At 71.8% G+C, this 224,335-nt stretch carries 211 protein-coding genes, 2 tRNA genes and 1 pseudogene (1 of these 214 cut by a window edge); 97 read left to right on the top strand and 117 right to left on the bottom strand.

Going from position 1 to position 224,335, the window contains the following annotated elements; all coding sequences use genetic code 11:
* A protein-coding gene (locus JJI54_RS12110; RefSeq protein WP_318987491.1) for a metal ABC transporter ATP-binding protein crosses the window boundary here: on the bottom strand, positions 1-224 show its 5' portion. It extends 517 nt beyond the left edge of the window; 224 of the gene's 741 nt are visible here — the first part of the coding sequence; the start codon lies at positions 222-224; the stop codon falls past the left edge of the window.
* Between the two features lie 225 nt (positions 225-449).
* Here JJI54_RS12110 and JJI54_RS12105 point away from each other — a divergent pair, with 225 nt between their 5' ends.
* The 4 genes from JJI54_RS12105 (at position 450) to JJI54_RS32675 (ending at position 6,514) form a co-directional block, all read left to right on the top strand.
* Positions 450-1,739 carry a DUF445 domain-containing protein gene (locus tag JJI54_RS12105; RefSeq protein ID WP_203073241.1) on the top strand — a complete coding sequence of 430 codons (1,290 nt, stop codon included), beginning with the start codon at positions 450-452 and terminating at the stop codon, positions 1,737-1,739.
* Between the two features lie 116 nt (positions 1,740-1,855).
* Entirely contained in the window at positions 1,856-2,950 is a 1,095-nt protein-coding gene (locus JJI54_RS12100; protein ID WP_203073240.1) for a calcium-binding protein, read from the top strand.
* Positions 2,857-4,101 carry a VCBS domain-containing protein gene (locus JJI54_RS12095; protein ID WP_203073239.1) on the top strand — a complete coding sequence of 415 codons (1,245 nt, stop codon included), beginning with the start codon at positions 2,857-2,859 and terminating at the stop codon, positions 4,099-4,101. Before JJI54_RS12100 ends, JJI54_RS12095 begins: the two co-directional genes overlap by 94 nt.
* Before the next feature lie 118 nt (positions 4,102-4,219).
* The gene (locus JJI54_RS32675; RefSeq protein WP_203073238.1) at positions 4,220-6,514 is read left to right on the top strand and encodes a hypothetical protein; all 2,295 of its coding nucleotides are present in this window, start codon (positions 4,220-4,222) and stop codon (positions 6,512-6,514) included.
* On the opposite strand, the gene JJI54_RS12085 is transcribed toward JJI54_RS32675, so the two are convergent.
* Positions 6,511-6,981, bottom strand: a complete 471-nt coding sequence (locus JJI54_RS12085; RefSeq protein WP_203073237.1) for a nucleoside deaminase — start codon at positions 6,979-6,981, stop codon at positions 6,511-6,513. The two genes, JJI54_RS32675 and JJI54_RS12085, sit on opposite strands and share 4 nt — an antisense overlap.
* A gap of 47 nt (positions 6,982-7,028) precedes the next feature.
* Between JJI54_RS12085 and JJI54_RS12080 the strand changes: the two genes are divergently transcribed.
* From JJI54_RS12080 to JJI54_RS12070, 3 genes are all read left to right on the top strand, one after another.
* A complete protein-coding gene (locus tag JJI54_RS12080) occupies positions 7,029-8,069 on the top strand; it encodes an LLM class flavin-dependent oxidoreductase (protein WP_226381678.1) in 1,041 nt (346 codons plus the stop codon).
* A gap of 285 nt (positions 8,070-8,354) precedes the next feature.
* Positions 8,355-8,867 (top strand): hypothetical protein, encoded by a 513-nt coding sequence (locus JJI54_RS12075; RefSeq protein WP_203073236.1) that lies wholly within the window; start codon positions 8,355-8,357, stop codon positions 8,865-8,867.
* Between the two features lie 65 nt (positions 8,868-8,932).
* The gene (locus JJI54_RS12070) at positions 8,933-9,325 is read left to right on the top strand and encodes a RidA family protein (protein ID WP_203073235.1); all 393 of its coding nucleotides are present in this window, start codon (positions 8,933-8,935) and stop codon (positions 9,323-9,325) included.
* Positions 9,326-9,332: 7 nt separating this feature from the next.
* On the opposite strand, the gene JJI54_RS12065 is transcribed toward JJI54_RS12070, so the two are convergent.
* From JJI54_RS12065 to JJI54_RS12055, 3 genes are all read right to left on the bottom strand, one after another.
* Positions 9,333-9,725 (bottom strand): hypothetical protein, encoded by a 393-nt coding sequence (locus JJI54_RS12065; protein WP_203073234.1) that lies wholly within the window; start codon positions 9,723-9,725, stop codon positions 9,333-9,335.
* The gene (locus tag JJI54_RS12060) at positions 9,662-10,024 is read right to left on the bottom strand and encodes a hypothetical protein (protein ID WP_203073233.1); all 363 of its coding nucleotides are present in this window, start codon (positions 10,022-10,024) and stop codon (positions 9,662-9,664) included. Before JJI54_RS12060 ends, JJI54_RS12065 begins: the two co-directional genes overlap by 64 nt.
* Positions 10,025-10,102: 78 nt before the next feature.
* Positions 10,103-10,780, bottom strand: a complete 678-nt coding sequence (locus tag JJI54_RS12055; protein ID WP_203073232.1) for a GntR family transcriptional regulator — start codon at positions 10,778-10,780, stop codon at positions 10,103-10,105.
* An 86-nt stretch (positions 10,781-10,866) separates the two neighbouring features.
* Here JJI54_RS12055 and fahA point away from each other — a divergent pair, with 86 nt between their 5' ends.
* The 3 genes from fahA to JJI54_RS12040 are packed head-to-tail and all read left to right on the top strand — an operon-like array spanning position 10,867 to position 13,983.
* Entirely contained in the window at positions 10,867-12,207 is a 1,341-nt protein-coding gene (gene fahA / locus JJI54_RS12050) for a fumarylacetoacetase (protein ID WP_203073231.1), read from the top strand.
* A gap of 34 nt (positions 12,208-12,241) precedes the next feature.
* Entirely contained in the window at positions 12,242-13,030 is a 789-nt protein-coding gene (locus tag JJI54_RS12045) for a cyclase family protein (protein WP_203073230.1), read from the top strand.
* A 5-nt stretch (positions 13,031-13,035) separates the two neighbouring features.
* A complete protein-coding gene (locus JJI54_RS12040; protein WP_203073229.1) occupies positions 13,036-13,983 on the top strand; it encodes a tripartite tricarboxylate transporter substrate binding protein in 948 nt (315 codons plus the stop codon).
* A gap of 17 nt (positions 13,984-14,000) precedes the next feature.
* Here the strand turns inward: JJI54_RS12040 and recJ are convergent, their stop codons facing one another.
* The 6 genes from recJ to JJI54_RS12010 form a co-directional block, all read right to left on the bottom strand.
* On the bottom strand, positions 14,001-15,785 hold the full coding sequence (gene recJ / locus JJI54_RS12035) for a single-stranded-DNA-specific exonuclease RecJ (protein WP_203073228.1): 1,785 nt from the start codon (positions 15,783-15,785) through the stop codon (positions 14,001-14,003).
* 4 nt (positions 15,786-15,789) lie between these two features.
* The gene (glpX, locus tag JJI54_RS12030) at positions 15,790-16,794 is read right to left on the bottom strand and encodes a class II fructose-bisphosphatase (protein WP_203073227.1); all 1,005 of its coding nucleotides are present in this window, start codon (positions 16,792-16,794) and stop codon (positions 15,790-15,792) included.
* A 117-nt stretch (positions 16,795-16,911) separates the two neighbouring features.
* On the bottom strand, positions 16,912-17,379 hold the full coding sequence (locus JJI54_RS12025) for a hypothetical protein (RefSeq protein WP_203073226.1): 468 nt from the start codon (positions 17,377-17,379) through the stop codon (positions 16,912-16,914).
* The gene (locus JJI54_RS12020) at positions 17,376-18,668 is read right to left on the bottom strand and encodes a homoserine dehydrogenase (protein ID WP_203073225.1); all 1,293 of its coding nucleotides are present in this window, start codon (positions 18,666-18,668) and stop codon (positions 17,376-17,378) included. The genes JJI54_RS12025 and JJI54_RS12020 overlap by 4 nt, the downstream gene beginning before the upstream one ends.
* A 132-nt stretch (positions 18,669-18,800) precedes the next feature.
* Complete coding sequence (locus JJI54_RS12015; protein ID WP_203073224.1) at positions 18,801-20,021, bottom strand: LL-diaminopimelate aminotransferase; 1,221 nt, start codon at positions 20,019-20,021, stop codon at positions 18,801-18,803.
* Between the two features lie 153 nt (positions 20,022-20,174).
* Positions 20,175-20,786, bottom strand: coding sequence for a hypothetical protein (locus JJI54_RS12010; protein WP_203073223.1), 612 nt, complete (start codon positions 20,784-20,786; stop codon positions 20,175-20,177).
* A 317-nt stretch (positions 20,787-21,103) separates the two neighbouring features.
* Here JJI54_RS12010 and JJI54_RS12005 point away from each other — a divergent pair, with 317 nt between their 5' ends.
* Positions 21,104-22,840, top strand: a complete 1,737-nt coding sequence (locus JJI54_RS12005; protein WP_226381724.1) for a PHA/PHB synthase family protein — start codon at positions 21,104-21,106, stop codon at positions 22,838-22,840.
* A 339-nt stretch (positions 22,841-23,179) separates the two neighbouring features.
* Positions 23,180-23,419: a hypothetical protein gene (locus JJI54_RS12000; protein WP_203073221.1), complete on the top strand. Its 240-nt coding sequence runs from the start codon at positions 23,180-23,182 to the stop codon at positions 23,417-23,419.
* Between the two features lies 1 nt (position 23,420).
* Here the strand turns inward: JJI54_RS12000 and JJI54_RS11995 are convergent, their stop codons facing one another.
* From JJI54_RS11995 to rplM, 7 genes are all read right to left on the bottom strand, one after another.
* Positions 23,421-24,005: a hypothetical protein gene (locus JJI54_RS11995; RefSeq protein ID WP_203073220.1), complete on the bottom strand. Its 585-nt coding sequence runs from the start codon at positions 24,003-24,005 to the stop codon at positions 23,421-23,423.
* Between the two features lie 128 nt (positions 24,006-24,133).
* Positions 24,134-24,733, bottom strand: a complete 600-nt coding sequence (locus JJI54_RS11990; protein ID WP_203073219.1) for a hypothetical protein — start codon at positions 24,731-24,733, stop codon at positions 24,134-24,136.
* Entirely contained in the window at positions 24,714-25,271 is a 558-nt protein-coding gene (locus JJI54_RS11985) for a hypothetical protein (protein WP_203073218.1), read from the bottom strand. The genes JJI54_RS11990 and JJI54_RS11985 overlap by 20 nt, the downstream gene beginning before the upstream one ends.
* A gap of 77 nt (positions 25,272-25,348) precedes the next feature.
* On the bottom strand, positions 25,349-25,894 hold the full coding sequence (locus JJI54_RS11980) for a gamma carbonic anhydrase family protein (protein WP_203073217.1): 546 nt from the start codon (positions 25,892-25,894) through the stop codon (positions 25,349-25,351).
* 9 nt (positions 25,895-25,903) lie between these two features.
* On the bottom strand, positions 25,904-26,869 hold the full coding sequence (gene argC / locus JJI54_RS11975) for an N-acetyl-gamma-glutamyl-phosphate reductase (RefSeq protein WP_203073216.1): 966 nt from the start codon (positions 26,867-26,869) through the stop codon (positions 25,904-25,906).
* A gap of 133 nt (positions 26,870-27,002) precedes the next feature.
* Positions 27,003-27,506, bottom strand: a complete 504-nt coding sequence (gene rpsI, locus JJI54_RS11970; protein WP_203073215.1) for a 30S ribosomal protein S9 — start codon at positions 27,504-27,506, stop codon at positions 27,003-27,005.
* A 1-nt stretch (position 27,507) separates the two neighbouring features.
* Positions 27,508-27,999: a 50S ribosomal protein L13 gene (rplM, locus tag JJI54_RS11965; RefSeq protein WP_203073214.1), complete on the bottom strand. Its 492-nt coding sequence runs from the start codon at positions 27,997-27,999 to the stop codon at positions 27,508-27,510.
* A 172-nt stretch (positions 28,000-28,171) separates the two neighbouring features.
* Between rplM and JJI54_RS11960 the strand changes: the two genes are divergently transcribed.
* The 4 genes from JJI54_RS11960 to JJI54_RS11945 all read left to right on the top strand — a co-directional run bounded on the left by JJI54_RS11960 (position 28,172) and on the right by JJI54_RS11945 (position 32,380).
* On the top strand, positions 28,172-28,564 hold the full coding sequence (locus JJI54_RS11960; RefSeq protein ID WP_203073213.1) for a VOC family protein: 393 nt from the start codon (positions 28,172-28,174) through the stop codon (positions 28,562-28,564).
* Between the two features lie 33 nt (positions 28,565-28,597).
* Positions 28,598-30,298, top strand: a complete 1,701-nt coding sequence (locus JJI54_RS11955) for a dihydroxy-acid dehydratase (protein WP_203073212.1) — start codon at positions 28,598-28,600, stop codon at positions 30,296-30,298.
* Positions 30,295-31,137, top strand: coding sequence for an SDR family oxidoreductase (locus tag JJI54_RS11950; RefSeq protein ID WP_203073211.1), 843 nt, complete (start codon positions 30,295-30,297; stop codon positions 31,135-31,137). The genes JJI54_RS11955 and JJI54_RS11950 overlap by 4 nt, the downstream gene beginning before the upstream one ends.
* Before the next feature lie 67 nt (positions 31,138-31,204).
* On the top strand, positions 31,205-32,380 hold the full coding sequence (locus JJI54_RS11945; RefSeq protein ID WP_203073210.1) for a M20 aminoacylase family protein: 1,176 nt from the start codon (positions 31,205-31,207) through the stop codon (positions 32,378-32,380).
* 216 nt (positions 32,381-32,596) lie between these two features.
* Here the strand turns inward: JJI54_RS11945 and JJI54_RS11940 are convergent, their stop codons facing one another.
* The 5 genes from JJI54_RS11940 to JJI54_RS11920 form a co-directional block, all read right to left on the bottom strand.
* Positions 32,597-33,409: an aspartate dehydrogenase gene (locus JJI54_RS11940; protein ID WP_203073209.1), complete on the bottom strand. Its 813-nt coding sequence runs from the start codon at positions 33,407-33,409 to the stop codon at positions 32,597-32,599.
* Positions 33,410-33,453: 44 nt separating this feature from the next.
* Positions 33,454-34,134 (bottom strand): zinc metallopeptidase, encoded by a 681-nt coding sequence (locus JJI54_RS11935; RefSeq protein ID WP_203073208.1) that lies wholly within the window; start codon positions 34,132-34,134, stop codon positions 33,454-33,456.
* 18 nt (positions 34,135-34,152) lie between these two features.
* Entirely contained in the window at positions 34,153-34,938 is a 786-nt protein-coding gene (locus JJI54_RS11930) for an SDR family NAD(P)-dependent oxidoreductase (protein ID WP_203073207.1), read from the bottom strand.
* A gap of 61 nt (positions 34,939-34,999) precedes the next feature.
* Positions 35,000-35,075, bottom strand: a tRNA-His gene (locus JJI54_RS11925).
* Positions 35,076-35,263: 188 nt separating this feature from the next.
* The gene (locus tag JJI54_RS11920) at positions 35,264-36,457 is read right to left on the bottom strand and encodes an aminotransferase (protein WP_203073206.1); all 1,194 of its coding nucleotides are present in this window, start codon (positions 36,455-36,457) and stop codon (positions 35,264-35,266) included.
* A gap of 348 nt (positions 36,458-36,805) precedes the next feature.
* Here JJI54_RS11920 and JJI54_RS11915 point away from each other — a divergent pair, with 348 nt between their 5' ends.
* The 8 genes from JJI54_RS11915 (at position 36,806) to JJI54_RS32965 (ending at position 46,787) form a co-directional block, all read left to right on the top strand.
* Complete coding sequence (locus tag JJI54_RS11915) at positions 36,806-37,144, top strand: P-II family nitrogen regulator (RefSeq protein ID WP_203073205.1); 339 nt, start codon at positions 36,806-36,808, stop codon at positions 37,142-37,144.
* 225 nt (positions 37,145-37,369) lie between these two features.
* Entirely contained in the window at positions 37,370-38,809 is a 1,440-nt protein-coding gene (gene glnA, locus JJI54_RS11910; protein ID WP_203073204.1) for a type I glutamate--ammonia ligase, read from the top strand.
* A 275-nt stretch (positions 38,810-39,084) separates the two neighbouring features.
* A complete protein-coding gene (locus JJI54_RS11905; protein ID WP_203073203.1) occupies positions 39,085-40,047 on the top strand; it encodes a Bug family tripartite tricarboxylate transporter substrate binding protein in 963 nt (320 codons plus the stop codon).
* The gene (locus tag JJI54_RS11900; RefSeq protein ID WP_203073202.1) at positions 40,044-40,865 is read left to right on the top strand and encodes an alpha/beta hydrolase; all 822 of its coding nucleotides are present in this window, start codon (positions 40,044-40,046) and stop codon (positions 40,863-40,865) included. The genes JJI54_RS11905 and JJI54_RS11900 overlap by 4 nt, the downstream gene beginning before the upstream one ends.
* Positions 40,866-40,886: 21 nt before the next feature.
* Positions 40,887-43,559 (top strand): aconitate hydratase AcnA, encoded by a 2,673-nt coding sequence (acnA, locus tag JJI54_RS11895; protein ID WP_203073201.1) that lies wholly within the window; start codon positions 40,887-40,889, stop codon positions 43,557-43,559.
* A 71-nt stretch (positions 43,560-43,630) separates the two neighbouring features.
* Complete coding sequence (locus JJI54_RS11890; protein ID WP_203073200.1) at positions 43,631-43,942, top strand: hypothetical protein; 312 nt, start codon at positions 43,631-43,633, stop codon at positions 43,940-43,942.
* An 86-nt stretch (positions 43,943-44,028) separates the two neighbouring features.
* Positions 44,029-45,108, top strand: a complete 1,080-nt coding sequence (locus JJI54_RS11885; RefSeq protein ID WP_203073199.1) for an AI-2E family transporter — start codon at positions 44,029-44,031, stop codon at positions 45,106-45,108.
* 89 nt (positions 45,109-45,197) lie between these two features.
* The gene (locus JJI54_RS32965) at positions 45,198-46,787 is read left to right on the top strand and encodes a GMC family oxidoreductase (protein ID WP_203073198.1); all 1,590 of its coding nucleotides are present in this window, start codon (positions 45,198-45,200) and stop codon (positions 46,785-46,787) included.
* 16 nt (positions 46,788-46,803) lie between these two features.
* Here the strand turns inward: JJI54_RS32965 and JJI54_RS11875 are convergent, their stop codons facing one another.
* Positions 46,804-47,802 carry a tripartite tricarboxylate transporter substrate binding protein gene (locus JJI54_RS11875; RefSeq protein ID WP_203073197.1) on the bottom strand — a complete coding sequence of 333 codons (999 nt, stop codon included), beginning with the start codon at positions 47,800-47,802 and terminating at the stop codon, positions 46,804-46,806.
* Positions 47,803-48,016: 214 nt separating this feature from the next.
* On the opposite strand from JJI54_RS11875, the gene JJI54_RS11870 reads away from it, so the two are divergent.
* Genes JJI54_RS11870 through JJI54_RS11855 form a run of 4 tightly spaced genes read left to right on the top strand, consistent with a single transcriptional unit; the run spans position 48,017 to position 57,096 of the window.
* The gene (locus JJI54_RS11870; protein ID WP_226381677.1) at positions 48,017-49,498 is read left to right on the top strand and encodes an efflux transporter outer membrane subunit; all 1,482 of its coding nucleotides are present in this window, start codon (positions 48,017-48,019) and stop codon (positions 49,496-49,498) included.
* Positions 49,495-50,880: an efflux RND transporter periplasmic adaptor subunit gene (locus tag JJI54_RS11865; RefSeq protein ID WP_203073196.1), complete on the top strand. Its 1,386-nt coding sequence runs from the start codon at positions 49,495-49,497 to the stop codon at positions 50,878-50,880. The genes JJI54_RS11870 and JJI54_RS11865 overlap by 4 nt, the downstream gene beginning before the upstream one ends.
* 6 nt (positions 50,881-50,886) lie before the next feature.
* A complete protein-coding gene (locus tag JJI54_RS11860) occupies positions 50,887-54,000 on the top strand; it encodes an efflux RND transporter permease subunit (RefSeq protein ID WP_203073195.1) in 3,114 nt (1,037 codons plus the stop codon).
* 3 nt (positions 54,001-54,003) lie between these two features.
* The gene (locus JJI54_RS11855; RefSeq protein WP_203073194.1) at positions 54,004-57,096 is read left to right on the top strand and encodes an efflux RND transporter permease subunit; all 3,093 of its coding nucleotides are present in this window, start codon (positions 54,004-54,006) and stop codon (positions 57,094-57,096) included.
* A 168-nt stretch (positions 57,097-57,264) separates the two neighbouring features.
* Here JJI54_RS11855 and JJI54_RS11850 read toward each other — a convergent pair whose 3' ends face one another.
* The 5 genes from JJI54_RS11850 to JJI54_RS11830 all read right to left on the bottom strand — a co-directional run bounded on the left by JJI54_RS11850 (position 57,265) and on the right by JJI54_RS11830 (position 64,381).
* Positions 57,265-58,995: an ABC transporter ATP-binding protein gene (locus tag JJI54_RS11850; RefSeq protein WP_203073193.1), complete on the bottom strand. Its 1,731-nt coding sequence runs from the start codon at positions 58,993-58,995 to the stop codon at positions 57,265-57,267.
* Positions 58,992-60,134, bottom strand: coding sequence for an ABC transporter permease (locus JJI54_RS11845; protein WP_203073192.1), 1,143 nt, complete (start codon positions 60,132-60,134; stop codon positions 58,992-58,994). Before JJI54_RS11845 ends, JJI54_RS11850 begins: the two co-directional genes overlap by 4 nt.
* A gap of 1 nt (position 60,135) precedes the next feature.
* Positions 60,136-61,122: an ABC transporter permease gene (locus JJI54_RS11840; RefSeq protein ID WP_203073191.1), complete on the bottom strand. Its 987-nt coding sequence runs from the start codon at positions 61,120-61,122 to the stop codon at positions 60,136-60,138.
* A 45-nt stretch (positions 61,123-61,167) separates the two neighbouring features.
* Positions 61,168-63,102, bottom strand: coding sequence for an ABC transporter substrate-binding protein (locus JJI54_RS11835; protein ID WP_203073190.1), 1,935 nt, complete (start codon positions 63,100-63,102; stop codon positions 61,168-61,170).
* A gap of 109 nt (positions 63,103-63,211) precedes the next feature.
* The gene (locus JJI54_RS11830) at positions 63,212-64,381 is read right to left on the bottom strand and encodes a mandelate racemase/muconate lactonizing enzyme family protein (protein ID WP_203073189.1); all 1,170 of its coding nucleotides are present in this window, start codon (positions 64,379-64,381) and stop codon (positions 63,212-63,214) included.
* A gap of 252 nt (positions 64,382-64,633) precedes the next feature.
* On the opposite strand from JJI54_RS11830, the gene JJI54_RS11825 reads away from it, so the two are divergent.
* The 7 genes from JJI54_RS11825 to JJI54_RS11795 are packed head-to-tail and all read left to right on the top strand — an operon-like array spanning position 64,634 to position 71,260.
* Positions 64,634-65,464 carry an ABC transporter ATP-binding protein gene (locus JJI54_RS11825; RefSeq protein WP_203073188.1) on the top strand — a complete coding sequence of 277 codons (831 nt, stop codon included), beginning with the start codon at positions 64,634-64,636 and terminating at the stop codon, positions 65,462-65,464.
* 13 nt (positions 65,465-65,477) lie between these two features.
* Positions 65,478-66,491 (top strand): ABC transporter substrate-binding protein, encoded by a 1,014-nt coding sequence (locus tag JJI54_RS11820; protein ID WP_203073187.1) that lies wholly within the window; start codon positions 65,478-65,480, stop codon positions 66,489-66,491.
* A complete protein-coding gene (locus JJI54_RS11815) occupies positions 66,491-67,291 on the top strand; it encodes an ABC transporter permease (protein ID WP_203073186.1) in 801 nt (266 codons plus the stop codon). The genes JJI54_RS11820 and JJI54_RS11815 overlap by 1 nt, the downstream gene beginning before the upstream one ends.
* Positions 67,291-68,124: an ABC transporter permease gene (locus JJI54_RS11810; RefSeq protein ID WP_203073185.1), complete on the top strand. Its 834-nt coding sequence runs from the start codon at positions 67,291-67,293 to the stop codon at positions 68,122-68,124. The genes JJI54_RS11815 and JJI54_RS11810 overlap by 1 nt, the downstream gene beginning before the upstream one ends.
* Before the next feature lie 20 nt (positions 68,125-68,144).
* A complete protein-coding gene (locus JJI54_RS11805; protein ID WP_203073184.1) occupies positions 68,145-69,161 on the top strand; it encodes an LLM class flavin-dependent oxidoreductase in 1,017 nt (338 codons plus the stop codon).
* 59 nt (positions 69,162-69,220) lie between these two features.
* Positions 69,221-70,171 carry a LysR family transcriptional regulator gene (locus tag JJI54_RS11800; protein ID WP_203073183.1) on the top strand — a complete coding sequence of 317 codons (951 nt, stop codon included), beginning with the start codon at positions 69,221-69,223 and terminating at the stop codon, positions 70,169-70,171.
* 15 nt (positions 70,172-70,186) lie between these two features.
* Positions 70,187-71,260, top strand: coding sequence for a mandelate racemase/muconate lactonizing enzyme family protein (locus JJI54_RS11795; RefSeq protein WP_203073182.1), 1,074 nt, complete (start codon positions 70,187-70,189; stop codon positions 71,258-71,260).
* Here the strand turns inward: JJI54_RS11795 and JJI54_RS11790 are convergent.
* Positions 71,244-72,284, bottom strand: a complete 1,041-nt coding sequence (locus JJI54_RS11790; RefSeq protein WP_203073181.1) for an amidohydrolase family protein — start codon at positions 72,282-72,284, stop codon at positions 71,244-71,246. The genes JJI54_RS11795 and JJI54_RS11790 overlap by 17 nt on opposite strands.
* A gap of 114 nt (positions 72,285-72,398) precedes the next feature.
* Between JJI54_RS11790 and JJI54_RS11785 the strand changes: the two genes are divergently transcribed.
* The 3 genes from JJI54_RS11785 (at position 72,399) to JJI54_RS11775 (ending at position 74,931) form a co-directional block, all read left to right on the top strand.
* Positions 72,399-73,376: a Bug family tripartite tricarboxylate transporter substrate binding protein gene (locus JJI54_RS11785; protein WP_203073180.1), complete on the top strand. Its 978-nt coding sequence runs from the start codon at positions 72,399-72,401 to the stop codon at positions 73,374-73,376.
* Between the two features lie 10 nt (positions 73,377-73,386).
* Complete coding sequence (locus JJI54_RS11780) at positions 73,387-74,187, top strand: SDR family NAD(P)-dependent oxidoreductase (RefSeq protein WP_203073179.1); 801 nt, start codon at positions 73,387-73,389, stop codon at positions 74,185-74,187.
* A gap of 141 nt (positions 74,188-74,328) precedes the next feature.
* Positions 74,329-74,931 (top strand): rhodanese-like domain-containing protein, encoded by a 603-nt coding sequence (locus JJI54_RS11775; RefSeq protein WP_318987490.1) that lies wholly within the window; start codon positions 74,329-74,331, stop codon positions 74,929-74,931.
* A gap of 18 nt (positions 74,932-74,949) precedes the next feature.
* Here the strand turns inward: JJI54_RS11775 and JJI54_RS11770 are convergent, their stop codons facing one another.
* On the bottom strand, positions 74,950-75,915 hold the full coding sequence (locus JJI54_RS11770) for a Bug family tripartite tricarboxylate transporter substrate binding protein (protein ID WP_203073177.1): 966 nt from the start codon (positions 75,913-75,915) through the stop codon (positions 74,950-74,952).
* 192 nt (positions 75,916-76,107) lie between these two features.
* On the opposite strand from JJI54_RS11770, the gene JJI54_RS11765 reads away from it, so the two are divergent.
* The 3 genes from JJI54_RS11765 (at position 76,108) to JJI54_RS11755 (ending at position 78,034) form a co-directional block, all read left to right on the top strand.
* Positions 76,108-76,785, top strand: a complete 678-nt coding sequence (locus tag JJI54_RS11765) for a TetR/AcrR family transcriptional regulator (RefSeq protein WP_203073176.1) — start codon at positions 76,108-76,110, stop codon at positions 76,783-76,785.
* 62 nt (positions 76,786-76,847) lie between these two features.
* Complete coding sequence (locus JJI54_RS11760; RefSeq protein WP_203073175.1) at positions 76,848-77,261, top strand: PaaI family thioesterase; 414 nt, start codon at positions 76,848-76,850, stop codon at positions 77,259-77,261.
* A 62-nt stretch (positions 77,262-77,323) separates the two neighbouring features.
* Positions 77,324-78,034, top strand: coding sequence for a metal-dependent hydrolase (locus tag JJI54_RS11755; RefSeq protein ID WP_203073174.1), 711 nt, complete (start codon positions 77,324-77,326; stop codon positions 78,032-78,034).
* A gap of 41 nt (positions 78,035-78,075) precedes the next feature.
* Here the strand turns inward: JJI54_RS11755 and JJI54_RS11750 are convergent, their stop codons facing one another.
* Positions 78,076-79,176 (bottom strand): NAD(P)/FAD-dependent oxidoreductase, encoded by a 1,101-nt coding sequence (locus JJI54_RS11750; RefSeq protein ID WP_203073173.1) that lies wholly within the window; start codon positions 79,174-79,176, stop codon positions 78,076-78,078.
* Positions 79,177-79,325: 149 nt separating this feature from the next.
* On the opposite strand from JJI54_RS11750, the gene JJI54_RS11745 reads away from it, so the two are divergent.
* Positions 79,326-80,366: an MBL fold metallo-hydrolase gene (locus tag JJI54_RS11745; protein ID WP_203073172.1), complete on the top strand. Its 1,041-nt coding sequence runs from the start codon at positions 79,326-79,328 to the stop codon at positions 80,364-80,366.
* A 232-nt stretch (positions 80,367-80,598) separates the two neighbouring features.
* Here the strand turns inward: JJI54_RS11745 and JJI54_RS11740 are convergent, their stop codons facing one another.
* Entirely contained in the window at positions 80,599-81,021 is a 423-nt protein-coding gene (locus JJI54_RS11740; protein ID WP_203073171.1) for an ester cyclase, read from the bottom strand.
* Between the two features lie 19 nt (positions 81,022-81,040).
* On the bottom strand, positions 81,041-81,994 hold the full coding sequence (locus JJI54_RS11735) for a Bug family tripartite tricarboxylate transporter substrate binding protein (RefSeq protein WP_203073170.1): 954 nt from the start codon (positions 81,992-81,994) through the stop codon (positions 81,041-81,043).
* A gap of 192 nt (positions 81,995-82,186) precedes the next feature.
* Between JJI54_RS11735 and thrC the strand changes: the two genes are divergently transcribed.
* The 5 genes from thrC (at position 82,187) to JJI54_RS11710 (ending at position 87,015) form a co-directional block, all read left to right on the top strand.
* Positions 82,187-83,590, top strand: a complete 1,404-nt coding sequence (gene thrC / locus JJI54_RS11730; protein WP_203073169.1) for a threonine synthase — start codon at positions 82,187-82,189, stop codon at positions 83,588-83,590.
* Positions 83,591-83,640: 50 nt separating this feature from the next.
* Positions 83,641-84,918 (top strand): M16 family metallopeptidase, encoded by a 1,278-nt coding sequence (locus JJI54_RS11725; protein ID WP_203073168.1) that lies wholly within the window; start codon positions 83,641-83,643, stop codon positions 84,916-84,918.
* A complete protein-coding gene (locus JJI54_RS11720; protein WP_203073167.1) occupies positions 84,915-86,246 on the top strand; it encodes a TldD/PmbA family protein in 1,332 nt (443 codons plus the stop codon). Before JJI54_RS11725 ends, JJI54_RS11720 begins: the two co-directional genes overlap by 4 nt.
* A gap of 52 nt (positions 86,247-86,298) precedes the next feature.
* On the top strand, positions 86,299-86,733 hold the full coding sequence (locus JJI54_RS11715; RefSeq protein ID WP_203073166.1) for a hypothetical protein: 435 nt from the start codon (positions 86,299-86,301) through the stop codon (positions 86,731-86,733).
* Positions 86,734-86,811: 78 nt separating this feature from the next.
* Entirely contained in the window at positions 86,812-87,015 is a 204-nt protein-coding gene (locus JJI54_RS11710) for a type II toxin-antitoxin system Phd/YefM family antitoxin (RefSeq protein ID WP_203073165.1), read from the top strand.
* Here JJI54_RS11710 and JJI54_RS11705 read toward each other — a convergent pair.
* Positions 86,993-88,609: an ABC transporter substrate-binding protein gene (locus JJI54_RS11705; RefSeq protein WP_226381675.1), complete on the bottom strand. Its 1,617-nt coding sequence runs from the start codon at positions 88,607-88,609 to the stop codon at positions 86,993-86,995. The genes JJI54_RS11710 and JJI54_RS11705 overlap by 23 nt on opposite strands.
* Positions 88,610-88,743: 134 nt before the next feature.
* Here JJI54_RS11705 and JJI54_RS11700 point away from each other — a divergent pair, with 134 nt between their 5' ends.
* Positions 88,744-89,721 carry a Tim44 domain-containing protein gene (locus JJI54_RS11700; protein ID WP_203073164.1) on the top strand — a complete coding sequence of 326 codons (978 nt, stop codon included), beginning with the start codon at positions 88,744-88,746 and terminating at the stop codon, positions 89,719-89,721.
* 36 nt (positions 89,722-89,757) lie between these two features.
* On the opposite strand, the gene JJI54_RS11695 is transcribed toward JJI54_RS11700, so the two are convergent.
* Positions 89,758-90,558, bottom strand: coding sequence for an SDR family NAD(P)-dependent oxidoreductase (locus tag JJI54_RS11695; protein WP_203073163.1), 801 nt, complete (start codon positions 90,556-90,558; stop codon positions 89,758-89,760).
* A 108-nt stretch (positions 90,559-90,666) separates the two neighbouring features.
* Between JJI54_RS11695 and JJI54_RS11690 the strand changes: the two genes are divergently transcribed.
* From JJI54_RS11690 to JJI54_RS11680, 3 genes are read left to right on the top strand one after another with little or no spacing between them, the layout of a single operon-like run.
* On the top strand, positions 90,667-91,245 hold the full coding sequence (locus JJI54_RS11690) for a TetR/AcrR family transcriptional regulator (RefSeq protein WP_203073162.1): 579 nt from the start codon (positions 90,667-90,669) through the stop codon (positions 91,243-91,245).
* 21 nt (positions 91,246-91,266) lie between these two features.
* Positions 91,267-92,541: an MFS transporter gene (locus JJI54_RS11685; RefSeq protein ID WP_203073161.1), complete on the top strand. Its 1,275-nt coding sequence runs from the start codon at positions 91,267-91,269 to the stop codon at positions 92,539-92,541.
* Positions 92,538-93,854, top strand: coding sequence for an MATE family efflux transporter (locus tag JJI54_RS11680; RefSeq protein WP_203073160.1), 1,317 nt, complete (start codon positions 92,538-92,540; stop codon positions 93,852-93,854). The genes JJI54_RS11685 and JJI54_RS11680 overlap by 4 nt, the downstream gene beginning before the upstream one ends.
* A gap of 13 nt (positions 93,855-93,867) precedes the next feature.
* On the opposite strand, the gene JJI54_RS11675 is transcribed toward JJI54_RS11680, so the two are convergent.
* The 7 genes from JJI54_RS11675 to JJI54_RS11645 all read right to left on the bottom strand — a co-directional run bounded on the left by JJI54_RS11675 (position 93,868) and on the right by JJI54_RS11645 (position 102,711).
* Positions 93,868-94,251, bottom strand: a complete 384-nt coding sequence (locus JJI54_RS11675; protein ID WP_203073159.1) for a DUF4118 domain-containing protein — start codon at positions 94,249-94,251, stop codon at positions 93,868-93,870.
* A 121-nt stretch (positions 94,252-94,372) separates the two neighbouring features.
* Positions 94,373-96,037: a response regulator gene (locus JJI54_RS32960; RefSeq protein WP_203073158.1), complete on the bottom strand. Its 1,665-nt coding sequence runs from the start codon at positions 96,035-96,037 to the stop codon at positions 94,373-94,375.
* Between the two features lie 22 nt (positions 96,038-96,059).
* A complete protein-coding gene (locus tag JJI54_RS11665) occupies positions 96,060-97,643 on the bottom strand; it encodes an ATPase domain-containing protein (RefSeq protein WP_226381674.1) in 1,584 nt (527 codons plus the stop codon).
* Between the two features lie 87 nt (positions 97,644-97,730).
* Complete coding sequence (locus tag JJI54_RS11660; RefSeq protein ID WP_203073157.1) at positions 97,731-98,273, bottom strand: MOSC domain-containing protein; 543 nt, start codon at positions 98,271-98,273, stop codon at positions 97,731-97,733.
* Positions 98,273-100,879, bottom strand: a complete 2,607-nt coding sequence (locus tag JJI54_RS11655) for a TIGR02302 family protein (RefSeq protein ID WP_203073156.1) — start codon at positions 100,877-100,879, stop codon at positions 98,273-98,275. The genes JJI54_RS11660 and JJI54_RS11655 overlap by 1 nt, the downstream gene beginning before the upstream one ends.
* Entirely contained in the window at positions 100,876-102,240 is a 1,365-nt protein-coding gene (gene lysA, locus JJI54_RS11650; protein WP_203073155.1) for a diaminopimelate decarboxylase, read from the bottom strand. The genes JJI54_RS11655 and lysA overlap by 4 nt, the downstream gene beginning before the upstream one ends.
* 54 nt (positions 102,241-102,294) lie before the next feature.
* Positions 102,295-102,711 (bottom strand): DUF2852 domain-containing protein, encoded by a 417-nt coding sequence (locus JJI54_RS11645; RefSeq protein WP_203073154.1) that lies wholly within the window; start codon positions 102,709-102,711, stop codon positions 102,295-102,297.
* Positions 102,712-102,851: 140 nt separating this feature from the next.
* Between JJI54_RS11645 and JJI54_RS11640 the strand changes: the two genes are divergently transcribed.
* Positions 102,852-104,987 (top strand): methyl-accepting chemotaxis protein, encoded by a 2,136-nt coding sequence (locus JJI54_RS11640; protein ID WP_203073153.1) that lies wholly within the window; start codon positions 102,852-102,854, stop codon positions 104,985-104,987.
* A gap of 6 nt (positions 104,988-104,993) precedes the next feature.
* On the opposite strand, the gene JJI54_RS11635 is transcribed toward JJI54_RS11640, so the two are convergent.
* The 3 genes from JJI54_RS11635 to argH are packed head-to-tail and all read right to left on the bottom strand — an operon-like array spanning position 104,994 to position 107,149.
* Positions 104,994-105,599 (bottom strand): TetR/AcrR family transcriptional regulator, encoded by a 606-nt coding sequence (locus JJI54_RS11635; RefSeq protein ID WP_203073152.1) that lies wholly within the window; start codon positions 105,597-105,599, stop codon positions 104,994-104,996.
* 24 nt (positions 105,600-105,623) lie between these two features.
* A complete protein-coding gene (locus tag JJI54_RS32660; RefSeq protein WP_264177174.1) occupies positions 105,624-105,758 on the bottom strand; it encodes a hypothetical protein in 135 nt (44 codons plus the stop codon).
* The gene (argH, locus tag JJI54_RS11630; protein WP_318987489.1) at positions 105,755-107,149 is read right to left on the bottom strand and encodes an argininosuccinate lyase; all 1,395 of its coding nucleotides are present in this window, start codon (positions 107,147-107,149) and stop codon (positions 105,755-105,757) included. Before argH ends, JJI54_RS32660 begins: the two co-directional genes overlap by 4 nt.
* 28 nt (positions 107,150-107,177) lie before the next feature.
* On the opposite strand from argH, the gene JJI54_RS11625 reads away from it, so the two are divergent.
* Positions 107,178-107,780, top strand: a complete 603-nt coding sequence (locus JJI54_RS11625; RefSeq protein WP_203073151.1) for a TlpA family protein disulfide reductase — start codon at positions 107,178-107,180, stop codon at positions 107,778-107,780.
* 14 nt (positions 107,781-107,794) lie between these two features.
* On the top strand, positions 107,795-109,051 hold the full coding sequence (locus tag JJI54_RS11620) for an aminopeptidase (RefSeq protein ID WP_203073150.1): 1,257 nt from the start codon (positions 107,795-107,797) through the stop codon (positions 109,049-109,051).
* A 519-nt stretch (positions 109,052-109,570) separates the two neighbouring features.
* Here JJI54_RS11620 and JJI54_RS11615 read toward each other — a convergent pair.
* From JJI54_RS11615 to JJI54_RS11575, 9 genes are all read right to left on the bottom strand, one after another.
* Complete coding sequence (locus JJI54_RS11615; RefSeq protein ID WP_203073149.1) at positions 109,571-112,042, bottom strand: ATP-binding protein; 2,472 nt, start codon at positions 112,040-112,042, stop codon at positions 109,571-109,573.
* A gap of 374 nt (positions 112,043-112,416) precedes the next feature.
* Complete coding sequence (locus JJI54_RS11610; RefSeq protein WP_203073148.1) at positions 112,417-114,006, bottom strand: GMC family oxidoreductase; 1,590 nt, start codon at positions 114,004-114,006, stop codon at positions 112,417-112,419.
* Complete coding sequence (locus JJI54_RS11605; protein WP_203073147.1) at positions 114,003-114,986, bottom strand: Bug family tripartite tricarboxylate transporter substrate binding protein; 984 nt, start codon at positions 114,984-114,986, stop codon at positions 114,003-114,005. The genes JJI54_RS11610 and JJI54_RS11605 overlap by 4 nt, the downstream gene beginning before the upstream one ends.
* A 59-nt stretch (positions 114,987-115,045) precedes the next feature.
* On the bottom strand, positions 115,046-115,225 hold the full coding sequence (locus JJI54_RS11600; protein ID WP_203073146.1) for a hypothetical protein: 180 nt from the start codon (positions 115,223-115,225) through the stop codon (positions 115,046-115,048).
* Between the two features lie 34 nt (positions 115,226-115,259).
* On the bottom strand, positions 115,260-116,342 hold the full coding sequence (locus JJI54_RS11595) for a malate/lactate/ureidoglycolate dehydrogenase (RefSeq protein ID WP_203073145.1): 1,083 nt from the start codon (positions 116,340-116,342) through the stop codon (positions 115,260-115,262).
* Positions 116,343-116,449: 107 nt separating this feature from the next.
* Positions 116,450-117,550, bottom strand: a complete 1,101-nt coding sequence (locus tag JJI54_RS11590) for an ABC transporter ATP-binding protein (protein ID WP_203073144.1) — start codon at positions 117,548-117,550, stop codon at positions 116,450-116,452.
* Positions 117,551-117,557: 7 nt separating this feature from the next.
* Positions 117,558-118,454 carry a carbohydrate ABC transporter permease gene (locus tag JJI54_RS11585; RefSeq protein WP_203073143.1) on the bottom strand — a complete coding sequence of 299 codons (897 nt, stop codon included), beginning with the start codon at positions 118,452-118,454 and terminating at the stop codon, positions 117,558-117,560.
* 1 nt (position 118,455) lies between these two features.
* Entirely contained in the window at positions 118,456-119,385 is a 930-nt protein-coding gene (locus JJI54_RS11580; protein ID WP_203073142.1) for a carbohydrate ABC transporter permease, read from the bottom strand.
* 76 nt (positions 119,386-119,461) lie between these two features.
* The gene (locus JJI54_RS11575; RefSeq protein ID WP_203073141.1) at positions 119,462-120,823 is read right to left on the bottom strand and encodes an ABC transporter substrate-binding protein; all 1,362 of its coding nucleotides are present in this window, start codon (positions 120,821-120,823) and stop codon (positions 119,462-119,464) included.
* Between the two features lie 196 nt (positions 120,824-121,019).
* On the opposite strand from JJI54_RS11575, the gene JJI54_RS11570 reads away from it, so the two are divergent.
* Entirely contained in the window at positions 121,020-122,576 is a 1,557-nt protein-coding gene (locus JJI54_RS11570; protein ID WP_203073140.1) for a YsnF/AvaK domain-containing protein, read from the top strand.
* Positions 122,577-122,582: 6 nt separating this feature from the next.
* Here JJI54_RS11570 and JJI54_RS11565 read toward each other — a convergent pair whose 3' ends face one another.
* Positions 122,583-123,476, bottom strand: a complete 894-nt coding sequence (locus tag JJI54_RS11565) for a helix-turn-helix transcriptional regulator (RefSeq protein ID WP_203073139.1) — start codon at positions 123,474-123,476, stop codon at positions 122,583-122,585.
* A 92-nt stretch (positions 123,477-123,568) separates the two neighbouring features.
* On the opposite strand from JJI54_RS11565, the gene JJI54_RS11560 reads away from it, so the two are divergent.
* The 9 genes from JJI54_RS11560 to JJI54_RS11520 all read left to right on the top strand — a co-directional run bounded on the left by JJI54_RS11560 (position 123,569) and on the right by JJI54_RS11520 (position 132,028).
* Entirely contained in the window at positions 123,569-124,273 is a 705-nt protein-coding gene (locus JJI54_RS11560; protein WP_203073138.1) for an ABC transporter permease, read from the top strand.
* Entirely contained in the window at positions 124,270-124,965 is a 696-nt protein-coding gene (locus JJI54_RS11555; RefSeq protein WP_203073137.1) for an ATP-binding cassette domain-containing protein, read from the top strand. The genes JJI54_RS11560 and JJI54_RS11555 overlap by 4 nt, the downstream gene beginning before the upstream one ends.
* Positions 124,966-124,976: 11 nt before the next feature.
* Positions 124,977-125,807 carry a substrate-binding domain-containing protein gene (locus JJI54_RS11550; protein WP_203073136.1) on the top strand — a complete coding sequence of 277 codons (831 nt, stop codon included), beginning with the start codon at positions 124,977-124,979 and terminating at the stop codon, positions 125,805-125,807.
* Positions 125,808-125,968: 161 nt separating this feature from the next.
* Positions 125,969-127,003, top strand: a complete 1,035-nt coding sequence (locus JJI54_RS11545) for an ABC transporter substrate-binding protein (protein ID WP_203073135.1) — start codon at positions 125,969-125,971, stop codon at positions 127,001-127,003.
* Positions 127,004-127,033: 30 nt separating this feature from the next.
* On the top strand, positions 127,034-128,029 hold the full coding sequence (locus JJI54_RS11540; RefSeq protein WP_203073134.1) for a FecCD family ABC transporter permease: 996 nt from the start codon (positions 127,034-127,036) through the stop codon (positions 128,027-128,029).
* Positions 128,026-128,805 (top strand): ABC transporter ATP-binding protein, encoded by a 780-nt coding sequence (locus JJI54_RS11535; protein ID WP_226381673.1) that lies wholly within the window; start codon positions 128,026-128,028, stop codon positions 128,803-128,805. Before JJI54_RS11540 ends, JJI54_RS11535 begins: the two co-directional genes overlap by 4 nt.
* Before the next feature lie 93 nt (positions 128,806-128,898).
* On the top strand, positions 128,899-130,029 hold the full coding sequence (locus JJI54_RS11530) for an NAD(P)/FAD-dependent oxidoreductase (RefSeq protein WP_404817619.1): 1,131 nt from the start codon (positions 128,899-128,901) through the stop codon (positions 130,027-130,029).
* A complete protein-coding gene (locus JJI54_RS11525) occupies positions 130,029-131,009 on the top strand; it encodes a threonine ammonia-lyase (protein ID WP_203073133.1) in 981 nt (326 codons plus the stop codon). The genes JJI54_RS11530 and JJI54_RS11525 overlap by 1 nt, the downstream gene beginning before the upstream one ends.
* Before the next feature lie 47 nt (positions 131,010-131,056).
* The gene (locus JJI54_RS11520; RefSeq protein WP_203073132.1) at positions 131,057-132,028 is read left to right on the top strand and encodes a Bug family tripartite tricarboxylate transporter substrate binding protein; all 972 of its coding nucleotides are present in this window, start codon (positions 131,057-131,059) and stop codon (positions 132,026-132,028) included.
* A gap of 72 nt (positions 132,029-132,100) precedes the next feature.
* Here the strand turns inward: JJI54_RS11520 and JJI54_RS11515 are convergent, their stop codons facing one another.
* Positions 132,101-133,294: an FAD-dependent oxidoreductase gene (locus tag JJI54_RS11515; RefSeq protein ID WP_203073131.1), complete on the bottom strand. Its 1,194-nt coding sequence runs from the start codon at positions 133,292-133,294 to the stop codon at positions 132,101-132,103.
* A 5-nt stretch (positions 133,295-133,299) separates the two neighbouring features.
* On the bottom strand, positions 133,300-134,043 hold the full coding sequence (locus JJI54_RS11510; protein WP_203073130.1) for a maleate cis-trans isomerase family protein: 744 nt from the start codon (positions 134,041-134,043) through the stop codon (positions 133,300-133,302).
* 122 nt (positions 134,044-134,165) lie between these two features.
* On the opposite strand from JJI54_RS11510, the gene JJI54_RS11505 reads away from it, so the two are divergent.
* Positions 134,166-134,825 (top strand): glutathione S-transferase family protein, encoded by a 660-nt coding sequence (locus tag JJI54_RS11505; protein WP_203073129.1) that lies wholly within the window; start codon positions 134,166-134,168, stop codon positions 134,823-134,825.
* 4 nt (positions 134,826-134,829) lie between these two features.
* On the opposite strand, the gene JJI54_RS11500 is transcribed toward JJI54_RS11505, so the two are convergent.
* The 4 genes from JJI54_RS11500 to aceA form a co-directional block, all read right to left on the bottom strand.
* Positions 134,830-134,979: a hypothetical protein gene (locus JJI54_RS11500; protein ID WP_203073128.1), complete on the bottom strand. Its 150-nt coding sequence runs from the start codon at positions 134,977-134,979 to the stop codon at positions 134,830-134,832.
* 100 nt (positions 134,980-135,079) lie between these two features.
* A complete protein-coding gene (locus JJI54_RS11495; protein WP_203073127.1) occupies positions 135,080-135,640 on the bottom strand; it encodes a cytochrome b in 561 nt (186 codons plus the stop codon).
* Between the two features lie 132 nt (positions 135,641-135,772).
* A complete protein-coding gene (locus tag JJI54_RS11490) occupies positions 135,773-136,012 on the bottom strand; it encodes a hypothetical protein (RefSeq protein ID WP_203073126.1) in 240 nt (79 codons plus the stop codon).
* Between the two features lie 16 nt (positions 136,013-136,028).
* Entirely contained in the window at positions 136,029-137,336 is a 1,308-nt protein-coding gene (gene aceA, locus JJI54_RS11485) for an isocitrate lyase (protein ID WP_203073125.1), read from the bottom strand.
* A gap of 156 nt (positions 137,337-137,492) precedes the next feature.
* On the opposite strand from aceA, the gene JJI54_RS11480 reads away from it, so the two are divergent.
* Genes JJI54_RS11480 through motA form a run of 3 tightly spaced genes read left to right on the top strand, consistent with a single transcriptional unit; the run spans position 137,493 to position 140,855 of the window.
* Complete coding sequence (locus JJI54_RS11480) at positions 137,493-138,902, top strand: helix-turn-helix domain-containing protein (RefSeq protein WP_203073124.1); 1,410 nt, start codon at positions 137,493-137,495, stop codon at positions 138,900-138,902.
* 49 nt (positions 138,903-138,951) lie between these two features.
* On the top strand, positions 138,952-139,992 hold the full coding sequence (locus JJI54_RS11475; RefSeq protein ID WP_203073123.1) for a flagellar motor protein MotB: 1,041 nt from the start codon (positions 138,952-138,954) through the stop codon (positions 139,990-139,992).
* Entirely contained in the window at positions 139,989-140,855 is an 867-nt protein-coding gene (gene motA, locus JJI54_RS11470; protein ID WP_203073122.1) for a flagellar motor stator protein MotA, read from the top strand. The genes JJI54_RS11475 and motA overlap by 4 nt, the downstream gene beginning before the upstream one ends.
* On the opposite strand, the gene JJI54_RS11465 is transcribed toward motA, so the two are convergent.
* From JJI54_RS11465 to JJI54_RS11455, 3 genes are read right to left on the bottom strand one after another with little or no spacing between them, the layout of a single operon-like run.
* A complete protein-coding gene (locus JJI54_RS11465) occupies positions 140,856-141,068 on the bottom strand; it encodes a DUF2283 domain-containing protein (protein ID WP_203073121.1) in 213 nt (70 codons plus the stop codon).
* The gene (locus tag JJI54_RS11460; RefSeq protein ID WP_203073120.1) at positions 141,065-141,307 is read right to left on the bottom strand and encodes a DUF4258 domain-containing protein; all 243 of its coding nucleotides are present in this window, start codon (positions 141,305-141,307) and stop codon (positions 141,065-141,067) included. Before JJI54_RS11460 ends, JJI54_RS11465 begins: the two co-directional genes overlap by 4 nt.
* Complete coding sequence (locus JJI54_RS11455) at positions 141,304-141,564, bottom strand: DUF6522 family protein (RefSeq protein ID WP_203073119.1); 261 nt, start codon at positions 141,562-141,564, stop codon at positions 141,304-141,306. The genes JJI54_RS11460 and JJI54_RS11455 overlap by 4 nt, the downstream gene beginning before the upstream one ends.
* A gap of 69 nt (positions 141,565-141,633) precedes the next feature.
* Between JJI54_RS11455 and JJI54_RS11450 the strand changes: the two genes are divergently transcribed.
* Positions 141,634-142,101 (top strand): PaaI family thioesterase, encoded by a 468-nt coding sequence (locus JJI54_RS11450; protein WP_164696822.1) that lies wholly within the window; start codon positions 141,634-141,636, stop codon positions 142,099-142,101.
* A 6-nt stretch (positions 142,102-142,107) separates the two neighbouring features.
* Here the strand turns inward: JJI54_RS11450 and JJI54_RS11445 are convergent, their stop codons facing one another.
* From JJI54_RS11445 to JJI54_RS11430, 4 genes are all read right to left on the bottom strand, one after another.
* Positions 142,108-143,334: a hypothetical protein gene (locus JJI54_RS11445; protein WP_203073118.1), complete on the bottom strand. Its 1,227-nt coding sequence runs from the start codon at positions 143,332-143,334 to the stop codon at positions 142,108-142,110.
* Positions 143,331-144,338 carry a hypothetical protein gene (locus tag JJI54_RS11440; protein ID WP_203073117.1) on the bottom strand — a complete coding sequence of 336 codons (1,008 nt, stop codon included), beginning with the start codon at positions 144,336-144,338 and terminating at the stop codon, positions 143,331-143,333. Before JJI54_RS11440 ends, JJI54_RS11445 begins: the two co-directional genes overlap by 4 nt.
* An 88-nt stretch (positions 144,339-144,426) precedes the next feature.
* Positions 144,427-145,209 (bottom strand): enoyl-CoA hydratase/isomerase family protein, encoded by a 783-nt coding sequence (locus tag JJI54_RS11435; RefSeq protein WP_203073116.1) that lies wholly within the window; start codon positions 145,207-145,209, stop codon positions 144,427-144,429.
* Positions 145,210-145,255: 46 nt separating this feature from the next.
* Positions 145,256-146,143: an SAM-dependent methyltransferase gene (locus JJI54_RS11430; RefSeq protein WP_203073115.1), complete on the bottom strand. Its 888-nt coding sequence runs from the start codon at positions 146,141-146,143 to the stop codon at positions 145,256-145,258.
* An 86-nt stretch (positions 146,144-146,229) separates the two neighbouring features.
* Between JJI54_RS11430 and JJI54_RS11425 the strand changes: the two genes are divergently transcribed.
* The gene (locus JJI54_RS11425; RefSeq protein ID WP_203073114.1) at positions 146,230-146,745 is read left to right on the top strand and encodes a pyridoxamine 5'-phosphate oxidase family protein; all 516 of its coding nucleotides are present in this window, start codon (positions 146,230-146,232) and stop codon (positions 146,743-146,745) included.
* Between the two features lie 137 nt (positions 146,746-146,882).
* On the opposite strand, the gene JJI54_RS11420 is transcribed toward JJI54_RS11425, so the two are convergent.
* From JJI54_RS11420 to JJI54_RS11395, 6 genes are all read right to left on the bottom strand, one after another.
* Positions 146,883-148,601: a methyl-accepting chemotaxis protein gene (locus tag JJI54_RS11420; RefSeq protein WP_203073113.1), complete on the bottom strand. Its 1,719-nt coding sequence runs from the start codon at positions 148,599-148,601 to the stop codon at positions 146,883-146,885.
* Between the two features lie 141 nt (positions 148,602-148,742).
* Positions 148,743-149,258, bottom strand: a complete 516-nt coding sequence (locus JJI54_RS11415) for a DUF1178 family protein (protein WP_203073112.1) — start codon at positions 149,256-149,258, stop codon at positions 148,743-148,745.
* Positions 149,259-149,342: 84 nt separating this feature from the next.
* Positions 149,343-149,600, bottom strand: coding sequence for a glutaredoxin 3 (gene grxC, locus JJI54_RS11410; RefSeq protein ID WP_203073111.1), 258 nt, complete (start codon positions 149,598-149,600; stop codon positions 149,343-149,345).
* Positions 149,601-149,631: 31 nt separating this feature from the next.
* Positions 149,632-150,399, bottom strand: coding sequence for a ComF family protein (locus JJI54_RS11405; protein WP_318987488.1), 768 nt, complete (start codon positions 150,397-150,399; stop codon positions 149,632-149,634).
* A complete protein-coding gene (locus JJI54_RS11400) occupies positions 150,389-151,972 on the bottom strand; it encodes a rhodanese-like domain-containing protein (RefSeq protein ID WP_203073110.1) in 1,584 nt (527 codons plus the stop codon). The genes JJI54_RS11405 and JJI54_RS11400 overlap by 11 nt, the downstream gene beginning before the upstream one ends.
* A gap of 87 nt (positions 151,973-152,059) precedes the next feature.
* A complete protein-coding gene (locus tag JJI54_RS11395; protein WP_203073109.1) occupies positions 152,060-152,674 on the bottom strand; it encodes a cysteine dioxygenase family protein in 615 nt (204 codons plus the stop codon).
* Between the two features lie 76 nt (positions 152,675-152,750).
* Between JJI54_RS11395 and JJI54_RS11390 the strand changes: the two genes are divergently transcribed.
* The 4 genes from JJI54_RS11390 to radC all read left to right on the top strand — a co-directional run bounded on the left by JJI54_RS11390 (position 152,751) and on the right by radC (position 156,000).
* Positions 152,751-153,638, top strand: a complete 888-nt coding sequence (locus JJI54_RS11390) for a methyltransferase domain-containing protein (protein WP_203073108.1) — start codon at positions 152,751-152,753, stop codon at positions 153,636-153,638.
* 91 nt (positions 153,639-153,729) lie between these two features.
* A complete protein-coding gene (map, locus tag JJI54_RS11385; RefSeq protein WP_203073107.1) occupies positions 153,730-154,536 on the top strand; it encodes a type I methionyl aminopeptidase in 807 nt (268 codons plus the stop codon).
* A 228-nt stretch (positions 154,537-154,764) separates the two neighbouring features.
* Positions 154,765-155,163, top strand: coding sequence for a DUF2306 domain-containing protein (locus JJI54_RS11380; RefSeq protein ID WP_203073106.1), 399 nt, complete (start codon positions 154,765-154,767; stop codon positions 155,161-155,163).
* Between the two features lie 78 nt (positions 155,164-155,241).
* Positions 155,242-156,000, top strand: a complete 759-nt coding sequence (radC, locus tag JJI54_RS11375; RefSeq protein ID WP_203073105.1) for a RadC family protein — start codon at positions 155,242-155,244, stop codon at positions 155,998-156,000.
* A gap of 74 nt (positions 156,001-156,074) precedes the next feature.
* Here the strand turns inward: radC and JJI54_RS11370 are convergent, their stop codons facing one another.
* On the bottom strand, positions 156,075-157,715 hold the full coding sequence (locus JJI54_RS11370) for a tannase/feruloyl esterase family alpha/beta hydrolase (RefSeq protein ID WP_203073104.1): 1,641 nt from the start codon (positions 157,713-157,715) through the stop codon (positions 156,075-156,077).
* Positions 157,716-157,838: 123 nt separating this feature from the next.
* On the opposite strand from JJI54_RS11370, the gene JJI54_RS11365 reads away from it, so the two are divergent.
* The 3 genes from JJI54_RS11365 to JJI54_RS32655 all read left to right on the top strand — a co-directional run bounded on the left by JJI54_RS11365 (position 157,839) and on the right by JJI54_RS32655 (position 161,823).
* The gene (locus JJI54_RS11365; RefSeq protein WP_203073103.1) at positions 157,839-158,369 is read left to right on the top strand and encodes a DUF3237 domain-containing protein; all 531 of its coding nucleotides are present in this window, start codon (positions 157,839-157,841) and stop codon (positions 158,367-158,369) included.
* A 104-nt stretch (positions 158,370-158,473) separates the two neighbouring features.
* Positions 158,474-159,325 carry a S1C family serine protease gene (locus JJI54_RS11360; protein WP_203073102.1) on the top strand — a complete coding sequence of 284 codons (852 nt, stop codon included), beginning with the start codon at positions 158,474-158,476 and terminating at the stop codon, positions 159,323-159,325.
* 131 nt (positions 159,326-159,456) lie between these two features.
* Positions 159,457-161,823: a methyl-accepting chemotaxis protein gene (locus JJI54_RS32655; RefSeq protein ID WP_203073101.1), complete on the top strand. Its 2,367-nt coding sequence runs from the start codon at positions 159,457-159,459 to the stop codon at positions 161,821-161,823.
* 24 nt (positions 161,824-161,847) lie between these two features.
* Here JJI54_RS32655 and JJI54_RS11350 read toward each other — a convergent pair whose 3' ends face one another.
* Both JJI54_RS11350 and JJI54_RS11345 read right to left on the bottom strand, forming a co-directional pair.
* Entirely contained in the window at positions 161,848-162,558 is a 711-nt protein-coding gene (locus JJI54_RS11350) for an RraA family protein (protein ID WP_203073100.1), read from the bottom strand.
* Positions 162,558-163,256 carry a glutathione S-transferase family protein gene (locus tag JJI54_RS11345; protein WP_203073099.1) on the bottom strand — a complete coding sequence of 233 codons (699 nt, stop codon included), beginning with the start codon at positions 163,254-163,256 and terminating at the stop codon, positions 162,558-162,560. Before JJI54_RS11345 ends, JJI54_RS11350 begins: the two co-directional genes overlap by 1 nt.
* A gap of 87 nt (positions 163,257-163,343) precedes the next feature.
* Here JJI54_RS11345 and JJI54_RS11340 point away from each other — a divergent pair, with 87 nt between their 5' ends.
* Positions 163,344-164,306, top strand: a complete 963-nt coding sequence (locus JJI54_RS11340; RefSeq protein ID WP_203073098.1) for a Bug family tripartite tricarboxylate transporter substrate binding protein — start codon at positions 163,344-163,346, stop codon at positions 164,304-164,306.
* Positions 164,307-164,343: 37 nt separating this feature from the next.
* On the top strand, positions 164,344-164,877 hold the full coding sequence (locus JJI54_RS11335) for a TspO/MBR family protein (RefSeq protein ID WP_226381670.1): 534 nt from the start codon (positions 164,344-164,346) through the stop codon (positions 164,875-164,877).
* Between the two features lie 73 nt (positions 164,878-164,950).
* Here the strand turns inward: JJI54_RS11335 and JJI54_RS11330 are convergent, their stop codons facing one another.
* From JJI54_RS11330 to JJI54_RS11290, 9 genes are all read right to left on the bottom strand, one after another.
* Positions 164,951-165,826 carry an amidohydrolase family protein gene (locus JJI54_RS11330; protein ID WP_318987487.1) on the bottom strand — a complete coding sequence of 292 codons (876 nt, stop codon included), beginning with the start codon at positions 165,824-165,826 and terminating at the stop codon, positions 164,951-164,953.
* Positions 165,823-166,788 (bottom strand): Bug family tripartite tricarboxylate transporter substrate binding protein, encoded by a 966-nt coding sequence (locus tag JJI54_RS11325; RefSeq protein ID WP_203073097.1) that lies wholly within the window; start codon positions 166,786-166,788, stop codon positions 165,823-165,825. Before JJI54_RS11325 ends, JJI54_RS11330 begins: the two co-directional genes overlap by 4 nt.
* Positions 166,788-167,747, bottom strand: a complete 960-nt coding sequence (locus JJI54_RS11320) for an MBL fold metallo-hydrolase (RefSeq protein ID WP_203073096.1) — start codon at positions 167,745-167,747, stop codon at positions 166,788-166,790. Before JJI54_RS11320 ends, JJI54_RS11325 begins: the two co-directional genes overlap by 1 nt.
* A gap of 26 nt (positions 167,748-167,773) precedes the next feature.
* Positions 167,774-168,748 carry a Bug family tripartite tricarboxylate transporter substrate binding protein gene (locus JJI54_RS11315; RefSeq protein ID WP_203073095.1) on the bottom strand — a complete coding sequence of 325 codons (975 nt, stop codon included), beginning with the start codon at positions 168,746-168,748 and terminating at the stop codon, positions 167,774-167,776.
* On the bottom strand, positions 168,745-169,953 hold the full coding sequence (locus JJI54_RS11310) for a CaiB/BaiF CoA transferase family protein (RefSeq protein ID WP_203073094.1): 1,209 nt from the start codon (positions 169,951-169,953) through the stop codon (positions 168,745-168,747). Before JJI54_RS11310 ends, JJI54_RS11315 begins: the two co-directional genes overlap by 4 nt.
* A gap of 1 nt (position 169,954) precedes the next feature.
* Complete coding sequence (locus JJI54_RS11305) at positions 169,955-170,800, bottom strand: FAS1-like dehydratase domain-containing protein (protein WP_203073093.1); 846 nt, start codon at positions 170,798-170,800, stop codon at positions 169,955-169,957.
* A 5-nt stretch (positions 170,801-170,805) separates the two neighbouring features.
* On the bottom strand, positions 170,806-171,522 hold the full coding sequence (locus JJI54_RS11300; RefSeq protein WP_203073092.1) for a PIG-L deacetylase family protein: 717 nt from the start codon (positions 171,520-171,522) through the stop codon (positions 170,806-170,808).
* 115 nt (positions 171,523-171,637) lie between these two features.
* A complete protein-coding gene (locus JJI54_RS11295; protein WP_203073091.1) occupies positions 171,638-172,579 on the bottom strand; it encodes a LysR family transcriptional regulator in 942 nt (313 codons plus the stop codon).
* Between the two features lie 64 nt (positions 172,580-172,643).
* Complete coding sequence (locus tag JJI54_RS11290; RefSeq protein ID WP_203073090.1) at positions 172,644-174,881, bottom strand: primosomal protein N'; 2,238 nt, start codon at positions 174,879-174,881, stop codon at positions 172,644-172,646.
* Positions 174,882-174,985: 104 nt separating this feature from the next.
* Here JJI54_RS11290 and fsa point away from each other — a divergent pair, with 104 nt between their 5' ends.
* The 4 genes from fsa (at position 174,986) to JJI54_RS11270 (ending at position 178,198) form a co-directional block, all read left to right on the top strand.
* Positions 174,986-175,642, top strand: a complete 657-nt coding sequence (gene fsa / locus JJI54_RS11285; RefSeq protein ID WP_203073089.1) for a fructose-6-phosphate aldolase — start codon at positions 174,986-174,988, stop codon at positions 175,640-175,642.
* The gene (locus tag JJI54_RS11280; protein ID WP_203073088.1) at positions 175,639-176,403 is read left to right on the top strand and encodes a DUF484 family protein; all 765 of its coding nucleotides are present in this window, start codon (positions 175,639-175,641) and stop codon (positions 176,401-176,403) included. The genes fsa and JJI54_RS11280 overlap by 4 nt, the downstream gene beginning before the upstream one ends.
* Positions 176,403-177,335: a tyrosine recombinase XerC gene (locus tag JJI54_RS11275; RefSeq protein WP_203073087.1), complete on the top strand. Its 933-nt coding sequence runs from the start codon at positions 176,403-176,405 to the stop codon at positions 177,333-177,335. Before JJI54_RS11280 ends, JJI54_RS11275 begins: the two co-directional genes overlap by 1 nt.
* Before the next feature lie 83 nt (positions 177,336-177,418).
* On the top strand, positions 177,419-178,198 hold the full coding sequence (locus JJI54_RS11270; protein WP_203073086.1) for an SDR family oxidoreductase: 780 nt from the start codon (positions 177,419-177,421) through the stop codon (positions 178,196-178,198).
* 1 nt (position 178,199) lies between these two features.
* On the opposite strand, the gene rsgA is transcribed toward JJI54_RS11270, so the two are convergent.
* From rsgA to JJI54_RS11240, 5 genes and pseudogenes are all read right to left on the bottom strand, one after another.
* The gene (rsgA, locus tag JJI54_RS11265; protein WP_203073085.1) at positions 178,200-179,282 is read right to left on the bottom strand and encodes a ribosome small subunit-dependent GTPase A; all 1,083 of its coding nucleotides are present in this window, start codon (positions 179,280-179,282) and stop codon (positions 178,200-178,202) included.
* Positions 179,283-179,328: 46 nt separating this feature from the next.
* Positions 179,329-180,228 carry a TauD/TfdA dioxygenase family protein gene (locus JJI54_RS11260; RefSeq protein ID WP_203073084.1) on the bottom strand — a complete coding sequence of 300 codons (900 nt, stop codon included), beginning with the start codon at positions 180,226-180,228 and terminating at the stop codon, positions 179,329-179,331.
* A 4-nt stretch (positions 180,229-180,232) separates the two neighbouring features.
* Positions 180,233-181,228, bottom strand: a pseudogene (locus tag JJI54_RS32060) (TRAP transporter substrate-binding protein).
* A 20-nt stretch (positions 181,229-181,248) separates the two neighbouring features.
* On the bottom strand, positions 181,249-182,526 hold the full coding sequence (locus JJI54_RS11245) for a TRAP transporter large permease (protein WP_203073081.1): 1,278 nt from the start codon (positions 182,524-182,526) through the stop codon (positions 181,249-181,251).
* A gap of 1 nt (position 182,527) precedes the next feature.
* A complete protein-coding gene (locus JJI54_RS11240; protein WP_203073080.1) occupies positions 182,528-183,088 on the bottom strand; it encodes a TRAP transporter small permease in 561 nt (186 codons plus the stop codon).
* A gap of 226 nt (positions 183,089-183,314) precedes the next feature.
* Between JJI54_RS11240 and JJI54_RS11235 the strand changes: the two genes are divergently transcribed.
* Positions 183,315-183,767: a hypothetical protein gene (locus tag JJI54_RS11235; protein WP_203073079.1), complete on the top strand. Its 453-nt coding sequence runs from the start codon at positions 183,315-183,317 to the stop codon at positions 183,765-183,767.
* A gap of 3 nt (positions 183,768-183,770) precedes the next feature.
* On the opposite strand, the gene JJI54_RS11230 is transcribed toward JJI54_RS11235, so the two are convergent.
* The 6 genes from JJI54_RS11230 to lpdA form a co-directional block, all read right to left on the bottom strand.
* Positions 183,771-184,925, bottom strand: coding sequence for an MFS transporter (locus tag JJI54_RS11230; protein WP_203073078.1), 1,155 nt, complete (start codon positions 184,923-184,925; stop codon positions 183,771-183,773).
* A gap of 50 nt (positions 184,926-184,975) precedes the next feature.
* Positions 184,976-185,512 carry a DUF4142 domain-containing protein gene (locus tag JJI54_RS11225; protein ID WP_203073077.1) on the bottom strand — a complete coding sequence of 179 codons (537 nt, stop codon included), beginning with the start codon at positions 185,510-185,512 and terminating at the stop codon, positions 184,976-184,978.
* Positions 185,513-185,584: 72 nt separating this feature from the next.
* Positions 185,585-185,866, bottom strand: a complete 282-nt coding sequence (locus JJI54_RS11220) for a PGPGW domain-containing protein (protein ID WP_203073076.1) — start codon at positions 185,864-185,866, stop codon at positions 185,585-185,587.
* 27 nt (positions 185,867-185,893) lie between these two features.
* A complete protein-coding gene (locus JJI54_RS11215; RefSeq protein ID WP_203073075.1) occupies positions 185,894-187,204 on the bottom strand; it encodes an SAM-dependent methyltransferase in 1,311 nt (436 codons plus the stop codon).
* On the bottom strand, positions 187,185-188,276 hold the full coding sequence (locus JJI54_RS11210; RefSeq protein ID WP_318987500.1) for a DNA adenine methylase: 1,092 nt from the start codon (positions 188,274-188,276) through the stop codon (positions 187,185-187,187). Before JJI54_RS11210 ends, JJI54_RS11215 begins: the two co-directional genes overlap by 20 nt.
* Before the next feature lie 168 nt (positions 188,277-188,444).
* On the bottom strand, positions 188,445-189,836 hold the full coding sequence (gene lpdA / locus JJI54_RS11205; protein ID WP_203073073.1) for a dihydrolipoyl dehydrogenase: 1,392 nt from the start codon (positions 189,834-189,836) through the stop codon (positions 188,445-188,447).
* Between the two features lie 116 nt (positions 189,837-189,952).
* Between lpdA and JJI54_RS11200 the strand changes: the two genes are divergently transcribed.
* Entirely contained in the window at positions 189,953-190,816 is an 864-nt protein-coding gene (locus JJI54_RS11200) for an AraC family transcriptional regulator (RefSeq protein ID WP_203073072.1), read from the top strand.
* Here JJI54_RS11200 and JJI54_RS11195 read toward each other — a convergent pair.
* Positions 190,804-191,268 carry a DUF3237 domain-containing protein gene (locus JJI54_RS11195; RefSeq protein ID WP_203073071.1) on the bottom strand — a complete coding sequence of 155 codons (465 nt, stop codon included), beginning with the start codon at positions 191,266-191,268 and terminating at the stop codon, positions 190,804-190,806. The two genes, JJI54_RS11200 and JJI54_RS11195, sit on opposite strands and share 13 nt — an antisense overlap.
* A gap of 61 nt (positions 191,269-191,329) precedes the next feature.
* Between JJI54_RS11195 and JJI54_RS11190 the strand changes: the two genes are divergently transcribed.
* Complete coding sequence (locus JJI54_RS11190) at positions 191,330-192,310, top strand: Bug family tripartite tricarboxylate transporter substrate binding protein (RefSeq protein WP_203073070.1); 981 nt, start codon at positions 191,330-191,332, stop codon at positions 192,308-192,310.
* Positions 192,311-192,372: 62 nt separating this feature from the next.
* On the opposite strand, the gene JJI54_RS11185 is transcribed toward JJI54_RS11190, so the two are convergent.
* The 9 genes from JJI54_RS11185 to zapE form a co-directional block, all read right to left on the bottom strand.
* On the bottom strand, positions 192,373-192,690 hold the full coding sequence (locus tag JJI54_RS11185) for a hypothetical protein (RefSeq protein ID WP_203073069.1): 318 nt from the start codon (positions 192,688-192,690) through the stop codon (positions 192,373-192,375).
* A 71-nt stretch (positions 192,691-192,761) separates the two neighbouring features.
* Positions 192,762-193,118 (bottom strand): hypothetical protein, encoded by a 357-nt coding sequence (locus JJI54_RS11180; RefSeq protein ID WP_203073068.1) that lies wholly within the window; start codon positions 193,116-193,118, stop codon positions 192,762-192,764.
* Between the two features lie 65 nt (positions 193,119-193,183).
* Positions 193,184-194,407 carry a 2-oxoglutarate dehydrogenase complex dihydrolipoyllysine-residue succinyltransferase gene (odhB, locus tag JJI54_RS11175; RefSeq protein WP_203073067.1) on the bottom strand — a complete coding sequence of 408 codons (1,224 nt, stop codon included), beginning with the start codon at positions 194,405-194,407 and terminating at the stop codon, positions 193,184-193,186.
* Between the two features lie 27 nt (positions 194,408-194,434).
* Entirely contained in the window at positions 194,435-197,341 is a 2,907-nt protein-coding gene (locus tag JJI54_RS11170; RefSeq protein WP_203073066.1) for a 2-oxoglutarate dehydrogenase E1 component, read from the bottom strand.
* A gap of 199 nt (positions 197,342-197,540) precedes the next feature.
* A complete protein-coding gene (gene sucD, locus JJI54_RS11165; RefSeq protein ID WP_203073065.1) occupies positions 197,541-198,437 on the bottom strand; it encodes a succinate--CoA ligase subunit alpha in 897 nt (298 codons plus the stop codon).
* Between the two features lie 3 nt (positions 198,438-198,440).
* On the bottom strand, positions 198,441-199,637 hold the full coding sequence (sucC, locus tag JJI54_RS11160; protein ID WP_203073064.1) for an ADP-forming succinate--CoA ligase subunit beta: 1,197 nt from the start codon (positions 199,635-199,637) through the stop codon (positions 198,441-198,443).
* Positions 199,638-199,712: 75 nt separating this feature from the next.
* Positions 199,713-200,666, bottom strand: coding sequence for a malate dehydrogenase (gene mdh, locus JJI54_RS11155; RefSeq protein WP_203073063.1), 954 nt, complete (start codon positions 200,664-200,666; stop codon positions 199,713-199,715).
* 268 nt (positions 200,667-200,934) lie between these two features.
* Positions 200,935-201,405, bottom strand: a complete 471-nt coding sequence (locus tag JJI54_RS11150) for a hypothetical protein (protein ID WP_203073062.1) — start codon at positions 201,403-201,405, stop codon at positions 200,935-200,937.
* Between the two features lie 162 nt (positions 201,406-201,567).
* Positions 201,568-202,734 (bottom strand): cell division protein ZapE, encoded by a 1,167-nt coding sequence (gene zapE / locus JJI54_RS11145; RefSeq protein ID WP_203073061.1) that lies wholly within the window; start codon positions 202,732-202,734, stop codon positions 201,568-201,570.
* A gap of 97 nt (positions 202,735-202,831) precedes the next feature.
* Between zapE and JJI54_RS11140 the strand changes: the two genes are divergently transcribed.
* The 4 genes from JJI54_RS11140 (at position 202,832) to JJI54_RS32650 (ending at position 207,860) form a co-directional block, all read left to right on the top strand.
* Positions 202,832-204,496, top strand: coding sequence for a glycosyltransferase family 4 protein (locus JJI54_RS11140; RefSeq protein ID WP_203073060.1), 1,665 nt, complete (start codon positions 202,832-202,834; stop codon positions 204,494-204,496).
* On the top strand, positions 204,493-205,125 hold the full coding sequence (locus JJI54_RS11135; RefSeq protein WP_203073059.1) for an HAD family hydrolase: 633 nt from the start codon (positions 204,493-204,495) through the stop codon (positions 205,123-205,125). The genes JJI54_RS11140 and JJI54_RS11135 overlap by 4 nt, the downstream gene beginning before the upstream one ends.
* 74 nt (positions 205,126-205,199) lie before the next feature.
* Positions 205,200-205,943 (top strand): M91 family zinc metallopeptidase, encoded by a 744-nt coding sequence (locus JJI54_RS11130; protein ID WP_203073058.1) that lies wholly within the window; start codon positions 205,200-205,202, stop codon positions 205,941-205,943.
* Between the two features lie 99 nt (positions 205,944-206,042).
* A complete protein-coding gene (locus JJI54_RS32650) occupies positions 206,043-207,860 on the top strand; it encodes a sensor histidine kinase (protein WP_203073057.1) in 1,818 nt (605 codons plus the stop codon).
* Positions 207,861-207,869: 9 nt separating this feature from the next.
* Here the strand turns inward: JJI54_RS32650 and pip are convergent, their stop codons facing one another.
* The gene (pip, locus tag JJI54_RS11120) at positions 207,870-208,820 is read right to left on the bottom strand and encodes a prolyl aminopeptidase (protein ID WP_203073056.1); all 951 of its coding nucleotides are present in this window, start codon (positions 208,818-208,820) and stop codon (positions 207,870-207,872) included.
* Between the two features lie 115 nt (positions 208,821-208,935).
* On the opposite strand from pip, the gene JJI54_RS11115 reads away from it, so the two are divergent.
* The 5 genes from JJI54_RS11115 (at position 208,936) to JJI54_RS11095 (ending at position 214,075) form a co-directional block, all read left to right on the top strand.
* Positions 208,936-209,685 carry a hypothetical protein gene (locus JJI54_RS11115; RefSeq protein ID WP_203073055.1) on the top strand — a complete coding sequence of 250 codons (750 nt, stop codon included), beginning with the start codon at positions 208,936-208,938 and terminating at the stop codon, positions 209,683-209,685.
* Between the two features lie 79 nt (positions 209,686-209,764).
* Positions 209,765-210,715 carry a metal ABC transporter solute-binding protein, Zn/Mn family gene (locus tag JJI54_RS11110; protein WP_203073054.1) on the top strand — a complete coding sequence of 317 codons (951 nt, stop codon included), beginning with the start codon at positions 209,765-209,767 and terminating at the stop codon, positions 210,713-210,715.
* The gene (locus tag JJI54_RS11105; protein ID WP_203073053.1) at positions 210,712-211,935 is read left to right on the top strand and encodes a hypothetical protein; all 1,224 of its coding nucleotides are present in this window, start codon (positions 210,712-210,714) and stop codon (positions 211,933-211,935) included. Before JJI54_RS11110 ends, JJI54_RS11105 begins: the two co-directional genes overlap by 4 nt.
* Before the next feature lie 102 nt (positions 211,936-212,037).
* Positions 212,038-213,219 carry a hypothetical protein gene (locus JJI54_RS11100; protein ID WP_203073052.1) on the top strand — a complete coding sequence of 394 codons (1,182 nt, stop codon included), beginning with the start codon at positions 212,038-212,040 and terminating at the stop codon, positions 213,217-213,219.
* A 79-nt stretch (positions 213,220-213,298) separates the two neighbouring features.
* A complete protein-coding gene (locus JJI54_RS11095; RefSeq protein ID WP_164696770.1) occupies positions 213,299-214,075 on the top strand; it encodes a cyclase family protein in 777 nt (258 codons plus the stop codon).
* Here JJI54_RS11095 and JJI54_RS11090 read toward each other — a convergent pair.
* From JJI54_RS11090 to JJI54_RS11055, 8 genes are all read right to left on the bottom strand, one after another.
* On the bottom strand, positions 214,072-215,088 hold the full coding sequence (locus tag JJI54_RS11090; RefSeq protein WP_203073051.1) for a questin oxidase family protein: 1,017 nt from the start codon (positions 215,086-215,088) through the stop codon (positions 214,072-214,074). The genes JJI54_RS11095 and JJI54_RS11090 overlap by 4 nt on opposite strands.
* A gap of 260 nt (positions 215,089-215,348) precedes the next feature.
* Positions 215,349-215,421, bottom strand: a tRNA-Ile gene (locus JJI54_RS11085).
* Between the two features lie 39 nt (positions 215,422-215,460).
* The gene (locus JJI54_RS11080) at positions 215,461-216,126 is read right to left on the bottom strand and encodes an RraA family protein (RefSeq protein WP_203073050.1); all 666 of its coding nucleotides are present in this window, start codon (positions 216,124-216,126) and stop codon (positions 215,461-215,463) included.
* A gap of 4 nt (positions 216,127-216,130) precedes the next feature.
* On the bottom strand, positions 216,131-216,919 hold the full coding sequence (locus JJI54_RS11075) for an ABC transporter permease (protein WP_203073049.1): 789 nt from the start codon (positions 216,917-216,919) through the stop codon (positions 216,131-216,133).
* Positions 216,916-217,743, bottom strand: coding sequence for an ABC transporter permease (locus JJI54_RS11070; protein ID WP_203073048.1), 828 nt, complete (start codon positions 217,741-217,743; stop codon positions 216,916-216,918). The genes JJI54_RS11075 and JJI54_RS11070 overlap by 4 nt, the downstream gene beginning before the upstream one ends.
* Positions 217,740-218,792 (bottom strand): ABC transporter ATP-binding protein, encoded by a 1,053-nt coding sequence (locus JJI54_RS11065; protein WP_203073047.1) that lies wholly within the window; start codon positions 218,790-218,792, stop codon positions 217,740-217,742. The genes JJI54_RS11070 and JJI54_RS11065 overlap by 4 nt, the downstream gene beginning before the upstream one ends.
* Before the next feature lie 19 nt (positions 218,793-218,811).
* Positions 218,812-219,852: an extracellular solute-binding protein gene (locus JJI54_RS11060; RefSeq protein WP_203073046.1), complete on the bottom strand. Its 1,041-nt coding sequence runs from the start codon at positions 219,850-219,852 to the stop codon at positions 218,812-218,814.
* Between the two features lie 163 nt (positions 219,853-220,015).
* Positions 220,016-221,218: an E22 family MetX-like putative esterase gene (locus JJI54_RS11055; protein WP_203073045.1), complete on the bottom strand. Its 1,203-nt coding sequence runs from the start codon at positions 221,216-221,218 to the stop codon at positions 220,016-220,018.
* A 167-nt stretch (positions 221,219-221,385) separates the two neighbouring features.
* On the opposite strand from JJI54_RS11055, the gene ppa reads away from it, so the two are divergent.
* Positions 221,386-221,922, top strand: a complete 537-nt coding sequence (gene ppa, locus JJI54_RS11050) for an inorganic diphosphatase (protein ID WP_203073044.1) — start codon at positions 221,386-221,388, stop codon at positions 221,920-221,922.
* A gap of 239 nt (positions 221,923-222,161) precedes the next feature.
* Complete coding sequence (locus JJI54_RS11045; RefSeq protein ID WP_203073043.1) at positions 222,162-224,294, top strand: sodium-translocating pyrophosphatase; 2,133 nt, start codon at positions 222,162-222,164, stop codon at positions 224,292-224,294.
* Positions 224,295-224,335: the final 41 nt, after the last annotated feature.

Below are 224,335 nucleotides of genomic sequence, written 5' to 3'. Positions count from 1 at the left end.
AGCGCGAGGCGGGGCTGCGCGCCGGAGATGGCGACGCGCCCGGAATCGACGCGGTGCAGGCCCGCGATGGCGCGCAGCAGCGTCGTCTTCCCCGCGCCATTCGGGCCGACGATGGCCGTCAGGCTCCCGGCCTCGAACCGCGCGGAGACGTGGTGCACCGCCGGGTGGCGCTGATGCGTCGCGGTCAGGTCGCGCAGTTCCACCGCGGGGCCGCGCGCCGTCACAGCGCGAGCGCCCAGGCGACGGCGCCCCAGAGCCCGGCCAGCACGCCCCCGGCCAGCAGCAGCCGCGCGGCGGCACCGGAGGACAGGGCCAGGGGGTCGGGGATCGGCAGGCGCATGGTTACCTTATAACGTCACCGCCGATGTAGCGCCCCGGCGATGACATTCAAAGCCCTGCGTGGCGCATGGCTGGGAAAACGAATGGCGGGGGCCTAGCTGTGGGCCGTGATGCAGCCTCTCCCCTCCCCTCCCCCCGAAGACCCCGACCTCGCGCTGCGGCGCGCCCTGACACGACACCGGCGGGCGGCATCGCTGCTGCTGGCCGGCATGGGGGGGCTGCTGGTCGGCAGCTACTGGCTGCCGCCGGGCTACGGGACGGACCTGCTGCAGGCCTCCGCCAAGGCGGGGCTGGTGGGGGGCATCGCCGACTGGTTCGCGGTGACGGCGCTGTTCCGCCACCCCCTCGGCCTGCCCATCCCGCACACCGCCATCATCCCCCGGCAGAAGGAAAGGCTGGGCGCCGGGCTCGGCCGCTTCGTGGCAAACCATGTGTTCACGGAGGCCGAGGTCGCGCGCGTGCTGGGGCGGCTCGACCTGGCGGGCATCCTGCGCGGCTGGTTCAACGACCCGGAAGCGATCCAGCCCGCCGCCGCCGCCCTGGCGCGGACCATGCCCCGCATCCTGGCGAGCCTGGAGGATGGCCGGGCGCGGCGCCTGCTGGCGCGCCTGCTGCCCCGCATCGCCGGCGGCCCCGGCGCGGCGCGCGTGGTGGCCCGCGCCCTGACCGCGCTGATCGAGGGCGGGCGGCACCAGGAGGTGTTCAACCTGGCCGTCAGCCAGCTGAAGGCCCTGCTGGCGGCGAAGGAGGATCAGCTGCAGGCCGCCATCGCCGCGCGCGTCCGGGCGGAGGGCGGCGCGCTGGTGGGCTGGCTGGCGGGTGCGACCATCGCGCGGCGCGTGCTCTCCGCCCTGAATGCCGAGCTGGACAAGGTGGAGCCCGGCGACAGCGACCTGCGCCTGGCCTTCGAGGGCTGGGTGAAGGCGGAGGTGGCGCGGCTGGAGAACGACCCGGAGCGCGCCGCCGCACTCGGCCGCGCGCTGCGCGACGCGCTGCGCCACCCCGCCGTCGCCACCTGGCTCGGCGATATCTGGGACAGGCTGCGCGCGGCGATGGAGGCCGATGCGGCCAACCCCGAGGGCCGCACGATGCAGGTGCTGGCCGGCGCGCTGGCCAATGTCGGCACCATGCTGGCGGAGGACGAGGCCGCGCGGGCCCGGCTGAACAAGGGGGCGGAGCGCGTGCTGATCGCCCTGCTGCCGGCGGCGCGCAGCCAGCTCTCGGACTTCATCGCGGGCGTCGTGCGCAACTGGGAAACGGCGACGGTGACGGAGAAGATCGAGCTGCGGGTCGGCAAGGACCTGCAATATGTCCGCATCAACGGCACGCTGGTGGGGTTCCTGGTGGGCGGCGCGCTCTACGCGCTGCTGACGGCGGTGTTCGGGCGGGTGGCGGGGTAGCGCGCCTCGCCTTGGCACCCTGCCTGGCATGGGGGCTGCACTGATCCCGGCAGAACGCAGTCCGGTTGCAGAATGCAACTGCACCCTGCGAGCCGAGACGCCAGGACCCGCCCCCGATGCCCCGCACCATCCTCCGCACCGCCACCAACCAGGCCGACTGGTTCCACCTGCAGAATGCGAGCGATGCGATCGAGCTGCTGACCGGCGGCGGCGATGACGGCGTCTTCGGCAGCGCCTTCGCCGACCTGATCCGCGGGGGCGACGGCCATGACCTGCTCTGGGGCGAGGATGGCGCCGATACGCTGACGGGCGATGCGGGCAACGACCAGCTCTGGGCCGGCGCGGGCGCGGACAGCCTGGATGGCGGCGCGGGCAATGACCTGATCTGGGGCGGCGCCGGGGACGACACGATGAACCTCGGCGAGGGCAACGACATGGCCTGGGGCGAGGATGGCGCGGACCGCTTCGTGACCGGCGGCGGCCATGACAGCGTCTGGGGCGGCCAGGGCAATGACAGCGTCGATGGCGGCGCCGGGGACGATGCCCTCCACGGCGATGCCGGCGATGACACCATCCTGGCCGGCGAGGGCCGCAACACCGTGGTGGGCGGCGAGGGGCATGACCGCATCGCCGCCGGCGCGGGCGACGACAGCATCACCGGCGATGCGGGGAACGACACCGTCGCGGCCGGCAACGGCCACAACACGGTCTGGGCCGGCCAGGGCGCGGACAGCATCACCAGCGGCACCGGCAACGACACGATCGGGGCCGATGACGGGAACGACACCGTGCTCTCCGGCGCCGGCAACGACGTGGTCTGGGCCAATGGCGGCAATGATTCCATCGACCTCGATGCCGGCAATGACCTGGCCAGCGGTGATGCGGGCGCCGACACCATCCTGGCCGGCGCGGGCAACGACACGGTCCATGGCGGTGACGGGGATGACCTGATCTCGGCCGGCGCCGGCGCCGACCAGGTCTTCGCCGATGGCGGCAACGACCGGGTGGTGATGGATGTCGCGGGCGCCCGCGGCGATACCTATGACGGCGGCGCGGGGTTCGTGACGGCGGCGCGGGGTTCGACACGCTGGTCTTCTCCCTGGCCCGGCCGGACTGGATGGCGGCCAGCTTCCAGGCCGAGCTGGCGCGCTTCCTGGCGCATGCCGCGACCACGCCCTGGGCCGATTTCCGCTTCGCGGCGCAGTCGCTGACGGTCCGGGGCTTCGAGGCCGCGGCGGTGACGGTGGATGGCGTGGCGCTGACCGCGGCGGATGACGCGGTGGTGGCGGTGGCGGACCGCTTCACCGTCTCCGAGGATGCGGCGAGCGTCGCGGGCAACGTGACGGCCAATGACAGCGTGGCCGACCTGGTGGCCGCGGTGCGGCTGGTGACGGCGGCCAGCGGCGGCAGCCTGGTGCTGGGCGCCGATGGCGCCTTCAGCTGGACGGGCGGCGATGCCTTCCAATCGCTGCGCGCCGGCCAGAGCGCCGAGGTCACCTTCAGCTACCGCGTGACGGATGCCGATGGCGATGCCGGCGTCGCGGTCGCGACCATCACCATCCTCGGCGCGAATGACGCGGCGACGATCGGGGGCGAGACCGAGGGCAGGATCCGCGCCGGGGCGGCGGAGAAGGTGGGCGGCCGGCTTTCCATCGCCGACCTCGATGCCGGGGAGGCGGTGTTCGGCGACGCCAAGGGGCTGGAGGGCCGCTTCGGCCATTTCGACTTCGACGCCAAGACCGGCGCCTGGACCTATGTGCTGGACACCCCGGCCGAGAAGCTGCGCGAGATCGCCGGGGGCGAGGCGCTGGTGGAGACGCTGGTGGTGGTCTCCGCCGATGGCGCCACCACGCAGGAGGTGACCGTCACCATCGAGGCGGCGCGGGAGAAGGGCGCCAACCTGCTGGTGAATGGCAGCTTCGAGGAGCCCGCCATCAAGGACGGCGCCTGGTCCCCGGTGAAGGAGATGCCGGGCTGGACCAGCAATGCCGGCGCGATCGAGGTCTGGGCCGGCTATGGCGGCATGAAGGCCAGCGACGGCCGCCAGCACATCGAGATCGACTACGACCGCGCGGTGGACGCGATCAGCCAGAAGGTCGATGCCGAGGCCGGTGCGCGCTACGTCCTGACCTTCGATGCCCGCGCCCGCACGGACAAGCCGGCGACCGAGGGCTTCGTGGTCATGTGGAACGAGGAGAAGCTGGCCTTCATCCAGCCCACGACCAAGGAATGGACCCGCTACGAATTCATCGTCGAGGGCCGGGAGGGCATGGATCTCCTGGCCTTCGTCGAGGATGCCGCCGGCAATGACAGCTATGGCGGGCTGCTGGACAATGTGGCGCTGCGCGACGCGGTGTGGTGAGGGGCGGCGCGGCCTGGCGCCTCACGCAGCTGTGGCCGAGGCAGCCGGAATGACCGGCTGAATCGTATACCGGACCCGGCCGGGATGGTCTTGGGTGGGTGGCAGGAGGAACCCGCCCATGGCCTTCATCCGCCGCATCCGCCTGCGTGCCCCTGCCGATCGCGACGAACCCTTCCTGGAGAAGCAGCCCTGGTGGCCGCGGCGGGCCCGGCTTTCCGCCGCGGCCCCGTCGATTTCCGCCAGCGAGGAGGCCGAGAGCCTGGCCCGCTGGCGCCAGGCACGGCGCGCGCAGCGGCGGCAGCAGGACCCGCAAGGCCCGGGGCTGACGGGGCTCGGCATCTATGCCGCGGTGCTGCTCGGCCTCGGCGCGGTGGAGATCGGGCAGCGGGAGGAGGCGGATGCCGGGGCCGATGCGCCGGATTCGCTGGCGGGCGCCGATGCGGCCGCCCCGGCCTCGGCGCTGGAAGGCAGCGGCTTCGCGGGGCTGGGCGCGGGGCTTGGCCTGTCCTGGGGCATCGGCGCCGCCGCGGCGGCGGGGCTCGGGGCCAGCATCTCCCCGGCCTATACCATCCCGCGCGGCAGCGGCGTGCTGCCCGAAGGCGCGCCGGTGGCGATGGCGCCGGCCGCGCCGATCGGCCCGGCGCCCGCCGCGCCCGTGGCCGAGGCCGCGGCCTGGGCGATGCCGGCCGAGGCCGGGGCGCCGGTGCGGCCGGCGGTGCTGGACGAGAGGCCGGTGGCCGAGGCGGCCCCGCCCCGCGCGGCGCCGGTGACGGAGGCCGCCCGGGCCCCTGCCCCGGCCCCTGCCTCCCGCGCTGACGCCGCCCCGGCCGAGGCGCCGCGGCCGGTCGCCACGGCGGTGCCGGATTCCGTGGCGGAGGCGGCGGCTGCCCCGGCTCCCGCAACGCCTGGCGGGCGCTGGGCCTCCCGCGACGCGGCCGGGCCGGCGCGCGAGAGCCCACCGGCCAGCGATGCCGCCACGGGCTGGCCCGCGGAGGCCGAGACGGCCATCGGCAGGCCGGACGAGGCGGGCGCGACGGCGCCCGTGATCGAGGTAAACGCCGGCGACAAGGGCGATGCGCCGCGTCCTGCCATCGACGTTGCCATCGGCACGCCCACGGATGACGGCACCACGCCGCCCGTGGCCGAGGCGAGCGACGGCACGCCGCGCGACGTCGCAGGGCCCACCGGCGATGTCGGCGTCGGCAATCCGGGCGATCCGCCGGTGCCCGCGATCGACGTTGCCATCGGCACGCCCGCGCAGAACGGGGACACGCCGTTCGTGGTCGAGGTGAGCACCGGCAAGCCCAGCGATACGCCGCTGCCCGAGATCGACGTCGCCATCGGCATACCCTCGCAGAACGGCGACACGCCGCCCGTGGTCGATGTAACTACCGGTAAGCCCAGCGACGTTCCCGCGCCCGCCATCGATGTCGGTGTCGGCAAGCCAGGTGATACACCGCTGCCCACGATGGACGTCGCCATCGGCACGCCCTCTCAGAACGGCACCACGCCGCCCGTGGTCGATGTGAGCATCGGCAAGCCCAGCGACGTCCCCGCGCCCGCCATCGATGTCGGCGTCGGCAAGCCAAGCGATACACCGCTGCCCGCGATCGACGTCGCCATCGGCACACCCTCGCAGAACGGCGACACGCCGCCCGTGGTCGATGTGAGCATCGGCAAGCCCAGCGACGTTCCCGCGCCCGCCATCGATGTCGGCGTCGGCAAGCCGAACGAAACGCCGGTCATCGATGTCGGTGTTGGCAAGCCGGGTGATACACCGCTGCCCGCGATCGACGTTGCCATCGGCACACCCGCGCAGAACGGCGACACGCCGCCTGTGGTCGATGTGAGCATCGGCAAGCCTAGCGACCTTCCGCTGCCCGCCATCGACGTTGCCATCGGCATGCCCTCGCAGAACGGCACCACGCCGCCTGCGGTCGATGTGAGCATCGGCAAGCCGGGCGATGGTCCCACGCCCGCCATCGATATCCGCGTTGGCAAACCGGGCGACCTGCCGCTGCCCGCCATCGACCTTGCCATCGGCACGCCCTCGCAGAACGGCACCACGCCGCCTGCAGTCGATGTGAGCATCGGCAAGCCGGGCGAGCTTCCGCCGCCCGCCATCGAACTTGCCATCGGCACGCCCTCGCAGCACGGCACCACGCCGCCTGCTGTCGATGCGAGCCTCGGCAAGCCGGGCGACCTTGCCGTGCCCGCCATCGATGTCAGCCTCGGCGACACGCCGCTGCCCGCCACCGGGAAGCCCGGGGCGGAGGCCTGGGCGCCGTTCGCGGATGGCCTGCTGCCGCCGGGGCTGGAGGCGCTGCTTCAGCCCGTGGCCGGCCCGCCGGACGACAGCTTCCTGCCCGAGGCGCCGCGGCCGGCGACGATGGCGTTCGACCTCCTGTTCTAGTAGGCGACCTTGTCGGGCTTGGCGGCCCAGGCCTCGAAGACCTCGAGCGCCTCGGCCGCCAGCAGGCGGCGCATGGGCAGGGCGCGCGCCTCGATGGGCTTCGGGATCTCGGTGTAGAGCAGCTCGTCGTCGAAGCCGATCGCCGCGGCCTGCACGCGGTCATTCGCATAGGCCACGGCATCGACCCGCGCCCAGTAGAGGGCGGCCAGGCACATCGGGCAGGGCTCGCAGCTGGTATAGACCGTCGCGCCGCGCAGGTCGAAGCGGCCCAGCGCGGCGCAGGCGCGGCGGATCGCCACCACCTCCGCATGCGCGGTCGGGTCATTGGTGGAGGTGACCTGGTTCCAGCCCTCCGCCACCACCTTCCCGTCCATCACCACCACCGCGCCGAAGGGCCCGCCGGCGCCGGAGACCATGCCGCGGCGGCTCACCTCGATCGCGTGGCGCATGAAGTCGGCATCGGTCATCGGCAGCCCCTCAACCCTTGGCGTTAAGGCGCGGAAGCGCCACCATCATGGCCATGACGCTTACACTGTCGATCCTCGACCAATCCACCATCGCCGCCGGCCGCGGGGCCGATGAGGCGATCCGGGAGACGCTGGCGCTGGCGAAGCTGGCCGAAGCCTGGGGCTACCACCGCTACTGGATGGCGGAGCACCACAACAGCCAGTCCCATGCCGGCACGGCGCCGGAGATCCTCTGCGCCGCCATCGCCGCCACCACCAGCCGCATCCGCATCGGCACCGCAGGGGTCATGCTGCCGCACTACTCGGCGCTGAAGGTGGCGGAGCAGTTCCGGGTGCTGGAGGCGATCGCGCCTGGGCGCATCGACCTCGGCGTCGGCCGCGCGCCGGGCAGCGACGGGCGCACCGCCTTCGCGCTGAACCCGGATGCGGCGCAGGCGGCGGACCGCTTCCCGCAGCAGGTGCAGGACCTGATGGGCTGGCTCGGCGACGGGCTGCCGGAGAGCCACCCCTTCCGCATGGTCGCCGCCAACCCCGCCATCCCGACGCGGCCGGCGGTGTGGATCCTCGGCTCCTCCGATTTCGGGGCGCAGCTCGCGGCCTATTTCGGCCTGCCCTACTGCTTCGCCCATTTCATCACCGATGGCCGCGGGTCCGAGGAAGCGATGGCGCTGTACCGGGAAGGCTTCCGCCCGCATCCCGGCCAGGCCGGGCGCCTCGCCTCCCCGCAGGGCGCCGTCGCGGTCTTCGCGCTGACGGCGGCGACGGAGGCGGAGGCGCAGCGCCTGTTCAAGTCCCGCGCCCTGTGGCGCCTGTTCCGGGACAAGGGCATCTTCCCGCCGCTGCCGAGCGTGGAGGAGGCGGAGGCCTATCCCTATTCGCCCGACGACCTCGCGCGGATCGAGCGCATGCGCGCCCGCGCCCTGGTCGGCGCGCCGGAACAGGTGGTGGCGCGGCTGCGCGCGCTCGCCGCCGCGCATGGGGTGGAGGAGGTGGCGGTGCTGACCCCCTGCCATGACGCGGAGGCGCGGCGCACCTCCTACCGCCTGCTGGCGGAGGCGAATGCCGCATCCCTGCCGAAAGCCGCGTGATGTGGCTTTTTAGTCGCTAACCCCGTTTAGCCGATTATGCCGTTTATGCGCCTTTAGCACCGTTTTCGCGGGTGCCCCCGGCAGCCATCCGGGGGGCGAGGGGCCGCCGCGGGCATGGCTGGGGCCCTGGCTGACCGCGGATGATGCGGCAAATTTTCCTAAATGTCAAGCCGATGGTTTCGCCTGTTGCGCGGCCCATGGCGTGCTGTTTCACGCGCGCCCCGGCGCCATTGACCCCCGCGCGGCGGCCGCGCCAGCCTGGGCGCGGCGGCGTGGAGCGGCAACATGTCCTATCGCAAGATTCCCAGCATCGGCCAGGCGCATGAGAATTCCTGCTGGGCCGCCTGCCTCGCCTGGTGGCTGAAGGCGGTGCAGGGCGGGCGGCCTTCCTGGACACAGGCGAAGATCATGGAGGTCTATCGCCGCAGCCTCGACAGCGATGGGGCGATGATCCCGGAATACATGGTCAATGCCTGGCGGAACGACCAGCGCCTGAAGATGGGCACCATGGTCTTCAAGACGCCCAACGCCACGCTGAACCGGCTGCCGATCGGCCCGACGCCCGTCTGCATCGCCTTCAAGCACATGACCGGCTTCGCCCATATGAACGTCATCTGGCCGAGCGAGGGCAGCAAGGTCTGGTGCATGGAGCCCTACTGGCCCTTCCCCGGCGTGAACGGGAAGCGCACCGGCCGCTTCGTGGAGCGCGAGATCGACGACCATTTCAACTTCGGGGATGCCGTGATCCTGGCCTGGGCCAACCCCTTCGAGGGCGAGAGCGCCGCGCCGCCGCCATAGGGCGCGGGAACCCGCCGCGCGCGGGCGGCTTCTGCCCCTCGCGCAACGGTGCAGGACCCCTTCCCATGGCGAAGCGAGACGCGGTGTTCCCGGCGGGGCGGCAGGACCTCTACCGCGCCAATGCCTATTCCGCCGCGATCCGGTCGGGCGACCTGCTCTTCGTCTCGGGCCAGGTCGGCAGCCGGGAGGATGGATCGCCGGAGCCGGATTTCGAGGCGCAGGTCCGCCGCGCCTTCGCCAACCTGGCCGCGACGCTGGAAGCGGCCGGCTGCGGCTTCGACGACATCGTGGACGTCACCAGCTTCCACACCGATCCGGAGCGGCAATTCGCCACCATCATGGCCGTGAAGGCGGCGATGTTCCCCGAGCCGCCCTATCCCAACTGGACGGCGGTCGGCGTCACCTGGCTGGCGGGCTTCGACTTCGAGATCAAGGTCATCGCCCGCATCCCGGGCTGACGCGGGATCAGCCCCGCCCGAACCTCTCCGGCCGCACCCGGTGGCGCCTGCGCGCGCGGCGGCGGGCCAGGGCTTCCGCGATTCCGGGCAGGGCCAGCAGCGGCACGGTGGCCAGCGCCAGCAGGCCGAAGCCGGCGCCCCAGGCGCGGCCACCCAGCACGAAGGCCAGGCCCGCCAGCGTCCAGGTCAGGCCATTGGCGCCGAGGCCGAGGGCGAAGAGCCAGCGCAGCCGCGCGAGCCGCGCGGCGGCCTCCGCGGGGTCGCCTTCCGTGAAGGCGGTGCCGCGGGGGGTGACGTCGTAGAGGCGGTCCTGATCGACCCGGAAGGGCGGTCCGCTCAGCGGCGGACCACCACGAAGCGCACGGGCACGCCCTGGCGCCGCAGGCGGCGGATGCGCCACCAGAGGGTGCCGGCGCCGATCGCGCCGGCGACGATCAGCACGGGCAGGACCAGGCCCACGAAGAGGATGGCGAGCGACGCCAGCAGCAGGCCGCCCGCCGCCAGCGCCACCAGCAGCGCCACGCCCGTGACCTTGCCGAGGATGCGGTCGAGCGTCGTCGCCGGGCGGGCATTGGGGGGCGCGCCCGGGTTCATGCCCGGGTTCATGCCCGGGTTCATGCCGGGGTTCAGCCCGGGCTCGTCCCGGAACTGGCCATCCGGCGTCATGTCGAGGACGGGCGGGGTGCGATGCTGGTCCATGCCCGGGATGTTGCCCGGCCGGCGCCGGGGTTCAAGGGCGGGATTGTTGCGGAGCGTCACGGCGGCGGCGGGGGGGCATCACGCCTCCCCGAACAGCACGGGCAGGACATGGTCGGCGGTGGTGCCGATGTGGTGGCGCAGCGCCGCCGGGGCCGCGGCCTCGTCCCGCGCCAAGGCGAGGCGGGCCAGCTCCTCATGCACCGGCACCGCGCTGTTCCAGTCCACCAGCACCGTCTTCATCACGCGGCGATAGCGCGTCATCTGCACGTAGAGTTCATCGCAGAAGCCGGCCAGGGACCGCAGCGGGCAGGCGGCGATCAGGGCGCGGTGGAAGCGGTGGTGCTTCGCCTCGTAGCTGTCCTGCCAGGCGGGGTTGGCGGGGTCGCGGCGCTCGATCTCCCGCTTCAGCACCGACAGGCTGGCGACGATCCCATCCTCCCACGCCGCATCGCCGGCCTGCATGGCCAGGCGCAGCGCCTCGGGCTCCAGCATCTGCCGGGTGCTGGTGATGTCGAGGAGATGGGCGCGGGTGACGGGGGGGACGGAGAAGCCCTTCTGCCCCTCCCCGTTCACGAAGCCCTCCGCCACCAGGCGGGACAGGGCTTCCCGCAGGGGCGTGGTGCCGATGCCGTAGCGCTCCACCAGATCCTTCAGGCGCAGCCGGGCGGCGGGCGCCAGGTCTCCCGCCACGATGTCCTGGCGCAGGCGATGGGCCACGGCCTCCGCCGCCGTGGCGGCCTGGTCGGCCTCAAGCATCGATTTTGTCCTGAAAATATATTTCCGCTTGCATGATCGGTGATTCCTCGCATGATCGACATAACACGGAGGAAGCGATCATTTCCATGCTCGATGCGGCCCAGGCACCGTCCCCGCTGGACGAGACCCATGACCCCGCCCGGCGCAGTTGGGTGGCCTCCGCCCAGGCGGCGGGCACCGATTTCCCGATCCAGAACCTGCCGCTCGGCGTCTTCAGCCGGGGGGGCGGGACGCCGCGCGGCGGCATCGCGATCGGCGACCAGGTGCTGGACCTGGCGGCGGCGCTGGCGGCCGGGCTGTTCGAGGGCGAGGCGGCGGCGGCCGCGGGCGCGGCCTCGGGGCCCACGCTCAATCCGCTGCTGGCGCTGGGGCGGGGCGCGTCGCGGGCGCTGCGGCGGCGCGTCTCCGCCATCCTGGCGGAGGGCAGCGCGGACCAGGCCAGGGCGGCGGCCTGCCTGGTGCCGATGGAGGAGGTGGCGCTGCACCTGCCGATGGTGGTCGGCAACTTCACGGATTTCATGGCGTCCCGCTTCCACACCGCGCGGATGGGCGCCAGGCGCGATCCCGGCAACCCGCTGCCGCCCGCCTTCCTGCACCTGCCCATCGCCTACCATTCCCGCGCCACCACGGTGCGCGTGGGCGGCGAGGCGCTGGCCCGGCCGCATGGGCAGAGCCTGGGGCCCGATGGCACGCCGCGCTTCGGGCCGATCCTGGCGCTGGATTTCGAGTTGGAGTTCGGCGCGGTGATCGGCAGCGCGAACCGGATGGGGGAGCCGATCCCGATCGCGCGCGCCGGCGAATCGCTGTTCGGCTATTGCCTGCTGAATGACTGGTCGGCGCGGGACGTGCAGCGCTTCGAGATGATGCCCCTCGGCCCCTTCCTGTCCAAGAGCCTGTCCACCACCGTCTCCCCCTGGATCGTGACGGCGGAAGCGCTGGCCCCCTTCGCGGTGCCGGCCTTTGCGCGGCTGGCGGGCGACCCGGAGCCCCTGCCCTACCTGATGGCGGCGGGCGACCAGGCGGCGGGGGGCATGGATGTCGCGCTGGAATGCTGGATGACGACGCCGCGCATGCGGGCGGAGGGGGTGGCGCCGGCGCGGATCGTGGCGACCAACCTGCGGCACCTGCACTGGACCTTCGCGCAGATGGTGGCGCACCACACCTGCAATGGCTGCGACCTGCGGCCGGGCGACGTGCTGGGCAGCGGCACCGTCTCCGGCCCCGAGCCCGAGGGCCGCGCCTGCCTGGCGGAGGTGGTGATGGAGGATGGCGGCCTGACCCTGCCCAACGGGGAACGGCGGAGCTTCCTGGAGGATGGCGACGAGGTCTGGTTCACCGGCCGCGCCAGCCGGGACGGCTTCGTCCCCATTGGCTTCGGCGAATGCCGTGCGAGGATCGAGCCCGCGAGGCCCTTCCCCACCGCCTGACACGGACCGGCCTGACGACGGAGGAAACACAAGAATGGCACGACGTATCGTGGACATCTCGTCCGCGCTGAAGGCCGGCATCGCGAGCGACCCGCCGCAGATGCTGCCGAAGATCGACTACATCGACCACCACATGAGCGGCCCGCGCATGGCCGAATACATGGGCGTGCCGCTGGAGGCGCTGCCGGAGGGGCAATACGCGGCGGTCGAGCGCGTCGAGATCAGCACCCATAACGGCACCCATCTCGACGCGCCCTACCACTTCTTCTCCCGCATGAACGAACGCACGGTGCCGGGCGGCGAGCCCAGCATGCGCATCGACGAGGTGCCGCTCGACTGGTGCTTCCAGCCCGGGGTGAAGCTGGATTTCCGCCATTTCGAGGATGGCTACATCGTGCAGCCATCGGACGTCGAAGCCGAGTTGAAGCGCATTGGCCATGAGGTGAAGCCGCTCGAGATCGTGGTGGTGAACACGCGGGCGGGCGAACGCTATGGCGAGGACGACTACATCGACAGCGGCTGCGGCATGGGCAAGGCGGCGACGCTGTGGCTGCTGGAACGCGGCGTGCGGGTGACGGGCACCGATGGCTGGTCCTGGGACGCGCCCTTCAGCCACACCAGGCGCCGCGTGCAGGAAACCGGCGATGCCAGCCTGATCTGGGAAGGCCACCGGGCGGGGCGGGAGATCGGCTACTGCCACATGGAGAAGCTGAACGGGCTGGAGAAGCTGCCCCCCACCGGCTTCATGATCGCCTGCTTCCCCGTGAAGGTGCATCGCGGATCGGCGGGCTGGACCCGCGCCGTCGCGATCTTCGAGGAGTGAGGACCATGCGCAGGATCCTTCTGGCGGCGGCCGCCGCGCTGTTCGGCCTTGCCCCCGCGGCGCGGGCGGAATTCCCGGAACGCCCGGTGACGATGATCATGCCCTATGCGCCCGGCGCGGCGGATGCGCTGATGCGCGCGATCGGCGAGCATTTCCAGCGCGCCACGGGCCAGCCGCTGGTGCTGCAGACGCGCGACGGGGCCTCGGGCGTGGTCGGCATGCGCGTCGTCGCCGGCGCGGCGGCGGATGGCTACACGCTGGGGCATACGCCCGTGACCGCCATCGCGGTGCAGCCGCATTTGCTGCGCAATGCCGGCATCGGGCCCGCGAGCTTCGAGGGCGTCTGCGGCACGAACGAGAACGTCATCACGATCGCGGTGCGCGCGGACAGCCCGATGCGGGACCTGCCGGGGCTGGTGGCGGAGGCGCGGCGGCGGGCGCTGTCCTTCGGCAGCCCGGGGCCGAATTCGCTGCCGCAGCTGGCCGTCTGGCAGGTGCAGCGCGCGACGGGGATCGAGCTGAACCACATCCCCTATCGCGGCGAGCCGCCGCACATCAACGACACGCTGGCCGGGCGGCTCGACTTCTCCGCCGCCATCGTGAGTTCGGCGGCGGAGCTGGTGATGGCGGGGCGGATGCGGCTGCTGGCGGTGTTCTCCGCCAACCGCCACCCGGATTTCCCGGATGTGCCGACGGCGCGGGAACAGGGGATCGATGCGCAGCTCTTCTCCCAGGTCGGCATCTATGCGCCGCGCGGCACGCCGGCGCCGGTGCTGGACCGGCTGGAGAGCGCCTGCCGGGATGCGCTGCAGGATGCGACGGTGCTGCGGGTGCTGGCGAACAGCCGGTCCCCCGTGCGCTTCGTGCCGCGCCAGGCGCTGACGGAATGGGTGCGGGGCGAATACGAGAATTACGGCCGCATCCTGCGCGAACTGGGCGTGCAGCCGGAGTAGGGGCCAGGCCCAGGGCCTCAGACGGGCGCGGCATCCACGACGTGGAAGCCCAGCGTGACGTTGTCGTTCCAGCTCTCCGCGCGGAGATGACCCGCGAGATGCATCGTGCCGCCGCCAAGCAGGGCGGCGGCGAGCGGACCCTCCTTCGCGCGGAAGCACACGGCCTTGAGGCGCGGGCCCCCGCCCTCCCCTTCCAGGAAGGCGCGGATGGTCGCACCTTCCTTGCCGACGCGGTCGGCGCGCACCACCCGGGCGCGGTTGAGGACGAAGATCGGCTCGTCATTCCCGGCGCCGAAGGGGGCGAGGCGCGCGACCTGGGTCGCGACCTCCATGGTGGCGCCCTGCACGGTCAGTGAGCCCTCGACCGGCAGGTCGGCGGCGCCGGGCAGATCGGCGGCGTGCGCGAGGCGTTCGTCGAGAAACGCATGAAACTCGCCCTCCCGCGCCGCGAGGAAGGAGAAGCCGGCCGCCATGGCGTGGCCGCCGCCGGTCTGCAGCAGGCCCATCTGGCGCGCGGCGATGATGGCGGCGCCGAGATCGACGCCGGGCAGCGACCGGCCCGAGCCCTTGGCCAGCCCGTCCGACAGGCCGGCGACGCAGGCGGGGCGGTTGAACTTCTCCTTCATCCGGCCAGCGACGATGCCGACCACGCCGGGGTGCCAGCCCTCCCCCACCACCAGCAGAACGGGGTGGCCGTGGTCCACCTGGCGGGCGGCTTCGGCCATGGCGGCGGTCAGCACATCAGCCTCCACCTCCTGCCGCCGCCGGTTCACGGCATCCAGCTTCTCGGCCATGGCGCGGGCCTCGACCGGGTCATCCTCCACCAGCAGGCGGAGGCCGAGATCGGCTTCGTCGATGCGGCCGGAGGCGTTGATGCGCGGGCCCAGCAGGTAGCCCAGCGTATGGGCGCTGGGCGCATCCTTGGCCAGCGCCACGTCGAGCAGCGCGGCGATGCCGGCGCGGCCGCGCCGCGCCATGACCTTCAGGCCCTGCGTCACCAGCGCGCGGTTCAGGCCCGTGAGCGGCATGACGTCGCAGACCGTGGCCAGCGCCACCAGGTCCAGCAGGTCCAGCAGCCGGGGCTCCGGCCGGTTGGCGAAATGGCCGCGGCGGCGGAGTTCGCGCAGCGTCGCGACGCCGGCCAGGAAGGCGACGCCGGCGGCGCAGAGATGGCCGAGGCCGCTGCCGCAATCCGGCCGGTTCGGATTCACCGCGGCGCGCACGCGGGGCACCGGGCCTTCCGCCTTGTGGTGGTCCAGGATGACGATGTCGGCGCGGTTGTGGGCGACGGCCAGCGCGGCTTCCGCCGCGATGCCGCAATCCACCGTGACGATCAGCGTGGCGCCGCGGTCGCAGAGGGTGGAGATGGCGGCGGCGTTGGGGCCATAGCCTTCCCGGATGCGGTCCGGGACGTAATGCGTGACGGCGCAGCCGAGGTCGCGCAGCAGCCGCGTGGCCAGCGCGCCGGAACAGGCGCCGTCCACGTCATAGTCGCCGAAGACGGCGACATGCTCGCCGCGCTGCACCGCATCCGCCAGCCGCGCCGCGGCCACATCCATGTCCCGCAGGCAGGAGGGATCCGGCAGCAGCGCGCGCAGCGTGGGTTCGAGGAAATCCGCCGCGGCATCGATGCCCACGCCGCGGGCGGCCAGCAGGCGGCCGACCAGTTCGGGCAGCGCCAGGCGCTGGGCGATGGCGGCGCCGATGCGCGCATCCCCCTGCCGCCAGATCCAGCGGCGGCCGGTGGCGGAATGCGCGACGCCCAAGGCGAGCGCCGCCTGATCCGTCACCAGCCCATCCATGGTCTCAGCCCTGGAACGCGGCGGGCTTCAGGGCGAAGTTGTGGTGCCCTTCCACGTAGCGGACGGTGCCGGACTTGCTGCGCATCACGATGGAATGGGTGATGGCGCCGCCCGGCACGGTGCGCACGCCGCGCAGCATGGGGCCGGTGGTGACGCCGGTGGCGGCGAACATCACGTCGCCCTTGGCCATGTCTTCCAGCCCATAGACGCGGTTGGGGTCGGTGACGCCCATCTCCCGCGCGCGGATGATCTGGTCCTCGTTCTCGAACAGCAGCTTGCCCTGCATCTGGCCGCCGATGCAGCGCAGCGCGGCCGCCGCCAGCACGCCTTCCGGCGCGCCGCCGCTGCCCATGTAGATGTCCACGCCCGTATCGGGCTGGGACACGGCGACGACGCCGGAGACATCGCCATCCGGGATCATCATGATGCGGGCGCCGGCGGCGCGGGCGCGCTTCACGATTTCCTTGTGCCGGTCGCGGTCCAGCAGGCAGACGACGAGGTCCGTGATCTCGCACTTCTTGGCGCGGGCCAGGTTCTTCAGGTTCTCCTCGACCGAGGCCTCGATATGCACGACGCCATCGGGCAGGCCGGGGCCGACCGCGAGCTTTTCCATGTACACGTCCGGCGCGTGCAGGAAGCCGCCGCGCTGGGCGAGCGCCACGCAGGCCATGGCGTTGGGGCCACCCTTGGCGGTGATGGTCGTGCCTTCCAGCGGATCGACGGCGATGTCGACCTCCGGCCCGCCGCCGGCCTTGGCGTAGAGGCCGACCTTCTCACCGATGTAGAGCATCGGCGCCTCATCCATCTCGCCTTCCCCGATCACGACGGTGCCGGAGATGGCGACGGTGTCGAAGGCCTTGCGCATGGCTTCCACCGCCGCGCCATCGGCCGCGTTCTTGTCGCCGCGGCCCATCCAGCGGGAGGCGGCGAGGCCCGCGGCCTCCGTCACCCGGACGAGTTCCAGGGCGAGGTTGCGGTCCACATGGACCTGGCGGTCGAGTTCAGCCACGGGCAGTTCCTCCGGATCGGGCGAGCAGGGTAACGCGGCCGGGGGCGGCGCGTGACCCGTCAATTCGCTGCAGGCTTGTTGCCCCGAACCGGGGCGGGCGTGAAGGGGGAAGTCGCCTCACCGGTGGGAGACGACGGCGCCGCAGGCGGCGGGCAGGCTGCGGGGCGCGGCGCGGCGCGCGGCGAAGAGCGTGCAGCCCGGGCCGATGACCTGGCCGAACAGCGTGCCGTCCTCATCCAGTTCCGCATCCAGGTCGACGGTGACGTAGTGGGGGGGATGCAGCAGCCAGCGGCCGGCCTGGATGGTGGCGGTATCGCCATCCGGGGTCGCGGCCACCTCGTAGCAGCCCTCCGCCGCCTGCGGGTTGCTGGCCAGCGGGAAGAAGTGGAAGACGCCGGCCAGCCGCCCATCGCCTTGCGGCCGCAGCCGCAGGTTCATCCCCGTGGAGCCCTGGGTGCAGACATAGGTGCCGGACCAGTCGCCGGCGAAGCGACTGTCCCGAGCGCCGGAGGCGCCGGGGTCTTCCGCCCGCGCCGCCAGGGGCAGCGCGAGCAGCAGGGCGAGGAGGGCGGCCGGGGCCCTCACAGCGCCTCGATGCGGATCAGGGCGGGCTTCTCCACCACCGCTTCCAGCGCCTCGATCCGCGCGATGGCGGCGCGCATCTGCGCTTCCTCGCAATCATGGGTCGTGACGACGACCGGCACCGCCTCCCCGGGCGCGCGGCCGCGCTGGAGCATGGATTCGAGGGAGATGGCGTTGTCGCGGAGCGCGGCGGTGACATCGGCGATGACGCCGGGGCGGTCCACCACCATGAGGCGCAGGTAGTAGGCGCCGACGCGCTGCGACATGGGGAGGGAGGGCGCGTGGGACAGCGCCGAGGCGGCGACGCCCCAGACCGGCGTCGCGCGGCCGCGGGCGATGTCGATGAGGTCCGCCACCACGGCGGAGGCCGTCGGGCCCGCGCCGGCGCCGCGGCCTTCCAGCACCACCCGGCCGACGAAATCGCCTTCCGCCACCACCGCGTTGAAGACGCCATCGACGCGGGCGATGGGGTGGCTGACCGGCACCATGCAGGGATGCATGCGCGTCTCGATCCCCGCTTCCGTCCGCCGCGCGATGCCGAGCAGCTTGATGCGGTAGCCCAGCTCCTCGGCGAGCTTGATGTCGAGCGCGCTGACGCTGCGGATGCCCTCCACATGCACGGCCCCGAAATCGACCGGGCGGCCGAAGGCCAGCGCCGCCAGGATCGCCAGCTTGTGGGCGGCATCGATGCCGTCCACGTCGAAGCTGGGATCGGCTTCCGCGTAGCCGAGCTTCTGCGCCTCACTCAGCGCCTGCGCGAATTCGATGCCCCGTTCGCGCATCTGAGTCAGGATGTAGTTGCAGGTGCCGTTGAGGATGCCCATCACGCGGGTCAGGTCATTGGCGGCCAGACCCTCCCGCACCGCCTTGATGGCGGGGATGCCGCCGGCGACGGCGGCCTCGAAGCAGAGCGCGACGCCCTTGGCTTCCGCCGTCGCGGCGAGTTCGGCGCCATGGATGGCGAGCAGCGCCTTGTTGGCGGTGACCACGGGCTTGCCGGCGGCGAGCGCGGCGCGGACCAGGTCCGCGGCCGGGCCTTCGGTGCCGCCGATCGTCTCCACCACCACATCCACGCCGGGATCGTTCGCCAGCGCGGCGGCATCGTCGTACCAGCGCAGCCCGGCGATGGAGACGCCACGGTCCCGCGTGCGGTCGCGGGCGGAGACGGCGGTGACGGCGATGGGGCGGCCGGCGCGGGCGGCGACCGTCGCGGCATTGTCGCGCAGCAGGGTGAGCACGCCGGCACCGACGGTGCCGAGGCCGGCGACGCCGACGGAAAGGGGCTTGGTCATGTCATGCATTCCAGGAAGGCGGCCGGCGGTAGCGCGGTGGTCGCCGGAGTCTGCGAAGCCCCCCTCACCCTGCCGTTGGACGGCATGCGTCCAACCCCCCCGCCGGGGGAAGAGGGTTCGGGGGAGGAAGGGTCAGGCGGCGTCGACATCCATGGCATCGACGGGGCCGGCATTGTCGGCGGCGAGGAAGGTCTTGATGCCGCGCAGCGCCTGGCGGATGCGGTGGTTGTTCTCCACCAGCGCGATGCGGACATGGTCGTCGCCATGCTCACCGAAGCCGAGGCCCGGCGCGACGGCGACCTTCGCCTTCTCCAGCAGCAGCTTGGAGAAGCCGACGGAGCCGAGGTGGCGGAAGCGGTCCGGGATGGGCGCCCAGAGGAACATGGAGCCATCGGGGCTCGGCACGTTCCAGCCCGCGGCATGCAGGCCCTTGACCAGCACGTCGCGGCGTTCGCGGTAGAGCTCCCGCATCTCCGCCACGCAATCCTGCGGGCCGTTCAGCGCGGCGACGGCGGCGACCTGGATGGGCGTGAAGGCGCCGTAGTCGAGATACGACTTCACCCGCGTCAGCGCCGAGATCAGGCGCTGGTTGCCGGCGGCGAAGCCCATGCGCCAGCCCGGCATGTTGTAGGTCTTGGACATGGAGGTGAACTCGACCGTCACCTCCTTCGCGCCCGGGATCTCCAGCACCGAGGGGGGCGGGTTCGCCTCGTCGAAATAGAGCTCGGCATAGGCGAGGTCGGAGAGGATGAAGAGCTCATGCTTCCGCGCCAGCGCCACCAGGTCCTTGTAGAATTCGCGGCTGGCGAGGAGGGCGGTGGGGTTGGAGGGGAAGTTGACGATGACGGCGGTCGGCTTCGGCACGGAATGCCGCACCGCGCGGTCGATCGCCGCCAGCATGGCGTCGTCCGGCGTATAGGGGATCGACCGCGCGGAGGCGCCGGCGATGATGAAGCCGAACTGGTGGATGGGGTAGGAAGGGTTGGGCACCAGGATGGTGTCGCCCGGGCTGCTGATGGCCTGGGCCAGGTTCGCCAGGCCCTCCTTGGAGCCGAGCGTGGCCACGACCTCGGTCTCCGGGTCCAGCTTCACGCCGAAGCGACGGGCATAGTAGCCGGCGAGAGCCTTGCGCAGGCCCGGGATGCCCTTCGACATGGAATAGCGATGGGTGCGGGGGTCCTGCACCGCCTCCACCAGCTTGGCCACGATGTGCGGCGGCGTCGGCGTATCGGGGTTGCCCATGCCGAGGTCCACGATGTCCTCCGCATGGGCGCGGGCCTTGGCCTTGGCCGCGTTCACCTCGGCGAAGACGTAGGGCGGCAGGCGCCGGATGCGGTGGAACTCCTCGGTCATGCTCGTCGTCCGCCCAGATGAAGGTGATGGGGTGAAGGAAGGGGCGATATACAGCAGGCCGTCACGGCGTGCGAGGTTGCAGACCGTGCGGGGACGCCGGGCGGGCCGGCGCCGTGCCGCGGGCGTTGCCCGCCGCGATCCCCGCCTGCCGGCTCAGGGCGCGCGCGGCGCCAGCAGGTCCTGCGTCGGCGCCGGCGGCAGGCCGAGCAGTTCGGGCAGCGGCAGGGCGGGCGGGCCCGGCAGGGCGGCGGGCGGCACGGGGCGCGCGGGGTCCGCGGGCGCGGGCCGGGCGGCGGCGGGGGCGGCCGGGGGGCTGGCGGGTTCGAAGCGGATGGCGGGGGCGGCGGCCAGGCGGGGCGGCGGCGGGGGCGCGGCGCCCTCGGGCAGGGCGGCGGGGGCGGCACGCTCGCCGGGCGGGCGCGCCTCCGGCTCCGTGCGGGCGAATTCGCGGTCGCCGGCCAGGGCGGCGGTCAGGGCGGCGCGCGTCGCGGCATCCGGCGGCACCGGGCGCGGGGGCACGGTGGCCAGGTTCGGATAGGGCGCGTTCATGCCCGGCGGCGGCTGGCGTTCATCGAGGTAGGCGCCGCTGATGTTGCGCCACCAGTAGCTGGGCTGGACATCGCGCGGCAGTTCCCCGCAGGCGGCGGCCAGCAGCGGCAGCAGCAGCGCGGCCGGGCGCAGCACGGCCTGGGGCTGCGGGGCCTGGGACTGCGGGGCCTGGGGCTGCGGGGTATCGGCAGGGCGGCGATCGACGCGCGGGTGCATGGCTTCCCATCCTTCGCGACCCGAGGGCGCGGAAGGCAGGGTTACCGCGAACCACCGGGCGGCGAAAGCGTCACGCGGGGGTGCCTCGCCCGGGTGCCCCGCGGTGCGGATGGCGGTCAGGCCGAGGGCAGCGCATAATCGGACCAACACGAGGCGCCGGGACCATCCCGGCAAAGAGGGGGCGCATGGCGCAGGGAAATGGGGCCCAAGGGGGGACCCGTGGGGGAGCCCAGGGGGGATCCCAGGACGGTGCGGATCGCGGGGGCCTGGACAAGGGTGCCTTCCGGCTGCCCGACCCCGCGCTGGTGTCCCGCACCATGGCGGATGTGGCGGAGCGCGGGCAGCGGATCGTCACGGATTTCCTGAAGCGCCAGGCGGAGGGCAGCGCGACCGGCCCCGACCCCGCGCATATCGGCTCCGCCTTCCTCGACATGACGACGCGGCTGATGACCAACCCGGCGCGGCTGATGCAGGCGCAGATCGGATTCTGGCAGGACTACCTGACGCTCTGGCAGAACACCGCGCGGCGGATGATGGGCGACCCGGTGGCGCCGGTGATCGAGGAGCCGAAGGGCGACCGCCGCTTCAAGGACGAGGCCTGGCGGGAGAACGAGGTCTTCGACTTCATCCGGCAATCCTACCTGCTCAGCGCCCGCTTCTTCACCAATGTGGTGCAGGGGGCGGAGGGGCTGGACCACAAGACCGCGCAGAAGGTGGATTTCTACACGCGGCAATTCGTCGATGCGATGAGCCCGTCCAACTTCCTGATGACGAACCCGGAAGTGCTGCGCCGCACGGCGGAGACGGGCGGGGAGAACCTGCTGAAGGGCCTGTCCAACCTGCTGTCCGACCTGGAGCGCGGCAAGGGCAACCTCCGCATCCGCATGACCGACGACACCAAGTTCAAGGTCGGCGAGAATATCGCGGTCACGCCCGGCAAGGTCATCTACCGCAACGACCTGATGGAGCTGATCCAGTACGCGCCGACGACGGAGACGGTGCTGAAGCGGCCGCTGCTGATCCTGCCGCCCTGGATCAACAAGTTCTACATCCTCGACCTCCGCCCCAAGAACAGTTTCATTCGTTGGGCGACGGAGCAGGGGCACACGGTCTTCGTGGCGTCCTGGGTCAATCCGGACGAGCACCTCAGCGAGAAGGGCTTCGAGGACTATATGCGGGAGGGGCCCTACGCCGCGCTCGATGCGATCGAGCAGGCGACGGGGGAGAAATCCGTCAACGCCATCGGCTATTGCCTGGGCGGCACGCTGCTGGCCTGCACGCTGGCGCATATGGCCGCGAAGAAGGACACGCGCATCAAGTCCGCGACCTACTTCGTCACCATGACGGATTTCGAGGAGGCGGGCGAACTCGGCGTCTTCATCGACGAGGAACAGCTCCAGGGCCTCGAGGAGAAGATGCAGAAGAAGGGGTTCCTGGAGGGGCGCGAGATGGCGACCACCTTCAACATGCTGCGCGCCAACGACCTGATCTGGTCCTTCGTCGTGAACAACTACCTGATGGGGCAGGAGCCGTTCCCCTTCGACCTGCTCTACTGGAACGACGACAGCACGCGCATGCCGGCGCGCATGCACAGCTTCTACCTGCGGCGCATGTACCAGCAGAACGACCTGGTGAAGCCGGGGGGGATCGAGCTGGATGGCGTCGCGCTGGACCTGCGGAAGATCAAGGTGCCGACCTACATGATCTCGACGCGGGAGGACCACATCGCGCCGTGGAAATCCACCTATCGCGGCACGCAGATCTATGGCGGCAAGGTGCGCTTCGTGCTGGCGGCCTCCGGCCACATCGCGGGCGTCGTGAACCCGCCGGATTCGGGAAAATACAGCCATTGGGTGAATGAGAGCCTGCCGGCGGACCCGGATGAGTGGTTCAAGGGCGCGACCGAGCTGGCGGGGTCCTGGTGGCCGGACTGGCAGCGCTGGGTGACGGCGCAGGACCGCACGATGGTGCCGGCGCGCGTGCCGGGCGATGGCGCGCTGCCGGCGCTGGCGGAGGCGCCGGGCACCTATGTCACGGTGATGGCGAAGGATTGAGGGCGGCCCGGGCCCGCCGGGCCCGGACGGGGTGGGGCGGCGCGGCCCGGGCTGCGCCGCCGGCTTCGATTCCAGGCCCGTGAAGGGCAGGTGGGAGGCCTGGGCGATACTCGCGCTCCGGTAGAGTTGATCACAGAATCACTTGGATGATTTCTACTTCCGCGCGATCAGATCGTCTCTCATCCACCTGACGGCGAGTAATTTTTTGGCTCTCCTGCCATTACTTGGTGTTTTCTTTACGCTATTGTCATGGGTGGGGCGGTCAACAGGATCGCGGAACGTCCCCCGTGCGGCAGCGAAAGACGGCTGGCCCCGGGGGCGCCGAGTGGGTCTGATTCCATGAGCGACGAGCTGCGAGCGGCCTTGGTCCAGGTGCTGGAGGCAGCGCTGCGGACCGCGATGCGCGAACAGCACGACCCGGAGGCCTACCTCGACGGGATCCGGGAGGATGTGCTGCCGACGCTGCTGGCCGGCCATCGGCCGGACGGCACCCTGCTGCGGGACCCCGCCAATGCCGCGCTGGTCGCGACCGTGATGGGCGAGGTGGTGGCGCGGCTGCGGGCGGAGTGGCGGCGGTAGATCAGCGCGGGCCGATCGACATGCCCCGGCCCGGCAGGGGATCGAGCCAGCCGCTATCGGGATCCAGCGCGCCGGACAGGCCCCAGACATTGCTGCGCGCCAGGCGGCTCGCCTCGTCCCGCGCCAGCGCCGTCGCGATGCGGGATTGCGGCAGCGGGCCGGGGCGGGCCAGGAAGGCCAGCGTCCCCTCCCCGCCCGGTTCGTAGATCGCGGCGGGCAGGGCGCGGCTGGCGGCGGCGCGGTCCCCCCGCGACAGCGCAACATGGGCGGCGGAGAGCGAGCGCGCCACCGCATCCGGCGCGGCACCGGCACGGATGCCGAGCGCCGCGCGCAGCTCCGTCCGCGCCGCCCGCATCTCGAACCCCACGCTCGGCGCCAGCGGCGCCCAGCGGGCATCGCGGGCGAATTCGGCGGCGATCACCTCCACCCCCGCGGCGGCGCGGGCCATGCGGGCGGGGTCATTGGCCAGGGACCGGCCGGCATCCTCGAAATCCGTGGCGGCCTGGTTGACCAGGTCCAGCACCGGGTCGGCGCTGCCGGCCGCCAGCACGGCGGGGATGCGGGCCACGGGGGCCGGGGTGCGCATTTCCGCGCAGCCCGCCAGGGCCAATCCGGTTGCCAGCAACAAGAGCGCATCCCGGCCGCGGCGCAATGGGCTGTTCCCCTTCCCGATCACCCCGGTGTAGCCGATGGCGGCGGCGTCGCGGAAGGGCGCTACTCGTTCAGCCCGGTGTCGCGGCCGATCCGGATCAGCTCGCCATAGGCGATGGCGGTGGCGGAGCCGGCCTCCCGCGAGGGCGGCAGGTGGTCGAGCCGCGCGAGCAGCGCCGCGCCCTGCCCGGCCGCGACGGGGGCGAGCGCCGCGGCGCCGGCCTGGCGGTCGCCGCGGTCCAGCCCCTCCGCGGCCTCGATCATGGACCGGGCGACCGCATCGGCCGGCAGGCTGCGCGGGATGCCGATGCTGTCGCGCACGGAATCCCGGCCGCGCCGCAGCAGCCCGGCGGTGATCGGGGCGGCTTCGTTCCAGGCGGGATCGCCGGGCAATTCGGTGGCCAGCCATTCCAGCCGCGCCACGGCGCGCGCGGCTTCCGCGGGGCGGCCATCGAGCCGCCCCGGCGCCCCGAAGGCATAGGCGGCGCTGGTGACGGTGGCGCGCATCGGATCGCCCGCCCCCGTCATGGGCGGCAGCGGCACGGGGGCCTGGCTGCCCGGCGGGACCGGCGGCGGCGCCCCCGGGGGCGCGCAGGCCATCAGCGTGGCGGCCAGCAGCACCCCGGCGGCACGCCGGACGCCTTCAGAAGATCTGCCGGCCATCGCGTGCTCCTCGGCTGCGCGCTGTCAGCGCGGCACGGGCGCGCGCGGTTCCGGCGATCGCCTGCGGAAGGGTCGGCAGCCCGGCCAGGCGGGGCAGCGCGCCGCCATCGGGGGCGAGGGGGAGCAGCGCCGCCTCCGCGCCCGCCGGGTTGCGGGCGCGCAGCGCGGCGGCCGCGCCGTAGAGGGCATCGACCGCCGCCTGGGCGCTGGCATCGGGGTTGAAGCCGAAGGCGGCGCGGGCTTCCGCGCGCCCCTGGCGCAGCATCGGCACCACCAGCGGGTCCATGTCCCGCCAGGGGCCGCCATCCAGCGCGACGGCCAGGTATTCGAGCTGCGCCAGCGCCGTGGCGACCGCGGCGGGATCGCCGGCGAGGGTGGCCGGGCTGGCGAAGGCGGCGGAGGCGGCGAGGATGGCGCCGCGCGTCGGATCGCCCGCGCCGGCGGTGGCGGCGGCGGCGGGCAGGGAGACGGCCTCCGGCGCCGGCATCGGCGCGCAGGCGGCGAGGAGCGGGAGAAGGATCAGGGATCGGCGGAGCATCATACCCTCCTGGGTTGATCCGGCGCCGCTGATCTTGGACCCGCGGGGCGCGGCGGCAAGCGCCGCGCCCGCGCGCGTCAGCCCTTTGTCAGGCTCGACCGATGCCGCTTGGCCAGCGCGACATAGGCCGGCGCGGTGCGGTCGAAGCGGGCGCGTTCCTCCGCATCCATCACCCGGACCAGCTTGGCGGGGCTGCCCATCCACAGCTCGTTGGGGCCGATGCGCTTGCCCGGCGGCAGCATGCCGCCGGCGCCGAGCATGCCGCCTTCCTCGATCACCGCGCGGTCCAGCACCGTGGCGCCCATGCCGACGAAGGCGCGGTTGTGCAGGGTGCAGGCGTGGATGATGCAGGCATGGCCGATGGTGACGTCATCGCCGATGATCAGCGGCTCCGCCCCCGCATTCAGGTGCAGGATGCTGCCGTCCTGGATGTTGGTGCGCGCGCCGATGCGCATGATGTTGGTGTCGCCGCGCAGGACGCAGTGGTACCAGACGCTGCTTTCCTCCCCGATCTCGACATCGCCGATGACCACCGCCGTGGGGGCGACCCAGGCGGTGGGGTGGAGCTTGGGCGTCTTCTCCTCGAAGGGCAGGAGGGCGCCGGGGACTTGGGCTTCGGACATGGTCGGTTCCTATTCGGCGGCCTGGGCCAGCGGCAGGGCGGGCGCGACATCGACGCCGAGCATGAGGCCGATGTTCTGCACCGCGGCGCCGGACGCCCCCTTGCCGAGGTTGTCGAGCCGGGCGACGAGCACGGCCTGGCCGCGCGCCTCGTTCCCGAAGACGCGGAGTTCGAGCCAGTTGGTGCCGTTCAACGCTTCCGGCGCCAGCCGCGCCTTGCCATCGGCCGCTTCCACCCGCACCCAGCCGGAGCCCGCATAGGCGGCGCGCAGGCAGGCCTCCAGGTCGCCGGGCTTCGGCGCGCCGTTCAGCAGGTCGAGGTGCAGCGGCACGCTGACCAGCATGCCCTGCGCATAGTCGCCGACCGAGGGGACGAAGAGCGGGCGCCGCGTGAGGCCGCTGTAGCGCTGCAGTTCCGCGACATGCTTGTGTTCCAGCCCCAGCCCGTAGAGGAAGAAGGGATCCGCGCTGCGGGCGGGCTCGAACTCCGCGATCATCGCCTTGCCGCCGCCGGTATAGCCGGAGACGGCGTTGACGGTGACGGGGTAGTCCTTCGGCAGGATGCCGGCATCGACCAGCGGGCGCAGCAGCGCGATGCCGCCCGTGGGGTAGCAGCCGGGGTTGGAGACGCGGCTGGCCTTGGCGATGGCGGCGGCCTGGCCGGGCAGTTCGGCGAAGCCATAGGCCCAGTCGGGATCGACGCGATGCGCGGTGGAGGCATCGATCAGCTTCGGCGCCTGGGCGCCGAGGCCGGCCGCCATGGCGGCGCTTTCCTTCGCCGCGGCATCGGGCAGGCAGAGGACGACGAGGTCCACTTCCGCCATCAGGGCGCGCTTGGCCTCCGGGTTCTTCCGGTCGGCGTCGGCGATGCTGCGCAGCGCGATGCCGGGGAAGCGTTCCAGGCGCTCACGGATCTGCAGGCCGGTGGTGCCGGCCTCGCCATCGATGAAGACGCTGGGGATGGGTCCCTTGGCCATGGTGCTGATCCTCTCGCCGCAAGCGGATGGGGATGGAAGTGGGTGGAAAAAGCAAGAGGGGCAGGTCCTTGCGGACCTGCCCCTCCTTGATAGCCAGCCATGCGGGCCGGGCGTGACGCCCGGTCCGGGGGCGTCAGCGCTTGGAGAACTGGAAGGAACGTCGGGCCTTGGCCTTGCCGTACTTCTTGCGCTCGACCACGCGCGAGTCGCGCGTCAGGAAGCCCGCCTTCTTCAGGATGCCGCGCAGGCCCGGCTCGTAGTAGGTGAGCGCGCGGGAGATGCCGTGGCGCAGCGCGCCGGCCTGGCCGGAGAGGCCGCCGCCGGTCACCGTCGCGAAGACGTCGAACTGCTGGTACCGGTCGGCCACCAGGAAGGGCTGGCTGATCAGCATGCGCAGCACGGGGCGCGCGAAGTACTTGGAGGACGGCTTGCCGTTGATCTGGATCTGGCCCTTGCCGGGCTTCACCCAGACCCGCGCGATGGCGTTCTTGCGGCGGCCGGTGGCGTAGGAACGGCCGAGCGCGTCGCGCTTCGGCTCCGCCGGGGCGGCGACGGGCTGCGCGGCGGGGCCGCCGGCCGCATTCACCAGGTCCTTGAGCTCGGCCAGCGAACCGCCGGTGCGGGGAGAATCACTCATCTCAGGCAACCTTCTTCGCCGGGGCGGCGACGGTGTTCTTGCGGTTCAGGGCGGCGACGTCGAGCGTCGCCGGGGTGTTGCCGGCATGCGGATGCTCCGGCCCCGCATAGACGTGCAGGTTGCGCATCTGGCGGCGGCCGAGCGGGCCGCGCGTGATCATGCGCTCCACCGCCTTCTCGATCACCCGCTCGGGGTGCGGGCTGGCCAGGCGTTCGGCGATGGTGCGGCCCTTGATGCCGCCGGCGTAGCCGGTGTGCCAGTAGAAGACGGACTGCGCGGCCTTCTGGCCGGTGACCTTCACCTTCTTGGCGTTGATGACGACGACGTGGTCACCGCAATCGACATGCGGGGTGAACTGCGCCTTGTGCTTGCCGCGCAGGCGGTTGGCGATGAGGGCCGCGAGGCGGCCGAGCACGAGGCCCTCCGCATCGATCAGGACCCAGCCCTTGGAGACCTCCGCGGGCTTGATCGAGGTTGTCTGGCGAGTGAGCATGGATGTGTCGGTTGTCCGGTGTGAACTGGCGGCGGCTTATCGCGGCCGGAGGGCGGAAAGTCAAGGCTCCAGGCCGGTTTGCGCGTGGCGGTACCGGGATACCGCCATACTCCGCAACACCGGTCAAGCGCGGCCGTGGCAGGGATGGGCGGCATCAGGAAGGGACACCCCCATGCTCAGCCACGTCACCCTCGGCACCAACGACCTGCCCGGCGCCATCGCCTTCTACGACCGGCTGCTGGCGCCGCTCGGCATCCTTCGGCACGAGACCAGCATGGAACATGGCATGGCGGGCTATGCCCGGGCGGCGGAGGGGACGCCGCAATTCTGGCTGATGCGGCCGATCGACGGCCGGCCCGCGACGGTGGGCAATGGCGTGACCATGGCCTTCGAGGCCCCGGACCGGGCGGCGGTCGATGCCTTCCATGCCGCGGGCCTGGCGGCGGGCGGGCGGGACGAGGGTAGCCCCGGGCTGCGGCCGCATTATCATGCCGACTACTACGGGGCGTATCTGCGCGACCCCGACGGCAACAAGATCTGCTGCGCCTGCCACCGCCCGGGATAGGGCGGCGGCCGCGCGGCGCGGGGGATGACGCGAATGAGCGAGAAGAAGGCGCATGGGCTGGGGCGCAACGCCTCCAACTACGGCGATCCGGCCTTCGCCCTCTATCTCCGGCGGTCCTTCGCCAAGTCCATGGGCTATTCCCAGGCGATGCTGGACAAGCCGGTGGTCGGCATCGCGGATACGGCCAGCGACTACAACAACTGCCACCGCACCATCCCGGAGCTGATCGAGGCGGTGAAGCGCGGCGTGCTGGCGGCCGGCGGGCTGCCGCTGTCCTTCCCGACCGTCAGCCTCTGCGAGCCCTCGCTCAGCCCCTGTTCCATGCACTACCGGAACCTGATGGCGTTGGACACGGAGGCGATGCTGGCCAACCAGCCCATGGACGCCGCGGTGCTGGTGGGGGGCTGCGACAAGACGGTGCCGGCGCAGCTGATGGCCGCGATCAGCGCGGGCACGCCTTCCGTCATGCTGGTGGTGGGCCCGATGCTGGCCCAGGCCTTCGAGGGCGAGCGCCTTTCCGCCTGCACGGATTGCCGCCGCTACTGGGCCCGCTACCGCGCGGGCGAGGTGACGGATGAGAAGATCAACACGCTGGAGGGCAAGCTGGCCACCACGGCCGGCACCTGCGGCGTGATGGGCACGGCCAGCACCATGGCCTGCCTGGCGGCGACGCTGGGCTTCATGCCGCTGGATGCCGCCTCCGCCCCCGCCGTGCATGCCGACCGGCTGCGCATCGCGGAGGAGGCGGGGGCGCAGGCGGTGCGGCTGATCCGCAACCCCGTCCCGCCGCTGTCGCTGATGACGCAGGGCAATCTGGACAATGCGGTGCGGGTGCTGCTGGCGCTGGGGGGCTCCACCAATGCCATCGTCCACCTGGCGGCGATCGCGGGGCGGGCGGGGCTGAGCCTCGACCTGAAGCGGCTCGACCAGCTGAGCGAGACGACGCCGGTGCTGGTGGACCTCAAGCCCACCGGCGATGGCTACATGGAGGACTTTCATTCAGCTGGCGGCATGAAGGCGCTGCTGTGGGAGCTGCGGGACCTGCTGGACCTGACGGCGAAGGACCTGGACGGGGTCTCGCTGGCGGATCGCATCGGGGATGGGACGCATTTCGTGGACCGGCGGATCATCCGGGAACGCGACAAGCCCGTGAGCCCGGTGGGCGGGCTGGTGGCGCTGTTCGGGTCCCTGGCGCCGGATGGCGCCATCCTCAAGCGCTCCGCCGCCACCCCTTCCCTGTTCGAGACGGAGGCGCGCTGCCTGGTGTTCGACGGGCTCGCGGACCTCTCGGCGCGGATCGACGACCCGGCGCTCGACGTGACGCCGCAGGACATCCTGGTGCTGAAGGGCGCGGGACCGCGCTCCCCCGCCGGGATGCCGGAAGCGGGCTACCTACCGATTCCGAAGAAGCTGGCGCGCCAGGGCGTGAAGGACATGGTGCGGATGAGCGATTGCCGCATGTCCGGCACCGCCTTCGGCACCATCGTGCTGCATATCGCCCCGGAAGCCGCGGTGGGCGGGCCGCTGGCGCTGGTGGAGACGGGCGACCGCATCCGGCTTTCGGTGAAGGAGCGGAAGCTCGACCTGCTGGTGGAGGAGGCGACGCTGGCCGCGCGCCGCGCCGCCTGGCAGCCCGCCCCCGCGCCGAAGCGGGGCTGGGACCGGCTGGTGCATGAGCAGGTGACGCAGGCGCCGGAGGGGGCCGATCTGAGGTTCCTGCAGGCCGCGCCTTGATCGCCGTCATCGGTGCCTCCGGCCGCAGCGGGGCGGCGCTGTGCCGCGCGCTGAAGGCCGCCGGGCGCCCCTTCATCCCCGTGGTGCGCAACGCCGCGCATTGGATCGCGACGGGGATTTCCGCCGAGGGCGTCTTCGCGGACCTCGAGGATGCGCGGGCGCTGCGCGCGGCGCTGGCGGGGGCGACGGTGGTGGTGAATACCGCCCATGCGCGCTTCGCCCCCGCCGTGCTGGCAGCGGCGCCGGAGGGGGCACGCTTCGTCTTCCTCGGCTCCACGCGGCGATTCTCGCAATGGCGGGACGCGCATGGGGATGGCGTGCGCGCGGGCGAGGCAGCCTTCATCGCTTCCGGCCGCGCGGGCGTGATGCTGCACCCCACCATGATCTACGGCGCGACGGGGGAGGATAATGTCCAGCGCCTGGCCGCGCTGCTGAAGCGCCTGCCGGTGGCGCCGCTGCCCGGCGGCGGGCGCGCGCTGGTGCAGCCGATCCACCAGGAGGACCTGTCCCGCTGCATCCTGGCGGCGATCGACATCGAGTGGCGGCATGCGGAGGTGATGGTGGTGGCGGGGCCGGAGCCCCTGCCCTATCGCGATTTTCTGCTGGCGGTCGCGCAGGCCGCGGGGCTGAAGCCGCCGCGGGTGGTGGATGTGCCGGTGGCGCTGCTGGAGGCGGTGGCGCCGCTGACGCGCTGGCTGCCGCGCGTGCCGCGGATCGGCGCCGAGGAGGTGCGGCGGCTGGTGGAGGACAAGGCGTTTCCGGTGACGGAGATGCGGGAGCGCCTCGGCGTGGTCGGGCGGCCGCTGGCGGAGGGGCTGGCGCTGACCTTCCGCCGGTAGCGGGCGAGGTTGACCGGGTTGGGGGGCGGGGCCATCAAGAAGGCAGCTTCCCGAAGGGCCCTTCCCCATGCCGATCGTCAACCGGATCGCCGAATTCCACCCCGAGATGACCGAATGGCGCCGGGATTTTCACCAGAATCCCGAGCTGGGGTTCGAGGAAGTCCGCACCGCCGGCATCGTCGCGGCCAAGCTGCGGGAGTTCGGCGTGGATGAGGTCATCACCGGCATCGCCAAGACCGGCGTGGTCGGCGTGATCCGGGGCAACGGCAATTCGGGCCGCGCCATCGGCTTCCGCGCGGACATGGACGCGCTGCCGATCGAGGAGCAGACCGGCAAGCCCTGGGCATCCCAGAAGCCCGGCCTGATGCATGCCTGCGGGCATGACGGGCACACCACCATGCTGCTGGGTGCGGCGAAGTACCTGGCGGAAACCCGCAACTTCGACGGCACCGTCTACCTGATCTTCCAGCCGGCGGAGGAGAACCTGGCGGGCGGCGAGGTGATGGTGAAGGAAGGGCTGTTCGACCGCTTCCCCATGGACCGCGTCTTCGGCATGCACAACTGGCCGGGCGCGCCGGAAGGCGTCTTCCTGCACGCGCCGGGGCCCGTCATGGCCGCGGTCGCCAACCTGGAAGCGACCATCACCGGCCGCGGCGCCCATGGCGCGATGCCGCATAACGGCATCGACCCTATCCTGATCGCGTCGCACGTCGTCACCGCGCTGCAATCCGTGGTGGCGCGCAACGTGAACCCGCTGGAATCCGGCGTCATCACCATCGCGCATATCGAAGGCGGGCACACCTTCAACGTCATCCCGGAAAGCGTGAAGCTGCGCGGCACGGCGCGCTGGTTCCTGCCGGAAGTGGGCGACCTGCTCGAGAGCAAGTTCAAGGAGATCGTCACCGGCGTCTCCGCCGCCTTCGGCGCCAAGGCCGAAGTGAGCTTCACCCGCGCCTACCCCGCCACGGTGAACGAACCCGAAAGCACCGTCATCGCCGCCAAGGCCGCCGCCACCGTCGTCGGTGAAAGCCGCGCGCGCCCCCTGCCCCAGCCCACCATGGGCGGCGAGGATTTCAGCTTCATGCTGAACGAGAAGCCGGGCGCCTACCTGTTCCTCGGCGGCGGCAAGGGCGAAGGCGACGCGATGGTCCACCACCCGCTCTACGACTTCAACGACGACATCCTGCCGATCGGGGCGAGCTGGTTCGCGACGCTGGCCGAACAGGTGATGCCGCGCGGCTGAGGTTGCGCTGTCCCGGGAGGGGCGCTGCCCCTCCCGGACCCACCCCGCCGGGGACCGTGGCGGTCCCCGGGCCCCGCCAGCAAATGCAGTCGCGACGCATGAGGGGGGCCGAGGCCCCCCTCATGCGTCGCGACTATACTGACGACGGTCCAGGGCCGTCTCGGCCCTGGCGGGTGGGGTTCGGGGAGGGCGGCGCCCTCCCCGAGGAACCGCCCCTCAGCTGCCGACCTTCAGCGTGCTCGTCAGGCCGCGCAGGCAGGCCAGGATCGAGAGTGGCGTGATCTTGCCCGTGCGCGGGTTCTCCTCGCTCGGCACGTTCTCGATCGTCATGGTCAGGCGCGCGGCGGCGGCCTCGACGCGGATGGTGTGGGTGTTGCGGGTGACGTGCGGGTCGGCCCAGATCTCGATCGTCGTGCGCTGCGGCCCGATGCCGGCGAGGGCCAGCGCGGCGGCGACGTTGACGTTGGCCGGGAAGCCCTGGGCGGCGTCGAAGGCGTTGCCCTTGAAGACGAGCTGCTTCTCGTCCTTCACGGCCATCACGTCGATCTTGTGCTGTTCGAGGTAGGGCGCGCCGACCAGGCCGCGGGGGGGCTTGCGCGTCTCGATGGTGACGGAGGCGACCTCCCCTTCCGCCGCGGCGCGCACGGCATCGAGGCCGAGCAGCGCGCCGGTGGGGACGATGATGCGGGCGCCGGTTTCGCGGGCGCGGTCCACCAGGTGCATGCGCGGCAGCAGGGCGCCGACGCTGCTGGGAACGAAGATGCGCCCGGCCTCGATGGCGGCGGTGGCGACTTCCTCGAACACCGCGGCGGGGGCGGCTTCGACGACGATGTCGGCGCCGGCCAGGTCCTTCAGGGCGACGATGGGCGGCTGGGTCCTGAAGCCGGCCAGGTTGGCGCGCGCCTTGGCGTGGTCCCGCGCGGAGACGGCGTGGAGCGTCAGGCCTTCCACGCCCGCATCCAGCGCGCGCGCCAGGTGCAGGCCGATGGCGCCGAGGCCGGCGATTCCGACGGTGAGTTCACGAGCCATGGCGGGTCCTCCTGCAGGTATTGGCGCCCGCTAGCACGGCAGGCTCAGCGCCGGAACCAGCGCAGCACGTCGAGCAGCGTGACGAGGGCCGCGGCGACGTAGGTGAAGGCGGCGGCCTTCAGCACGCGGCGGGCTTCGGGCATGTCGGCCGGTGCCAGGTAGCCGCCGGCTTCCAGCACCGGCAGCGCCTTGTTGAAGCTGGCGTCGAGTTCGACCGGCAGGGTCACGGCGTGGATCGCGACGCGCAGCGACAGCAGCGCCATGATGGCGCCGAGCTGCAGCGCGATGAAGGCCGGGGAGTGGAAGAGGATCAGCAGCAGCGGGATCGTCGCCATGACGATCTGCGCCAGGCGGAAGACCGGCGCGATGGCGGCGACGAGGGCCTGGCGGCGGCGGAATCCGGGCTCCTCCCGCGCATGCTGCACGGCGTGCGCGACCTCATGCGTCGCGACGGCGACGGCGGCGATGGAGCGGCCGCCGAAATGCGGGGGCGTCAGGCGCACCACGCGCGCATCGGGGTCATAGTGGTCGCCATCGGGCGTTTCCTCGACCCGGACGGATCGCAGCCCGGCCTCGTCCAGCAGGTGGCGGGCGAGGTCGGCGCCGGTGCCGGGCAGGTCCGGGCGGTCCGCCTGGGCGCGGGACAGGACGTGGCGGATCCAGAGTTGCGGGCCGAAGATCAGCGCCAGCAGCAGGATGCCGCCCAGGATGACGAGGATCACCATCCCGGGCGGGCGCCTGGTTCAGACGACGGGGCTGCGCCCGCCATCGACGTTGATCGCGGTGCCGGTGATGTAGCCGGCATTCTCGCTGGCCAGGAAGGTGGCCAGCGCGGCGAATTCCTCGGCCTTGCCGATGCGGCCCAGCGGCACGCCGCGGCCCTGCTCGGCCTTCCAGTCTTCCCAGGAAATGCCGCGCGGGTCGGCCGCGTGGCGGCGGACCCATTGATCGCTCTCGATGATGCCGACCAGCATGCCATTGACCAGGATGTTGTGGGGCGCGCCTTCCCCCGCAAGCACCTTGGTCAGCGCCATGCCCGCGGCGCGGGAGACGGTGGTGGGCGCACCCTGCGCCGGCGGCGCCTTGGCGCCGGTGTTCAGCACGTTGATGATGCGGCCCCAGCGGCGTTCCTGCATGCCCGGCCAGACCGCGCGCGTGAGGCGGATGGCGGCGAAGAGCTTGAGGTCGAGATCCGCCTGCCAGAGCGCGTCGTCCACACTCATGAAGGCGCCGCGCTGGCTGGTGCCGGCATTGTTCACCAGGATGTCGATGGGGCCGAGTTCGGCCGCGGCCGTGGCGGCGGCGCGGGCGCAGCCTTCCGCCGTGCCGACATCGGCGGCGATGGCGGCGACGCGCGCGCCCTGGAATTTTGCGAGTATGCCGGCCCTGGCGGTTGCCAGGGCTTCCTCTCCGCGCGCGACCAGCGCGACGGAGGCGCCCGATTCGACGAAATGGGTGGCGATGGCGAGGCCGAGGCCCTTCGAGCCGCCGGTGATGAGCGCGACGCGCCCATCGAGCCTGATCTGCATGTCCGGTGTTCCCCCTGAGTGGTTCGGGGGGAGGCTACCCCCCGAGGGGGGAGAGGGCGAGTGGGGCGATCGACGGGGCTCGAACCCGCGACATCCAAGACCACAACCTGGCGCTCTACCAGCTGAGCTACGACCGCCACACGCCTTGCCCGGGGTGGTGCCCGGGCGGCGGGAGATAAGGCCGAGGGGGCCTTTGCGTCAACAGGGGGGCCCGGGGCCCCTCAGCCCGCTGCCGCGCGCAGGGTGGTCAGCCCGCTGCCACCCGCGGGGTGGTCAGCCCGCTGCCACCCGCGCGGTGGTCAGCCCGCTGCCACCCGCAGGGTGGTCAGCCCGCCGCGGCGCGCAGTCCGCCGGCGCGGGAGGCGATCCAGCCTTCCATCCGCGCCAGCGCCGCATCCAGCACCGCATCGCCCTTGCAGAAGGCGAAGCGGGCGTAGTGGTTGGGGGCATCCGCGCTGGCGTAGAAGGCCGTGACGGGGATGGCCGTGACCTTCGCCTCCACCGTCAGGGCCCGGCAGAAGGCGACGTCGTCGCCGTTGAAGCCCAGCGGCCGGAAGTCCGTGGTGATGAAGTAGCTGCCCTGGGTCGGCAGCACGCCGAAGCCGAGCCGCGCCAGGCCCGTCGCCAGCCGGTCCCGCTTGGCCTGGAGGCTGCTCGAGAGGCCCTCGAAATATGCATCGTCCTTGGCCAGGCCGACGGCCACGCCACGCTGCAGATTGGGCGGCGTCGTGAAGGTCAGGTTCTGGTGCGCCTTCGCGACATTGGGGGCGAGCGAGCGGTCGCAGGTGACGTAGCCGATCTTCCAGCCCGTCAGGCTGAAGGTCTTGCCGGCGGAGCCGACGCGCATGCAGCGTTCCCGCATGCCCGGCAGCGTCATCAGCGGGATGTGCTTCCAGCCATCGAAGGTCAGGTGTTCATAGACCTCGTCGCACACCGCGTAGCAATCGTGCTTCTGGACCAGGTCCGCGATGAAGGCGAGCTCGGCCGCGGTGAACACCTTCGACGTCGGGTTCATCGGCGTGTTGAGCAGGATGGCCTTGGTCTTCGGGCCGAAGGCGGCGGCGAGTTCGGCGCGGGGCAGTTCCCACTTGGGCGGCGTCAGGCGCACCAGTCGGGGGATCGCGCCCAGCAGCTTCACCACCGGCAGGTAGGTGTCGTAGAGCGGCTCGATCAGCACGCATTCATCGCCGGGGTTGAGCACGGCCATGAGGCAGGCGGTGATGGCCTCCGTCGCGCCGGAGGTGACGACGACCTCGGCGTTGGGGTCCACCTCGATCCCGTAGAAGCGCTTGTTGGCGGCGGCGACGGCCTGGCGGAGCTCGGGCGCGCCGGTCATGGGCGGGTACTGGTTGCGGCCGTCGAGGAGGGCCGCGGCGGCGGCGTGGATGACATCCGCGGGCCCGTCATAGTCCGGGAAGCCCTGGCCGAGGTTGATGGCGCCGTGTTCGTTGGCCAGGGCGGACATCACCGTGAAGATGGTGGTGCCGGTGGCGGAGAGCAGGTCGTTCTGGGGCTTCACGTCGGGGCCTCGGGGGGATCGCGGGGTGGGGTCCGCATAGCACGGGTTGGGGGTTCGGCGAGGGATGATGGGAGGGGTGGGCCGGGGGCGCAATGTCGCGACGCGCGAAAGCCCGTTTTTTGTGCTGATTGCACAACACAGGGGCGGTTTTTCTCCTACCCCCCCGAGAATCCGCGGCGTGTGGCGTTGCCGGCTTGGCACGGGCCATGCAAAACGACGCGAAGCAGGGGCGCCTGCTGAGGTCCGGCGGATACGCCGGGCCGGGCCAGCGGGCCGGACCCGCCGGCGTGGCGGGCGCCGGGGGGAATGAGCGCACGCAACTCAGACGCGTGCGGAGCGACGGAGCCGATGAAGAAGATCGAGGCCATCATCAAGCCCTTCAAACTCGATGAGGTGAAGGACGCGCTGCACGAGATCGGCCTGCAGGGGCTGACAGTCGTGGAGGCCAAGGGCTTCGGCCGTCAGAAGGGCCACACCGAGCTGTACCGCGGCGCCGAATACGTCGTGGACTTCCTGCCCAAGGTGAAGATCGAGGTCGTCTGCCCGGATGAGCTGCTGGACCGCGCGATCGACGCGATCACGCAGGCCGCCCGCACGGGCCGCATCGGCGACGGCAAGATCTTCATCAGCGACGTGCAGGAAGTGATCCGCATCCGCACCGGCGAACGGGGCGAGGACGCGGTCTGACGCTTTGATCCGGCCCGCCGCAGGCGGACCGGGGGGATTTCGCCCGGCCCGCAGGATGCGGGGCGGGAGGAGACGGGCCGGACCGGCAGCGATGCCGGGGAAGGCTGGCCGGGTCGCCGGACTGCTCCCACCGGGAGCGACGGCAGCATCCGGGCGCGCGGCGGGGACCGGTAACGCCGCGCGGCACAGGGACCGGGGTTGAGCACGGAAACAGGACCGCACACGATGGCGAAGAAGCCGGCAGCCGGGGGCACGAATGCCGCCGTCTCCAAGGTCATGGAGATGATCAAGGAGCACAGCGTCGAATACGTGGACTTCCGCTTCACGGATCCCCGCGGCAAGTGGCAGCACACCGCGCAGCACGTCTCCACGATCGATGAGGACGTGTTCACGGACGGCATCATGTTCGATGGCTCCTCCATCGCCGGCTGGAAGGCGATCAACGAGTCCGACATGATCCTGATGCCGGACGCCTCCACCGCCGTCATGGATCCCTTCGCGGCCAAGCCGCAGATGATCCTGTTCTGCGACATCGTGGAGCCGTCCACGGGCCAGATGTATTCCCGCGACCCGCGCTCCACCGCGAAGCGGGCCGAGGCCTACCTGAAGTCCACGGGGATCGGCGACACCGCCTTCTTCGGCCCGGAAGCCGAGTTCTTCGTGTTCGACAGCGTGAAGTTCGGCACGGGCGGCAATTTCGGCCACTACATGCTGGAGTCCATCGAGGGCCCCGGCGCGAACATGAAGGACTACCCGGAAGGCAACATGGGCCATCGCCCGGTCGTCAAGGGTGGCTACTTCCCGGTTCCGCCGGTGGACAGCGAGACCGACCTGCGCGCCGAGATGCTCTCCACGATGGGCGAGATGGGCCTGCCGATCGAGAAGCACCACCACGAGGTCGCGCAGTCCCAGCATGAGCTGGGCACGAAGTTCGGGCCGCTGGTCCAGCAGGCCGACTTCATGCAGATCTACAAGTACTGCGTGCACAACGTGGCGCACAGCTACGGCAAGACCGCGACCTTCATGCCGAAGCCGATCTACGGCGACAACGGCAGCGGCATGCACGTCCACCAGTCCATCTGGAAGGCCGGCAAGCCGGTGTTCGCGGGCAACGGCTATGCCGACCTGTCCGAGACGGCGCTGTACTACATCGGCGGCATCATCAAGCACGCGAAGGCGCTGAACGCCTTCACGAACCCGCTGACCAACTCCTACAAGCGCCTGATCCCGGGCTTCGAGGCCCCCGTGCTGCTGGCCTATTCGGCCCGCAACCGCTCCGCCTCCTGCCGCATCCCCTACGCGACGAGCCCGAAGGCGAAGCGCGTCGAGGTCCGCTTCCCGGATCCGGGTGCGAACCCGTACCTGGCCTTCGCCGCCATGCTGATGGCCGGCCTCGATGGCATCAAGAACAAGATCCATCCGGGCGAGGCGATGGACAAGGACCTGTACGACCTGCCGCCGGAGGAGCTGAAGGGCATCCCGACGGTGTGCGGTTCGCTGCGCGAGGCGCTGGGTGCGCTCGCCGCCGACCACGAGTTCCTGCTGGCCGGCGACGTGTTCACCAAGGACCAGATCGAGTCCTACATCGAGCTGAAGTGGGGCGACGTGTACAAGTTCGAGCACACGCCGCACCCCGTCGAGTTCGAGATGTACTACTCGGTCTGAGGGGCTCCTCCCCTCGGACCAGCCCCACGGGGCGCCTGCCGCCGGCCGCGTGACGCGCGGCGGCAGGGGCCCGCGGGGGGCCTGGCATGCAGGGCCGGGTCGCGATGGCAGCATCGCGGCCCGGCCTTTTTTCTGGCGCGCGGGCCCGGGGCGGGCCGGGAAGCGGGCAGGACCCCCCGTGCAATCCGCCGCCACTTCGGGAATGCTCCCCCCAGCGCCGCCCCGGACCGGGGCGCGGATCGGGAATCGGGAGGATATCGATGACGCCCAAGGGGATGAGGCGCCGTGCCATGCTGGGCGCCCTGGCCGCCACGCCGCTGCTGCCCCGCGCGGCGCGGGCGCAGGCGGAATGGCCGAACCGGCCCGTGCGGCTCATCATCCCCTCCGCCGCCGGGGGTGCCGCGGATTTCATCGGCCGCACGCTGGGCCGGTTCCTGGAGCCGCATCTGCGCCAGCCCGTGGTGGTGGACAACCGCGCCGGCGCCGGCGGCGTGATCGGCACGGAAGCCGCGAAGCAGGCGGCGCCGGATGGCTACACCTTCCTGATCTCCACCAACTCCACCCATGCGGCGAACGAATTCCTGTTCCGCCGCCTGCCCTATGACCCGGTGCGGGACTACGCGCATGTCGGGCTGCTGGGCACCTACCCCACCATCGCCGTGGTGCCGGCGGAGGGGCCGGTGAATTCCATCCCCGCGCTGGTGGCGCATGCGAAGGCCAATCCGGGGCGGGTCTTCTACGGCTACTACTCCTCCTCCTCCCAGGTGCCGGCGGCGCTGCTGAAGGCGCGGGCGGAGATCGACGTGACGGGCGCGTCCTACCGCAACATCACGCAGATCGTGCCGGACCTGATCAGCGGGCAGATCCAGTTCGCCTTCCTCGATGCGCTGTCGGCGGCGCCGGCGCTGCAATCCGGCCGCGTGGTGCCCATCGCCGTCTCCGCCGCGCGCCGCACCGTGCAGAACCCGGACCTGCCGACGGTGGCGGAGAGCATCCCGGGCTTCGTGGTGGAGGGCTGGTTCGGCCTGACGGCGCCGGCCGGCACGCCGCGCCCGATCCTGGACCGGATGGGCACGCTGCTGCGCGACGCGGTGGCGGACCCGGCGGTTTCCGCCGCGCTGGTGCGCCAGGGCCTGACCCCGGGCTTCCTGCCCGCGGCGGAGATGGACCGCTTCCTGGTGGCGGACCGGGAGCGGTGGCGGGACTGGGTGCGGATCGCCGGGATCCAGCCGGAGTGAACCTGGCGCCGCCGCCCGGCCGGGTTCCGCCGGGCACGCGCCGCATCGCGCTGTCCCGCGGCGCGGTCTTCGCGGGGCCGGGGGCGGGCGTGCCCATCCTCTGCATCCCCGGCGGCTATCACGGCGCCTGGTGCTTCGCGCCCTGGCTGTCCATCCTGAGCGCCGCCGGCATCCCGGCCGCGGCGCTGGAGCTGCGCGGCAAGGGCACGCTGGAGGATGGGGCCGATCCCGCCGCCGGGGTGGAGGAATACGCGGCGGATGCGGCGGAGGCCGCCGCGGCGCTGGGGGGCCGCGTGGTGCTGCTGGGCCACAGCCTGGGCGCGCTGGTGGCGATGCGGGCGGCGGCGCTGATCCGGGACGTGGCGGGGCTGCTCCTCATCGCCCCCTCCCCGCCCGGCAACCTGCCCGGCGCGGCGGCGGTGCCGCTGGTGGCGGAGGGCGCCATGGTCCCCCCGCCGCGGGAGGAGGTGGCCGTGGCCCGCTGGTTCGGCGGCGCGCGGCCGGCGGGCGTGGCGGACTACCTCGCGGCGCTGTCGCCGGAATCGCCGCGGGTGCTGAACGACCGCTACGCGCTGCGCATCGCGATCGACCCGGCGCGCTTCGCCGCCATCCCGTCGCTCGTGGTGGAGGCCGGGCGGGACGATGCGGAACGCCACCCGGCCGGGCAGGACGAGGCCATCGCGCGCTTCCTCGGCGGCGGGCATGCGCTGCTGCCGGAGGCGCCGCATTGCCTGATGGCGGGCCCCTGGGCGGAGGCGGGCGCGGCGCCGCTGCTCGCCTGGTACCGCGCCCATGCGGCGGCGTGGGGCACGGCATGACCGGCGCGGAGGACTGATCCGATGGCACGCGACAGCTTCGGCGCCTGGCGGACCCTCACGGTCGGCGGGGAAGGCTTCGACTATGCGAGCCTGCCCGCGCTTGGCGAGGCGCTTGGCGTCGATCTCTCCCGCCATCCCTTCGCGCTGCGGGTGCTGCTGGAGAACATCCTGCGGAACGAGGACGGGCTGGTGATCCCGCCTGCGCAGGTGGAGGCGCTGGCCCGCTGGCCGGCGCCGAACCCGGCGCTGGAGGAAGTGGCCTTCCACCCCGCCCGCGTGCTGATGCCCGACAGTTCCGGCGTGCCGCTGCTGATCGACCTGGCGATGCTGCGCGATGCGCTGGCGGCGCGGGGGCTCGACCCGCGCCTCGCCAATCCCGGCATCCCGGTGGAGCTGGTGCTGGACCATTCGGTGACGGCGGAATTCACCGGATCCGCCGATGCCTTCGCCGCCAATCTGCGGCAGGAGATGGCGCGCAACCGGGAACGCTACGCGGTGGTGCGCTGGGCCATGGCGCAAGTCGCGAATCTCCGCGTGGTGCCGCCGGGCAACGGCATCGTGCATCACGTCAACCTCGAACACCTGGCGACCGGGGTGGTGACGGGGATGCGCGACGGAAGGCGGATCCTCTTCCCGGATTCGCTGGTGGGGACGGACAGCCACACGCCGATGATCAACGCGCTCGGCATCTTCGGCTGGGGCGTGGGCGGGATCGAGGCGATGACGGCGCTGCTGGGCCAGCCCGTCTCCCTGCCCGTGCCGGCGGTGGTGGGCTGCCGGCTGCTGGGGCGCCCGGGGCCGGGCGTGCTGGTGACGGATGTCGTGCTGACGCTGACGCAGGCGCTGCGGCGCGCGGGGGTGGTGGGCGCGGTGGTGGAGTTCCACGGCCCGGGGATCGACGCCCTGACGCTGCCGGACCGCGCGACGCTGGCGAACATGGCGGCGGAATACGGGGCCACCATGGGCTTCTTCCCGCTGGAAGCGGAGGCGATCCGCTACCTCGCCGGCACCGGCCGCGCGCCGGCGCAGGTGGCGCGGGTGGAAGCCTATGCCCGCGCCCAGGGGCTGTGGCGGGAGCCGGGGGCGGCGGCGCCGCATTACGCCCGCAGCGTGGATTTCGACCTGGGCGCGGTGGAGCCCTCCCTCGCCGGGCCGAGCCGGCCGGAGGACCGCGTGCCGCTTTCCGCCGTGCCGGCCAGCTTCCACCGCGCCTTCGCGGGCACGGCCGCGGTGGCGCCGCCGCCCGGGCGGGGCGACCGGGCGCTGCGGCATGGCGACATCGCCATCGCCGCCATCGCGTCCTGCACCAATACCGCCAACCCGCACCAGGTCATCGCGGCGGGGCTGCTGGCGCGCAACGCGGCGGCGCGGGGGCTGGCGGCGCGGCCCTGGGTGAAGGCATCGATGTCGCCGGGATCGCGCGTGGTCACGGCGATGCTGGAGAAGGCGGGGCTGCTGGCGCCGCTCGCGGCCACGGGCTTCCACGTCATCGGCTATGGCTGCATGACCTGCGGCAGCGGCGCCGGCCCGCTGCTGCCGGAAACCTCGGCCGCGATCGCGCGGGACGGGCTGGTGGCGCTTGGCGTCATCTCCACCAACCGGAACTTCGAGGGGCGGCTGAACGCGCAGGTCGGCGGCACCTACCTCGCCTCCCCGCCGCTGGTCGTGGCCTATGCCATCGCGGGGACGGTGCTGCATGACCTGGCGCGGGAACCGCTCGGGCTGGATGAGCAGGGCCGGCCGGTGATGCTGGCGGAACTCTGGCCGGGCGATGCGGAGATCCACGCGACCATGGCGCGTAACCTGGATGAAGGGCTGTTCCACGCGGTCTATGGCGGCATGGCCGATGGCGGGCCGGAATGGGCGGCGCTGCCGGTGGCCGAGGGCGCGCGGCTCGACTGGCGGGCGGACAGCCTTTCCATCCTGCCGCCGCCCTTCCTGGAGCCCGGCCTCGGCACGCCCGCGGGCGCGATCCGGGGCGCGCGGCCGCTGCTGATCCTGGGCGATGCGGTGACGACGGACCACATCTCCCCGGGCGGGACCATCCCGGCCGGGACGCCGGCGGGGGAATACCTGGCGGCGCGCGGCCTCTCCCCGCGCGACTTCGGCACCTATATCGACCGCCGCGCGAACCATGAGGTGATGATCCGCGGCACCTTCGCCAATACCCGCCTGCGCAACGCCATGGCGCCGGGGCGCGAGGGCGGCTTCACCCGCCACATGCCGGGCGGCGAGGTGACGACGGTGTTCGAGGCGGCGGAGCGCTACCGGGCCGAGGGCGTGCCGCTGGTGGTGGTGGCCGGCACCGCCTATGGCAACGGATCGTCGCGCGACTGGGCGGCGAAGGGCACGCGGCTGCTCGGCGTGCGCGCCGTGATCGCGGAGGATTTCGAGCGCATCCACCGCTCCAACCTGGTCGGCATGGGCGTGGTGCCGCTGCAATTCCCGCCGGGCGTCACGCGGCTGACGCTGGCGCTGGACGGGAGCGAGACCTTCGACATCGACGACCCGCTGGAGGGTTTCGCGCCGGGGCGGCGGATCGGCGCGCGCATCCATCGCGGGGATGGACGGGTGGAGGCGGTCAGCCTGGTCTGCCGCGCCGATACGCAGCAGGAGGCGCTGTGGCTGCGCGCCGGTGGCATCCTGCCCTATGCGCTGCGCCGGCTGGTGGAGCAGCCGGCGCCGGTCGCCTGACCCGCCCGGCCGCGGCAACGCCATGCCGTCCGCCGGCGTTGTGCCCCCTTGAGCATGAGGGGAAGCCAGGCATGGCGCAGGTGGTGACAGGGCTGTTCGAGACCCGCCGGGAGGCGGAGATCGCGGTCGAGCGGCTGGTGCAGGAACACGGGATGGACCGCCGCCGCATCCAGGCCTTCGCCGAGGGGGGCGAGAACAGCGCGGGCACCCGCGTCTCCGGCGCCGATGCCGAGGATGCGCGCCAGGGCGCGCCGGTGGAGGGCCAGCGCGCCGGGGCCATCCGCGTGCTGGCCGAGGTGGAGGAGGCGGCGGTCGGCACCGCCATCGCGGCGCTGCGCGAGGCCGGCGCCGCGGAGGCGGCGCTGCGCGGCGACACCGGCTGAGGGGCCGGCCCCCACCGGCGGATTCCGGAACGACCAGGGCGCCTTTCCCGCGTTGTGCCGCTGCACGACCCCGGAAAGGCCCCCCGATGCCCGACAGCGCCCCCCCTTCCCCCCCGCCCGGCGGCGGATGGCGGTCCGACATCGCCTTCCTGCGCCGCACGCTGATCGTGGCCGCGATCCTCGTGCTGCTGCTCGCCCTCTGGATGGCGCGGGAAGCGGTGCTGCTGGCCTTCGCGGCGGTGGTGGTGGCGGTCGGGCTCCTCGCCGCCGCCGCGCCCTTCCAGCGCTGGCTCGGCCGGCGCTGGGCGCTGGCGGCGGCGGCGGGGCTGGTCCTGGCCGTGCTGGCGCTGGGCGGCGCGCTGATGGGCAGCCAGGTGCAGGCGCAGGTCTCCCGGCTGGGGGAGATCCTGCCGGAGGCGGTGGAGCAGGCGCAGCGGCGGCTCGGCATCCAGCTGCCGGGCGGCGGCGGCGCGGAAGGCCAGCCCGGCGGCGCATCCGTCGATCCCGGCGCGGTCGGCAGCGCGCTGGGGCGCGTCGCGGGCTTCGGCGCGACGGTGGTGGATGCGGCGGCCGCGGTGGTGCTGGCCATGGTGGGCGGCGTCTTCCTGGCCGCCGATCCGGGGCGCTACCGGCGCGGCCTGGTGATGCTGCTGCCGCGCAGCCAGCAGCGGCGGGCGGATGAAGCCATGGCGGCCAGCGGCAAGAGCCTGCGGCAATGGCTGCTGGCCACGCTGCTCTCCATGGCCATCGTCGGCATGCTGGCGGGGCTCGGCGCCTGGGCGCTCGGCCTGCCGGCGCCGCTCGCCATCGCGATCTTCGCCGGGCTCTGCGAATTCGTGCCCGTGATCGGCTCCATCCTCGGCGCGGTGCCGGCGCTGCTGCTGGCGCTGACGATCGGCGGCGACACCTTCCTCTGGACCCTGCTGCTCTTCGTCGCGATCCAGCAGCTGGAAGGGGCGGTGATCGCGCCGCTGGTGACGCAGCGGATGGTGAACATCCCGCCGGCGCTGCTGCTGCTTTCCGTGGTGGCCTTCGGCGCGATCTTCGGCCTGGCGGGCGCCGTGCTGGCCGCGCCGCTGACCGTGGTGGCCTTCGTCATGGTCAAGAAGCTCTATGTGCGGGAGACGCTGGGCCAGGCGACGGAGGTGCCGGGCGAGCGGGGCTGAGCGGCGGATTGGTTGTCGCTGTCAACGGTCACGGCTAGCCTTCCCGCAAGGCCGCCGCCGGGCCGCGGCCGCCAGGGGGGAACCGGGCCGTGCAGGGCACCGACTACATCGTCATCGGCGGTGGCTCCGCCGGCTGCGTCATTACCCAGCGGCTGGTGGCGGCCGGCAAGGGCGTGCTGCTGCTGGAGGCCGGCAAGCCGGACAACCACCCCTTCATCCACATCCCCGGCACCTTCGTCCGCGTCATCGGGTCCCCCCGCACCTGGATGTACCGGTCGGAGGCGGAGCCGGGGCTGAAGGGGCGGCCGATGCATGTGCCGCAGGGCCGCACGCTGGGCGGCGGATCCTCGGTGAATGCCATGATCTACATCCGCGGCCAGCACGCGGATTACGACCATTGGGCCGAACAGGGCGCGGAGGGCTGGGGGTGGGAGGATGTGCTGCCCTTCTTCATCCGCGCGGAGGCGAACCAGCGCCTGGCCGGCCCCTGGCACGGGACGGAGGGGATGCTCCGCGTCTCCGACACGCGCTACCGCCACCCCCTCAGCTACGCCTTCATCCGCGCGGCGCAGGAAGCGGGCGTGCCCTACACGGACGACTTCAACGGCGCGCGGCAGGACGGCGCCGGCTTCTTCCAGACGACGACGATGGAGGGGCGGCGCGGCAGCACGGCGGCCACCTACCTCGCCAGCGTGCGCGGGCGGCCGAACCTGGCGATCCGCACGGAGGCGATGATCGAGGCCATCCTGATGGAGAACGGCGCCGCCACCGGCGTGCGCTGGCGCGGCCCCGATGGCGCCACGCACCAGGCGACGGCGCGGGAGGAGGTGATCCTCTGCGCCGGCGGGATCGGGTCGCCCAAGGTGCTGCAGCTGTCCGGCATCGGGCCGGCGGCGCATCTGGCGGCGCATGGCATCGCGCTGCGGCGGGACCTGCCCGGCGTGGGGGAGAACTACCAGGACCACATCTCCGCCCCCGTCTATGGCCAGACGCGGGAGGCGGCGAGCCTGCTGGGGCATGACCGCGGCTGGCGCGCGCTGCGGCACGGGCTGGAATATGTCCTGACGCGGTCGGGCCTGCTCTCCTCCAACATCGTGGAGGCCGGGGCCTTCGTGGATACCAGCGGGTGCGGGCGGCCCGATGTGCAGATCCACCTGACGCCGGCGCTGGTGGGGGATGTGCACCGCGCGGCGCCGCCGGGGCACGGCATCACCATCAACCCCTGCATCCTGCGCCCCACCGCCCGCGGCAGCGTCCGGCTGCGCAGCCCGCGGGTGGAGGACCCCGTGGTGCTGCGCGCCAATGCGCTGGGGACGGAGGAGGATATCGCGACGCTGGTGCGCGGCGTGAAACTCTCCCGCCGCATCCTGCGCGCGCCGTCCCTGGCCCGGGTGATCGAGCGGGAGATCCTGCCCTCCCCGGCCGATGACGTGCCGGACGAGGTGCTGGCGGACCATGCGCGGACGGTGGCCAAGACGGTCTTCCACCCCGTCGGCACCTGCCGCATGGGGCGCGATGCGATGGCGGTGGTGGACCCGCAGCTGCGGGTGCATGGCGTGCCGCGGCTGCGCGTCGCCGATGCTTCCGTCATGCCGACGCTGGTCAGCGGCAACACCAATGCCGCCGCGGTGATGATCGGCGAGCGCTGCGCCGATTTCCTGCTGGGAAGGGGGGCCTGAGCCCCCCGTCCCTTCCCTATTCCGCGATCAGGCCGAGGCGGTTGACCAGTTCGCGCTCGCGCAGCGCCTCCTCCCGGATGAAGGCGGTGTAGTCGGCGGTGTTCATGTAGCTCAGCGGCAGGTCGTAGCGGCGCATGATCTCCCGATGCGCGGGGTCGAGCAGCGCCTTGTGGAAGGCGTCGTGCAGCACGCGGACGACGCCGGGGTCCATGTTCTTCGGGCCGGAGATGCCGAAGGGCGCGGTGAAGGCCATGTCCATGCCGAGCTCCTTCAGCGTCGGCGCCTGCGGGAAGCGGGGGCTGCGTTCCTCCGTCCAGACATTCAGCAGGCGGAAATCGCCGGCCTCCACGCCGGGCGCCCAGCCGGAGCCATCGCCGACGCAGTCGATCTGCCCGGCATGCAGCGCCAGCAGCGCTTCCGAGATGCCGCGGAAGGGCACGTGCTGCAGCTTGATGCCGGCGCGTTCGAAGACGACGTGGGAGACGACATGGCCATCGGAGCCCACGCCGACGCTGCCATGCGTCAGCCGGTCCGGGTTGGCGCGGGCATGCGCCACGAAGCTGGCCCAGTCCGTCCAGGGGCTCCTGGAGTTCACGACCATGCCCAGCATGTAGCCGGACAGGCGGATGATGTAGGTGATGTCGTTCACCGGGTCATAGGACAGGCTGCGCCGCATGAAGGGCTGGCGGATCGTGCCCATGTGCGACTGCGCCAGCGTGTAGCCATCCGGCCGCGCCTGACCGGAGGCCAGGAACTGCGCCGCCAGCACGCCGCCGGCGCCGCTGCGGTTCTCGATCACCACGTTCTGGCCGAGTTCGCGCGTCGCCGCGGTGGCCAGCACCCGGAACACGACATCCGTCGTGCCGCCGGGCGTCCAGGGGATGATCAGGCGGATGGCGCGGTTCGGGAATCCGGCCTGCGCCAGCGCCGGGCTGGCAAGCGGCGAGGCCAGCGCGGCGCCGGCACCCAGCAGGGCAAGGCGGCGCGTGATCGCGCCGCGACGGGGAATGCTCATGCACGTTTCCTCCGGGCTCGTTGGCCCATTGCGTCGATGGTCGGGCGAACTTGTTGAGGGTGTCAACCGTTTTGCGGCGCCCCGGCTGCAACGCTTCGTTGCCGAAGGATGCTGGCGCCGGGCCGGGCGGTGGGCGACACCGAAGGGGATGCCGATCCCCCCCGCCGAAGCGCCGCATGCCCCCCGGGCGCAAAGACGCGTATCCTGCGCCGCGATGACCCTTGCCCCCCCGCCCATGCGCCGCCGCGTCGCCCTGGCTTCCCTGGCCCTTGCCGCGGGCTGCGCGCCGCGGATCGAGCCCGCCGCCTCCGGCCTCCGCCTGCCATCCCTGTTCAGCCGGGCCGCGCCGCCCGCGCCGGGGGCGGCGGAGGTGCCGATGCAGTGGCCGGACGCGGCCTGGTGGCAGGCCTTCGGCGCGCCGCCGCTGGATGCGCTGATGCGCGCCGCCATGGCGGGCAACCTCGATCTGGCGGCGGCGAATGCGCGGGTGCGGCAGGCGGATGCGCAGCTGCGCATCAGCGGCGCCGCGCTGCTGCCCTCGGTGGATGGGGACCTCTCCGCCGGGCGGTCGCGGTCCGGCAACCGGAACCCGGGCAGCGCCGGGCGGGGGGCCAACAGCTTCGGCGCCACGCTGTCCGCCAGCTACGAGGTCGATTTCTGGGGCCGCAACCAGGCGGCGGTGGAAGCCGCGCGGTCCAGCGCGCAGGCGGCGCGCTACGCCGTCGGCGTCACGGCGCTGTCCACCCAGGCCGCGGTGGCGAATGCGCTGTTCAGCGTGATCGGCGCGCGGGAACAGCTGGAGATCCAGCGCGGCAACCTGGAGGTCGCGACCCGCAACCTCGGCATCCTGCGCAGCCGCATCGCGGCCGGGACGGCCACGGGCCTCGATGTCGCGCAGCAGGAGACGGTGGTGGCGCAGCAGCGCGCCGCCATCCCGCCCCTGCAGCAATCGGCCGAGCAGAACGCGCTGGCGCTCGGCACCCTGACCGGGACCATCCCCGGGGAGATGGTGGTGCAGTCGCTGCGGATCGGCGCCATCCGCGTGCCGGAAGTGCCGGTGGGCCTGCCCTCCGAGGTGCTGGCCCGGCGGCCGGATGTGCAGCTGGCGGAGGCGAACCTGGCGACCGCCAACGCCAATGTCGCGGCCGCGCGGGCGGCGCTGTTCCCGACCATCGCGCTGACCGGGCGCGGCGGCGTCAGCGCCACCGCGCTGGACCTGCTGCTGCGGCCGGGCTCCACCCTCTACAGCCTGGCGGCGGGCGTGACGGCGCCGATTTTCGATGGCGGCGCGCTGCGCGCCCAGGTGGACCAGTTCCGCGCGCGACGGGAGGAGCTGCTGGCCAGCTACCAGCAGGCGATCCTGGCGGCGCTGGAGGATACGGAAGCGAGCCTTTCCGCGTTGCGCTGGACGACGGAGCTTGTCGAATTGCAACGCGTGCGGGTCGAGGCCGCGCAGCGCGCCTATGACATCGCGGAGGCGCAGCTGCGCGCCGGCACGGTCGATCTGCTGACGGTGCTGAACGTGCAGACCAGCCTCTTCTCCGCCCGCACCGCGCTGGCCCAGGCGCAGACCAGCCGGTTGCAGGCCGCCAGCGCCCTGTTCACCGCCCTTGGCGGCGGATGGGCTGTTGAGGATGCGGCCGCCGCGCCATCTGGGTGGGGCGGCCCTGCCGCCGGAGGCAGCCTGAGCCGATGAACGAAGTCCCGAAGACCCCGCCCGCCCCGGCGGAGACGAAGCTGGCCACGCCGGTCCGGGCGCGCCGGCGGCGCTGGCCCTGGCTGCTGGCCGGGCTGGCCGCCATCGCGGGTGGCGGCGCCTTCCATGCCTGGCAGGCCGGGCTGCCGCCCTTCGCGCCCGCGGTGCAGGCGCCGCCGCCGCCCGGCCAGCCCGGCCTGCGCCGCGCCGGCGGCGCCGCGCCCGCCATCCCCGTCACCGCCGCCGCCGCCAGCGTGGAGGACCTGCCCATCCTGCTGGATGCGCTGGGCACCGTGCAGGCCTCCAACACCATCACCGTGGTGCCGCAGGTCTCCGGCCGCATCACGGAGATCGCGTTCCGCGAGGGGCAGGAGGTGAAGGCGGGCGACGTGCTGGTGCGCATCGATCCGCGCAGCTTCCAGGCGACGCTGGACCAGGCGCTGGCCACCAAGGCGCAGCGGGAGGCGCAGCTGGCCAATGCGCGGCTGGACCTGACGCGCTACCAGCAGCTGCTGCGCAGCAACGGCACCTCCCAGCAGACGGTCGATACCCAGCGCGCCCAGGTGGCGCAGCTGGAAGCGCAGGTGCTGTTCGACCAGGCCACCATCGAGGCCGCGCGCACGCAGCTGGACTACGCGACGATCCGCTCGCCCATCGAGGGCCGCGTCGGGCTGCGGCAGGTGGATATCGGCAACCTCGTCTCCTCCAGCAGCACCACGGGGATCGTGGTGGTGACGCAGCTGCGCCCCATCACGGTGAACTTCACCCTGCCGCAGCAGACGCTGCCGCAGGTGATGCAGGCGCTGGCCGCGGGGCCGGTGCCGGTGGAGGCGCGCCTGGCGGAGAATGCGCCGCCGCGGCTGGATGGCTCCCCCCAGCCGCCCAACCCGATCGGCCAGGTGGTCACCATCGACAACCAGGTGGACAGCGCCACCGGGACGATCCGCGTCAAGGCGACCTTCCCGAACGAGGACCAGCGCCTGTGGCCGGGCGCCTTCGTCAATACGCGCATCCAGGTGGCGGTGCTGCGCGGCGTGACGGTGCTGCCGCTGGTGGCCGTGCAGCGCGGGCCGCAGGGGCCCTACGCCTTCGTGGTGCGGGACGACAGCACGGTGGAGCAGCGCAACATCACGATCGGCACCATCGCCGGCACGCAGGCGGTGGTGCTGGCGGGCATGCGGCCCGGGGAACGCGCGGTGACATCGGGCGCGCTGCGCCTGGTGAATGGCAGCCTGGTGCAGGTGGCCGAACCCGTGCGGCCGCCGCCTTCCGTGCCGCAGGCGCGGCGGCGGCCGCAACAGGCCCCGGCGGCGGCACCGGCGGCGGCCCCGGCGGCGCCCGCCACCCCGCCGGCCGAGGCGCCCGCGCCGGCGCGGCCCTGACCGGGCATGAACATCTCCGCCCCCTTCATCGCGCGGCCCATCGCGACCTTCCTGCTGGCGGTCGCGGTGCTGCTGGCGGGCCTCTATGGCTATCTGCGCCTGCCGGTCTCCTCCCTGCCGGAGGTGGATTTCCCGACCATCCAGGTGACGACGCAGCTGCCCGGCGCCTCCCCCGACACGGTCGCGGTGCTGGTCACGGCATCGCTGGAGCGGCAATTGGCGCAGATCGCGGGGCTGTCGGAGATGGTCTCCGTCAGCGGGCCCTCCGTCTCCCGCATCACGCTGCAGTTCAACCTGGGGCGTGACATCGACGATGCGGCGCAGGATGTGCAGTCCGCCATCAACGCGGCGCGGGGCACCCTGCCCTCCAACCTGCCCTATCCGCCCACCTACCAGAAGGTGAACCCGGCGGACCCGCCCATCATGACCCTGGCGCTGACATCGGACACGCTGCCGACCGCGCGGCTGTCCGATGTGGTGGACACGCTGCTGGCGCAGCGCCTGTCGCAGGTGACGGGCGTGGGGCGCGTGGCGGTGCAGGGCAACATGCGCCCGGCGGTGCGGCTGCAGGTCGATCCGCAGCGGCTCGCGGCCTATGGCATCGGCCTGTCCACCGTGCGCACCGCCGTCGCGGCGGCCAATGTCGCGGGGCCGAAGGGCTCCATCGACGGGCCGCAGCAGGCTTCCGCCATCATGGCGAATGACCAGATCTCCTCCCCCGCCGCCTTCAACGACCTGATCGTCGCCTGGCGGGACGAGGCGCCGGTGCGGCTGCGCGACGTGGGCGCGGCGGTGGAGGACCTGGAGAACACGCTGACCGCCGCCTGGTACAATGGCCGGCCCGCGGTGCTGATCGACGTGCAGCGCCAGCCCGGCGCCAACATCGTCCGCACGGTGGAGCTGGTGCGGGCGCAGCTGGCCAACCTGGAACGGGCGCTGCCGGCCGGCGTGCAGCTTTCCGTCGTCTCCGACCGGACGGAGACGATCCGCGCCTCGGTGGAGGAGGTGCAGTTCACCCTGGTGCTCTCCGTCGTGCTGGTGGTGGCGGTGATCTTCCTGTTCCTGCGCAGCGCGCGGGCGACCGTGGTGCCGGGGGTGGCGCTGCCGCTGTCCATCATCGGCACCTTCGGCGTGATGGCGCTGTGCGGCTATTCGCTCGACAACCTCTCCCTGATGGCGCTGACCATCGCGACGGGCTTCGTGGTGGACGACGCGATCGTGATGATCGAGAACATCGTCCGCCTGATCGAGGAGGGGAAGAAGCCGCTGGACGCGGCCTTCGAGGGGGCGAAGCAGATCGGCTTCACCATCGTCTCCCTCACCGTCTCCCTCGTCGCCGTCTTCATCCCGCTGCTGTTCATGGAAGGCGTGGTCGGGCGGCTGTTCCGCGAATTCGCCATCGTGCTGACGATCTCGGTCGTCGTCTCCATGATCGTGTCGCTGACCTTGACGCCGATGATGTGCGGCCTGCTGCTGCGCCCGCAGGCGGAGGAGAAGCCCGGCATCGTCAACCGCGCCTTCGAGGCCGGCTTCGAATGGCTGCGGCGCCTCTATGCCCGCACGCTGGACTGGGCGCTGGCGCGGGAAGGGCTGATGCTGGCCATCGCGGTGGCGACGCTGGGCGGGACGATCTGGCTCTATGTCGTGATGCCGAAGGGCTTCCTGCCGCTGCAGGATACCGGGATCATCGCCATCACGACGGAGGCGCCGCAGGACGTCTCCTTCGCCCGCATGGCGGAGCTGCAGCGCCAGGTGGCGGAGGTGGTGGCGCGGGATGCGGAGGTGGTGTCCGTCGCCTCCGTCGCCGGCGCCGGCACGGTGAATGCCGCGCAGAATACGGGGCGCGTGGTGGCGGTGCTGCGGCCGCGCACGGAGCGCAGCGACGACGTCTCCGCCGTGATCGACCGGCTGGCGCCGGAGATCGCGCGCATCCCGGGCGTGGTCGCCTACCTCCAGCCCGTGCAGGACATCCAGATCGGCACGCGGCCTTCCAGCACGCAGTACCAGTACACGCTGACCGACACCGCGGCCGATGAGCTGCGCGCCTGGGCGCCGCGGCTGCTGGCGGGGCTGCGGGACCTCCCGGAGCTGCGGGACGTGGCGTCCGACCAGCGGGAGGACGGCTTGCGCATCCAGGTGCAGGTGGACCGCGCCCGCGCCGCGCGGCTCGGCGTCACGATGCAGGCGGTGGACGACGCGCTGTATGACGCGCTGGGCCAGCGGCAGATCTCCACCATCTACGGCCAGGCGAACCAGTACCGCGTGGTGCTGGAAGCCGATCCGCGCCAGATGAACGACCCCGCCGCCATCGGCCTGCTGCGCGTGCCGGGCACGGTGACGAACGGCATCGCGGCGCAGGTGCCGCTGGCGGAGATCGCGACCATCACGCGCGGCAGCGGGCCGCTGACCATCACGCGGCAGGACCAGTTCCCGGCCGTGACCTTCAGCTTCAACCTGGCGCCCGATGCCTCGCTCGGCCAGGCGGTCACGGCCATCCGCGCCATGCAGGCCAGGCTCGGCATGCCGGACACCATGCGGGGAAGCTTCGGCGGCGACGCGGCGGAATTCGACCGGTCCCTGGCCGGCCAGGGCTGGCTGATCCTGGCCGCCGTCATCGTCATCTACATCGTGCTCGGCGTGCTCTACGAAAGCGTCGTCCACCCCATCACCATCCTCTCCACCCTGCCCTCCGCCGGCATCGGCGCGCTGGTCGCGCTGATGATGGTGGGGCTCGACCTCTCGGTGCTCGGGCTGATCGGCATCGTGCTGCTGATGGGCATCGTGAAGAAGAACGCGATCATGATGATCGACTTCGCGCTGGAGGCGCAGCGCGACCACGGCATGTCCCCGCGCGACGCGATCCGGGAAGCCTGCCTGCTGCGCTTCCGCCCCATCATGATGACGACGATGGCGGCGCTGCTGGGCGCGGTGCCGCTGGTGCTGGGCCATGGCGCGGGGTCGGAGCTGCGGCTGCCGCTCGGCGTTTCCGTCATCGGCGGGCTGCTGCTGAGCCAGGTCATCACGCTCTACACCACGCCGGTCATCTACCTGGCGCTGGAGGATTTGCGCGGCTGGGTGGGGCGGCGCTTCCGCGGCGCGGCGCCGGCGGCGGCGGAGTAGGGCGTGTCGATCTCCGCCCCCTTCATCGCGCGGCCCATCGGCACCACGCTGCTGGCCATCGGGCTCGCGCTGGCGGGGCTCGTCGCCTACTTCAACCTGCCGGTCGCGCCGCTGCCGCGCGTGGATTTCCCGACCATCGCCGTCAGCGCCAGCCAGCCCGGCGCCGATCCCGCCATCATGGCGTCCTCCGTCGCCGCGCCGCTGGAACGGCGGCTGGGGGAGATACCGGGGGTGACGGAGCTGACCTCCACCTCCAGCCTCGGCAGCGCGACGGTGATCGTGCAGTTCGACCTGAGCCGCCCGATCGCGAGCGCGGCGCGGGACGTGCAGGCGGCGATCAACGCGGCCATGTCGGACCTTCCCTCCGGCCTGACCAACACGCCCACCTTCCGGAAGCTGAACCCGGGCGACGCGCCGGTGCTGATCCTGGTGCTGACCTCCAGCACGCTGACGCCGGGGCAGCTCTATGACGCCGCCGACAATGTGGTGGTGCCGCGCCTGTCGCAGGTGGATGGCACGGCGCAGGTCAATATCGCGGGCGCCGAGCAGCCCGCGATCCGCGTCGCCGTCGATCCGGCCGCGGCCACGGCGGCGGGCGTCTCCTTCGACCAGATCCGCACCGCCATCACGGCCGCCAACGTCACCCAGGCGACGGGCATGCTGGAAGGTCCGCTGCAATCCGCGGCCATCAGCGTGAACGACCGGCTGCAGGATGCGGCGGAATTCGGCGCCATCATCGTGCGCCAGGCGAATGGGGCGATGGTGCGGCTCGATACCATCGCGCGGGTGGAACAGGGGGCGCGGGACCGCCGGCAATCCGGGTCCTTCAACGGCCAGCCGGCGGTGATCCTGACCATCTTCAAGCAGGCCGACGCCAATGTGCTGGAGGTGGTGGACGGCATCCGCGCCCTGCTGCCGGACCTGAAGCGCTGGATGCCGGCGGGCGTCGAGGTCACCATCATGCGCGACCGGTCGGAGACGATCCGCGCCTCGGTCGCGGAGGTGCAGCACACGCTGCTCATCAGCATCGTGCTGGTGGTGCTGGTGGTGGCGGTCTTCCTGCGCAAGCCATCGGCGCTGTTCGCCGCCGGCATCGCCGTGCCGCTGTCGCTGCTCGGCACGCTCGGCGTCATGTGGATGGTGGGCTATTCGCTCAACAACCTCTCGCTGATGGCGCTGACGATCTCGGTGGGCTTCGTCGTGGACGATGCCATCGTGATGATCGAGAACATGGCCCGCATGCAGGAACGCGGCATGCGGCCCATCAAGGCGGCGCTGGAAGGCGCGCGGCAGATCGGCTTCACCGTGGTGTCGATGAGCCTGTCGCTGATCGCGGTCTTCATCCCGCTGCTGTTCATGGGCGGGATCGTGGGGCGCATGTTCCGCGAATTCGCGGCGACGCTCTCCATCGCCGTCGCGATCTCCGCCATCGTGTCCCTGACCGTGACGCCGATGCTGGCGGCGCATCTGGCGCGGGCGGAGCCGAAGCCCGAGGGGCGCATCGGCCGCGGCATCGAGGCCGCGCTGGACTGGATCATCCGCGGCTACATGAAGAGCCTGGTGGTGGTGCTGCGCTTCCGGGTGCTGACCTGGCTGTTCAACCTCGGCCTCGTCGCGCTGACCGTCTGGCTCTACACCGTGGTGCCGAAGGGCTTCATCCCGACGCAGGATTCGAACCTGCTGCAGGGCTCCGCCCAGGCGCAGCCCGACACCTCCTTCCAGCAGATGGTGGTGTACCAGCAGCGGCTGATGGAGGTGCTGCGCGCCGACCCGGCGGTGGAAAGCGCCTCCGCCTCGCTCGGCGGCGGCGGCTTCTTCGGCAGTTCCAGCAACATCCGCATCCAGATCGCGCTGAAGCCGAAGGAGGAACGGGGCGGGCTGAATGCCGATGGCGTCATCGCGCGGCTGCGCGCGCCGCTTGCGCGCATCGTGGGGCTGCAGACCTTCCTGCGGCCGGTGCAGGACATCAACATCGGCGGCCGGTCCACCAGCGGGTCCTACCAGTATGTGCTGCTGACGCCGGACCTGGAGGAGCTTGGCATCTGGAGCGAGCGGCTGGTGCAGCAGCTGCGCACCATCCCGCAGGTGGCCGATGTGTCGTCGGACCAGCAGCGCACGGGGCTCGTCTCCCGCCTCGTCATCGATCGCGATGCGGCGGCGCGGCTCGGCGTCTCCGTCGCGGCGCTGGGCGCCACGCTGAACAACGCCTTCGCGCAGCGCCAGGTCTCCACCATCTACCGCGCCCGCAACCAGTACCGCGTGATCCTGGAAGTGGACCCGCTGCTGACCGAGAATCCCGAGGGCCTGCAACGTATCTTCGTGCCCGGCGCGGCGGGGCCGGTGCCGCTCGGCTCGCTGGTGCGGCTGGAGCGGACGGTGGCGCCGCGATCCATCACCCATCAGGGCCTGTTCCCCGCCGCCACCATCAGCTTCAACCTGGGCGAGGGCGCGACCCTCGGCCAGGCGGCGGAGCTGGTGGAGAAGGCGGTGCTGGACATCCAGATGCCCGGCAGCATCCGCGGCGAATTCGCCGGCAATGCCCGTGCCTTCCAGAACTTCCAGTCCGGCCTGCCGCTGCTGATCCTGGCCGCGCTGGTCGCGATCTACATCGTGCTCGGCGTGCTCTACGAAAGCCTGATCCACCCGCTGACCATCATCTCCACCATCCCGACCGCCGGCGTGGGCGCGCTGCTGGCGCTGCTGTTCACCAACACGCCCTTCACCATCATCGCGCTGATCGGCGTGATCCTGCTGATGGGCATCGTGAAGAAGAACGCCATCATGATGGTGGATTTCGCGCTGGAGCATGAGCGGGAGGGCGGCGAGGGCGGCATGACGGCCATCCTGGAAGCCTGCCGCGAACGCTTCCGCCCCATCCTGATGACGACGCTGGCCGCGCTGTTCGGCGCGCTGCCGCTGGCGCTGGCCACCGGGCCGGGGGCGGAGCTGCGCCAGCCCCTCGGCATCACCATCATCGGCGGGCTGATCGTCTCCCAGCTGCTGACGCTCTACACCACCCCGGCCGTCTATCTGGGGCTGGAGCGGCTGGCGGGCGCGAGGCGGGCGAAGCTGCCCGCGCTGACCGCGCGGGCGTGAGAGACCGCTTGAGAATGCCGGCGGCTGAGGGTCCGCAGGGGATTTTTCGTTGCTGCCAGGAAGCAGATGCCGCCGATGCTGGTTGCATCGGCAAGTCTGCTGACGCCGCAGCGGCGGAAAAGACCCGCGGAGCCGACCCGTCCGGCGTTCTCAAGCGGTCTCCGATGGCTACTCCGCCGCCGCCACGTAGCGGTGGCGGAGGTGGATGCGCCGCGCTTCCGGATCGGGCCGCGGCACGGCGGAGAGCAGCGCCTTGGTATAGGCGTGCGTCGGGTTGTCGCAGACCTGCGTCGCCTCCCCCGTCTCCACCACGCGGCCCCGATGCATCACCGCCACGCGGTCGCACATGTAGCGGATGACGCTGATGTCGTGGCTGATGAAGACATAGGCGAGGTTGAGCTCGTCCTGCAGGTCCAGCAGCAGGTCCAGCATCCGGGCGCGAAGCGAGACATCGAGCGCGGCCGTCGCCTCATCCGCCACGATGACGCGCGGCTTGAGGGCCAGGGCGCGGGCGATGCAGATGCGCTGGCGCTGGCCGCCGGAGAAGGCGTGGGGGTAGCGCTCCGCCCAGCCAGGCTCGATGCCCACGCGTTCCAGCAGCGCGGCCACGCGGTCGCGCAGTTCCGCGCCGCGCGCCAGGCCATTGACCAGCAGCGGCTCCCCCACGATCTGCGCCACCGTCATGCGCGGGTTCAGGCTGGCGAAGGGGTCCTGGAAGACCATGCGGATCTCGCGCCGCGCGGCGCGCAGCGTCTCGCCCTCGGCCTTCGCCAGGTCGATCTCCGTGCCATCCTCCCGCCGGTAATGGATGGCGCCGCCCGTGGGGTCCGTGACGCGCAGGATGCAGCGGCCGAGCGAGGTCTTGCCGGAGCCGCTTTCGCCGACGACGCCAAGCGTCTCCCCCGGCCGCACCTCCAGCGTCACGCCATCGACGGCGCGGACCTCCCCCACCTTCCGGCGCATGATGCCCTTCACGATGGGGAAGACCATGGAGAGGTTGTCGATCCGCAGGATGGGCGGCGGCGGCACCGGCGGTTCCACGCGCTTCAGCCGGATGTCGGAGGGGCGTTCCAGCTTGGTGACATTGCCGAGCAGCATGCGCGTATAGGCATCGCGCGGCGCGGCGAAGAGGCTGCGCACCTTCCCGCTTTCCCGCACGCGCCCGCGTTCCATGACGACGACGTCGTGCGCGATCTCCGCCACGACGCCCATGTCGTGGGTGATGAACATCACCGTCATGCCGCGCTGCTGCTGCAACCGGCCGATGAGGTCCAGGATCTCCGCCTGCGTCGTGACGTCGAGCGCCGTGGTGGGTTCGTCCGCGATCAGCACGGCGGGGTCGCAGGCCAGCGCCATGGCGATCATCACGCGCTGGCGCATGCCGCCGGAGAATTCGAAGGTGTAGCGGTCCACCGCGCGATGGGGGTCCGGGATCTCGACGGAGGCCAGCAGCTCGATCGCCCGCTCCCGCGCCTGCTTGCGGGACAGGCCGAGATGCAGGCGCACCGCCTCCCCCACCTGGTCCCCCACCTTGTGGACGGGGGAGAGGGAGGACATCGGTTCCTGGAAGATCATCGCGATCTCGTCGCCGCGCAGGTCGCGGATGGCGCGGCCGCGCGGGTCCAGCGCGGCGAGATCGACGGTCGAGGCATCCTTGCGATGGAACAGGATCTGCCCGCCGGTGATACGGCCGGGCGGATCGACGATCTGCAGGATCGACCGCGCGGTGACGGATTTGCCGGAGCCGCTCTCCCCGACGACGCAGGTGGTGAGGCCGCGCGCGAGGGAGAAGGAGACGCCATCCACCGCGCGCACCAGGCCGGTGCGGGTGGGGAAGGAGACGTGGAGGTCGCGGACCTCCAGCACCGGAGCATTGAGCGTTGGGGCGGTGTCGGTCATTTCTGGTACGGGTCCGCCGCGTCGCGAAGGCCATCGCCGAGGAAGTTCAGCGCCAGCACCGCGATCACCACCGCGCCGCCCGGCGCGAAGAGCCACGGTGCCGTCGCGATGGAGCGGATGTTCTGCGCTTCCCGCAGCAGCACGCCCCAGGAGATGACGGGCGGCTGCAGGCCGAGGCCGAGGAAGGAGAGCGCCGTCTCCGCCAGGATCATCGCCGGGATGGCCAGCGTGATGGAGGCGATGATGTGGGAGGCGAAGGAGGGCAGCATGTGGCGGAAGATGATGCGCTTCTCCGACGCGCCATCGAGCCGCGCGGCGGTGACGAAATCCTCCGTCCGCAGCGACAGGAAGCGCCCGCGCACCACGCGCGCCAGCTGCGCCCAGCCGACCAGCGACAGGATGATGGTGATGCAGAGATAGATGCGCTCCGGCGGCCAGCCCTGCGGCAGCGCCGCGCCCAGCGCCAGCCAGATCGGGATGGTCGGCAGGGACAGGACGAATTCGATGACGCGCTGGATCACGAAATCGACGCGCCCGCCGTAATAGCCGGAGATGCCGCCGAGGATCAGCCCGATGACGAGGGAGAGGAAGACGCCGATCAGGCCGATGAAGAGCGAGGTCTGCGCCGCCTTCATCATGCGGCTGTAGACGTCGCGCCCCAGGCGATCCGCGCCGAAGAGGAAGACGCTGTCGCGCGGGTTCTCCGGCCCGAAGAGATGGATGCTGGTCGTGAAGAGGCCGAGGAATTCGTATTCGTAGCCCTCGACGAAGAAGCCGAGATAGATCTTGCGGCTGGGGTCGGGCGTGAAGGTCGGCGCCAGGGTCACGCGGTCCCGCGTCAGGCGCATGGCCTGCACATGCGGGCGGATGCGCCAGCCATCCTCCGTCGTCTCCAGCAGGCGGATCATCTGCGGGGGGTGGAAGACGGCGCGGGCGTTCTGCTTGCCGGGATCGGTGGTGGCCAGGAAATCCGGCACCAGCGCGACCACGTAGAGCAGCAGCACGATGATGCCGCCCGCCATGGCCAGCTTGTGGCGGCGGAAGTTCCACCACATCAGCCGCCATTGGGAAGCGGCCGCGGTGCGGTCGATGGCGCGGTCCCCGGGTGGCGTCGCGGCGCCGGGCTGGATGGCGTTCATCTCAATCGTACCGGATGCGCGGATCGACCAGCGCCAGCAGGATGTCCGACAGCAGCATGCCCACCAGCGTCAGCGTGCACATCAGCAGCAGGAAGGCGCCGGCCAGGTACATGTCCTGGCTCAGCAGCGCCTGCAGTAGCAGCGGCCCCGCGATGGGCAGCGACATCACCACCGCCACGATGGTGGCCCCCGAGATCAGCTGCGGCAGCATCCAGCCGATGGTGGAGATCAACGGATTGATCGCGAGCCGCACGGGATACTTGATGAGCAGCCTGATCTCCGACAGCCCCTTGGCGCGCGCGGTGGTGACGTAAGGGCGGTGCAGCTCATCGAGCATGTTGGCGCGCATCACGCGCACCAGCCCCGCCGTGCCGTTCACCGCCAGGATCACCACCGGCACCCAGAGATGCGCGAGCAGGTCGAGGAACTTGTCGAAGGACCAGGGCGCGGTCTGATAGGCCTCGCTGAACAGGCCGCCGACATCCTGGCCGAAATGCACGACCGCGACATACATCAGCACCAGCGCCAGCAGGAAGCCGGGGATGGCGAGGCCGAGGAAGGCGATGAAGGTGAAGAGGTAGTCGAGGATGCTGTACTGCCGCACGGCGGAGAGCACGCCGATGGGCAGCGCGATGGCCCAGGTCATCGCCAGCGTCGAGGAGGTCAGCAGCAGGGTCAGCCCCATCCGTTCCCAGATCAGGCCGGAGACGGGCTGCTGCCATTCGAAGGACAGGCCGAAATCGCCGTGCAGCAGGATGCCGGTGATCCATTTCCAGTACTGCACGATGAAGGGCTGCTCCAGCCCGAAGCGCTCGCGCAGCTCCTGCGCCGTGCGCTGGTCCACGATCTCGTTCGAGGCGGCGAGCGTCGCGACATAGGTGGTGACGTAGTCGCCCGGCGGCAGCTGGATGAGGAAGAAGGCCAGGAAGCTGACCGCCACCAGGGAGGGCACCATCCAGACCAGGCGGCGGAGGATATAGGCCAGCATGCGGATGATGCGGGGCCGGCTGCGCGCCGGCCCCGCCCCCTTCCCTTACGAGGTGAAGAAGAACTGCTGCGGCAGCGAAGGCCCGGGATGCGGCCAGGACCAGCTATAGGGCATGCTGGCCGGCACGCCGCGCAGCCGGTTCTGCGCCACGCCGAAGAGGTTCGGCGCCAGGTTCACGCCGATGCATTCGAACTGGTCGGCGCAGATGTCGAAGACGCGCTTCATCAGCTCACCCTGGCGCCGCGTATCCGCGGTGGAGCGCGCCTGGTCATAGAGCCGCATGCGTTCCTTCTGGTGGTCCGGCGGTTCCTGCCCGTCCCGCCCGCCGCTGGCGTACCACATGGCCCAGGGCACGGCGTAGCGCGTGCCCTGCGTGTGCATGGCGAAGAAGTCGCGCGGGTCCAGCATCGGCTCCAGCCCGCCCGGCCCGGGCCAGACGGCGATGTCGTGGTCGTTGTTGTCGCCGCGGGTGTAGTAGAGCGACCGGTCGATCGTGTTGATCTTCACGTCGATCCCGATTTCGGCCCAGTGGCGCTTGATGAGTTCCAGCGCGTCGTTGTTGTCGGGATAGAGCGCGGTGATGACGTCGATCGCGAAGAAGACGCGCTGGCCATCGGGCCGCAGGCGGAAGCGCTGGCTGTCCCGCCGCGCGTAGCCGATGCGGTCCAGGATGCGGTTGGCCTCCCGCGTGTTGTGCTCGGTGAACTGGCGCGACAGCTTCTCATGGTACCAGGGATGCGTCGGCCGCGGGCCGGTCTGCCAGGGCTCCGACTGGCCGAGATAGACGATGTCCACGATCTCCGGCCGGTTGATGCCCAGCGAGAGCGCCTGGCGGAATTCCTTGTTGCCCAGCATCTCCCGGATCTTCGGATCCTTGTGGGTGATGTTGGGGTAGATCATCATGCTGGTGGAGCCGGCATTGATGGTGTCGAACATGCGGTAGTTGCCGCGCTGCATGTTCTGCGCGACCACCGGCTTGTTCGCCAGCACGTCGATGTGGCGTTCCTGCAGGTCGAGCCGCCCGCCGATCACGTCCAGCATCAGGCTTTCCACGTCCTGGTAGACCTGGAAGTTCAGGCGATCGATGTAGGGAAGCTGGCGGCCCTGGTTGTCCACCTGCCAGAAGAAGGGGTTGCGCCGCATCGTCACGCGCGTGGCGCCGCCCTGGTAGGGTTCCTCCACCACCCAGGGATCGAGCGTCGGCTTTTCCGCATTGCCCCAGCGGGAGGGAATCTCGATGTCGCCGCAGCGCTGGCGGAACAGCTGCGCCCAGTCGGAGACATTGGCCTGGCGCAGCGTCGCCGCGAGGTCCGCGTTGTACTTGGGATGGAAGCGGCCGCAATAGTGCTTCGCGAACAGCGTCGGATGCTGGCCGAGCGGCGTCGCCATCTGCTGCAGGAACAGGCCATAGGGGCCGGCGAAGGTGAACTTCACCGCCGTGTCGCTGACCTTCTCGCACTTCACGGGCTGGCCATCGATCACCCACATGGAGGGCGGCGAGCGGTAGAGTTCCGTGTTCAGGATGCAGTCGTTGATGGCGAAGAGGATGTCGTCCGCCGTGAAGGGTGCGCCATCCGACCAGCGCATGCCGGGGCGCAGGTGGAACACGAACTCCTTCGAATCGGCGGAGACGTCCCAGCGCTGCGCGACGCAGGGCAGGACGTCCGTGAACTCCATGTTCCAGCGCGTCAGGCCCTGGTTGCCGATCAGGCGCAGGATGCCGTTGTGGTCCGACCCGCCGCGCAACCCGCGGCGCAGCGTGCCGCCGTAGCGGCCATTCGCCTCATTCGGTGTGACCACCAGGGGGGCGCTGCCGATGCGCTGTTCCAGCGGCGGCAGGCGGCCCTGCTGCACCGCCGCCGCGACATCCGGCGCTTCCCGCGCTGCCGCCTGGGCCAGCGCCCCGCCCGCGGGCAGCGCCACGGCCATGCCGGCCGCCCCTTGCAACAGGGCACGACGCCCCACCCCCTGGTCCTTCATGGCCGCAGCCTCCTCCGCCCGGTGTTGCCCCGGATGCGAAAAGGCTGGCATGCGGCCCACGCCGCTGCAAGGACGTTCGATGGCGGCGAGGTTTCGTGTTCGCAACCCGTCAGGGATAGCCCCAGGACCCGTCGGGCTTGCGCGGCATCGCCCGTTCCCAGCGCAGGTAGCGATCCGTCGAGAGGTAGGCTTCATCCATCGTCACGCCCCAGCCGGGCCGGTCGGGGCGGGGCAGCAGGTGGCCATCCTCCGGCAGGTAGGGATCGAGGACGTAGCTGCCGGCATCGCCACCCTTGCGCACGGTGTCGATGCCCGGCGGCAGCCGGTATTCGAGGATCTTGAAGTTCGGCGCGGCCAGGCAGAGGTGCAGGTTCACCGCCGTCGCCAGCGGGCCCATCGGGTTGTGCGGCGCGAGGGTGACGTAATGCGCCTCCGCCAGCGTCCAGATGCGCCGCATCTCGCCCACGCCGCCGACGACGCAGACATCGGGCTGGATGATGTCCGCGCCGCGCGCGTTCAGCAGCGCGAGGAATTCGTAGCGGCTGTAGAGGGATTCGCCGGTCGCCAGCGGGCAGTCCAGCCGCGACTTCAATTCGCCCCAGGCGGGGAAATGCTCCGGCCTGATCGGCTCCTCGAAGAAGAGCGGATCGAAGGGTGCGAGCGCGTTGCCGAGCTGCACGGCCTGCCAGGGCTCGAAGATCTTGGCGTGGGCGTCGAAGGCGAAGTCGAATTCGGGCGGCGCCACCTCCCGCAGCCTGCCGAAATACGCGCCGGCCTGGCGCACCACCTCCCCCCATCGATGCGCGTGCATGTCCACGCGGTAGGGGCTGAGCTTGAAGGCGGTGAGGCCGAAGCGCGCATGGAGTTCCTGCACGCGGTCGCGCGCCATCGCGGGATCGGGCGCGGTGTAGATGCCCTGGTACACGCGCACGCGGTCGCGCATGGCGCCGCCGAGGATCTGGTACACCGGCACGCCGAGCGCCTTGGCCGCGATGTCCCACAGGCACTGGTCGATCGCCGCGATGGCGGCCAGGCCCAGCGCGCCGGGCGGGAAGCGCGCCTGCTGCACCAGCTTCAGGGTCAGGTATTCGACGCGGCGCGGATCCTCCCCCACGATCATGTCCGTGAGGTAGTCGAGCAGCGGCGGCAGGGCGCGGTCCGGGCCGTGGTTGTAGCATTCGCCCCAGCCGGTGATGCCGCATGCGGTATCCAGCGCGACGATCACGCGCGGGCGGTCGCCGTCGCGGCTCATGAAGCTGCGCAGTCGCGCGATCCGCATGGCGCCTTCCCCTCCCCTGACCGGCGCCAGTCTAGGCACCGCCGGCGCCGGCTGGCGAGGGCCCGCGTTGCCGGATGCGCAACGCCCCGTCGCCCATCCGGCGCTTGACCGCGCCACGCGGCGCATGAAAGCCTTCCCATCGAGGAAAGGGAAGGCGGATGCCCGGAACGGGCGAACCGCCACCCAGCACGCCAGCCACGCCGACCGCAACGACTGGATGGCCCGCCACGCGCGGACCTGAGGAGGCGATGCTTGGCGAGACTGCCGGATGCGCCGCCAGGGGGCGGCATCGAAATCCGCGACCTCTCCATGACCTATCGCCGGGGGCGGGAGGTGACGCAGGCGCTCTCCGCCTGTTCGCTGACCATCCCGGAGGGCGGCTGGGCCTCGCTGATCGGCGCCTCGGGCTGCGGGAAATCGACGCTGCTGCGCATCCTGGCCGATATCGTGCAGCCCAGCGGCGGCGGCGCCTGGCTCGGCGGCATGACGCCGGCGCAGGCGCGGGCCACGCGCAGCTTCGCCCTCGTCTCCCAGCAATCGGTGCTGCTGCCCTGGCGGCGGATGCTGGAGAATGTGGAGCTGGGCCTCGAAGTGGCGCGGGCCGACAAGGCGGAACGCCGCCGGCGCGCGGAGGAGGCGATCGAGCTGGTCGGCCTGCGCGGCTTCGAACGCGCCTATCCGCACGAACTCTCCGGCGGCATGCGCCAGCGCGCCGCCATCGCCCGCGCGCTGACCTTGCGGCCGCGCTTCCTGCTGATGGACGAGCCCTTCGGCGCGCTGGACGAGCTGACGCGCGCCAGCCTGAACTTCGAGCTGCTGCGCATCCTGGAGGAGACCTCCGCCACCCTGCTGCTCGTCACGCATTCGATCGCGGAGGCCATCATCCTCTCCGACGTCGTGGCGGTGATGTCGCCGCGGCCGGGGCGGATCGTGCACAAGCTGGAGATCGGCTTCGGCCATCACCGCACCGATGCGATGCGCGACGACCCAGCCTTCGCCGCGCATGAGGCGGAGCTTCGCCATGCGCTGCATGGCGACCCCGGCGTCACGCGCCAGCCCGCCCGCGAACCCGCCTATGCCTGAGGAGAATCGAGCGATGATCCACCTCAATCGCCGCCTGCTGCTGGCGGGATCGGCCACGCTGGCGCTGCCATCCTTCCGCATCGCCTCCGCGCAGACGCCCGCGCGGCTGACCGTGGCGCTGGGCTATGCGCCGAATGTGGAGATGTTCGGCCCGCTCTATGCCGTGCGCGCCGGCTTCTTCGCGGCCGAGGGGCTGACGGTGAATGCCGTGCCTGCCAGCACCGGCGTGGACCAGGTGCAGATGGTGGCGGCGGGGCGGGCGGATATCGGCATCGTCGGGCCGGAACAGATCATCGCCGGCGCGGGGCGCGGCGAGAAGTTCAAGATCTTCGCCGCCCAGTACCAGCGCAGCCCCGTCTGCATGACGGCGCGCAAGGATAGCGGGCTGACCAACCCGTCCCAGCTGCCGGGCCGGCCGATCGCGGTGAAGATTCCGGCCCAGACCTTCTTCGAGCTGTTCATGCGCAAGAACGGGCTGCGGCCGGACCAGGTGACGGTGACGCCGATCGGGCGGACGGATGTGGCGACCATCATCTCCGGCCGCGTCCACGCCATGATCACCACCTTCGCCTTCAACGAACCCCGCAGCATCGAGATGGCGGGCGTGCCGGTGAACCTGATGCCCTTGGCGTCCTACGGCATGAATGCGCAGACCAATTCCTACTTCACCCAGGAACGCGTCTTCGCCGATCCCGCGAAGCGCGACGTGCTGGTGCGCTACCTGCGGGCGGAGGCCAAGGCCTGGGAGGAATACTTCAAGGACCCGGCCGCGGCGGCGAAGTGGATCATCGACCAGAAATTCATCGATGGCCTGGACCTGGACCAGCAGGTGTTCCTGGCGCGCGGCCAGGCCGACCACATGCGCAGCGCCCTGACGGCGGAGCGCGGGCTGATGTGGGTGGATCCCGCCATCTACCGGGAGACGGCGACGAACCTCCAGCTCTCCGGCGTGACCAGCACGGTGATCGATACCGATGCCATGCTCTCGACCGAGATCCTGGAACGCGCGGGCATGCCGAGGATCTGATGTCCCTCACCCTTTCCGGCGGCGGGGCGATGGCGTGGCGGGGGCTGGAACGCGTGGTGCCGCCGGCGCTCGGCCTGGCGACGCTGCTGCTGGCCTGGGCGGCGCTGACGGAGGTGGGGATCATCGCGCCCTACCTGCTGCCGAAGCCCTCCGCCGTGCTGGCGGAGATGCTGACGAACAACGAACCGCTGCTGCGCCATGGCCGGCTGACGGCGACGGAGGCGCTGCTGGGCTTCGCCATCGGCAATGCCGTCGGCGTGGTGGTCGCGGTGCTGATGGGCTGGTTCCCCGCCTTCAAGCGCTGCGTACTGCCGCTGGCGCTGGTGACGCGGGGCATGCCGATGGTGGCGATCACGCCGATCCTGGTGCTGATGCTGGATCGCGGGCTGGTGCCCATCGTCACCGTCGTTTCCATCGCCGTCTATTTCCCGACGCTGATCACCATGGTGCGCGGGCTGGAATCGGCGGATGTCGAGTACCACGAACTGCTCCATTCGCTGTCCGCCAGCCGCTTCCAGCGCCTGCTGATCGTGGAGCTGCCGGCGGCGCTGCCCTACCTGTTCACGGCGCTGAAGATCGGCGCCTCCATCGCCTTCATCGTCGCGATCACCGGCGAATGGGTAGGGGCGAGCGCGGGGCTCGGCTATCTCATCGTCATCTCCGGCGAATACTTCAAGCTGGCCATGATGTGGTCCGCCATCATCGTCGCCTCCGGCCTCACGCTCGCGACGCTGGGCTGCGTGATGCTGGCGGAGCGGCTGCTGGCCCGATGGACCGCGCGCGGGGAGGGCATGGCCTGATGCCGTCCGATCTTTCCGTCCGCGCGCCGGCGCTGCCGGCATGGCGGCTGCCGGGGCAAGAGGCGCTGTCCCGCCTGGCGCGGCAGGTAGGGCCGGCGGCGCTGCTGTTCCTGGCGATCCTGGTGGTCTGGGAAGGCGTGACGCGGGCGGGCCTCGTCTCGCCCCTGATCCTGCCGGCGCCGAGCGACGTGGCCGCCACCTTCGTGGCCGCCGCGCCGCGGCTGTTCACGCATCTCGGCTGGACATCGATGGCGGCGCTCGGCGGCTTCGTGCTGGGCAACACGCTGGGCTTCGCGCTGGCGGTGGTCTTCGTGCATCTCCGCCTCGCGCGCCTCACGGCCCTGCCGCTGGCGATGATGGCGCAGGCCGTGCCGATCGTGGCCGTGGCGCCGGCGCTGCTGCTCTGGCTCGGCAATGGCGTGGAGCCGAAGCTCTTCATCGCCTCTTTCCTCGTCTTCTTCCCCATGCTGGTGAACGCGATGCGCGGCCTGGCGAGCGCGGATGACCAGGTGGCGGAGCTGCTGCACACGCTCTCCGCCGATTGGAAGCAGCGGCTGCTGATGGTGCGGCTGCCGGCCGCCCTGCCCTTCGTCTTCAACGCGCTGCGGCTTTCCGCCTGCGGCTGCTTCGTGGCCTCCGTCGTCGCGGAATGGGTCGCCTCCACCACCGGGCTCGGCTACGTCATCGTCTTCGCCAGCTCGCAGTATCGCATGACGGAGGTGTGGTGCGCCGTGCTGCTCTGCACCGCCGCCAGCCTTTGCGTCTATGGCCTGGTCTGCCTCGCGGAACGGCTCGCCATGCCGTGGCGCCGCGAACGGCCCGGCACCGCCTGAGGAAGAGGGGACGACACGCCATGCTGAAGAGCAACGCGCTCGGCATCATGAACCAGATGTGGGCGGCGCATGCGACGAGCGATGCGGAAGCCGTCGCCATCGCGATCGAGGAGACGCTGCTGGCCGAGGAGCTTGGCTTCGACAGCGTCTGGATCGGGGAACACCACAATGTCCGCCCCGGCGCGCGCTTCTACGGCCGCATCCCGGCCTCCGAGATGTTCCTGGCGCATCTGGCGGCGAAGACCACGCGCATCGCGCTCGGCACCGGCGTGCGCATCCTCTCCACCACCCCGCCGCAGCGGACGGCGGAGGAGATGAGCCTGCTGGACCTGCTGAGCGGCGGGCGGGCGGAATTCGGCGTCGGCCTGGGATCGACGCCGGATGTGAAGCCGGGCGATCCCGCGCGGGCGGCGAAGGCCGCGCTGTTCCGCAGCCTGCTGACGGAGATCGTGGCCCATCTGGCCGGCACGGCGCCGGGCGCGCCCATGTCGCCGGCGCCGGCGCCGGACCTGGCCGCGCGCATCTGGGCCGCGGCGCGGGACCAGGCGACGCTCGCTCATATCGCCGATGCGGGCATCAACCTCGTCGTCGGCCAGGCGGAGCTGCCGGCGATCCAGGCCGCGATCGTGCAGGCCTATCGCGCCGCCGGCGGCACCGGGCTGGTGCGGGGCGTGCGGCTTGTCTTCGTGGCCGAAACCCATGCGGAGGCGATGCGCGACGCGGATGAGGCGCTGTCCCTCTATCTCGGCCAGATGGGCGGCAAGGGCTACCACGCCGAAGCCATGACGAAGGGGCTGCTCGCCGCCGATCCCCGCACGCTGGAGGAGCGGGCGCTGGGCGTGAACTTCATCATCGGGTCGCCGGCGGAAGTGGCGGGGCTGCTGAACGACTATGTCGCGGAGACGGGGGTGGATCGCCTCGACGTCATGGTGCAGGTGCCGGGGCTGAGGACGGATGCGGTGCGGCGTTCCATGGCGCTGATCCAGTCCGCGGTGAAGCCCCTGCTGAAGCGCGCCGCCCAGCCGGCGATCGCGTGAGGCGCATCGCCATCCCCCGCGCCATGCCATAGGCTTGCCCATCCGGCGTGGGGGCGAGCGTGTCGAGCTTCATGCATGTCCATCTCATCGCGCTCCGCTACTTCCGGGAGACGGTGCGCTGCGGGTCGATGCGCCAGGCGGCGGAGGCGCTGCGCGTCGCGCCTTCCGCCATCAATCGCCAGATCCTGAAGCTGGAGGACCAGCTGCAATGCAGGCTGTTCGAGCGCATGGCCGATGGCGTGCGCCTGACCGGCGCGGGCGAGGTGCTGTACCGGCACGCGCGGGAGATCGACATGCTGCTGGACCGCGCGCTGTCAGAACTGGATGATCTGCGCGGCCTGCGGCGCGGCCGCGTCGGCCTGGCCAGCGAGGATGGCATCATCCGGGACGTGCTGCCGCCGGTGCTGGCGGCCTTCCACCAGGAATTCCCGCGCGTCAGCTTCGGGATCGACGTGATGACGGGGCCCGATGTGGTGCAGGCGGTGGCGGAGGGGCAGTGCGACCTCGGCCTGGCCATGCATCCGCAGCGCCACGCGGATGTCACGGTGCTGGCGGAGGCCGCGGTGCCGATCGGCGCGGTGATGCGCCCGGCGCATCCGCTGGCGCAGCGCGCGTCGCTGCGCCTGAGCGACCTGGCGACGGAGCCGGTGGTGATGCTGAAGCACGGCATCGGCGCGCAGCCGGATGCGCATGGGCTGGTGCGCCGCTGGGCGCAGCGGACGGAGGTGGCGGAGACGAACTCGCCGGGCGCCGTCGCGGCGCTGGTGCGCGCCGGCATGGCGCTGGCGATGCGATCCCCCATCGGAATCCGCGCGGAACTCGCGACCGGGGAGCTGGTCTTCGTGCCGCTGGTCGATCCGCAGGTGAAGGCGGGGCGGCTGGCGCTGCTGGCGCGGCGGGAACGCGCCCTGCCCGTCGCCGCCGCGGTGCTGGCGGAACGGGTCAAGGCCCTGCTGGCGGAGACGGACCGGGAGACGCGCGCGGCGATGGATGCCAGGATGTCCCCCTGACCAGGGGGAAACGCCATGACCATCGCCCGCGTGGAAAGCCGCGTGCACCGCAGCGCCTTCAGCTACGGCGCCGGGCCGGCCACCCAGGGCGGGAACCTCCGGCTGCGCAGCATGGACACGCTGCTGGTGCGGGTCGAGACCGCGGACGGGCTGGTGGGGTTCGGGGAGGGTTTCGGCTTCACCCTGGTGGAGACCACGCGCGATGCGCTGGACCGGCTGGTGGCGCCCGCCTGCCTCGGCCAGGATGACGGCGACATCCCCGCGCTGACGCGCCTGCTGGAACGGCGCTTCCACAATTTCGGCCGCAACGGGCCCGTCAGCTTCGCGATCTCCGCCATCGACATCGCGCTGTGGGATATCGCGGCGCAGCGCGCGGGCAGGCCGCTGCACGCGCTGCTGGGCCAGGCCGCGCGCCCGCGCGTCGCCGCCTATGCCAGCCTGCTGCGCTACGACGATCCCGATGCCGTCGCACGCAATGTGCGGGAAGCGGTGCGACGCGGCTATCGCGCCATCAAGCTGCATGAGGTGGCGCTGGAGGGAATCCGCGCGGCGCGGGCGGCGGCGCCGGACGACATCCCGCTGATGCTCGACATCAACTGCGCCTGGGAGACGCTGGACCAGGCGCGCGACTTCTGCCGCGCGGTGGCGGGGATGAATGTGCGCTGGGTGGAGGAGCCGACCTGGCCGCCCGAGGATTTTCGCGCGTTGGCCACGCTGCGGCGGGACGGCGTCGTCGGCATCTCGGCGGGGGAGAACCTGGCCAATCCGCATGATTTCGCGCGGCTGATCGAGGCCGGCGCCGTCGATGTGGCGCAGCCCAGCGTGACGAAGCATGGCGGCGTCTCCGCGCTGCGCGAGGTGGCGGCGATGGCGCGGCAGGCGGGCATCGCGGTGGTGCCGCATTCCCCCTATTTCGGCCCGGGGCTGCTGGCCACGCTGCATCTGCTGGCGGCGCTGCCCGATGCTGAGCCGATCGAGATCTACTTCGCGGATCTCGAGGCGCCGCCCTATGGGGAGGCGCTGGCCGTGCGCGACGGGTTCATCGACGTGCCAGCCGGCCCTGGCCTCGGCCTCATCCCGGCGTGGTAGGCAAGCGGTAGAAATTCGTGGCGCTGCGCCAGAACAGGTCGGCCTTCTCATCGGCGCTGGCCTGGGCGGCCAAGCGCTTGAAGGCGTTCCAGCCCTCGCCATAGCCGTAGCTGCCCTTGTCCACGGGGAAGTTGCTCTCGAACATGCAGCGGCCGGTGCCGAACAGCTCGATCACCGGCTCCATCCAGGGCTTCCAGGCCGCGGCCAGCGTCGCGCTGTCCGGTGGCCTCGGGCCATCCTCGAAGCCGAAGCCCGGCAGGCGCATGCCGAGGCCGCCGAGCTTGACCATCACATTCGGGCAGGTGGCGAGGTCGCGCATGAAGCCGAGCCATTCCGCATGCACCGCATCGCGCCGGCCTTCATACCGCCCGATGCCGAGGATGCCGCCGCAATGATCCAGCACGATCGGCACCTGCGGGAAGGCGCGCGCCAGCGCCGCGAGGCGCGGGACCTGATGGAAGTAGATCCAGGCGTCGAAGCTGAGGCCGAGGGCCGCCAGCTGCGCGAAACCCGCGCGGAACGGTGCGCTCCCCATCATGTCCTCCGCCGGCGTATAGGCGGGGTTGAGCAGCGCGGGGTCGGGGTCCCAGGTCGCGATGTGGCGGATGCCGCGGAAGCGGCCGCCGCCGGCGGCGAGATGCGCCTCCAGCACCGGGCGCACGGCATCGCCCAGCGTGAGGTCCGCATAGCCCACGATGCCGGCGCAGACGCGCACATCGCCATGGATGCCGCTGGCGCACATGGCGGCGACGCCGTTGGCGAATTCCGTCTCGCCCACGGGCTTCATCGCCTCCGGCCCCTCGGCGCGATGCATCGCGCGGGCCTGCACCATGACGGTGGCGCGCACATCATGGCCCGTGCGGAGGTCGGCCAGGATGTCGTCCAGCAGGTAGCGCCAGCCGGGCCGGTCCCAGAGGTGGTGGTGCGGATCGACGATGGGCTGGCCGGGGTCCAGCGCCTCCTCCCGCCCCAGCGCGAGCCAGTCCTCGCGCACGGGGATGTAGTGCTGGGTGGACCGGGCCATGGCGCTTCCTCGGGCTTGTTGCGCGGCAGGGTAGAGCGCGGGGCGCGGCTGGCAAGCGGTTGCCGGGCGCGGCGAAGCGGCCTAACGCTGATGGCAAGAACAGGAGGAAGCGGCATGGCAGGGATCACCCGGCGCCAGGGCATGGGGCTGGTCGCGGCGCTGATGGCGCCGCCGGCGCTGGCGCAGGGCGCCTGGCCGGCCAGGCCCGTGACGCTGCTGGTGCCCTTCGCGCCGGGCGGCGCTTCCGACATCGCCGCGCGGGCCATCAACACGCGGCTGTCGGAGAAGCGCGGCCAGCCCGTGGTGGTGGAGAACCGGCCCGGCGCCAATGGCCAGCTCGCGGCACGGCTGCTGATGCGCGCGGCGCCGGATGGCCATACGCTGATGGTGGGATCGATCGGCGCCTTCGCGCTGAACGCCGTGCTGTACCGCAACCCCGGCTATGATCCGCTGGTGGATTTCGCGCCGGTCACGCTGGCGGTGACGACGCCGAACGTGCTGGTGGTGAACCCCGCCGTCGCGCCGGTGCGCAACCTGCCGGAACTCGTCGCCTGGATGCGCGCGCGGCCGGGCCAGGTCTTCCACGCCACCAGCGGCATCGGCTCCTCGCCCCACCTGACGATGGAATTGTTCACGCAGATGACGGGGACGGAGGCGACGCACGTCCCCTCCCGCGGTGGCGCGACCGCGGTGATGGACCAGCTGGCGGGGACGGTGCAGGTCAGCTTCCAGGGGCTCGGCAGCATCATCGGGCCGGTGCGCGAAGGCCGGCTGCGCGCGCTGCTGGTCACCGCCGCCGAGCGGAGCCCGCTGCTGCCGGAAGTGCCGACCGCGGCGGAAGCCGGGCTGCCGGACTTCAACGTCTCCTCCTGGCAGGCGGTGATGGGGCCGGCGGGCATTCCAGCGGCCCTGCTGGAGACGATCAGCGCGGAGATCGCGGCCGTGCTGAGGGAACCGTCCAACGCGGCCACGCTGGAAGCGGGCGGCTACACCGTGGTCGGCAACAGCCCAGCCGAATACGGCGCCTTCCAGCGCGCGGAGATCGCCCGCTGGCGGCGCGTGGCGCAGGCCGCGAACATCGTACTGGATTGAGGATTTGACGATGACGAAGCGTTTCGAGGGCAAGGTCGTGCTGGTGACCGGCGCGGGATCGGTCGGCCCCGGCTGGGGCAATGGGCGGGCCATCGCGGTGGGCTTCGCGCGGGAAGGCGCGACCGTCATCGGCGTGGACCGCAACGCGGCGGCGATGGAGGAGACGGCGGCCAGGGCGGCGGAGGCCGGCGGCCGCTTCATTCCCCTGACCGGCAATGTGACGGAAAGCGACAGCGTCGCCGCCATCGTCCGCGGCATCGTCGCCGACCACAAGCGGATCGACGTGCTGGTCAACAATGTCGGCGGATCGGCGGCGGGCGGGCCGGTGGAGATGGCGGAGGAGGTGTGGGACGCGCAGATCGACCACAACCTGAAAAGCGTGTTCCTGGGCTGCAAGCATGTGCTGCCCGTGATGGTGGACCAGGGCGGCGGCGCCATCGTGAACCTGGCCTCCACCAGCGGCATCCGCTGGACCGGCGCGGCGCAGGTGGCCTACGCCGCTTCCAAGGCCGGCGTCATCCAGCTCTCGAAGGTCGTCGCCATCCAGTACGCCACCAAGGGCATCCGCGTGAACACCGTGGTGCCGGGGCAGATGCACACGCCGATGGTGGAGACGCGGCTCGCGGGCCAGCGCGCCGGCGGCGATGTGGAGGCGCTGATCAGGTCCCGCATCGCGCGCATCCCGATGGGCTTCGCGGGCGATGGGCGGGACACCGCGAATGCGGTGCTGTTCCTGGCCTCGGAGGAGGCGCGCTTCATCACCGGCACGGAGCTCATCGTGGATGGCGGCATGTCGGTGCGTTGCGGCTGAGGCATCGGGCCGCGGGCCCCGCATCATTATCGTGACGGGTCGCGAGATGCGAGACGCCATCACGGTTCCTGATGACTGACCATCGTCATCAGCCGGCACGGTGCATACAATTTTGCGTTTCCGCTGGACCTGCCGCCAGTGATGAGACAGATAGGGAGCAGAATCTTCTCCCTAGCGATGACCAGGGACAGGCCGTTCATGCCGCGGAGTATCCTTCCCGTCGAAGCTGCCCGCCTGATGCGTGACGAGGGCGCCGTCCTCGTCGATGTGCGGGAGGCGGATGAGCATGCGCTGGTGCGCATCCCGGGCGCCCGCAACCTGCCGCTCTCGCGGCTGGAACAGGTGGTGCTGGCGGTGACGCCGGGCGCCACGGTGATGTTCCATTGCCGCACCGGCGCCCGCACGGAAGCCAATGCCGCGCGGCTGCTGGCGCGCGTGCCGGGCTGCCAGGTCTGCCTGATCGAGGGGGGCATCGATGGCTGGCACGCCGCCGGGCTGCCGGTGGTGGAGGAGCGGGGCCGGCCGATGGACCTGGCGCGCCAGGGGCAGATCGCGGTCGGCGTGCTGCTGATGGCCGGCGAGGCGCTGGGCCTCCTGGTCTCCCCCTGGTTCCACCTGATGGTGGTGCTGGTCGGCGCCTTCCTGGTCTTCGGCGGCATCACCGGGCAGGTGAGCGTGATGCAGCTGCTGCGGCAGATGCCCTGGAACCGGCGCTTCCTGGCGGTGCTGTCCGCCCGCGCCTGAGCGCGACCCGGGGCGGCCCTATTCCGGCCGGATGCCGGCTTCCCGCAGCACGCGCGCCCAGCGCGTGAACTCCTCCTCCATCACGGCGGCGAAGGCGGCCGGCCCGGCTTCCCGCAGCCCGAAGCCGGCGGCGGCCAGGCGGGCGCGCAGCCCGGCATCGGCGAAAGCGGCGGCAAGGTCCGCGTGCAGCCGTTCCACGAGGCCCGGCGCCATGCCGGGCGGGCCCTGGATGCCGAACCAGCTGCCGGCCTCGAAGCCCGGATAGCCCTGCTCGGCGATGGTCGGCACGTCAGGCATCTCCGGCCAGCGCCGCGCCCCGGTGGTGCCCAGCGCCCTTTCGCGCCCGGCCTCCACCGCGGGCCTGGCCAGCACCATGGACTGGAAGGCGCCGTTCACCTCCCCGTTCAGCACGGCGGCCTGGCCGAGCGCGGCGCCGGTGTATTGCACCACCGTGAACTCCACCCCCGCCATCTGCGCCAGCAGCAGCGCGGCCAAATGCGGCGTGTTGCCGATGCCGGAGGAAGCCAGCGTCACCTGCCCCGGCCGGGCGCGGGCCAGGGCGACGAACGCCGCCAGGTCGTGCACGGGCAGGGCGGGATGCACCACGAGGGCGACCGGATAGCCCGCCATCAGCAGCAGCGGCGTGAAGTCCCGCAGCGGGTGGTAGGGCAGGCGCGCGAACAGCCCCGCGGACTGCACCTGGGCGGAGGTGCCGAGCAGCAGCACATGCCCGTCCGGCGCGGCGCGGGCGACGTAGTCGGCGGCGATGTTCCCGCCCGCGCCCGGCCGGTTCTCCACCACCACGGATTGCCGCCACAGCGCCCCCAGCCGGTCCGCCATGCTGCGCGCCAGGATGTCCGTGGCGCCCCCCGGCGCGAAGCCGGAGACGAGGCGCACGGGCCGGTTGGGGAAGGCCGGCTGCGCGAGCACGGCGGGCGCCAGCAGGGCGGCGGGCAGGACCAGGCGGCGCGTGAGGCGTGGCATCGGCATGTCCCGCGGTGAACAGGAAGACCGCGTCATGCTGCGCGGAACAAGGCCCCGCTGGCAATGAAAGCGTGGCAGCGCCGGGCTTCGCGCTGGCCTTCAACCTGTATGGGCTATACAGATGAGGGGCGAGACTCGACTGCACGAAGGCTGCCCCTCCCCCTCATGTCGCCATCAAGCCCCGCGCCCGCCATGGGCATCAGGGATGAGGTCGCCGCGCTGAAGCGCGAGCGCATCATCTCCGCCGCCGTCGAGCTTTTCTACGAACGCGGCTACGAGAACACGACGCTGGACGCGGTGGCGGAGCGGCTGGGCGTCACCAAGCCCTTCATCTACGCGCATTTCAACGCGAAGAGCGAATTGCTGGCGGAGATCTGCGCGCGCGGCGTGGCGGCGGCGCTGCACGCCATGCAGGGCGCGCTCGGCCTGGTGGGCGCGAGCCCGACGGAGAAGCTGGCGGCGCTCGGCCGGCGCTTCGTCACCGCCGTGCTGGAGAGCCAGAAATACATCGCCATCTTCACGCGGGAGGAGAAGAACCTGCTGCCGCGCGACTATGAGCGCATCAGCCAGATGCGGCGCGACTTCGACCGCCAGCTGGCGGGGCTGCTGGCGGAAGGCGTCGCGAGCGGCGAGTTCAGGATCGCCGATCCGCGGCTGGCGGCACTCGCCATCGGCGGCATGGTGGGCTGGGCCTATGTCTGGTACCGCCCGGCCGGCCGGCTTTCGGTGGCGGAGCTGGCGGAGGAGATGGCGGCGCTGGTGCTGGCCATGGCGCAGGCGCAGCCCGCCAAGCGCGGCGCCGCGAAGGTGACGCGCCAGCCCGCGACGCGCGCGCCCCGCCCCGGGGCCGGCCGCGCCGGGCGGCGCTGAGGCTGGCCTTCCCGCCACCGCCGGGACATGGTGCGCGCGACACTGGACGAGACCCCGCCGGCATGAGCTTCGACCCCGCGACCGAAGGCTGGGAACAGACCGATGCCTGGGGCCTGCCCGAATTCCTCCGCCCCATGTGGATGCGCGCGGATGCGACGGGCTTCTCCTGCGGCTTCCAGCCGGGCCCCGCGCTGAACAACGGGCGCGGCGTGATCCATGGCGGGATCCTGGCCACCTACATGGACCATTCGCTGGGCCGCACGGTGCGGGAGGCGGTGGGCCGCGTGCCGATCGCGACCATCCAGCTGGACCTGCACTACCTGGCGCCGGGGGACGTGAACCAGTTCGTCACGGTGAAGGGCGACATCACGCGGCAGACGCGCAGCATCGTCTTCATCCGGGGGATGCTGACGCAGAACGGCAAGCCCGTGCTCTCCGCCAACGGGATATGGAAGGTGCTGTCGCCCAGGGGCTGACCCCGGGCTGCGCCGCGCGCGATCCCTTGCTAGAAGGGCGCCACCTAGCGGGAGAGCATCTGATGAAGGTCACCTGGTTCGGGCATTCGGCCTATCGGCTGGAGTTCGGCACGTCCGTCGTGATGATCGACCCCTTCCTGACCGGCAACCCGGTCTTCAAGGGCGATCCCGTCGCGGCCTCCGCCGGCGCCACGCATGTGCTGATCACGCATGGCCACAGCGACCATGTCGGCGATGCGCTGGCGATCCATGAGCGCACCGGCGCCAAGGTCGTCGCCAATTTCGAGATCTGCATGCACCTGGCCCGCAAGGGCCTGAAGGCCATGGACCCGATGAACACCGGCGGCACGACCGACCAGGGCGAGTTCACGACGACCATGACCATCGCCTTCCACTCCTCCGCCGTCATGGACGAGAACGGCATCACGCAGGACCTCGGCCTGCCGGGCGGGCTGGTGGTGACGCCGAAGATCACGGGGGAGCCCACGATCTACCACATGGGCGACACGGAGGTGTTCTCCGACATGGCGCTGATCGACGAGCTGCATCAGCCCAGCGTCGCCTTCGTGCCGGTCGGCGACCGCTTCACCATGGATGGCAAGCGCGGCGCGCTGGCGGTGAAGCGCTTCCTGCCGAGCGTGACGACGGCGATCCCCTGCCACTTCGGCACCTTCGGGCTGCTGGCGGCGACGCCGGATGCCTTCGTCAGCGCCATGGACGGCGCGAAGGCGAAAGTGCTGGTGCCGGAGATCGGCGTGCCCTTCACCCTGTGACACAGGGCGCCCTCTCCCCGCCGGGGAGAGGGCTTGTCGAGTCAGCCGAAGGCCAGCAGCACCTCGTCCGCCAGCGCCATCGAGGCGGTGAGGCCGGGGCTCTCGATGCCGAACATGTTGACCAGGCCAGGGACGCCGTGGACGGCCGGGCCCTGCACGACGAAATCCTGGCCCGGCGCGCCCTTCGGCACCGTCTTGGGGCGGATGCCGCAATAGCCCGGCGCCAGCACGCCATCCGGCAATTCCGGCCACCAGCGGCGGATGGATTCGTAGAAGCTGTCGCCGCGGCGCGGATCGACGCTGTATTCGATGCGGTCGATCCATTCGACATCCGGCCCGAAGCGCGCCTGGCCGCCGAGGTCGATCGTCAGATGCGTGCCCAACCCGCCCGGCACCGGCACGGGATAGATCAGGCGGGAGAAGGGCGACTTCATCGCGAGCGTGAAGTAGTTGCCCTTGGCGTAATAGGCCGTGGGCACATGCGCCGAGGGCAGCCCCGCGATCTTCCGGCCGAGCGCCGGCGCATGCAGCCCCGCGGCATTCACCAGCATCCGCGTGTGCAGCTGCATCGGCTCCGCGCCCCCCACCTGGAGCGCGAAGCCTGAATTGGTCACGGTCACGCCCTCCACCGGGGCGTGGAAGACGAACATCCCGCCGGCATGCTCCACATCGCCCTGCATCGCCAGCATGAAGGCGTGGCTGTCCACGATGCCGGTGGTGTGGGAGACGAGCGCCGCCGTGCAGGTCAGCATCGGCTCGATCGCCCGCGCCTCCGCCCCCGTGATGAGGCGGAGGTCGTCCACGCCATTCACGGCGGCGCGGCTCCGGATACCCTCCAGCTGCTCGGCCTCCGCCGCATTCGTGGCGACGATCAGCTTGCCGCAATTGCGGTGCGGCACGCCGCGTTCGGCGCAATAGGCGTAGAGCTTCTTCTTGCCGGCGACACAGGTCTTCGCCATCAGGCTGCCGGCCTTGTAGTAGATGCCGGCGTGGATGACCTCGCTGTTGCGGGACGAGGTCTCGGTGCCGATGCCCTCCGCCGCGTCCAGCACCAGGACTTCCCGCCCCGCCAGGGCCAGGGCGCGCGCGACGGCGATGCCGACCACGCCCGCGCCCACCACCACGCACTCGACCTCTTCCATCGTCGTTCCCGGATCGTCGCCTTGGCCGATGGGTAGGGCAGAAGGGCGGTGCTTGGGAAGGTCCGGCCCCGTCACGAGGCCTCGCGGATTCCCCGTTGGCAGGAGGCGGCGGGCGGGCGCAGCATGGCGGCAGGGACGGAGGAAACCCCATGTCGATCTTCAGGAAGCGCCCCGCCACCGGGCTGCGGGCCGAGGCCGTGGCGCCGAGCCGCCGGCAGCTTCTGGCCATGGGCTGCGCCTGCTGCGTCGCCTCCGGCCTGCCGATCAGCGAGGCCGTGGCCCAGTCCCCCGGCGTGCAGCAACACCTGGCGGCGGCGCGGGCGGCGGCGGGGAGCGACCTGCAGCACCTGCTGCGGCTGGGCGAGGAAGCGGCGCCCACCCCAGGGCTGCGCCTGCCCACGCCCAACGAGCAGCGCGCCCTGCCGACGCCGCCGCCGGCCAGGGCCTTCGACAACCTGGTCTTCCTCGGCAACCACTGGGTCAGCGCCTGGGCGCTGCTGACCAGCGACGGCATCATCCTGATCGACGGCATGGACAACGACCCCATGGCGGAGCGGGACATCGATGGCGGGCTGCGGCGGATGGGGCTCGACCCCGCCCAGGTGAAGCTGGTGATCGTGACGCATGGGCATGCCGACCATTACGGCGGCTGCGGCCATTTCAGCCGGCGCTACGGCGCCCGCGTGGTGATGAGCGAGACGGACTGGCAGATGATGGAATCCGGCCAGCTGGAGTTCGACCGGCCGGAACTCGGCCGCCCGCCGCGGCGCGACATTTCCGTGCAGGATGGCAGCCAGGTGAGGCTGGGGGACACGGTGATCGATATCCTCTCCACCCCCGGCCACACCCGGGGCACGATCAGCCTGATCTTCGACCTGAAGCAGGGCGCGGCCACGCACCGGGCGATGCTGTGGGGCGGGACCTCCTTCAATTTCGGCCGGCAGCCGGACCGCATCCCCCGGCTGCAGAGCTACATCGACGGCACCGCCCGGGCGCGGGAGGTGGCGGGCCAGCGGAACATCGACGTGTTCCTGTCCAACCACAGCCATTTCGACCAGGCCATCATCAAGCTGGAGCGGATGCGGGGCGGGGGCGAGAACCTGTTCGTCAATGGCGTGGCGACGACGCAGCGGGCGCTGACCGTGATGCATGAATGCGCGCGGGCGACGATGGTGGCCTGGACGGCGTGAAGTGTGGCTTTTTAGCCACTAACCTCTTTATGCCGATTATGCCGATTAGGTGCTTTTAGCACCGAATTTCGGGGGTGGTGGGCGGGACGAGCGGCGGGCGCCGCCCCTCCCCTTCCGGCCTCCGCACTTGCCAGGGATCGCGAGCCGGGCCTCGGGGGCGGCCGGAAACGGACGCGGTTCGGGCCGGTGATCCCGAGAACATACGAAAAACATCGCGCCGAATCCAGGGAAATCAGGGCGGGGATGCGGCCGCGGCGCCCAGTTGCTGGCGCACCGAATCGACATCGCCCAGCACCCACAGGCTGGTGATCCGCTCCCCATCCGTGGCGAAGAAGGCGGCGCCGGACCAGGCGATGGGGCGGAAGGTGGGGGCCACGCCGAAGAAGGGGCCGCGATGGGTGCCGGCGAAGCGCATGCGCGCGGCGGCGCGGCGATCCTCCGCGACGATCTCCTCGATCGTGCAGGTATAGCCGCCGAGCGCGGCGTGGATCAGGCGCATGTAGTCGATGAAGCCGTCCGGCCCCGTCTTCTCCGGCCCCAGCGAGGCGCGGAAGCGGAAACCGGGGCTCAGGATCTCCCGCGCCACGGCCTCGTCGGCCTGGTTCCAGACCTCATGGTAGAAACGCTCGACGAGGCGTGTGGGCGGGGTCGGCATCGCGGCGGGGCTCCTCCGCTCAATTCTGCTGCACCCCCGCCGCCTTGACCACGGGCGCCCAGACCCGCGCGAAATCCGCCACCACCGCCTGGAATTCCGCTGCCGAGAGCGCCCGCGCCGGCGGGTAGAGGCCGGCGGCTTCCAGGCGCTGCACGGTGTCGGCCTCCGTCACGATGCGCGCCACCGCGGCGTTCACCCGCGCGACGAAGGCCGGGTCCATGCCGCGGGGGCCGGAGACGCCGGTCCAGCTGGTGGCGGAGAGGGCCGGGAAGCCGAGGGAGGCGTAGGTCGGCACGCCCGGCAGAGGGGCGAAGGCGTCCGTGGAGGAGACGGCCAGCGCCCTTGCCTGGCCGCCGGTGATGGCGCCGGTGGTGCCGGCGAGTGGCGTCAGCAGGCTGTCCACCGTGCCGCCGATCAGGTCCTGCAAAGCGGGGCCGGTGCCGCGGTAGGGGACATGGACCAGCCGCGCCCCGGTCAGGCTGCCCAGCATCTCCCCCTGCAGGTGCTGGAGCGAGCCGACGCCGGTGGAGGCGAAGCTCAGGCCCTGGGCGCGGGATTTCGCGGCGGCCAGGAAATCGGCGAGCGTCCGGTAGGGGCTGGCGGCCGGCACCAGCAGGACGGTCGGTGTCTCCGCCACCATGGCCATGTGGGTGAAATCCCGGTCGCTGTCATAGGGCGGGTTGGCGGCGGCGAGTGGCACGATCCCGTGGGGGGAGGTGTTGGAGATGCCGATGGTGTTGCCGTCGGGCGCGGCCCTCGCCATCGCCTCCGCCCCCAGCATGCCGCCGGCGCCGGGGCGGTTCTCCACGACGATGGTCCGTCCAAGGGCGGCCGAGAGGGGTGGCGCCACGATCCTTGCCGTGACGTCGCTGGCGCCGCCGGGGGCGAAGGGGACGATCATGCGGATGGCGGGCCCGGATTGGGCATGGGCCAGGCCCGGAATGACCAGCAACAGGGCAAGCAGCGCGCGCATCGGGTGTTTTCCCGCGGTTTCGCCATGGCTGGTGCAATGGGCGTGCCGCCTGGTTTTGCTGGGTTTTCAACCTGATGACGGTCCAGGCCCGTCTCGGGCCTGGCGGGTGGGGTTCGGGGAGGGCAGCGCCCTCCCCGTTTTCCCCGCCCCTCCCCTCGCCCTGCCGCCCCCGGCGCACTAGGTTCCGCCGTCATGCGCTACATCTCCACCCGCGGCGAGGCTCCGCCCCGCGACTTCGAAGGCGTTCTCCTGGCCGGGCTGGCCGAGGATGGGGGCCTGTTCGTTCCCGAGACCTGGCCGGTGCTGACCAGCGCCGAGTGGCGTGCGCTGCGCGGCCTGCCTTATCCGCAGCTGGCGGCGCGCATCCTGTCGCTGTTCACCGGCGGGCAGCCGAGCGAGGCCACGCTGCGCCCGATGCTGGAGAGGGCCTATGCCTCCTTCTCCACGCCGGCCGTGGCGCCGCTGGTGCAGATCGACCATCGGACCTTCGCGCTGGAGCTGTTCCACGGCCCGACGCTCGCCTTCAAGGACATGGCGATGCAGGCGCTGGGCCCGCTGTTCGACCATGTGCTGACCCGGCGCGGGGAGCGGGTGACGATCGTCGGCGCGACGAGCGGCGATACGGGTTCGGCGGCGATCGAGGCCTGCCGGGATCGCAGCGCGATCGACATCGTCATCCTGCATCCCGAGGGTCGGACCAGCGCGGTGCAGCGCCGGCAGATGACGACGGTGATGGCGGACAACGTCGCCAATATCGCGCTGGACGGGTCCTTCGACGATTGCCAGGATTTGGTGAAGGCGATGTTCGCCGATGCGGATTTCCGCGGCGAGATGCGGCTGTCCGCCGTGAATTCCATCAACTGGGCGCGGATCGCGCTGCAGATCCCCTATTACGTCGCCTCGGCGCTGGCGCTGGGGGCGCCGGACCGGGAAGTGGCCTTCGCGGTGCCGACGGGCAATTTCGGCAATGTGCTGGCGGCCTGGGCGGCGCGGCGGATGGGGCTGCCGATCGCGCAGCTCATCGTGGGGTCCAACCGCAACGACATCCTGGTGCGCTGGATCACGGGCAACGACATGTCGGCGCGGGCGGTGGAGCCCTCCCACTCGCCTTCCATGGACATCCAGGTCAGCTCCAATTTCGAGCGGCTGCTGTTCGAGCTGCTGGGGCGGGATGCGAAGGCGACGGCGGAGACGATGCGGCGCTTCCGGGCGGAGGGGCGGATGCCCGTGCCCGATGCGGCGTGGCGCAGCGCCTGCCAGGTGTTCCGCGGCTTCGCGCTGGATGATCCGGGGACGCTCGAGGAAATCACCCGGCTGCACGGCCAGGGGTATCTCGCGGACCCGCATACCGCGATCGGCATCGCCGCCGCGATGCATGTGCCGCCCAGCGACCCCGCCATCCCGGTGATCGTCGCCGCCACCGCGCATCCCGCGAAATTCCCGGATGCGGTGCGCCAGGCGACGGGGGTGGAGGCGCCGCTGCCGCCGCGGCTTGCGGACCTCCATGACCGGCCGGAGCGTTTCACGCGCCTGCCCAATGACCTCGCCCAGGTGGAGGCCTTCGTGCGCGCCCATGCGCGCCGGAACACCGCCTGAGCCGTTCCACGACGCATCGCCCAGCACCGGGCGCAAGGACAACGACACCCATGTCTGACGCGACCAACGACGCCATCCGCCTGACCCGGCTGCCGAACGGCCTGACCGTGGTGTCGGAGCGCATGCCGCGGGTGGAGACCGTCTCCATCGGCGCCTATGTCAATGCCGGCACGCGGCATGAGGCGGCGCCGGAGAACGGCGTCTCCCACTTCCTGGAGCACATGGCCTTCAAGGGCACGGAGCGCCGGGATGCCGCGGCCATCGCGCGGGAGATCGAGAATGTCGGCGGGCACCTGAACGCCTACACCTCCCGCGAGAACACCGCCTACTACGCCAAGGTGCTGAAGGAGGATGTGGGCCTGGCCGCCGACATCCTGGGCGACATCCTCAGCCATTCCAGCTTCGTGCCGGAGGAGCTGGAGCGCGAGCGCGGCGTGATCCTGCAGGAGATCGGCCAGGCGAACGACACGCCGGACGACATCGTCTTCGACCATTTCCAGTACACCGCCTATGCCGCGCAGGCGATGGGGCGGCCGGTGCTGGGGACGGAGGAGACGGTCTCCGCCATGACGCGCGAGGCGCTGACCGGCTATATGCGCCGGCACTACGGGCCGAGCCGCATGGTGGTGGCCGCCGCCGGCGCGCTGGAGCATGAGGCGCTGCTCGACCTGGTGCAGATGCACTTCGCCGACCTGCCGACGGCCGCGGAAGCCGCGATGGAGCCCTCCCGCTACACCGGCGGCGAGTTCCGGGAGGAGCGCGACCTCGACCAGGTGCATCTGGTGCTGGGGTTCCCGAGCGTCTCCGCGACCGACAAGCTGCACACGGCGACGCAGCTGCTCTCCACGCTGCTGGGCGGCGGCATGTCGTCCCGGCTGTTCCAGGAGATCCGGGAGAAGCGGGGCCTCGTCTATTCCATCTATTCCTTCGCCTCCCCCTTCCAGGACCATGGGCTGTTCGCGGTCTATGCGGGCACGGGTGAGGACCAGGCGGAGGAGCTGGTGCCCGTGACCTTGGCGGAGCTGCTCAAGGTGCAGACCGACGTGACGGAGGATGAGCTGAACCGCGCCAAGGCGCAGCTTCGCGCGAGCCTGCTGATGTCGCTGGAGAGCACGGGCAGCCGCTGCGAACAGCTGGCGCGGCAGCTGCAGGTGCATGGCCGCATCATCCCGGTGGAGGAGACGAAGGCGCGGATCGCGGGGGTGACGGTGGCGCAGGTGCAGGAAGCGGCGGCGCGCATGTTCCGCGCGGCGCCGACGCTGACGGCGCTCGGCCCGGCCAGCAAGGTGCCGGGGCTGTCGGACATCATGGGGCGGCTGGCGGCATGAACAACCTGGAGGTCCTGGCCGATCTGGTTGCCGCGGCGAAGCGCGCCGGCGCGGACAGCGCGGATGCGCTGCACGTACAGAACGCCTCGCTCAGCGTGTCGCGCCGCCTCGGCAAGATCGAGCAGCTGGAACGGTCGGAGGGCTTCGACCTCGGCCTCCGGGTCTTCGTGGGCAAGCGCCAGGCCATCGTCTCCACCACCGTCGCGGACCCCAAGGGCTTCGCGGCGCTGGCGGAACGGGCGGTGGCGATGGCGAAGGTGGTGCCGGAGGATCCCTTCGGCGGCCTGGCCGACCGCTTCGACCCGCCGCGGGATGCGGGGCCGCTCGACCTCGATGATCCCGGCGAGCCGAGCGCGGAGGAGCTGATCGCGCGCGCGGCGGCGGCGGAGGAGACGGCGCTGGCCATCCCCGGCGTGACGAACAGCGAGGGGGCCGATGCCTCCTGGGGCCGGGTGCGGGTGGCGCTGGCCACCAGCGCGGGCTTCGCGGGGGCCTATGCGCGGTCCTCCCACGGCATCTCCTGCACCGCGCTGGCGGGCAGCGGCACGGCGATGGAGCGGGACTACGATTTTTCGTCCGTTGTCCATCTGGAGGACCTGGATGACCCCGTCGCGATCGGGCGACGGGCGGCGGAGCGGGCGCTGGCGCGGCTGAACCCGGTGCGGGCGAAGACGGCGCGGGTGCCGGTGGTGTTCGACCCGCGCGTGTCCTCCTCCATCCTCGGGCACCTGCTGGGGGCCATCAACGGGGCCTCGGTCGCGCGGGGGACGAGCTTCCTGGCGGGGCGGGTCGGCACGCAGGTGCTGGCGAAGGGCCTGACGGTGAAGGACGACCCGCTGCGGCGGCGCGGGCTGCGGTCCCGCCCCTTCGACGGGGAAGGCATGGCGGGCACGCCGCGCGCGATCGTCGAGGATGGGGTGCTGACCACCTTCATCATGGATTGGCGCAGCGCCCGGCAGCTCGGCCTGGAATCGACCGGCCATGCCAGCCGCGGTACGGGCGGCCCGCCGGGGCCGGCGGCCTCCAACCTCTGGCTGGAGGCGGGAAGCCTGACGCCGGCGGCGCTGATGGCGGACATCAAGGAAGGCCTCTACGTCACGGACCTGATCGGCATGGGCGTGAACGGCGTGACGGGCGACTACAGCCGGGGCGCGGCCGGCTTCATGATCCGCGACGGCGCGCTGGCGGAGCCGGTGAGCGAGATCACCATCGCCGGCAACCTGAAGGACATCTTCCTCAATCTGACGGCGGCGAACGACCTGGTGTTCCGGCGGGGCACGGATGCGCCGACGCTGCGGATCGAGGGGCTGACGCTGGCGGGCGCCTGATCACCGTCGCGCGATAGCGGCATCCCCCGCGCGGCGCGGCCGTTGCGGGGGCATGCGGTGGACCCTGGTGTTGCTGGCCCTGCTGCCGGCCTGCGAGGCGGCGCAGGGCGTCGATGAACGGTTGCGGCGGATCGACCTGCTGGACCGGGTGTTCGAACCGCAGCGCTTCCGCCCCTCCCCCGCACCCGCCCCCACGCCGCCGCCGGAGCCGCCCCCCGCGCCGGAGCCCGAGCCGGTGGCGATCCGGCCGCCGGAGGCCGAGCCCGCGCCCTGGTTCCCGGAACCGGAGCCCATCCCCGCCCCCGCCCCGGCCATCCGCACCCAGGCGCTGCTGCGCCAGCAGCCCTGGCTGGCGCGCTTCTGGTCGGAGCTGACGCCGGCCCAGCAGGCCCGCGTGGCGCGCCGCCTGCCCGGCGACAGCGCCGCGCGGTGGGATGGGATGGGGCTGACGGATCGCGTGGCGCTGCTGTTCGGTACCGGAACCTGACGGGAAGGCCGTCGAAACGAACCGAAACAGTCCTTTCCCCCGCATGGTCTAGCCTGCGCGGCGGAGGCATCGCCCACCATGGCCCGAGAAACGCGCGTGACGACCTATGAGGCCGAGACCCGCCTCGCCCTGCTGCTCGACCTGGTGGCGCAGGGGGAGACGGTGGTGATCACGCGGCGGGGGGAGGCCGTGGCCCTCCTCGCGCCGCCGCACCCCTCCCCGGCCCCGCGGCCGGAGACGGGGCGCGAGGCGCCGTCGCTCAATCCACCCGGATCTCCCTGACCTGCACCTGGTTGTCGGCGCGGTGCGTCACCGCGACGCCCGCGCGATGCGCCCAGGGGATCATCATGTGGTACATCGGGATGTGGCCGAGATCGGCGTTGTGGATGGCATGCGCCTCCCGGATCAGGGCGCGGCGGGCATCGGGGTTGCCTTCCGCATCGATGCGCGGGATCAGCGCGTCGAAGGCCGGGTTGCTGTAGCCGCCGCCATTCCAGGTGGCGGCGCCGCCCACGGAGCGGGACGCCATGATGGCGCGCAGCGTGTAGCTGGCATCGAAGGTCGGCACGCCCCAGGAGAGGGCGAACATCATCGGCTCCTGCCGCCGGATGCGCTGGCTGAACACGGCGTTGGGATGGATGGTCAGCTGCGCGCGGATGCCGACGCGGGCCAGCATGCCGGCGACGGCCTGGCAGGCCTCGTCATAGGTGCCGACCGGGCATTCGAAGGGCACGGTGAAGCCGTTCGGGTAGCCGGCCTCCGCCAGCAGGGCGCGGGACCGGGCGGGGTCGTAGGGCGTGCGGCGATCGCCTTCCTGCGACCAGCCATTGACGAACTGCGTCCACATGCTGCCCGTGGGCACGCCCTGGCCGCGCAGCGTGGTGCGGCGGAGCGCATCGAGATCCAGCGCATGCGCCACGGCCTGGCGGACGCGGAGGTCCTTGAAGGGGTTGCGCCCGCGCACGTCGCTGCCGGCCAGCTCCTCCACATCCTGGCGCATGCCGAGCCAGACGGTGCGGTTCTCCTGCCCCTCCAGGATGCGCAGCCGCGGGTCGCGCTGGATGCGCGCCACGTCCTGCACCGGGACGACATGGACCATGTCCACCTCGCCGGACAGCAGCGCCGCCATGCGGGTGGCGTCGGAGGTGAGGGTGATGTGGTGGTATTCCGTGACGTTGCCGCGCGGCGCCACGCCGGCGGCGGTGCCCCACCAATTGGGGTTGCGGACCATGACGGTGCGCTGCTCGGCTTCCCGCGACCGGATCACGAAGGGGCCGGTGCCGTTGGCGTTGCGGACGGTGAACATCTCCTCCTGCCGCGCGAAGTTCTGCGGCTGGGTGGCGCGGTGGGTTTCCGACCAGCCGCGATCCATCATCATCACGCGCGTCATCTTGTCGGGGATGACGGGGTCGGGGACGCGGGTGATCAGGTCCACCGTCAGGCGATCCACCGCCACGGCCTCCGCCACCGTATCGACGAAGATGCCGTAGTTGGAGGTGGGGGCCAGCGCGCGCTGGATGCTGAAGACGACGTCGTCCGAATCGAAGGCCTCCCCGCCCGCGAAGCGCACGCCATCGCGCAGGTGGAAGCGCCAGCGCGTCGGCTCCACCTGTTCCCAGCGCGTGGCGAGCCCCGGCTGCACCTTCAGGTCGTCGCCGCGATGGGTCAGGCCCTCATAGACCTGGTGGACGACGAGGAAGGTGAAGAGCGCGTTGGTGGCGTGGGGGTCGAGCGTCGCGGCATCGACGCTGGTGGCCATGCGGAAGACCCGGCCCTGCGTCGTCCCCTGGGCGGGCTGCGCCGCGGTCTGGGCCACCGCCTGCCCTGCCAGCAGCGCCGCGGCCGCCACCCCCAGCATCCATGTCCGACGCGCCATCAGTGCTTTCCCTGTCCTTACGAGGCCGACAGGGTGGCGCGCGACAACTCCCGAGAAAAGGGGCATTCGCAATTCGGCAGGACCCTTCCTATATTACCGATCGGAAACCCAATCCCGGAGGATACGCACCCCCCATGCGACGCACCGCACGTGTCATGACCGCCCTTGCCGTGGTGGCCCTTGCCCTCGGCCCGGCCCTGGCCGAGGCGCGGCCTGGCGGCAGTTCGTCCTCGGGCAGCCGCGGCAGCCGCACCTACCAGGCGCCGCCCAGCACCCAGACCGCGCCCGGCGGCGCGCAGCAGATGCAGCGCACGCAGCAGGCGCCCGCCCCGGCGGCGAACCCGGCCGCCAGCGCCGCGCGTCCCGCCGCGCCGGCCGCGCAGGGCAGCTTCTTCAGCCGCAACCCGCTGATGGCGGGGCTGATGGGCGGCCTGCTCGGCGCCGGCCTGTTCGGGCTGCTCTCGGGCTCCGGCCTGTTCGGCGGCATGGCGGGCTTCGCCAGCTTCATCGGCCTGCTGCTGCAGGTGGCGCTGATCGCGGGCCTGGTCTTCCTGGTGATGCGCCTGGTGCGCGGCGCCCGCCGCCCGGCCGTGGCCGCGGGGCCGCAGGGCCTGGCGCGGGACATGGGCGGCGATGACCGCCGCCCGATGAACCCGGGCATGGGCATGGGCGCCATGGCCGGCGGCGCCGCCGCCGTGGCCAGCCGCCCGATCCAGGTCGCGCCCCAGGATTTCGAGGTGTTCGGCCAGGCGCTGCTGGACGTGAACGCCGCCTGGTCCCGCCAGGACCTGGAGGCGCTGCGCCGGCTCTCCACGCCGGAGATGACCAACTACTTCGCGCAGGACCTGTCGGACCTCCGCGCCCGCGGCTGGACCAACACGACCAGCGACGTGCGCCTGGAAGCCGGCGACCTGAGCGAGGCCTGGGAAGAGGAAGGCCGCCACTACGCGACGGTCGCGATGCGCTTCTCCCTCATCGACGTCACCCGCGCGGCGGATGGCACGGTGGTGGAAGGCCATCCGACGAACCGGAGCACGGCGACGGAGCTCTGGACCTTCGTCCGCTTCCCGGGCGAGGCCTGGCGCCTCTCGGCCATCCAGCAGACGGGCTGACCAAGCGAAGGGGGCCGAAAGGCCCCCTTCTTCGTATCAGCCCGCCCGGTACCGCGCCGCCGCGTGGTTCAGCGACAGGTTCGGGCCCATCGCGGCGCGCGCGGCCTGGAAGGCCTGCCACTGCGCGAGGTCCGGCAGGGCGGGCAGCGTCACCGCCTCCCCCTGGTCCAGCCCGGCCAGCGCGGCATCCACCATCTCATCGGCCTCCATCACCATCTGCGCGGGCAGGGCATCGGTGCTGGTGCCGGCGCGGTCCCAGATCTCGGTGCGCGTCGCGCCGGGCAGCACGGCCTGGACGCGCACGCCCTTGCCCGCCAGCTCCGCCTGCAGCGCCTGGGTCAGGTTCAGGACGAAGGCCTTGCTGCCGGAATAGGCGCCGTTGAACATCTCCGGCACCAGCGCCAGCACCGAGGCGATGTTGATGATCGCCCCCCGCCCCCGCGGCGCGAAGGCCTGGGCGGCCGCGACGGCAAGCCGCATGGCGGCCACCACGTTGAGCCGCACCATCGCCTCCAGCCGGTCCGGATCCGCGGCCAGCAGCGGCGCCGCCACCGCCATGCCGGCATTGTTCACCAGCACGCCGATGCGCCCATCGGACCGCAGCCGCGCCTCCACGCCGCGCAGCGCGGCATCATCGGCCAGGTCGGCGGCCAGCACCTCCACCGCCCGCCCCGTCTCGGCGCGCAGCCGCGCGGCCACGCCTTCCAGCCGCGCCTGGTCGCGCGCGACCAGGATGAGGTCATGCCCGCGCCGCGCCAGGCGGTCCGCATAGAGGGCGCCGATGCCGGTGGAGGCGCCGGTGACGAGGGCGGTGGCGCCCGGGGGAAGCTGCTGCATCGGAATCTCCTGGCGCGGAAGCGCGCCGTTATTGATAGCGATCGCCATCATTGACCTTAAGATTGCGATCGCTATGATTGCTGTCAAGCGGGCGGCGGAGGCGGTGCGATGCGGGTGTCACGGGAACAGGCGGCGGAGAACCGGGCGCGGATCCTGGAGGCCGCGGCGCGGCTGTTCCGCGAGCGCGGCCTGGCCGGCGTCGGCGTCGATGCGCTGGGGGAGGCCGCGGGCATGACCCATGGCAGCCTCTACAGCCAGTTCGGGTCGAAGGAGGCGCTGGCGGCGGAGGCCGTCGCCCTGGCGGTGGCCGGCAGCGGGGGTGCGAAGCTCGGCCAGGCGAGCCCCGGCACCGGCGCGCTGCAGGCCTTCGTCGAGAGCTACCTCTCGCCGCGCCATCGCGATGCGCCCGGCGCGGGCTGCCCCTTCGCCGCCATGGGCAGCGAGGTGCCGCGCCAGCCGGCCTCGGTGCGCGCCCGCTTCACGGAGGGGCTGCGCCTGATGGCCGGCAATGTCGCGGCGATGCTGGCGCCCCGGTCCCGCGCGGCGGAGGAGGAGGCGCTGGCGGTGGTCGCGACCATGATCGGTGCCATGACGCTGGCCCGCGCGGTGGACGACCCGGCCCTGTCCGGGCGCATCCTGGACGCGGCGCGGGGCCGCCTCGCGGCCTCCCTGCCGCCTGACGCCTGAACAGCCGAGCGAGGTATCGCGATGCTCTCCACCTCCCTGGCTGCCGCGCTGGACCGGCGTGGCATCCATTATGGCTGGGTGATGGTGGGGCTCGCGCTCCTCGTCGCCGTGGGGTCCGCCGGCGCGCTGGGCGTGCTGGGGGCGCTGCTGCTGCCGGTGCAGCGGGAATATGGCTGGGACACCGCCACCATCTCCGGCGCGCTGGCGCTGCGGCTGCTGCTGTTCGGGCTGATGGCGCCCTTCGCCGCGGCGCTGCTGGCCCGCTACGGCATCCGGCGCATCGTCGCCATCGCGCTCGGCCTGGTGCTGGCGGGCTGCGGGCTTTCCTTCGGCATGACGCGAAGCTGGGAGCTGTGGCTGGGCTGGGGCGTGCTGACGGGGGTGGGGACGGGGATGACGGCGCTGGTGCTGGGCGCCACCATCGCCAATCGCTGGTTCGCGCAGCGGCGCGGGCTGGTGGTGGGCATCCTGACGGCGGGCAATGCCACGGGGCAGCTCGCCTTCCTGCCGCTCGCCGCCTGGCTGGCGCAGCATGAGGGCTGGCGCGTCGCGCTGCTGCCGGGCCTGGCGCTGTGTGCCGCGAGCGGGGTGCTGATGGTGCTGCTGGGGCGCGACCGGCCGGAGGAGCTGGGGCTGCGCCCCTATGGCGCCGCGCCGGATGCGCCGGCCGCGCCCCCGCCGGCGGGCGGCAATGCCATCCGCGCCGCCTTCGCGGTGCTGGCGGAGGCGAGCGCGACGCCGACCTTCTGGATCCTCTTCGCCACCTTCTTCGTCTGCGGCCTGTCCACGAACGGGCTGGTGCAGACCCACTTCATCCCGCTCTGCCGCGATTTCGGCATGCCGGAGGTGGAGGCGGCGACGGTGCTGGCGATGATGGGCGCCTTCGACTTCGCGGGCACCATCGCCTCCGGCTGGCTGTCGGACCGCTATGACAGCCGCAAGCTGCTGGCCTGGTACTACGCGCTGCGGGGCCTGTCCCTGCTGATGCTGCCCTACAGCGACTTCAGCCTGTATGGCCTCAGCCTCTTCGCCGTCTTCTACGGGCTGGACTGGATCGCGACGGTGCCGCCCACGGTGCGCCTGGCCGGGGAGGCCTTCGGGCGGGAGCGCGCGCCGATCGTCTTCGGCTGGGTCTTCACGGGGCACCAGCTGGGCGCGGCGGTCGCGGCCTTCGGGGCGGGGGCCAGCCGCGATGCGCTGGGCACCTACCTGCCGGCCTTCATCCTGGCGGGCGCCGCCTGCCTGGGGGCGGCTGTGCTGATCCTGGGGGCGCGGCGGCGGGCGGCGGCGGCATGAAGGCCGAGCGCATCCGCCGCATCCTGGCGCTGGCCGCGCCGACCACGCTGCTGGCCGCCGTGCAGGCGGGCGGGCAGCTGTTCGAGACCTGGCTGGCCGCGCGGCAGGGCACGGCGGCGCTGGCGGGCTGGGCCGTGGTGCTGCCCTTCGCGCTGCTGATGCAGATGATGTCGGCGGGCGCCATGGGCGGCGGCGTGGCTGCCGCCGTCGCCCGCGCGCTGGGCGCGAGGAAGCCGGAGGAAGCGGCCGCGCTGGTGCTGCATGCCGTGCTGATCGCGGTGGCGGCGGGGCTGGCCTTCGCCATCGCCCTGGCGGGCTTCCCCCGCGCGGTGCTGGGGCTGGTGGGCGGCGCCACGGCGGCGGAGGCCGCGGCGGGCTATGCCATCTGGCTGTTCGGGCTCGGCGCGGTGCCGGCCTGGCTGGCCAATACGCTCGCTTCCGTGCTGCGCGGCGGCGGGCGGCATGCGGTGGCGGCGCGGGTGATGCTGGTGACCTCCCTCTCCTACCCCCCGCTGGCCTGGCTGCTGGCGGAGCCGCTGGGCATGGGGCTGGCCGGCGCCGGGCTCGGCTATGCGCTGGCCATGCTGGCGGCGACGATCGGCCAGGGCGTGGTGGTGCTGAAGGGCGGCGCGGGATTCCAGCCCACCTTCCGCGTGCCGATCCAGGCCGCGCTGTTCTGGCGCATCCTCTCGGTCGGGCTGGTGGCGAGCCTGCTGGCATCGGTCGCCAACCTGACGACGATCCTGGTGACGGCGCGGATCCGCGACTACGGGCCGGAAGCCGTCGCGGCCTATGGCGTCTCCGCCCGGCTGGAATTCCTGATGATCCCGCTGGCCTTCGGCGTGGGCTCGGCGCTGACGGCGCTGGTCGGGCGCGCGGTGGGCGCGGGGGATTGGGCGGAGGCGCGGCGCATCGCCTGGACGGGGGCGCTGCTGGCGCTGGCCGTCACGGGGCCGGCGGGGCTGCTGGTGGCGGTCTTCCCGGGCGCGGTGGCCGGCGCCTTCGCCAGCGACCCGGCCGTGGTGGCGCTGGCGACGCAGGCGCTGGCCATCATCGGGCCGGCGCTGCCGGGCTTCGGCATGGGCATGGCCTTCTACTTCGCCGCCATGGGGGCGGGCCGCATGCGCTGGCCGGCGGCGGCGGGGCTGGCGCGCATCGCCATCGCGGTGGGGGGTGGCTGGCTGCTGGAAGGCGCGATGGGGCTGCAGGGGCAGTTCCTGGCCGTCGCGCTGGGCGTCACCGCCTATGGCCTGCTGGCCGCCGCCGCGGTGCGGCCGGGGGTGTGGCCGGGGCGCCGATCCGCGGCGCCGTGACGCGCGGCGGGCGTCAGGGGCTGCCCGGCGTCTCCGCCTCGATCCCCGCGGCCGCGAGGAAGACCTCCACCACCACCGCGGCGAAGGCGGCGGCGGCGGGGAAGAAGACGGCGAAGGCCAGATCGGCCCAGTCGTCGATCGCCGGGCGGCCCACCGGCTCCACGAAGAAGATCACGGCCAGCGCCCAGCCGAGCACCGCCGTCAGCAGCCCCGGCCCCAGCCCCAGCGCGACGGTCGCCAGGACCACCGCCGGCAGGAAGGGCAGGAAGGGGAAGCCCGGATGCCAGCCCCCCACCGCCGCCCGCAGCGCGAAGGCCGCCAGGATGACGGCGATGGCCAGCAGGCAGCGCCGCGGCAGGGCGAGGCGCCGGAGCGCGAGCAGGGCCCCGCCCCTCATCGGCCCGCGCCAGGCCAGGCGGGGGCGGAACCCGGTGGATGGGCGCGGGAGAAGGGCGCGGCGGCGGGCATGGCCGTGCCTTAGCATGGCGCCTGCCCGGGGCGCAGCGGCAGCGCCCGCGCTATCCGCGCGCGGCGGCCGGGCGGCGCATCACATCTTCCCCCAGCACGGCGCGGGTGGCGGCGGCCAGGGCCTCGATCCGGTAGGGCTTCGGCAGCAGCGCGATGCCCGCCACCTCCGCATCCCGCTTGGCGGCGGCGGCATAGGCGGTGGTCAGCAGCACGGGCAGCTGCGGGCGGCGGCGGCGGACTTCCCGCGCCAGCTCCACGCCGTTCATGCCGCCGGGCATCATCACGTCGCTGAACACCAGGTCCACCGGGCGGTGGTCCGCCAGCGCGCCCAGCGCGGCGGCGGCGCTGGCGGCGCGGGTCACGGTGAAGCCGAGCTGGGCCAGCATCTCCTGCACCAGGGCCGCGACCTCGTCATCATCCTCCACCAGCAGGACATGGCCCGCGAGGCCGTCGGCCGGCGCCTCCGCCGGCGCGGTCGCTTCCTCATCCGGCGGGCGGCGATGCGACCGCGGCAGCAGCAGCGCGACGGTGGAGCCCTGGCCCAGCGCCGTCTCGATCCGCACCGTGCCGCCCGACTGGCGGGCGAAGCCATAGACCTGCGCCAGGCCGAGGCCCGATCCCTTGCCGATGTCCTTGGTGGTGAAGAAGGGCTCGAAGGCCCGCGCCACCACCTCCGGCGCCATGCCCGTGCCGCTGTCGATGACGGAGAGCTTCACCGCGTCGCCGCGCAGCTCCGGCTCCTCCAGCCCCGGCAGGTTCTCCGCCCGGATGGTGATGGTGCCGCCGCCCGGCATGGCGTCCCGCGCATTCACCGACAGGTTCAGGATCGACAGCTCCAGCTCCCCCGGGTCGATCTCCACCGGCCAGAGGCTCGGCGGGAAATCGAGCGCCACATGCACGTCCCCGCGCAGGCTGCGGTCCAGCAATTCCCGCATGCCGCCGATGTGGCGGCGCAGGTCCAGCGGTTCCGGCTGCAGCGCCTGGCGGCGGGAGAAGGCGAGGAGCTGGCGCGTCAGCGCCGCGCCGCGGGCGGCGGCCTGGCGCATGCCCTCCATCAGCAGCCGCCGGCGGTTCGGATCGGCCTGGCGGTCCAGCATGTCGAGCCCGCCGGAGATCACCATCAGCAGGTTGTTGAAGTCATGCGCGACGCCGCCGGTGAGCTGGCCCATCGCCTCGATCTTCTGGGCGTGGCGCAGCGATTCCGCGATGCGCTCCCGCTCCGCGATCTGGTGGCGGAGCGCGGCGTTCGCCTGCTCCAGCTCCCGCGTCCGGTGCGCGACCAGGCCTTCCAGCTCCCGCGCCGCGCGGGCCTGCTCCGCCAGGTGGGCGCGCAGCTCGTATTGCCGGCGGCGGGCGCGCAGCGCGGCCTGGATGGTGCTGGTCAGCGTCAGCGCCTGCACCGGGCGTTCCAGCAGCGACACGTTGCGCAGCGCCGCCACCATGCGCGCGCGGCCGGCGACGACGGCGGGCTGTTCGCGGTGGCTGGTCAGCACCACGAAGGGCAGGTCGGACCAGGGCGGCTGGCGGCGCACCCAGGTGACGAGCGGCTCCGTCGGCGCGTTGAACAGCGCTTCCTCCGCCACGAAGGCGGCATCCGCGCCCTCCTCCAGCCCCAGCACCAGGGCGGGCAGGTCGGCGCATTCGCGGGCCCGCAGGCCGGCGCGGCGGAACAGCTCCGCCGAGGCCGCGCCATCCCGGCCCGTGGGCGCGAGCACCAGCACGGTCCAGGGGTTCGCGTCAGTTCCCGGCAGCATCGTCGTCCAGCAGCGGCTCCGCCGTGCCGAGATAGGTCGGCACCCCGGTGAAGACCCCGCTGAATTCGCGCAGCGGCGGGCCGATGGCGATGCCGCGCGGGCTCAGCCGCAATTCGCGGATCGTGGTCTCATGCGCGCTCGATCGCTTCTTCACCACGGACAGCGCGCGGCGCACCGACCCCGCATATTCGAAGTAGCGCAGCATCAGCACCGAATCCGCGAGGTAGCTGAGGTCCACCGGGCTGTGCACGGGCCCGACCAGCCCGTGCTGCGCCAGCACCAGGATCGTCAGCACGCCGAGCTGCGCGAGGTAGGTCAGCAGCTCATGCATCTGCAGGATCAGGAAGCGTTCGTCCGGCATGGCGCCGAGGTAGCCGTTGAGGCTGTCGATCACGATGATGCGGGCGTGGTCCACCTCCACCGCGTGGCGGACCAGGCTGGCGAATTCGCCGGGCGACAGCTCCGCCGGGTCCACCTGCTGGATGCGGATGAGGCCGGATTCGATGCAGTCCCGCAGCGGCAGGCCGAGCGACTGCGCGCGGGCCATGATGGTGCCGGCGCCCTCGTCGAAGGCGTACATCACGGCATGTTCGCCACGCCGCGCCGCGGCGACGACATAGACGAGGGCGAGCGAGGACTTCCCCACCCCCGCCGCGCCCAGCAGCAGTGCATTGGTGCCGCGTTCCAGCCCGCCGCCCAGCATGGAATCCAGCGCGGGAATGCCGGATGGCGTGGCTTCGCTGCTGAAGCTGGCGTGGTGTTCGGCCGCCACCAGGCGCGGGTGGATGGAAAGCCCGCCGCGGCGGATGGTGAAGTCGTGGAAGCCGCCGCGGAAGGGAATGCCGCGCATCTTCACCACGCGCAGCCGCCGCCGGTCGCCCCCGTAATCCACCGCCGCCTGGTCCAGCATCACCACCCCATGCGCGATGGAGTGCAGCTGCAGGTCGTCGCGGTGGGAGGAGAGGTCGTCCAGCATCAGCACGGTGCAGGCGCGGGCGGCGAAGAAATGCTTCACCGCCAGGATCTGCCGGCGGTAGCGCAGCGAGTTCTGCGCCAGCAGCCGCAGTTCCGACAGGCTGTCGAAGACCACGCGCTTCGGGTTGATCGCCGCCACCTTCTCGAAGATCAGGCGCGTCGTCTCGCCCAGCTCCACCTCCGCGGGGTGGAAGACCGTGAGTTCGCGATCGGGGTCGAGGCTGGCTTCCGGCGGCACCAGTTCGAAGACGGTGACGCCGCGGAGCGACCAGCCATGGCGCTTGGCGACCAGGCGCAGCTCCCGCTCCGTCTCCGAGAGGGAGATGTAGAGCGTCGTCTCCCCGAGCCGCGCGCCTTCCAGCAGGAATTGCAGCGCCAGCGTGGTCTTGCCCGCGCCGGGCCGGCCTTCGACCAGATAGACCCGGTCGGGGTCGAAGCCGCCGCCCAGGATGTCGTCTAGGCCCGCGCTGCCGGTGGAGATGCGGGGCGGGTCCTCCTCCTCCGCTGCGGCCAGGTCACGCACGTCGCCCATGCAGGTCTCCCGCGGCAGGCGGCCACGGTGCCGCCGGGACCCCTCGGGGTCCTCCGCCAAGGGGCCATCCTGCGCGGCGCCCTGCCATTGTGGGAGGCCAGGGCCGATCACGGCTGCGATGGAAGGGCGCCGGCGCGGCGCCGCGGGCTACACGGGTGCGAGAGGGTGGAACGCCGGCGGTTGCCATTCGACCGAGACGGGATCGCCGGCGGCGATGCTGCCGCCCGCCAGCACCACCGCCATGACGCCCGCCTTGCGGACAAGCGACCCATCCGCCGCCCGGCCCAGCACGGCCTGCATCAGCCCGGGCTGGAAGGCATCGATCTGGCGGCAGGGGTTGCGCAGGCCCGTCACCTCCACCAGCGCATCGGCGCCGAGCCGCAGCCGCGTGCCGGTGGAGAGCGCGAGCAGGTCGATCCCCCGCGTCGTGACATTCTCCCCCATCGCGGCGGGGGCGACGTTGAAGCCCGCCGCGGCGAGTTCGTCGAACAGTTCCGCCTGCATCAGATGGACCTGGCGGAGGTTCGGCACGGTCGGGTCCTTCGCGACGCGGGAGCGGTGCTTCACCGTGACGCCGGCATGGGCGTCACCCTCCACGCCGAGGCCCGCGAGCAGGGTGATGGCGGGCGCGGGCTGCTTGCTGAAGCGATGCGTGGAATCCTTCGCGACAGCGATGACCCTGGCCGCCATCAGAAGCGCTTCAGCAGGCGGTCGATGTAGTCCAGCTCCTCCTGCGGGCGGCCGCGTTCGGCGCCGCGCTTGCGCAGCTCCTCCTGGATGCGGCGGGTGCGCAGCAGCTCGGCCTCGTCCGGCACGCGGGTGTCGCTGCCATTGTCCTGGGCGCCGGGGGCTTCGCGGGTGCGGCGGCCGAGGGGGTCGCGGCCCGGGCCCTGGTCCTGCGCCTGGTCCTGGCCCTGGCCCTCCCCCTGCCCTTCGCCCATCATCTCGCCTTCGCCCTCGCCTTCCTCCTCGCCCTCCTGGCCCTGGCCGAACTGGCGCTGCATCTGCTGCGCCATCTGGCGGCTGCCTTCCTGGAGTTCGCGGATAGCGGTCTGCTGGGGGGTGCGGGCGTCGCGGCCTTCCGTCAGCGCCTCCTGCGCCTCCCGCATCGCCTGGTCGGCGCGGCCGAGCTGGGGGGGCACTTCACCGGTCAGGTCGCCGAATTGCTGCATCACCTCGCCCAGCGCCCGGCGCAGCGCGCGCTGGGTGCGGGCCTCCCGGTTCGCCTCGGCGCGGGCGGCCTGCTCGGCCTCGTTCCGCTGGGCCTGGGCCTGTTCCTCCTGCTGCGGGTTGGGGCGGGACCAGGGGGCGCGGTTCTGCAGCTGCTGGGCGCGGCGCTCGGCCTCCCGCCGCTGGGTCTCGGCCTCGGACCGCCGATGGCCGCTGTCCAGCATCTCCGTCTGGCGGCGGACCATGTCCTGCACCACGCCCATCTGCTGCTGGCCGCGTTCGCGCTGCTGGCGCTGGCGCTGCTCGGCCTCGTTGCGGGGCGTGCGGCCTTCCTCCAGCGCGCGCAGCTGTTCCTCCAGCTCCGCCAGTTCGCGCTGGGCGTCCTGCGGGCGGTTCTCGCGGTTCGCCTCCCGCATCCGCTCCGTCCGCCGGTCCAGCTCCCGCCGGTCCATCATTCGGTTCTGCGGGTCGAAGGGCATGGCCTCCGCATTCTCCCGCTGCAGGCGTTCCGCCAGCGCCTCCAGGTGGCGGCGGATGGCGTCGCGGAGTTCCTGGATGCGGCGGTCGGTTTCCGCCCGCTGCTCGGCGTTCTGCTCCCGGTTCTCCTGCTGCTCCCGCGCCGCCTGGTCCAGCGCCTCACGCAGCGCGGCGCGCGCCTGTTCCAGGGCGCGGGCGGTGCGCTCGGCGCGGCCTTCCTCCAAAGCGAGGGCCGTCTCCCACAGGATCTCCTGCGCCTCCGCCACCGCATCGGGGCGCCGGTCCCGCACCAGGCGGTGGCGGGCGCTGCGCAGCGCGAGGTAGGTGGTGGTGTCGTGCTCGAAGGCTTCCGGCGCGGCGGCGATGCGGTCCAGCTCCTGCCGCGCCTCCGCCCGCTTCGTCGGGTCGAGCGAGAGCGACTTGCGCAGCGCGATCAGCGCCTGGGCCACCGGGTGGGTGAAGCTGCGCTCCGGCAGGGTCAGCGTCGCGACCTCCGACCGTCCCTCCTGCCCCGCGCCGTCGCGCGCCACCAGCACCACCTCCACCTCCAGCCCCGCCCAGGGATGGGCGGAGAGGTCGGGGCCGGCGATGCCGCGGGCGCTGCGGGGCTGGCCGCCGGGCAGGCCGATCTCGATCACATGGGCGGGCGCCTGGGGGCGCGGCTTCAGGCGGAATTCGGTGTGGAGGGAGGCGACGCCCCAATCATCATCCGTCCGCCAGGAGAGCCGCAGCGCGAGGCCCCGCGCGGCGCGGGCGGGGGGTTCGGCGAAGCTCGCCGTGGGGGGCTGGTCCGCCTGCACGGTCAGGGTCCAGCCCGCGACCTCGAACCCCTCCCGCCGGATCACCAGGCGGGTGCCCTGGTCCAGCTGCGCCTCCGCGCCCCAGGAGCGGCCATCCAGCGCGCGGAAGGGCGTGGCATTGGCGCCGAGCTGGAGTTCCGGCGCGCCGCCGCTGCCGCCGGAGAGCGCCACCTGCAGCCGGCTGCCCTGCGGCACCGTCACGGCGCCGCCGGCGGGGTCCAGGAAGAGCGGCGCGGCGCCGGTATAGGCGGGGGGCGTGACCCAGGCCTCCACCCGCAGCGCGGGCGGCGCGGCGGCGGCGGCGAAGCCCGGCACCACGGCGCGGCGCAGCCTCTCCGGCGCTTCCGGCCCCGCGACGAAGAGGGAGGCGAGCAGCGCGACGCCGAGCGCGGCGCGCAGCGCGATCGGGTCCCGCGCCGCCAGGCCCGGCCGGGGGATGCCGACGCGAAGCCGGCTGATGGAGGCGGCCGCGCGGCGGCGATGCGCTTCCCACACCGCGATGGCCAGCGGATCCCCGCCCGCGGGGCGGTCGGCCAGCGCGGCCAGCGGCCGGTGCGGCAGGCCGGAGGCGCGTTCGAGGCGGCGATCGGCCTCCTCCTCCACCGGCACGGCCCAGTGGCGGAAGCCGCGCCAGGCGGCATAGGCGAAGGCGATGGCGAAGGCGGCGGCCAGGACCGGCCGCGCCCAGTTGGGCAGCAGCAGCGGCAGGCCGAGCAGCGAGAGCGTCAGGAACAGCCCCAGCACGCCGAGCGGCGGCCAGAGCGCGGGCCAGAGCCTTTCCCAGGCCAGGGCCAGCCGCGCCAGGGCGCGGCGACGGGGGAGTGCGGCGAGCGGGTCCCGCCCCGTCACGCCGGGCTCGTCTGCGAGGGGCCCGCCATCCAGGCCGGCAGCGCCTGGCCGGCCAGCAGGGCTTCCTGCGTCTGGCGTTCGCGCACCACGGCGAAGCGGTCGCCATCCACCAGGATCTCGGCCGCCAGCGGCCGGCTGTTGTAGGTGCTGCTCATCGACGCGCCATAGGCCCCCGCATCCAGGAACGCGACGAGGCTACCCGGATCGAGGTTCGGAAGGCCACGATTTCTGGTGAAGGTGTCCCCCGTCTCGCAGATCGGGCCCACCACGTCGCAGGGCGCGACGGGGGCCACGTAGTCGGCGGGGGAGACGGGGACGATGCCGTGCCAGGCATCGTACATGGCCGGCCGCACCAGGTCGTTCATCGCGGCATCCACAACGACGAAGCGCCGTTCCGCCCCGGTCTTCTGCAGGATGACGGAGGCGAGCAGCACGCCGGCGGGGCCGGAGATCCAGCGCCCGGGCTCCACCATCAGCTCGACCCCGAGATTGCCGAGGGTGGAGGCGATGGCGCCGGCCAGCGCCGCGGGGGATGGCGGCGGTTCGTCGCGATAGGGGATGCCGAGGCCGCCGCCGCAATCCACCCGCTCCACCGCCAGGCCCTGGGCGCGGAGCGCGCGGACGAGGTCGGCCAGGTGGCCATAGGCGACGCGATAGGCGGAGACGCCGGCGGTGATCTGGCTGCCGATATGGACCGCGACGCCGACCGGGCGGATGCCGGGCAGGGTCGCCATGCGGGCATAGAGGGCGGGGGCGTCGCCGATGGCGATGCCGAACTTGTTCTCCGACTTGCCGGTGGTGATCTTGGCGTGGGTCTTGGCGTCCACGTCGGGGTTCACCCGAAGGGCGACGGGGGCCTCCACCCCCATGGCGGTGGCGATGGCGGAGATCATCTCCACCTCCTCCGCCGATTCGGCGTTGATCTGCTGGATCCCCTCCGCCAGGGCGTACCGGATCTCCATCAGTGTCTTGCCGACGCCGGAGAAGACGATGTGGCCGGCGGGGATGCCGGCGGCGCGGGCGAGGCGCAACTCGCCCTCGCTCACCACATCGGCGCCGGCGCCGGCTTCGGCGAGCGTGCGGAGCACGGCGAGGTTGGGGTTGGCCTTGACCGCGAAATGCACCTGGGCGTCGGCGCGGGCCGCATCCAGCGCGCCCTGCAGCAGGCCGAGGCGGCGGCGGAGCGTGCCGGCGGAATAGACCCAGCTCGGCGTGCCATGGGCGCGGGCGATGGCGGCGAGGGGCACGCCCTCCATCATCAGCCCGGCGACGGGGTCCATGGTGAGCTGCGGGCGGAGTGCCAGCAGCTCGGCAAAGGTGGGGTCTTCGCCCGGAAGGGCGGATGCGGGGAGGGCGGCCATTCCCTCAGTATTGGGGTCGCGGGGTCGTTCCGCCAAGCCGCCCGCCCCTTCTCCTCATGCGCGGGCGTCGCGCGCCTGCATGAAGCGCTCGAACTCCTCCCGGTCCCGCGCGCGGCGGAGCTGGTCCAGGAAGGCGGCGAATTCGGCCTGCTGGGCATCCAGCGCCCGGCGTTCCTCCTCCAGCCGCCGCAGCACGCTAGCGCGGTGCTCGTCGAAGGCGGAATTGCCGGACGTACCGGCCAGGACGGCCGGCATGCGGTCCCGCAGGCGGGACCGGAGGGCGATACGGGCGGAACAGGGCATGGCGTGGAGCACTCCGAACAGGGCGAGGAGGAAGAGGCCGACCGGCCACCAGGCGATGAAGCCCAGGATCATCACGGGCAGCCGCCAGCCGCGCAGGAAGAAGCGGTGGCGCCGGGGGCGGTCGGCGGTGGCGGGCGGGAAGCCCGGAAGGGCGGTGGCGGGGATCATCGGCTCCTCTATGTGAATGTTAGTAACATTTACATAGCGCCAGCGATGGCCCGGCGCAAGCGGCAAGGGGGCGGCTAAGCGATTCTTCATGGCGGCCTGCCATGCTGCGCCGCGTCACGCCCAACCGGATACCCTGCCTGATGACCACGCCTCCCCCCGCTGCCCTCCGCCCCCGCCGGGGCCTCAGCATCAGGGTGGCGCTGACCGCCAGCCTGACCGGCCTCGCGCTGCTCAGCGTGGGGGCGATGACGTGGGAGGTCTGGACCAGCACGAGGGTGGTGCGGGAGGTGCGCAGCGCCGCCGCGGCGGATCGCGCCGCCAATCGCTTCGCCGCCGGGCTGTTCGAGGTGCTGATGGAGCGCCTGGCGACCAACAACGCGCTGCAGGCGGAGGAGCCGGCCAGCCCGGCCGCGCTGGCCGAGATCGCCCGCCGCCGCGCCGCCGTGGCGGCCGACTTCGCCCCCGGCCTGGCGGGGCTGGAGGTGACCGACTTCCCGGGCAGGGAGGCGCTGCTGCGCGACCTGCGCGCGGCGCTGCAGCGCGCGGATGAGATGCGGCAGCGGGCGGATGCGGCGCTTCGCCTGCCGCGTGGCCAGCGGGACGAGGCGCTGCGGCGGGACTACATCCCGGCCATCACCGCCTCCGTCAATGCGGCGCTGCGGGTGTGGTTCGCGGCCTCCCACAACGCGGCGGAGGCCGATCCGGTGCTGGCGCGCCTCGCCTCGGTGAAGGAGATCGGGTGGCGGCTGCGGGATACCGCGGGGATGGAACGGTCGCATGTCTCCTCCGCCATCGCCGCGGGGCAGCCCGTGCCGGCCGATCGCTGGGCGGATGCCATGGCCAGCCGGACCCGGGTGGACCTGCTGTGGGACCAGCTGGACAAGCTGGCCCCGGCGGAGGATCCGGACACGCATCCGGCCATCCGCGCCGCGATGGCGGAGGCGCAACGCGCCTATTTCCAGGAGTTCCGCGGCCTGTCCGAGCAGCTGCTGCGGGAGGGTGCGGCGGGCGGGCGCTATTCCCTGGCGGTCGGCCCCTATGTGGAGCGGACGACGCCGCAGCTCGGCACGCTGCTCGGCGTGATGCATGGCGCGGGGCGGGCGAGCGAGGCGCGCAGCGCCACGCTGATCGCGGCGGCGGAGTGGCGGCTCGCGGTGTCCGGCGTGCTGCTGGCGCTGGCGCTGCTGGTGGCGGGGGCGGCGACCTGGATCGTCCATCGCCGGGTGACCGGGCGGCTCGATGCGCTCGCCGCCAGCACGGCCCGCATCGCCCGGGGCGAGCTGGCGCTGGAGGTGCCGGGCGCGGGCGCGGGGGACGAGGTCGGCCGGCTGGCCGATGCCCTGGTGGTGCTGCGCGACAATGGCCGCAAGCTGCGCCAGGCGGAGGAGGAGGCCGCCGCGATGCGCGGCCGCGCCGCGGCGGAACGGCGCGAGGCGCAGGGGGCCCTGGCGCAGGAGGTGGAGCGCAGCCTGGGCGGCATCGCCGGCGCGCTGGCCGAGACCATGGCCGGGCTCGATGAGGCGGCGGCGCGCATGTCCGCCACCGCGCGCCGCACCGGCGGCGATGCGGAAGCAGCGGTGGCCGGCGCGCAGCAGACCAGCGCCAATGTCCAGACCGTGGCCGCGGCGGCGGAGGAGATGGCCGCCAGCATCGAGGAGATCAGCCGCCAGGTGGCGGAGGCCGCGAGCGTCGCCCGCCGCGCGGCGGAGGAAGCGGGCGCCACGGACCGCACCGTGCAGGCGCTGGCCGAAGGCGCGGGCCGCATCGGCGACGTGGTGAAGATGATCGGCGACATCGCGGGCCAGACCAACCTGCTGGCGCTGAACGCGACCATCGAGGCCGCCCGCGCGGGGGAAGCGGGCAAGGGCTTCGCCGTGGTGGCGAGCGAGGTGAAGACGCTGGCGGCGCAGACCGCCAAGGCCACGGAGGAGATCGGCCGCCAGATCGCGGAGATGCAGGCCGCCACCGGCCAGGCGGTGGAGGCGATCCGCATCATCGGCACGACCGTCGGCCGGTCGAGCGAGATCGCGACCGGCATCGCCGCGGCGGTGGAGGAGCAGGGCGCCGCGACGCGGGAGATCGCGCGCAACGTGGCGGAAGCCGCCCGCGGCACCAACGAGGTTTCCTCCGGCGTCGATCGGCTGCGGGAGGGCGTGGCCGAGACGGTGGAGAGCCTGGGCGCCATGCACGACACCAGCGCCGCGGTGGGGCGGCAGGGGCAGGCGCTGCGCCAGGAACTCGGCGCGCTGGTGGCGAAGCTGCGCGAGGCGGCCTGAGGGGCCTCAGCGCGGCCGGATCAGGGCCTCCACCGCCATGCCCAGCACCTTCTCCGGCGTCGGCACGCCGGAGGAGGGGTGCGGCCAGCCCGCGCGTTCCAGCCCCGCCACGCCATGGGACATGGCCCAGACCTGCAGGCCGAGCAGGCGCGAATGGTCCCTGCCCGCCCCTTCCGGCACGGCGCGGGAAATGGCGGAGACGAGGGCGGTGAAGCTGTTGTTGGTGTCCACCTCCCCCTCCTTCGGCAGGCGCCAGGCGAACATCACGCTGTAGTAGCCCGGCTCCTCCCGCGCGAAGCGGAGATAGGTGGGGCCCATGGCGGCCAGCCCGCCTTCCGCCCCCGCGGCGCGCATGCGGGCGCCGAATTCGGCGTAGCCGCGCTGCGCCAGTTCCTGCAGCAGCGCTTCCTTGTCCTTGAAATGGCGATAGGGCGCGGAGGGCGAGACGCCGGCGAGGCGCGCGGCCTCCGCCAGGGTGAAGCCGTTCGGGCCACGCTCCGCCACCAGGCGCCGCGCCGCTTCCAGCAGCGATTCCTTGAGGTTGCCATGATGGTAGCCCCGCCTTGCGGCGAGGTCCGTCTCGGCACCGGGCAATGTGTCGTTCGTTGACATTGGCACTGGATCAGTAGCGGTGATCTAGCGGCTTGGATAGGCGCGGGGATGCGTGACCTGGTCGGGCGGGCCCGGTGGGCGGATGGAGCCCGCCCGGCCGCAGGCGCCGAGCGAGAGGGCCAGCAGCAGGACCGCGAGGCAGCCGGCCAGACGCTTCATCCGAGCTTCTCCTGCCATTCCCGCGCCATCGCCGCGACATTCGCCGGCGCCGTGCCGCCATAGCTGGTGCGCGACGCGACGGAGGCCTGGACGGTCAGGACGCCGAAGACACCCTCATGGATGCGGGGCTCGATGAATTTCATGTCGTCGAGCGTGAGGCCGGCGAGGTCCACGCCCTTCTGCTCCGCCAGCGCGACCAGGCGGCCCGTCACGTGGTGGGCATCGCGGAAGGGGAAGCGGAGTTCGCGGACCAGCCAGTCCGCCAGGTCCGTGGCGGTGGAGAAGCCGGCGCCGGCGGCTTCCGCCAGGCGTTCCACCTGGGGCTGCATGTCCCGCACCATGCCGCCGATGGCGGCGAGGCCCAGCGCCAGGCTCTCCGCCGCGTCGAAGATGCCTTCCTTGTCTTCCTGCATGTCCTTGAAATAGGTGAGCGCCAGGCCCTTCATCACGGTCAGCAGGCCGACCAGCGACCCGGTGATGCGCCCGGTCTTGCCGCGCACCAGCTCCGCCGCATCCGGGTTGCGCTTCTGCGGCATGATGGAGCTGCCGGTGGTGAAGGCGTCCGACAGCTTGATGAAGCCGAAATAGGGGTTGGTCCAGATCACGATCTCCTCGGCGAGGCGAGACAGATGCGTGGCGCACATGGCGCAGGCGAAGAGGAATTCGGCGGCGAAGTCGCGCGACGCCACGCTGTCCAGGCTGTTGCGCGTGGGGCCATCGAAGCCGAGCGCCTTCGCCGTCATGTGCCGGTCGATCGGGAAGCCGGTGCCGCAGAGCGCCGCGGCGCCGAGGGGGCTCTCGTTCAGGCGGCGGCGCGCATCGGCGAGGCGGCCGCGGTCCCGCGACAGCATCTCCACATAGGCGAGCAGGTGGTGGCCGAGCGTCGTGGGCTGGGCGGGCTGGAGGTGGGTGAAGCCGGGCATGACCGTCGCGGCATGCTCCGCGGCCCTCGCCACCATCTCCCGCATCACGGCGGCGATCTGGGCGTCCAGCCCATCGATCGCGTCGCGCACCCAGAGGCGGACATCGAGGGCCACCTGGTCGTTACGGCTGCGGCCGGTGTGCAGGCGCTTGCCGGCCTCCCCGATCCGCTCCGTCAGCCTTGCCTCGATGTTCATGTGGATGTCTTCGAGGGATTCGCTGAAGGGGAAGCGGCCTTCCTCGATGTCCTTCCCGATGGCGGCCAGGCCTTCGCGGATGGCGGCCTCGTCCTCCGCCCCGATGATCCCTACATGCGCCAGCATGGCTGCGTGGGCGAGACTGCCGCGGATATCCTGGCGCCACATCTTGCGATCGAAGCCGATGCTGGCATTGATCTCCCGCATGATGGCAGACGGGCCTTCGGCGTAGCGGCCACCCCACAGGTCATTGCTGGCACGCGGTTCGGTCACGGAGGAGTTTCTTTCGGTGCAGAGGTTTGTGCGAGGCCGCCGTAGCCTTCTTGGCAGCGCGGCGGGGGCGACCCTACTCGTGGCGGGGGTGGGGCGCCAAGCGGCGGCATCCCTATCACCGGTCGCGGGCGGGGACCATGGGCTGTCGCGCCTCCGCGAGACGCCGGAGGGCCGGCCGCTGCCGGAGGGGCTGACCTTCACCGATGCCGAGGGGCGCGTGACCGGCTTCGAGGCCTTCCGGGGCAAGGGCCTCGTGGTGAATTTCTGGGCCACCTGGTGCCCACCCTGCGTGGCGGAGATGCCGGCGCTGGACCGGCTGCACGCCATGGTGGCCCGCGACGGGATCGAGGTGCTGGCCCTGTCCAACGACCGCGGCGGGCGGGCGCAGGTGGAGCCCTTCTACCAGCGCACGGGGCTGCGGCACCTCGGCATCTGGCTCGACCCCCGCGGCGCCACGGGGCGGGCGCTGGAGGTGCGGGTGCTGCCCACCACCCTGATCCTCGACCGGCGGGGGCTGGAGGTGGGCCGCCTGACGGGCGAGGCCGCCTGGGACCAGCCCGAGGTGGTCGCCGCGATCCGCCGCCTGACCCGCATCCCGGCCACCGCGCCGGATGCCACCATCCGCAGCTAGAGAACGGAACGACCATGCCTGACGACGCAGCCCACCCGACCCTGTTTGAGACGCGGCTCGACAAGCTGGCGGCGCTGGCCGTGCGGGTCGGCCTCAATCTGCGGCCGGGCCAGGAAGTGGTGATGACGGCGCCGGTGGAGGCGCTGCCCCTGGTGCGCCGCATCGCGGCCCATGCCTACCAGGCCGGCGCGACGCTGGTGACGCCGCTGATCGGCGATGACGAGGTGGCGCTGGCGCGCTACCGCCACGCCGGCGACGACGCCTTCGACACGGCCCCCGGCTGGCTGTTCGAGGGCATGGCGGCGGCGTTCCGCGGCGGCGCGGCGCGCCTGGCGGTGGTGGGCGAGGACCCGACCCTGCTGGCGGGGCAGGACCCGGCCAAGGTGGCCCGCGCCAACCGGGCGCGGAGCATCGCCTATCGCCCGGCGCTGGAACTCATCACCAGCTTCGCCATCAACTGGAACCTGGTCCCGGCCTCCACCCCCGGCTGGGCGCGGGAGGTCTTCCCGGGCCTGCCGGAACACGAGGCCGTCGCGAAGCTCTGGGACGCCATCTTCATGGCCTGCCGGGTGGACCAGGACGACCCGGTGGCGGGCTGGGCGGCGCATAACGCGACGCTGCATGCCCGCACGAAGTTCCTGAACCAGAAAGACTACGCCGAGCTGCGCTACCGCGGGCCGGGCACGGATTTGGTGATCGGCCTGGCGGACGGGCACCTCTGGGCCGGGGGCGCGGAGCCCGCCAAGAACGGGATAACCTGCAACCCCAACATCCCGACCGAGGAAGTCTTCACCACGCCGCACAAGCTGCGCGTGGAAGGCACAGTGCGATCGACCAAGCCGCTGGCCTACCAGGGCACGCTGATCGACGAGATCCAGGTGCGCTTCGAAGGCGGCCGCATCGTCGAAGCCCATGCCAGCCGCGGCGAGAACGTGCTGCACAAGGTGCTGGAGACGGATGAAGGCGCCGCGCGCCTCGGCGAAGTGGCGCTGGTGCCGCATTCCTCGCCCATCAGCGCATCCGGCCTGCTGTTCCGGAACACGCTGTTCGACGAGAACGCCGCAAGCCACATCGCCCTCGGCCAGGCCTACACGACCTGCCTGCGAGACAGCGCGGGGGTGCCGATGGAGGTGCTGGCCGAGCGGGGGGCGAACGCATCGCTGATCCATATCGACTGGATGATCGGGAGCGGCGAGATCGACATCGACGGGGTGACGAAGACGGGGGCTGTCGAACCGCTGATGCGGAACGGGGAGTTTGTCGGGGCGTAGTGCATGGGGAGGGCCCTGCCCTCCCCATACCCCTCCCGCCAGGGGCGTGACGCCCCTGGACCGTCTCTAAGGGGCTGATAAGACGGGATACTACGGGTTTAGAAATTTTAGAATCGGGCGGGAATCGTTTGGCGCCAGGGGGTTAGGGGCCGAAACCTAAGGCGCCTTTAGCCGATTTAGGACGTTTAGCACCGAATCAGCAGGGTGCTTTTGGACAAAAGGGCAGCCTGATTCGCGGGTTCAAGGAGCGGCCTCGGGCTGGGTGGCACGGGGCATATGTTCCTATATCGTAGGGCGGCGCATCATGTCCACAAAAATATCGAACATAAATCCGAAAAAACATTTTTTCAAGCCAGCCATTCGAATTCAACGAGCGCGACTCCGCTTACTTACGCCAACGGAATTACAATTTCCACAAACGGCTTGCAGCACCCGCGGGTGCTAGTAGGTTGCGAAGTGTCGCGGCCCAGGTACCTCACTCATCGAAGCAAGACACCGACACGCCATAAAGGCAACCTGCTAGCTAAGCAAACTTGATTTGGTTTTTGGTTTGCGTTTGAAGCTGAAGGAAAACGCGCCGCAAGCGCAATGGAGGTGCTCTTTAGACCCGCGCCGCGGTGATACTTCCACCAAACCAGCACACACCGAACAATGCAACTCATGAATAAGATTTTTGTATGCAGCAATAACTAATGCAAAATCGCGAGACGAAAGATTACACCATTCGTTGAAATGAATTACAGGATTTATTTGCCATCTCTCGACACTAGCCGAAGCAACCGCATCAGCCAACTTCCGCTTCCGCTCCTTGGCGGAATCGATAGCCTCTTTGACACCCCACGTCTCGAGCGATGCGATAACATCAGAGTACAGATCTTTCAGACAGACCAGAGCTGAATCAAGCAGATCGCCCAAGTCATATCTACCATCGGCGTTGTAGACTACTTTAGCACGGAAAGCCTGACAAGCTTCTGCCGAAATATATTCCAAGTAATTCCTGAGCTGAGTAGCCGCGTAAAGAATATTTCCGTCTGCGTTCGCCGCCTCGATCTCTGCCCATACATCGCCCGTGCGCCAAACAGAAGGCCCCGCATCGACAGACCATTTACGAAACTGAATAATATTCTTAGCCGCAACAAGGCCCGATGTCTGCATGAACTTCTGCCAGACAACATCGTGAGTCGTTAGCGCAAACTGGGTCCCAGGAAATTTTTCGCTCAGCATACGGGTAACCTCACGACGATGACCCGCATCCACTGACATGAGCACGTCATCGAGCACCGCGAACGTAAATTTGTCCCCTTGTAGATGCTCCATGAGCGCCAGGTAGAGGCACAGCCCCATGCTATCTTGATGCCCCTCGCTATGGTAAGCGGCTGGCGGATGCTTGCCTCGCCGATAGAAATCGACTCTCAAATCAAGACCTGCCTTATCTTGCTTGATCTCAGCTTCGAAATTACCCTCATCATCGGCATTCAGGAATCTGTAAAGTTCAGAAAATCGCAACTGGACTTTTTCGTAGATAGCGTCGAGAGCCGATTCTGTCTCGTCTCGATAAATAGCATTAACCCGCTGAGCAATTCGCGCTCGCTCATTCGCTTGAGTGAGTCGCTCCAAAGCCGTTCGAAATACATTCAACCGTTCCTGAGCCACCCCGAGGAGCCCCGCTGATGCGTTCTGCACCGAAGGCTCAGGTAAACTCGCGCATGCCGATTGAAGCGCATCCAGTACGACAGCGAGTTTGTTGGGACTTGGAAGCGATTCCATCGCTGCGATTGTTGACTGCAGAGGGAGAAACGCACGTAATGTTTCTATGGCCTTCGCTACTGCGGCGCCAAACTCGGTGATCGCACCCTTCATCGCGGGCAAGAGTAAGGAATTAGCATGAGGCCAGACAGTGCGCAGAAGTGCGAGCTCACGCTCAAGGATGACGATAACCTGAGCAACCTTCTCTTCTGCAATACCTCTACGCTCCCTCACATCAACAAGTTTCGCTCGCTTTCGTTCGATAATTCCAATGAATTCCTCAACACCGAAATCAGTATCGCAAACAGGGCAGTGCTCGCGATCAAAAAATTCTAGAGCAACCCTCAAAAAATCGTCGCGGCGGACAGCATCCAATAATGGAGCGTCATCGACCAACCCTTTTAGACGCTCAACTGCCGCCATCCTAAGTTGCTCAAAATCTACTTCAAGCCTCTTTTCCTGAATACTGCGAAGCGCAGCAATATCGGTCGCCAGCACCTCTTTATTCACCGGCGAAGCAGGACTATAGGCAGCCGCAACAACAACGCCATCAATTAGATTACCGATATTCCCCTCGACAAGCGGCTGCAGCCCCAAAAGCGCTCGCTGCTTATTAACCGCCCCCAAAAACGCTGTTGACTTATTGAACGAAACACCGAAAACGCGACTTAACGCATCATCCGCGGAGCGCATCGCTTGATTCGCATTTTTCGCAGCAGCAGCAGCGTCGCGCGCTATTTTCTGGAACTGCAACCGCAACGAGTTGATTCGATCTAGCTTGAGCAACTCCTGGACGGCCTTCGATCGCTGCCCGGGCTCCGCCAACACATAGTTGGTGATTTCGCGTCGCGATAATGCAAATTCAGGGTGACTATGGAGATACGTAATGACTTGCCGCGTACTTGGCGTATCAGGGGAAATCTCGGGCGAATTCGGCGCCTTTACTGTGCGCCGGATAGAAATAGTCGAGTTGGAAGCCGGCGTCCGAACGACGGCTTCCACAAAGGCATGATCCGGTACACTACAGTCGACGTGGGGGCCATGAGACCTAATCGATAACTCCCCTCGCCCACGTCCACTAAGGCGCGATATCGCACCGGTCAGTACAAACTCGAGAGCGTCAACGACCCCGCTCTTTCCGGTCCCGTTGGACCCGCAAATAACGAAATTTCGACCACCAAATTCCAATGTTAAATCACGAATGCCACGAAATTCACAGATCCTAAGCCTTTCAACTACGATCATCGCGGGCGCTCACCGAGTATTGCAGCGCTCAAACGCTGCTCACTATCGTCGTTTTCAGTCAATATTGCCCGCCTCAATTCGAACGATATAGGGGCGAGCTCTTCCTCTAACGCGAGTCTATCCAAGAAGCCGTTCAGAATGTGATCTACAATCGATCCAGCAATGACATCCGAAGACGGTTTTTCCGCATCCTGAGTCACAATTCATACTCCGAGTTAAATCCAACTGAGCGCTGGACGAAGCGTTCGCCTGCAGCCCTGCGGCTAATCGCGCAGAACATTGCGCATTCAACACGAGCGCAACTAAACCTTCAAGAGACCAAGTGTGTATGACGCTCGTTGTGCGCCGACCCAGCCGCAATCCTGATGTGCGGGTCACAAGCTCTCCCGCATAAACCCCGCGCACCGCTCCCCCACCATCAGCGCCGCCGGCTGGATGTTCGGCGAGGGGATCAGCGGAAACGCGCTCGCATCGGCCACCCGCAGCCCCTCCACGCCGCGCACGCGCAGTTCCGGGTCCAGCACGGCGCGGTCGTCGCTGCCCATGCGGGCGGTGCCGCAGGGGTGGAAGACGGTGCTGGCGGTGTCGCGGATGCTCTGGGCGTAGGCCTCGTCGGTGCCCGCGCCGGCGCCGGGGCGCAGTTCCTCCTCGATCAGACCGCGCAGGGGGCCAACCGAGGCAATCCGCCGGCACAGGGCGGCGGCGCCGAGCATGATCCGCCAGTCATTGGGGTGGTCCAGGTAGTTGGCGTGGATGATCGGGTGGTCGGCGGGGTCGGGGCTGCGGAGCGTCAGCGTGCCGCGGCTGTCGGGGCGGCAGGGGCCGTAGTTCAGCATCACGCCGGGGTGGCTGTGCAGGCCCTTCGAGTAATCGAAGGTGGAGAAGTTGACGAAGAGGAGTTGCGCCTCCGCTTCCTCGGCCCCCGGGGTGATGCGGGCGAAGGCCGTGGCCTCCCCGGCGCCGATGGTCAGGGGGCCGGCCTGGCGCAGCAGCCAGTCCAGGCCCATCGCGGCCTTCTTGATGTTGCTCTGCAGGATCTCGTTCAGGGTGCCGCAGGGCTTCGTGCGGAAGATGAATTTCGCGATGAGGTGGTCCTGCAGGTTGCGGCCGACATCGGGGCTGTGGGCGACCACGGGGATGCCCATGGCCTGCAGGGCGGCGCCGTCGCCGATGCCCGACAGCATGAGGAGTTTCGGCGTCTCGATCGCGCCGGCGGAGACGACGATGGAGCGGGTGGCGTTGAAGCGGCCCTGCGCGGTCTCGACCGCGACCGCCCTGCCCTGCTCGAAGACCAGGCGGTGGGCCTGGATGCCGGTGCGGACCTCCAGGTTGGGGCGCGCCATGGCGGGGCGGAGGTAGGTGCGGGCGGAGGAGGATCGCCAGCGGCCATCGACGTTGAGCTGGATGGGCGCCGCGCCCTCGATGCTGCCGCCGGCATTGACGTCGCCGAGGCGCGGCAGCCCGGCCTCGATGCAGCTTTCGATGAAGGCGCGGGGGGCCTCGGCCAGGCGGCGGGGCTCGCCCACCTGGATGGGGCCGGTGGTGCCGCGGGCCTCGCTGGGCGGGCCGAGCCAGGTTTCCATGCGGCGGAAGAAGGGCGCGACCTCGTCGTAGGACCAGCCGCGCGCGCCGGCCTGGGCCCAGCGGTCGTAGTCATGCGGGCTGCCGCGCAGGAAGACGAGCCCGTTGACGGAGCCGGAGCCGCCGAGGACGCGGCCGCGGGGCCAGTGGATCTGGCGGTTGCCGAGCTGGGGCTCGGGCTCCGTCATGAAGCGCGGGTCGTAGCGGCCGGTGCCGTAGAGCTTGCCGTAGCCCAGCGGCAGGCGGATCCAGGGGTCCTTGTCGGGCGGCCCGGCCTCAAGGAGGAGGACGCGGGTGCCAGGGTCCTCGGAGAGGCGGGCGGCGACGACGCAGCCGGCGGAGCCGCCGCCGATGACGATGACGTCGGCCGTGGTGTTGCTCACGGTTCCAGCTTCACGCCGGTGCGGGCCACCACCTGGCCGAATTTCGCGAGCTCGGCGCGGAAGAAGGCCTCGGCATCGGTCGGCGCGTTGGGGCGGCTCCAGGGGTTCACGCCGGCGACGAGGAGGCGTTCGCGCAGCTGCGGCTCCGCGATGGCGGTGCGGATGGCGCGGTTGAGGGTCTCGACCACGGCGGGCGGCATGCCCTTGGGGCCGATGACGGCGAACCAGTTCTCGAGGTCGAAGCCCGGCAGCGCGGATTCGGCGAGCGTCGGGATGTCGGGGAAGGAGGGGAAGCGCTCGAGGCCCGTCACGGCGATGCCGCGCACGCGGCCGTCCCGCACCTGGCCGGCGGCGGAGGCGAGGACGGCGACGCCCCACTGCGTCTCGCCCCGGGCGATGCTCTCCACCATCAGGCCGCCGGAGCGGTAGGGGACGTGGGGGAAGCGGCCGCCCATGTTGAGGGTGGCGGCCAGCATCTCCGCCGAGAGGTGGGGCATGGAGGCGACGCCGGAGGACGCGAAGGGCAGGCGTTCGCCGCCTTCGCGCAGGCGCGCGATGGCTTCCTGCGCGGTGCGGGCGGGGAAGGAGGGGGGCGCCACGACGATCATCGGGCCGGTGCCGACGACGGCGATATGGGTGAAGTCGCCGATCGGGTCGTAGCGCGTGCCGCCCTGCACGGCGTTGGGGGCGAGGGCGTGGGAGGAGGCCTCCACCAGCATCAGCAGGTGCCCGTCCGGCGTCTGGCGGCGGAGCCAGTCGGAGGCGATGAGGCCGGCGGCGCCGGGGCGGTTTTCCACCACCACGCGGCCGTTGGGGCCCAGCGCCGGGCCGAGGCGATCGGCCAGGAGGCGGGAGGTGACGTCGGTGGAGCCGCCGGGGGCGAAGCCGACCGCCAGCGTGATGGTGCGGTCGGGGAAGGCCAGCGCGGGGGTCGCGAGGGTCGCGGCGAGCGTCAGGCCGAGCAGGGCGCGGCGAAGCATGGTGTGGTTCCTCCCGTTGTTGCGGGGAGGGTCGCGCGGCGCGGGCGCGCCGGCAAGGGTCAGCGGTGGATGGGCACGCGCTGCGCCGTCGCCCAATCCGGCCAGCCCACGAATTTCTCGATGGCGACGAGGACCAGGCAGAGCGCCACGACGGCGAGGATGAGCTTGATCCGCGCCGGCGAGGGCGGGTTGCGGAACCACTGGGCGAGGCGGATGAGCAGGCGGGTGAGCGGGTCCATGGCGGACTCTCATGCCACGGACCCGCGGGGAGTGTCAGGCCGGATCGTTGATGCCGAGGCGGCGCGCGGTGTCGAGGATGCTGTCCCAGGTATCGCGCTGCAGCGGCACGCCATGGGCCAGGCGGTCGGCCTTGGTGGTGGCTTCCTTGTCGCCGGGGGCGAGCACGGGCTGGCCGGCCTGCGCGGGGTTGGTGGCGACGATCCAGTCCACATAGGCGCGGCCGGCTTCCTCGAATTCCGCCTGGGTGCCGAAATGCTTCGGGGAGACGTAGAAGGAGAGCATGCCGTTGGCGATGCGGCCGCGCGCCTCCACGGGGCCGGAGGTGCCGCCACCCGTCAGCGCGCCGGCCAGCATCTCGCACATGAAGGCGAGGCCGCTGCCCTTGTGTTCCCCGAAGGCGCGGATGGCGCCCTTTCCGTTGGAGGGGTTGCGGGGGCCGATGGTGTCGTAATGGCCGTAGAGGGTGTGGGGATCGCCGGAGAGGGTGCCATCGGGCTCGATCAGCGCATCGGCGGGGAGCGCCTTGCCGCCATTGGAAGCGACGAGGACCTTGCCCTCCGCGACCAATGACGTCGCGAAGTCGAGCACGAGGGGACGGCCCGGCAGGGGGACGCCGATGCTGATGGGGGCGGTGGAGAAGCGGCGCTCCGTGCCGCCGAAGGGGGCGACGAGGACGGAGCCCGCGACATTGACGAAATGGACGGAGAGGAGCCCGGCCTCGATCGCCATTTCCGAATAGGCGCCGACGCGGCCGATATGGCCGGCGTTGCGCAGGCCGACGACGGCGATGCCGTGCTGTTGCGCACGCTCGATGCCCATGCGGACGGCCTGGGGGGCCACGGTCTGGCCGAAGCCGAAGAGGCCGTCGAGCAGGAGGAAGCTGCCGCCATCGGTGACGGTCTCGACGTTCTGGCCCTTGAGCACGAAGCCGGCCTGGAGCCATTCGACATAGCGCGGCACGCGGGCGACGCCGTGGCTGTCATGGCCGGCGAGGTTGGCATCCAGCAGATGCGTGGAGATGCGATGCGCCTCCGCCTGGTCGCAGCCGGCGGCGGCGAAGATGCGGGTGACGAAATGCTCCACCGTCTCGGCGGGGATGTGGATGGTATCGGCCATGGGTGCCTGTTTCCTCGGGTTGGAGGAAACGTGCACGCACGGGGCTGGCGCGTAAAGCGCCTCCCCTCACCCAACCCTCTCCCCTCTGGGGAGAGGGCTTTTCGAATCTAGAGGACCTTCCCGCTCTCGGGATCGATCAGGTGCATGTGGTTGAGGTCGGCGGCGAATTGCATGGGGCGGCCGGGTTCCGCCGGGGTCGTCGGGTCGATGCGGCAGCAGACCTCGGCGCCTTGCAGCCAGAGATGCACCAGCGTCTCCATGCCCATGGGCTCGATCACCTCGGGCGTCAGTTCGAACACCGCGATGTTGTCGCGGTCGAGGTTCTTCACCTCCGTCAGGTGTTCCGGGCGGATGCCGAACAGCACCTCACGCCCCGCGGCGGCCTGGTAGCGGGCGGTGCGGGATTCGGGGACGGGGACGGTGATGCCGTTGGGGAGTTGCACGCGCAGCGCGCCGGATCCGTTCTCGACGCGCGCGGGGATGAAGTTCATGGCGGGGCTGCCGATGAAGCCGGCGACGAAGCGCGTCTTCGGGTGGTGGTAGAGTTCCTGCGGGGGGCCCACCTGCTCGATGATGCCGTGGTTCATGACGACGACGCGGTCCGCCAGCGTCATCGCCTCCACCTGGTCGTGGGTGACGTAGACGGTGGTGGTCTTGACGGTCTGGTGGACCTTCTTGATCTCGGTCCGCATCTGCACGCGCAGCTTGGCGTCGAGGTTGGAGAGCGGTTCGTCGAAGAGGAAGACCTTCGGGTCGCGCACGATGGCGCGGCCCATGGCGACGCGCTGGCGCTGGCCGCCGGACAGCGCCTTCGGCTTGCGGTCCAAGAGCGGCGTGATGTCGAGGATGCGGGCCGCATTCTCCACCCGGCGCTTGATCTCCTCCTTCGGGAATTTCCGGAGCGTCAGGCCGAAGGCCATGTTCTCGTAGACCGACATATGCGGGTAGAGCGCGTAGTTCTGGAACACCATGGCGATGTCGCGGTCGCGCGGCGGGATGTCGTTGACGACGGTGCCGCCGATGGCGATCTCCCCGCCCGTGATCTCCTCCAGCCCCGCGATCATGCGGAGTGTGGTGGACTTCCCGCAGCCGGACGGGCCGACCAGGACCACGAATTCATGGTCGGCGATCTCCAGGTCGATGCCCTTCACCGCCTGCACGCCGCCTTCATAGGCCTTCACGACCTTGCGGATGGAAACCTGTGCCATCTGGTTCTCAGCCCTTTGTCGCGCCGGCGGTCAGGCCGGCGATGTAGTAATCCATCAGGAACGCATAGACGATCACCGGCGGCAGCGCCGCCAGCAAGGCCCCGGCCATGATCTGCCCCCAGGCGAAGGTGTCCGCGCGGACGAGCTGGGAGACGACGCCGATGGTCAGCGGCATCTCATCCGGCGTGGTCACGAAGGCGGTGGGATAGACGAAGGCGGCCCAGCTGACGGTGAAGGCGAAGATCGTCGCCGCGATGATCCCGGGCATGGCCACGGGGATGAAGATCTTCAGCAGCATCTGCGACCAGCTCGCGCCATCGATCAGCGCGGCCTCGTCCAGCTCCTTCGGGATGGAGGCGAAGTAGCCGATCATGATCCAGGTGCAGAAGGGCACCGTGAGTGTCGGATAGACCACCACCAGGCCCCAGGAGGAGTTGAGCAGCCCGAGCCCGCCCACGATCTGGTAGAGCGGGATGAAGAGCAGCGTCTCCGGGATCAGGTAGGTCAGGAAGACGCCGGTCGCCAGCGCCTGGCTGCCCCAGAAGCGCATGCGCGCCAGCGCGAAGGCGGCGAGCGTGCTGATGACCATGGTGATCAGCACCACCATCACGGTGATCTTGGCGCTGTTCCAGAAGAAGGTGAGGAAGGTCGGGTTGGTCAGGATCGCCGTGTAGTTCTCCAGCGTCGGGTTGCGCACCAGCCAGGGATTGCCCTGGAGATTGGCGACCTCCGCGCTCGTCTTCAGGCTGGTGATGAACATGTAGACGGGCGGCGCCAGGAAGATGATGGCGGCGAAGATCAGGGAGATATAGGCGGTCCAGAGCGCCCAGCGGCGCTCCGACGAAAGGCTGCCCGCCTTGTGGTAGATGCCGGGCAGGTCGCGGGTGGCACCGGTCGCGCTCATCTCACGATTCCTCCTTGTTCCGGCGGGTCACGCCGCGCAGCACGAAGAAGGCGAAGATCGCCAGCAGCGGGAACATGAAGAGCGAGACGGCGGCGCCGCGCGGCACGTTGCCGGACAGGATGCCGACCTGGAAGGCATAGGTCGCGAAGACATGCGTCAGGTCCCGCGGCCCGCCATTCGTCAGGACCCGGACGATGTCGTAATTGGCGAAGGTGACGATCAGGCTGAACAGCACGGTGATGCTGATGATGTTGCGCATCATGGGCAGCGTCACGTAGCGCAGGCGCTGGAAGCCGGTGGCGCCATCGATGGCGGCCGCTTCGTACAGCTGCTCCGGCACCGATTTCAGCGCGGCCAGATACATGATCATGAAGAAGGGCGCGCCGTACCAGACATTCACGATGATGACGGAGGTGCGCGCCCACCAGGGCTCGCCCAGCCAGGGGACCGAGGGCACGGCGAAGACGTTCAGCAGGTAGTTGATGGAGGAATAGCTGGGGTCGAACATCCACCACCAGCCGAGCGTGGAGAGCGCCGGCGGGATGACCCAGGGCACGAGGAGCATGCCGCGCCACTTGCGCTGCCCCTTGGCCGGGATGTCGTGCAGCATATGCGCCAGCCAGAAGCCGATCAGCGCCTTCAGGAAGACGGCGGAGATGGCGAAGATGCAGCTCTGCGCGATCACCATCCAGAAGGTGTCGGTATCCAGCAGCACCGCGAACTGCTCCAGCCCGATGAAGGCGGTCATCCGCCGGTTCAGGGTGGAGAGGTACATGGCATAGGCCGCGGGATAGGCGACCAGCCCGCCGATCACCGCGATCAGCGGCAGCGTCATCAGGAAGGCGATGGTGGAACGCCGTCGCGTGAAGCGCTGGAGGGAGGAGACCCCCTCGCTGCGTCCCGCGGTGATGGCGGTGCCGCTGGCCGACATGCGGATGCTCCCCTGTCACGCGATGGATGCGGAAAGGGCGGGAAGCCTTGCGGCCCCCGCCCCCGTCCCGTTCGGCTCAGCCGCGCGCGAAGTTGCGCAGCTCGCGCTCCGCCCAGGTCAGGGCCTGGTCGATCGTCTCGCCGCCCTGCGCGACGCGGGCCACCAGCTTGGTGTTGATCGCCTGGTTGTAGGCCTGCACGGCGATTTCCGCCGGCGCCGGGGCGAAGGCGATGGACTGCTGCGCCTGGTGGTGCGGCTTCAGCGGGTAGTTGTACACCACGCCCGTGGGCGGGCCTTCGGTGCGCCAGATGTCGAAGTTGGACATGCTGCCGAAGGGCGGGATGTCGTAGCCGCTGCTGGTGGTGGTCTGCCGGTCCGCGCTGGTGCGGTCGGAGAGGAATTCCAGCAGGCCCTTGGCCGCCGTCTTGTTCCGGCTGAAGGACCAGATGCCCCAGAAATAGGGCAGGTACGGCGTGAAGCGGCCCGCGGGGCCCGCCGGCATCGGGAAGGTCCAGCACTTCTCCGCCACCGCCGGCGCATCGCGCTTCGCCACCGCCCAGGTGGAGGGCGGGTTGAAGATCAGGGCGGAGCGGCCGGAGATCAGCGCGCGGTTGTTGCTGGCATCGTCCCAGGCCCAGACATCGTTGGGCAGGAAGCGGGCCAGGCGCACCAGGTATTCCAGGCCCTGGCGCACGCCGGGGTCGCGGCGCACCGTGACCTGGCCGTTCTCATCGATGAACTTGGCGTTGTGGCTGCGGAAGAAGGCGCCGACCCAGTCCACCGCATCGGTGAAGCTGCCCATGGGCAGGCCGAAGCTGAAGCCGGCGGCGTGGCACTTCTCCGCCGCCGTCAGGAAGGTGGCCCAGTTCCACTGGTCCACGCCGGGGCCGGTGCGGTCCTCCGCCGGGTACATGGCGCGGACATCGAGGCCCGCATGCTGCTGCAGCAGGTCGAAGCGCGCGAGGGAGGGCTTGTGCTGCGAGCCGGAAACGGCGGGGATGGCGCGCCAGGCGCCTTCGCGCTTCGCGAGGTATTCCGCCGTCGGGTTGATCGGGCCGTACTTGCCGATCAGGCGCTGGACGATGTCGTCCACCGGTTCCAGCAGGCGGGCATGGGCCGATGGCTCCCAGGTCGGGAAGCTCAGGATGTCATGCCCGCTGCGGGCCTGCGCCTGGGCGGCGATGGTCAGCAGGTTCTGGTTGCCGACGGAGGTGATGAAATCCACCTGCACGTCCACGCGGTTGTTGCGGCCCCATTCGGCGCAAAGCTCGCGCATGATGCCGTTGCCCGCCGGGACCCAGTGGTCCCAGAAGCCGCAGCGCAAGGTGGTGGTTGCCTGCGCATGCACCGCCGGGGCGGTGAGTGCCGTGCCGCCCGCGATCGCGGCCACGCCTGCACCGGCGCGCAGCATGTCGCGCCGGGTCATCCCCTGGTCCATCCGTTCCTCCTGCCCTGATGCGGCCGTTATCCCGGCCTGCATGGTTGCGGCGTGAAGGTTACGCATCGCCCGGCGGAAGCCGCAAGCCCGCTTGGCTGCCGCTCACCACGGGATGTTCCGCGCCCGGGGCGGGAACGGGGCGGTGGCGGGTCCGTTGAGGAGATCCCGGGCCGCGACGCCGGGCCAGGGAGGATGGATGGACGATCCCGCGCACAAGGCCGGCCCGGCGTTGCCGCAGAACGGGGACGCCATGCGCCTGCCCTTGCTGGCGGAGGTGCCGCGCCTGCGCCGCCGCCGCCGCGTCACCGCCCTTCTGCGCGTCGCCGTCACCACCACGGCGGAGGCGCAGGAGATCGCCTGGCAGCGCCTGGTGCGGGAGGCGGCGGTGGAGCGCGTGCCGATCGACCGCGAGGTGGCATCCCCGCCGCCGACGCGGCGCGAGGGCGATGTCCTCGTCATCCCCGTCGTGGAGGAACGCGTGACCGTCACGCGCCGCCTGGTGGTGACGGAGGAGCTGCGCATCCGGCTGCGGGAGCGGCAGGAGGCGGAGAGCGTGTCGCTGACGCTGCGCCGGCAGGCGGCGCGGGTGGAACGCCTGCCCCCGCCGGTGCCGGATGACGCCACCAACGACCACAACACGGGAGAGACCCTCATGGATCGCACCATCACCGCCATGTTCGACAGCCGCGCCGAGGCCGACCAGGCCGCGGGGCAGCTGCGCCAGCTGGGCGCGCAGAACGTCCAGGTCCGCGCCGCGTCAGGCAGCGCCACCTCTGGCCCTTCGACAGAGGAGGATCGCGGCATCCTGGCCGCCATCGCCGACCTCTTCGTGCCGGATGACGATCGCCGCACCTATGGGGAGGGGCTGCGCCGCGGCCATGTGGTGGTCTCGGCGGAGGTGGCGGAAGGGCTGCTCGACCGCGCGATGGACATGCTGGAGGCCGGCGGCGCCGTCGATCTCGACACGCGGGAGGAGGAGTGGCGCGGCGCGGGCTGGCTCGGCGGATCGGCGGCGGGTGCGGGTGCTTCAGGCGGCTCCGCCGCGGGTTCCTCAAGCGGCTCCGCCGCGGGTTCTTCAAGCGGCTCCGCCGCGGGCGGCACCAGCCTGAGCGGCACGACGCCGCTGAGCGGCGGCCTGGCGGCGCAGGCCGATACCTCGGGCGCGGCGGCGGATCCGCGGCGGCGCGGCGCCAATCTCGGCTCCGCCGGGGCGGGCATGGAGGCCGGGGAAGGCCCCGGGATGGGTGCGGGCATGGGTGCGGGCATGGGCAGCACCACCGGCACGCCGGCCAGCGCCGGCGCCATGGCGCGCACGGACCAGGATGGCGCGACCGCCCTGCCCGGCGGCGCGGAGGAGGAGCGGGTGAAGCTGGCGGAGGAGCGGCTGCGCGTCGGCAAGCGGGAGGCCCATGCCGGCCGCGTGCGCGTGCGCAGCTACGTCGTCGAGACCCCGGTGGAGGAACAGGTTCGGCTGCGCGAGGAGCGCGTGCATGTCGAGCAGCGGCCGCTGGACCGCCCGGCCACGGCGGAAGAGGCAGGCTTGTTCCAGGACCGCACCATCGAGGCCGAGGAGAGCGTCGAGGAGGCCGTGGTCGGCAAGGAGGTGCGCGTGACCGGCGAGGTGGTGGTGAGCAAGGACGCGACCGAGCACACCGAGACCATCCGCGACACGGTGCGCCGGACGGAGGTGGATGTGGACCAGGACAGCGCGGCGAATGACCCGCGGCGCCGCCCCGGCCGCGGCGCCGCGTAGCGCGGCCTACAGCGCGAAGCCGACGCTGCCGGTGGCGCCGATGTCATAGCCGCCGAGGCGCGCGGCGCGGTCCCGGAAGGCCGCGCCGCGGGCGAACTCCATCAGGCGCTGCAGCGGCGGGTCGAACCAGTCCCGCGGGCGCGCCACCAGGTCGAAGCGTTCGCGCACCAGCGGCACGAAGTGCAGGCCGCGCAGCATCGCCTCCGCCCGGATGCCGAAGCCGGCGGCGGCGCGGCCTTCCGCCACCGCGGCGGCGACCTCGTCCTCGGTCGCGGAGGGGGCGGGGAGGAAGCGCAGCGCATCGAGGCGCAGCCCGGCCTCGCTGAGCAGATGCACCAGCAGCAGGTGGCTGCCGGCGCGGGCCTGGCGGCCGGCGACGGTGATGCCGGGGCGCGCGAGGTCCGCGATGGTGGAGAGGTTCTGCGGGTTGCCGGCGGGCAGGATCAGCCCCTGTTCGCGCCAGGCCCAGACCAGGCCGATGACGGAATCGCCCGGCACCTCCGCCCGCGTCGCGGTTTCGTTGAAGCCGCCGGTATCGGGGTCCGGCACATGCACCGCCGCGGCGCAGGCCTGGCGGGCGGCCAGCGCCACCAGCCCGTCCAGGCTGCCGCCCGCCCGCAGGGCGAGGCCGCAGCCGGATTGCCGCACCGCCCAATCCAGCAGCGGGTCATGGCTGCCGGCCAGGATGGGGGGCGGCGCCAGGCGATGGTCCGGTGCCTCCGCCTGGCGGGTGAGCCAGAGGGAGAGGGCGGTGCGGGGGAAGAGCCACTTCCCGCCCAGCTGGGCCGCGGGCAGGCGGCGCTGGCGGGCGAGGTCGTAGAGCGCACGCTCCGACAGGCGCAGCCAGGCGGCGGCTTCCTTCAGCGTCATGATGTCGGGCGGGGTGGCGCGGGCGGGCATCGGCAGAATCCGGCAGGCATAGGCAGATGGTGCCGCGGCACCGTAGCGATGCGTGATGGACGCCGCCAGATGCCGGCCCTACCTGGGGCCGCATGCAGGATATCGGATCCGCCTTCACGCTCGCCCTCGGGCTGATCCTGTCGGGGGATGACGGGCTGGCGCGGATCGTGGGGCTGTCGCTGCGCGTCTCGCTGACGGCGGTGGCGATCGCGGCGCTGGTGGGGCTGCCGCTGGGCGCGCTGCTGGCGGTGGCGCGCTTCCCCGGGCGGCGGGCGCTGGTGGTGGCGCTGAACGCGCTGATGGGGCTGCCGCCGGTGGTGGCGGGGCTGCTGATCTACCTGGCGCTGTCCCGCAGCGGGCCCTTCGGGTCCTTCGGCCTGCTGTTCACGCCGGCGGCGATGGTGATCGCGCAGGCGGTGCTGATCGCGCCCATCCTGGCGGCGCTGAGCCGGCAGGTGCTGGAGGCGCTGTGGGAGGAATATGCCGAGCAGCTGCGGAGCTTCGGCGCCGGGGGGTGGCGCGCCGTGCCGACGCTGCTGTGGGACGGGCGCTTCCTGCTGCTGACCGTGCTGCTGGCGGGCTTCGGGCGGGCGAGCGCCGAGGTCGGCGCCGTCATGGTGGTGGGCGGCAACATCGAGGGCTTCACGCGGGTGATGACGACCGCGATCGCGCTCGAGACCTCCAAGGGCGACCTGCCGCTGGCGCTGGCGCTGGGCGTGGTGCTGATGGCCATCGTGCTGGGCGTGAACGCGCTGGCGCAGGGGCTGCGGGAGCTGGCGGCGAGGCGCGGCGCATGATCCTGCCGATGGTGGCGGAGGGGCTGCGCTTCGCGGCCGGGGATGTCGGCATCATCCACGGCATCGACCTGACCCTGCGCGCGGGCGGGCCGACGCTGGTGGTGGGGCCGAATGGCGCGGGCAAATCCGTGCTGCTGCGGCTGCTGCACGGGCTGCTGCGGCCGACCGGCGGGGCGGTGCGCTGGGCGCTGCCGGAGGAGGCGGCGCGGCGACGCCAGGCGATGGTGTTCCAGCGGCCGGTGATGCTGCGGCGATCGGTGCTGGCCAATGCGGAATATCCGCTGCGGCTCGCGGGGCTGGATCCCGGCCGCGCCATGGCGGCGCTGGAACGGGTGGGGCTGGCGGCGCTGGCGGCGCGGCCGGCGCGCAGGCTTTCGGGCGGGGAGCAGCAGCGCCTGGCGCTGGCGCGGGCCTGGGCGATGGGGCCGGCGGTGCTGTTCCTGGACGAGCCGACGGCGAGCCTCGACCCCGCGGCGACGCGGCAGGTGGAGGCGATCATCGCCGCCATCGCGGGCCAGGGGACGAAGGTGGTGATGACGACGCATGACCTCGGCCAGGCCAGGCGGCTGGCGGAGGAGGTGGTGCTGCTGGTCGCGGGCCGGGTGAACGCGGTGGGCCGCGCGCCGGATTTCTTCGAGCGGCCGCCGAGCGCGGAGGCCGCGGCCTTCCTGCGTGGGGATCTGCTGTGGTGAGGAGACGGGGGATGCCGGTGTTCCGGAGGCTGTTGCTGGGAATGGGGCTGGGCGTGGCCATCGCGCTGCCGGCGGCGGCGCAGGCGCCCTCCATCACGGTGTCCTCCACCACATCGACGGAGCAGTCCGGGCTGTTCGGGCACATCCTGCCGATCTTCACCCAGGCGACGGGCATCGGCGTGCGCGTGGTGGCGCTGGGCACCGGGCAGGCGCTGGATGTGGGGCGGCGCGGCGATGCGGATGTGGTCCTCGTGCATGACCGGGAGGCCGAGGAGCGCTTCGTGGCGGAGGGCTTCGGCGGGCCGCGCCGGGCGGTGATGTTCAACGACTTCGTCATCCTGGGCCCCGCCAGTGACCCCGCCCGCGTGAATGGCCTGCGGGATTCGGTGGAGGCGCTGCGCCGCATCGCGGGGAGCCGTTCGGTCTTCATCAGTCGCGGCGACCGCAGCGGCACCCATGCGGCGGAGCTGCGGCTGTGGCAGCAGGCGGGGATCGACCCCGCCAGCGGGCGCGGCGCCTGGTACCGGGAGGTGGGCCAGGGCATGGGGCCGGCGCTGAACACCGCCGCCGCGCAGAACGCCTATGTGCTGGCCGATCGCGGCACCTGGCTCGCCTTCCGCAACCGGCAGGCGCTGCGGGTGCTGGCGGAGGGGGATGAGCGGCTGTTCAACCAGTATGGCGTCATGCTGGTGAACCCCCGGCGCCATCCGCATGTGAAGGCGGAGGCCGGGCAGCGCTTCATCGACTGGCTGGTCTCCCCGGCCGGGCAGGCGGCGATCGCGGGCTACAGGATCAACGGGGAGCCGCTGTTCTTCCCGAATGCCGGCCAGCCGGGGGCGTGACAAGGGGCCGGCCTGGCGCTGCCGGTGGCGGGCTGGCCGTGCTAGGAAACGGCACGGCCGCGAACCGGGCCGGGCTGTTCCATCCTCACGCCGTCGGGGCGGGCGGTGGGGGCCCGGCGCGGGTTCGGGGCGCCGACCCTGTCGCGGGAGCCCCTGCCCTGATGACCCATCGCCGCGCGCTGCTGGCCGCCCCCTTCCTGCTGGCCGCAAGGCCCGTGGCGGCGCGGGAGGTGGCGGATGCGACCGGGCGGCGGGTGCAGCTGCCGGCGCGGGTGGCGCGGGTCTTCCCGGCGGGGCCTCCGGCGGCGATCCTGGTCTATACCCTGGCGCCGGACCTGCTGGCGGGCTGGCCGGGCCGGCCGCCGCGCCCGCATGAGGCCGCCTTCATGGACCCCGCCGCGGCGGCGCTGCCGGAGGTGGGCCGGCTGACCGGGCGGGACAACACGGCGAACCTGGAGGCCGTGCTGGCGGCGCGGCCGGACCTGGTGCTGGACTACGGATCGGTGGCGCCGGTCTTCGCCCAACTGGCGGAACGCGTGCAGGCGCAGACCGGCCTGCCCACCCTGCTGCTGGACGGGTCGCTGGCGAAGATCCCCGAGACCTACGAGATGCTGGGCGTGATGCTGGACCGGCGGCCGGAAGCCGCGCAGCGGGCGGCGGCGGCCAGCCGGATCATCGCCGAGGCGCGGGATGCGAGCGCGCTGCTGGCGCAGCGGGGCCGGCCGCGCGTGTTCTACGCCCGCGGCCCCCGCGGCACGGAGACGGCGCTGCGCGGGTCCATCAACGCGGAGGTCATCGAATTCGCCGGCGCCGAGAATGTCGCGGTGGGGCCGCCCGGGGCGCGGGGCCTGGCGCAGGTCAGCGTGGAGCAGGTGCTGGCCTGGGATCCGGACTACGTCATGTCCCTCGACCCGGCCTTCATCGCCATGGCGCGGCAGGACCCGCTGTGGCGGAGCCTGCGGGCGGTGCGGCAGGGGCGGCTGGTGCAGGTGCCGAACACGCCTTTCGGCTGGGTGGATTTCCCGCCCGGGGTGAACCGGCTGCTGGGGCTGGCGTGGCTGCCCATCCTGTTCGGCCTGGCGCCGCCGGCCGGGCTGGAGGATCGCGTCGCGGCGTTTCACCAGCTGTTCTACCACCGGGACCCGGACCGGGCGCTGCTGCGGGGGCTGCTGGCGCCGGCGATGGGGCGGGGATGAGGGGGTGGGACGCCTCGTGACGGTGGCGGCGTGAGAGCCGGCCTCGCCTGGACCGTGGCGCTCGCCGCCCTGGTCGCTGCCGTGCTCGGCGCGCTGTCGGTCGGGCGCTTCCCGATCTCGGTGGGGGAGTTCTGGCTGCTGGTCACGGGGCGGGGCGAGGCGGTGAATCCCGCGGCCGCCGCGGTGTTCTGGAACATCCGCGGGCCGCGCGTGCTCTCCGCCATGCTGGTGGGCGCGGCGCTGGCCGGGGCGGGGGCGGCGTTCCAGGCGATGTTCCGCAACCCGCTGGCCTCGCCGGATCTGCTGGGCGTCTCGGCGGGGGCGTCGCTCGGCGCCGTCGCGGGCATCTTCCTCGGGCTGCCGATCGCGGGGGTGCAGGGGGCGGCCTTCGCGGGGGGGATCGCGGCGGTGGCGGGCGTCGGCGCGCTGGCGCGGGCGGTGCGGGACGAGGGCGGCGACCCGCTGCTGGTGCTGGTGCTGGCCGGCGTCGCGCTCGGCGCGCTGGTGGGGGCCGTGATTTCGCTGCTCAAGGTCTTCGCCGATCCCTACAACCAGTTGCCGGCCATCACCTTCTGGCTGCTCGGCACGCTGTCCGGCGTGAACCGGGGGGATCTGCTGGCGGCGGCGCCCCCTGCCCTGCTGGGGCTTCTCGTGCTGGTCCTGCTGCGCTGGCGGATCAACCTGCTGACGCTGGGGGAGGACGAGGCGCGGGCGCTCGGCGTGCCCACCGCGCGGCTGCGCGCGGCGGCCATCGCGGGGGCGACGCTGGCGACCGCGGCCGTCACGGCGCTGGCCGGGGCGGTGGGCTGGATCGGGCTGGTGGTGCCGCATGCGGCGCGGCTGCTGGGCGGGCCGGAGACGGCGCGGCTGATCCCGCTTTCCATGCTGCTCGGCGCGGCCTTCCTGCTGGGCGTCGATACGCTGGCGCGCGGCGCGGGGCGGACGGAGGTGCCGCTCGGCATCCTGACCGCCGCGCTGGGCACGCCGCTGTTCCTGTACCTGCTGGCGCGGCGGCGGGCGGCATGAGCCTGCTGGAATGCGAGGGGCTGTCCATCGGGCATGGGGCGCGCGTGGTGGCGCAGGGGATCGGCTTCGCGCTGGAGGCCGGGACGGTGACGGTGCTGCTCGGCCCGAATGGCGGGGGGAAGACGACGCTGCTGCGGACGCTGCTCGGCCTGATCCCGCCGCTGGCGGGGCGGGTGCTGGTGGCGGGCGAGGATCTGCGCGGGATGGCGCGGCAGGCGGTGGCGCGGAAGATCGCCTATGTGCCGCAGGCCGCGCCGGGGGGCTTCGCCTATCGCGTGCTGGATGTCGTCGCCATGGGGCGGGCGGCGCATCTGCCCTTCTTCGCGCAGCCCGGGGCGCGGGATTTCGCGGCGGCGCGGGCGGCGCTGGCGCGGCTCGGCATGGAGGGCTTCGCGGAGCGGCGGGTGACGGAGCTGTCGGGGGGCGAGCGGCAGAAGGTGCTGATCGCCCGCGCGCTGGCGCAGGAAGCCGCGGTGGTGGTGATGGATGAGCCGGCGGCGAGCCTCGATTTCGGCAACCAAGCGCTGCTGCTGCGGGAGGCTCGACGCCTGGCGGCGGAGGGCCATGCCGTGCTGATGACGACGCATCATCCCGACCATGCCTTCCTGGTCGCGGACCGGGTGGCGCTGCTGCATGGCGGCGTGCTGGAGGGCCCGGGGGCGCCGGCCGCGATGGTGACGGCGGAGCGGCTGGCCGCCATCTATGGCGTGCCCGCCGTGATCGGGGAGCTGGGCGGCCGCATGGTCTGCGCGCCTCTGCTCGGCGGCCCCGATTGACGACGGTCCAGGCCCGTCTCGGGCCTGGTGGATAGGGTGTGGGGAAGGCAAAGCCTTCCCCACGGTTGACCGCACGCCCCGACGCGCCGAACCATGCGCCGCATGGACATCCTCGATTTCGACGTCGTCATCATCGGGGCCGGCATGGCCGGCGCCACCGCCGCCGCGCATTGCGCCTGGCGCGGGCTCAAGGTCGCGTTGCTGGAGGCGGAGGAGAGTGCGGGCTATCACAGCACCGGCCGTTCCGCTGCGCTCTGGATCCTCAACTACGGCCCGCCCGATGTGCGGCGCCTGTCGGGCGCCTCGCGTGCCTTCTTCGAGAAGCCGCCCGAGGGCTTCGCGCCCGGCCCGCTGATCAGCACGCGCCCGGTGGTGAACCTCGCGCCGCCCGACCAGGTGGCGCATCTGCGGCAGATGATCGCGGAGGGGGCGGAGATCGAGGAGATCGACGTCGCGGAGGTGGCGGCGATGGTGCCCGCGCTGCGGCCCGGCTATGCGGCGATGGCGAGCATCGAGCGCGATGCCTTCGACATCGATGTCGCTTCCCTGCACAGCGGCTTCCTCAAATCGGCGCGTGCGGCGGGCGGCGTTCTGGCGCTGCGGCATCGCGCGGGGCGCATCTGGCATGAAGGCGGGCGCTGGCATGCGCAGGCGAGCGATGGCGCGGTGCATCGGGCGAAGGTCCTGGTGAATGCGGCCGGCGCCTGGGGGGATGAGGTGGCGGCGATCGCGGGCGTGGCGCGCATCGGGCTGCAGCCGAAGCGGCGCACGGCGCTGATCATCGATCCCGGCGACCATGATTGCCGGGGCTGGCCGCTGCTCGGCGATGCCGACCACAGCTGGTATGCGCGGCCGGAGGCGCGGCGGAAGCTCATGGTCTCCCCGGCCGATGAGACGGACATGGACCCGCATGACGTGCAGCCCGATGAGATCGACGTGGCGATCGCGGTGGACCGGATGCAGCAGGCGCTCGACATTCCGGTGAACCGGGTGGAGCATCGCTGGGCGGGGCTGCGGAGCTTCACGCCGGACCGGAGCCTGGCGATCGGGTTCGAGCGTTCGGCGCCGGGCTTCCTCTGGCTCGTCGGCCAGGGCGGCTATGGCATCCAGACGGCGCCGGCCGCGGGGCGGCTGGTGGCGGGCATCATCGCCGGCGATGTGGAAGCCGATGTGGCGCCGGTGGCGGCGCTGGCGGATCCGGACCGGTTCAGGAGGAACGCGTGATGAGTGGATCCCTGCCGACGCCCCAGGATGTGCGCGATGCCGCCGCGCGGATCGCGCCGCATATCGTGCGCACGCCGATGCTGCGGCACCGCCTGCTGGACCAGATGACGGGCGGCACCATCCTGGTGAAGCCGGAGGTCCTGCAGCGCACCGGCAGCTTCAAGCTGCGCGGCGCGACCAACGCCGCGATGCGCCTGCCGGAAGCGGCGCGCGGTGCGGGGGTCGTCACCCATTCCTCCGGCAATCACGGCCAGGCGGTGGCCTGTGCCTCCGCCATGCTCGGCATGCCCGCGCTGATCGCCATGCCGATGGATGCGCCGGCGATCAAGGTGGAGAGCACCAGGCGCTGGGGCGCGGAGGTGACCTTCTTCGACCGCAGGACGACGGATCGGGAGACGCTGGCGAGCCGCCTGGCGGCGGAGCGTGGCGGCACGGTGCTGCCGCCCTTCGACCATCCGGACGTCATCGCCGGCCAGGGCACGCTGGCGCTGGAACTCTTCGAGGATGCGAAGGCGGCGGGCCTCACGCTGGATGGCCTGGCGGTCTGCACGGGTGGCGGCGGGCTGATCGCGGGCTGCGCGCTGGCGGCGGAGGGCGCATCGCCTTCGACGGCCATCTGGGCGGTGGAGCCGGAGGGCTGGGACGACACGAAGCGCAGCCTGGAAGCCGGCGCGCGCATCGCCAATGACGGCCAGGGCGAGACGATCTGCGATGCGCTGCTGTCCATGCGGCCGGGCGAGATCACCTTCGCGGTCAACCAGCCGCGCCTGGCCGGCGCCGTGGTGGTGACGCGGGCGGAAGTCTTCCGCGCCATGCGCTTCGCCTTCGAGCATCTGAAGATCGTCGTGGAGCCCGGCGGCGCCGTGGCGCTGGCCGCGGTGCTGGCGGGCAAGGTCGATGCGCGCGGCAAGGTCGTGGGCGTCGTCATCAGCGGCGGCAATGTCGATCCCGCCGTCTTCGCGGAGGCGCTGGCCGCCTGAACTGGCCCGGGGCGTGCATGATGCCCGGGATATCGCCGGAGAACCCCATGCATCGCCGTGCCCTGCTCGCCGCGCCCGCCATCCTCGCCCTGCCCTGCCCGCTTCGCGCGCAGGCGCCCTGGCCTGAGAGGCCCGTCCGCATCCTGGTGCCCTTCGCGCCGGGCGGGAACACGGACGGCCTGGCGCGGCTTTCCGCCGATCTGCTGCAGGAGGCGCTGCCCGGATCCTCCTTCGTCGTGGAGAATCGCACGGGCGCGGGCGGGCTGCTGGCGGCGGAGGCGCTGGTGCGATCCCCGCCCGATGGGCATGTGCTGATGATGGTGGCGGTCGCCGTGCTGGCGGTGGCGCCCGTCGCGATGGCGCAGCCGCCGCGCTTCGATCCGGTGGCGGATGTCACGCCGATCGTGAACCTCGGCACCAACCCCTTCGTGCTGATGAGCCATCGCAGCGTGGAGGCGACGGACCTGGCCTCCATGATCGCCTGGATGCGGGCGCGCAGCGGGCGCTTCGCCTATGCGTCGGGCGGCGTCGGCAGCTTCCAGCATCTGTCGATGGAACTGCTGCTGCAGCGCATCGGCGTGCAGGCGGAACACGTGCCCTATCGCGGCGGCGCGCCGGCGCTGGCGGACGTGATCGCGGGCAATGCGCCGCTGATGTTCGCGAATCTGTCGGAGGCGGTGCCGCATGCGCAAAGCGGCGCGGTGCGGCTGCACGGCGTCTCCGGCCTGGAGGCCAGCGCGCAGCTGCCGGGCGTGCCGCCCATCGCGAGCCTCGTGCCGGGCTACGAGACCATCACCTGGAACGGGCTGATGGGGCCGAAGGGCATGGCGCCGGCGCTGGCCGCGCGCATCCACGGGCTGATCGCGGGGGCGCTGCAACGGCCGGCGGTACAGGAGAGGATGCAGCGCATCGGCGCGGATCCGCTCGGGGAAGGGCCGGAGGCCTTCGCGGCGCGGCTGCGCGCGGATGTGGCGCGGTGGAACGAGGTGGTGCGGGTGGCGGGGATACGGTTGCAGTAGGCCGGCCCATTCGACGCGGTCCAGGGGCCCGAGGCCCCTGGCGAGGGGGTCGAGGGGGAGCGGCGCTCCCCCTCACGCCACCGCGGCAGCAGCGCGCACGCCTTCGATCATGCTGGTCTTCAACAGATGCGCGCGGGCCTTGGCGGGATCGGCGGCGGTGGCGCGAAGCTCCGCGAGGCGCGCGCCGCGCGCCACGGGGTCCTTCTCCTCCAGGTTCTTCTTGTTCGCGATGGTCATGGCCTGGAGAAAAGCCTCCGCCACATGGCGGCGCTGGCGGGAATAGCGGTCCAGCAGATCATCCGCGCCACCATCCAGCACGGCGGCGATGCGCTGCGCCGCGAGGATGGCGTCATGCACGCCGAAATTCATGCCCATGCCGCCGAGCGGATTGTTGACGTGCGCCGCATCGCCGGCCAGCAGCACGCGACCCTTCCGGAAGGTGGTGGCGACGCGCTGGTGCACGGCGTAGAGGTTGGTGTGCACCACGGGGAAGTCGCCATCCTGCGGGATCAGCGCGCGCACCCGGTCGCGCGCCGCGGCGAAGTCCAGCAGCGCCGCCTCCTCGGCCTCGGGATCGGTCGGGAAGACGATGCGCCACAGGCCCGGCGGCGCCTTGCCCGGCACCTTGAACATCGCGCACCAGGTGACGGGGTCCGAGACATAGGAGGAGATGGCATAGCCCTTCGCGGCCATGTCCTCGGTCGTGGTGACGACGAGGAAGCGCTCGGGATAGGTGAAGCCCTCGAAGCCGATCGCCTGCGACTTGCGCACGATGCTGCGGCCGCCATCGGCGCCGATGACATAGGCGGCGCGATGCGTGGTGCCATCGGTGGTGGCGATGCTGACGCCATCATCGTCCTGCGTGACGTCCGTGACCTCCACGCCCCACACGACCTCCGCATGCGCATGGCGGGCGAGGTGCGAGAGCAGGATGCGGCAGAGCTTGTGCTGTTCGCATTGCAGGCGGAAGGGGAAGGGCGTGACATCCGCGAGAAGGGAGAGGTCGAATTCGGCGACCACACCTTCGGCGCGGCCGCGGAACTGCCAGACCGGCGCGCGGATGCCCTGCGCCAGCAGGTCCGCGGTGACGCCGGATTCCGCATACATCTCCATCGTGGGCGGATGGATGGTGGCGGCGCGGGGGTCCTCGAAAGGCTCGGTGTGGCGTTCCAGCACGCGCACGGCAATTCCGGCGCGCGCCAGGAACAGCGCCGCCGTCAGCCCCGCGGGGCCGGCGCCGGCGATGATGACCTGGGGATCGGCCATCGGTGTCAGTGTTCCTCCAGCACGCGGCCATGGCCGAAGACGCGGTCCTCGATGCCGACCGCGCGCATGGCGTGCCAGGTCAGCACGTTGTTGATGGCGAGCACGGGCTTGCCGAGCCAGCGCTCGCCCTCCGCCGCCACGTCGCCGCTGGCGAGGTTGGTGCCGACGGCGACCAGCGCCTCGACATCCGGGCCATCGAGTTCGCGGAGGCTGTCGCGGATGGTCGCGGGCTGGACATGCGCGATCTCCCGCGGCGAGGGGCATTTCAGGCCCTTGAGGCGCACCACCTCGAACCCCGATTCCGCGAACCAGGCGCGCACCATCTCGTCGCCCCGGGGCTGGTGCGGCGTCAGGATCGCGATGCGCTTCGCACCGAAGGCGCGCAGCGCGGCGGCGGTCGCGGTGGAGCCCATGGAGATGCCAACGCCCGCTTTCTCCGCGAGTTCGGCTTCGAGCTTGGTGGACGCCGCGACGCCGCCCCAGAAGGCCTCCAGCGCCACGCCCATCACCAGGTGGTCGGGGGCGCAGGTCATCACCTGCTCGATCGCCGAACCGAGGCCGTCGCGCATGGCCTGCACATGCTCGAGGAAGGCCTGTTCGGAGGTCAGCGGGCGTTCCTTGATGGAGACGCGGGCGAGGTGGAAGGTGACGCCGCGGGGGCGCAGCTCATCGACCTCCGGCTGCACCGTGGTGTTGGTGGAGGGCACCACGAAGCCGATCCGCTTCCGCCAGCCCAGAGCATCCGCCATGCATCATCCCCTGCGATCGTGTCGCCGGACGCTAGCATCGCCGCCGCGCGGGCCGGAAGCCGGTGCCTTGCGCTTCCCTGGCGCGGCCCTGAAGATCGGGCCGGCTGGCAGGAGGTTTCGGCATGGCGATCACGCTCTATGGCTGCGCGCGGTCGCGCGCTTCCCGCAATCTCTGGCTGCTGGAGGAGATGGGCGTCGAATACCGGCACGTCGCGGTGATCCAGGCCTATCGGCTGGCCGATCCCGATTCGCCGGAGGCACCGCTGCACACGCGGTCCGCGGCGTTCCTGGCCATCAACCCGAACGGGCATATCCCCTCGCTGGATGATGAGGGGCTGCTGCTGCATGAAAGCCTGGCGATCAACCTCTACCTCGCGAAGAGGCATGGCGGGGCGCTGGGCCCGGCTTCCGTCGCGGAGGATGGGCTGATGGGGATGTGGGCGCTGTGGGCGGCGACCGAGATCGAGCCGCACAGCATCGAGATCCTCTACAACATGGCGGCGAAGCCGCCGGCGGAGCGCGATGCGGCGAAGGCGGAAGCGGCGGTGGCGGCGCTGCGGGCGCCCTTCGCGGTGCTGGATACCGCGCTGGCCGCCACGGGCTTCCTGGTGGGCGGGCGATTCACGGTGGCCGACATCAACCTGGCGGAGGTGGTGCGCTACGCCATGCCGGCGCGCAGCCTGTTCGAGGGCGCGCCGCGCGTTGCCGCCTGGCTGGCTTCGTGCCAGGCGCGGCCGGCCTGCCAGCGGATGATGGCGATGCGGGAGAGGGAGCCGGCCTGAACGCTCAGGCGGCCTTGGCGGTCTCCGCGCTATCGGGGGTGGGCTTCTCGGCCTCCGCCGCGGGCGGGGCCGGCGCCGCGGCTTCCGGCGCCTCCGCCGGCAGGGGCCGCGGGTCGCGCCGGGAGACCCGGCCGAACAGGTGATCGCTACGCATCAGGACGCACTCCGAAGGCTCCCGTGATTCGGTGCACGGGTTTCGTCAATTATTCCCTGCGACGGCGCAGGATTGAAGCCCGGGCGCCCCGATTTCTGTTTCACCCCGATGTCGCGGGGGGTGCCGCGGGCGGCGGGCGGCGCGACAGGAAGGGCAGCATGCGCGCCGCCACCTGGTCCCGCCGCACCAGCGCGTGCCACAGCGTCGCGGCCACATGCAGCGCGATGGCGCCGACCATCAGATTGGCCAGGACCTCATGCACCCCCTCCAGCGCCTTGCGCAGGCCGAGGGGCGCGAGCAGGGGCGGCACCTCGAACAGGCCCAGCACCGGGAAGGGCGCGCGGCCGGAGAGCAGGATGGCGAGGCCCGCCAGCGGCACGGCGGCCATCAGCGCGTAGAGCAGGAGGTGCCCGGCGCTGGCCAGGCGGCCCTGCCACCCCGCCTCCGCCATCGGCGCGCCGCCCAGCCAGCGCGCCAGCAGCCGCGGCAGCACCAGGGCCAGCACCGCGAGGCCGACCAGCGCATGGGCGCCCGTGGCGGCGACGCGGTCCGGGCCGCGGGCGAAGTCCTCCATCACCTGGCCGAGCAGCCAGGCCGCGCCGATGGCGGCGGCCATGGTCCAGTGCAGCGCGATGGTCGGGATGGAATAGCGGGTCCGCACGATGGGTTCTCCTTCAGGCGCTGGAGGAGACCATGCGCGTGTCACCGCTTCGCGTCCTTGATGCAACGCAGGGTGACGGCGCGGGGGCATCACGCGGCCGCGATGCCCCCGCGCGGGTCAGGCCTGTGTCAGTCAGGCCTGGGCCATGCGGCCGCGTTCGCCGCAGGCCCAGCCATGGCCATGCACCAGGCCGTCATCGTGGTCGCTGTCCTGCTTCACCGCCATGGCGGCGGCGAGGCCGGGGGCGTGGACGCGGCCGGCATGGCGATCCGGGCGGAGGAATTCGCCGACCGGGGGCGGCGCCTCCCTCGCCCAGTCATGGGAATGGACCAGGCCGTCATCATGGCCGTCGTCGCGAAGATCGTCGTTCATCGTGTCGTCCCCTCGATCAGGCGTGGTGGAACTGCGCGGCCTCGGTCGAGGTCGCGAGCGCGGTGGTGCTGGCGGTGCCGCCGCTGGCGGCGGTGGCGACGGCGTCGAAATAGCCGACGCCCACTTCGCGCTGGTGGCGGATGGCGGTGAAGCCCTCGGCCTCCGCCGCAAACTCCGCCTGCTGGAGTTCGCTGTAGGCGCCCATGCCGCGCTCCGCATAGCCGCGCGCCAGCTTGAACATGGAGAGGTTCAGGCTGTGGAAGCCGGCCAGCGTGACGAACTGGAAGCGGTAGCCCATGGCCGCGATCTCCCGCTGGAAGCGCGCGGCGGCATCGACGCCCATCTTGCGCTGCCAGTTGAAGGAGGGGCTGCAATTGTAGGCCAGCATCTTGCCGGGGAATTCGCGGTGGATCGCCTCCGCGAAGTCGCGCGCATCCTGCAGGTCGGGGTCCGAGGTCTCCCACCACAGCAGGTCGGCATAGGGGGCATAGGCCAGGCCGCGGGCGATGGCGTAGGCCTTGCCCACACCCTTCCGGATGCGGTGGAAGCCTTCCGGCGTGCGCTCCCGCTCGATGAAGGGATGGTCCCGTTCGTCGATGTCGCTGGTCAGCAGCTGCGCGCTTTCGGCATCGGTCCGGCAGAGCAGGACGGTGGGCACGCCTTCCACATCGGCGGCGAGGCGCGCGGCGTTCAGCGTGCGGATGTGCTGGCTGATCGGCACCAGCACCTTGCCGCCGAGATGGCCGCACTTCTTCTCCGATGCCAGCTGGTCCTCGAAATGGACGCCGGCGGCGCCGGCCTCGATCATCGCGCGCATCAGCTCATAGGCGTTGAGCGCGCCGCCGAAGCCGGCTTCCGCATCGGCGATGATGGGGGCCATGTAGTCCGTCGCATCGCCCTTCCCTTCCTGTACCGCGATCTGGTCGCAGCGGCGCAGCGCGTTGTTGATGCGGCGGATCACGGCGGGGACGCTGTCCACGGGATAGAGCGACTGGTCGGGATACATCTGCCCCGCGCTGTTGGCATCCGCCGCCACCTGCCAGCCGGAGAGGTAGATGGCCTTCAGCCCCGCCTTCACCTGCTGCACCGCCTGCATGCCCGTCATGGCGCCGAGGGTGTTCACGAAGGGCTCGTCCCGCAGCAGCTGCCACAGGCGCCGCGCGCCGCGATCGGCGAGCGTGTGCTGCACGCGGAAGCTGCCGGCGAGGCGCGCGACATCGGCGGCGCTGTAGTCGCGGCGGATGCCGTCGAAGCGCCCGGGCTGGGGGGCGCCATGGCCGAAGCCGCCATCGGGCGCGTGGAGGGGGGAGGGGGTGGGACGCATGGTGTGGAACCTTCCGTGTGGCCGCCGCTCTCGTCGCGGCGCCTGTCAATAATTCACCTTGCGCCGGCCGTTTGCAGGGGGAATCCTGGGTGCGCCACGGCAATCACGTGGCCGGCTTCACCGTCCAGGGCCGAAAATCTGTAAAGGATCCACAACATGGCCCGGCCGATGATCGGCCGCACCATCCGGCGGCTGCGGATGGAGAAGGGGCTGACGCAGCAGGCGCTGGCCGTGCGGCTCGGCATCTCCGCCAGCTACCTGAACCTGATCGAGCACGACCAGCGCGCCGTCACCGCCAGCCTGCTGATCAAGCTCGGCGAGACGCTGGCCGTGGACCTCCCTTCCCTCTCCGGCTCGCGCGAACGCCAGATGGAGGCGGGGCTGCGCGAGGTGCTGTCCGACCCGCTGCTGGGGCTGGAGGAGATGCCGGAGGGCGAGATCGCGACGCTGGCCGCCAGCGCGCCGAACGCCGCGCGCGCCATGCTGGCGCTGTACCGCGCCTGGCGCGTGGCGCGGGAGGATGCGTCCGGCATCGCGCTGCCGACGGGGCGGCGGATGCTGCTGCCGACGGAGGAAGCGCGCGACTTCTTCCACGACCGCGCCAACCATTTTCACCAGCTGGAGAGCATTGCCGAACAGATCGGCGGCGAGCTGCGCGCGAGCCCGGCGGAGATGAACCACGCCATCGCGGAACGGCTGCGGCGCACCCATGGGCTGACCGTGCATGTCGGGCCGCTCGGCGCCAGCCTGCGGCGCTACGACCCGGCCTCGCGCAGGCTCGACCTCTCGGAGGCGCTGCCGCGGGAGAGCCGCGGCTTCCAGATGGCCTTTCAACTGATGCTGCTGGAGGCCAGGGACGTCGTCGAATCCGTGGTGGCGCCGGCGGAGCCTTCCAGCCAGGAAGCCGCATCGCTGATCCGGCTGGGGCTGCTGAACTACGCGGCGGCGGCGCTGCTGATGCCCTACACGCCCTTCCTGGAAGCCGCGCAGGAATTGCGGCATGAGGTGGAGGCGCTGGCGGCGCGCTTCGGCGTTTCCTTCGAACAGGCGGGGCATCGGCTTTCCACGCTGCAGCGGCCCGATGCGCGGGGCGTGCCCTTCTTCTTCCTGCGCGTCGATCCCGCCGGGAATGTGGACAAGCGCTTCTCCGCGGCCGGCTTCCCCTTCGCGCGCTTCGGCGGTTCCTGCCCGAAATGGATCGTCCACCAGGCCTTCGCCACGCCGGCGACGACGCGGGTGCAGGTGGCGCAGCTGCCGGATGGCGCCACCTTCCTGACCTTCGCCCGCGCCATCGCCAGCCCCACCACCCATTGGGGCGAACCCGCGCCGGTGCATGTGGTGGCGATGGGCTGCGACATCGGCCGGGCGGCGGAGGTGGTCTATGCCGATGGCATCGACCTCGGCGCCGCCGCCGTCGGCATCGGGCTGTCCTGCCGGCTGTGCGAACGCGCGGAATGCCGCAGTCGCGCCTTCCCGCCGCTGGAACACCGCCTGGCGCTGGACCCCAACGAGGATGGCGCGAGCCCCTGGCGGTTCGAGCCCAACCGCCGCTTAGTGCGCCCTTAACCGGGCACGCCCTATCACGCCGCCGGAACGGGAAGATCCTGGGCGGCGCATGGCCAAAGGCAAGGGTGGCGGCACGATCGTCATCAAGCGGATCGAGGAAGGCGGCCACGGGCACCATGGCGGTGCCTGGAAGGTCGCCTATGCCGATTTCGTCACGGCGATGATGGCCTTCTTCCTGCTGATGTGGCTGCTGAACGCGACGACCGAGGAGCAGCGCCGAGGCATCGCCGACTATTTCGCGCCGACCAACGTGATGGGCGCGGCGCAGACCGGGTCCGGCCAGCCCTTCGGCGGCCGCACGCCGCATGAAAGCGCGCCGATGGCGCAGAATGCCGGCGCCGTCACGGTGCAGCGCGGCCGCATCCCCGTGCTGTCCGACGTGGACCTGGAGGATGAGTCGGAACAGGTGGCGCGGCCGACGCCGATGCGCGAAGGCCCCGATGGCGAGGATGAGGACGCGACGCCCCGCCGCGTGCGCCAGGCCCGCGCCGATGCGGAAACCGGCGACGCCGATCCGCGCCGGCTGGGCGAAGGGACGGAAAGCGACGCGCGGGCGCTGAGCGACGCCGCGCTGCGCGCGGAAGCGGCGCGGCGGGAGCGCGAGGCCTTCGAGCGCGCGGCGGAGGAGATCCGCCAGATGGTGGCGCAGGACCCGGCGCTGGCGGAGCTCGGCCGGCAGCTGCTGGTGGAACAGACGCCGCAGGGCCTGCGCATCCAGCTGGTGGATGCGGAACGCTCGCCGATGTTCGCGCTCGGCGGCGCCGCGCCCAATGACCGCGCGCGGGTGCTGCTGGCGCGCGTCGCGCAGGTGGCGAACCGGCTGCCCAACCCGATCGCCATCGCGGGCCATACCGATGCGACCCCCTTCCGCGGCGGCACCGAACGGTCCAACTGGGACCTTTCCGCCGACCGCGCCAATGTCACGCGGCGGCTGCTGACCGAATCCGGGCTGCCGGAGGCGCGCATCCGCAGCGTGACGGGCAATGCGGAGCGCGACCTGCTGATGCCGGACAATCCGAACGCGCCGGCGAACCGGCGCGTCTCCATCACGCTGCTGCGGCAGAACGAACCGGTGATCGTGACCCAATGACGACGATCGGCGGCCTTGTCTTCCTGCTGGTGATGGTGTTCGGCGGCTACACCATCGCCGGCGGCAAGTTCGGCATCATCATGAAGGCCCTGCCCTTCGAGATGATGATGATCGGCGGCGCCGCGATCGGCGCGCTGGTCATGGGCAACAGCATGCATGGCGTGAAGCACACGCTGGGCGGCTTCGGGAAGATCATCAAGGGCGAACGCTTCCACAAGCACGACTATGTGGACCTGCTGTCCATGCTCTACTGGTTCGTGCGGCTGGCGCAGCAGAAGGGCGCCATGGCGCTGGAGCCGCATATCGAGAAGCCGGCGGAAAGCCCGGCCTTCCAGAAATTCCCGAAGATCATGGCCGACAAGGTCGCCGTGACGATGATCTGCGACTACCTCCGCATGGTGGGCATGAACGCCGACGATCCGCACCAGATCGAGGACATCATGTCGAAGGAGCTGAAGAAGATCCGGGAGGAGGAGCTGCACGTCGCGCATGTCTTCCAGAACACGGCGGATGCGCTGCCCGCTCTCGGCATCGTCGCCGCCGTGCTGGGCGTCATCAAGACCATGGCGTCGATCGACAGCCCGCCCTCGGTGCTGGGCGGCATGATCGGCGGCGCGCTGGTGGGCACCTTCCTCGGCATCCTGCTGGCCTATGGCGTGATGGGGCCGATGGCGACGCGGCTGAACGGCGTGATCTCGGAGGATTGCATGTTCTACGAGGTGATCCGCGCCGTGCTGGTGGCGCATCTGCACGGCAACGCGCCGCAGGTGGCGGTGGAGGCCGGGCGCAAGACGGCGCCGAGCCATTCGATGCCGAGCTTCCAGGAGCTGGAGGAAGCGCTGCAGAACCTGCAGATCGCGTAGCTATTCGGCCGCGGCGCGGGGTTCCGTGGACGGCAGCGCGCCCTGGCCGCGGGTGCGGACGTGCAGGACCTCGACGCCCACCACATCGCCCTTCGCGTCGAAGTCGATCATCACGCCGGGCGCGACCTCCTCCGTCGCCTCGATCGAGACAGTGTCGGGTGCAAAGCGGGCGTAGAAGGCATCCGCCTCGGGGTCGTAGCTGGTGCGCATCATCGGCTGGCTCCTCGATCGAGATGGGCCGTCACCACCAGGATATCACTACCCCGCACGCGATGGACAACCTTCAGCACGCGTCCGCCCGCCGCGTCGATGGCGCGGAAGGCGTGTAACAGCGTGGGGTCGGAAGGGTCCGGCGATGTGCGGTCAGGCTCGGTGATCGTCGCTTCGATCCAGGCCAGCGGAATACCCCGCTCGCGCAGGCGTCGCTCGGCATGAATGCTGAGGCGGATCATGCCCCTGGCTCCGCCCCGATCACGCGCCCCGTCGCGGCCTCTACCACCAGGCGGCGTTCGGTGCCGCGGCGGCGGAGCGTGAGGCGGAGCGTGCCGGCATCCCCGCCCTCGCCGCGTTCCACCACGGAATAGACGATGCCGGCGCGGAGGTCGGCCAGGAAGGCGGGCAGCGCCACGCCGAGCAGCGCGGCGGCCTGGCCGGCCGACAGCACCGCATCGCCCGCCGCATCGATTTCGACCCTGTCCGGCACCTGCATGTGGGCGATCCTCCGTGCCGCAGCATGGCACGGCTTGACCCCGGGCGCGCGGGGCGGCACGGGGGGCGCATGAACGCACAGACCCCCTCCCCCGCCGCCCTCGACCTCGATGAGAAGGGCGCGCCCTATCACGACCTGCTGGGGCTCCGGCTGGAGCATTGGGCCGATGGCCATGCGCGGCTGGTCTGCGAGGCCGGCGACCAGCACCGCAACCGGTCGGGCATCATCCATGGCGGGCTGGTGCTGTCGATGATCGACCAGGCGGCGGGCTATTCGGGGCTGTGGTGCAGCGTGCCGGGCAATGTCCGCAAGGCCGTGACGCTCGACCTCGACTGCAAGTTCACCGGCCAGGTGAAGGGCGGGCGGCTGGTGGCGGAGGCGAAGGTCGCGACGCGCGGCCGCAACATCTTCTTCGTGCGGACCGAGGTCTTCGACGCGGAGGGCAAGCTGGTGGCCTTCGGCTCCTCCACCCATCGCTGGCGGGCGGGCAGCGAGACGCATGAGGGCCAGCCGGCCAACGCGCCCGACCGGGGCTGAAGGCGCTCAGGCCGCGCCGTCATCCTCCAGCAGCGGCAGGGCGGCCTGCGGGCCGGCCAGCATCTCGACCAGCCGCGCCACCTCCACCCGGGCGAGCCCGCCATCGCGGGAGGCGAGCGGCACCAGGCGGCCGACCGTCTCGGCCAGGGTGCGGTCGAAGGCGGCCTCGGCGGCCAGGCGGCGGCCCGCCACCTCCAGCCGCCGCAGGTCACGGGCCATGCGTTCCAGCACCGCCACCTGCTCATCGGTCGCGCGCGGGCCGGCGGCGATGCGCGTCGCCTCCGCCAGCAGCCCCTCCGCCAGGGCGCGGGCGTAGTAGGCGTAGCAGGCGGCGCCGACTTCCCGCCGCAGCGTCGTGGCCAGCTGGCGGCGCTGTTCGCGCGCCATGCGGCTGTCCGCCGCCTCCAGCCCCTCCATCCGCCGGACCAGGCGCTGGGCGGCGCCGGCCATCTCGCCGGGCGAGGTGGCGGCGGCGACCAGGGCACCATCGCGCTGCAGCGCGGCGACGAGTTCCTGTTCCGCCGTCTGCTGGATGGCCGGCATCAGGCTGCCGGCGACGCTGACGGCGATGCCGGGCCGCACGGCATCGCGCAGCAGCAGGGCGAGGCCGGCCAGCAGCGCGGCGCGGCCCTCCAGGGCCAGCGGGGCCAGGGCGGCGCGGATCTCGGGCTCCCCCGCCCCTTCGCGGGAGGCCGGGTAGGCGGCGGCCCAGAGGGCGGGGCCATGGCGCCAGACCGCGGCGCAGAGCGCGAGCATCGGCGCCGCCGCTTCCTCCGGCAGGCCGGCTTCCGTCCAGCCGGGCGGCGGGGCGGGCAGGCTGGCCTGGCCGGCGGCGGGCCAGAGCCGCTGGCCCAGCGCATGGACCAGCGCCTCATCCGACAGGTTGCCGCCGGCGGCCAGCACCTCCAGCTCCGTCATCAGGCTGCCGAGCGCGGTGCCGACCGCGGCGGTGATGGGGCGGATGGCGCTGCGCGGGACCAGGAGCGGCGACTGCTTCCAGAGGCCCGGATTCACCAGCACGCCTTCCAGCGGCAGGCAGAGCAGGCGGGCCAGGCGGACGGGGCGCTGCGGCCGCAGGCGGCGCAGCCGCGGGCGGATGCCGTCCAGCAGGATGTCCACCTCGCTGCGGTCATGCAGCGAATCGAGCATGGCGACCACGCGGCCGAGCGCATGGTCCGGCGCTTCCACCAGCGCGGCGCGCAGCCCCTTCGCCTGGCCGGTGGACAGGGTCATGCCGTCATCGCCCGCAGGCTTTCGTTGCGGGCGGCCATTTCCACCAGGCGGGTGCCGGCCAGCACGGGCAGCGCGGCCAGCAGGCGGCGGCCGCGCAGCACCGTGTCCCAGTCCACCGCGGCGCCGGGCCAGCGATCCGCTTCCTCCGCCGGCACGGGGAAGATGGCGGCGACCTCGGCGGCGAGCGCGCTGCGTTCCTGCAGCGCGGTGGCGGCCCAGAGCGCGGCGATGGGGGGCCAGCCATCCAGCATCCAGTCCGGGCGCTCCACCAGCTCCGCCATCAGGCGCAGCCCGGCGGGGCCGCGGGCCAGCAGGCCGGGCAGGTCCTCCAGCGTCGGCCAGAGGGCGGCGAGGCAGGCGCGGGTGGCGGCGAGGCTGTGGCGGGCCGCCGCCAGGACGACGAGGCCCGCCTTCTGGCCGGAGGGTGCCGGCACGCGGCGCGTCCAGGCGGAGAGGTCGGTGCAGAAGGCGTCGAGCCCTTCCACCTGCCGGATCTGGGGGCCGGGCATGGCCGGGCCGCAGCCGCAATCCGCCAGCAGATCCGCGAGGCCGCCCAGCAGCACGGCCGCCGGCGGTTCCGGCGGCGCGGGCAGGCGCTTCAGCAGCGCGGCCTTCACCGCCTGGGCGGAGGCGCGATGTTCCTCCAGCGCCGCTTCGGCCGCCGCCTGGGCGGGCCGGCCGGCATGGCCCATCAGCGCCACCTTGCGCACCACGCTGCGCACGCCGGCGGGGGTGGGGTGGTGCAGCAGGGACAGACGGGCCCAGAGCTGGCGGTCATGCAGGGAAGGCGTGCAGGCGGCGACGGCGGAGCGCCAGTCCAGCACATAGGTGCCGCGGCCCGACAGGCTCGGCAGCAGCAGCTCCGGCGGGCTTCCGGGGATGCGGCGCATGCGGGCCCCCCAGAGCATGGGCGCGGTGAAGGGCACGAAGACGCCACGTTCCGCGCGGGTGGCGGGACGCTCCTTCGACGTTGGTCCAGAGGAGGTCAGGTCGCGGTCGGGCATTGGTGCCCGCACCCTGCGCCAGGGCGGGTAAATAAACTGTTCGGAGACATCCCCCGGGCCGGTGGGCGCGCCCGCGCCCCCGGGCGGTTCAGCGCGCGCGGAAGACCGGCTTGCGCTTTTCCAGGAAGGCCCGGGTCGCTTCCCGGAAATCCTCGGAATAGGCGAAGTCGCCGTTCCGGCGCCGGTCCTCCTCCGTCACCGGCAGGGCGCCGCGCAGCTTCTGCAGGGCCTGCTTGTGGAAGCGGTTGGACAGCGGGGCGCCGGCGGCGATGCGGTGCGCCAGCGCGAGCGATTCGGCCTTCACCGCCTCATCCGGCACGAGGCGGGAGAGCAGGCCCTTGTCATAGGCCTCCTGCCCCGTCAGCACGCGGCCCTCGATCAGCATCTCCATCGCCACCGCATAGCCGGTGATCTGCAGCAGCGCGTCGAGGTCCGAATAGGCGTACCAGATGCCGAGGTTGCGGGCCGGGATGCCGATGCGGGTGGCCGGGCCGCCCACGCGGAAATCGGCCTTGATGGCGATGCCCGCGCCCCCGCCCATGGTCCAGCCGCGGCAGGCCGCGACCACCGGGTGGCGGCAGCGCTGGATGGAGGCCATGGAGCGGTCGAAGCCCTCCCCATAGGCGGCCTCGCGTTCCGGCGTGCCGCGTTCCTGCTGGAAGGCGGCGATGTCGGCGCCGGCGCAGAAGGCTTCCTCGCCCTCGCCCTGGATCATGACGCAGCGGAGGTCGTCATCGGCGGAGGCTTCTTCCATCGCCTCCGCCAGCGCCACCCACATGGGCAGGTCCATCGCGTTGCGCTTGGCGGCGCGGTCGATGGTGACGATGGCGACGGCGCCGTCGCGGGCGGTGAGGATGTGCGGATGCGGCATGGGCGGACCCTAGCCCCGCCCCCGCCACGCGGCCAGGGGGGGGAGGCTACAGCGGCGCGCGGGCGGCGAGGATGCGGTAGTGGACATGGCCCTCGGCCTGGAGGGATTCGAGCAGCAGGCCGCCGATCTCGGCCTCCGCCCGCAGGCCGAAGCCCAGCAGGCGCGGGATCATCGCCCGGCGTTCCAGCTGCCGCAGCCGGGGCGCGACGGCGGCGGGGCCGCGCAGTTGGAGCAGCGGGTTGAGGTCACGCTCCGCCACCACCGCCAGCCCCGCGGCGCGCAGCGCGTCGATCCAGCCCTGGCGGGTGGGGGCGACGGGGCAGCGCCAGAAGCGGCGGAAGCGGGCCAGGCGGCGGGCGGCCTCGGCCGGCATCGCCTCCGCGGGCATGTCGTCCACCACCACCAGGTGCCCGCCCGGGTTCAGCCGGGCCGCCAGGGTGCGGATGGTGGCGAAGGGGTCGGCGGCGTGGATCAGGCTTTCGATGCCATAGATCAGGTCGAAGCGGCCCGGGGGATCGCCAGGCGGGGGTGCGTCGTAGGAGGCGACCTCGATCCGCACGCGGCCGGCGAGGCCCCGTTCGGCCACCACCGCCATGCCGCGCGCCGCCTGGACCGGGGAGAGGGTGAGGCCGAGCCATTCGCCGCCCAGCGCGGGGGCCAGGTGCAGCATGCTGGCGCCGTAGCCGCAGCCGGCATCCAGCACGCGCGGGCCCGGCGGCAGGGCCAGGCCTTCCAGCATCAGGCGGTGGATGACGTCCGTGGAGGGCGGGCCGCCCGCGGGATCGGCCAGGGCACGGTGCACGGGCAGCGCGCCATGGCCGGCTTCCGCCCGGCGTTCATCGAACCAGGACAGCCGGTCGAGCCAGCGATAATAGCGGGCGACGCGGCGGGCCTGCCGCGCGGCCGCGGGCGGAATGCTCGCGATGTGAGACATTCCGGCGATGTGGCGGTGGATCGCCGCGGCGCAACCCGGGCGCCCCTGCCTCGTTCCCCCGGCTGGAACCGGCACGGGAGCATGACATGGCTGAGACGCGGACCGACCAGGAAGCGCGCGACAAGGTCTGGGCGATGATCAAGGACGTCGCGACGGCGATCATGGTGACGGTGGACGAGCAGGGGCGGCTGCGCGGGCGGCCCATGCAGGCCGTGACGATGAAGGAATTCGAGGGCGTGCTGTGGTTCTTCACCAGCCAGCCCAGCCCGAAGACGGAGGAGATCGGCCATGATGGCCGGGTCCTGCTGGCCTATTCCAACCCCTCCTCGCAGGACTACGTCTCCGTCTCCGGCCAGGCGGAGGTGGTGCGGGACCCGGCGAAGCAGAAGGAATTCTGGTCCGAATACCTGCGGACCTGGTTCCCCGGCGGGCCGGAGGATCCGAGCGCGGCGCTGCTGCGGGTGGAGGTGGAGGGCGCGGAGTACTGGGATGCGCCGTCATCCACCCTGGTGCATGCCTATGGCTATGTGAAGGCGCGGCTGACCGGGGAGCCGCCGGAGGCGGGCGCGAACGACAAGGTGGCGTTCAAGCGCGGCGCCTGAGGCGGCCGGGCCGCCCCGCCGATCCGGGAAGGCCCCGGGGGCCGCCGGCGTGGGGAATGCCGGCGGCGACCGCACCATCGGGAAGGCGCGCGGCGGCCCGGCCCACGCGGTGGCGTGGACCGGGCCCCGGCATGGCCTCAGGCGACGGCGACGCTGGCGACGAAGCCGCGCACCTCCTCCCGCAGCCGCTCCGCCTGGCGGGAGACGTCGGAGGCGGCATCGAGCACCTGGCCCGCGGCCGCGCCGCTGTCATTCGCCGCGCGGGTGACGCCCTGGATATCCGTCCCCACGAGCTGCGTCGCCTCCACCGTCTGCTGCACGCTGCGGGCGATCTCCTGCGTCGCGGCACCCTGCTCCTCCACGGCGGAGGCGATGAGGGTGGCGATCTGGCTGACCTCCTCGATGCGGCCGGCGATGACCTGGATGGCGGTGACGGCATCCTTGGTCGCGGCCTGGATGGTGCCGATCTGCGCGCCGATCTCCTCCGTAGCGCGCGCGGTCTGGCCGGCGAGCGACTTCACCTCGCTGGCCACCACGGCGAAGCCCTTGCCGGCCTCGCCGCCCCGCGCGGCCTCGATCGTCGCGTTCAGCGCCAGCAGGTTGGTCTGGCCGGCGATGGAGGTGATGAGGCCCACGACATCGCCGATGCGCTGTGCGCCGGCGGCCAGGGCCTGCACCGTCGCATCGGTGCGGCGGGCATCCTCCACCGCCGCGCCGGTGATGCGGGCGGATTGCGCGACCTGGCGGCTGATCTCCCCGATCGAGCCGCTGAGCTGTTCGGCGGCGACGGCCATGCTGCGGACGCGGCTGGTGGCTTCCGTCGCCGCGGACTGGACGCTGTCCGCCTTCGCATTGGTCTCGGTCGCGGTGCCGCGCATGGAGCGCGCGGTGGTCTCCAGCTCCGCCGCGCGGCCGGCGAGGAGGGCGACGGTGCCGCCGACCTTCTCCTCCAGGTTCGCGAGCAGGCTGCGCAGGGTGCGCTGGCGTTCGGCCGCGGCTTCCGCCTTCAGCCTTTCCTGGTCGGCGGCGAGGCGCGCGCTGTCCGCCATGCTGGCCTTGAAGACGGCGACGGCCTTGGCCATCGCCCCCACCTCATCCGCCCGGTCCTGGCCGGGGATCGCGGCATCGAGGTCGCCGCGCGCCAGGCGCAGCATCGCATCCGTCAGGCGCTTCAGCGGCGCCACGGCGCGGAGCGACCAGGCCGCGATGGCGCCGCCGATCAGCAGCCCCGCGGCGACGAGGGCGATCATCAGCGTCTGGAAGCCATCCGCCACGGCGCGGGCCTTGGCCGCGACTTCCCGGTTCTTGGCTTCCTGCAGGTCGATGAAGCGGTTGATGCGGGCGAGCCATTCGACGAAGGCGGGACGCGCCTGGTCCATCAGCAGGCGATGCGCGGCCTCGGCCTCTCCGCGGCTGCGGGCCTCGATCACCTGGCGGATCATCGGCATGGTGCGGGCCTCGATCTCCTTGATCGAGGCGAGGATCGCCTGTTCATCCGGCGTCACGCCGGCGCCGCTGGCCATGATGGCATCGAGCGGCGTGGCGCTGCGGGCGTAGAATTCCTCGAGCCGCGTGATCTCGGCCAGCGCCGCGCTGCGTTCGGCGGGGGTGGCGACGAGGACGACGTCGCGCAGGCTGATCGCGCGGTCATGCACGCTGCCGCGGAAGTTGATGGCGTAGCGCTGCTTGACGCTGTTCACGTCATTGATGGTGGCGAGGCTGTCGTTGATGGCGTTGACGCGGTTGGCGGCGATGACGCCGAGCGTGACGATGAGGGCCAGGACGAGGCCGAAGCCGATGGTGAGACGGAAACCGATGCTGCCGCGGCGAGAGGCGGCGGTCACGGTGGCGGACATGGGGGGCGAATCCTCGATTGACGGCAGCTCCGGCGGGAGCGGGGCCGCGGGGGTATCGGCGCCGGCGTTGCGGTGCCAGTCGAGGATTGTCGATTAACTTCGTTTCATAATCCTGAAGCGGCCGCGTCATGCGACCGGGCATCAGCCATCCGCGCGCGGCACCCAGGGCAGGCGGGCGATGTCGATGCCTTCCTCGGCCAGGGCCTCGGCCTCGGCGTCGGAGGCCTCGCCATAGATGCCGCGGGCCTCGGCCTCCCCATGGGCGATCTTGCGCGCCTCCTCCGCGAAGGAGGAGCCGACATAGTCGCAGGATTTCTCCACCTCCGCCCGCAGGCGCTGGAGCATGGCGAGAAGCTGGGCGGGGATGGGCCCGCCGGCGACGCGTTCCGGGTTGCCCGGCGGCAAGGGCGCCGGGGGCTGCGCCCCGGCCTGGGCGGCGGGGGCTTCCGCCCCCTCCGGCTGGGGCGCCGGCGCGGGGATGGCCTTGCGGCGGGATTTGCGGATGGCCGGCGCCATCAGCGCGCGTTCGACCTTGACGCTGCCGCAATGCGTGCATTCGACCAGGCCGGCCTTGGCCAGCTTCTCGAACCCCGAACTGTCCTGGAACCAGCCATCGAATTCATGGCCGGCATGGCAGCGCAGCTGGTAGTGGATCATCCCCTGGTGTCCCGGTTTCCCCTGGCGGGCAGCGTGTGGCGCGGCAATCTGGCACCCCCGTGGCGGGAGGGCCAGCAAGGTGGCTCAGGCGGCGATCAGCGGATCCAGCCCGCCCTTGCGGTCCAGCGCCACCAGGTCGTCGCAGCCGCCGATATGGCGGCCATCGATGAAGATCTGGGGCACGGTGGTGCGGCCGCCGGAGCGCGTGGTGGCGTCGCGCCGGGCGTCGGAGCCGTTGGGCGCGTAGATTTCCTCGAAGGGCACGCCCTTCTTCTGGAAAAGCCCGACCGCGCGCGCGCAGTAGGGGCAGAAATCCTGGACGTAGATCTCGATCTTGGCCATGGGAGTGAGATCGTCCCGCCCGGCGGGATGGTCAAGCCTCCTGTTGCAGTCTGGGGTCGGGGACGCGGGCGGCGGCCAGGACATCGACGGCGGCGGCCCCGGCTTCCAGCAGGGCGCGGGCGCAGGCATCGGCGGTGGCGCCCGACGTCATCACATCATCCACCAGCAGCACGCGGCGGCCGCGCAGCCGGGAGATGGCGCGGGGGCGGATGGCGAAGGCATCGGCCACCAGCGCGGCGCGGGCGGCGGCGCCGAGTTCGCCGAGCGGGGGGGTGGGGCGGCGGCGGGCCAGCAGGTCCGGGATGCAGGGGCGGTGCGCGGCGCGGGCCAGGCGCTGGGCCAGCAGCGCCGCCTGGTTGTAGCGGCGGCTGAACAGGCGGCGCCAATGCAGGGGCACCGGCGCCACCAGGTCGCAGCGCGCCAGCAGCGCGGCGCCGGCCCGCGCCATGTGGGCGGCGAGCGGCCCCGCGAGTTCCGGCCGGTCCGCATGCTTGAAGGGCAGGATCAGGCGCTGGCTGGCGGCGTCGTAGCGCAGCGCGGCGCGGGCCGTGTCGTAGCGGGGCGGGTGGTCGAGGCAGCCGGGGCAGAGCCCCCCCGGCCCGCCCTGCCCGCCATGCAGGAAGGGCACGCCGCAGCGCGGGCACATCGGCGCGGTGATGCGATGGAGGCCGCGGAAGCAGGCGGCGCAGAGCGTGCCCTGCACCTCCACCGCTTCCTCGCAGGTCAGGCAATGCGGGGGCATCACGGCGTCGAGCACGCCGAGGCCGAGGCGCTTCAGGAGCGGGAGGCTACCAGGCACCGAAGGGGGCGTCGCCATCGCGCTCCACAGCATGGACCAGGTCGATCTCCCAGGCCAGGTAGGCGCGCATCGCCTCCTCCACGCCCTCGTTCCGGTCATAGGGGCGGAGCCAGGTATCGATGCAGGCGGCGTCGGGGGGGTCGCGGCGGTCGGCGTGGAGCGGCAGGCCGGCGGCGGCCCAGGCGGCGGTGCCGCCCTCCAGCACCGCGACCGGGGCGGCGACGAGCGGGCCAAGTTCGGCCGCGGCGAGCGCGGCCAGCGCCGGGTCTGGCGCCGTGACCACCACCAGGCGGTCCGCGGGCAGGCGGGGGGCGAGCGGCGCGAGGCGGGTGCGGACGCCCCAGAGCGCGCCCGGGATATGGCCGGCGCGGAAGGCCAGGCTGCGGCCGCAATCGACCACGGTGGCGCCGCCGGCGGCGAGGCGCGCGGCGAGGTCGGCGGGGCTGATGGTGCGGGGCTTAGGCAGGGCGGCGATGGCGGGCGCGGGGTGGCCGGATTCGAGCCGGCCCTCCATGGCGTCCGTCAGGCAGAAGACCTCCCACCCGCCAAGCTGGCGCAGCCAGGCGCCGGTCATGGCGGCGCGGGTGCCGGTATCGTCGGCCAGGAGGATGCGGGCATGGCGCGTCGCGACCCAGCCATCGGTGGCCTGCACGAGTTGGCCGCCGGGGGCGGAGATGGCGCCGGGGATATGGCCCTCCGCGTATTCGGCGGGGTCGCGGACATCGAAGAGGTGGGTGGTGCGGGCGGGGTCGGCCAGCAGGTCCTGCGCCGCGGCGCGGGTGATCCAACGCACGCCATGGGCATCGGCAAAGCGCTTCGCGCGGGCCAGTGTCTCCGCCGCATCGGGGGGCGTGCCGGGGGCGTAGCGGTCATCGCGGCCGCGGTTGCAGGTGAAGCCGGCGAGTTCCCAGCCCATGGTGCCGTTGCGCAGCGCGACGACCGGGTTGGGCAGGCCGGCGCGGCGCAGGCTTTCCGCCCCCAGGATGGAGCGGGTACGGCCCGCGCAGTTCACCACCACCGTCGTGCTGGGGTTCGGGACCATGGCGGGGACGCGGTAGGCGAGTTCCGCGCCCGGCACGTCGATGGCGCCGGGGATGGACATGGCGCGGAATTCGGCGATGGGGCGGCTGTCCACCACGATCATGTCCTGGCCGGAAGCCTGCATGGCGGCGAGGTCGGCGGCATCGATGGAGGGGGTGCCGTAATGGTGCTCCACCCACTCACCGAAGGCCTTGGAGGGCACGTTGAAGCCGGAGAAGAGCTCGTAGCCCGCCTCCTCCCAGGCCCTGGTGCCGCCTTCCAGGATGTGGAGGGCGGTGCAGCCGATGGTCGCCAGGAAGGCGGCGAGCTTGCCGGCGTATCCGCCTTCGCCGCCATCGACGCAGACGATGCGGGTGGCGCGGCGGGGCAGCAGGCGGGGGGCGCGGAGTTCGGCCTGCGACAGGGGGCAGGGCACGGCCCAGAAGAGGTGGGAGGCGCTGAACTCGCCTTCCTCCCGCGCGTCCAGGATCGCCAGTTCGGCGCCGTCGCGGAGCCAGGATTTCAGGGTCTTCGGGCTGATCGCGGGGGCCATGCGGGGTCCGTGCAACAGGGGTGGCGCGGGTGGGGAGGCCCCCCTCACCCAACCCTCTCCCCCCGGTGGGGGGAGAGGGCTTCGGGGTCAGGCCTTGGGCTGCGCCGTCGGCTTCATGAAGGCCTTGTTGTAGAGGGTGACGGCGCCCGTCTCCTCGTCATAGCCCTTGCGGTCCTCGAGCTTCTCCAGCGCCAGGCCGTACATGTGCAGGTGGCGGGTGGGGACGTCGCCCAGGGTGTGGATGGAGTGGATGTCCTCCGGCATCAGGCAGATGCCCCGGCCGGGCTCCACCATGATCTCCTCCGCGACATGGATCTGGCAGCGCTCGGGGTCCGAACCGTCATCGGTGCGGGCATAGACCTTGTTCAGCTCCTGCCCCTCCACCGCCACGACCACCGCCCAGGTGGTGTGGTCATGCGGCTTGGTGCGGTTGCCGGGGTTCAGCGCGTTCAGATAGAGCGCGAAGCGGTTGTCGGCGTCTTCCTGCAGCAGATAGCGGTTGGCGCCCTTGGCGCCGGCCTCCGGCGGCGGGAAGACGTGGCTGGGGAAGAGGTGTTCCTGCGCGGCCAGCGCCATCAGCTCGTCCCGGATCTTGGCGAGCGCCGGGCGGGTGACGCCCATCTCGGCCTCGATCGCGCGGATGCGGTCGATGGTGGAAGCGACGGCGGCGGCGCGGGCGGCCGAGGCATCGGTGACGTTCATGGGGGCCATCCTCCGGTTTGTCCGGGGAGCGTAGCGCGGCTTGCCGGCGGGGCGAAGCGGGGGCATCTGCGATGCCATGGATGCGATGACGGTGTTCGACCGGGCCCTGGTGCGACGGCGGCGGGACAGGGCGGCGGGGACGGTGGGGCGCGTGGCGCCGGTGCTGGAGGATTGCGCCGACCGGCTGCTGGATCGCCTCGACGACACCACGCGGCGCTTCACCCGGGCGCTGGAGATCGGCGGGCGGGGCGTGGTGGCGCAGCGGCTGCGGGCGCGCGGCATTCCCTTCGTCGTCTCGATGGACCTCTCGGCCGCCATGCTGGGGGCGGGGGGCGAGGGCCTGGCCGTGGCGGGGGATGAGGAATTCCTGCCCTTCGCCCCGGGGTCCTTCGACCTGATCGTGGCCTCCGTCTCCCTGCATTGGGTGAACGACCTGCCCGGCGCGCTGGTGCAGATCCGCCGCGCGCTGGCGCCGGATGGGCTGTTCCTGGCCTCCCTCCCCGTGCTCGGCACGCTGCAGCCGCTGCGGGATGCGCTCGGCCAGGCGGAGGCGGCGCTGCGGGGCGGCATCTCGCCGCGGGTCTCGCCCTTCCCGGAACTGCGCGACGGCGCAGGGCTGCTGCAGCGCGCGGGCTTCGCGCTGCCGGTGGCGGATCTGGAGAATGTCGCGCTGGCCTACCGCACGGCGCTCGGCCTGTTCGGCGACCTGCGCGCGGCGGGGGAGGCGAATGCGGTGCTGGCGGCGGACCGGCGCACACCCCCCCGCGCCCTGCTGCCCATGGCGGCGGCCAGCCTGCCCAAGGGGCCGGAGGGGATCGACCCGGTGCTGCGGCTGATGGTGCTGACGGGCTGGTCGCCGCATGACAGCCAGCAGAAGCCGGCACGGCCCGGCAGCGCCACGCATCGCCTGGCGGATGCGCTGGGCACGGTGGAGCGGAAGACCGGCGAGACGCCTTTCGGGTAGGGCAGCCCCGCGCCTGCGCGCGCTTGCAACGCGGGTGGGCGCGGCGCATTTATTGAACATTCCTCACGCCAGCCCGGACGGTCAGACCACGATGGAGCAGCAGGGCGGCGAAAGCCGCCGCATCACGATCCACTCCCCCGCCGATTTCGAGGGGATGCGCCGCGCCGGCCGCCTGGCGGCCGAGACGCTCGACATGATCACCCCGCATGTGAAGCCGGGGATCACGACGGAGGCGCTGGACCGGATCATCCACGACTTCACGCTGGCGAACCACGCCATCCCCGCGACGCTCGGCTACCGCGGCTACACCAAATCGTCCTGCACCAGCATCAACCACGTCGTCTGCCACGGCATCCCGGGCGAGCGCGTGCTGCTGGACGGGGACATCATCAACATCGACGTCACCGTCATCCTGGATGGCTGGCACGGCGACAGCAGCCGCATGTATGTGGCGGGCCAGGCCTCCACCAAGGCGAAGCTGCTGATGGACGTGACCTATGAGGCGATGATGCGCGGCATCGCCGCGATCCGCCCGGGCGCCACGCTGGGCGATGTGGGGCACGCCATCCAGGTCTTCGTGGAGAAGCACCGCTTCAGCGTGGTGCGCGACTTCTGCGGCCACGGGATCGGCCGGCGCTTCCATGAACCGCCGAACGTGCTGCATTTCGGCCGGCCGGGCGAAGGGCCGACGCTGAAGCCCGGCATGTTCTTCACCGTGGAGCCGATGGTGAATGCCGGGCGGCCGGAGGTGAAGATCCTGGACGATGGCTGGACCGCCGTGACGCGGGACCGCAGCCTTTCCGCCCAGTTCGAGCACATGGTGGGCGTGACCGAGGACGGCGTGGAGATCTTCACCATCTCCCCCATGGGCCTGCACCGGCCGCCCTACGGACCCTGACGCATGGCCAAGTCGGGCTGGATCGCCCGGCGGCCTGGAACATGCGTGAAAACAAACCTCTGGACGGTTTCAGCGTCGCTGCCGACGCTGAAGCCGGTCTGGCCCCGCCCGGCATCGTCGGGGCGATCGAGCCCCCTTCCGGCCTGGAAGGGGGCTTTTTCGTCTTGACCCCCTGGCGGGGCCGCTTTATGTGAATGTCACTCACATACACATACAGGACAGCCCGTCGTGACCCTCGCCCCGCTCCTCGCCGCGCCCGCCATGGTGCAGCTGCACGCCTTCTCCGCGATCGCGGCCCTCGGGCTCGGCACCGTGCAGCTCGTGGCGCCGCGCGGCACCCTGCCGCATCGCCATCTTGGCCGGGTCTGGGTGGTGCTGATGGCGGCCGTCGCGCTGTCCTCCTTCTGGATCACCAGCGCCGCGCGGGATCACCACTATTCCTACATCCACCTGATCTCCCTCGGCGTGCTGGTGATGCTGCCGCTGGCGGTGCTGCGGGTGCGGCGGGGGAACGCCGCCGCCCATGGCCGGCTGATGATCTCCATCTTCTTCGGCGGGCTGATCATCGCGGGCGCCGCCACCATGCTGCCGGGGCGGATCATGGGCGCCGTCGTCTTCGGCTGGTGAACTGCCGCCGATGAACGCAGGGGTTGAACAAGGGGGCGGGATCGTTGCACCCTCGGCGGCGAACGCCGCGGGGACAAGATGGCCCGGAAGCCGCAATTCGCCGAAGCCACCGCGAGCCTGGAAGGGCTGTTCCCGGAGGCCGCCTCCCGCCCCGACGATGCGGCGCCGCCCGGGCATCTCGGCCATCGCGCGCGGATGCGGACCCGGCTGCTGACGGCGGGGCCGGATGCGCTGCTGGACCATGAGATGCTGGAGATGCTGCTGTTCCAGGCGCTGCCGCGGCGGGACACCAAGCCCATCGCCCGCGCGCTGCTGGCCCGCTTCGGCAGTTTCGCGAATGCCATCGCCGCGCCCGCCCGCGAATTGCAGGAGGTCGAGGGCATGGGGGAGGCCGGGGCCGCGGCGCTCAAGACCGTGCATGGGGCGGCGCTGCGGCTGATGCGGGCGGAGGTGCGCGACCAGCCGGTGCTGAACAACTGGGACCGGCTGATCGGCTACCTCAACGCCGCGCTGGCGCGGGAGAGCATCGAGCAGTTCCGCATCCTGTTCCTCGACAGCAAGAACCGGTTGATCGCGGACGAGGCGCAGGCGAAGGGCACCGTGAACCACACGCCGGTCTATCCGCGGGAGGTGGTGAAGCGCTGCCTGGAATTGCAGGCGACGGCGCTGATCCTGGTGCACAACCACCCCTCCGGCGATCCCACGCCGTCGCGCGCGGATCTCGAGATGACGCAGGAGGTGAAGGCGGCGGCGAAGGTGCTGGGCATCGTCGTCCATGACCACCTGATCATGGGGAACGGGCGGCACCTGTCGTTCAGGCGGGAGGGGCTGCTGTAGGGAGGGGCGCCCCCCTCACCCACCGCTGGACGCATGCGTCCAACCCCCCCCGCCGGGGGAGAGGGCTTTTCAAGTCACGGCGCGCGGCACTCGAAGCTTTCGGCTCGTTCTGGATCGCCGCCGGTGTAGTGGGCCTGCTGCGGGAAGGGGCAGTGGGGGCGGGTGCGCCCTGGGAAGCTCGCGCCGCGGGCGACGATCCGCGCGGGGGCCTCGCCCCGTTCCACCCAGGCTTCCAGCGCGGCCAGCGGGTCGAAATCCTCCATCGCCGGGCCGCCGCCGCAATGCGCCATGCCGGGCACCATGAAGAGGCGGGCGAAGGCGCCGAGTGCTTCCGCCCCGCCATTATCCCGCGCCAGCTCCTGCCAGTAGGCGGTGATGTCGTTCGCGCTGAAGACCGGGTCGCTGTTGCCGTGGAAGACCAGCAGGCGGGCGCCGCGATGCGCGAAGCTCGACAGCATCGTCCCCGTCGCGTCGTTGATCGCGGCCGTCTGCGCCGTCATCGCCGTGTCGCGGTCGAAGTCGAAGGCCGCCAGGTTCAGGTTCGGCCGCGGCGGCGTCAGGAAGAAATAGCCGAGCGAGGAGGCCGCCAGCGTCGCGTTCAGGGCGTTGGGGCGGCCGGTCTGCGAGGTGCCGAGCTTCCAGGCGCGCCAGCCCGGGGAGGCGATGCCCGCATCCCAGGGCCAGCTGGCATAGACGGCCTCTCCCCGGCTGTTGCGGGCGCCGCCGAAGACGGTCTGCAGCGCCTCCACCTGCGCCGGCGCCAGGCAGGTGGCGGTCTTCTCGGCGGTGGGGCAGCGCAGGCTGGCGGGGTCGAAGCGGCAGGCGGCGGGCGCCTGGATCAGGCCATCGCGCAGCCCATCGGCGCCGTCGCAGGCTTCCAGCACCGCATTCGCCACCAGCGTCATGTCGGCCGGCGTCAGCGAGGCCGCGAGCACGGGCTGGCCCTCCCCGTCGCGGGGCGCCGCGCGAAGCAGCGCCTGCACGTCCCAGGCCTGGGCGACGGCGGCGCGGCTCAGCCGGAAGCCGGGATTGCCGGCGACGATGCCGTCGAACAGCAGCGGGTCCCGCTGCGCCGCCAGCATCCCCTGCCGGCCGCCATTGGAGCAGCCCATGAAGTAGCGGCGTTCCGGCGCGCGGCCGTAGCGGCTGGCGAGGATCGACGTCGCCTCCCGCGTCACCGCCGGCACGGACCCTTGGGCGTAGTCGTAGCGCGCCTGCTGGTCGAGCCCGAAGGTGGCGTCGCGCGTATCCTGCCCCTGGTGGCCGGCATCGGTGGAGACCACGGCATAGCCGCGCATCAGCGCGGGCGCGGCGGTGGCGCCGGCGATGGGGACGACGCCCGTCGCCTCCACGACGACGCCATCCATGCCGCCGCCGCCCTGGAACAGCAGCTTGCCGTTCCACGCCTCCGGCAGGCGAAGCTGGAAGCCGGTGCCGAAGGAGACGCCGCCGACGCCGCTGCGCGGCGCGATCATGCCATCCACCACGCAATGCGCCGGCATCGGCGCGCGGTCCGGCCCGGCAAGGGCGGCGCGGCCCCGGTTCTCGGCGGGCAGGGTGCCGGCGGGGATGGCCTCCGCGCGGGTGATGCGCAGGTCGGGGCGCGCGAGAGCGGAGAGGTCGGCGCAGGCGCGCCCCTGCGCCAGCGCGGCGGTGCCGAAGCTGCCGGTCAGCGCGAGCGCCGATCCCAGCAGCCGGGCGTGGCGGGACATCATGGTGGCGGGCCCTCCCCCAGAAGACGGCGCTTGGCGCGCCGCTCGCTTGATGGTTATGGTGTATAACAATCAAGCGACGGGGCGCCAGGATTTCCTGCGACGCCCGGGCAAGGGAGGGTGGCCATGGACGGCAGGATCACGCGCCGCGCGGCGCTGGGGGCGATGGGCATGCTGGCATCGGGAACGGCCCTGGCGCAAGGCGCGCCGCCGCTGGAGCCCAACGTGCCGCTGGTGCTGCCGCGCAGCGAATTCGTCTGGGAAGCGCTGGTGGAGCTGGCGCCGACGCTGGCGATGGGGGATGGCCCGCTGGGCGAGCGGCGGATGGTGCCGATCACGGGCGGGGTCTTCGCCGGCCCGCGCATCCGCGGCCGCGTGCTGCCCGGCGGCGCGGACCGGCAGCTGGTGCGGCGCGACGGCGTGCGGCGGCTGGAGGCGCTGTACGAGATGCAGGCGGAGGACGGCGCCATCATCACCGTGCTGAACAAGGTCGTCGTCGCGCCGCGGGAGGGGGCGGAGGATTACCGCTTCTCGACCATCGAGGTGACGGCGCCGGATGGGCCGCATGCCTGGCTGAACCGGCTTGCCTTCGTCGGCACGCTGCACAGCCTGCGGCCGCGGCTCGCGGTGCTGGTGCGGGTGTACAGCCTGGCCTGATCGCCGGCCCTGCCCGGCGGCGGGGCCGGGGCGGGGTGGCCGGCGTTTCACGCTGTTTCGGCAAGGTTGACCGGGATGGCGGCGCCCCGCCATCCTGCCGGGCCATGAACCTCCGCACCGCCCTGCTACCCGCCCTTCTCCTCGGCCTGATCGGCGGGGGGGATGCGATGGGGCAGGGCAAGCCCCAGCCCGCCGCGCCGGGCGCCTCGCCCGGGCCGCAGGCGGGCTTCCCGCCGCTGCCGACCACCAAGCCGCCGGCGCTTCCGCCCGGCCCGCAGGCCGGCGTGCCGGGCAAGCCGGGCGCGCCGCAGCCCGGCGCGGGCACGGGGCGGATGGTGTCCTCCGGCACCGGCTTCGTCGTCGCGCCAGGCCGGGCGCTGACCAACCACCACGTCATCGATGATTGCCGCGCCGTGCGGGTGCGCGTGCCGGGCGGCGCGGACCTGCCCGCCCGCGTGATCGCCAGCGACCGGGACCGCGACCTGGCGCTGGTGGAGGTGCCGGCGGAAGCCGGCCCCCCCCTGCCCTTCCGGCGGGACGTGAATGTCCGCCGTGGCGAGGGCGTCGTGACCTACGGCTTCCCGCTGGCGGGGCTGCTTTCCTCCGGCCCCACGCTGACGACCGGGGAGATCTCGGCGCTGGCGGGCCTCGCGGACAACCAGCGGCAGTACCAGATCAGCGCGCCGGTGCAGCCCGGCAATTCGGGCGGGCCGCTGCTCGACATGTCGGGCCAGGTGGTGGGCGTCATCGTCTCCAAGCTCAATGCGCAGCGCATCGCGCAGCGCACCGGCGACATCCCGCAGAACGTGAACTTCGCTGTGAAGGGGACGGAGGCGCTGGCCTTCCTGCGCGCCAACGGCGTGAACCCGACGCTGGCCGAGCAGCCCGCGCGCAGCGCGGCGGAGGTGGGGGAGATCGCGCATCCCTCCACCCTGTTCATGCGCTGCATGGGGTAGCGTCCCGGCGCGGCCCGCGAGCCCCGCGTAGCACGGCGCGATCCGAACGTTGACACGCCATTAGCATCGGCCAGGCAACCTGTATCCCAGTGCCCCCTTCAGCGGGGCGCCCCGATGCAGGAAACGCCGCCTTGTCCCTTCGCCTCAAGATCCTCCTGCCCGTGCTGCTGCTGGGCGCGGGAGTCGTGCTGCTGCTCGGCCAGGCCGGGCTTTCCGCCGCGCACCAGGCCGGGATGGCGGAACGGCAGCGGGCCGTGAATGCCCGGGTGGCGCTGATGGTGGAGGCCGGCGTGGCGCTGGCCGTGGAACGCGGCACCACCAACGGCATCCTGGCCAACCCCGCCGCCGCGACCCCGGCCGCGATGGAGGCCGCGCGCGCGGCGCGCCACCAGGCGGAGGCCGCGCTGGGCCAGGCGCTGGAGGCGCTGCCGGGGCTGGAGGAGGCGCGGGCCAGGCTCGACCAGGCGCGGGCGCGGGTGGCGGCGATGCGGGCCGCGATCGATGCGCCGCGCGGCAGCGCGACCCTGCCGGCGCCGCCCGCCTGGTTCGCCGCGGCCACGGCGCAGATCGATGCGCTGGCGGCGCTGCGCGGGCTGCTGGAGGCGCGGTCGCTGACCAGCAGCGACCTTGGCGCGCAGCTCGCCACGCTGCGGGCCACGCTGGCGGAGGCCGCGGAACAGGCGGGGCGCGAGCGCGGCATGATGAACGGGCTTATCGCCCAGGGCCGTGCGCCGGGTGCGGCGGAACAGCGCGCGCTGGGCGGCTTCGCCGCGCGGGCGGAGGAGGCGCTGGCCCGCACCGCCACGCTGGCGGAGGGCCTTCCCGCGCCGGTCGCGCAGGGGCTGCGAGAGGCGGTGGCGACGTGGCAGGACACGCTGCTGCCGCTGCGCCGTTCGGTGCTGGCGGCGGCCGACCAGGGCGCGCCCTATCCCATCGCGGCGCCGGCCTGGTTCGCCGGCTCCACCCGGGCGATCGAGGCGGTGGTGGCCGCGCAGCGGGAGGCGGGCCGGGCGCTGGAAGCGCTGGTGGACCAGCGGCGGGAGGAACAGCGCCTGGTCCTGCTGGTGGCCATCCTGCTGGCGCTGGGCGGCATCGCGCTGGTGCTGGGCGTGCTGGCCTGGCTGGGGCGCGCGGTCGCCGGGCCGCTGCGCCGCGCCGTGGACGCCCTGGCGCGGGTGGCGGATGGGCAGGTGGAGCAGCCCATCGCCCAGCGCCGCACGGCGCCGGGCGGGGATGAGGTCGATGGCGTGCTGGCGGCGGCGGAGGCGCTGCGCCTGGTGACGCGGCGCGCGCAGGAGGTGGATGCGGAGGCGGCCCGCCAGCGCCTGGCGGCGGAGGCCGACCGCGCCGCGGCGCTGCGCGCCATGGCGGACCGCGTGGACCATGAGGTGCATGCGGCGATCGACCAGGTGACGGCGCGGATGGAGCGGCTGCGCGCCGGCGCCGATTCGGTCGGCGGATCGGCGGAGGCGATCGCGCGGGACGGCGCCTCGGTCGCGACCGCCGCGGCGCAATCCCTGGCCGCGTCGCAATCCGTGGCGACGGCGACGGAGCAGCTGACGGCCTCGATCGGGGAGATCTCCGCCCAGGTGTCGCGCACGGCGGGCGCGGCACGGGGGGCGACGGAACTGGGCGAGCGCGGCGCGCTGGCCATCCAGGCCCTGTCGGAGACGGTGGCGCGGATCGGCGGCGCGGCGGCGCTGATCGCCGATGTGGCGGCGCGGACCAACCTGCTGGCGCTGAATGCCACGATCGAGGCCGCCCGCGCGGGCGAGGCCGGCAAGGGCTTCGCCGTGGTGGCCGGGGAGGTGAAGCAGCTGGCCGCGCAGACCGCGCGCGCCACCGACGACATCACGCGCCAGATCACCGAGGTGAAGGCCGCGACGGAAGCCGCCACGGGCGCGGTGCGCGCCATCGCCGGCGCGGTGGCGGAGGTGGATGTGGCGGCCGCCGCCATCGCCTCCGCCGTGGAGGAGCAGGCCGTCACGACGCGGGAGATCGCGGGCATCATCGGCCAGACCACCCATTCGGCGCGCGAGGTGGCGGAGCGGATCGCGCAGGTGTCGCGGGAGACGGCGACGACGACGGCGCTGCTGACGGAGGTGCGGGGCGAGACGGGCCTGGCCGGGGCGGCGGTGGCGGCGCTGAAGCAGACGCTGGTGGCGGTGGTGCGCAGCTCCACCCCGGAAGTGGACCGGCGCCAGGCACCGCGCCGCCGCTGCGACGCGCCGGCGACGGTGACGGGGCCGGACGGGATGGCGGTGGCGGGCCGCGTGGCCGACATTTCCGAAGGCGGCATGGCGCTGCTGGCGGCGCTGCCGGCGCGGCCGGGCGACCGGTGCCGCGTCAGCGTGCCGGAACTCGGCATGGCGGGTGCCACGCTGGTGGTGGTGACGGCCGGCCAGGGGCAGCTGCGCGGCCGGCTGGAAGGGCTGGAGGAGACGACCCGGCGCCGGCTGGCGGCGCTGGTCGCGGCGGGGGAGGCGAAGGCGGCGTGATGCCGGGGGCTGGGGGCGCGCCCCTCAGCCGCCGGTCGCCGCCTTGTAGCGGGCCTTGGTCGCGGCGTCCGGCGGGTAGGTGCCCTCCAGCGGCGCGCCCTTCGCGATCTCCTCCAGGATCCAGGCCTCCAGCTTCTCCTTCTCCACCGCCTCGGCCGCGATCTCCGCCGCCATGGCGCGGGGGATGCAGATCACGCCGGAGGCATCGCCCACCATGATGTCGTCGGGGAAAATGGCGACGGGGCCGATGGAGACGGGCAGGTCCCGGTCCACCACCATGACGGCGGCGCCGGAGGGCACGGGGGCGGAGCCGCCGCCGTGGAAGACGGGGAAGTCCATGGCCCCGACCACCGGCAGGTCGCTGACGCCGGTGTCCACGACCATCCCCGCGACACCCTTGCGGTGCAGCGCCATGGCGATGATGTCGCCGAGCACGGAGGTGTGGGCGGCGCCGCCGGTGGCGAAGACCACCGCCGCGCCGGCCGGCACCTCCGACAGGAAGCGCCGATGGAGGTTCGGTGCCTCCCCGCGCAGGACCGCGTCGCGCAGATCCTCCCGCACCGGGATGGCGCGGATGGTGACGGCGGGGGCGACGAGGCGGGCGGCTTTCGGGTTGGCGGGGACGATGCCGTGCAGGAAGCGGGTGCGGAGCCCCCGCGCATAGAGCATGGCGGAGAGCGTCGGCACCGCGACGGCGGAAAGCTGCGCGACGAGGGCGGGTTCGATCGGCGTCATCAGGGCGATGCCATCACGATATCGCGGCCGACCTCATCGGCCTCCCGCTCCGCCCGGGCGCGCCATTCGCGCATCAGCGGGCTTTGCATGGCGCTGGCGATGAACGCCATGCTGTCGGGCGCCAGTTCCACCCCATAGGTGATGTAGCGGCTGCACATGGGCGCGAAGGCGGCGTCGGCGAAGCAGAACTCGTCCCCCACGATGTAGGGGCCGCCATAGCGGGCGCGGGCGTCGCGCCACATCGCCTCCATCCGGTCGGTGCCGGCGCGCACGCCCGGGCGGGCCATGAGCTTCACGTTGCTGGGCAGGCCATCGCGGATCGGCCAGCGCTTGATGAGGTTCATCGGCAGGCCGTTGCGGACATCGTCGAAATGGCTGTGCACCTCGGCCGCCACGCAGCGGGCATAGGCGCGCTTCACGGGGTCCTTCGGCCAGATCGCGCAAGTCGGGTCGCGTTCCCACAGCCATTCGGCGATGGCGAGGCTGTCCCAGAGGACCATGGTTCCCCCTGGGCCGTCCACATGCAGCGCGGGCACGCGGCCGGAGGGGGAGATGGCCCTCAGCTTCGGCGGCGAATCGGGGCGGGAGAGGAAGATGCGGTTCTCCTCGACCGCGAGGCCGCCGAGCCGGCAGGCCATCCATCCCACGATGGACCAGGATGACGACCAGGCACTTCCAAGGTGGAGGACGGGGGCCATGCGTTTCTTCCGGATTGGTCCGGACATGTTGCGGTCCTCATGCTGCATCGCGCAACATGCCCGCGGGACAGACGGAGAGTTCGATCGATGACGACGCGACGCGCGCTGCTGGCCGGCTCGGCGGCCCTGCTGGCCGCCCCGGCCCTGGCGCAGGACAATTGGCCGACGCGGCCGATCCGCTTCGTCATCCCCTGGCCGCCGGGCGGGGCCACCGCCAACATCGCGCGCATCGTGGGCGATGCGATGGTGCCGCATCTCGGCCAGGCGCTGGTCTATGACCACCGCGCGGGGGCGGGCGGCGCGATCGGGACGGAGAACGTCACCAAATCGCCCCCCGATGGCTATTCCATCCTGATCGCCGGCGCGGGGTCCTTCTATCGTCCGCTGATCGAGCGCGACACGCCCTGGAACCCCGACCGCGACTTCAGCTTCATCGGCCCGATCGGCGACGGGCCCTTCGCGCTGGTGACGCGCACGGGGCTGCCGACCACGCTGCGGGGCTTCATCGACCATGCGCGCGCCAATCCGGGCGCGCTGAACTTCGCCTCCTCCGGCCAGGGATCGACCAGCCACCTGACGGCGGAGGCCTTCAACACCGCGGCCGGCATCCGCGCGACCCATGTGCCCTATCGCGGCTCCGCCCAGGCGACGACGGACCTGGTGGCCGGGCGGCTCGACTACTATTTCGATGCCTTCTCGACCGTGCAGGAGAATGTGCGGGCGGGCCGCATCCAGGCGCTGGCGGTGACGACGGGGGTGCGGGCCGCCCAGGCGCCGGAGGTGCCGACGATCGGGGAGGCCGCGCTGCCCGGCTTCACCGCCGCCCCCTGGTGGGGGATCGTGGGGCCCGCCGGGCTGCCGGCGCCGGTGGTGGCCCGGCTGTCGGCCGCGCTGAAGCGGGCGACGGAGACGCCGCAGGTGGTGCAGCAGCTGAACGACAATGGCTGCCGCGCCTTCTTCCTGGAACCCGGGCCCTTCGGCGATTTCGTCCGCGCCGAGAACGCCAAGTGGACACGGGTGATCGAGGCCGCGGGCCTCAAGGTGAGCTGACCTTCGATTGCGGTGGACAGGGGCGCCGGTTGCGCCCATGTCCCCGCGCATGGACTGGCAATCGACCTTCGGCCTTCTGGGCTTCTTCGCGGCGTGCTTCGCGGCCGCCTGCACCGGCGCGGTCTTCAAGCCGGGGGAGTGGTATGACCGGCTGGACCGGCCCAACTGGCTGCCGCCGGACTGGGCCTTTCCCGTCGCCTGGTCGCTTCTCTACATCATGATCGCGGTGGCGGCCTGGCTGGTCTGGCGGGTGGAGGGGTTCCAGCTCGCGCTTGGCATCTGGGCGGTGCAGCTGGTGCTGAACGCGCTCTGGTCCGTGCTGTTCTTCGGCGTGCGGCGGCTGGGGCTGGCGCTGGCGGAGGCGCTGGCGCTCTGGGCCTCCATCCTGGCCTGCATCGTGACCTTCGCGCCGGTGAGCGCGACAGCGGCGTGGCTGATGGTGCCGTATCTCGCCTGGGTGACCTTCGCCTGCGTGCTGAACTGGTCGATGTGGCGGCGAAACCCGGGGCCGCATCCCGTGATCACGATGGCGGAGATGAAGGCGCCGCCGCGGCGGTACCAGCGGGGGTAAGGGGCCCCTCCCCTCACCCAACCCTCTCCCCCCTCAAGGGGAGAGCAAGGGGGGGGGGAGAGGGCTTTTCGAGTCAGCGCGCCCAGTAGAGGCGGTCGGGGTTGTCCAACGTCACGCGCTTGATCAGGTCCGCGTCGTCGGTCATGGCGCCGAGCAGGTCGACCAGGTCGCCGTCGTTGGGCATGTCGCCGGCGATGTTCGGATGCGGCCAGTCCGTGCCCCAGAGGCAGCGATCGGGTGCCGCGGCCAGCAGCGCCTGGGCGAAGGGCACCGCATCCGTGAAGGGGGCGCCGGCGCTGCTGACGCGTTCGGAGCCGCAGATCTTCACCCAGGCCAGCGGGTTCTTCATGAGGTCGAGCAGCTGGCGGAAGGCCGGCTGATCGACGCCGTCCTTCGCCTTCACCCGACCCATATGGTCGATGATGAAGGGCACGCGGATGGCGGAGATCACCGGCGCCAGCGGCACGATGTCCTGCGCATCCAGATGCAGCACGACATGCCAGCCCAGCGGCTCCACCTGCGCCAGCACGCGCTGGAAGAATGCCATGTCCGGCATGCCGCCGAGGTGCTTCACGAAGTTGAAGCGCACGCCGCGGATGCCGCCGGCATCGAGCCGCGCGAGTTCCGCATCCGTGACGCCGGGATCGACCACCGCGACGCCCTTCATGGCGCCATTCGACCGCGCAATGCCATCCAGCGTCACCGTCATGTCGCTGCCGTGGCAGGAGGCATGGACGATGACGGCGCGGGAGACGCCGAGCTTCCTGTGAAGGGCGACCAGCCCCTCATAGGGCGCATCGGGCGGCGTGTAGGCGCGGTCCGCCGCATAGGGGAAGACGTCGCCGGGGCCGAAGACGTGGCAATGCGCATCGACGGCGCCGGGCGGCAGCACCAGGCGCGGCTTGCGGGTATCGGGATCGGGGCCCTTGCAGGTGGGGATCTGTCTCACTGGCGTTCGATTCCTGCCTTCTCGATCACTTCCGCCCAGCGCGCCGTGTCGGCGGCCAGCAGCTGGCCCATGGCCTGGACCGTGCCGCCGCGGGGCTCCACGCCGACCTGCGTCAGCGCCTGGCGGAGGTCGCCGCTCGCCAACGCCTCGTTCACCGCGGCGTTGATGGCGGCGATGGCCTCGGCCGGCGTGCCGGTGCGGGCGACGATGGCGTTCCAGCTGGCGACGTCATAGTCCGGCACGCCGGCCTCAGTCAGCGTCGGCACATCGGGCAGGGTCGGCGCGCGGGTCGCGGCGGTGGTGGCCAGCACGCGGATGGCGCCGGAGGCGACCTGGCCGGCGATGGGGCCGGTGATCTCGAAGGCCGCATCGACGTCGCCGCGCAGCAGCGCCGTCATCAGCTGGGGCGTGGCGGGGAAGGCGATGGTCTCGAACCGCGTGTTGGTGCGGATCTTGAACAGCTCCGCCGAGAGGTTCTGCGTGCTGCCCGCGCTGATGGTGCCGATGTTGAGCCGGCCGGGATTGGCGCGCAGCCGCGCCAGCAGCGCGGCGATGGTGGCGTCCGGCGAATTCGGCGCGTTCACCACCGCGATGGGGAAGGCGCCCATGGTCACCACCGGCGCGAAGTCCCGCAGCGGGTCGAAGGGCAGCTGGCGGAACAGGGCGCGGCTGATGGCGGTGCCGTTGGAGGCGACGAGCAGCGTGTGGCCATCGGGGGCCGCGCCCATCAGCGCCTGACCCGCGACGATGCCGCCGGCGCCCGGGCGGTTGTCGATGACGACGGGCTGGCCGAGGCGCTCCGCGATGCGGCTCGCCACCGCCCGCGCCGTGAGGTCCGCAACGCCGCCGGCGGCGAAGGGGACGAGCATGCGGATCGGGCGGTCAGGCCGCCAGCCGGCCTGCGCGCGGGCAGAGAGCGCGGGCAGCGCGAGGGCGGCACCCAGCAGGAGGCGACGGCGCATCACGAGGCGCTCCAATCGGCGGGGATGTAGCGGAAGCCGGCACCGTCCTTCGCGATGAAGCCATGCGCGGGGAAGGGGAAATGGTAGCCGGTGACGTGGATGCGGTCCGTCGCAACGCGGTCCAGCATGCGCTTGCGCGTCTCCACCGCCGCGACCGGGTCGAAGTCGAACATCACCTGCAGTTCGGGGCGGCGGGCGAAGAGTTCGGGGCGATGCGTGATGTCGCCGAGCACCATGAGCTGCGCGGGGCCGTCGCTGACATGCCAGCACGTATGGCCCGGCGAATGGCCGAAGGCGGAGACGGCGCGGATGCCGGGCACGGCCTCCTGCCCATCCTGCACCTGGCGGATCCTGCCCTGGTAGGGGCCGAAGCGGCGCGCGGTATTCGCGAAGTTGGGCTTTTGCCGCGCGGGGGCTGGTCCCTCGTTGGAGGCATCGGTCCAGAAGCGCCATTCGGCCGCGGGGACCACGATCTCCGCATTCGGGAAGACCGCCTGGTTCTGCGCGGTGGTGAGGCCCGTGATGTGGTCGCCGTGGAAATGCGTGAACACCACATGGGTGATGCGCGCGGGGTCGAGCCCCGCCGCCGCCATGTTCGCCGCCATGCGCCCGGCCTGGGGGGAGAGCTGGCCGCCGGTGCCGGCATCGAACATCACCACGGCGCGGCCGGTATCGACGACGGTGACGGTGTAGGGCGTCAGGTAGTGGTCGGTCGGCAGGAAGCTTTCCGCCAGCACGGCCTGGACCTCCGGCACCGTGGCGTTGCCGACGAAGCCGTCGAGCGTGAGGCGCGCGGTGCCGTCGAACAGGGTCGTGACGGTGAAGCCGCCGACCTTGAAGCGGTGGAAGCCGGGATTGGCCAGCGGTGCGGGCTGCGCGGCAGCGCCGCGGGGTAGCGCTGACGTGGCGAGGGCGGCGGCGCCGAGCAGCGCGCCGCCCCTTCGGGTGATGAGGGTCATGTGGTCGCTCTCCCTGTGTTTCTTCTTCAGTCCGGCCGCATGTTGGTGGCGCGGATCAGCTCGCCCCAGCGGGCGCGCTCACGGGCGATGAAGTCGCGGTATTCCTCCGGCGTGCCCGGCGCCGCGTCCGCGCCCTCGGCCTCCAGCCGCGGCCGCAGGCGGGGGCCGTTGAGGATGCGGTTATGCGCCTCGTTCAGCCGGTCGATGATCGGGCGCGGCGTGCCGGCCGTGGTGACCAGCCCGTACCATTGCGTGGCATCGAAGCCAGGCACGCCCTGTTCGGCGATGGTCGGGATATCCTGCGCGGAGGAGAGGCGGCGGAGCGAGGAGACGCCGAGCGCCTTCACCAGGCCGCTGCGCGCGGGCGGCAGCGCGGCGGGGCCGCCGGTCAGCGTCAGGTCGATGGTGCCGGCGATGAGGTCGTTCATCATCGGGCCGGTGCCGCGATAGGGGATGTGCTCCATCTCCGTCCCCGTCGCCTGGCAGAAGGCGACCATGGCGGTATGGGCCGCGGAGCCGTTGCCGCCGGAGCCGTAGGTGAGCGAGCCGGGCCGGCGCTTGGCCAGCGCGATCAGTTCCTGCACGTTGTTGGCGGCGACCTTGCGCGGGTTCACCACCAGGATGTTCGGCACGATCGCCATCAGGCCGATGGGGGCGAAGGCCGTGGCGGGATCGAAGCTCAGGTTGCGGTAGAGCGAGGGGTTCACGGCCAGCGTGCCGATATGGCCCATCATCAGCGTGTAGCCGTCCGGCGTGGCGCGGGCGACGACTTCCGATCCGACCGTCCCGCCGGCGCCGCCGCGATTCTCGATCACGAAGGGCTGGTTGAAGGCTTCCTGCAGTTCCGCCGCGATGGCGCGGCCGAGGATGTCCGTGGTGCCGCCGGGGGTGAAGGGGACGATGACGCGCACCGGGCGCTCCGGCCAATTGCCCTGGGCGCGGGCCAGGCGCGGTGCCGCGACCAGCGCGGCGCCGGCGGCAAGCAGTGTGCGGCGGTTCATGGCGTTTCTCCCGGTTGTTTCAGCGCGCCGTGCTGCGCGAGTTCCTTGATCTCGTCAGGCGAGAAGCCCGCGGCCTCCAGGATGGCGGGGCCATCGGCGCCGAGGCGGGGTGCCGCCGGCAAGGGTGGCGCCATGCCGCCGGAGAGCTTGTTGGGGGCGCCGATCGCGAAGGTCGGGCCCTCGGTCGGGTGCTCCTCCTCCCGCACCATCCCCGTCGCGCGCAGATGCGGGTCGGTCAGCAGGCTCTCGATGGTGTTGTAGGGCATGGCGGGGACGTCGTAGCGGGTGAAGAGGTCCAGCCACTCCGATGTCGGCCGGCCCGTCAGCGCGGTGGCGCGCAGCGCGAAATAGTCCTTCGTGTTCGCCGTGCGCGCCGTGACGGTGGCGAAGCGCGGATCGGTCTTCAGCTCCGGCCGCCCGATCGCGTCGAAGAAGCCATGCGCCTGCGCATCCGTGTTGGCGGAGACGCAGATGTAGCCGTCCTGCGTCTTCAGCGGCCGCGCCTCCGGGCTCAGCACGCGGAGGTCGCCGGGCACGCCCAGCGCCGGGCGGAAGGACATGGCGCCCAGGTGTTCCTGCAGCACGAAGCCTGCCATGTTCTCGAACATCGGGATCTCGAGGCTCTCGCCCCTGCCCGTCTTCTCCCGCCGGTAGAGGGCGAAGCCGATCTGCTGCGCGGCGATCAACCCGCAGACATGGTCGGCGATGAGCATGGGGACGTAGCGTGGCTCCCCCGTGCTGGCCTCGAAGCAGCCGGCGACGCCGGAGACGCCCTGGATGACCGTGTCGTAGGCCGGCTTGCCGGCATAGGGGCCATCCGTGCCGAAGCCGACAATGGAGCAATGGATGAGGCGCGGCGCGGCCTCCGCCATCGTCGCCGCATCGACGCCGAGGCGCTTCTGCGCGTCGGGGCGGATGTTGGTGACCAGGATGTCGCAGCGCAGCGCGATGCGGCGCAGCACGTCCTTCGCCTTCGGGTGCTTCAGGTCGAGGCAGATCGATCGCTTGCCGCGGTTGAAGTTCAGGAACTTCCCCGCCATCCCCGGCGTGCGTCCCTTGCCGCCGAGCTTGCGCAGCAGGTCGCCTTCCGGGCTTTCGAGCTTGATGATCTCCGCGCCCTGTTCGGCGAGCACGCCGGTGCAGACCGGGCCGACGACGACGGAGGAGAGGTCGAGGACGCGCAATCCGTCGAGCGGGCCTGGCATCTTACGAAATCCTCGCCTGGATGCGCAGCGCCATGGCGCCGGTCTCGTCCTCGAGCCAGAGGGTGCGGTTGCCCTGCTCGTCGGGCGCGGTGCCGCAGAGTGTCGCGGGGCGGTTGCAGGTGAGCGGCCGCATGGTGCGGACATCGGCGCTGGCGAGCGCGGCACCAGGGGCCTGCTTCATCGCGGCATCCAGCAGCATGGTCGTGCTGAGGCCGCCATTCACGACCAGGCCGGGATAACCCTCCGCCTCCCGCGCATAATCCACGTCGTAGTGGATGCGGTGGCCGTTGTAGCAGAGGGCGGAGTAGCGGAAGAGCAGCACGGGGTCGGGCGTGAAGGGCACGCGCCAGGCGGCATCGGGCTTCGGCGCGGGCGCTTCCGGCTTCGCGGATGCCGCGCCCGTCGAGGCTTCGCGATAGGCGATGTCCTGCTCCTCCGTTGCCACCACGCCATCAGGGCCGGTGACGGTGTGCAGGACGGTGACGAAGCAGAGCTTCCCGCTGCGGCCTTCCTTCGGCGTGATGGCGGTGATCTCCGACTTCCGCGTCAGGGGCTGGCCGATGCGCAGCGGCGCCAGGTAGCGAAGGCGCCGCCCCGCCAGCATGCGGCGCGGCAGCGGCACCGGCGGCAGGAACTCGCCCTTCTCGGGATGGCCATCCGCGCCGAGGCGCGACTGCGGCTGGGCGTCGTCGAAGAGGATGGCGATCCAGAAGGGCGGCACCGCGGCGCCGGGCGAAAGGTCCGGCGCCGCCTGGTCCAGCATCGCGGCCATGCGCCGCGCGGCAGGGGCGGACATCTCGTCCGCCACCTCCCGCGCGCGGCCCACCCAGCCTTGCAGTTCCTCCACGATGATTACGCCAGCTCGTCCAGGATCGACGGGAAGAGGCGCTGATAGGCCTCCCCGTAGGTCATCGCCTTGCCGGAGTTGCGGCCGCCCTGCATGCCGCGGTTCAGCGCCACACGCTCGTAATAGGCCCAGAGATGCTTCTGCGCGGGCAGGCATTCGAAGGCCTTGCGCTTGGTGTCCCAGGCCTCGTCGATGTTGAGGATGACGTTGGGCTGGAAGCCGCATTGCTCGGGCTGGTGCGGCTCGAACAGGAAGACGGGGGGCGCGGCGTAGCTGTAGCCGGGGCCGGGCTTGTGGCCCATCGCCTGCGCCACGATGCGCGCGGCCTGGGCGAAGCGCGTCGCCTCGGGATGGTCCAGGTTGTAGGGATCGTTCAGCGAATGCGTCAGCACCCAGGCCGGGTTCAGTTCGCGGAACAGGTCGATGGCGCGGTCCATCATCGCGGGCGTGGTCACCAGCGGATAGTCGCCGGCATCCATGAACTCGATCTCCGCGCCCAGCACGGCGGCGGCGGCCTCGGCTTCCGCCTTGCGGGCGGCCTTCACGGATTCGACGGTGGCGCTGGGGTCCTTCCAGGCGAACTGGCTCTCGCCGCGCTCCCCGAAGGACAGGCAGAGGATCTTCACGCGCCAGCCGCGCTTCGCATGCAGCGCGATGGCGCCGCCGGCGCGCCAGACGAAATCGCCGGGATGGGCGGTGACGACGAATCCGGTCTTGGGCATGCGTTTCCCCTGGGGTGGCCGATTGCCCGCCCATATGGCGCCGGGGCCGTCATGCGACAAATGGAAAGAACGGTGGGATTATGCGGGGACGTGCATGAGTGGGGAGGCCCTCCCCTCACCCACCATTGGACGCATGCGTCCCACCCCCCCGTCGGGGGGAAAGGGCTTTCGGCTTGAAGCGCTGGCGCAGCAGGGCGAGCAGCGCCTCCGCGGCTGGGGAGAGCGGCACGCCGCGGCGGGAGACGACGCCGAGGCGGCGCACCACCGCCGGGTCCCGCAACGGCACGGCGACGACGCCCGCGGTGCCGGCGGCGTCCACCGCCAGGCGCGGCACCACGGCCAGCGCGATGCCGGCCTCCACCATGCTGATGGCGGTGGCGAGGTGCTGGACCTCGTAGCGCCAGTCCATCGCCTCCCGCTTCGCGCCCAGCGCCTCATCCAGCAGGGCGCGGTTGCCGGTATGGGGGGCGACGCGGACCAGGGCCTGGCCCTCCAGATCCGCCCAGGCCAGATGCGGGCGATGCGCGAAGGGGTGCGCCGCGGGGCAGGCCAGCACGAAGGCCTCCGTCATCAGCGGCACGATGTCGAGGTCCCAGCGATTGGCGGAGACGATGGTGATGCCGAACTCGGCCTCGCCGCGCGCCACGCGCTCCGCGATCTCGCTGGCGGAATTGTCGAAGACCTTGACCGTGACGGCGGGGTGGGCGGCGGAGAAATCGGCCAGCAGGCGGGGCACGTGATGCACCGCGATGGTCGGCAGGCAGCCGATGGTGACGGATTGCTGGGCGCTGCCCGCCCCGGCGCGCAGCTCCGCCACCGCCGTGTTCAGCGCCTCCACCGGCGCGCGCGCCCGCGCCACCAGGTCGAGCCCGGCCGGCGTCAGCGTCACCTGCCGGGTGGTGCGCGCCAGCAGGCGGAGGCCGAGCCCCTCCTCGAACTTGCGGATGCGGTGGGACAGCGCGGTCTGCGAGAGGTTGAGATGCGCCGCCGCCTTGCGGAACGAACCCCGTTCCGCAATCGACAGGAACGCCTCCAGCCCGAGGAAATCGATCGCCATGATCCCTGGCGTGTAGCATGGCCGGGCGGCGGTGGGGGGAGGCGCGGCCGCCGCCCGCGCCCCGCTACAGGAACCCCACCGGGTCCACGTCCACCTGCACGCGCACGCTGCTGGGCAGCCTGACGCGGGCGAGCCAGTCGCGCAGCAGGGGCTGCACGGGCACGTCCTTGCGGGCCTTCAGCAGCAGGCGCCGCCGGTGGCGGCCACGCAGCAGCGCGAGCGGCGCGGGGGCGGGGCCGAGGATCTCGACGCCCTCCGCGCGGGGGGCGGCGAGGCCGAGGTCACGCGCGGCGCGGTCCGCTTCGCGCTCATCCTCCGCGCTGACGATGAGGGCGGCGAGGCGGCCATAGGGCGGCCAGTGGCCGGGGCGGCGGCCGGCGGCTTCCTCCGCCATGAAGGCCTCGAGGTCGCCGGAGACGAGGGCGCGCATCACCGGGTGGTCCGGGTTGAAGGTCTGCAGCAGCACGCGGCCGGGGGATTCGGCGCGGCCGGCGCGGCCGGAAACCTGGTGGAGGAGCTGCAGCGTGCGTTCGGCGGCGCGGAGATCCCCGCCCGCCAGGCCGAGATCCGCATCCACCACGCCGACCAGCGTCAGATGCGGGAAGTGCCAGCCCTTGGCGACGATCTGGGTGCCGATGATGAGGTCCACCTGGCGGGTGGCGATGGCCTCCGCCGCCGCGGTGGCGGCGGCGGGGCCGGGGATGGTGTCGCTGGCCATGACGATGCGGCGGGCATCGGGGAACAGCTCGGTCGCTTCCTCCACCACGCGTTCCACGCCGGGGCCGACGGGGGTCAGCGTGCCCGGCGCGTTGCATTCGGGGCAGGTGGGCGGGATGGGTTCCGCATGGCCGCAATGGTGGCATTGCAGCCGGCGCTGGGCGCGGTGTTCCACCAGCCAGGCGGTGCAGTTCGGGCAGCGCATGCGGTGGCCGCAGGCGCGGCAGAGCGTGAGCGGCGCGTAGCCCCGGCGGTTCAGGAACAGCATGGCCTGTTCGCCGCGGGCCAGCGTGTCCCGGATCGCCTCGATCAGGGGCGGTGCGATGAAGCGGCCGCGTTCGGGGGCATCGCGGCGGAGGTCGATCGCCTCCACCCCCGGCATCCCCGCGGCGCCGTGGCGTTCGGGCAGGTCCACATGGTCGTAGCGCCCGGCCTCGACGTTGTTCAGCGTCTCCAGCGAGGGCGTGGCGGAGACGAGGATGCAGGCCGCCTGGGCCAGCCGGGCGCGGACGACGGCCATGTCGCGGGCGTGATAGACGACCCCGTCCTCCTGCTTGAAGGCGGTCTCGTGCTCCTCATCCACGATGACCAGGCCAAGGTCCGGGAAGGGGAGGAAGAGGGCGGAGCGCGCGCCGACCAGGACCTGCACGCCCCCCTCCGCCACGGCCCGCCAGGTGCGGGCGCGGGTGCGGCTGCCGAGTTCGGAATGCCAGAGCGCGGGGGCCACGCCGAAGCGGGCGCGGAAGCGGTCGAGCCACTGGGCGGAGAGGGCGATCTCCGGCAGCAGCACCAGCGCCTGCCGGCCGGCGCGCAGGCATTCCGCGACGGCATCGAGATAGACTTCCGTCTTGCCGGACCCCGTGACGCCGGTCAGCAGCGTGACGCCGAAGCGCCGTTCCGCCACCTTGCCCCGCAGCCGGGCGGCGGCGGCGGCCTGGTCCGGCAGCAGGGTCGGGCCCGGATGGTCGGGATCGGGCGGCGGGAAGAGATCGTCTTCCGGCAGCAGGGCGGGCACCAGCAGGCCGGCATCGGCCAGGCCCCGCACCACGGCGGGGGAGACGCCGGCGGCCTCCGCCAGCGCGGTGCCGGACAGCACCGCCCCGGGGGGCAGGGCTTCGAGGACGCGGAGCCGCGCGGGCGTCATGCGCGGGTCGGGGGCGTTGCGGCCCTCCGCGGGGGCGCGCTGCCAGCCGGCCTTGGCGGCGGGCGGCGTGAAGGCGCCGGGGCTCGACATCGCCATGCGCAGCACGGCGCCGGGGGGGCTCAGCGTATAGGCGGCCACCCATTCGACGAAGCGGCGCAGCGTCTCCCCCATGGGTGGAACATCCAGCACCGCCATGACATCGCGCAGTCGTGACGGGGAGAGCGCCGGATCGGCTTCGCCGTCCCAAACCACGCCGAGGGTTTCGCGTCCATTCAGGGGCACGACGACGAAGGCGCCGAGGGGGGCTTCGAGGCCGTGGGGAAGGCGATAGTCATAGGCACCGGCGGCCAGCGGCAGGGGCAGCAGGACGCGGACCCGTGGCGCGGAAGCCACGCCGGCAGGTTGGTTCGGGGCCGGAGACTTCCGCCCGGAGGGGCGCATGCTATAAGCTCCGCAGTGAACGAAAGCGAAACGATTTTCGCTTTCCCGCCGGTGCATCCTCAGATGGGGATGCGCCAGCCGATTGGCCAAAGGGACCAAGCCTGATGAAGTTCTTCGTTGATACCGCCGATGTGGCCGATATCCGCAGCCTGGCGGAAGCCGGCCTGGTCGATGGCGTGACCACCAACCCGAGCCTGATCGCCAAGTCCGGGCGGAAGATGGCGGAGGTGATCGCCGAGATCTGCGCCATCACCACCGGGCCGGTCAGCGCGGAGGTCACGGCGACGGACTTCCCGGGCATGCTGGCGGAAGGGCGGTTCCTGCGGGGCATCGCGCCGAATGTCTGCGTGAAGGTGCCGCTGACGGAAGCGGGGCTGCGCACCTGCCGGGCTTTGTCGCAGGAAGGCACGCCGGTCAATGTCACGCTCTGCTTCTCCGCCGCCCAGGCGCTGCTGGCGGCGAAGGCGGGGGCCACCTTCATCTCGCCCTTCGTCGGCCGGCTGGACGACATCTCCACCGACGGCATGTCGCTGATCGCGGACATCGTCCAGATCTACCGCAACTATCCCGGGCTGAAGACGGAAGTGCTGGTCGCTTCCATCCGCCACCCGATCCACCTGGTGCAGTCGGCCAAGCTGGGCGCCCATGTGGCGACCCTGCCGCCGGCCGTGATCCGCCAGCTCCTCAAGCATCCGCTGACCGAGGCCGGGCTTGCCGCCTTCCTGGCCGACTGGGCGAAGACCGGGCAGAGCATCCTGTGACATCGAACGCCGCGACCTCCCTCGACCCCGCGGCCCCGGCCGCGGGTGGCCTCTCGACCGCGGCGCAGGCCGCGGCTGGCCCCGCACCGACGGCTGAGGAGGTCGCGGCGTATCTGCGCGACCATCCGGACTTCCTGGTCCGGCACCCGGATCTCTACCGCGCCCTGGTGCCGCCGCGCCGGCTGCATGGGGAGAACCTGGCCGATCACATGGCGGCGATGGTCGCCGCGGAACGCGCCCGGACCCGGCAGCTGGAGGCCGAGGTCCAGGCCGCGATCGATGATGGCCGGGCCGGCGCCGCGCTGGTGCTGCGCGTCCGGCTGGCGGTGCTGGCGCTGATGCGGTCCCGCGACATCCCGGAGACGGTGAGCCAGGAATTGCCGGCCCTGCTGCGGGTGGAGAGCTGCGCCCTCTTCGCCGAGCCCGCCGGCGCGCCTTCCTTCCTGCCGGGCCGCCGGGCGCCGGCGGAGACCTCCCTGCCCCGCCATGGCGTGCGCCTGCTGCCGCCGGGTTCCGTCACCCGGCTGGTCGGGCGCGGGCGGGATGCGCGGGTGCGCACCGAGATCACGGAGGCGGAGCTGCTGCATGCGGAGGCCGCGCCCCTGGTGACGCGGGACGCGGTGGCGCGGGTGCCGCTGTGGTGCGGCACGCCCTGCCTGCTGGCGCTCGGCGCGCGGGATGCCGCGGCGCTGCCGGCGCGGCAGGCGGTGACGACCATCGCCTTCCTGGGGCGCGCGGTGGCGGCCGCCCTCTCCCGCTGATGGAGGCGCCGGAGGCCGTCGCCGCCTGGCTGCGGATGCTGGCGCAGGAACGCCGCGCCAGCGCGCATACGGTGGAGGCCTATGGCGCTGACCTGGCGCTGTTCGTCGATTTCCTGACCCGGCACCTGGGCGAGGTGCCGGACACGACCGCGCTCGCCACGCTGCGGCCCGCCGATATCCGGGGCTTCCTGGCGGCGCGGGCGCGGGAGGGGGATTCGAATGCCACCCGCGCGCGACGGCTGGCGGCGATCCGCGGCTTCCTGCGCGACCTGGCGCGGCGGCAGGGGCATACGGTCGCGGCGCTGGCCGGCATGCGCGGGCCGCGCGCGGGCGCGCCGGTGCCGCGGGCGCTCTCCGCCGCCGATGCCCGCGACATCGCGGCGAATATCGGGGGCGTGCATGACCCCGACCGGTCGGAACAGCCGCGGATGCAGGCGGCGCGGGACGTGGCGCTGTTCACCCTGCTCTATGGCTGCGGGCTGCGCATCGCGGAGGCGCTGGCCCTGGATGTGCGGGACGCGCCGCGGGCGGGGTCGGAGGCCGCGCTGCTGGTGACGGGCAAGGGCAACAAGCAGCGCCTGGTGCCGGTGCTGCCCGCCGTGCGCCAGGCGATGGAGGCCTGGCTGCGGGAACACCCCGACCGGCATCCGGACAGCCCGCTCTTCATCGGCGCGCGGGGCGCGCGGCTGGACCCCGCCGTGGCGCAGCGGTCCTTGCGGCACTGGCGGCGGCTGGCGGGGCTGCCGGAGCACGCGACGCCGCATGCGCTGCGCCATTCCTTCGCGACGCATCTGCTGGGCGGCGGCGCGGACCTCCGCGCCATCCAGGAACTGCTGGGCCATGCCAGCCTGTCCACCACGCAGCGCTACACGCGGGTGGATGCCGCGGCGCTGCTGGAGACGTGGCAGAAGGCGCATCCGCGCGCGGATTGAGGGGCGCCGGGGGAGGCCAGCGCCTTCCCCCTGACCGCGAAGCGATGGCAGGCTTGCCCGGACACCCAGGGGAGAGAACCGCCATGAACGACACCGCCCGCGCCGCCCATGCGCGGCAATTCGACCTGACGGGGCGCGTCGCGCTCATCACCGGGGCGTCGCGGGGGCTGGGTGCCGCCATGGCGCGCGGCCTGGCGCAGGCGGGGGCGGAGGTGATCCTGAACGGGCGGGATGCCGCGGCGCTGGAGGCGCAGGCGGCGGCGTTGCGCGCCGATGGGCTCGCGGCGCGCATCAGCGCCTTCGATGTCCGCGACGGTGCCGCGATGGAGGCGGCGGTGAAGGCGCTCGGCCCGATCGACATCCTGGTCCACAACGCCGGCAACCAGCATCGCGCGCCCGTCGAGGAGACGACGGAGGAGGGCTGGTACAGCGTGCTGGACACGCACCTGACCGCGCTGTGGCGCCTGTCGCGCTTGGTGGTGCCGGGGATGAAGGAGCGGCGGCGGGGCAAGGTGATCGCGACGGGGTCGCTGGCCTCCGACCTCGGCCGGGCCACCATCACGCCCTATGCCTCCGCCAAGGGGGGCCTCAAGATGTTCATCCGGGCGCTGGCGGTGGAACTCGGCCCCTACAACATCCAGGCCAATGCGATCGGGCCGGGCTGGTTCGACACGGAGCTGAACAAGCCGCTGCTGACCAACCCGGAATGGCTGGCGATGGTCACGCGCCGCTGCCCGGCGGGGCGCTATGCGCAGGCGGAGGAGATCGCGGGCACGGCGGTGTTCCTCGCCTCCCCGGCCAGCGACTTCGTGTCGGGGCAGCTGATCTTCGTCGATGGCGGCGTGACGGCGAGCATGACCTGACTCAGGAATCCCCGCCGCGCAGCCTCGTCCTGGCCTTGCGGTAGGAACGCTGCTGCTTCGCGGCGCGGATGCGGTCCGCTTCCTGCGCCGCGCGGTCCTTCAGCGCGGCGGCGGCGGCGAGTTCGTCGCAGAGCTTGCGGAAGGCGGCCCAGCGATCGGGGTCGAGCGCGCCCGATTCCAGCGCCCCGCGCACCGCGCAGCCGGGTTCGTTGGTGTGGCCGCAATCGCTGAAGCGGCAGGCCTCGGCCAGGGCCTCGACATCCTCGAACACCGTGACGACGCCTTCCTCGGCATCGACCAGCCCGACCTCCCGGATGCCGGGCGTGTCGAGGATCATGCCCCCGCCAGGCAGCAGGACGATCTGGCGGTGGCTGGTGGTGTGGCGGCCCTTGGCGTCATCCGCCCGGATATCCTGGGTGGCCATCCGCTCCTCCCCCAGCAGGGTGTTCACCAGGGTGGATTTGCCGACGCCGGAGGAGCCGATCAGCACGCAGGTCTCCCCCGGGGCGACATGGGCCAGCAGCGCCGCCAGGCCCTGGCCGCTGCGGGCGGAGACGATGACGACGGGGCAGCCCGCGGCCAGCGCCGCGATCTCCGCCGCGCGGGCCTCGGGCTGCTCGGCCAGGTCGGCCTTGGTCAGCACCACCACGGGCCGCGCGCCGCTCTGCCAGGCGGCGGCGAGGAAGCGTTCCAGCCGGCGCGGGTTCAGGTCGGCGTTGAGGGAGGTGACGACGAAGACGACGTCGATATTGGCGGCGATGACCTGCAGCGTGCGCACGCTGTCCGCCGCGCGGCGGATGAAGGCGGTGCGGCGGGGCAGGACGGCGTGGATGGTGGCCGTGCCCTCCGCCGGCTTGGCGGCCAGCGCCACCCAATCCCCGGCGGCGGGGTGGCCGCCCTCCCGCGCCTCATGCCGCAGGCGGCCGGAGAGGCGGGCGTTGAGCACGCCGGCCTCGGTGATGACCAGGTTGTATTCGCGCTGCTGGACGATGATGCGGCCGGGGATGTGGCCCGCGCGGGCATGCGGCGCGAAGGCATCCCGCCAGGCATCGGACCAGCCATGTTCGTCGATCGACAGCGCCATTCTCCCCCCGACGGGGGGAGTGTAGCAGCTTTCCGCCGCCTGCCTCTCATGCCGGGCGCGTGTCGTCCAGCAGGATCAGGCGGTGCAGGCGGCGCTTGTGGCGGCCCTCATCCCATTCGGTGGCGCGGTGCAGGCTGCAGCGATTGTCGCTCATCAGCACGTCGCCGGGCTGCCAATGGTGCTCATGCACGAAATCGGGCTTCGTCATATGGGCCAGGAGTTCGGCGAAGAGGTCCCTGGCCTCGTCCTCCGGCAGCCCCTCGATGATCGAGCCCCATTCGCCGCCGAGATAGAGGCCGCGGCGGCCGGATTCCGGGTGGGTGCGGACGAGCGGATGGGAGACGTCGGGGAAGCGCGCGGCCTCGGCCTCGGCCTGTTCCTCCGTCGCGTCGGGGAAGAGGTCCCGGTAGAGGCGCGCGCGGCTGTGCAGGACGCGAAGGCCGGCGATGCGGGCGCGCATCGCCTCGGGCAGCGCCTCCCACGCCGCGATGCCGTTGGCGTAGCGGGTCTCGCCGGCCTCGGGCGGAACCTCGATGGCATGGAGGAAGGTGAAGAGGGCGGGATGGGCCAGGTGGTAATGGTCCGTGTGCCAGTTGAGCCCGACCTTGGCGGCGCCGGCGGCGCGGCCATTCTCCACCACATTGCCGACGACGAAGATCTCGTGGTGGTCGCGGTGGCAGAGGTCGCGGCGGCTGTGCAGGTCCAGCTCATCCCCGAAGCGGCGGGCGAAGCCGACATAGCCCGCGGGCGTCAGCGCCTGCTGGTTGCGCAGCAGCAGCAGCGTGCGCTCCACGCAGGCGCCGCGGAGGATGGCGGTGATCTCCGGGTCTTCGGGCTGCGTGAGATCGACGCCGGTGATCTCGACCCCGATGGCGGGGCCGAGGTCGCGGATGCCGAGGCCGCGGCGGGCGGCGGCGGCACGCCAGGCGGCGAGGGTGGAGGCCATGGCGTCAGGCCCCCGCCGTGTCCATCACCAGGCGGAGCCGGCGCTTGTCGGCCTCGCTGGTGAGGAAGCGGTCATAGAGGGGGCGGGCCGCGGCGACGAAGGGCGCGCGGTCGGGCTGGGTGATGGTGACGCCGTGGCCGACCACCTGCTGATGCAGCGCGGCCTCGCCCTCCACGACCAGGTTGCGTTCCCAGACGGCGGAGTCCTCCGCGGCCTGCTGGATCGCCGCCTTGATGTCGGCGGGCAGCGTCGCGAATTTCCGCTCGCTCATGATGACGGGCGCGGTCAGCGCCAGCCATCCGATCGGCGCCCAGTTCTTCGCGACCTCGTAGAATTTCTGGCCGACATAGTTGGTGTAGGCCGCTTCCGCGCCATCGACGACGCCGACCTGCAGCGCGCCGTAGAGCTCGCCATAGGCCAGCGGCGTGGCATTGGCGCCGAAGGCCTGCCAGGCGGCGACATGGGCGGGGTTCTGCTGCACGCGCACCTTGCGGCCGCGCAGCGCCTCGAATGTCGGGACGGGATCGCGCGTCATCAGGTGGCGGATGCCGGAAGAGTAGAGGCCGAGCAGGCGGAAGTTGCGGCGTGCCGAGGCCTCCGCCAGTTCGGGCATGACGGGGCCGGTCGCGACGCGGGCGAGATGCGCGTAGTCCTACACGAGGAAGGGCATGTCGAAGAGCTGGAATTCCCGCACGAAATTCGCCAGCGCGGCGTGGGAGGGGACGGCGAGGTCGATGGTGCCGAGCGCCACGCCCTCGATCATCGGCAATTCGTTGCCGAGCTGGCCATTGGCGAAGATCTGCAGCCCGGCGCGGCCGCCGGTGATCTCCCGCAGCCGGCGGTCCATCACCTTCAGTCCCTCATCCTGCACCTCGCCCACCGCATTGGTGTGGGCGGCGCGGAGGATGAGGGGCGCCTGGCCGAGCGGGCTGCGCGGGAGCGCGGGCAGTGCGAGGGCCGCGAGCGGCAGCAGCGCGCGGCGGCGGAGCGTGAAGGCCATGGGCTTCGATTCCTTCTCGACTACAGCAGGGTTCGGGGCAGCCACAGCACCACGGCGGGGACGTAGGTGCTGAGCAGCAGCATGAGGATGAGCGGGATCAGCGGGATCCAGATGACGCGGGAGATCTGCATCACCGACCGCTTGGCGACGGTGGAGGCGACGAAGAGGCAGATGCCGTAGGGCGGCGTGATCAGGCCGATGGAGAGGTTGATCGCCACCACCACGCCGAAATGCAGCGGATCGATCCCCATCGCGATGGCGACGGGCATCAGCACCGGCATCAGGATCAGAAGGGCGGAGATGCTTTCCATGAACATGCCGACGATCAGCAGCAGCACGTTGACCGCCAGCAGGAAGGTCCAGGCGGAGCCGATATGCGCCTCGAACCACAGGCTGATCAGGCGCGGCACGTCCTGCACGGCGACGAGCCAGGAGAAGATGGAGGCGGTGCCGATGATGATCATGACGGCGGAGGAGATGCCGGCCGCGCGCAGCATCATGGCGGGAAGCTGCGAGAGCTTCAGTTCCTTGTAGGCGAAGAGGCCGACGAGGATGCCGACCGCCACGGCCAGCACCGCCGCTTCCGTCGGCGTGACGATGCCGAGGATGATGCCGCCCGCGACGATGATCGGCATGGAAAGCGCGGGCAGCGCGGCGACGAAGGCGGTCCAGAGCCGCGGCGCGCTGAAGGGCTCGGCATCCGCGTAGCGTTCGGGTTCGCGGCGGGCGTAGAGCCAGTGGCCCACCATCATCCCCGCCGCGCCGATCAGCCCGGGGATGATGCCGCCGAGGAACATGGCGCCGACCGAGAGATCGCTGATCATCGCCAGCACCACCATGATGATGGAAGGCGGGATGATGGGGCCGAGCGAGCCCGCGGAGGCGACGACCGCCGCGGCGTAGTCGATGTCGTAGCCGCGCTTGCGCATCTCCGGCAGCAGGATGGAGGAGATGGCGGCAGTGTCCGCGCTGCCGGAGCCGGAGATGGCGGAGAGCCCCGTGGCGGTGACGGTCGCGACCATGAAGAGGCTGCCGCGCACCCAGCCCACCAGCGCGGTGGCGAGCCCCACCATGGCGCGGGCGATGCCGCCCTGTTCCATGATCAGGCCGGCCAGCACGAAGAAGGGGATGGCCAGCAGGGGGAAGCTGTCGAGCCCGTTGTAGAGGCGCTGCGCCACGACGACGAGCGGCGTCTGCCCCGTGATGGCGAGCGTCAGCGCGCCCGCCACGCCGAGCACGAAGACCATCGGCGCGCCGGCGGCGAGGAGGGCGAGGAAGGAGCCGAAGGTGAGGATCATCTCAATCCACCCGCACGCCGCCGCCGGTGGTGATGGGCTTCAGCCCCAGCAGGATGCCGCCGAAGGCCAGCGCCGCTTCCAGCGCCAGGTAGGCGGCGCTGACGGGCAGCGCGACATAGGGGATCTCCATGCTGATCTGCAGGGCGGCGCTGGTCTGGATGGCGCCGATTTCCAGCAGCTGCAGCCCGCCATCGAAGACGACCCAGAGGAACCAGAGGCAGAGCGCCGCGACCGGCAGCATGAGGAGGCGCGCGAGGAGGGGCGGCAGCATCTCCACCAGCGTCTCGATCGAGACATGCAGGCGTTCGCGCATGGCGTAGCCGGCGCCGAGCAGCACCATCCAGATCTGCGCGAAGGTGGCGAGTTCCGTCGCCTCCCCGATCGAGAAGTTGAAGACGTAGCGGCCGGCGACCTGGGCCAGCACGGCCAGGATCATGATGCCGAGCAGCAGGATCAGCGTGAGGTCCACCAGGCGGCGCAGCAGCCGGAGCGCACCCTGCGCGATGCGTAGCGGCCAGGCTGCTTGCGCAGCCCCTGCCATGGTCGCGCCCAAGCCATCCATCCCGTGCTCCCCACGACGCGGCATGGGGTGGAAGGAGCAAAGGTGAAGCCAGTGCAATGATGCCGCAAACCGGGGCCGGCATGGTGCCCGCGGTTTCGCATACGCCCCCTGGCGACGCAGTTCCGGCCGCCGCTGCGCAGCGCTTGGGCATGGCGCCGGATGCGGCGCGGGCGTAGCGTTCCGCCATCGAATGAACCGCCGGATGGCGGCAGGGAGGGGAAGCGCCATGGCCCAGGACATCGCCGCCGCCAAGCCGGATGAGCGGTACAAGGAGACGGTCGGCTACAAGCGCAACAACCCCGGCAACCTGATGGTCCAGGGCATCGCCTATTCCGGGAAGGCCAATATCCAGCAGCCGACCGGGCCGGTGACCTTCATCACCATGGCCAAGGGGCTGCGGGCGCTGGCGATGGATGTGAAGATGAAGGGCAAGCGCTTCACCACCATCACGCAGATCCTGACGGAATACGCGCCCTCCTCCGAGAACGACACCAAGGGCTACATCGCCTATGTCGGCAAGAAGATCGGCAAGGGCGCGACGGACAAGCTGACCTTCGACGACAAGACCAGCATCGCGCTGATGCAGGCGATCATCGCCATGGAGATCGGCTACGGCACCTGCCCCTTCACGGAGGCGGAGTTGCAGACGGCGGTGACGGCGGCGAAGACCAGCGAATAGCCGTCAGGATGAAGGGCGCGGCACCACCAGCATCAGGCATCCCAGCGCCACCACCGCCATGGCCCCCGCCATGGCGAAGACGGCCATGGCGGGCAGGCCTTCCACCAGCGGCGTCGCGAGCGTGGGCGCCAGCGCCTGCGCCACCAGCACGGGCATGGCCATGCGGCCCATCAGCACCGCGTAGCCCTCTGCCCCGAACAGCGCGAGGGGCACGGTGCCGCGGCTGATGGTGAGGATGCCGTTGGAGACGCCATAGGCCAGCGCGAAGGGCAGCGCCGCGACGGGGCCCGCCAGCAGCAGCGCGAAGACGCCGGCCGGCAGCAGCGTGGCGCCGAGCTTCGCGACCTTCAGCGGATGGGTGCCGGCGCCGAGCGTGAATTCCATCAGCCGCCCGCCCACCTGCGCCGCGCCGACGGCCGCGGCGATGCCGACGGCGGCCGCGACGCCGAGGCCCAGCGCCTCCAGCAGCGCGATCAAATGCACGCCGAAGACGGCGGAGATGGTGGAGCGCAGGATGAAGAAGGCGGCCAGCAGCAGGAAGGCGCGCCGGGCCCAGGCGAGCGCCGCCGCATCGGGCCGCGGCTTGGCGGTGGCGGTGGCGGTGGGCACGCCGGGCGGCACGGTGAACCAGTAGATCGGCAGCACCACCAGCACATGCACCGCGGCGTAGAGCAGGCAGAGCCCGCGCCAGCCCAGCATCGGCATCAGCGCGGCGCCGATGGGAAAGCCCACGGTGCTGGCGAAGCCGGCGAAGAGGGTGATGGTGGTGATGCCGCGCCTGGCCTGCTGGCCGAACAGCCTTCCCATCGTCGCGAAGGCGGCCTCGTAGAGTCCCATCGCCATGCCGAAGCCGAGCACCAACCAGCCGACCGTCCAGCCCCAGAGGCCCGGCAGCAGCCCCAGCAGCGCGAGGCCGAGCGCGATGACGAGGGCGGAGACGGCGAGGATGCTGCGCCCTCCCCCGGCCTCGATCGCGCGGCCGACGCGGGGGGAGCAGAGCCCGGCCACGAGCAGCGCGGCGGAGAAGGCGCCGACGACGAGGGTGCGGGAGACGCCATGCGCCTCCGCCGCCGCCACCGCGATGACGGCGGGCAGGTAGTAGGTGCAGGCCCAGGCGATGGTCTGGGCGATACCGAGGCCGATGGCGACGCGCAGCATCCGCGAAGGGTGCTACGCGCCGCCGCCCCGGCCAAGCCGGTGGGGACGGATTATTGCGGCGGGCGCGGGGCCTGCAGCGCCTCGGCCGCCGCGAGATGCGCGCGCATGGAGGGCAGGTGGCGCTGCGCGAATTCCTTCAGGCGCGGCACGTCGCCATTCGCGGCATAGGCCTCGAAGATCTCGACCGTCTCCTTGTGGCCGTCCACCTGCATCTGGACGTACCAGCGGTTCAGCTCATCGCCCTCGAAGCTCCGCAGGCGGATCAGCTTCTCCTGCGCCCGTTCGTCGAGGCCGGCGGGCAGCCGCGTGGCGGCGTCCGGCAGGGCGCGGAGTTCGGCGAGGATCGCGGTGTGGTCGGCGATCATGCGGTTGGCGTAGTCGCGGATCTGCGGATGGGTGCTCTTTTCCAGCAGGGTCTTGCTGGAATCGATCTCGAAGTTGCTGGCGATGGTCACGCGTTCCACGAAGGCGTTGGCGCCGGCGCCGGTGCCCGCGAAGAGGTTGAGCAGGCCCGAGGAGGATTGCGCGAAGGCGGGCATGGCGGGCAGCGCGAGGGCGCTGGCGAGGATGAGGCGGCGACGGTTCATGGCGTTGTCTCCGGTTCGGTGGCGTCGTGCCCTAGGAACGAGAGAAGGCGCCGCGGGTTTCGCGGGGGAGGTTCAGCCGCGGCGAAGCAGGCGCCTCAGGCCCTCGCGCTTGCGGCCGCCCCAGGCGATGAGGCGGGCTTCCATCTCCTCCACCTTCGCGACCGCGTTCGGCCAGCGTTCGCCGGCCCAGCCGAGGCCGCGATGCGCCCAGAGATACTGGTGCCGCAGCACGAACAGCCCGAGCGCGGTGAAGAGCGCCCCTTGCAGCACCGGCAGCACGAAGCCGATGGCGCCGAGGAACAGCAGGGACCAGCCCGCGATCTTGCGGGAGAGGGAAGGCCGGAACTCCATCATGGCAGGGTAGATGGGGGCCCGGGGCCCCTATCGGTAGAGGTCGGCGCGGGTGGCGGGCAGGCCGGCGGGGCCGCGGGCGCGGCGCGTCGCCAGCGTCTGGAAGATGCCGACCGTGCCGCGTTCGAAGGCCAGCGCGCAGCCCGCGAGGTAGAGCAGCCAGAGATCGGTCTTGGCCGCGCCCACCTCCGCGATGGCGGCGTCGCGGTTGGAATGGAGGTTTTCCGTCCAGGCGCGGCAGGTGCGGCCGTAATGCTCCCGCAGGCCCTCCACGTCATGGATCTCGAAGCCGTTGCGCTCCATGGCGTCATGCGTGCCGCCGAGGTGGTCCAGCTCCCCGCCCGGGAAGATGTACTTTACCAATGCCTCGAATTCGGGGCGCTTCTTGCGGAACTCCTTCTCGTTCTTCTTCATCGGCCGGGCGATGGCGTGGTGGAGGTAGGCGCCGCGCGGCCGGAGGCGTTCCTTCACGCCCTTGAAGTAGCCCTCCCGATTGTCGAGGCCCACGGCCTCGTACATGCCGATGGAGGAAACCTTGTCGAAGGGGGGCGTGTCCAGCTCGCGGAAATCCTTGAGGAGGATGGTGACGCGGTCCTGGAGGCCGAGGCGCTTCACCTTCTCGACGGCATAGGCGTATTGCTCCTCGGCCAGGGTCACGCCGGTGGCGTGCACGCCCCAATGCGTGGCCGCATGGATCACCATGCCGCCCCAGCCGCAGCCGATATCGAGCAGGCGTTCCCCGGCCTGGAGGCGGAGCTTGCGGCAGACCAGGTCGAGCTTGGCGAATTGCGCCTCCGCCAGCGTGGTCTCGGGCGTCGGCCAATAGGCGCAGGTATAGACCATCTCTGGGTCGAGGAAGAGCGCGTAGAAGGCGTTGGAGAGGTCGTAGTGGAAATGCATCAGGGCCTTGTCGTCGCGCCCCTTGCCGTATTCCGCGGCATCGCCCGGGCCGCGCCAGCCATGGTCCGTCGCCTTGGGGCCAGAGCCGAACAGGAAGGGCAGCAGGGCGCGGGCGGCCAGGCCCTTGTCCACCTTCTTCAGCAGCCCCCGCCGCCCGCCTTCCGCCCGCGCGGCGAGGTCGAGCAGCGTGCCGCCCTCGATCCCGATGGCGCCGGTGGCGAAACCCTCGATCAGCGTGCCGAGCTTCGGGCGGCGGACCAGCCGCGTCAGCACCGCGGGGTCGCGGATGGCGATGGCCAGGTCGTCCCGCGCCGCCGGCCCCAGCTTCACCGTCGATCCATCCCAGAGCCGCAGCACCAGGTCGGCCTGCAGCATCCCGCCGATATGCTCGGCCAGGCGGCGGATGCCCTCGGCGCGGCGATCAGTCGGGGTCTCGGGCATGGCAGGGATCCTCTCGCGGGACGGCATCGGCCCAGGGCTGGTCGGCGGGCAGGTCGAGCCGCCGGTCGCTGACGACATAGAGCCGTTCGGTGGTGGTGTCCGCGCCGGGGGTGCCGACGCGTTCGCCACGCCCGTTATGGATGCCAAGCCGCGTGCCCGCATAGCGGCGATGCGGGATTTCCAGCACGCGGAGGAAGCCCCGCGCCGCCAGCATCCGCTCCAGCTCCGCGCGCTGGAGGAAACCCTCCGCGCCGAAGGAGACGACGAGGGTGCGGGCGCGCAGCGCGCCGACCAGGCGGGCGAAGGCCGGGCCGATCGCGCGGCGGTTGTTGAAGGCGCTGCGCCGGGTGCGGCATTCCACGCGCTTGGCGGCGCGGCCATAGACCTCCGGCCGGTCCCAGCGCACCAGCGTCTCCCACAGATGGTAGTTGGAGAGATAGGCGTGCTGGTCGTAGGGCGGGTCGAGATAGGCGACGTCGCAATCGATGCTGCCGGCCAGGTCCAGCGCATCCTCCGCCAGCGCCAGGCAGGGGCCGGCGGCCGGGCGGGGCAGCAGCTCCGGCAGGCGGAGCTCGAGCGGCTTGAGCGCGCGGGGCGCCCATTCCCGCATGAAGGCCATCTGGTGGCCGGCCGTGCTGTCCACCCGGTCCGCGGCCTGGAGCAGCGCGGCCAGCAGCACGGCGCGCAGCTCGGGCTCGGGGTCCAGGCGCTCGATCGCTTCGCGCACCGCCTCCAGCCGGGCGGCATTGGCGGGGTGCAGGTAGCGCGCGGTCTCCGCATAGGTGCGCGTGAACCAGCCGGGCGCGGGCGGCAGGTGGGCCAGCTTGGCCAGGATGCTGCGGGCCGGGACGGACCAGCGCTCCGCATCCGCCTGCACGGTGCCGAGCGCCAGGGCATGCGCGAAGGCGAGGTGGTCATTCGCCACCACGCGCCAGCCCGCGGCCTTCAGCGCATGGGCGACGCGGGCGGAACCGGAGAAGAGGTCCGCGACCACCGCGCCCTCCCCGGCCGCGGCGCCGACGGCGCGCAACACCTGCCCGAGCAGGGCGCGCTTGGAGCCGAGATACTTGATCAGGTGCGGGTGGCTCGCAGGGGGGCGCCGCCCCCCTGCACCCCCCGCCAGGGTCCAGCCGGACCCTGGACCGGGGGCAATTGACGATGGTCCAGGGGGCTCTGCCCCCTGGCGGATGGGGTCTGGGGAAGGCAGCGCCTTCCCCAGGACGCCCGCATCATCAGCCCCTCAGATGTGCAGCGCGCGCCCATCCACGGCGAGGGCGGCTTCCTTCACCGCCTCGTTCAGCGTGGGATGGGCGTGGCAGGTGCGGGCGACATCCTCGGCGCTGGCGCCGAATTCCATCGCCACCGCGATCTCCGCGATCAGCGTGCCGGCATCGGGGCCGAGGATATGGGCGCCGAGCACGCGGTCCGTCTCCTTGTCCGCCAGGATCTTCACGAAGCCGTCCATGGAGGCCATGGCCCGGGCGCGGCCATTCGCGGTGAATGGGAATTTTCCTACTTTGTAGGCGACGCCTGCGGCCTTCAGCTCCTCTTCCGTCTTGCCGATGTTGGCGACTTCCGGCCAGGTGTAAACGACACCCGGGATGGCATCGTAGTTGATGTGGGGCTTCTGGCCGGCCAGCTGCTCGGCCAGGGCCACGCCCTCATCCTCCGCCTTGTGGGCCAGCATGGGGCCCACGATCACGTCGCCGATCGCCCAGATGCCGGGGACATTGGTGGCGAAATGGCCGTCCGTCTTCACCCGGCCGCGCTCATCCAGCGCCACGCCGGCCTCGGCCAGGCCGAGGCCTTCCACATGCGGGCGGCGGCCGATGGCCAGCAGCACGACATCGGCCTCCAGCGTCTCCGCCGCGCCGCCGCCGACCGGCTCGGTCGAGAGCGTGACGCCGGTATCGGTGACGGTGGCGCCCGTCACCTTGGTCTTCAGCTTGAACTTGATGCCCTGCTTGGCCAGCGTCCGTTCGAAGGCCTTGCCGATCTCGGCATCCATGCCCGGGACGATGCGGTCCAGGAACTCCACCACCGTTACCTGCGCGCCGAGGCGGCGCCAGACGCTGCCGAGCTCCAGCCCGATGACGCCGCCGCCGATGACGACGAGGTGGCCCGGCACCGTCTCCAGCTCCAAGGCGCCGGTGGAGGTGACGATGCGCTTCTCATCCACCGTCACGCCGGGCAGCGGCGTGCTTTCGGAGCCCGTGGCGATGACGATGTGCTTCGTGGCGTAGGTGGTGCCCTCCACCTCCACCTGGCCGGCCGCGACGATGCGGCCCGCGCCCTTCAGCCAGGTGACCTTGTTCTTCTTGAACAGGAATTCCACGCCCTTGACGTTGGCGCCGACGACATCGCCCTTGCGGGCCTGCATCCGCGCCAGGTCGAGCGAGACCTGGCCGACATTCACGCCATGCTCGGCCAGCTTGTGGGTCGCTTCCTCGAAATGCTCGGAGGATTGCAGCAGCGCCTTGGAGGGGATGCAGCCGACATTGAGGCAGGTGCCGCCCAGCGTCGCCCGCTTCTCGACGCAGGCGACCTTCATGCCGAGCTGCGCCGCGCGGATCGCGCAGACATAGCCGCCGGGGCCGGCGCCGATCACGATGACGTCGAAACTGTCTGCCATGGTTGGGTGGTCCTGATGCCTTGCCTTCTGCGGCGGGACCATACGCGCCGGGCGCCAGGGTTCAAGGCCGCCAATTGCGCAAGCGCGATCAAGCGGGGACGGGGCATGATGGCGGCATGCCGAAAGCCCGCACCCAGATCGACTACGGACGCCGCATCGCCCGCGCCATGGCGCTGATCGCCGGCGACCTGACCCGCCCGCCGAGCCTGGAGGCGATGGCGGAAGCCGCCGCCTTCAGCCCCTTCCACTTCCACCGCCTGTACCGGGAACTGACCGGGGAGACGCCGGCCGAGACGCTGGCGCGCGAACGCCTGTCCCGCGCCGCGGCGATGCTGGTGCGGGAGGGGCTGCCGGTGGCGGCCGTCGCGAAGCGCTGCGGCTATGGCAGCGCCGCCGCCTTCACCCGCGCCTTCCGCCAGGCCTATGGCACGCCGCCCGCCGCCTATCGCGATGCCGGCGGGATCGGGACGCCCCTGCCCCCACCCACCCCCGAGGAGCCCACCATGTTCGAGGTGACGATCCGCGAGGAGCCCGCGCTGCGCCTCGCCGCCCTGCCCCACCGGGGAAAATACGAGGCGATCGGCCCGGTCTATGACCGGCTGATGGCCTGGGCCGGCCCGCGCGGGCTGATCACGCCGGAGGCGCGGTTCATCGCGCTCTACCACGACGATCCGCAATCGGTGCCGGAGAAGGACCTGCGATCCGACGCCGGGATGACGGTGCCGCCCGGGGTGGAGGCGACCGAGGGCGTGCGGATCATCGAGCTGCCGCCCACCCGCGTCGCCGCGCTGGTCTTCAAGGGCCCCTATGCGGAGCTGGAGGGCGCCTATACCTGGCTCTACCGGGAATGGCTGCCGAACAGCGGGGAGGAGCCGGGCGACCAGCCGGCGCGGGAGGATTACCTGAACGACCCGCGCAGCCTGCCGCCAGCCGAATGGCTGACCGCGGTGCTGATCCCCCTGAAGGGTCAGACCGCGTAGATGCGGATCAGCACGGAATCGGGCCGGCGCTCCCCGTAGCCCAGGAAGAGGCTGCGGGTCAGCCAGAGATGCGGCGCGGCCGCGACCTCGAACACCGGCGTGGTGCGGAAATAGACGCGCTCCGGCGCCACCGGTTCGCCCCGAAGCAGGCGGGCCATGTCCTCCGGCGCCGCGTGGCGCAGGCCGCGATTCGTCACCTGGACCAGCGCGCCATCGGCCAGGCGCAGCGTGTAGCGGGCCTCGATCTCCGTCACGCCATCGGGGCGGATCAGCTGGAAGTCGGCGCCGCCGGGCAGGACCTCCCCCTGCAGCTCCGGCCCATCGATGGTGCCGCCGAGGATGGCGATGACGCGGCGTTCGCCATTCGGGCCGGCGCCGAGGCTGACCGGGGCGCCGACGCCGGCGCGGACCTCCGCCACGAAGCGCATCGCGGGCTGCGCGCTGTTTTCCATCTTCAAATCCTCCCTCGGGTCAGAGCATTATGCAGCATAATAATCCCAGGGAGTGACGACCATGAACGCCTCGCGCCGTTCCTTGCTGGCCGCGGCCGGCCTGATGATCCCCTTCGCCGCCCCCCATCGCGCGCCCCTGGCGGCCCTGCCGGAGCGGCCGGTCCGCCTGGTGCTGGGCTTCCCCGCCGGCAGCGGGCCGGATCTGGTGGGGCGGATGCTGGCGGACGGGCTGAAGGAAGCCTGGCCCGCGGGCGTGGTGGTGGACAACCGGCCGGGCGCGGCCGGCGCCATCGCGGCGCAGGAAGTGGCCCGCGCCGCGCCGGATGGCACCACGCTGCTGTTCGGGGAGGTCGGGCAGCTGGCCATGGCGCCCAGCACCTATGCCCGCCTGCCCTATGACCCCGCGCGGGACTTCGCGGCGGTGGCGGAGGTGGCGGCGATCGACTTCGCCTTCGTCGTGCCGGCGAGCCTGCCGGTGAATGACCTGGCCGGCTACATCGCCTGGGGCCGGGCGCGGCCGCAGGTCTTCATGGGCACCTTCGGCGCCGGCACGCCCGGGCATTTCGGCGCCGCCATGCTGGCGAACGAAGCGGGGCTGCGGCATGAGGCCGTGCATTTCCGCGCCACGGGCGATGCGATGACGGCGATCCTGGGCGGCGACGTGCAGGGCATGTTCGGCAGCCTGGCGCTGGTGGCCCCGCATGTGCAGGCCGGGCGGCTGAAGGCCCTGGCGGTCAGCGGGCCGGAACGGGCGGGGCTGCTGCCCGGCGTGCCGACGCTGGCGGAAAGCGGCTATCCGGGCCTGTCCTTCCATTCCTGGTTCGGCCTGGTGGCGCCGGCCGCGACGCCGGCCGCCACCGTGGCGTCGCTGGAAGCGGGCGTGCTGTCCGCCATGGCGGCGGCCCCGCTGCGGGCGCGGATGGCGGAAGCCGGCTTCCGCCCGGCCGGGCGGGGGCGGGAGGCCTTCGCCACCCTGATGCGGGACGAGACGCGGCGCTGGGCGGAGGTGGTGCGCGCCACCGGCTTCCGCGCCATCGAATAGCGGCCACTCCGCGGTCCTGACGCAGGGCATCGGTCCACGGCGCCCCGTGGGCCGGTGGCGCCTCAGCGCAGCAGCGCCCCCGCCAGCAGGCCGATGCCGAAGACGCCCGCCGCGGGGGAGATCATCGGCCAGAGGCGGGGGGGCGTGAAGGCGCCGGCGAAGGCGAAGACCGCGCCCGCCAGGTAGGCCGCCGCCCCCTGCCCCACGCTGACGCGCGCCATCACCACCAGCGGGCCAAGCCCCGCCAGCACGCCGCAGACCGTGGCCAGCAGCCGCCAGGCGCGGTCCGAGCGCGGATCCATGCGCAGCAGCTGCGCCGAGCGGGCGCGGTATTCGAGCGCGGCGGCCAGGGCGAGGAAGGCGAAGGCGAGAATCAGCATCGGCAGGGCTCGGGCAGGGCCCGCGCATCATGCGCAGCCGGCAGGGGCCGCGATAGCAACGCCCGGTTGTTTCACGCGATGGGATTCCCCGCGCGCATCGCGGCGCGGATCATGAGGAAGGCCCAGGCGGGGGCGGCGAGCAGCAGCAGCGCCGCCGGCGGGCTGAGATCGGCGCCACCCAGCAAATCCGCGACCACCAGGGGCCAGGCCGGCAGGAAGGGCAGCGCGGCCAGCACCGCCAGGCCGAAGGGCCAGCGCCGCGCCAGCAGCCACCCCAGCGGCGGCAGCGCGGCGACCAGCGCGGGCAAGGGCAGCAGCACCGCGAAGGGGCTGCGCAGGATGAAGCCGAGATCGCCGGGATCGAGCGACTGCAGGAAGGGGATGGCGAGCCAGGCGGGGCTCAGGCCCAACCCCAAAAAGGCGGGCACGAAAAAGGGCCGGCGGTTCCGCTGCGGATGCAACGGCGCCACCGGCCCTGCCCAGGCGACGAGGATCAGAGATCCAGCATCAGGCGGCGCGGATCCTCGATGCTTTCCTTCACGCGGACCAGGAAGCTGACGGCTTCCTTGCCGTCCACGATCCGGTGGTCGTAGCTCAGCGCGATGTACATCATCGGGCGGATCTCGATCTTGCCGCCGACGACCATCGGGCGGTCCTGGATCTTGTGCATGCCGAGGATGCCGGACTGCGGCGGGTTCAGGATCGGCGTGGACATCAGAGAGCCGTAGATGCCGCCATTGGTGATGGTGAAGCTGCCGCCCGTCAGCTCCTCCAGCTTCAGCGCGCCGTCACGCGCCTTCTTGCCATAGGCGCCGATCGTCTTCTCGATCTGCGCGAAGGACATCTGGTCCGCATCCCGCACCACCGGGACCACGAGGCCCGAGGGGCCGCCGACGGCGATGCCCATGTGCACGAAGTGCTTGTAGACGATCTCGTCGCCATCGATCTCGGCGTTGACCGCCGGGAATTCCTTCAGCGCGGCGACGCAGGCCTTCACGAAGAAGGACATGAAGCCGAGCTTCACGCCGTGCTTCTTCTCGAAGACGTCCTTGTATTCGGCACGCAGCGCCATCGCGGCACCCATGTCCACCTCGTTGAAGGTGGTGAGCATGGCCGCCGTGTTCTGCGCTTCCTTCAGGCGCCGCGCGATGGTCTGGCGCAGGCGCGTCATCTTCACGCGCTCCTCGCCCTGTTCCGGGGCGCGCGGCGCCTTCGGGGCGGCGGCCGGGGCCGGCGCGGCGGCGGGCTTGGAGAGGAAGGCGAGGACATCGCCCTTGGTCACGCGGCCATCCTTGCCGGAGGCTTCCGTGATGGCGCCGGGGGCGACGTTGTTCTCCGCCATCAGCTTGGAGGCGGCGGGGCCGGGCGGCAGCGTGGAGGCGGCGGCGACGGCGGGGGCGGGCGCGGGCGTCGGCACCGGGCCGGGGGCGGGCTTCGGCGCTTCCGCCTGCGGGGCGGCGGGCTTCGGCGCGGCGGCGGCGCCACCGGCGCTGATCACGCCGAGCACGGCGCCGGGGCCGACCTCGGCACCCTCGGCCGCGTCGATGCGTTCCAGCACGCCGGCGGCGGCGGCATTGACCTCGACCGTGACCTTGTCGGTTTCGAGCTCGACCAGCGGCTCATCCGCCGCCACGGCCTCTCCCACCTTCTTCATCCAGCGCGCGATGGTCGCGCTGGAAACGCTCTCCCCGAGCGGGGGCACCACGATATCGGTCATCTGTCCTGCCTTCTGCCTGGTGCGCGCTCAGCCGAGGCCGAGCGCGTCGCGCACCAGGGCTTCCTGCTGCTGCTGGTGAACCTTGGCGAGACCCGTCGCGGGGCTCGCGGCCTCGATGCGGCCGGCATAGGCGGGCCGCTTCGCCTTGATCTCCACTTCCCGGAGCACGCCTTCGATCTTGCGGTCGAGGAAGGTCCAGGCGCCCATGTTCTCGGGCTCCTCCTGGCACCAGACCACCTGCGCGTTGACATAGGGCGCGAGGGTCTTGGCCAGGCTGGTGCGCGGGAAGGGGTAGAGCTGTTCGAGGCGGATGATCGCCACGTCCTTGACGCCCTTGTCCCGGCGTTCCTGCAGCAGGTCGTAATAGACCTTGCCGGTGCAGAGCACGACGCGCTTGACCTGTTCCGGCGGCGCGATCGCGTCGATCTCCGGGATCACGTACTGGAAGCCGCTGCCGGGGGCGAAATCGGCCAGGCTGCTGACGGCCAGCTTGTGGCGCAGCAGGGACTTCGGCGTCATCAGCACCAGCGGCTTGCGGTAGTTGGCCTTCAGCTGGCGGCGCAGCGCGTGGAAGTAGTTGGCGGGCGTCGTCAGGTTGCCGACGCGCATGTTCCGCTCCGCGCAGAGCTGCAGGTAGCGTTCCAGGCGGGCGGAGGAGTGTTCCGGCCCCTGCCCCTCATAGCCATGCGGCAGCAGCATCACGAGGCCCGACATGCGGAGCCACTTGGTCTCCGCGCTGGCGATGAACTGGTCGATGATGACCTGCGCGCCATTGGCGAAGTCGCCGAACTGCGCTTCCCACAGCACCAGCGTGCGCGGATCCGCCAGGCTGTAGCCGTATTCGAAGCCCAGCACGCCGAATTCGGAGAGCAGGCTGTTGAAGGCCTCGAACTTCGGCTGGCCGGCGCGGATGTTGTTGAGCGGGACGTATTCGGTCTGCGTCTTCTGGTCGATCAGGTAGGCGTGGCGGTGGCTGAAGGTGCCGCGCTGCACATCCTCACCGGACAGGCGCACGCGATGGCCTTCCAGCAGCAGCGTGCCGAAGGCGAGCGCCTCGCCCGTTGCCCAGTCGATGCCCTCGCCCGTCTCGATGGCCTGCTTCTTGGCTTCGAGCTGGCGCATGATCTTGGGGTTGGCGCCGAAATCGGACGGCACCCGGGCCAGCGCCGCGCCCACCTCCCGCAGCGTGTCGAGGCCGACCGCCGTCTCGTGCAGGCGCTCCACTTCCTCGCCAACCGTCACGGCCTTGAGGCCGGACCAGTGGCCTTCCAGCCAATCGGCCTTGTTCGGCTTGAAGCTCTGCGCGGCCTGGAAGGCATCCTCCAGCGTCGCGTTGAAGGCATCCAGCATCGCCTTGGACTGGTCGGCGGGGATGCTGCCCTCGGCGGCCAGCTTCTCCGCGTAGAGCGTCCGCGTCGTGCGCATTTCCTTGATGCGGTTGTACATCAGGGGCTGCGTGAAGGCCGGCTCATCCGTCTCGTTGTGGCCATGGCGGCGGTAGCAGACGATGTCGAGCACGAAGTCGGCGCCGAACTGCATGCGGAACTCGGCCGCCATGCGGGCGCAGAAGACCACCGCTTCCGGATCGTCACCATTCACATGCAGGATCGGCACCTGGATGCTCTTGGCCACGTCGGTGCAGTAGAGGCCGGAGTAGGCATGCGCCGCGACGGTGGTGAAGCCGATCTGGTTGTTGGTCACGACATGGATCGTGCCGCCGGTGCGGTAGCCGATGAGCTGGCTCATCGCCAGCGTCTCATAGACCACGCCCTGGCCGGCGAAGGCGGCGTCGCCATGCAGCGTGATGCCCATGACGCTGCGGCGCGTCTTGGTGTCGCCCGCCATGTCCTGCCGGGCGCGCACCTTGCCGATGACGACGGGATCGACGGCCTCGAGGTGGGAGGGGTTGGGCTGGAGCGAGAGGTGCACCATCCGGCCGGCGATCTCGACATCGGTCGAGGTGCCGAGGTGGTACTTCACGTCGCCGGAGCCCTGCACGTCCTCGGGATGGGCGGAGACGCCCTTGAACTCCGAGAAGACGGCCGAGTAGGGCTTCTTCACGACGTTCACGAGGACGTTGAGGCGGCCGCGATGGGCCATGCCGATCGCGATCTCGTTCACGCCGCCGGCGGCCGCGGTCTCGATGATCGCCTGGATGGCGGGGATGGTGCTCTCGCCGCCCTCAAGCCCGAAGCGCTTGGTGGTGGCGTATTTCTTCGCGCAGAAGGCCTCGAAGCCCTCGGCCTCGATCAGGTCCTGCAGGATCTCCTTCTTCGCATTGGCGTCGAAGGCCTTGAGCCAGGGGGCGCCTTCGATCCGGCGCTGGATCCAGGATTTCTGCTCGGGGTCCTGGATGTGCATGAACTCGACGCCGATCGAGCCGCAATAGCTGGCGCGGCAGATCGCCAGGATTTCCCGGAGAGTCGCGTATTCCTTGCCGAGCACGAAATCCAGGAAGATCGGCCGGTCCATGTCGGCTTCGGTGAAGCCGTAGGTCGCGGGCGTCAGTTCCGGGTGGGGCTTCGGCACCTGCAGGCCGAGCGGGTCGAGCTTGGCTTCGAGGTGGCCGCGGACGCGGTAGCTGCGGATCAGCATCAGGGCGCGGATGCTGTCCAGCACCGCGCGCTGGGCGGCGGCCTTGTCCACCTGGGGGGCGCCGGCGGGGGCGGCGGCGGCCGGGGCGGGCTTCTCGCCCTTCTTCGGCGCCGGCGGCGGCTCCGGGTCCGGGCCGAAGGCGCCGCGGAGGCGGGGCGCCCAGGAGGCGCCGGTCGCATCCGTCAGCACCGCGCGGGCCTCGTCATTCAGCGCCGCGAACAATTCGGCGAAGGAGGCATCCACGCTGTCGGGTTTCTCCGCCCAGCGGGCGTAGAGGTCGGCGAGGTAGGCGGCATTCGCGCCTGACATCGCACTCGCGAGGATATCCACTCCGGCCATCTTCTTCTCCGTCGCGCCCGGTGCCCTTCCTGGGTCCAGGCGTCGCAGTTTCCTCACCCGGGCGGAACTCCGCCCGGCGGGCATTCCTCAACCCGGGGGAAGTCCCCCGGCAGGCGTCGCGCCATCATAGGCCCACCGCCCCCATGGCGGCAGACCCCCATCCATATGGTGATCTGCGCCCGGAACGGTGACTGGTATGTTACTTCCGCAGGGCCTTCACCATGGTGGAGCCCAGCGCCGAGGGGCTGTCCGCCACATGGATGCCGGCTTCCTTCATGGCCGCCATCTTGGCTTCCGCCGTGTCCTTGCCGCCGGAGATCACCGCGCCGGCATGGCCCATGCGGCGCCCCGGGGGGGCCGTGGCGCCGGCGATGAAGCCGACGACGGGCTTGTTGGGCTTGCCCGGGCCGAAATTGTGTTCCTTCAGGTATTCGGCGCCGATGACCTCGGACTGGCCGCCGATCTCGCCGATCATGATGATCGACTGGGTCTCGTCGTCCTTCAGGAACATCTCCAGCACATCGATGAAGTCCATGCCCTTCACCGGGTCGCCGCCGATGCCGACGCAGGTGGACTGGCCGAGGCCGGCCGCCGTGGTCTGGGCCACCGCCTCATAGGTCAGGGTGCCGGAGCGCGACACGATGCCGACGGAGCCGCGGCGGTGGATATGGCCCGGCATGATGCCGATCTTGCAGGCATCCGGCGTGATCACGCCCGGGCAGTTCGGGCCGACCAGCCTGGACTTGGAGCCATCGAGCGCGCGCTTCACCTTCACCATGTCGAGCACCGGGATGCCCTCCGTGATGCAGATGATGAGCGGCAGCTCGGCGTCGATCGCCTCCAGGATCGCATCCGCCGCGAAGGGGGCGGGGACGTAGATCACGCTGGCATTGGCGCCGGTCGCGGCCACGCATTCCTGCACGGTGTTGAACACCGGCAGGTTCAGCTCGGGGTGCATCGTGCCGCCCTTGCCGGGGGTCGTGCCGCCGACATAGGTGGAGCCGTAGGCAATGCCCTGCGAGGCATGGAACGTCCCCTGGGCGCCGGTGAAGCCCTGGGTCATGACGCGGGTGCTGGCGTCGATCAGAACGGCCATGGATCAGGCCCCCTTCTTCACGGCGGCCACGACCTTCTGGGCGGCGTCGGCCAGGTTGTCGGCGGCGATGATCGCCAGCCCGCTCTCGGCCAGGATCTTCTTGCCGAGGTCCACATTGGTGCCTTCGAGGCGCACGACCAGCGGCACCTGGAGGGAGAGGTTCTTGGAGGCCTCGACGATGCCGGTCGCGATCATGTCGCACTTGGCGATGCCGCCGAAGATGTTCACCAGGATCGCCTTGACGTTGGCGTCGGAGGTGATGATCCGGAACGCCTCCGTCACGCGCGCCGCATTCGCGGTGCCGCCGACATCGAGGAAGTTCGCGGGGCTGCTGCCGTAGAGCTTGATGATGTCCATGGTGGCCATCGCCAGGCCGGCGCCGTTCACCATGCAGCCGATCTCGCCGTCGAGGGCCACGTAGTTCAGGTCGTTCTTGACCGCGTCGAGTTCCTTCGGGTCCATCTCCGTGTCGTCACGGAGCGCCTCGAGGTCCTTGTGGCGGAACAGCGCGCTGTCGTCGAAGGAGACCTTGGCGTCCAGCGCCACGATGTCGCCCTTGCCGGTCACGACCAGCGGGTTGATCTCGACGATCGCGCAGTCGAGTTCGAGGAAGGCGCCGTAGAGGCTGGTGACGAACTTGCTGAAGCTGCCGACCTGCTTGCCTTCCAGGCCGAGCGCGAAGGCGAGCTTGCGGGTGTGGAAGCCGGAGATGCCGGAAGCCGGGTCCACCGCGACCTTCAGGATCTTCTCGGGGTGGTTCGCGGCCACCTCCTCGATCTCCATGCCGCCTTCGGTCGAGGCCATGATGGTCACGCGGGACGTCTCGCGGTCCACCAGCAGGCCCAGATAGAGCTCCCGCTTGATGTCGCAGCCATCCTCGACATAGACGCGGGAGACAAGCTTGCCCTGCTCACCGGTCTGCTTGGTGACGAGCACCTTGCCGATCATCGCATCGGCCGCCGCCTTCACGTCGTCCAGCGACTTGACGACGCGGACGCCGCCCTTGCCGTTGGGGTCGTTGGCGAAGCGGCCGGCGCCGCGGCCGCCGGCATGGATCTGCGACTTCACGACATAGACGGGGCCGGGCAGCTTCTTCGCCCCTTCCACCGCCTCATCCGCCGTCCAGGCGACATGGCCGTCGAGCACGGCGACGCCGTAGCGGCGCAGCAGCTCCTTGGCCTGGTACTCGTGGATATTCATCCGGTCAGCTCCCGGCAGGGGTTTCGGCAGGAAAGGGCCGGGGGTTACGTGCCCCCGGCCGGCATTCTGGCGTGATCAGACGCCGAGCTTCTTGAAGTCCTCGATCAGCTTCTTCACGGCGTCGCAGGACTTGTCGAAGGCGGCCTTCTCCTCGGCGGTGAACTGCACCTCGAGGATCCGCTCCACGCCCTTCTCGCCGATCACGACGGGGACGCCGACGTAGAAATCCTTCTGGCCGTATTCGCCGTTCAGCAGCACGGCGCAGGGCAGCACGCGCTTCTTGTCCAGCAGGTAGCTTTCCGCCATCGCGATGGCGGAGGCCGCCGGGGCGTAGAAGGCGGAGCCCTTCTCCAGCAGCTTCACGATCTCGCCGCCGCCATTGGCGGTGCGGGCCACGATCGCGTCGATCTTCTCCTGCGTCGTCCAGCCCATCTTCACGAGGTCGGGGACCGGCACGCCGGCGACGGTGGAGTAGCGGGTCAGCGGCACCATCGTGTCGCCATGGCCGCCGAGGACGAAGGCGGTCACGTCCTCGACGCTGACGTTGAATTCCTGGGCGAGGAAGAGGCGGAAGCGGGCGCTGTCCAGCACGCCGGCCATGCCGACGACCTTCTCCGGCGGCAGGCCGGACTTCTGCTGCAGCACCCACACCATGACGTCGAGCGGGTTGGTGATGCAGATGACGAAGGCGTTGGGGGCGTAGGTCTTGATGCCCTCCGCCACCTGGCCGATGACGCCGGCATTCTTGGTCAGCAGGTCGTCGCGCGTCATGCCCGGCATGCGGGGGAAGCCGGCGGTGACGATGACGACATCGGCGCCCGCGATGGCGCTGTAGTCGCCCGTGCCGGACATGGCGCTGTCGAAGCCATCGACGGGGCCGGACTGCATGATGTCCAGCGCCTTGCCGGCGGCGACGCCCGGGAAGACGTCGAACATCACGACGTCGCCGAGTTCCTTCAGGCCGATCAGGTGGGCGAGCGTGCCCCCGATGTTGCCGGCGCCGATGAGCGCAATCTTCTTGCGGGCCATGAAGCGGTCCTCGACCTTGACTTGATGTGTTGCCGGGGGCCGGTGGCGCGGATTCCCCGGGGCGCGGGGCCAACCGCAGGCGGACCCGCGAAAAAGCAGGCTCGCCGGCCGCTTGACGCGCCCGCGCCGTTACCTACTCCCGCAGTGCAGCGCGGGCAAGGCGGCCTCTGGGCGCCAAACCGGCCTCCGCGGCGCGTGAAAGGGGGTCCTGGAACGCAAAACGGCCCGCCTGGGGGGCGGGCCGCCACGCGCGGGGAGGGCCGGACCCTCAGATCGGCATGCAGCGGACGACGTTCTCATGCCCGCGCGCCAGGGTGGCGAAGGTGCCGGCGGGGCAATCGGTCTGGGCGTAGTCCACAGCCGGCAGGCCCGCCTGCCAGCCCGCGACGCCGCTGCGCCCCCCGCAGACGGTGCGGCCGTTGCGGCGCGTGCAGCTGGCGGCGGCTTCGCGGGAGACGGTGGCGGCGGAGGCGCCGCGGACGACGATGCCGGTGCGCTGCGTGCGCACATCGCCGGCGCGCGCCGCCTGCTGCGGGCGCGCGGCGGGGCGGGCAGCCTGCGCCGGGCGGGCGGTGGTCGCGCTGCTGCGCGGGGCGGTGGCGGCGGGGCGGGTGGTGGGCGCCTTGGCGCCGGCCTGCGGCCTGCTCGCCTGGGTCCTGGGTTCTTCACGCCGGGCGGCATCGGCCGCCTGCGGGGCCACGAGGACGAGCGAGAACAGGGCGAGCAGGACCAGCCGCATGCGTAGAATATCCCCCGATTGCGTCGCCAGGCCGCGCGGCTTCGATGCCCCGTCAACCCAACGCGGGTCCCCCTTGGACCCGAAGCCACTTCCCGCGCCCAATAGAAAGACGCGGCCGGGGCCTGTCAACGCATTATGTCCGTATGTTTCACGGGACTTCGGCTACTGCAGGTGGGCAAGCCCCAGCCAGTCCTGGCTCTGCATCTCGTTCAGGCGGGACGCCGTGCGGGCGAACATCGCGGCATTGTCGCCCTGTTCGTAGAGCCGGTCGGGCACGGCTTCCGCGCTGGCGACGAGCTTCACGCGATGTTCGTAGAGCGCGTCCACCAGCGTGATGAAGCGGCGCGCGCGGTCGAAATTCTCCGGCCCGAGCCGCGGGATGCCGTCCAGCAGCACGGTGTGGTAATGCGTCGCGACCGCCAGGTAGTCGGCGGGGCCGAGCGGCTTGCCGCAGAGCGACTCGAAGTCGAATCGCGCGACCCCGCGCGCGGCCTGCGGCACCTCCAGGCTCCGGCCCAGCAGCGTCAGGCGTTCGGGCGCGCCATGCTTCTCCCCGGTCAGTTCCGCGAAGGCGGTGTCCAGCGCCTGTTCGGCGCGATGGTCCACGGGGACATGCCAGGTCGGCATGGCGCGGATGCGGTCGCGCCGGTAGTCGCGCGCGGCTTCCAGCGTCAGCACCTCCAGCCGCCGGGAGATCAGGGCGATGAAGGGCAGGAAGGCGTCGCGGCCGGGGCGGCCCTTGAACAGGTCCACCGGCGCGGTGTTCGACGTGGCCACCACCACCGTGCCGCGGGCGAACAGGGCCTGGAACAGCCGGCCGAGGATCATCGCATCGGCGATGTCATGCACCTGGAATTCGTCGAAGCAGAGGAGTGCGGCTTCCGCCGTGATGCTGTCGGCCAGCGGCGGGATGGGGTCGGAGGTATCCCCATGCTGCTTCTTCCAGGCATGGATGCGCTGGTGGGCATCCTGCATGAACTGGTGGAAGTGGATGCGGCGCTTGCGGGGGACCTCCGCACAGTCGAAGAACAGGTCCATCAGCATGGACTTCCCGCGCCCGACCTCGCCCACCAGGTAGAGGCCCATCGGCGTGCCGGCCGGCGCTTCCTCCGCCGCCACGGGCTTGCGGCGCATGAAGCGGGCGAAGAAGCCGCCCTGCTCCGGCTCCTCCGGATGCGGGTCATAGCCGCGGGTGCGGCGCCAGAGGTCCTGCAGCACCTCCGCCGCGCGGGCCTGGGCGGGGTCGGCGGCAAGGGCGCCGGCGGCGATCCGGGCGCGGTAGGCGGGCAGCGGGCCTTCCCCCGTCCCGGGGGTGATCTTCGCATCCATGGGGCGGGACTAACCCGCGCCTCGGCATCGGGCAACCGGGCGCCGGCGCCTTGGCCGCGGTTGACGGGGGGGCGCGCCGCCCGCAGCCTGCCGCGCCATGCCCGCGCCCACCGCCACGCTGTTCTACGCCAAGGATGGATACGACACCTCCCGCCCCCGGCTGATGGGGCGGCATGCGGCCGGGGAGGGGTTCCTGCGCGGCATGGTGCGGCATGCCGGCTTCGACCGGCTGGTGGCGCTGGTTCCCCGCCCGGCGGATGCGGAGGCCTTCCAGGCGCAGGCCCGGGCGCTCGGCGCCACCATGGCGCTGGAAGCGGTGCCGGAGGTGGAGCTGCACCGGGTGGCGGAGACGGGCTGCCTGATGCTGCCGGGGCCGGAGATGGCGGGCTTCGGCTGGCGCCGGCAGCGCATCGGCGCCACGCAGTTCTCCCTCGTCGGCATCACCCATACCACCGCCTCCCACGGCGCGATGGACAGCATCGCGGACCTGCTGACGGGGCCGCTCCGGCCCTGGGACGCGCTGATCTGCACCTCCGCCGCCGTGCGGGCCTCGGTCGCGCGGCTGCTGGAGGCGGAGGCCGCCTGGCTGGCGGAGCGGCTGGGCGCGACGCGCTTCGCCCCCCCTGCCCTGCCCGTCATCCCGCTCGGCGTCGATGTGCCGGCGCTGGCGCGGGACGAGGCGGCGCGGGCGGCCTGGCGGCAGCGGCTGGGGGTCGGGCCGCTGGACGTCGTGGTGCTGCATCACGGGCGGCTGTCCTTCCATGCCAAGGCGCATCCGCTGCCGATGTTCCTGGGCCTGGGCCGCGCGGCCGCGGCGGCGCCGGCGGGGGCGCGGGTGCACCTGCTGCTGTCGGGCTGGTTCGCGGACGAGGTGCAGCGCGGCGCCTTCCAGGCCATGGCGCAGGCGCTGTGCCCGATGCTGGCGATCCACCATGTGGATGGGCGCAAGGCGGAGGTGCGGCGGGAGATCTGGTCCGCGGCCGATGCCTTCACCCTGCTGTCCGACAACATCCAGGAGACCTTCGGCCTGGCACCGGTGGAGGCGATGGCGGCGGGGCTGCCGGTGGTGGCGACCGATTGGGACGGGTTGCGGGACACGGTGGAGCACGGCGTCACGGGCTTCCGCGCGGCAACCCTGATGGCCGGGCCCATGGGCGACCTGGCGGCGCGGCACGAAGCCGCGCTCGACAGCTACGACAGCTATATCGGCGGCGCCGCGCAGTTCACGGCGGTGGCGGTGGGGGAGGCGGAGGCCGCCTTCCGCGCGCTGATCGCCGATGCCGGGCTGCGCGCGCGGATGGGGGAGGCCGGGCGGCGGCGGGCGGCGGCGCTGTTCGACTGGTCCGCCGTGATCGGCCAGTACCGGGCGCTGTGGGCGGAGCTGGCGGCGGTCCGCGCCGCGGCGGCGCCGGCGCGGGGCGAGTCGCCGCGCCGGCCGGACCCGGCGCTGCTGTTCGCGGACTACCCGACGCGGCTGCTCGGCGCCGGGACGCGGCTGCGCCTGGCGCCGGGCATCGCGGATGCGGCGGCGGCGGTGGCGCGGCTGACGGCGCTGGCCGCCATCCCGGGCGTCGCGCCGCGGCGGGACCTGCTGCCGTCGGAGGACAGTTTCCGCACGGCGCTGGCGGTGCTGGAAGCGGGGCCAGCGCCGGTGGCGGCGCTGGCGGCCACGCTGCCCCCGCCGCGCGCGGCGCGGCTGGCGCGGGCGCTGGCCTGGCTGGTGAAGATCGACGTGCTGCGACTGGCGGAGGATGAGGCGTGAGGGCACCGCGTGGCGTGATCTTCGACTGCGACGGCACGCTGGTGGACAGCGAACCCCTGGCCGCCCTGGTCTTCGCGGAGGCGCTGGCGGCGGAGGGGCTGGACATCACGCCGGAAGCCGCGCTGGCGGCCTTCCGGGGCCGGCGCTTCGCGCTTTGCGTGCAGATGGCGGAGGCGATGCTGGGCCGCGCCCTGCCGGCGGATTTCGAGCCCGTGTTGCGGGAGCGCACGGCGCAGGCCTTCCGGGAGAGGCTGCGGGTGATCGAGGGCGCGGCGGCGCTGCTGGAAGGGCTGCACCTGCCCTTCTGCGTCGCCTCCAACGCGCCGCGCGCCAAGACGGAGCTGAGCCTGACGCTGACGGGGCTGCGCCACTTCGTGGGCGAGCGCATCTTCAGCGCCTATGATGTCGGGTCCTGGAAGCCCGATCCGGGACTGTTCCTGCATGCCGCCGGGGCGATCGGGATCGACCCGGCCGATTGCCTGGTGGTGGAGGATAGCGAGGCGGGGGTGATGGCGGGCATCGCCGCGGGGATGCGGGTGGTGGCGCTGCTGCCGGAGGGCCGGCCGGACTGGCTGCCGGCGGGGGTGCCGGCGCTGGACGGGCTGGCTGCGGTGCGGGCGCATCTGTAGCGGCCCAGCGACAATACAACCACACGTTGCAATCAACGTGATAATGCTCGCGGCGCCACCGAGAGGACGCCGCCATGATCCCCTGGGACTCCGCCTTGCCCGGCCTCGTCATCGATCCGCGCCGGGTGGACATCGAGACCTATGTCGCCATCCCGACGACGCCCACGAGGCGCGCGGACTTCATCTGGGCCACGCGGACGGCGCTGCACCGCATCGCGTCGAAGCCGATCGGGCGCGACCTGCTCGGGCTGATCAGCAAGCGCTGCGTCGGCATCGGCGCCCAGGGTCCGATGACCTGCCGCATCATGCTGGGGGAGGACACGGTGCTGGCCCAGAACGGCATCCCGACCCCGCAGCAATACGCGCAAGGGGCGGTCCAGAACACCTACGCGGCGCCCAGCCTCGACATCAACGACCCTTATAAGGTGAAGGAGGCGCAGACGGCACGGATGTTCCGGCGCAGCAAGCCGATCGAGCACCTGCCGATGTGGGTGTCGGGCGGCGGCTTCTCCACCTTCGTCTGCTGGAACCCCTTCATCGACTACGACCTCGGCAGCGTCGTGAAGCTGGGCGTGCCGACGCCGGGCTTCCTCGCCCTGGCGCATGAGCTGGTGCATGCGCTGCACATGCTCAGCGGCGACAAGGTGAAAGATGAAGATCCGTGGCAGCGGATGCTGCTGGAGGAGGCACGGACGATCGGGTGCGGCCGGTTCGCGGGGGCCCGCATCTCGGAGAACGCGATGCGCCGCGAACACGGGATCAAGGAGCGCGCCTTCTACGCCACGCCGGGGGATTGCGACGCCGCCAACCTCGGCTGACCGGGGCGGTGCAATCGACGCGTGTCATCCTGCGTAACGACTCACGCCGCCGGGGATCATCCCCTTCCGATGGCGCAAGTTGTCCGTATATTGCATGCCATGAGCGACGGCACGCGACCGGGAAGTGCTGCGGGGATCGATGGTCAGGCGGCGCTGCCGCCCCGGCCCCGCTACGCGGCCCTCGGCCTCGCGGATGCCGCCCGGTTGCCGCTGCGCGGCCGGATGGCGCTGCTGGTCCTGGCCGGGGCGCTGCCGCTGCTGGCGCTGAACCTCGGCAGCATCCATGCGGATTACCGGCACGAACGCGACCGCGCCGGGCGGCAGGCGCTGGACCTGGCGCGCGGCCTGGCGCTGGCGGTGGAGGGGGAGCTGCGGACCCGCATCGCGTCGCTGGAGGTGCTGGCGCTGTCCCGCGCGGCGCGGCGCGGGGACCTGGTGGATCTGCGCGCCATGGCGGAGGCGGTGGTCGCGCAGCATTCGCCGGATGCGGCCATCCTGCTGGTGGCGGAGGATGGGCAGCAATGGCTGAACACCGGGCTGCCGGCCGATGCGCCCCTGCCGCGGCGCGGGACGCTCGACAACCAGCGGCGCGTCTTCGCCACGGGGCGCGCGCGGGTCTCCGACCTCTATGAGGGTTACGCGGCCGGGCGGCTGGTGGTGGCGATCGACGTGCCGGTGCGGGATGCGGCGGGGCGGGTCCGGGCGGTGCTGGCCATGAACCCCTCCCTCGGCACCTTCGACGAGGTGCTGCGGCGCCAGCACCAGGGCAATGGCTGGATCATCACGCTGCTGGACCGCGGCGGGCGCCGGATCGCCCGCGCGCCGGAGATGGAGCAGCTGCGCGGCGCACCGATGCCGCGGGACTTCATGCCCGCCTGGGCGATGGGCGGGGATGGCATCGTCACCACCACCACGCCGGAAGGGCGGGCGCTGCTGGCGGCGCATGCGCGGCTGCCGGGTTCGGGCTGGGGGGTGGTGGTCGCGGTGCCGATGGCGGAGCTGACGCGGCCGGCCTGGCGGTCCGCGCTGACCTCCACTGGCCTGGGGCTGGCGCTGCTGCTGGTCGGGCTGGGGCTGGCGCATCGCGTCTCGCTCAGCGTCACGCGGCCGATCGCGGCGCTGCGCCGCCTGGCCGCGGCGCCGGATGGGGACCAGGGGCGGCTGGCGCAGCCGACCGGGCTGGCGGAGACGGATGAGGTGGCGGCGGCGCTGCGGGAGGAGGCGCGGCGGCGCATCGATGCCACGGCCGGGCTGAAGGACAGCGAAAGGCGGCTGCGGCTGGTGGTGGCGGAGCTGAATCACCGCGCCAAGAACGCGCTGGCGACGGTGCAGGCCCTGGCGCTGCAGACCGCGCGGGGGGAGGCGGGGTCCGACCCCGCGCGCTTCGCCAGCGAATTCGGCGCCAGGCTGCAGACCCTGTCCCGCGCGCATGACCTGCTGACGGCGATGAGCTGGGAGCCGGCGGCGCTGCAGGCCGTGGTGCGGGCGGGCCTGGCGCCGTGGCTGGACCCGCCGGACCCGCGCCTGTCCTTCCACTGCGCCTGCGCGCCCATGCCGCCCCCGGCTTCGCCGGGCCAGGCGCAGGCCATCGTGCTGGCGCTGCATGAGCTGGCGACGAATGCGGTGAAGCATGGGGCGCTGTCGGCCCCCGACGGGCGCGTGGCCGTGACCTGCTGGGCGGAGGAGGACGGCGAGGTGGGCATGATCACCTGGCAGGAAAGCGGCGGCCCGCCGGTGCCGGGGCCGCCGGCGCGGCGGGGCTTCGGCACCCGCCTGCTGGAACGCGCGCTGGCGCGGGACCTGGGCCCGGGCGCGCAGGTGACGCTGGCCTTCGAACCCGGCGGCGTGCGGGCGACGATGCGCTTCCTGCCCCGGCGGAACGCGGCGGCGGCGGAGGCGATGGCGGCGGCGTGCTGACCGCCGCGGTCAGCCGCGCCGGCGGAAGCGCTCCACCGCGCTGACCAGCGCCGTGCGCACGCCGGGCTCCAGCGCGGAATGGCCGGCATCGGGGATGATGGTCAGCCGCGCGCGTGGCCAGGCGGCGGCAAGGTCGAAGGCCGTGTCGCAGGGGCAGACCATGTCGTAGCGGCCCTGCACGATCTCCGCCGGGATATGGGCGATGCGGTCCATGCCGCCCAGCAGCCCGCCGGGCGGCAGGAAGAGGTCATGCTTGAAGTAATGCGCCTCGATCCGCGCCAGGCCGAGGGCGGTGCGGTCCTGCGCGAAGCTCGCCACCGTCTCCGGGCTCGGCAGCAGGGTGGAGCAGGAGCCTTCGTAGAGGCTCCAGGCGCGGGCGGCGGGCTGGTGGACCAGCGGCTCCGGGTCGCAGAGGCGCTTGAGGTAGGCGGTGAGCAGGTCGCCGCGCTCGGCCGGGGGGATGTGCTCGGCGAAGGCGTTCCAGGCATCGGGGAAGACGCGGCGGAGCCCGTAGAGGAACCACTCCACCTCCGACGGCCGGCCGAGGAAGACGCCGCGCAGCACGCAGCCCGTGACGCGGTCCGGATGCGCCTGGGCATAGGCCAGGGCCAGCGTGCTGCCCCAGGATCCGCCGAAGAGCAGCCAGCGCTCGATGCCGAGGAAGCGGCGCAGCGCCTCGATATCCGCGACTAGGTGGGGGGTCGTGTTCTCCCGCAGCTCGCCGAGGGGGCGGGACCGGCCTGCGCCGCGCTGGTCGAAGATCACGACACGGAAATGGGCGGGGTCGAAGAAGCGGCGATGGATGGCGCCCGCCCCGGCGCCGGGGCCGCCATGCAGGAACAGCACGGGCTGGCCGCGGGGATTGCCCACCTGTTCCCAGTACATGACGTGGCCCGCGGAGAGCGGCAGCAGGCCGGTCTCATAGGGAGCGATGTCGGGGAACAGGTCGCCGCGCGGCATGAACGCCCTTTAAGGGCCCGGGGGTGGCGGAGTCCATGGGTCCGTTGCGGGTGCGGCGGCGGATTTATGCCTTTTCGCCCTTCGCCCCGGGCCGGATCGTGCCTAGGTTGGGCGGATGGCCGAGACACCCTCTGCCGGCTCCCGATCCTCCTCCGCCGGCGCGCTGCGCTGCGGGGTCTGCGGGACCGAGAGCCGGCACCCGCCCTTCCGCCCCGCGCCGCCGGAGCAGGCGCCGGACCTGGACCTGCGCCCCGGGGAGCCGGTGCGATCCTCCATGGCGCGCTGGCTGCAGCAATGCCCGGCCTGCGGCTATGCGGCGCCCGACATCACCCGCGCCCATCCGGCGGCGGCGGAAGCCGTGCGCGCGGCGCCCTTCCGCGCCCTGCTGCAGGATAGCACCACCCCACCGCTGGCCCGGCGCTTCCTGGCCTGGGCGCTGGTGCTGGAGGAGACGGGCGCGCTGCATGCGGCCGCCGAGGCGACGCTGCACGCGGCCTGGGTGGCGGATGACCTCGGCCGGCCGGACCTGGCGCGGGCCTGGCGGCTGGATGCGGTCGCGCTGTGGCGCGGCGGGCCGCCGCTGGATGCGGAGCAGACCGTGCGCATCATCGATGCGCTGCGCCGCGCGGAGGCCTGGGAGGATGCGGCGAGCACCGCCGAAAGCCTGGGCCTGACCGACCCGGCAGAGGCGGTGGCACAGGTGGTGGCGCTGGAGCGGCGGCTGATCGAGGCGCAGGATTCCGGCCGGCACACCGTGGCCAGCGCCCTGCCCCCGCCATCCCGGCGGCCGCATGTCAGCCACCACCGCGTGGCATCGCGCGGCGAAGGGTTCTGGGCGCGGATCAGGCGGCTGTTCGGGGGGTAGCAGGCGGCGTCGCCGCCCGCTTGCGCGCCCACGCCTCTCCAGGTATCGTTATATTATAACGTTACTTCGGAGACTGCCCATGCGACGGCGTTCCCTGCTCGCCCTGCCGGCGCTGCTGCTGCCAGGCCTGGCCCGTGCCCAGGGCGCGGCGCCGCTGGTCGTTGCTTCCTTCTCCATCCTGGGCGACCTGGTGCGGGAAGTGGCGGGCCCGCAGGTGCGGCTGCGCACCATCGCGGGGCCGAACGTTGATGCGCACAGCTTCCAGCCCCGGCCGAGCGATGCGGAGGCGCTGCGCGAGGCGGCGCTGGTGGTGCGCAACGGCCTCGGCTTCGATGGCTGGATGGACCGGATGGTCCGCGCGGCCGGCTATCGCGGCCCGGTCGCGACGGCGACCGATGGCATCACGCCGCGCATGATGGCGGGGCACGCCCACAACCACAGCCATGGCGGCGGCGCGGAGCGCCGGCAGAACCATTCGGTCGGCCCGCGCCAGGTGCCGGACCCGCATGCCTGGCAGGATCTGCGGCACGGCGCGCATTATGTGCGGGGCATCGCCTCCGCCCTGTCCGCCGCCGTGCCGGCGCAGGCGGGGGCGATCCAGGATGCGGCCGGGCGCTACGCCGCGCGGCTGGAGGCGCTGGATGGCTGGGTGCGGGCGCAGATCGCGGCGGTGCCGGAGGCGCGGCGCAAGGTCGTCACCAGCCATGACGCCTTCGGCTATTTCGGCGCGGCCTATGGCATCACCTTCCTGGCGCCGCAGGGCGTCTCGACCGAGGCGGAGCCGAGCGCCGGCGAGGTGGCGCGGCTGATCCGCCAGGTGCGGGCGGAGGGCATCACCGCCGTGTTCATGGAGAACATGGGCAACCCCGCCACGCTGGAACGCCTGGCGCGGGAGGCCGGCGTCGCGGTGCGCGGGCGGCTCTACGCCGATGCGCTGAGCGAGCCCGGGGGACCGGCCGCGAGCTACGAGGCTATGTTCCGGCACAATGTCGGGCTGCTGGTGCCCGCCATGCGGGGTGGCGCGGCATGAGGCGGCTTCTGCTGGCGGCGGCGGCCGCGATCATCCCGGGCGTGGCGGCCGCGCAGGCCCCCGCCCCCGGCTTCACGCCGCATCTCTCGACCGAGATCGATATCGGCTTCTACGGCGTCGGCACCACCAGCGCGACGGATCGCGCGCGCGGCGGCACCAGCATCTACAGCTTCGGCGAGATCGCGGCCGGGCTGCACCTGACGCCCAACTTCTCCCTGCAGGGCGTGCTGGCCTTCGAGCCGATCGGCGAGGGTGACAGCACCGGGGGCACGCCCGGCGGCAGCACCACCCTGTTCCGGCGCCAATCGGCCTTCCTCGAGGCGCTCTACGCCGAATGGAAGCCGGATTCGGACACCACGCTGCAGGCGGGACGATTCGTGGCACCCTTCGGGCGCGGGCACCACGACTTCCCGGGCATCCTGGCCGCGGTCCGGGCGCATGAGGTCTATGCGATCACGGACAGCCTGGGCGTCGCCGCCACCCATACCGCCTTCGTCGATCCCTGGTGGGGGGAGCACGACATTTCCGCAGCTGTCTTCACGCTGGATCGAACGTTCCTGTCCTCCACGCTGCTGACGCGGCGATCCTGCTGCGACGAGCGGTATGAGCGCTTCAACCGGAACACGCGCCAGCAGGGCGGGCCGGCCAATACCGGGCAGTTCGACAATGCGACCATCGCGCTGGATGGCGACCGCTTCGGCCTGCTGCCCGGCTTCTCCTACCACCTGGCGGTGCTGACGCGCGGCGCGGGGGATGACGGGACGGCGCGGGAATGGGGCTATGCCGCCGCCGCCCGCTACCAGGCGGATTGGAGCGCCAACCAATCCACCCTGTTCTTCGCGGAAGGCGTGCAGTTCCGCAACGCCGCGGCGCGGCCGCGCACCGAGGTCACGCTGCTCGGCTTCGATCCCGACAGCGGGGACGAGATCGAGACGGCGCTGGAGACGACGATCCGCGAGCGGCGGACCTTCACCACGCTCGGCCTGCGCCACCGCATCGGCGAATGGCGCGGCACGGTCGCCTGGCAGCGGGACCAGCGGAAGCGCAGCGTCGAGGCGCTGCCGACCGAGAACTACGTGGAGGCCTCCGTCGGGCGGGACATCCTGCCGAACGTCTCGCTGGATGTGGGCTACCAGTATGCCCGCTATGCGCGGGAGGAGGCGGGCGGCCTCGGCACCGCGCATGCCGTGCTGTTCCGGCTGGGCTGGCGGGGGTTCTGAACCCGCCCGGGCGGAAACCATCCATTCGCCCGGCCATGCGATCCTGACGCCTCGTGACGCGTTCGGCTATCCTGCGCGTCACGCGGCGGAAAGGTGGACTGGATGCGGTGGATCATGACCGGGGCGGCGGCGGCGATGCTGGCCGCGAGCCATTCCCCGGCCGGGGCGCAGGAGGTGCGCACCCAGGCCGGCTTCGTGCCGCATGTCAGCGGCGAGCTGGCGATCGACCTCTATGGCGTGTCCACCTATCGCGCGCCGTCGCGAACGGACCGCTTTCGCGACCTCTACACCAAGAGCGAGCTTTCCGCCGGGCTGCACCTGGCGGAGAGCTTCACCATCCAGGGCGTGCTGAAGTTCGAACCCGTGGCCGGCGGCCCGACCGACGGGCAGGACCGCGCCTTCCAGGACCAGGGAGCCTGGGTCGATGCCCTCTATGCCGAATGGCGGGCCGATCCGCGGCTGACGCTGACGGCGGGCAAGTTCACCGCGCCATTCGGGCGGGGCTGGGACAATTTGCCGGGCATCCGGCTGACCGACCAGGTCTCGATCTACGAAGTCTCGGAAAGCCTGGGCTTCGGGGCGCGGGCGACGGTGCTGGATGACGCCGATGGCTGGGGAGAGCATCGGCTCTCCGCCGCCGTCTTCACCTTCGACACGACCTCCCTCTCCTCTACCGCGATCACGCGCAAGCGCTTCGGGCGGGACGAGGCCGATCGCTACCGCCGCAACAGCCGGGGGCTGGGCGGCGCGGGCAATACCGGGGCGCTGGACAACGCCGCGGTGGCGCTGGAGGGGGAGCGGATCGGCGCCCTGCCCGGATTCACCTACCAGGTCGCGGTGCTGTCGCGCGGCGCTGGCACGGATGGACGCGCGCGGGAATGGGGCACCGCCATCGGCGCGACCTGGGAGATCCCCTGGACCGAGGAGGTCTCCACGACCCTGTTCGCGGAGGCGGTGCGGTTCCGCAACGCCGGCGGGCGGCCGGTGGAGGAGGTGGACGGCACGCCGGTGCCGATCAGCGAACGCCGCACCATCACCACGCTGGCGGCGCAGACCACCTATGGCCCCTGGCGCGCCTCGCTGGGCTGGCAGGTGGAGAACCGCGACCGCAGCGCCAATGGCGTGGCGCGCGCCACCTATCTGGAGGCGAGCGTGGGGCGGGAGCTGGGCCTCGGCTTCACCGCCGATATCGGCTGGTCCCGCGCCCGCGCGGGCACGGAGCAAGGCGGGCGCGGCAGCACCGATGCCGGGCTGGTGCTGGTGGGGTGGCGCCAGGGCTTCTGAGGCGCACCACGGCAGGGCGGGCTGGCGCGGGGGCACGGAAGGAATAGGCTCCGGCCACGTCCCGGAAGGAATCGCTGGCATGCCGCGCCGGATCATCGACCTGTCCCTCGCGCTCGAGAACGATGTCGCGGCGGACCCGCCGGGCCTCGGCCCGCATATCGAGTATCGCGCGCACAAGGAGACGGTCGGCCAGCTGCTGGGCTTCTTCCCTGGCATCCGCCCCGACCAGCTGCCGGATGGGGAGGGCTGGGCGATCGAGATGATCCAGCTGACCACCCATAACGGCACCCACCTCGATGCGCCCTGGCATTACGCCAGCACCATGGATGGCGGCGCGCCGGCGCTGACGATCGACCAGGTGCCGCTGGATTGGTGCATCGGGCCGGGGGTGAAGCTGGATTTCCGCGACATGGCGGATGGCCATGTGGTGAGTGCCGCGGAGGTGCAGGCGGCGCTGGCCGCGATCGGCCATGTGCTGCGGCCCGGCGACATCGTGCTGGCGAACACGGCGGCCGGCGCCTGCTACGGGCGCCCCGACTATGTCGCGCGCGGCTGCGGCTTCGGGCGGGAGGCGACGCTGTGGCTGACCGGCCAGGGCGTGCGCGTGGTGGGCACCGATGGCTGGTCCTGGGACGCGCCCTTCATCCACACCAAGGCGCGGGTGGCGGAGACCGGCGATGCCAGCCTGATCTGGGAAGGCCACAAGGCGGGGCGGGAAGCCGGCTACTGCCAGATCGAGAAGCTGACCAACCTCGACCAGCTGCCGCCGACCGGCTTCACCGTTTCCTGCCTGCCGGTGAAGATCAAGGCGGCGTCGGGCGGCTGGTGCCGGGCGGTCGCGATCCTCGACGATTAGGGCGTGATGAGGCCGAGGCGCCGCGCCGCCACCACGCGGTAGAGGCGGTCGCCGCGGAATTCCTCCTCGCAGCGGCAGGAATAGGCGAGCGAGACGTCGTGCTCGTCGTCGCTGGCGCAGGCGGCGGCGGCGATCTCCGGCCAGTCGGGGGCGGGCAGCGCGCGCATGGCCTCCGCTTCTTCCGCCGCGAGCGGCTGAGGAAAACCCATCTTCGGATAGACGGAGGCGATGGCCTGCCAGAAGAAGCGGATGGCGCGCTTCTGGTCCTCCGTCTTCAGGAGCGGCAGCACCAGGCGCAGCCAATGCGCGCCGGTCACGGCGTGGATGGCGCAGAATTCCATGGTGTGCGCCAGCACCAGCAGCGAATCGCGGGCGATGCGGTCCAGCGTGTCGTCGCGCACCTCCAGCCAGTCATGCACGGGCGAGAAGGCGGGCATCCGCGCCACCTTGCGCATGGCGTGCCAGAGCAGGCCGTCATCGAAGGTGAGCTCGGCCAGGGTCGGTTCCGCCGCCACGCGCGCCAGCACGCCGAGGGGTTCGGCCGTGACGGGCTTCAGGCCCACGCCCTCCCCCAGCGGCAGGTAGGTGGCGGCCCAGTAGCCGAGGCTGTCGGCAACCTCCTCCGCATCCCCGGCGTCGCGCGCATAGGCGAGGCGCATCAGCGCGTGCAGGGCGCTGGCGGCGAGGCCCGGCAGCAGGCGGGGCAGGTAGCGGCTGGCCAGCGCCTCGGCGGTGCCGAGCCGGGCGAGTTCGGCGCGGAAGAAGGCGCGGTAGGCCGCCTGGGCAGGGCGTTCGCCGAGGCGGAGCGTCCAGTTGAGCTGGGTGATGGTGACGTCGGAGGGTGGGGTGGGGGCCAGGTGGTTGTCGCGGAGATAGGCGTCGAGGAAGCGTCGCGCATCGGCTTCGGTGCCGCCCAGGCGGCGCTGGGCGTGCAGGACCATGGGGGTGTGGTTGGCGAAGGCCTCCCCGTATTCCGCGCTGAGGGATCGGGCCTCGGTCAGCGCGTCGGTCATGGGTGGGCCTGAACGATCGTCATGGAGCGATCATAGACTACCGGCGCGTGTGATGGGAGGCGGGTGCCACTGATGACGGTCCATGGGCGGTTCGCCCCTGGCGGGTGGGGTGTGGGGAGGGCGGAGCCCTCACCACGGGGACGGCGCCCATGGTGCCGCAAAAAGAAGAAGGACCGGCGCTGCGCGCCGGGATTCTCATGCCTCCGGCGGATTTTCCGCTCGCGGGGCAGTGCCCCGCGCCGCTACGCGGCCGCGGAAAATGGGCCCGGCAGGACTCGAACCTGCAACCAAGCCGTTATGAGCGGCCCGCTCTGACCATTGAGCTACGGGCCCGTGCCAGCGGGCCTCCCCTGCATCGCAAGGGCCGCGCCCTCATGCAAGCCCGGCGAGGACCTTCGCCGTGGCGCCGCTGATGTCACCGAGCTTCTCGCCCGCCGCGCAGCGCGCCTGGACGCCGAGGCCGCGTTCCTGGCGGGCGATGGCGGCGCGGGCCTCGGCCTCGGCCTCTCCGGGCGGCAGGATCAGAACGCCGGATTCGTCGGCCAGCACGGCATCGCCGGGCATGACGACGACGCCGCCGATGGCGACCGGCACGTTCATCCGCCCGCCGAGGTCGTAGATGCGCGTCGTGATCGGCGCCAGGCCGCGGCACCACAGCGGGAAGTCACTGGCCTCCACCTCCTCGATATCGGTGCAGGCGCCGTCCACGATGCCGGCCTTGGCGCCGGCGGCCTTGGCGGCGACGGTGACGCCGCCGCCCCAGCAGGCGTGGCGGTCATCGCCGAGGCGATCCACCACCAGCACGTCGCCCGGCCGCAGCAGGCCGAGCGCGTGGTGCAGCAGGGTCGAGTCGGGCCCCGGGATCTGGACGGTGACGGCCGTGCCGGCGACGCGGCGGCGCAGCAGGCCCTGGATCTTCCGGTCGCAGAAGCCCCAGTGGCGCCAATGGCCGACGGTCGCGGTCTCCGTCTTCTCCAGCAGTTCGATGACTTCCGCGCTGATCTGCCCCGGCATGGGTTCGACGACGTAGCGGGCCATGGATTCAGTTCCTTCCAACGGCGCGGGTGAAGCCGACCAGGCGTTCCACCAGCAGGACAACGGCAAGGGCGACGATGATCAGCGTCATCGCCAGCGCGGCGACGAGGGGGTCGGTGCGATTCTCGGCGTAGCGGAACATCTCGACCGGCAGGGTGGAGAGGCGGGGGCCCACCAGGAACAGGCTGATGACGGTCTCGTCGAAGGAGACGAGGAAGCAGAGCGCGCCGGCGGCGATCGCCCCGGGCGCCGCGATGGGCAGCGTGACGCGGAGCGCCGCCTGGAAGGGCGTGGCGCCGAGCGTCCAGGCGGCTTCCTCCAGGTCCTTCGGCACGGCTCCGAAGGCGGTGGTCATGATGCGGACGGCGAAGGGGATGGCGACCATGGCATGGGCCAGCACCAGGCCCGGCCAGGTGGCCGCGAGCTTCACGGGTTGCAACGCCAGCAGGAGGGCAAGGCCCAGCACCAGCGTCGGCAGCAGCAGCGGTGCCGCGAGGAAGCCGGCGATTGCGCCACGCCCGGGAAAGTCCAGCCGCGCGATGGCATAGGCCGCGGGTCCACCCGCCAGCAGCGCGATCACCGCGACGACGGCCGCCAGCACGGCAGAATTCCGGAGTGCAGCCATCAACTCGGCATTGGAGACAAGGGCCGCATACCAGCGCAGCGACAGCCCTGGCGGCGGAAAGGTGAGAAAATCGCCGGCGGAGAAGGAGATGGCGCAGACCAGCAGGGCCGGCGCCAACAGCAGCGCATAGCCGCAGATCGCGGCCAGGCGCAGCACCCAGCCCGGCCTCATCGCGCCACCTTCGCGACCAGGCCACGCAGCGCCATGGCCAGCGCCAGCGATCCCAGCAGCAGCATCGCCATGGCGGCAGCGGCGGGCCAGTCCACCGTCTCCAGCGCCAGGTCGAAGATTTCCGTGGCCACGACGAAGACGCGCCCGCCACCCATCAGCCGCGGCGTGACGAAGGCGGAGACGCCGAGCACGAAGACCAGCAGGAAGGCGGCGGCCAGCGCCGGCGCGGCGAGTGGCAGCGTGACGCGGAGAAAGGTCTTGGTGCGGGTCGCGCCGAGCGTGGCGGCCGCTTCCTCCAGCCGCGAATCCAGGCGCCCAAGCCCCGCGATGAGGACGAGGCAGGCATAGGGCATCAGGCTTTCCGTCAGGCCGATGCGCACGCCGGTCCAGTTGTTGATGAGCCTGACGGGATCATCGACAAGGCCGATCCAGGCGAGCATCGCGTTGATCATCCCGCGGTCGCCGAGGATCGCCATCCAGCCCACGATGCGGGCGGTGGAGGAGACGAGCAGCGGCGCCACGGCCATGAGGGAGAGCAGGCCGCGCCATTGCGGCGGCGCGCTCCGGATCAGCAACGCGACCGGCAGGGCGAGCGCGACGGCGATGGCGCCGCAGGTGGCGGACAGCGTCGCGGTGTTCCAGGCGAGCTCCCAGGTGAAATCATCCTCCACCAGCTTCGCCATGGTCTCGAGGCTGAAGGCCTCCTCCATCGCGCCCATGTCGGTGGTGCGGTTCAGGCTGATCCGCGCCAGCAGCGCCACCGGCCAGACGAAGCCCACGCCGAGGATCAGCGCGGCGGGGAGGCAGAGGAGCAGGCCGATCACGCCGCGAAGACCCGCAGGTCGGCGGCGCGGAAGCCGAGGCGCAGCGTGTCACCCACGCGCAGATCGGCGCCAGGCGAGCCGCCGGGCAGATCCGCGATCAGGCGGCCGGCGGGGGTGGTGAAGTCGAGCGTCACCAGGTCGCCCGTATAGGTGCGGCGCGACAGCGTCGCGGGCAGCGTGTTCTCCGCGCTTTCGTCCTCGCGCAGCGGGCGGACATGGTGGGGGCGGATGAAGATCTCGGCCGCGCCGGTGGCGGGCGTTTCCGTCGCGCGCAGCTCGGCATCGCCCACGCGCAGCAGGCCGGGCTGCGTGACGGTCGCGGCCAGGCGCGCGGCGCGGCCGACGAAGGTGGCGACGAAGCGCGTCGCGGGACGCTCGAAGATGTCCTCCGGCGTCGCCAGCTGCTCGATCCGGCCCTCATTCATCACGGCGACGAGGTCCGCCATGGCCAGCGCCTCCGTCTGGTCATGCGTCACGAAGACGGCGGTGGTGCCGAGGCGCTGCTGGAGCGCGCGGATCTCGTCCCGCACCTCCTCCCGCAGCTTGGCATCCAGCGCGCTGAGCGGTTCGTCCAGCAGCAGCAGGTCCGGTTGCGGTGCCAGCGCGCGGGCCAGCGCCACGCGCTGCTGCTGGCCGCCGGACAATTGCCGCGGCTTGCGGGCGGCGAGCGCGCCGAGGCCGACGAGGTTCAGCGCCTCCTGCACCCGCCCCGCACGATCGGCGCGGGCGTGGCCCCGCATCTCCAGCCCGAAGGCCACGTTCTGCGCCGCCGTCATGTGCGGGAACAGCGCGTAGGATTGGAACACCACGCCCATGTTGCGCTTGTGCGGCGGCAGGGCGGTGACGTCCCTGCCCTGCACGAGGATCCGGCCGGCATCCGGCGTCTCCAGCCCCGCGATCATGCGGAGCGTCGTGGTCTTGCCGCAGCCGGAGGGGCCGAGCAGCGCCAGCAGCGCGCCCTGGCCGAGATCGAGCGAGACGCCATCCACGGCGGGATGCGCCGCGCCGGGGAAGCGGCGCGTCAGGCTTTCGAGCTTGAGGTGGCTCATGCGAAGGCGGGCGCCGGCTTCAGCGGCCGGACGCCGAGATCACCTCGCGCCGCCAGCGCTGGTTCCAGCCATCGCGGAGCCGCACCATCTCGTTCCAGTCGAGCGGGATGACGCGGCTGCGGAATTCCGGCGCCAGCGCGGTGCGGGCCATCGCCTCCGGCGACACCTGCGCGCGCGTGTTGGTCGGGCCGTAGAACATGCGCTCCGTGAAGGCCTTCTGCGCATCGGCGGACAGGGCATGGGCGGCGAGGGCCAGCGCCTGGGCGCGGTTCTTGCTGTTGGCGACGATGTTGATCGTGTTGATCTGGAACACCGTCCCTTCCTCCGGCAGCACCACGCCGATGCGGCCCTGGGACTGGTCGCGGTAGAGCTGGGCGCGGGCATTCCAGCCGGTGGCGAAGCGGACCTGGTCGTTCAGGATCAGCGTGTAGCCATCGGGGTTCGGATCGAAGGTCTGCACCGCGGGCGCAATCTCCCGCAGCCGCGGCATGGCGGCGTTCAGGTTCTGCCAGGACCCGCCATGGGCATGCGCCAGGATCGCCGTCATCGCCAGGCCCTGGATATTGGGCGGCGCGGACAGCGCGATGCGGCCGCGATGCGCGGGGTCCCACATCGCCGCCCAGCGCGTCGGCGCCGGCGTGACCGCGCGGGTGTCGTAGACCATGACGAGGTGGTCATAGGTGACGGCCGGGCCGCAGGCGCCGCCGGAACTGCGTGCCTGGTCATCGAGCTCCGCGATGACCGGCAGGGTGGTTGCATCGATGCGCTCCACCAGGCCTTCCGCGCAGGCGATGGCGGCGGTGGTGACATCCATGATGACGACGTCGATCTGCGGATCGGCGCGCTGGGCGCGCAGCGTGCCGAGCATCTGCGCGCTGGTACCACCCTCGAAATACTGCACCGCCGTGCCGCTGCGCGCGGTGAAGGGGGCGATCACCGTCTGGGTATAGTTGTCCTTGAAGATGCCGGCATAGGCCTGGAGCGTGACGCGCCCCCCGCCCTGCGCCAGGGCGGGGCTGGCGGCGAGGAGGGCCGCGGCGGCGTAGGCGAGGATGCGCATGAGGGGACTCCCGGCAGGTGAGTGCCGGGAGCATCGCCCCGAAGCGTGCCGGCTGCCAAGGGATAAGCCCGGGCGGCCGCTGGATGGAAGAAACCCCGCCGCCGCGGCTCCGTCCTTCCGCCGGACGGAAGGAATCGGCCGCCCGCGGCCACGGGGCGGAAAATCAGTTCGCCAGGAAGGCCCGGATGCGATCGGCGATCGGCGCCATGCCGACCACGCCGTTGAGGTGGCCAAGCGGGCCCGTCACCTCCGCGAAATCGACCGGGCGGCCGAGGCGGCGGAGCAGGGCCACCATCTCCGTGTTGTAGTCCAGCATGAAGACGCGGTCGGTCGGGCTGGCGACGACGAACCAGCGCGCCTGGCTGCGGCGGAGTGCGGCCTCGCTGTTCTCGTATTCATGCAGGAAGAGCTGGTTCGCGCGCGTCAGGTAGAGGAAGTGGTTGGCGTCGGAGACACGGGCGCGGGCCAGCGCGGCCTCGTCCAGGAAGCGCTCCACCTCGAACCGGTCGCCGATGCGGCGCAGCGGGTCCTGGCCTTCCGCGGCGCGGCGGCCGAAGCGGGCCATGGCGGGGCGGTCCTGCGCCTGCACGGTGACGATCTTCAGCGCCTCCGCCAGGCCGCGCGTCGGCGGTTCGCGCCCCTGGGCGTAGTAGTCGCCATTGTTGAAGTTGGGGTCGAGCCGGATCGGGCTTTCCCAGATGTCGAGCCAGGCGATGGCCCAGGGATCGAATTCGGAACTGCCGATCACGGGCATCACGCGGTCGATCATCTCCGGATAGGCGGCCGCCCATTCGATGGCCTGCAGCGCGCCCATGGAGGCGCCGGTCACCAGCGCCAGGCGCCGGACGCCCAGGCTGTCCAGCAGGCGCTTCTGCACCTCGATGAAGTCGCGCATGGCGATGACGGGGAAGTCGAGCGCCCAGGGGCGGCCGGTGGCGGGGTTCATGGAGACGGGGCCGGTGGTGACCGTGCGGCCATCGCGCACATTGAGGTTCACCAGCGTGTCGGAGGAGATAACGAAGTAGCGGTTGGTGTCGATCGCCTTGCCCGGGCCGATGATGGCGTCCCAGTAGCCCGCCGGCTGGCCTTCGGCGTAGCGGCCGAAGGCGTGGCTGTTGCCGGAGAAGAAATGCGTGACGATGACGGCATTGTCGCCGGCGGCATTCAGCGTGCCCGCGGTCTGGTAGCCGATGCGGATGGTGGGGATGGTGGCGCCGCCCCGCGTGACGTAGCCCGTGGTCTCGAAGACCTTCTTCTCCACGATCTCCGTGGCCCCGGGGCTCGAGGCAGGCGCCTGGGCCATGGCGGGGGCCTGGGCACAGGCCCCGAATGCCAGGGCGGCGGCAAGCAGCAGGCGGCGGTTCATCGGACGGGTCCCTCCCCAAGGGTTGCGGGCATGGTGATCCCGGGCCGGCGCATGGCGCAAGTGCCGACCGCCGCGGGGGCGAGGGTGCGCTACCGCCCCGGAAGGGCTTGCGCTACAACGCCGCCACCAACCGCTTCCCGCCCCCTGTTTCCAGAGGTCCAAGCCCCATGAACCTGGCCAAGATCCCGACCGGCAAGGCCCCGCCGCACGACGTCAATGTGGTGGTGGAGATCCCCCAGGGCAGCCAGGTGAAGTACGAGCTGGACAAGGACAGCGGCGCGGTGGTGGTGGACCGCTTCCTCTTCACGCCCATGGCCTATCCTGCCGCCTATGGCTTCATCCCCGGGACGCTGGCCGATGACGGCGACCCCGCGGATGCCCTGGTGCTGACCCCCGCCCCCGTGGTGCCGGGCTGCGTCATCCGCGCCCGCCCGATCGGCGTGCTGCACATGGAGGACGAGGCCGGGTCGGACGAGAAGCTGGTCTGCGTGCCGCATGACAAGGTGCACCCGATGTATTCGGGCATCACCAGCGCGGAGGAACTGCCGCAGATCACGCGGGCGACGATCGAGCACTTCTTCGCCACCTACAAGGACCTGGAGTCCGACAAGTGGGTGAAGGTGCGCGGCTGGGGCCCCGCCAGCGAGGCGGCGGAGATCATCCTGAAGTCCATGGCCGCCTACAAGGACGAATCGAAGGAATAGCCCCGCCCGCCCCGCCCGGGGCGCGCTTTTCCCGCCAGCATGACGCCGTGACCGGGCCGCGCGACTTTTTCTGTCGCGCGGCAACCGTGTGGCGTTGCCAGGGCCTTGCGCCCCCGGCAAGCTTTCCCCAGCCCGGCTACCGGGCCTAAGGCAAGGGCGCCCGCGCCCCCGCCCCGGCCCCCGGCCAGGCCATTCAGCAAACCCAGGAACCTGGGAGCAGAGGGGGAGAGGCTGCCTTGATGACGCTATCGTTGTTGCTGATCATCGCGCTGGGCGGGCTTGCCATCGCCTACAGCGTGGTGACGGCAAAGGATATCCTGGGCCGGGATGCCGGCAATGCACGGATGCAGGAGATCGCGGCGGCGATCAGCGAAGGCGCATCCGCCTACCTCAAGCGGCAATACACCACCATCGGCATCGTGGGCGTGGTGCTGTTCTTCGTCATCCTCGTGGCCTTCGGCTTCGGCGGGCATGCCTTCGCGGTGGCGATCGGCTTCCTGATCGGCGCCGTGCTGTCCGGGGCCGCGGGCTTCATCGGCATGAACGTCTCCGTCCGCGCCAATGTGCGCACGGCGCAGGCGGCGACGCAGTCCCTCGCCTCCGGCCTCGATGTCGCGTTCAAGTCGGGCGCCATCACGGGCATGCTGGTGGCGGGCCTCGCCCTGCTGGGTGTCGCGGTCTACTTCATGATCCTGGTGCCGATCGGCGGCTTGGCCGCCAATTCCCGCGTCGTCATCGATGCGCTGGTGGCGCTGGGCTTCGGCGCCTCCCTCATCTCCATCTTCGCCCGCCTCGGCGGCGGCATCTTCACCAAGGGCGCCGATGTCGGTGGCGACATGGTGGGCAAGGTGGAAGCGGGCATCCCGGAGGATGACCCCCGCAACCCCGCCACCATCGCGGACAATGTGGGCGACAACGTCGGCGACTGCGCCGGCATGGCGGCGGACCTGTTCGAGACCTATGCGGTGACGATGGTCGCCACCATGGTGCTGGCCGCCATCTCCTTCGGCGCGGATGGGCGCATCGCGGGCATGGTCTTCCCGCTGGCCATCGGCGCGGTCTGCGTCGTGACCTCCATCATCGGCACCTACTTCGTGAAGCTGCCGCCCAGCAACAACATCATGGGCGCGATGTACCGGGGCTTCATCGTCACCGGCGTGCTGTCGCTGATCGTGCTGCTGCCGCTCTGCTACATCGCCTTCGGCACCGGGACGGTGACGGCGGGCGGCCACAGCTTCGGCGCCTTCAGCCTGTTCCTCTGCGGGGCCGTGGGCCTGGCGGTGACGGCGGCGATCGTCGTCGTGACGGAATACTACACGGGCACGGATTTCCGGCCCGTGCGGTCCATCGCGGAAGCCAGCCAGACCGGCCACGGCACCAACGTGATCCGCGGCCTCGCCGTCTCGATGGAATCGACGGCGCTGCCCGCGCTGATCATCATCGCGGGCGTGCTGGCGGCCTATGGCCTGGCGGGGCTCTACGGGATCGCCATCGCGACGACGACGATGCTGGCGCTGGCCGGCATGGTCGTGGCCCTCGATGCCTTCGGCCCGGTCACGGACAATGCCGGCGGCATCGCGGAAATGGCGGGGCTGCCGAAGGAAGTGCGCGTGTCCACGGACGCGCTGGACGCCGTCGGCAACACCACCAAGGCGGTGACCAAGGGCTATGCGATCGGCTCCGCGGGCCTCGGCGCGCTGGTGCTCTTCGCGGCCTATACGCAGGACCTGAACTACTTCATCGCCAACCCCGCCACCTACCCCTACTTCGCGGGGATCGGGGCGATGACCTTCAGCCTGTCCGACCCCTATGTCGTGGTCGGGCTGCTGTTCGGCGGCCTGCTGCCCTACCTGTTCGGCGGCATGTCGATGACGGCCGTCGGCCGCGCCGCCTTCGCGGTGGTGGAGGAGGTGCGGCGGCAGTTCCGGGAGAAGCCGGGCATCATGACGGGCGCGGACAAGCCGGATTACGGCCGCGCGGTGGACATGCTGACCAAGGCCGCGATCAAGGAGATGATCATCCCATCCCTGCTGCCGGTGCTGAGCCCGATCGTCGTCTTCGTCGTGATCCTGCTGATCGGCGGCAAGGCGGCGGCGTTCAGCGCGCTCGGCGCCATGCTGCTCGGCGTCATCGTCACGGGCTTCTTCGTGGCCGTCAGCATGACGACCGGCGGCGGCGCCTGGGACAACGCCAAGAAGTACATCGAGGAAGGCCATTTCGGCGGCAAGGGCAGCGACGCCCACAAGGCCGCCGTGACGGGCGACACCGTCGGCGACCCGTACAAGGATACGTCGGGCCCCGCGGTGAACCCGATGATCAAGATCACCAACATCGTGGCGCTGCTGCTGCTGGCGATCCTGGCGCATAGCTGAGGCGAGGCGCCGCAACGAGGAAGGCCGGCGGGGCAACCCCG

Source organism: Falsiroseomonas ponticola (assembly GCF_016805305.1).
Taxonomy (GTDB): Bacteria; Pseudomonadota; Alphaproteobacteria; order Acetobacterales; family Acetobacteraceae; genus Falsiroseomonas; species Falsiroseomonas ponticola.
This window is presented reverse-complemented; position numbering and strand designations above follow the sequence as displayed.

Coding starts and splice junctions, on each gene's coding strand:
- JJI54_RS11845 (WP_203073192.1), bottom strand. CDS start 60,134: ATGAACGCCATCCAGCCCGGCGCCGCGACGCCACCCGGGGACCGCGCC.
- JJI54_RS11150 (WP_203073062.1), bottom strand. CDS start 201,405: ATGCGGCTGGTCCTGCTCGCCCTGTTCTCGCTCGTCCTCGTGGCCCCG.
- JJI54_RS11760 (WP_203073175.1), top strand. CDS start 76,848: ATGAGCTTCGACCCCGCGACCGAAGGCTGGGAACAGACCGATGCCTGG.
- aceA (WP_203073125.1), bottom strand. CDS start 137,336: ATGCGTCCCACCCCCTCCCCCCTCCACGCGCCCGATGGCGGCTTCGGC.
- JJI54_RS11110 (WP_203073054.1), top strand. CDS start 209,765: ATGCGACGGCGTTCCCTGCTCGCCCTGCCGGCGCTGCTGCTGCCAGGC.
- JJI54_RS11480 (WP_203073124.1), top strand. CDS start 137,493: ATGGCCCGGCCGATGATCGGCCGCACCATCCGGCGGCTGCGGATGGAG.
- JJI54_RS11310 (WP_203073094.1), bottom strand. CDS start 169,953: ATGCCAGGCCCGCTCGACGGATTGCGCGTCCTCGACCTCTCCTCCGTC.
- JJI54_RS11590 (WP_203073144.1), bottom strand. CDS start 117,550: ATGGCACAGGTTTCCATCCGCAAGGTCGTGAAGGCCTATGAAGGCGGC.
- JJI54_RS11090 (WP_203073051.1), bottom strand. CDS start 215,088: ATGACCGACGCGCTGACCGAGGCCCGATCCCTCAGCGCGGAATACGGG.
- JJI54_RS11885 (WP_203073199.1), top strand. CDS start 44,029: ATGCCCGACAGCGCCCCCCCTTCCCCCCCGCCCGGCGGCGGATGGCGG.
- JJI54_RS11780 (WP_203073179.1), top strand. CDS start 73,387: ATGACGAAGCGTTTCGAGGGCAAGGTCGTGCTGGTGACCGGCGCGGGA.
- lpdA (WP_203073073.1), bottom strand. CDS start 189,836: ATGGCAGACAGTTTCGACGTCATCGTGATCGGCGCCGGCCCCGGCGGC.
- JJI54_RS11065 (WP_203073047.1), bottom strand. CDS start 218,792: ATGAGCCACCTCAAGCTCGAAAGCCTGACGCGCCGCTTCCCCGGCGCG.
- JJI54_RS11645 (WP_203073154.1), bottom strand. CDS start 102,711: ATGATCCCCGCCACCGCCCTTCCGGGCTTCCCGCCCGCCACCGCCGAC.
- JJI54_RS11325 (WP_203073097.1), bottom strand. CDS start 166,788: ATGCGCCGTCGCCTCCTGCTGGGTGCCGCCCTCGCGCTGCCCGCGCTC.
- JJI54_RS11130 (WP_203073058.1), top strand. CDS start 205,200: ATGATCCCCTGGGACTCCGCCTTGCCCGGCCTCGTCATCGATCCGCGC.
- JJI54_RS11615 (WP_203073149.1), bottom strand. CDS start 112,042: ATGATCGTAGTTGAAAGGCTTAGGATCTGTGAATTTCGTGGCATTCGT.
- JJI54_RS11240 (WP_203073080.1), bottom strand. CDS start 183,088: ATGGATGGCTTGGGCGCGACCATGGCAGGGGCTGCGCAAGCAGCCTGG.
- JJI54_RS11620 (WP_203073150.1), top strand. CDS start 107,795: ATGCCTGACGACGCAGCCCACCCGACCCTGTTTGAGACGCGGCTCGAC.
- JJI54_RS11815 (WP_203073186.1), top strand. CDS start 66,491: ATGTCCCTCACCCTTTCCGGCGGCGGGGCGATGGCGTGGCGGGGGCTG.
- JJI54_RS11775 (WP_318987490.1), top strand. CDS start 74,329: ATGAGACAGATAGGGAGCAGAATCTTCTCCCTAGCGATGACCAGGGAC.
- mdh (WP_203073063.1), bottom strand. CDS start 200,666: ATGGCCCGCAAGAAGATTGCGCTCATCGGCGCCGGCAACATCGGGGGC.
- JJI54_RS11100 (WP_203073052.1), top strand. CDS start 212,038: ATGCGGTGGATCATGACCGGGGCGGCGGCGGCGATGCTGGCCGCGAGC.
- JJI54_RS11675 (WP_203073159.1), bottom strand. CDS start 94,251: ATGAGGGGCGGGGCCCTGCTCGCGCTCCGGCGCCTCGCCCTGCCGCGG.
- JJI54_RS11170 (WP_203073066.1), bottom strand. CDS start 197,341: ATGGCCGGAGTGGATATCCTCGCGAGTGCGATGTCAGGCGCGAATGCC.
- JJI54_RS11295 (WP_203073091.1), bottom strand. CDS start 172,579: ATGGCGATCGATTTCCTCGGGCTGGAGGCGTTCCTGTCGATTGCGGAA.
- JJI54_RS12010 (WP_203073223.1), bottom strand. CDS start 20,786: ATGCACCCGCGCGTCGATCGCCGCCCTGCCGATACCCCGCAGCCCCAG.
- JJI54_RS11430 (WP_203073115.1), bottom strand. CDS start 146,143: ATGTCTCACATCGCGAGCATTCCGCCCGCGGCCGCGCGGCAGGCCCGC.
- JJI54_RS11415 (WP_203073112.1), bottom strand. CDS start 149,258: ATGATCCACTACCAGCTGCGCTGCCATGCCGGCCATGAATTCGATGGC.
- JJI54_RS11230 (WP_203073078.1), bottom strand. CDS start 184,925: ATGCTGCGCGTCGCCATCGGCCTCGGTATCGCCCAGACCATCGCCTGG.
- JJI54_RS11595 (WP_203073145.1), bottom strand. CDS start 116,342: ATGGCCGATACCATCCACATCCCCGCCGAGACGGTGGAGCATTTCGTC.
- JJI54_RS11490 (WP_203073126.1), bottom strand. CDS start 136,012: ATGAACGACGATCTTCGCGACGACGGCCATGATGACGGCCTGGTCCAT.
- JJI54_RS11930 (WP_203073207.1), bottom strand. CDS start 34,938: ATGCAGATCAGGCTCGATGGGCGCGTCGCGCTCATCACCGGCGGCTCG.
- JJI54_RS11320 (WP_203073096.1), bottom strand. CDS start 167,747: ATGACCCTCATCACCCGAAGGGGCGGCGCGCTGCTCGGCGCCGCCGCC.
- JJI54_RS32660 (WP_264177174.1), bottom strand. CDS start 105,758: ATGAAGCGTCTGGCCGGCTGCCTCGCGGTCCTGCTGCTGGCCCTCTCG.
- JJI54_RS11605 (WP_203073147.1), bottom strand. CDS start 114,986: ATGCTTCGCCGCGCCCTGCTCGGCCTGACGCTCGCCGCGACCCTCGCG.
- thrC (WP_203073169.1), top strand. CDS start 82,187: ATGCGCTACATCTCCACCCGCGGCGAGGCTCCGCCCCGCGACTTCGAA.
- JJI54_RS11870 (WP_226381677.1), top strand. CDS start 48,017: ATGACCCTTGCCCCCCCGCCCATGCGCCGCCGCGTCGCCCTGGCTTCC.
- JJI54_RS11560 (WP_203073138.1), top strand. CDS start 123,569: ATGCAGGATATCGGATCCGCCTTCACGCTCGCCCTCGGGCTGATCCTG.
- JJI54_RS11370 (WP_203073104.1), bottom strand. CDS start 157,715: ATGATGTCCCGCCACGCCCGGCTGCTGGGATCGGCGCTCGCGCTGACC.
- JJI54_RS11905 (WP_203073203.1), top strand. CDS start 39,085: ATGAGGCGCCGTGCCATGCTGGGCGCCCTGGCCGCCACGCCGCTGCTG.
- JJI54_RS11765 (WP_203073176.1), top strand. CDS start 76,108: ATGGGCATCAGGGATGAGGTCGCCGCGCTGAAGCGCGAGCGCATCATC.
- JJI54_RS11080 (WP_203073050.1), bottom strand. CDS start 216,126: ATGGCCCGCTACGTCGTCGAACCCATGCCGGGGCAGATCAGCGCGGAA.
- JJI54_RS11060 (WP_203073046.1), bottom strand. CDS start 219,852: ATGCGCATCCTCGCCTACGCCGCCGCGGCCCTCCTCGCCGCCAGCCCC.
- JJI54_RS11290 (WP_203073090.1), bottom strand. CDS start 174,881: ATGCGCCCCTCCGGGCGGAAGTCTCCGGCCCCGAACCAACCTGCCGGC.
- map (WP_203073107.1), top strand. CDS start 153,730: ATGGAGCAGCAGGGCGGCGAAAGCCGCCGCATCACGATCCACTCCCCC.
- JJI54_RS11805 (WP_203073184.1), top strand. CDS start 68,145: ATGCTGAAGAGCAACGCGCTCGGCATCATGAACCAGATGTGGGCGGCG.
- JJI54_RS11400 (WP_203073110.1), bottom strand. CDS start 151,972: ATGGCCCCCGCGATCAGCCCGAAGACCCTGAAATCCTGGCTCCGCGAC.
- JJI54_RS11755 (WP_203073174.1), top strand. CDS start 77,324: ATGAAGGTCACCTGGTTCGGGCATTCGGCCTATCGGCTGGAGTTCGGC.
- JJI54_RS11300 (WP_203073092.1), bottom strand. CDS start 171,522: ATGCCCAAGACCGGATTCGTCGTCACCGCCCATCCCGGCGATTTCGTC.
- JJI54_RS11995 (WP_203073220.1), bottom strand. CDS start 24,005: ATGCGCACCCCGGCCCCCGTGGCCCGCATCCCCGCCGTGCTGGCGGCC.
- JJI54_RS11750 (WP_203073173.1), bottom strand. CDS start 79,176: ATGGAAGAGGTCGAGTGCGTGGTGGTGGGCGCGGGCGTGGTCGGCATC.
- JJI54_RS11725 (WP_203073168.1), top strand. CDS start 83,641: ATGTCTGACGCGACCAACGACGCCATCCGCCTGACCCGGCTGCCGAAC.
- pip (WP_203073056.1), bottom strand. CDS start 208,820: ATGCCGCGCGGCGACCTGTTCCCCGACATCGCTCCCTATGAGACCGGC.
- JJI54_RS11830 (WP_203073189.1), bottom strand. CDS start 64,381: ATGCGGATCGCGCGACTGCGCAGCTTCATGAGCCGCGACGGCGACCGC.
- JJI54_RS11575 (WP_203073141.1), bottom strand. CDS start 120,823: ATGGACCAGGGGATGACCCGGCGCGACATGCTGCGCGCCGGTGCAGGC.
- JJI54_RS11445 (WP_203073118.1), bottom strand. CDS start 143,334: ATGACCCTGTCCACCGGCCAGGCGAAGGGGCTGCGCGCCGCGCTGGTG.
- fahA (WP_203073231.1), top strand. CDS start 10,867: ATGCTCGATGCGGCCCAGGCACCGTCCCCGCTGGACGAGACCCATGAC.
- JJI54_RS11140 (WP_203073060.1), top strand. CDS start 202,832: ATGCCCGCGCCCACCGCCACGCTGTTCTACGCCAAGGATGGATACGAC.
- JJI54_RS11535 (WP_226381673.1), top strand. CDS start 128,026: ATGAGCCTGCTGGAATGCGAGGGGCTGTCCATCGGGCATGGGGCGCGC.
- JJI54_RS11225 (WP_203073077.1), bottom strand. CDS start 185,512: ATGAACCGTCGCCGCCTCATCCTCGCCAGCGCCCTCGCGCTGCCCGCC.
- JJI54_RS11525 (WP_203073133.1), top strand. CDS start 130,029: ATGAGTGGATCCCTGCCGACGCCCCAGGATGTGCGCGATGCCGCCGCG.
- JJI54_RS11315 (WP_203073095.1), bottom strand. CDS start 168,748: ATGAACCGCCGCACACTGCTTGCCGCCGGCGCCGCGCTGGTCGCGGCA.
- JJI54_RS11985 (WP_203073218.1), bottom strand. CDS start 25,271: ATGCTCCGCCGATCCCTGATCCTTCTCCCGCTCCTCGCCGCCTGCGCG.
- JJI54_RS11215 (WP_203073075.1), bottom strand. CDS start 187,204: ATGCCCGAGACCCCGACTGATCGCCGCGCCGAGGGCATCCGCCGCCTG.
- JJI54_RS11585 (WP_203073143.1), bottom strand. CDS start 118,454: ATGAGCGCGACCGGTGCCACCCGCGACCTGCCCGGCATCTACCACAAG.
- JJI54_RS11940 (WP_203073209.1), bottom strand. CDS start 33,409: ATGGCTCGTGAACTCACCGTCGGAATCGCCGGCCTCGGCGCCATCGGC.
- JJI54_RS11500 (WP_203073128.1), bottom strand. CDS start 134,979: ATGCGTAGCGATCACCTGTTCGGCCGGGTCTCCCGGCGCGACCCGCGG.
- JJI54_RS11700 (WP_203073164.1), top strand. CDS start 88,744: ATGCGACGCACCGCACGTGTCATGACCGCCCTTGCCGTGGTGGCCCTT.
- JJI54_RS12070 (WP_203073235.1), top strand. CDS start 8,933: ATGGCGAAGCGAGACGCGGTGTTCCCGGCGGGGCGGCAGGACCTCTAC.
- sucC (WP_203073064.1), bottom strand. CDS start 199,637: ATGAATATCCACGAGTACCAGGCCAAGGAGCTGCTGCGCCGCTACGGC.
- JJI54_RS11860 (WP_203073195.1), top strand. CDS start 50,887: ATGAACATCTCCGCCCCCTTCATCGCGCGGCCCATCGCGACCTTCCTG.
- JJI54_RS11550 (WP_203073136.1), top strand. CDS start 124,977: ATGCCGGTGTTCCGGAGGCTGTTGCTGGGAATGGGGCTGGGCGTGGCC.
- JJI54_RS11685 (WP_203073161.1), top strand. CDS start 91,267: ATGCTCTCCACCTCCCTGGCTGCCGCGCTGGACCGGCGTGGCATCCAT.
- JJI54_RS11740 (WP_203073171.1), bottom strand. CDS start 81,021: ATGCCGACCCCGCCCACACGCCTCGTCGAGCGTTTCTACCATGAGGTC.
- JJI54_RS11555 (WP_203073137.1), top strand. CDS start 124,270: ATGATCCTGCCGATGGTGGCGGAGGGGCTGCGCTTCGCGGCCGGGGAT.
- JJI54_RS11710 (WP_203073165.1), top strand. CDS start 86,812: ATGGCCCGAGAAACGCGCGTGACGACCTATGAGGCCGAGACCCGCCTC.
- lysA (WP_203073155.1), bottom strand. CDS start 102,240: ATGGCCGCCCTCCCCGCATCCGCCCTTCCGGGCGAAGACCCCACCTTT.
- recJ (WP_203073228.1), bottom strand. CDS start 15,785: ATGGATGGGCTGGTGACGGATCAGGCGGCGCTCGCCTTGGGCGTCGCG.
- JJI54_RS11840 (WP_203073191.1), bottom strand. CDS start 61,122: ATGCTGGCCTATATCCTCCGCCGCCTGGTCTGGATGGTGCCCTCCCTG.
- JJI54_RS11185 (WP_203073069.1), bottom strand. CDS start 192,690: ATGCTGATTCTCGCCTTCGCCTTCCTCGCCCTGGCCGCCGCGCTCGAA.
- JJI54_RS11795 (WP_203073182.1), top strand. CDS start 70,187: ATGACCATCGCCCGCGTGGAAAGCCGCGTGCACCGCAGCGCCTTCAGC.
- JJI54_RS11200 (WP_203073072.1), top strand. CDS start 189,953: ATGCCGAAAGCCCGCACCCAGATCGACTACGGACGCCGCATCGCCCGC.
- JJI54_RS11695 (WP_203073163.1), bottom strand. CDS start 90,558: ATGCAGCAGCTTCCCCCGGGCGCCACCGCCCTCGTCACCGGCGCCTCC.
- JJI54_RS11270 (WP_203073086.1), top strand. CDS start 177,419: ATGAACGACACCGCCCGCGCCGCCCATGCGCGGCAATTCGACCTGACG.
- JJI54_RS11045 (WP_203073043.1), top strand. CDS start 222,162: ATGACGCTATCGTTGTTGCTGATCATCGCGCTGGGCGGGCTTGCCATC.
- JJI54_RS11390 (WP_203073108.1), top strand. CDS start 152,751: ATGGATGCGATGACGGTGTTCGACCGGGCCCTGGTGCGACGGCGGCGG.
- JJI54_RS11105 (WP_203073053.1), top strand. CDS start 210,712: ATGAGGCGGCTTCTGCTGGCGGCGGCGGCCGCGATCATCCCGGGCGTG.
- JJI54_RS11360 (WP_203073102.1), top strand. CDS start 158,474: ATGAACCTCCGCACCGCCCTGCTACCCGCCCTTCTCCTCGGCCTGATC.
- JJI54_RS11275 (WP_203073087.1), top strand. CDS start 176,403: ATGGAGGCGCCGGAGGCCGTCGCCGCCTGGCTGCGGATGCTGGCGCAG.
- zapE (WP_203073061.1), bottom strand. CDS start 202,734: ATGGATGCGAAGATCACCCCCGGGACGGGGGAAGGCCCGCTGCCCGCC.
- JJI54_RS12000 (WP_203073221.1), top strand. CDS start 23,180: ATGAGCGACGAGCTGCGAGCGGCCTTGGTCCAGGTGCTGGAGGCAGCG.
- JJI54_RS11515 (WP_203073131.1), bottom strand. CDS start 133,294: ATGGCCGATCCCCAGGTCATCATCGCCGGCGCCGGCCCCGCGGGGCTG.
- JJI54_RS11640 (WP_203073153.1), top strand. CDS start 102,852: ATGACCACGCCTCCCCCCGCTGCCCTCCGCCCCCGCCGGGGCCTCAGC.
- JJI54_RS11580 (WP_203073142.1), bottom strand. CDS start 119,385: ATGTCGGCCAGCGGCACCGCCATCACCGCGGGACGCAGCGAGGGGGTC.
- sucD (WP_203073065.1), bottom strand. CDS start 198,437: ATGGCCGTTCTGATCGACGCCAGCACCCGCGTCATGACCCAGGGCTTC.
- JJI54_RS11570 (WP_203073140.1), top strand. CDS start 121,020: ATGGACGATCCCGCGCACAAGGCCGGCCCGGCGTTGCCGCAGAACGGG.
- JJI54_RS11785 (WP_203073180.1), top strand. CDS start 72,399: ATGGCAGGGATCACCCGGCGCCAGGGCATGGGGCTGGTCGCGGCGCTG.
- ppa (WP_203073044.1), top strand. CDS start 221,386: ATGAACCTGGCCAAGATCCCGACCGGCAAGGCCCCGCCGCACGACGTC.
- JJI54_RS11395 (WP_203073109.1), bottom strand. CDS start 152,674: ATGAACGTCACCGATGCCTCGGCCGCCCGCGCCGCCGCCGTCGCTTCC.
- odhB (WP_203073067.1), bottom strand. CDS start 194,407: ATGACCGATATCGTGGTGCCCCCGCTCGGGGAGAGCGTTTCCAGCGCG.
- JJI54_RS11115 (WP_203073055.1), top strand. CDS start 208,936: ATGGCCGAGACACCCTCTGCCGGCTCCCGATCCTCCTCCGCCGGCGCG.
- JJI54_RS11435 (WP_203073116.1), bottom strand. CDS start 145,209: ATGCCGCATCCGCACATCCTCACCGCCCGCGACGGCGCCGTCGCCATC.
- JJI54_RS11890 (WP_203073200.1), top strand. CDS start 43,631: ATGGCGCAGGTGGTGACAGGGCTGTTCGAGACCCGCCGGGAGGCGGAG.
- JJI54_RS11425 (WP_203073114.1), top strand. CDS start 146,230: ATGGCTGAGACGCGGACCGACCAGGAAGCGCGCGACAAGGTCTGGGCG.
- JJI54_RS11440 (WP_203073117.1), bottom strand. CDS start 144,338: ATGCCCGACCGCGACCTGACCTCCTCTGGACCAACGTCGAAGGAGCGT.
- JJI54_RS12060 (WP_203073233.1), bottom strand. CDS start 10,024: ATGGACCAGCATCGCACCCCGCCCGTCCTCGACATGACGCCGGATGGC.
- JJI54_RS12015 (WP_203073224.1), bottom strand. CDS start 20,021: ATGACCGAGGAGTTCCACCGCATCCGGCGCCTGCCGCCCTACGTCTTC.
- JJI54_RS11220 (WP_203073076.1), bottom strand. CDS start 185,866: ATGATGGAGTTCCGGCCTTCCCTCTCCCGCAAGATCGCGGGCTGGTCC.
- JJI54_RS12020 (WP_203073225.1), bottom strand. CDS start 18,668: ATGACCAAGCCCCTTTCCGTCGGCGTCGCCGGCCTCGGCACCGTCGGT.
- JJI54_RS11865 (WP_203073196.1), top strand. CDS start 49,495: ATGAACGAAGTCCCGAAGACCCCGCCCGCCCCGGCGGAGACGAAGCTG.
- glnA (WP_203073204.1), top strand. CDS start 37,370: ATGGCGAAGAAGCCGGCAGCCGGGGGCACGAATGCCGCCGTCTCCAAG.
- JJI54_RS11450 (WP_164696822.1), top strand. CDS start 141,634: ATGAACGCACAGACCCCCTCCCCCGCCGCCCTCGACCTCGATGAGAAG.
- JJI54_RS11195 (WP_203073071.1), bottom strand. CDS start 191,268: ATGGAAAACAGCGCGCAGCCCGCGATGCGCTTCGTGGCGGAGGTCCGC.
- JJI54_RS12080 (WP_226381678.1), top strand. CDS start 7,029: ATGGCCATGACGCTTACACTGTCGATCCTCGACCAATCCACCATCGCC.
- JJI54_RS11455 (WP_203073119.1), bottom strand. CDS start 141,564: ATGCAGGTGCCGGACAGGGTCGAAATCGATGCGGCGGGCGATGCGGTG.
- JJI54_RS11945 (WP_203073210.1), top strand. CDS start 31,205: ATGCCGATCGTCAACCGGATCGCCGAATTCCACCCCGAGATGACCGAA.
- JJI54_RS11245 (WP_203073081.1), bottom strand. CDS start 182,526: ATGATCCTCACCTTCGGCTCCTTCCTCGCCCTCCTCGCCGCCGGCGCG.
- JJI54_RS11335 (WP_226381670.1), top strand. CDS start 164,344: ATGTCCCCGCGCATGGACTGGCAATCGACCTTCGGCCTTCTGGGCTTC.
- JJI54_RS11460 (WP_203073120.1), bottom strand. CDS start 141,307: ATGATCCGCCTCAGCATTCATGCCGAGCGACGCCTGCGCGAGCGGGGT.
- rsgA (WP_203073085.1), bottom strand. CDS start 179,282: ATGGCGCTGTCGATCGACGAACATGGCTGGTCCGATGCCTGGCGGGAT.
- JJI54_RS11345 (WP_203073099.1), bottom strand. CDS start 163,256: ATGGCCCCCGTCCTCCACCTTGGAAGTGCCTGGTCGTCATCCTGGTCC.
- JJI54_RS11990 (WP_203073219.1), bottom strand. CDS start 24,733: ATGGCCGGCAGATCTTCTGAAGGCGTCCGGCGTGCCGCCGGGGTGCTG.
- JJI54_RS11565 (WP_203073139.1), bottom strand. CDS start 123,476: ATGCCCGCCCGCGCCACCCCGCCCGACATCATGACGCTGAAGGAAGCC.
- JJI54_RS11680 (WP_203073160.1), top strand. CDS start 92,538: ATGAAGGCCGAGCGCATCCGCCGCATCCTGGCGCTGGCCGCGCCGACC.
- JJI54_RS11790 (WP_203073181.1), bottom strand. CDS start 72,284: ATGGCCCGGTCCACCCAGCACTACATCCCCGTGCGCGAGGACTGGCTC.
- JJI54_RS11820 (WP_203073187.1), top strand. CDS start 65,478: ATGATCCACCTCAATCGCCGCCTGCTGCTGGCGGGATCGGCCACGCTG.
- radC (WP_203073105.1), top strand. CDS start 155,242: ATGGCCCGGAAGCCGCAATTCGCCGAAGCCACCGCGAGCCTGGAAGGG.
- JJI54_RS12085 (WP_203073237.1), bottom strand. CDS start 6,981: ATGACCGATGCCGACTTCATGCGCCACGCGATCGAGGTGAGCCGCCGC.
- JJI54_RS11095 (WP_164696770.1), top strand. CDS start 213,299: ATGCCGCGCCGGATCATCGACCTGTCCCTCGCGCTCGAGAACGATGTC.
- JJI54_RS11705 (WP_226381675.1), bottom strand. CDS start 88,609: ATGGCGCGTCGGACATGGATGCTGGGGGTGGCGGCCGCGGCGCTGCTG.
- JJI54_RS11235 (WP_203073079.1), top strand. CDS start 183,315: ATGGCCCAGGACATCGCCGCCGCCAAGCCGGATGAGCGGTACAAGGAG.
- JJI54_RS12045 (WP_203073230.1), top strand. CDS start 12,242: ATGGCACGACGTATCGTGGACATCTCGTCCGCGCTGAAGGCCGGCATC.
- JJI54_RS11420 (WP_203073113.1), bottom strand. CDS start 148,601: ATGTCCGCCACCGTGACCGCCGCCTCTCGCCGCGGCAGCATCGGTTTC.
- JJI54_RS11600 (WP_203073146.1), bottom strand. CDS start 115,225: ATGGACCCGCTCACCCGCCTGCTCATCCGCCTCGCCCAGTGGTTCCGC.
- JJI54_RS11980 (WP_203073217.1), bottom strand. CDS start 25,894: ATGTCCGAAGCCCAAGTCCCCGGCGCCCTCCTGCCCTTCGAGGAGAAG.
- motA (WP_203073122.1), top strand. CDS start 139,989: ATGACGACGATCGGCGGCCTTGTCTTCCTGCTGGTGATGGTGTTCGGC.
- JJI54_RS11505 (WP_203073129.1), top strand. CDS start 134,166: ATGGCGATCACGCTCTATGGCTGCGCGCGGTCGCGCGCTTCCCGCAAT.
- JJI54_RS11955 (WP_203073212.1), top strand. CDS start 28,598: ATGAGCGAGAAGAAGGCGCATGGGCTGGGGCGCAACGCCTCCAACTAC.
- fsa (WP_203073089.1), top strand. CDS start 174,986: ATGAAGTTCTTCGTTGATACCGCCGATGTGGCCGATATCCGCAGCCTG.
- JJI54_RS12005 (WP_226381724.1), top strand. CDS start 21,104: ATGGCGGATGTGGCGGAGCGCGGGCAGCGGATCGTCACGGATTTCCTG.
- JJI54_RS11715 (WP_203073166.1), top strand. CDS start 86,299: ATGCGGTGGACCCTGGTGTTGCTGGCCCTGCTGCCGGCCTGCGAGGCG.
- JJI54_RS11510 (WP_203073130.1), bottom strand. CDS start 134,043: ATGGCGGATGCTCTGGGCTGGCGGAAGCGGATCGGCTTCGTGGTGCCC.
- JJI54_RS12075 (WP_203073236.1), top strand. CDS start 8,355: ATGTCCTATCGCAAGATTCCCAGCATCGGCCAGGCGCATGAGAATTCC.
- JJI54_RS12040 (WP_203073229.1), top strand. CDS start 13,036: ATGCGCAGGATCCTTCTGGCGGCGGCCGCCGCGCTGTTCGGCCTTGCC.
- JJI54_RS11340 (WP_203073098.1), top strand. CDS start 163,344: ATGACGACGCGACGCGCGCTGCTGGCCGGCTCGGCGGCCCTGCTGGCC.
- JJI54_RS11260 (WP_203073084.1), bottom strand. CDS start 180,228: ATGGCCTCCACCCTCGCCGCCTGGCGTGCCGCCGCCGCCCGCCGCGGC.
- JJI54_RS11475 (WP_203073123.1), top strand. CDS start 138,952: ATGGCCAAAGGCAAGGGTGGCGGCACGATCGTCATCAAGCGGATCGAG.
- JJI54_RS12055 (WP_203073232.1), bottom strand. CDS start 10,780: ATGCTTGAGGCCGACCAGGCCGCCACGGCGGCGGAGGCCGTGGCCCAT.
- JJI54_RS11690 (WP_203073162.1), top strand. CDS start 90,667: ATGCGGGTGTCACGGGAACAGGCGGCGGAGAACCGGGCGCGGATCCTG.
- JJI54_RS11770 (WP_203073177.1), bottom strand. CDS start 75,915: ATGCCACGCCTCACGCGCCGCCTGGTCCTGCCCGCCGCCCTGCTGGCG.
- JJI54_RS11745 (WP_203073172.1), top strand. CDS start 79,326: ATGTCGATCTTCAGGAAGCGCCCCGCCACCGGGCTGCGGGCCGAGGCC.
- JJI54_RS11720 (WP_203073167.1), top strand. CDS start 84,915: ATGAACAACCTGGAGGTCCTGGCCGATCTGGTTGCCGCGGCGAAGCGC.
- JJI54_RS11935 (WP_203073208.1), bottom strand. CDS start 34,134: ATGGTGATCCTCGTCATCCTGGGCGGCATCCTGCTGCTGGCGCTGATC.
- rplM (WP_203073214.1), bottom strand. CDS start 27,999: ATGCTCACTCGCCAGACAACCTCGATCAAGCCCGCGGAGGTCTCCAAG.
- JJI54_RS11350 (WP_203073100.1), bottom strand. CDS start 162,558: ATGACGCCGATCGAACCCGCCCTCGTCGCGCAGCTTTCCGCCGTCGCG.
- JJI54_RS11530 (WP_404817619.1), top strand. CDS start 128,899: ATGCGCCGCATGGACATCCTCGATTTCGACGTCGTCATCATCGGGGCC.
- JJI54_RS11850 (WP_203073193.1), bottom strand. CDS start 58,995: ATGACCGACACCGCCCCAACGCTCAATGCTCCGGTGCTGGAGGTCCGC.
- JJI54_RS12100 (WP_203073240.1), top strand. CDS start 1,856: ATGCCCCGCACCATCCTCCGCACCGCCACCAACCAGGCCGACTGGTTC.
- JJI54_RS11960 (WP_203073213.1), top strand. CDS start 28,172: ATGCTCAGCCACGTCACCCTCGGCACCAACGACCTGCCCGGCGCCATC.
- JJI54_RS11520 (WP_203073132.1), top strand. CDS start 131,057: ATGCATCGCCGTGCCCTGCTCGCCGCGCCCGCCATCCTCGCCCTGCCC.
- JJI54_RS32650 (WP_203073057.1), top strand. CDS start 206,043: ATGAGCGACGGCACGCGACCGGGAAGTGCTGCGGGGATCGATGGTCAG.
- JJI54_RS11875 (WP_203073197.1), bottom strand. CDS start 47,802: ATGAGCATTCCCCGTCGCGGCGCGATCACGCGCCGCCTTGCCCTGCTG.
- JJI54_RS11835 (WP_203073190.1), bottom strand. CDS start 63,102: ATGAAGGACCAGGGGGTGGGGCGTCGTGCCCTGTTGCAAGGGGCGGCC.
- JJI54_RS11735 (WP_203073170.1), bottom strand. CDS start 81,994: ATGCGCGCGCTGCTTGCCCTGTTGCTGGTCATTCCGGGCCTGGCCCAT.
- JJI54_RS12095 (WP_203073239.1), top strand. CDS start 2,857: ATGGCGGCCAGCTTCCAGGCCGAGCTGGCGCGCTTCCTGGCGCATGCC.
- JJI54_RS11465 (WP_203073121.1), bottom strand. CDS start 141,068: ATGATGCGCACCAGCTACGACCCCGAGGCGGATGCCTTCTACGCCCGC.
- acnA (WP_203073201.1), top strand. CDS start 40,887: ATGGCACGCGACAGCTTCGGCGCCTGGCGGACCCTCACGGTCGGCGGG.
- JJI54_RS11055 (WP_203073045.1), bottom strand. CDS start 221,218: ATGAACCGCCGCCTGCTGCTTGCCGCCGCCCTGGCATTCGGGGCCTGT.
- JJI54_RS12105 (WP_203073241.1), top strand. CDS start 450: ATGCAGCCTCTCCCCTCCCCTCCCCCCGAAGACCCCGACCTCGCGCTG.
- JJI54_RS11635 (WP_203073152.1), bottom strand. CDS start 105,599: ATGTCAACGAACGACACATTGCCCGGTGCCGAGACGGACCTCGCCGCA.
- rpsI (WP_203073215.1), bottom strand. CDS start 27,506: ATGAGTGATTCTCCCCGCACCGGCGGTTCGCTGGCCGAGCTCAAGGAC.
- JJI54_RS11660 (WP_203073157.1), bottom strand. CDS start 98,273: ATGGCGGCCAGGGTCATCGCTGTCGCGAAGGATTCCACGCATCGCTTC.
- argC (WP_203073216.1), bottom strand. CDS start 26,869: ATGGCCAAGGGACCCATCCCCAGCGTCTTCATCGATGGCGAGGCCGGC.
- JJI54_RS11190 (WP_203073070.1), top strand. CDS start 191,330: ATGAACGCCTCGCGCCGTTCCTTGCTGGCCGCGGCCGGCCTGATGATC.
- JJI54_RS11365 (WP_203073103.1), top strand. CDS start 157,839: ATGGACGGCAGGATCACGCGCCGCGCGGCGCTGGGGGCGATGGGCATG.
- JJI54_RS11915 (WP_203073205.1), top strand. CDS start 36,806: ATGAAGAAGATCGAGGCCATCATCAAGCCCTTCAAACTCGATGAGGTG.
- JJI54_RS32675 (WP_203073238.1), top strand. CDS start 4,220: ATGGCCTTCATCCGCCGCATCCGCCTGCGTGCCCCTGCCGATCGCGAC.
- JJI54_RS11075 (WP_203073049.1), bottom strand. CDS start 216,919: ATGAGGCCGGGCTGGGTGCTGCGCCTGGCCGCGATCTGCGGCTATGCG.
- JJI54_RS11810 (WP_203073185.1), top strand. CDS start 67,291: ATGCCGTCCGATCTTTCCGTCCGCGCGCCGGCGCTGCCGGCATGGCGG.
- JJI54_RS11545 (WP_203073135.1), top strand. CDS start 125,969: ATGACCCATCGCCGCGCGCTGCTGGCCGCCCCCTTCCTGCTGGCCGCA.
- grxC (WP_203073111.1), bottom strand. CDS start 149,600: ATGGCCAAGATCGAGATCTACGTCCAGGATTTCTGCCCCTACTGCGCG.